Annotated in this window: 181 protein-coding genes and 1 tRNA gene (1 of these 182 cut by a window edge); 72 read left to right on the forward strand and 110 right to left on the reverse strand. The window is 64.2% G+C overall.

Features of this window, described 5'->3' with window-relative positions; all coding sequences use genetic code 11:
• The 3 genes from H6718_22945 to egtD form a co-directional block, all read right to left on the reverse strand.
• The coding region (locus H6718_22945; protein ID MCB9588283.1) for a hypothetical protein at window positions 1-468 on the reverse strand (468 nt) is incomplete at its 3' end.
• A gap of 123 nt (window positions 469-591) precedes the next feature.
• Window positions 592-1560 (reverse strand): alpha/beta hydrolase, encoded by a 969-nt coding sequence (locus H6718_22950; GenBank protein ID MCB9588284.1) that lies wholly within the window; start codon window positions 1558-1560, stop codon window positions 592-594.
• 60 nt (window positions 1561-1620) lie between these two features.
• Window positions 1621-2619 (reverse strand): L-histidine N(alpha)-methyltransferase, encoded by a 999-nt coding sequence (gene egtD / locus H6718_22955; GenBank protein MCB9588285.1) that lies wholly within the window; start codon window positions 2617-2619, stop codon window positions 1621-1623.
• Between the two features lie 431 nt (window positions 2620-3050).
• Between egtD and H6718_22960 the strand changes: the two genes are divergently transcribed.
• From H6718_22960 to H6718_22975, 4 genes are all read left to right on the forward strand, one after another.
• On the forward strand, window positions 3051-3926 hold the full coding sequence (locus H6718_22960) for a flap endonuclease (protein MCB9588286.1): 876 nt from the start codon (window positions 3051-3053) through the stop codon (window positions 3924-3926).
• Between the two features lie 42 nt (window positions 3927-3968).
• A complete protein-coding gene (locus H6718_22965) occupies window positions 3969-4742 on the forward strand; it encodes a glutathione S-transferase N-terminal domain-containing protein (GenBank protein MCB9588287.1) in 774 nt (257 codons plus the stop codon).
• 219 nt (window positions 4743-4961) lie between these two features.
• Window positions 4962-5822 (forward strand): hypothetical protein, encoded by an 861-nt coding sequence (locus H6718_22970; protein MCB9588288.1) that lies wholly within the window; start codon window positions 4962-4964, stop codon window positions 5820-5822.
• Window positions 5823-5846: 24 nt separating this feature from the next.
• On the forward strand, window positions 5847-6992 hold the full coding sequence (locus H6718_22975) for a PrsW family intramembrane metalloprotease (protein ID MCB9588289.1): 1146 nt from the start codon (window positions 5847-5849) through the stop codon (window positions 6990-6992).
• Between the two features lies 1 nt (window position 6993).
• Here the strand turns inward: H6718_22975 and H6718_22980 are convergent, their stop codons facing one another.
• Window positions 6994-7674 carry a 5-formyltetrahydrofolate cyclo-ligase gene (locus tag H6718_22980; protein MCB9588290.1) on the reverse strand — a complete coding sequence of 227 codons (681 nt, stop codon included), beginning with the start codon at window positions 7672-7674 and terminating at the stop codon, window positions 6994-6996.
• A 175-nt stretch (window positions 7675-7849) separates the two neighbouring features.
• Here H6718_22980 and H6718_22985 point away from each other — a divergent pair, with 175 nt between their 5' ends.
• The 4 genes from H6718_22985 (at window position 7850) to H6718_23000 (ending at window position 12644) form a co-directional block, all read left to right on the forward strand.
• Window positions 7850-8572, forward strand: a complete 723-nt coding sequence (locus tag H6718_22985) for a glycosyltransferase family 2 protein (protein ID MCB9588291.1) — start codon at window positions 7850-7852, stop codon at window positions 8570-8572.
• Window positions 8573-8581: 9 nt separating this feature from the next.
• A complete protein-coding gene (locus H6718_22990) occupies window positions 8582-10042 on the forward strand; it encodes a hypothetical protein (GenBank protein ID MCB9588292.1) in 1461 nt (486 codons plus the stop codon).
• A gap of 90 nt (window positions 10043-10132) precedes the next feature.
• Window positions 10133-11020, forward strand: coding sequence for an SDR family NAD(P)-dependent oxidoreductase (locus H6718_22995; GenBank protein MCB9588293.1), 888 nt, complete (start codon window positions 10133-10135; stop codon window positions 11018-11020).
• Between the two features lie 343 nt (window positions 11021-11363).
• Window positions 11364-12644 (forward strand): serine/threonine protein kinase, encoded by a 1281-nt coding sequence (locus tag H6718_23000; protein MCB9588294.1) that lies wholly within the window; start codon window positions 11364-11366, stop codon window positions 12642-12644.
• Between the two features lie 12 nt (window positions 12645-12656).
• Here H6718_23000 and H6718_23005 read toward each other — a convergent pair whose 3' ends face one another.
• Window positions 12657-13145 (reverse strand): GNAT family N-acetyltransferase, encoded by a 489-nt coding sequence (locus H6718_23005; protein ID MCB9588295.1) that lies wholly within the window; start codon window positions 13143-13145, stop codon window positions 12657-12659.
• 116 nt (window positions 13146-13261) lie between these two features.
• Here H6718_23005 and H6718_23010 point away from each other — a divergent pair, with 116 nt between their 5' ends.
• Genes H6718_23010 through H6718_23020 form a run of 3 tightly spaced genes read left to right on the forward strand, consistent with a single transcriptional unit; the run spans window position 13262 to window position 17659 of the window.
• Entirely contained in the window at window positions 13262-14464 is a 1203-nt protein-coding gene (locus tag H6718_23010) for an acetylornithine/succinylornithine family transaminase (GenBank protein MCB9588296.1), read from the forward strand.
• Window positions 14461-15372: an ornithine carbamoyltransferase gene (gene argF / locus H6718_23015; GenBank protein MCB9588297.1), complete on the forward strand. Its 912-nt coding sequence runs from the start codon at window positions 14461-14463 to the stop codon at window positions 15370-15372. Before H6718_23010 ends, argF begins: the two co-directional genes overlap by 4 nt.
• Before the next feature lie 10 nt (window positions 15373-15382).
• The gene (locus H6718_23020; protein ID MCB9588298.1) at window positions 15383-17659 is read left to right on the forward strand and encodes an HAD family hydrolase; all 2277 of its coding nucleotides are present in this window, start codon (window positions 15383-15385) and stop codon (window positions 17657-17659) included.
• Window positions 17660-17664: 5 nt separating this feature from the next.
• On the opposite strand, the gene H6718_23025 is transcribed toward H6718_23020, so the two are convergent.
• From H6718_23025 to H6718_23040, 4 genes are all read right to left on the reverse strand, one after another.
• Window positions 17665-18423 carry a cysteine hydrolase gene (locus H6718_23025; protein MCB9588299.1) on the reverse strand — a complete coding sequence of 253 codons (759 nt, stop codon included), beginning with the start codon at window positions 18421-18423 and terminating at the stop codon, window positions 17665-17667.
• 37 nt (window positions 18424-18460) lie between these two features.
• Window positions 18461-19696 carry a Zn-dependent hydrolase gene (locus H6718_23030; protein MCB9588300.1) on the reverse strand — a complete coding sequence of 412 codons (1236 nt, stop codon included), beginning with the start codon at window positions 19694-19696 and terminating at the stop codon, window positions 18461-18463.
• 132 nt (window positions 19697-19828) lie between these two features.
• Window positions 19829-20608: an HAD-IIB family hydrolase gene (locus H6718_23035; protein ID MCB9588301.1), complete on the reverse strand. Its 780-nt coding sequence runs from the start codon at window positions 20606-20608 to the stop codon at window positions 19829-19831.
• Window positions 20608-21795 carry a class I SAM-dependent rRNA methyltransferase gene (locus H6718_23040; protein MCB9588302.1) on the reverse strand — a complete coding sequence of 396 codons (1188 nt, stop codon included), beginning with the start codon at window positions 21793-21795 and terminating at the stop codon, window positions 20608-20610. Before H6718_23040 ends, H6718_23035 begins: the two co-directional genes overlap by 1 nt.
• Window positions 21796-22015: 220 nt before the next feature.
• On the opposite strand from H6718_23040, the gene H6718_23045 reads away from it, so the two are divergent.
• Window positions 22016-22906, forward strand: coding sequence for a porin family protein (locus tag H6718_23045; GenBank protein ID MCB9588303.1), 891 nt, complete (start codon window positions 22016-22018; stop codon window positions 22904-22906).
• A 42-nt stretch (window positions 22907-22948) separates the two neighbouring features.
• Window positions 22949-24589 (forward strand): apolipoprotein N-acyltransferase, encoded by a 1641-nt coding sequence (gene lnt, locus H6718_23050; GenBank protein MCB9588304.1) that lies wholly within the window; start codon window positions 22949-22951, stop codon window positions 24587-24589.
• An 81-nt stretch (window positions 24590-24670) separates the two neighbouring features.
• On the opposite strand, the gene H6718_23055 is transcribed toward lnt, so the two are convergent.
• The 4 genes from H6718_23055 to H6718_23070 all read right to left on the reverse strand — a co-directional run bounded on the left by H6718_23055 (window position 24671) and on the right by H6718_23070 (window position 27413).
• On the reverse strand, window positions 24671-24982 hold the full coding sequence (locus H6718_23055) for an HU family DNA-binding protein (GenBank protein MCB9588305.1): 312 nt from the start codon (window positions 24980-24982) through the stop codon (window positions 24671-24673).
• 489 nt (window positions 24983-25471) lie between these two features.
• A complete protein-coding gene (gene ybeY, locus H6718_23060) occupies window positions 25472-25999 on the reverse strand; it encodes an rRNA maturation RNase YbeY (protein MCB9588306.1) in 528 nt (175 codons plus the stop codon).
• A 2-nt stretch (window positions 26000-26001) separates the two neighbouring features.
• A complete protein-coding gene (gene fsa, locus H6718_23065) occupies window positions 26002-26649 on the reverse strand; it encodes a fructose-6-phosphate aldolase (protein MCB9588307.1) in 648 nt (215 codons plus the stop codon).
• Window positions 26650-26777: 128 nt separating this feature from the next.
• Complete coding sequence (locus H6718_23070; protein ID MCB9588308.1) at window positions 26778-27413, reverse strand: DUF4156 domain-containing protein; 636 nt, start codon at window positions 27411-27413, stop codon at window positions 26778-26780.
• A 709-nt stretch (window positions 27414-28122) separates the two neighbouring features.
• On the opposite strand from H6718_23070, the gene H6718_23075 reads away from it, so the two are divergent.
• The 5 genes from H6718_23075 to H6718_23095 all read left to right on the forward strand — a co-directional run bounded on the left by H6718_23075 (window position 28123) and on the right by H6718_23095 (window position 36983).
• Window positions 28123-33738 carry an ATP-grasp domain-containing protein gene (locus tag H6718_23075; GenBank protein MCB9588309.1) on the forward strand — a complete coding sequence of 1872 codons (5616 nt, stop codon included), beginning with the start codon at window positions 28123-28125 and terminating at the stop codon, window positions 33736-33738.
• Between the two features lie 148 nt (window positions 33739-33886).
• Window positions 33887-34576: a hypothetical protein gene (locus H6718_23080; GenBank protein ID MCB9588310.1), complete on the forward strand. Its 690-nt coding sequence runs from the start codon at window positions 33887-33889 to the stop codon at window positions 34574-34576.
• Window positions 34577-34622: 46 nt separating this feature from the next.
• Window positions 34623-35648 (forward strand): hypothetical protein, encoded by a 1026-nt coding sequence (locus tag H6718_23085; protein MCB9588311.1) that lies wholly within the window; start codon window positions 34623-34625, stop codon window positions 35646-35648.
• Window positions 35645-36190, forward strand: coding sequence for a sigma-70 family RNA polymerase sigma factor (locus tag H6718_23090; GenBank protein ID MCB9588312.1), 546 nt, complete (start codon window positions 35645-35647; stop codon window positions 36188-36190). The genes H6718_23085 and H6718_23090 overlap by 4 nt, the downstream gene beginning before the upstream one ends.
• Window positions 36183-36983, forward strand: coding sequence for a hypothetical protein (locus H6718_23095; protein MCB9588313.1), 801 nt, complete (start codon window positions 36183-36185; stop codon window positions 36981-36983). The genes H6718_23090 and H6718_23095 overlap by 8 nt, the downstream gene beginning before the upstream one ends.
• Window positions 36984-36988: 5 nt before the next feature.
• On the opposite strand, the gene pdxH is transcribed toward H6718_23095, so the two are convergent.
• The 7 genes from pdxH to H6718_23130 all read right to left on the reverse strand — a co-directional run bounded on the left by pdxH (window position 36989) and on the right by H6718_23130 (window position 44330).
• Window positions 36989-37627, reverse strand: coding sequence for a pyridoxamine 5'-phosphate oxidase (gene pdxH, locus H6718_23100; protein ID MCB9588314.1), 639 nt, complete (start codon window positions 37625-37627; stop codon window positions 36989-36991).
• Window positions 37624-39057 (reverse strand): PLP-dependent aminotransferase family protein, encoded by a 1434-nt coding sequence (locus H6718_23105; protein MCB9588315.1) that lies wholly within the window; start codon window positions 39055-39057, stop codon window positions 37624-37626. The genes pdxH and H6718_23105 overlap by 4 nt, the downstream gene beginning before the upstream one ends.
• A 68-nt stretch (window positions 39058-39125) precedes the next feature.
• Window positions 39126-40124: a hypothetical protein gene (locus H6718_23110; protein MCB9588316.1), complete on the reverse strand. Its 999-nt coding sequence runs from the start codon at window positions 40122-40124 to the stop codon at window positions 39126-39128.
• 123 nt (window positions 40125-40247) lie between these two features.
• Complete coding sequence (locus H6718_23115; GenBank protein MCB9588317.1) at window positions 40248-42038, reverse strand: protein kinase; 1791 nt, start codon at window positions 42036-42038, stop codon at window positions 40248-40250.
• A 254-nt stretch (window positions 42039-42292) separates the two neighbouring features.
• Window positions 42293-43066, reverse strand: coding sequence for a hypothetical protein (locus tag H6718_23120; GenBank protein ID MCB9588318.1), 774 nt, complete (start codon window positions 43064-43066; stop codon window positions 42293-42295).
• Window positions 43067-43159: 93 nt separating this feature from the next.
• The gene (locus H6718_23125; protein MCB9588319.1) at window positions 43160-43507 is read right to left on the reverse strand and encodes a hypothetical protein; all 348 of its coding nucleotides are present in this window, start codon (window positions 43505-43507) and stop codon (window positions 43160-43162) included.
• Between the two features lie 67 nt (window positions 43508-43574).
• The gene (locus tag H6718_23130; protein MCB9588320.1) at window positions 43575-44330 is read right to left on the reverse strand and encodes a hypothetical protein; all 756 of its coding nucleotides are present in this window, start codon (window positions 44328-44330) and stop codon (window positions 43575-43577) included.
• Between the two features lie 234 nt (window positions 44331-44564).
• On the opposite strand from H6718_23130, the gene H6718_23135 reads away from it, so the two are divergent.
• Window positions 44565-45152 carry a Uma2 family endonuclease gene (locus H6718_23135; GenBank protein MCB9588321.1) on the forward strand — a complete coding sequence of 196 codons (588 nt, stop codon included), beginning with the start codon at window positions 44565-44567 and terminating at the stop codon, window positions 45150-45152.
• Window positions 45153-45169: 17 nt separating this feature from the next.
• Here the strand turns inward: H6718_23135 and H6718_23140 are convergent, their stop codons facing one another.
• The 7 genes from H6718_23140 to H6718_23170 form a co-directional block, all read right to left on the reverse strand.
• On the reverse strand, window positions 45170-45685 hold the full coding sequence (locus H6718_23140) for a hypothetical protein (GenBank protein MCB9588322.1): 516 nt from the start codon (window positions 45683-45685) through the stop codon (window positions 45170-45172).
• Window positions 45682-47826 (reverse strand): hypothetical protein, encoded by a 2145-nt coding sequence (locus H6718_23145; GenBank protein ID MCB9588323.1) that lies wholly within the window; start codon window positions 47824-47826, stop codon window positions 45682-45684. The genes H6718_23140 and H6718_23145 overlap by 4 nt, the downstream gene beginning before the upstream one ends.
• 45 nt (window positions 47827-47871) lie before the next feature.
• The gene (locus H6718_23150) at window positions 47872-48741 is read right to left on the reverse strand and encodes a TIGR03619 family F420-dependent LLM class oxidoreductase (GenBank protein MCB9588324.1); all 870 of its coding nucleotides are present in this window, start codon (window positions 48739-48741) and stop codon (window positions 47872-47874) included.
• Complete coding sequence (locus tag H6718_23155; protein MCB9588325.1) at window positions 48738-49487, reverse strand: SDR family oxidoreductase; 750 nt, start codon at window positions 49485-49487, stop codon at window positions 48738-48740. The genes H6718_23150 and H6718_23155 overlap by 4 nt, the downstream gene beginning before the upstream one ends.
• Window positions 49484-50284, reverse strand: a complete 801-nt coding sequence (locus H6718_23160) for a glucose 1-dehydrogenase (GenBank protein ID MCB9588326.1) — start codon at window positions 50282-50284, stop codon at window positions 49484-49486. The genes H6718_23155 and H6718_23160 overlap by 4 nt, the downstream gene beginning before the upstream one ends.
• Window positions 50281-51066, reverse strand: coding sequence for an EthD family reductase (locus H6718_23165; GenBank protein ID MCB9588327.1), 786 nt, complete (start codon window positions 51064-51066; stop codon window positions 50281-50283). Before H6718_23165 ends, H6718_23160 begins: the two co-directional genes overlap by 4 nt.
• Window positions 51067-51234: 168 nt before the next feature.
• The gene (locus tag H6718_23170; GenBank protein MCB9588328.1) at window positions 51235-52116 is read right to left on the reverse strand and encodes a mechanosensitive ion channel; all 882 of its coding nucleotides are present in this window, start codon (window positions 52114-52116) and stop codon (window positions 51235-51237) included.
• Between the two features lie 337 nt (window positions 52117-52453).
• Between H6718_23170 and H6718_23175 the strand changes: the two genes are divergently transcribed.
• The 3 genes from H6718_23175 to H6718_23185 all read left to right on the forward strand — a co-directional run bounded on the left by H6718_23175 (window position 52454) and on the right by H6718_23185 (window position 54142).
• On the forward strand, window positions 52454-52744 hold the full coding sequence (locus H6718_23175) for a hypothetical protein (protein MCB9588329.1): 291 nt from the start codon (window positions 52454-52456) through the stop codon (window positions 52742-52744).
• On the forward strand, window positions 52741-53025 hold the full coding sequence (locus tag H6718_23180) for a hypothetical protein (protein ID MCB9588330.1): 285 nt from the start codon (window positions 52741-52743) through the stop codon (window positions 53023-53025). Before H6718_23175 ends, H6718_23180 begins: the two co-directional genes overlap by 4 nt.
• Before the next feature lie 88 nt (window positions 53026-53113).
• Window positions 53114-54142: a hypothetical protein gene (locus H6718_23185; GenBank protein MCB9588331.1), complete on the forward strand. Its 1029-nt coding sequence runs from the start codon at window positions 53114-53116 to the stop codon at window positions 54140-54142.
• A gap of 71 nt (window positions 54143-54213) precedes the next feature.
• Here the strand turns inward: H6718_23185 and H6718_23190 are convergent, their stop codons facing one another.
• From H6718_23190 to H6718_23215, 6 genes are all read right to left on the reverse strand, one after another.
• Window positions 54214-54762 (reverse strand): hypothetical protein, encoded by a 549-nt coding sequence (locus H6718_23190; protein ID MCB9588332.1) that lies wholly within the window; start codon window positions 54760-54762, stop codon window positions 54214-54216.
• Between the two features lie 452 nt (window positions 54763-55214).
• The gene (locus H6718_23195) at window positions 55215-56867 is read right to left on the reverse strand and encodes an FAD-dependent oxidoreductase (protein ID MCB9588333.1); all 1653 of its coding nucleotides are present in this window, start codon (window positions 56865-56867) and stop codon (window positions 55215-55217) included.
• 64 nt (window positions 56868-56931) lie between these two features.
• A complete protein-coding gene (locus H6718_23200; protein ID MCB9588334.1) occupies window positions 56932-57849 on the reverse strand; it encodes an MBL fold metallo-hydrolase in 918 nt (305 codons plus the stop codon).
• A 37-nt stretch (window positions 57850-57886) separates the two neighbouring features.
• A complete protein-coding gene (locus H6718_23205) occupies window positions 57887-58753 on the reverse strand; it encodes an iron-containing redox enzyme family protein (GenBank protein MCB9588335.1) in 867 nt (288 codons plus the stop codon).
• Between the two features lie 8 nt (window positions 58754-58761).
• Window positions 58762-60396 carry a cobalamin B12-binding domain-containing protein gene (locus H6718_23210; protein MCB9588336.1) on the reverse strand — a complete coding sequence of 545 codons (1635 nt, stop codon included), beginning with the start codon at window positions 60394-60396 and terminating at the stop codon, window positions 58762-58764.
• 189 nt (window positions 60397-60585) lie between these two features.
• On the reverse strand, window positions 60586-61518 hold the full coding sequence (locus H6718_23215) for a hypothetical protein (protein MCB9588337.1): 933 nt from the start codon (window positions 61516-61518) through the stop codon (window positions 60586-60588).
• 162 nt (window positions 61519-61680) lie between these two features.
• On the opposite strand from H6718_23215, the gene H6718_23220 reads away from it, so the two are divergent.
• The 3 genes from H6718_23220 to H6718_23230 all read left to right on the forward strand — a co-directional run bounded on the left by H6718_23220 (window position 61681) and on the right by H6718_23230 (window position 64015).
• Window positions 61681-62166 carry a hypothetical protein gene (locus H6718_23220; GenBank protein ID MCB9588338.1) on the forward strand — a complete coding sequence of 162 codons (486 nt, stop codon included), beginning with the start codon at window positions 61681-61683 and terminating at the stop codon, window positions 62164-62166.
• A 360-nt stretch (window positions 62167-62526) separates the two neighbouring features.
• Window positions 62527-63498, forward strand: a complete 972-nt coding sequence (locus tag H6718_23225; GenBank protein MCB9588339.1) for a hypothetical protein — start codon at window positions 62527-62529, stop codon at window positions 63496-63498.
• A 124-nt stretch (window positions 63499-63622) separates the two neighbouring features.
• Window positions 63623-64015 carry a hypothetical protein gene (locus H6718_23230; GenBank protein MCB9588340.1) on the forward strand — a complete coding sequence of 131 codons (393 nt, stop codon included), beginning with the start codon at window positions 63623-63625 and terminating at the stop codon, window positions 64013-64015.
• Here H6718_23230 and H6718_23235 read toward each other — a convergent pair.
• Both H6718_23235 and H6718_23240 read right to left on the reverse strand, forming a co-directional pair.
• Window positions 64005-64610: a TetR/AcrR family transcriptional regulator gene (locus tag H6718_23235; GenBank protein MCB9588341.1), complete on the reverse strand. Its 606-nt coding sequence runs from the start codon at window positions 64608-64610 to the stop codon at window positions 64005-64007. The two genes, H6718_23230 and H6718_23235, sit on opposite strands and share 11 nt — an antisense overlap.
• A gap of 28 nt (window positions 64611-64638) precedes the next feature.
• A complete protein-coding gene (locus tag H6718_23240) occupies window positions 64639-66366 on the reverse strand; it encodes an MBL fold metallo-hydrolase (protein ID MCB9588342.1) in 1728 nt (575 codons plus the stop codon).
• A 110-nt stretch (window positions 66367-66476) separates the two neighbouring features.
• Between H6718_23240 and H6718_23245 the strand changes: the two genes are divergently transcribed.
• Window positions 66477-67931, forward strand: a complete 1455-nt coding sequence (locus H6718_23245) for a DnaJ domain-containing protein (GenBank protein ID MCB9588343.1) — start codon at window positions 66477-66479, stop codon at window positions 67929-67931.
• 39 nt (window positions 67932-67970) lie between these two features.
• Here H6718_23245 and H6718_23250 read toward each other — a convergent pair whose 3' ends face one another.
• Complete coding sequence (locus tag H6718_23250; GenBank protein MCB9588344.1) at window positions 67971-68816, reverse strand: phosphoadenylyl-sulfate reductase; 846 nt, start codon at window positions 68814-68816, stop codon at window positions 67971-67973.
• 501 nt (window positions 68817-69317) lie between these two features.
• Between H6718_23250 and H6718_23255 the strand changes: the two genes are divergently transcribed.
• The 4 genes from H6718_23255 (at window position 69318) to H6718_23270 (ending at window position 73816) form a co-directional block, all read left to right on the forward strand.
• The gene (locus H6718_23255) at window positions 69318-69974 is read left to right on the forward strand and encodes a hypothetical protein (GenBank protein ID MCB9588345.1); all 657 of its coding nucleotides are present in this window, start codon (window positions 69318-69320) and stop codon (window positions 69972-69974) included.
• 44 nt (window positions 69975-70018) lie between these two features.
• Window positions 70019-70588, forward strand: coding sequence for a TetR/AcrR family transcriptional regulator (locus H6718_23260; GenBank protein MCB9588346.1), 570 nt, complete (start codon window positions 70019-70021; stop codon window positions 70586-70588).
• A 246-nt stretch (window positions 70589-70834) separates the two neighbouring features.
• Window positions 70835-73219, forward strand: a complete 2385-nt coding sequence (gene lon, locus H6718_23265; protein MCB9588347.1) for an endopeptidase La — start codon at window positions 70835-70837, stop codon at window positions 73217-73219.
• Window positions 73220-73378: 159 nt separating this feature from the next.
• Window positions 73379-73816: a hypothetical protein gene (locus tag H6718_23270; GenBank protein ID MCB9588348.1), complete on the forward strand. Its 438-nt coding sequence runs from the start codon at window positions 73379-73381 to the stop codon at window positions 73814-73816.
• Window positions 73817-73833: 17 nt separating this feature from the next.
• On the opposite strand, the gene H6718_23275 is transcribed toward H6718_23270, so the two are convergent.
• The 3 genes from H6718_23275 to H6718_23285 all read right to left on the reverse strand — a co-directional run bounded on the left by H6718_23275 (window position 73834) and on the right by H6718_23285 (window position 79941).
• Window positions 73834-76284, reverse strand: a complete 2451-nt coding sequence (locus H6718_23275) for a thrombospondin type 3 repeat-containing protein (protein ID MCB9588349.1) — start codon at window positions 76282-76284, stop codon at window positions 73834-73836.
• A gap of 1576 nt (window positions 76285-77860) precedes the next feature.
• Window positions 77861-79246: a sulfatase gene (locus H6718_23280; protein ID MCB9588350.1), complete on the reverse strand. Its 1386-nt coding sequence runs from the start codon at window positions 79244-79246 to the stop codon at window positions 77861-77863.
• A gap of 2 nt (window positions 79247-79248) precedes the next feature.
• A complete protein-coding gene (locus H6718_23285; GenBank protein MCB9588351.1) occupies window positions 79249-79941 on the reverse strand; it encodes a response regulator transcription factor in 693 nt (230 codons plus the stop codon).
• A gap of 219 nt (window positions 79942-80160) precedes the next feature.
• On the opposite strand from H6718_23285, the gene H6718_23290 reads away from it, so the two are divergent.
• Entirely contained in the window at window positions 80161-80979 is an 819-nt protein-coding gene (locus H6718_23290) for a hypothetical protein (protein MCB9588352.1), read from the forward strand.
• 12 nt (window positions 80980-80991) lie between these two features.
• On the opposite strand, the gene H6718_23295 is transcribed toward H6718_23290, so the two are convergent.
• Together H6718_23295 and H6718_23300 are read right to left on the reverse strand one after the other, a co-directional pair.
• Window positions 80992-81648, reverse strand: coding sequence for a response regulator transcription factor (locus H6718_23295; GenBank protein MCB9588353.1), 657 nt, complete (start codon window positions 81646-81648; stop codon window positions 80992-80994).
• A gap of 55 nt (window positions 81649-81703) precedes the next feature.
• Entirely contained in the window at window positions 81704-82102 is a 399-nt protein-coding gene (locus tag H6718_23300) for a hypothetical protein (GenBank protein MCB9588354.1), read from the reverse strand.
• A 334-nt stretch (window positions 82103-82436) separates the two neighbouring features.
• Here H6718_23300 and H6718_23305 point away from each other — a divergent pair, with 334 nt between their 5' ends.
• Complete coding sequence (locus H6718_23305; protein ID MCB9588355.1) at window positions 82437-83162, forward strand: fatty acid desaturase; 726 nt, start codon at window positions 82437-82439, stop codon at window positions 83160-83162.
• Between the two features lie 65 nt (window positions 83163-83227).
• Here H6718_23305 and H6718_23310 read toward each other — a convergent pair whose 3' ends face one another.
• Window positions 83228-84148 carry a hypothetical protein gene (locus H6718_23310; protein MCB9588356.1) on the reverse strand — a complete coding sequence of 307 codons (921 nt, stop codon included), beginning with the start codon at window positions 84146-84148 and terminating at the stop codon, window positions 83228-83230.
• Between the two features lie 539 nt (window positions 84149-84687).
• Between H6718_23310 and H6718_23315 the strand changes: the two genes are divergently transcribed.
• Window positions 84688-86367, forward strand: a complete 1680-nt coding sequence (locus tag H6718_23315; GenBank protein ID MCB9588357.1) for a glycerol-3-phosphate dehydrogenase/oxidase — start codon at window positions 84688-84690, stop codon at window positions 86365-86367.
• Here H6718_23315 and H6718_23320 read toward each other — a convergent pair.
• A complete protein-coding gene (locus tag H6718_23320) occupies window positions 86302-90408 on the reverse strand; it encodes a DNRLRE domain-containing protein (GenBank protein MCB9588358.1) in 4107 nt (1368 codons plus the stop codon). The genes H6718_23315 and H6718_23320 overlap by 66 nt on opposite strands.
• A 139-nt stretch (window positions 90409-90547) precedes the next feature.
• Here H6718_23320 and H6718_23325 point away from each other — a divergent pair, with 139 nt between their 5' ends.
• From H6718_23325 to H6718_23345, 5 genes are all read left to right on the forward strand, one after another.
• Entirely contained in the window at window positions 90548-91810 is a 1263-nt protein-coding gene (locus H6718_23325) for a hypothetical protein (protein MCB9588359.1), read from the forward strand.
• Window positions 91811-91823: 13 nt separating this feature from the next.
• Window positions 91824-93101 (forward strand): hypothetical protein, encoded by a 1278-nt coding sequence (locus H6718_23330; GenBank protein ID MCB9588360.1) that lies wholly within the window; start codon window positions 91824-91826, stop codon window positions 93099-93101.
• Window positions 93102-93242: 141 nt separating this feature from the next.
• Window positions 93243-93749 (forward strand): hypothetical protein, encoded by a 507-nt coding sequence (locus H6718_23335; GenBank protein ID MCB9588361.1) that lies wholly within the window; start codon window positions 93243-93245, stop codon window positions 93747-93749.
• A gap of 58 nt (window positions 93750-93807) precedes the next feature.
• Window positions 93808-95022, forward strand: coding sequence for a hypothetical protein (locus tag H6718_23340; GenBank protein MCB9588362.1), 1215 nt, complete (start codon window positions 93808-93810; stop codon window positions 95020-95022).
• Between the two features lie 238 nt (window positions 95023-95260).
• On the forward strand, window positions 95261-96370 hold the full coding sequence (locus tag H6718_23345) for a hypothetical protein (GenBank protein ID MCB9588363.1): 1110 nt from the start codon (window positions 95261-95263) through the stop codon (window positions 96368-96370).
• Between the two features lie 69 nt (window positions 96371-96439).
• Here H6718_23345 and H6718_23350 read toward each other — a convergent pair whose 3' ends face one another.
• A complete protein-coding gene (locus H6718_23350) occupies window positions 96440-97369 on the reverse strand; it encodes a LysR family transcriptional regulator (protein ID MCB9588364.1) in 930 nt (309 codons plus the stop codon).
• Between the two features lie 217 nt (window positions 97370-97586).
• Between H6718_23350 and H6718_23355 the strand changes: the two genes are divergently transcribed.
• Entirely contained in the window at window positions 97587-98519 is a 933-nt protein-coding gene (locus tag H6718_23355; protein ID MCB9588365.1) for an alpha/beta fold hydrolase, read from the forward strand.
• 1 nt (window position 98520) lies between these two features.
• Here the strand turns inward: H6718_23355 and H6718_23360 are convergent, their stop codons facing one another.
• Window positions 98521-98748, reverse strand: a complete 228-nt coding sequence (locus H6718_23360) for a hypothetical protein (protein ID MCB9588366.1) — start codon at window positions 98746-98748, stop codon at window positions 98521-98523.
• A 202-nt stretch (window positions 98749-98950) separates the two neighbouring features.
• On the opposite strand from H6718_23360, the gene H6718_23365 reads away from it, so the two are divergent.
• Window positions 98951-101650 carry a penicillin acylase family protein gene (locus H6718_23365; protein MCB9588367.1) on the forward strand — a complete coding sequence of 900 codons (2700 nt, stop codon included), beginning with the start codon at window positions 98951-98953 and terminating at the stop codon, window positions 101648-101650.
• 75 nt (window positions 101651-101725) lie between these two features.
• On the opposite strand, the gene H6718_23370 is transcribed toward H6718_23365, so the two are convergent.
• On the reverse strand, window positions 101726-103573 hold the full coding sequence (locus tag H6718_23370) for a serine/threonine protein kinase (protein MCB9588368.1): 1848 nt from the start codon (window positions 103571-103573) through the stop codon (window positions 101726-101728).
• 429 nt (window positions 103574-104002) lie between these two features.
• Here H6718_23370 and H6718_23375 point away from each other — a divergent pair, with 429 nt between their 5' ends.
• Window positions 104003-104872, forward strand: coding sequence for a phytanoyl-CoA dioxygenase family protein (locus H6718_23375; GenBank protein MCB9588369.1), 870 nt, complete (start codon window positions 104003-104005; stop codon window positions 104870-104872).
• A 19-nt stretch (window positions 104873-104891) separates the two neighbouring features.
• On the opposite strand, the gene H6718_23380 is transcribed toward H6718_23375, so the two are convergent.
• From H6718_23380 to H6718_23410, 7 genes are all read right to left on the reverse strand, one after another.
• On the reverse strand, window positions 104892-105881 hold the full coding sequence (locus H6718_23380) for an AAA family ATPase (GenBank protein ID MCB9588370.1): 990 nt from the start codon (window positions 105879-105881) through the stop codon (window positions 104892-104894).
• Window positions 105874-108777, reverse strand: a complete 2904-nt coding sequence (locus H6718_23385; GenBank protein ID MCB9588371.1) for a thioester reductase domain-containing protein — start codon at window positions 108775-108777, stop codon at window positions 105874-105876. Before H6718_23385 ends, H6718_23380 begins: the two co-directional genes overlap by 8 nt.
• Window positions 108774-109538: a class I SAM-dependent methyltransferase gene (locus H6718_23390; protein MCB9588372.1), complete on the reverse strand. Its 765-nt coding sequence runs from the start codon at window positions 109536-109538 to the stop codon at window positions 108774-108776. The genes H6718_23385 and H6718_23390 overlap by 4 nt, the downstream gene beginning before the upstream one ends.
• The gene (gene asnB, locus H6718_23395) at window positions 109535-111451 is read right to left on the reverse strand and encodes an asparagine synthase (glutamine-hydrolyzing) (protein MCB9588373.1); all 1917 of its coding nucleotides are present in this window, start codon (window positions 111449-111451) and stop codon (window positions 109535-109537) included. The genes H6718_23390 and asnB overlap by 4 nt, the downstream gene beginning before the upstream one ends.
• Window positions 111452-111455: 4 nt before the next feature.
• On the reverse strand, window positions 111456-112364 hold the full coding sequence (locus tag H6718_23400) for an alcohol dehydrogenase catalytic domain-containing protein (GenBank protein MCB9588374.1): 909 nt from the start codon (window positions 112362-112364) through the stop codon (window positions 111456-111458).
• Window positions 112365-112426: 62 nt separating this feature from the next.
• Window positions 112427-113305: an SDR family oxidoreductase gene (locus tag H6718_23405; GenBank protein ID MCB9588375.1), complete on the reverse strand. Its 879-nt coding sequence runs from the start codon at window positions 113303-113305 to the stop codon at window positions 112427-112429.
• 77 nt (window positions 113306-113382) lie between these two features.
• Entirely contained in the window at window positions 113383-114531 is a 1149-nt protein-coding gene (locus H6718_23410) for a hypothetical protein (protein MCB9588376.1), read from the reverse strand.
• A gap of 121 nt (window positions 114532-114652) precedes the next feature.
• On the opposite strand from H6718_23410, the gene H6718_23415 reads away from it, so the two are divergent.
• Both H6718_23415 and H6718_23420 read left to right on the forward strand, forming a co-directional pair.
• Window positions 114653-117265, forward strand: coding sequence for a TonB family protein (locus tag H6718_23415; protein ID MCB9588377.1), 2613 nt, complete (start codon window positions 114653-114655; stop codon window positions 117263-117265).
• Window positions 117266-117268: 3 nt separating this feature from the next.
• Window positions 117269-118054 carry a hypothetical protein gene (locus tag H6718_23420; protein MCB9588378.1) on the forward strand — a complete coding sequence of 262 codons (786 nt, stop codon included), beginning with the start codon at window positions 117269-117271 and terminating at the stop codon, window positions 118052-118054.
• Between the two features lie 3 nt (window positions 118055-118057).
• Here the strand turns inward: H6718_23420 and H6718_23425 are convergent, their stop codons facing one another.
• Together H6718_23425 and H6718_23430 are read right to left on the reverse strand one after the other, a co-directional pair.
• Window positions 118058-119020: an alpha/beta hydrolase gene (locus H6718_23425; GenBank protein MCB9588379.1), complete on the reverse strand. Its 963-nt coding sequence runs from the start codon at window positions 119018-119020 to the stop codon at window positions 118058-118060.
• 35 nt (window positions 119021-119055) lie between these two features.
• The gene (locus H6718_23430) at window positions 119056-119751 is read right to left on the reverse strand and encodes a hypothetical protein (GenBank protein ID MCB9588380.1); all 696 of its coding nucleotides are present in this window, start codon (window positions 119749-119751) and stop codon (window positions 119056-119058) included.
• A gap of 218 nt (window positions 119752-119969) precedes the next feature.
• Here H6718_23430 and H6718_23435 point away from each other — a divergent pair, with 218 nt between their 5' ends.
• Genes H6718_23435 through H6718_23445 form a run of 3 tightly spaced genes read left to right on the forward strand, consistent with a single transcriptional unit; the run spans window position 119970 to window position 124290 of the window.
• Window positions 119970-120710, forward strand: a complete 741-nt coding sequence (locus H6718_23435) for an ABC transporter ATP-binding protein (protein MCB9588381.1) — start codon at window positions 119970-119972, stop codon at window positions 120708-120710.
• Window positions 120707-123073 carry an ABC transporter permease gene (locus H6718_23440; GenBank protein MCB9588382.1) on the forward strand — a complete coding sequence of 789 codons (2367 nt, stop codon included), beginning with the start codon at window positions 120707-120709 and terminating at the stop codon, window positions 123071-123073. Before H6718_23435 ends, H6718_23440 begins: the two co-directional genes overlap by 4 nt.
• Before the next feature lie 11 nt (window positions 123074-123084).
• The gene (locus H6718_23445) at window positions 123085-124290 is read left to right on the forward strand and encodes an HlyD family efflux transporter periplasmic adaptor subunit (protein ID MCB9588383.1); all 1206 of its coding nucleotides are present in this window, start codon (window positions 123085-123087) and stop codon (window positions 124288-124290) included.
• 79 nt (window positions 124291-124369) lie between these two features.
• Here H6718_23445 and mscL read toward each other — a convergent pair whose 3' ends face one another.
• From mscL to H6718_23475, 6 genes are all read right to left on the reverse strand, one after another.
• Entirely contained in the window at window positions 124370-124768 is a 399-nt protein-coding gene (gene mscL / locus H6718_23450; protein ID MCB9588384.1) for a large-conductance mechanosensitive channel protein MscL, read from the reverse strand.
• 155 nt (window positions 124769-124923) lie between these two features.
• On the reverse strand, window positions 124924-126153 hold the full coding sequence (locus H6718_23455) for a hypothetical protein (GenBank protein MCB9588385.1): 1230 nt from the start codon (window positions 126151-126153) through the stop codon (window positions 124924-124926).
• Window positions 126154-126496: 343 nt separating this feature from the next.
• Window positions 126497-127015: a hypothetical protein gene (locus H6718_23460; protein MCB9588386.1), complete on the reverse strand. Its 519-nt coding sequence runs from the start codon at window positions 127013-127015 to the stop codon at window positions 126497-126499.
• A 100-nt stretch (window positions 127016-127115) separates the two neighbouring features.
• A complete protein-coding gene (locus H6718_23465; protein MCB9588387.1) occupies window positions 127116-127508 on the reverse strand; it encodes a hypothetical protein in 393 nt (130 codons plus the stop codon).
• Complete coding sequence (locus tag H6718_23470; protein ID MCB9588388.1) at window positions 127505-127765, reverse strand: hypothetical protein; 261 nt, start codon at window positions 127763-127765, stop codon at window positions 127505-127507. The genes H6718_23465 and H6718_23470 overlap by 4 nt, the downstream gene beginning before the upstream one ends.
• Complete coding sequence (locus H6718_23475; GenBank protein MCB9588389.1) at window positions 127762-128298, reverse strand: sigma-70 family RNA polymerase sigma factor; 537 nt, start codon at window positions 128296-128298, stop codon at window positions 127762-127764. Before H6718_23475 ends, H6718_23470 begins: the two co-directional genes overlap by 4 nt.
• 394 nt (window positions 128299-128692) lie before the next feature.
• Here H6718_23475 and H6718_23480 point away from each other — a divergent pair, with 394 nt between their 5' ends.
• The 4 genes from H6718_23480 (at window position 128693) to H6718_23495 (ending at window position 133729) form a co-directional block, all read left to right on the forward strand.
• Entirely contained in the window at window positions 128693-129955 is a 1263-nt protein-coding gene (locus H6718_23480) for an efflux RND transporter periplasmic adaptor subunit (GenBank protein ID MCB9588390.1), read from the forward strand.
• 35 nt (window positions 129956-129990) lie between these two features.
• Entirely contained in the window at window positions 129991-130692 is a 702-nt protein-coding gene (locus H6718_23485) for an ABC transporter ATP-binding protein (protein ID MCB9588391.1), read from the forward strand.
• On the forward strand, window positions 130689-131894 hold the full coding sequence (locus tag H6718_23490) for an ABC transporter permease (protein MCB9588392.1): 1206 nt from the start codon (window positions 130689-130691) through the stop codon (window positions 131892-131894). Before H6718_23485 ends, H6718_23490 begins: the two co-directional genes overlap by 4 nt.
• Window positions 131895-132136: 242 nt before the next feature.
• The gene (locus H6718_23495; protein MCB9588393.1) at window positions 132137-133729 is read left to right on the forward strand and encodes a TolC family protein; all 1593 of its coding nucleotides are present in this window, start codon (window positions 132137-132139) and stop codon (window positions 133727-133729) included.
• A gap of 3 nt (window positions 133730-133732) precedes the next feature.
• Here the strand turns inward: H6718_23495 and H6718_23500 are convergent, their stop codons facing one another.
• On the reverse strand, window positions 133733-135373 hold the full coding sequence (locus tag H6718_23500) for a long-chain-fatty-acid--CoA ligase (protein MCB9588394.1): 1641 nt from the start codon (window positions 135371-135373) through the stop codon (window positions 133733-133735).
• Window positions 135374-135528: 155 nt separating this feature from the next.
• Here H6718_23500 and fghA point away from each other — a divergent pair, with 155 nt between their 5' ends.
• Together fghA and H6718_23510 are read left to right on the forward strand one after the other, a co-directional pair.
• Window positions 135529-136371: an S-formylglutathione hydrolase gene (gene fghA / locus H6718_23505; protein ID MCB9588395.1), complete on the forward strand. Its 843-nt coding sequence runs from the start codon at window positions 135529-135531 to the stop codon at window positions 136369-136371.
• A gap of 10 nt (window positions 136372-136381) precedes the next feature.
• Window positions 136382-138019 (forward strand): GldG family protein, encoded by a 1638-nt coding sequence (locus tag H6718_23510; protein ID MCB9588396.1) that lies wholly within the window; start codon window positions 136382-136384, stop codon window positions 138017-138019.
• Between the two features lie 20 nt (window positions 138020-138039).
• Here H6718_23510 and H6718_23515 read toward each other — a convergent pair whose 3' ends face one another.
• The 4 genes from H6718_23515 to H6718_23530 all read right to left on the reverse strand — a co-directional run bounded on the left by H6718_23515 (window position 138040) and on the right by H6718_23530 (window position 142655).
• A complete protein-coding gene (locus H6718_23515) occupies window positions 138040-139020 on the reverse strand; it encodes a GlxA family transcriptional regulator (protein ID MCB9588397.1) in 981 nt (326 codons plus the stop codon).
• Window positions 139021-139114: 94 nt separating this feature from the next.
• A complete protein-coding gene (locus H6718_23520) occupies window positions 139115-140338 on the reverse strand; it encodes a sulfotransferase (protein ID MCB9588398.1) in 1224 nt (407 codons plus the stop codon).
• Window positions 140338-141462: a DUF1214 domain-containing protein gene (locus tag H6718_23525; GenBank protein ID MCB9588399.1), complete on the reverse strand. Its 1125-nt coding sequence runs from the start codon at window positions 141460-141462 to the stop codon at window positions 140338-140340. Before H6718_23525 ends, H6718_23520 begins: the two co-directional genes overlap by 1 nt.
• An 8-nt stretch (window positions 141463-141470) precedes the next feature.
• Entirely contained in the window at window positions 141471-142655 is a 1185-nt protein-coding gene (locus H6718_23530; GenBank protein MCB9588400.1) for an SDR family NAD(P)-dependent oxidoreductase, read from the reverse strand.
• Window positions 142656-142687: 32 nt separating this feature from the next.
• Here H6718_23530 and H6718_23535 point away from each other — a divergent pair, with 32 nt between their 5' ends.
• Together H6718_23535 and H6718_23540 are read left to right on the forward strand one after the other, a co-directional pair.
• On the forward strand, window positions 142688-143290 hold the full coding sequence (locus H6718_23535; protein MCB9588401.1) for a TetR/AcrR family transcriptional regulator: 603 nt from the start codon (window positions 142688-142690) through the stop codon (window positions 143288-143290).
• A gap of 263 nt (window positions 143291-143553) precedes the next feature.
• Entirely contained in the window at window positions 143554-144537 is a 984-nt protein-coding gene (locus tag H6718_23540; GenBank protein ID MCB9588402.1) for a protocatechuate 3,4-dioxygenase, read from the forward strand.
• Between the two features lie 90 nt (window positions 144538-144627).
• Here H6718_23540 and H6718_23545 read toward each other — a convergent pair whose 3' ends face one another.
• The 8 genes from H6718_23545 to H6718_23580 all read right to left on the reverse strand — a co-directional run bounded on the left by H6718_23545 (window position 144628) and on the right by H6718_23580 (window position 155481).
• Complete coding sequence (locus H6718_23545) at window positions 144628-145311, reverse strand: TetR/AcrR family transcriptional regulator (protein MCB9588403.1); 684 nt, start codon at window positions 145309-145311, stop codon at window positions 144628-144630.
• Window positions 145302-147932, reverse strand: coding sequence for a hypothetical protein (locus tag H6718_23550; protein ID MCB9588404.1), 2631 nt, complete (start codon window positions 147930-147932; stop codon window positions 145302-145304). Before H6718_23550 ends, H6718_23545 begins: the two co-directional genes overlap by 10 nt.
• A complete protein-coding gene (locus tag H6718_23555) occupies window positions 147932-148849 on the reverse strand; it encodes a PEGA domain-containing protein (protein ID MCB9588405.1) in 918 nt (305 codons plus the stop codon). The genes H6718_23550 and H6718_23555 overlap by 1 nt, the downstream gene beginning before the upstream one ends.
• 7 nt (window positions 148850-148856) lie before the next feature.
• On the reverse strand, window positions 148857-150224 hold the full coding sequence (locus H6718_23560) for a protein kinase (GenBank protein ID MCB9588406.1): 1368 nt from the start codon (window positions 150222-150224) through the stop codon (window positions 148857-148859).
• Window positions 150225-150429: 205 nt separating this feature from the next.
• Window positions 150430-153384 (reverse strand): choice-of-anchor L domain-containing protein, encoded by a 2955-nt coding sequence (locus tag H6718_23565; GenBank protein MCB9588407.1) that lies wholly within the window; start codon window positions 153382-153384, stop codon window positions 150430-150432.
• Window positions 153385-153424: 40 nt separating this feature from the next.
• Complete coding sequence (locus H6718_23570) at window positions 153425-154276, reverse strand: hypothetical protein (protein ID MCB9588408.1); 852 nt, start codon at window positions 154274-154276, stop codon at window positions 153425-153427.
• An 8-nt stretch (window positions 154277-154284) separates the two neighbouring features.
• Complete coding sequence (locus H6718_23575) at window positions 154285-154920, reverse strand: hypothetical protein (GenBank protein MCB9588409.1); 636 nt, start codon at window positions 154918-154920, stop codon at window positions 154285-154287.
• 300 nt (window positions 154921-155220) lie between these two features.
• Window positions 155221-155481, reverse strand: a complete 261-nt coding sequence (locus H6718_23580) for a hypothetical protein (GenBank protein MCB9588410.1) — start codon at window positions 155479-155481, stop codon at window positions 155221-155223.
• Window positions 155482-155715: 234 nt separating this feature from the next.
• Here H6718_23580 and H6718_23585 point away from each other — a divergent pair, with 234 nt between their 5' ends.
• From H6718_23585 to H6718_23600, 4 genes are all read left to right on the forward strand, one after another.
• Window positions 155716-157968 (forward strand): PAS domain S-box protein, encoded by a 2253-nt coding sequence (locus H6718_23585; GenBank protein MCB9588411.1) that lies wholly within the window; start codon window positions 155716-155718, stop codon window positions 157966-157968.
• The gene (locus tag H6718_23590) at window positions 157965-158384 is read left to right on the forward strand and encodes a response regulator (protein MCB9588412.1); all 420 of its coding nucleotides are present in this window, start codon (window positions 157965-157967) and stop codon (window positions 158382-158384) included. Before H6718_23585 ends, H6718_23590 begins: the two co-directional genes overlap by 4 nt.
• A gap of 160 nt (window positions 158385-158544) precedes the next feature.
• The gene (locus H6718_23595) at window positions 158545-158898 is read left to right on the forward strand and encodes a carboxypeptidase regulatory-like domain-containing protein (protein MCB9588413.1); all 354 of its coding nucleotides are present in this window, start codon (window positions 158545-158547) and stop codon (window positions 158896-158898) included.
• Window positions 158899-159160: 262 nt separating this feature from the next.
• Entirely contained in the window at window positions 159161-160165 is a 1005-nt protein-coding gene (locus tag H6718_23600) for a hypothetical protein (protein MCB9588414.1), read from the forward strand.
• A gap of 257 nt (window positions 160166-160422) precedes the next feature.
• Here H6718_23600 and H6718_23605 read toward each other — a convergent pair whose 3' ends face one another.
• Window positions 160423-162546 (reverse strand): hypothetical protein, encoded by a 2124-nt coding sequence (locus tag H6718_23605; GenBank protein ID MCB9588415.1) that lies wholly within the window; start codon window positions 162544-162546, stop codon window positions 160423-160425.
• 661 nt (window positions 162547-163207) lie between these two features.
• Window positions 163208-163281 (reverse strand) — tRNA-Arg (locus H6718_23610).
• 163 nt (window positions 163282-163444) lie between these two features.
• Here H6718_23610 and H6718_23615 point away from each other — a divergent pair.
• Together H6718_23615 and H6718_23620 are read left to right on the forward strand one after the other, a co-directional pair.
• The gene (locus H6718_23615; GenBank protein MCB9588416.1) at window positions 163445-164500 is read left to right on the forward strand and encodes a hypothetical protein; all 1056 of its coding nucleotides are present in this window, start codon (window positions 163445-163447) and stop codon (window positions 164498-164500) included.
• A gap of 52 nt (window positions 164501-164552) precedes the next feature.
• Complete coding sequence (locus H6718_23620; GenBank protein MCB9588417.1) at window positions 164553-165650, forward strand: esterase; 1098 nt, start codon at window positions 164553-164555, stop codon at window positions 165648-165650.
• Between the two features lie 45 nt (window positions 165651-165695).
• Here the strand turns inward: H6718_23620 and H6718_23625 are convergent, their stop codons facing one another.
• A complete protein-coding gene (locus tag H6718_23625) occupies window positions 165696-166040 on the reverse strand; it encodes a PilZ domain-containing protein (GenBank protein ID MCB9588418.1) in 345 nt (114 codons plus the stop codon).
• A gap of 458 nt (window positions 166041-166498) precedes the next feature.
• Here H6718_23625 and H6718_23630 point away from each other — a divergent pair, with 458 nt between their 5' ends.
• A complete protein-coding gene (locus H6718_23630; GenBank protein ID MCB9588419.1) occupies window positions 166499-167944 on the forward strand; it encodes a TIGR02266 family protein in 1446 nt (481 codons plus the stop codon).
• An 82-nt stretch (window positions 167945-168026) separates the two neighbouring features.
• On the opposite strand, the gene H6718_23635 is transcribed toward H6718_23630, so the two are convergent.
• Window positions 168027-168665 (reverse strand): MBL fold metallo-hydrolase, encoded by a 639-nt coding sequence (locus tag H6718_23635; GenBank protein MCB9588420.1) that lies wholly within the window; start codon window positions 168663-168665, stop codon window positions 168027-168029.
• Between the two features lie 134 nt (window positions 168666-168799).
• Between H6718_23635 and H6718_23640 the strand changes: the two genes are divergently transcribed.
• Window positions 168800-170833 carry a serine/threonine protein kinase gene (locus H6718_23640; protein ID MCB9588421.1) on the forward strand — a complete coding sequence of 678 codons (2034 nt, stop codon included), beginning with the start codon at window positions 168800-168802 and terminating at the stop codon, window positions 170831-170833.
• Between the two features lie 4 nt (window positions 170834-170837).
• On the opposite strand, the gene H6718_23645 is transcribed toward H6718_23640, so the two are convergent.
• The 3 genes from H6718_23645 to H6718_23655 all read right to left on the reverse strand — a co-directional run bounded on the left by H6718_23645 (window position 170838) and on the right by H6718_23655 (window position 175978).
• Complete coding sequence (locus H6718_23645; GenBank protein ID MCB9588422.1) at window positions 170838-172868, reverse strand: thioredoxin domain-containing protein; 2031 nt, start codon at window positions 172866-172868, stop codon at window positions 170838-170840.
• A gap of 324 nt (window positions 172869-173192) precedes the next feature.
• A complete protein-coding gene (locus H6718_23650; GenBank protein ID MCB9588423.1) occupies window positions 173193-175154 on the reverse strand; it encodes a thioredoxin domain-containing protein in 1962 nt (653 codons plus the stop codon).
• A 344-nt stretch (window positions 175155-175498) separates the two neighbouring features.
• Complete coding sequence (locus tag H6718_23655; GenBank protein MCB9588424.1) at window positions 175499-175978, reverse strand: hypothetical protein; 480 nt, start codon at window positions 175976-175978, stop codon at window positions 175499-175501.
• A gap of 410 nt (window positions 175979-176388) precedes the next feature.
• Here H6718_23655 and H6718_23660 point away from each other — a divergent pair, with 410 nt between their 5' ends.
• Entirely contained in the window at window positions 176389-179475 is a 3087-nt protein-coding gene (locus H6718_23660) for a protein kinase (protein ID MCB9588425.1), read from the forward strand.
• 520 nt (window positions 179476-179995) lie between these two features.
• Window positions 179996-181315, forward strand: a complete 1320-nt coding sequence (locus H6718_23665; protein ID MCB9588426.1) for an MATE family efflux transporter — start codon at window positions 179996-179998, stop codon at window positions 181313-181315.
• A gap of 1338 nt (window positions 181316-182653) precedes the next feature.
• Here H6718_23665 and H6718_23670 read toward each other — a convergent pair.
• The 6 genes from H6718_23670 to H6718_23695 all read right to left on the reverse strand — a co-directional run bounded on the left by H6718_23670 (window position 182654) and on the right by H6718_23695 (window position 190452).
• Window positions 182654-182869 (reverse strand): hypothetical protein, encoded by a 216-nt coding sequence (locus tag H6718_23670; GenBank protein ID MCB9588427.1) that lies wholly within the window; start codon window positions 182867-182869, stop codon window positions 182654-182656.
• Between the two features lie 476 nt (window positions 182870-183345).
• Window positions 183346-185055: a TRAP transporter large permease gene (locus tag H6718_23675; GenBank protein ID MCB9588428.1), complete on the reverse strand. Its 1710-nt coding sequence runs from the start codon at window positions 185053-185055 to the stop codon at window positions 183346-183348.
• A complete protein-coding gene (locus H6718_23680; protein ID MCB9588429.1) occupies window positions 185055-186695 on the reverse strand; it encodes a TRAP transporter small permease subunit in 1641 nt (546 codons plus the stop codon). The genes H6718_23675 and H6718_23680 overlap by 1 nt, the downstream gene beginning before the upstream one ends.
• A 149-nt stretch (window positions 186696-186844) precedes the next feature.
• Entirely contained in the window at window positions 186845-187828 is a 984-nt protein-coding gene (gene dctP, locus H6718_23685; protein ID MCB9588430.1) for a TRAP transporter substrate-binding protein DctP, read from the reverse strand.
• A 192-nt stretch (window positions 187829-188020) separates the two neighbouring features.
• The gene (locus H6718_23690) at window positions 188021-188953 is read right to left on the reverse strand and encodes a hypothetical protein (protein ID MCB9588431.1); all 933 of its coding nucleotides are present in this window, start codon (window positions 188951-188953) and stop codon (window positions 188021-188023) included.
• A gap of 164 nt (window positions 188954-189117) precedes the next feature.
• A complete protein-coding gene (locus H6718_23695) occupies window positions 189118-190452 on the reverse strand; it encodes a hypothetical protein (GenBank protein ID MCB9588432.1) in 1335 nt (444 codons plus the stop codon).
• An 82-nt stretch (window positions 190453-190534) separates the two neighbouring features.
• On the opposite strand from H6718_23695, the gene H6718_23700 reads away from it, so the two are divergent.
• A complete protein-coding gene (locus H6718_23700) occupies window positions 190535-191491 on the forward strand; it encodes a hypothetical protein (protein MCB9588433.1) in 957 nt (318 codons plus the stop codon).
• Between the two features lie 20 nt (window positions 191492-191511).
• On the opposite strand, the gene H6718_23705 is transcribed toward H6718_23700, so the two are convergent.
• The 4 genes from H6718_23705 to H6718_23720 all read right to left on the reverse strand — a co-directional run bounded on the left by H6718_23705 (window position 191512) and on the right by H6718_23720 (window position 196189).
• Window positions 191512-191892 carry a hypothetical protein gene (locus H6718_23705; GenBank protein MCB9588434.1) on the reverse strand — a complete coding sequence of 127 codons (381 nt, stop codon included), beginning with the start codon at window positions 191890-191892 and terminating at the stop codon, window positions 191512-191514.
• A gap of 379 nt (window positions 191893-192271) precedes the next feature.
• Window positions 192272-193936 carry a CTP synthase gene (locus H6718_23710; GenBank protein MCB9588435.1) on the reverse strand — a complete coding sequence of 555 codons (1665 nt, stop codon included), beginning with the start codon at window positions 193934-193936 and terminating at the stop codon, window positions 192272-192274.
• A gap of 153 nt (window positions 193937-194089) precedes the next feature.
• Entirely contained in the window at window positions 194090-194656 is a 567-nt protein-coding gene (locus H6718_23715; protein MCB9588436.1) for a hypothetical protein, read from the reverse strand.
• A gap of 57 nt (window positions 194657-194713) precedes the next feature.
• On the reverse strand, window positions 194714-196189 hold the full coding sequence (locus H6718_23720; GenBank protein MCB9588437.1) for an ABC transporter substrate-binding protein: 1476 nt from the start codon (window positions 196187-196189) through the stop codon (window positions 194714-194716).
• Window positions 196190-196360: 171 nt separating this feature from the next.
• Between H6718_23720 and dacB the strand changes: the two genes are divergently transcribed.
• Entirely contained in the window at window positions 196361-197902 is a 1542-nt protein-coding gene (gene dacB / locus H6718_23725; GenBank protein ID MCB9588438.1) for a D-alanyl-D-alanine carboxypeptidase/D-alanyl-D-alanine-endopeptidase, read from the forward strand.
• A 91-nt stretch (window positions 197903-197993) separates the two neighbouring features.
• Window positions 197994-199445 (forward strand): MATE family efflux transporter, encoded by a 1452-nt coding sequence (locus H6718_23730; protein ID MCB9588439.1) that lies wholly within the window; start codon window positions 197994-197996, stop codon window positions 199443-199445.
• A gap of 110 nt (window positions 199446-199555) precedes the next feature.
• On the opposite strand, the gene H6718_23735 is transcribed toward H6718_23730, so the two are convergent.
• The 13 genes from H6718_23735 to H6718_23795 all read right to left on the reverse strand — a co-directional run bounded on the left by H6718_23735 (window position 199556) and on the right by H6718_23795 (window position 215881).
• Window positions 199556-199942, reverse strand: coding sequence for a hypothetical protein (locus tag H6718_23735; protein MCB9588440.1), 387 nt, complete (start codon window positions 199940-199942; stop codon window positions 199556-199558).
• A gap of 206 nt (window positions 199943-200148) precedes the next feature.
• Window positions 200149-200595 carry a cytochrome C oxidase subunit IV family protein gene (locus H6718_23740; protein MCB9588441.1) on the reverse strand — a complete coding sequence of 149 codons (447 nt, stop codon included), beginning with the start codon at window positions 200593-200595 and terminating at the stop codon, window positions 200149-200151.
• A gap of 218 nt (window positions 200596-200813) precedes the next feature.
• Entirely contained in the window at window positions 200814-201659 is an 846-nt protein-coding gene (locus H6718_23745) for a cytochrome c oxidase subunit 3 family protein (protein ID MCB9588442.1), read from the reverse strand.
• Window positions 201660-201763: 104 nt separating this feature from the next.
• A complete protein-coding gene (ctaD, locus tag H6718_23750; GenBank protein ID MCB9588443.1) occupies window positions 201764-203443 on the reverse strand; it encodes a cytochrome c oxidase subunit I in 1680 nt (559 codons plus the stop codon).
• A 9-nt stretch (window positions 203444-203452) separates the two neighbouring features.
• Window positions 203453-204448 (reverse strand): cytochrome c oxidase subunit II, encoded by a 996-nt coding sequence (gene coxB, locus H6718_23755; protein ID MCB9588444.1) that lies wholly within the window; start codon window positions 204446-204448, stop codon window positions 203453-203455.
• A 14-nt stretch (window positions 204449-204462) separates the two neighbouring features.
• Window positions 204463-205395, reverse strand: a complete 933-nt coding sequence (locus H6718_23760; protein MCB9588445.1) for an SCO family protein — start codon at window positions 205393-205395, stop codon at window positions 204463-204465.
• Complete coding sequence (locus tag H6718_23765; GenBank protein ID MCB9588446.1) at window positions 205395-205934, reverse strand: hypothetical protein; 540 nt, start codon at window positions 205932-205934, stop codon at window positions 205395-205397. The genes H6718_23760 and H6718_23765 overlap by 1 nt, the downstream gene beginning before the upstream one ends.
• A gap of 10 nt (window positions 205935-205944) precedes the next feature.
• Entirely contained in the window at window positions 205945-207480 is a 1536-nt protein-coding gene (locus H6718_23770) for a quinol:cytochrome C oxidoreductase (GenBank protein MCB9588447.1), read from the reverse strand.
• Window positions 207481-207494: 14 nt separating this feature from the next.
• A complete protein-coding gene (locus H6718_23775; GenBank protein MCB9588448.1) occupies window positions 207495-208727 on the reverse strand; it encodes a DUF3341 domain-containing protein in 1233 nt (410 codons plus the stop codon).
• Between the two features lie 24 nt (window positions 208728-208751).
• Window positions 208752-210122, reverse strand: coding sequence for a polysulfide reductase NrfD (gene nrfD / locus H6718_23780; protein ID MCB9588449.1), 1371 nt, complete (start codon window positions 210120-210122; stop codon window positions 208752-208754).
• Window positions 210123-210147: 25 nt separating this feature from the next.
• Window positions 210148-213171, reverse strand: a complete 3024-nt coding sequence (locus tag H6718_23785; GenBank protein ID MCB9588450.1) for a TAT-variant-translocated molybdopterin oxidoreductase — start codon at window positions 213169-213171, stop codon at window positions 210148-210150.
• On the reverse strand, window positions 213159-213812 hold the full coding sequence (locus H6718_23790; GenBank protein MCB9588451.1) for a cytochrome c3 family protein: 654 nt from the start codon (window positions 213810-213812) through the stop codon (window positions 213159-213161). The genes H6718_23785 and H6718_23790 overlap by 13 nt, the downstream gene beginning before the upstream one ends.
• A gap of 722 nt (window positions 213813-214534) precedes the next feature.
• Window positions 214535-215881 (reverse strand): sigma-70 family RNA polymerase sigma factor, encoded by a 1347-nt coding sequence (locus H6718_23795; protein ID MCB9588452.1) that lies wholly within the window; start codon window positions 215879-215881, stop codon window positions 214535-214537.
• A 718-nt stretch (window positions 215882-216599) separates the two neighbouring features.
• Between H6718_23795 and H6718_23800 the strand changes: the two genes are divergently transcribed.
• Window positions 216600-218174 carry an ABC transporter ATP-binding protein gene (locus H6718_23800; protein MCB9588453.1) on the forward strand — a complete coding sequence of 525 codons (1575 nt, stop codon included), beginning with the start codon at window positions 216600-216602 and terminating at the stop codon, window positions 218172-218174.
• Here the strand turns inward: H6718_23800 and pheS are convergent.
• From pheS to H6718_23825, 5 genes are all read right to left on the reverse strand, one after another.
• Entirely contained in the window at window positions 218171-219238 is a 1068-nt protein-coding gene (gene pheS / locus H6718_23805) for a phenylalanine--tRNA ligase subunit alpha (GenBank protein ID MCB9588454.1), read from the reverse strand. The genes H6718_23800 and pheS overlap by 4 nt on opposite strands.
• A 20-nt stretch (window positions 219239-219258) precedes the next feature.
• Window positions 219259-219612 (reverse strand): 50S ribosomal protein L20, encoded by a 354-nt coding sequence (gene rplT / locus H6718_23810; protein ID MCB9588455.1) that lies wholly within the window; start codon window positions 219610-219612, stop codon window positions 219259-219261.
• An 18-nt stretch (window positions 219613-219630) separates the two neighbouring features.
• Window positions 219631-219828, reverse strand: coding sequence for a 50S ribosomal protein L35 (gene rpmI, locus H6718_23815; protein MCB9588456.1), 198 nt, complete (start codon window positions 219826-219828; stop codon window positions 219631-219633).
• A 245-nt stretch (window positions 219829-220073) separates the two neighbouring features.
• On the reverse strand, window positions 220074-221510 hold the full coding sequence (locus H6718_23820; protein ID MCB9588457.1) for a hypothetical protein: 1437 nt from the start codon (window positions 221508-221510) through the stop codon (window positions 220074-220076).
• Window positions 221510-222364 (reverse strand): tetratricopeptide repeat protein, encoded by an 855-nt coding sequence (locus H6718_23825; GenBank protein ID MCB9588458.1) that lies wholly within the window; start codon window positions 222362-222364, stop codon window positions 221510-221512. Before H6718_23825 ends, H6718_23820 begins: the two co-directional genes overlap by 1 nt.
• Window positions 222365-222744: 380 nt before the next feature.
• On the opposite strand from H6718_23825, the gene carB reads away from it, so the two are divergent.
• The 4 genes from carB to H6718_23845 all read left to right on the forward strand — a co-directional run bounded on the left by carB (window position 222745) and on the right by H6718_23845 (window position 230363).
• Complete coding sequence (gene carB / locus H6718_23830; GenBank protein MCB9588459.1) at window positions 222745-226101, forward strand: carbamoyl-phosphate synthase large subunit; 3357 nt, start codon at window positions 222745-222747, stop codon at window positions 226099-226101.
• A 642-nt stretch (window positions 226102-226743) separates the two neighbouring features.
• The gene (locus H6718_23835; GenBank protein ID MCB9588460.1) at window positions 226744-227583 is read left to right on the forward strand and encodes an FHA domain-containing protein; all 840 of its coding nucleotides are present in this window, start codon (window positions 226744-226746) and stop codon (window positions 227581-227583) included.
• Window positions 227584-227592: 9 nt separating this feature from the next.
• On the forward strand, window positions 227593-229230 hold the full coding sequence (locus H6718_23840; GenBank protein MCB9588461.1) for a protein kinase: 1638 nt from the start codon (window positions 227593-227595) through the stop codon (window positions 229228-229230).
• Between the two features lie 119 nt (window positions 229231-229349).
• A complete protein-coding gene (locus H6718_23845; GenBank protein ID MCB9588462.1) occupies window positions 229350-230363 on the forward strand; it encodes a hypothetical protein in 1014 nt (337 codons plus the stop codon).
• An 18-nt stretch (window positions 230364-230381) separates the two neighbouring features.
• Here the strand turns inward: H6718_23845 and H6718_23850 are convergent, their stop codons facing one another.
• Window positions 230382-230686: the final stretch of a hypothetical protein gene (locus H6718_23850; GenBank protein ID MCB9588463.1), read on the reverse strand. Its footprint extends 439 nt past the window's final position; only the last 305 of its 744 coding nucleotides appear in the window; its start codon lies beyond the right edge, outside the window — the gene reads right to left on this strand; it ends in the stop codon at window positions 230382-230384.

A 230686-nucleotide genomic window follows, 5' to 3' on the forward strand; every position in this document is an offset into this window, starting at 1 on the left:
CGTGCCCGCCATTCCACCCGTGCCTGCGGTTCCACCCGTGCCTGCGGTTCCACCCGTGCCTGCGGTTCCGCCCGTGCCTGCGGTTCCGCCCGTGCCTGCGGTTCCGCCCGTGCCTGCGGTGCCAGCCGTGCCTGCGGTGCCAGCCGTACCTGCGGTGCCAGCCGTACCTGCGGTGCCCGCTGTACCTGCGGTGCCCGCTGTACCTGCAGTGCCCGCGGTGCCGCCCGTGCCGCCGGTTGCGCCCGTGCCGCCGGTTGCACCCGTGCCGCCGCTTGCGCCGGAGCCCGCGGTTCCGCCACTGCCTGCTGATGACCCGCCAGCGCCTTCCGGGATCTCGCTGCGATCCACATCGGTGAGCAACGTACAGTTGGTCACGAAGAGGCCTGCCGCGAGCAGGGCCAGGAAGCTCGGGGCGCGTGAGAAGCTGCCACCACGTCGAACGGAATTGTTTAAGGAGTGCTTGGACATAGATGAACCTCGCAGGGCTGCGGCATCATCCCCAGCCCACTCGGAGATCGCAAGGGTTTGTGCCTCATCTGAGCGCGCGCCAGCTTTCGACCCAGTCAAAGTGCGGCCCGCGGTAGGTGGTCGTCACGGCCCAGCGACCGCTGTGTGACGCTCCAGAAAGCTGAAAGCCGCTCGCCACTTGGCCCTCGCCTCCGGGCGCCAAAGCATGGCGTTGAAGCCGTGAATTTCGCCTGGATGAATTGACAGCTCGCAGCGTCCTCCTCGCGCTCTCAGTGCGTAACACAGCGCCTTGCTGTCCCCGAGGAGTGGATCTCGGGTGCCGCAAGCCAGAAAGAAGGGCGGCAAGGGCCGGGTGCCAGGTCCTGGCTTCGCCTGGAAGCAGCGCAGGGGTGAGGCAAGAGGCGCCGCCGCAGCGCGCTCCTCCAGAGGGCGGCCCACATACGACGTTCCCGCTTGGCGGAGTGCGACACGTAGCCACCAAGGCATACCGGCTCGGTCGAAGCGGTCCATGTCCTGCATATCGAACAGGCCGTAGATCGGTAGTACCGCGCGGATGCGTAGGTCGTGGTCGAATAACCTACGGGCGTAGCTCTCCGGACGGGGGTGAGTTGCGCAATACGCCAACGCCGCCACCAGGTTTGCCCCCGCGCTCTCGCCAGCCAAGCATAGCCGCGTCGGGTCCGCCCCGAACTCCGATGCGTGACTCGCCACCCAGTCGAGGGCAGCAGACGCGTCCTGTAGTGGAGCTGGAAACCGGTGGGTGGGGCCCAGCCGATAGTTGATGTTGAAGACCGCAAAGCCAGCCGACGCAAACGCCAGCGCCATGATGCGATGGGTGTCCTTGCTCAGCACGGCGAAGCCTCCCCCGTGCACGTACAGCAGCGCCGGTGGGCTAGGCCTCCCGATTGGACGATAGACGTCGAGCAGATGAGCGCGCCTCGTCGAAGGCGCGTAGCGAACGTCTCGGGTCACTTCGACTCCGTAGCGGGCCGGGCTGGCAAGCGGGAGCCGGTAGCCAATGGCCGCGGCCGTGTGTACGGCGCGGTCCCAGGTACGGATCAACGCGCGCTCCAGCACGCATCGAGTATGCAACGTCCGACGGGACTCTGGCCACCTCGGTGTGCCGAACGCTAAAGTCCCCGTCGTCCGACGTCAGTTGCGGCTCGGGAGTCTTGCGAGGCTCAGAGCGAACGCCTGATCGCTGGGGGTGAACCAGTTGGCGAGTTCCAGCCCAGCTGCGCCAAGCAGCTCCGCAACGGCCGCTTCGGAGAACTTGCGGCTGATCTCCGTGCGCATGCGCTCGCCGAGCTTGAACTCCACCTCGAGATCCAAACCCCCAAGCCGTACCCGCTGCTCCGCGAGGCTCTCGAGGTGCATCTCGATTCTCCGCGTGTCCTCGTCGTAGAACGCAATGTGCTTGAACCGCGCCTCGTCGAAGTTCGCCCCCAGCTCACGGTTCATCACGCGGAGCACGTTGAGATTGAACGCCGCGGTGACCCCCTCTGCGTCGTTGTAGGCTCGGTCGAGAGTGGCCTTGGCTTTCACCAAATCCGTCCCCAGCAGCAATGCGTCACCGGGCCCCATTGTCTTGGCGACACGCTGAAGAAAACGAATCGCGTCTTGCTGTTCGAAGTTGCCGATGGTCCCACCCAGGAAGGCGATCAGTCTTCGGTCTCCGCGTGGAATTAAGTGGAGGTGGTGGTCGTAATCGCCGACCACCCCGTGGACCGAGAGCCACCCGTAGCTGGACAGCAGTGTCTCCGCGCTGTGTCGGAGCGCGCTCTCGCTGACGTCGAATGGAACGTAGCGAGGCTGCAGACCTTGGCCGGCGGCCGAGGTAAGCAAGACGTGGGTCTTTCGCGCCATGCCGCTACCTAGCTCCACCAGGTGGGTCGGTCGCACGCTGCGCATCACGCGCTCGGCGACTTGCTCCAGCAGCCGTTGCTCCGTCCGCGTCGGGTAGTACTCCGGTGTGCGGCAGATCGCATCAAACAGCTCCGAGCCCCGAGTGTCGTAGAAGTGCTTCGGGGGAAGCTGCTTTGGCGTGCGCGTCAGACCTGCGAGAGCGTCCTCGCGTAGTGTGTTGGACTGGCCAGGGCGGACATGGACGTCGACCAAGAGGCGTGAGCCACGGGTTTCGGTGGTGAGCATGGTACCTCGTGTGCGTCGGAGCGGTGAGCAGTGTCAGAGTTCGTTGGCCGTTGGAAAGCTCACGCCGCGAGGACACGGCATGGGTTCTGGGGCGAAGCGTCGCGCCGCTGAAAGCGAGTGCTCGCCAGAGCACCTCAACCGGTGGCTCACGACGCGGAGACCCCTCTTCCGGCGAGCATCCTGCACGGGATAGGGGCATACGTCCACCACCGGCAGTGGTTTCTCACACAGCTGTTGCCAACGCTTTGTCAGGAGTCCAGAGAAGCTTCGAAGAGCGGCGCTGCCAGGATGTTTTCGAGTCCTGCTAACGCCTGCGTTGTGGTGTACGAATTCGTAGCGAGGATTGACGATGGCCACGAGGCGTCTGATGCATGGTGCTTCTCGAGGTCTCTGAGGCTCGCGCTCACCCCATCCACGAGCACTGAGGATCGATGCAAATCCATCTGATTGATGGCACCTATGAGCTGTTTCGCGCGTTCTATGGGGCGCCCTCGTCGACCGCTGGCGGGCGAGAGGTTGGAGCGACACGGGCGCTGTTGAGCAACTTCGCGAACTTCGTCAGTAGCCCTGACGTAACCCACGTAGCCGTCGCCTTCGATCACGAGATCGAGAGCTTCCGTAACGCGTTGTTTGATGGCTACAAGACGGGCGACGGCATCGATCCGGATCTGTTCGCGCAGTTCCCACTCGCGGAAGAAGCCACGCGTGCCCTCGGGGTCGTCGTTTGGCCAATGGTGGAGTTCGAGGCTGACGACGCGCTCGCGGCTGGGGCGGCTCGCTACTCCGAGTCGCCCGAGGTCGACCGGGTCGTGCTCTGTTCTCCCGACAAGGACCTCGCGCAGTGTGTCTGCGATCGAGTCGTGTGTTGGGATCGACTCCGAGACAAATGGTTGGACGTGGATGGGGTGAGGGAAAAGTTCGGCGTCGCTCCAGAGTCCATCCCTGACTACCTCGCGCTAGTCGGTGACGCCGCGGACGGGATCCCCGGCATACCGAAGTGGGGTGCAAAATCGGCCGGCGTCGTGCTCTCCGAGTACCTGCATCTGGAGCACATCCCGGCGCGCTTCGAGGACTGGAGCGCGAAGCCCCGAGGCGCGGCGCGGCTCAGTTCCGAGTTGGAAGCCGCGCGCGAGGCGGCGCTCTTGTATCGCCGCCTCGCGACGTTGCGCCGAGACGTGCCCCTAGAGGAGACGCTGGATGACCTGCGTTGGAAGGGCCCGGATCTGAAGCGCCTTGGGGCGCTGAGCGAACTGATTGGCTCGGACACGGTGCTCCGCAAAATGAGCGCGATCGTCTCCGCTGGCTGAGCTACCCCGCCCCGCTGCTTGCCCGTGTGGTATGGGCGTTGCGTGCTGACGCTGCTCTACCTTCACTATTCTCCGTGGTCCGAAAAAGCCGCGTGGGCGCTGGACCATCATCGCGTCCTGCACGCACGTAAGGACTATCTGCCCTTGCTTGGAGAGCCCCTCCTCAGGTTACGTGTCAAGAAGTGGCGCGGACCAGTGACTGTGCCCGTGTTGTTCGGGGGACATGATGTGTGGGAGGATTCCCTCTCCATCGCTCGCTACGCCGAGTCGGTTGGCAGCGGGACCAGTCTGTTTCCGGGAGGAACCGTATCGCTGGATGGCCGACTGCTCGAGTACGACCGCGTGGCGGATGAGCTAATGAACTCTGGACGCGCGCGTGCCGCGGAGCGCGCAGCGCCTCGCGAGGATGTGTTGGTTGAAAGCCTCCCCCCCGCGTTCCGCATCAGCGGCCCTGTCGCCCCCCATGTGGGTAGGCTGGGAGTTGAGTTTCTGCGTAGAAAATATCTCACGCGAGACCTGAGCAGTGAGCAGCACCTGCAACGCATGCGACGTGCTCTGGATGGCTTGCGAGCGGCGCTCGCCCCAGATTCGGAGCAAGAGGGCGCCGCGCTGGCTTCCCCGGATGCCTATGTGCTGGGGAAGTTTTCCTACGTGGACATCGCATTTTGCGCGGCATTGCAGTTCGTGCGGCCCGTGGCGGATAGCTACATCCGGCTCGGTCCCGCAAGCCGAGACGCGTGGACGGATCCAGCGCTTGGGGACTACGCGGATCTGCTGGCCTGGCGGGACCGCGTTTACGACGCACACCGTCGTTGACGCACGCATGGAGGTCCGGCGCGTGGGGAGGAGCTCGCCCGCGTCGCCAGGAATGAAGCGCCAATGAAGCGCCTGGAATGAAGCGCCAGGAAGAAAGCGGCAGGGCCGCTGCGCGGGCATCTTTGAGCTGTCTCGCGAAGCTGCTTTCCAGTGGGCGGGCGGAATGCTCCACGGTTTTTGGCTGGCGGTTCGTGACCCGGGCCCATACGCTTTGTCCTCATGCAGTCTTTCTTGAGGTTCGTAGTCGCAGGTAGTGTGCTGACCTTGAGTGCGCCGGCGCTCGCCCAGTGGCAACAGCCGAGCAACGGGCAGCCGGCCCAACCGGGCTATGGACAGCCCGGCTATGGGCAACCTGGATACGGCCAGCCCGCGAATGGTCAGCCTGGGCAACCGGGGCTCAGCTCTGGTGGGTTGCAACCGCCCAGCGGCCAATCGGACAGTGCGGCCCAGGCCACTGAGGCGGATCTCGAGAAGTCGGAGAAGGAAGACTCCGGGCGCGGCTTGGAGTTCATCTACCTCAACGTCGAAGCAGGCTATGCCCATATCGGTCTGCAGACGTTCAAGGCCAACGACATCGTCGACGCTGGCACCCAGAAGACCACGGATAGTGGCTATGTGTTGGGAGCCGGACTCGGGCTGCGCCTGGTGTTCATCACCATCGGGCCGCGCTTTCGTCTGAACAAGTTCAGCGAGTACGACATGTGGACGCTAAACGCCGAGCTGGGCATCCATATTCCGCTCGGAAATTTTGAGCCCTACTTCACCTTCGGCGGGGGCTACGCCAGTATCGGTGGTTTCAGTTCCGACAACATCGGTTCGCAAATCAACTCGAGCGACGTTCAGATCACCGGCTACGACGTGCGCGCCGGCGCTGGCTTCGACCTGTACCTGAGCCCATCGTTTTCGATCGGGGCGAACCTCACGGGGGAACTGCTCGGGCTAACGCGCCCGGGTGCCACACTCAACACGTCGGCCTCCGCAGGGAGTTCGCAGGAGGCTCAGGCGAAGGTTCTGGAGGCCGACGGCTCCAGCGTGGGCACCTCCGTGGCCCTGACTGGTGTGCTTGGCTTGCACTTTTAGTCAACCCCAGGCAGAGCCGACTGCGTGAACATCGGCGTCGCCCTCCTGCTAGCGCTCCCAGCGCCGCTGATCGGTGGTCTGGTCTGGCTTCGGGTTGGCCGGCTCAGGCCGGTACCGCCGCGTGTGGTCTTGGCGGTAGCGGGGGCGAGCTTGGTGTTCGGGGCGGGGGCGCTCTATGTCGAACACCTGCTGCTGAAGTTCACCGACCTCAGCCTGCGAGTGGAAGGGGGAAACGCCGGCACCGCCGCGCTCGCGATGTTCCTCTTGGCTGCGCCACTGGAGGAGGCAGCCAAGGTTGGCTGCGTCTGGCCGCTCTATGCTACCGGACGCTTGCTCAGCCCTCGCGTGGGTTTGCTCTACGGCGTAGCGGCGGGCGTTGGCCTGGCTGTCGTTGAACTCATCACGGCGAGCCGTGCGGTGGAGCTGAGCGGCTTGACGGGAGCCCAGCTACTGCTCGGGATCCCGCTTCAGTTGTTCGCGTCGGGGTTGTGGGGATACTGGCTCGGCAGAGGCGATAGACCGCGCGGAAAGTGGTTCCGCGTGGCTTGGCTGGTCGCGGTGGCCATTCATGGACTCTACGCGCTGCTGATCAGCTCCGGCTCACCCAAGCTGGTCGCGTCTGCGCTGCCGCTGGCGCTCAGCATGGGGGCCACTGGTTGGTTGGCCTTGCGGGACATGACTCCAATTGAGGGCAGCGTCGGTCACGAGCGCCGCGGCATCTTGAGGTCGCTGCCCGAGCCGCCGTCCCTCAGGGCGATGCGTCGTGCTTTGCGGCGTTCCGATCGACCGATCATGTTGCACTGGATCCTGATCGGTGGGCTCGTGACCCTCGGCGTGATGTTGGTCAGTGTGGGGGTTGCCGTGTGGTTAGGCCATGAGCTCGCGATTGACTTCAGTCACGCAGAGAGCAGCGGACCCGAGGCCGGCGCGCCGCTGCTTCTGTTGGGCAGTGCGGTGTTGCTCTCGTTCCCGGTGGCTGGCTTTCTGGTGGCTCGCGCCAGCGACGCGAGCAGTGTGCTCGAGCCTGCCCTCGGCGCTTGCATCGCGATCGTGCTCTTGGCGCTCACGCTGGCCGTCAGCACCTCTTCCGGCGTCTTGATGTCGCTCGGCTTGGCTCCGGTCGCGTTCTTGCTGGCGTGTGTGGGAGCCTGGTTTGGCACCACCGGTTAGGCTATTCGTTGCCATCCAAGCGCCGCCAGCGCGCCGCAGCTGCTGAGGTCTCGACTTGCGCGTCCTTTGATTCTGTGTGGAAAGCTCGCTCGTCGCTGACGATCCAGTCTACTCGCACATCGTGGGGCTGACTCGGAACCTCAGGCACGAGCTGAAACTCGAAGCCGACACCGACAGCGACACCTGGTGGACAATAGTCCGGTAGCGTGGCGTCGTAGAAGCCTCGCCCGTAGCCGAGGCGATGGCCGTCGCTTGCGAGGAGCAGCGCGGGCACGGCGATCCATTCAATTTCGCCGTTGGCAGCGGCGGGCACCGCATCTGCGGGTTGACGAAAGCCCCAGTCCGATTCGACCAGTTGTGATGGGTCGTCGACCAAGCCAAACCCGGTGGTCTGGCCGCGGAGGAAGGGGTAGTACACCCGCTTGCCCGCTTCACGCGCCATGCGGTCCAACTCGCGCAAGTCCACCTCTCGCTTGCCAGCCAGCGGCCAGAAGAGCCCGACACCTGTGGCCGCGACGTAGCTTGGGAGCGCCACCAGTCGCTCAATGATCCGTGCGGATCTGGCTTGAGCCGCTGCCTCGGGCAACGCGGCCCGGTTCTTGCGAATTCTGTCTCGCAAGTGCTTGCGGATACGCGTCGCAAGCAGGCGTTCCTGCTCCTCCGGCAACTCTGGGCGGCTCACGCCCCAGCTATAGTCTGTGGCGTGGCACGTCGCCACCCAGGCTTGGTCCGCTGGGAGATCCCAATGCCTGACACCGCCCAGCTCTCTCGCCGCGTGACATAGCTGCGCGCTAGGCGGCAGCATTCGGTTGTTTGTTCGCGCGCTGGCGCCCACGTTTGGCGTATACAAACCAGCGATGTCCCGAGCGAAGTACGCCTTCGTGGTCCCCGCATTCGACGCGGAAGATCGTGTCGCCGAGGTCGTGCGAGAGCTCTTCTTGTTGGAGAGCGGAGCCCCGATCATCGTCGTGGACGACGGCTCAGGGGACGCCACTGCCGCCAGAGCTCGCGCCGCGGGCGCACGCGTCGTGCGCCACCCTGTGAATCGTGGAAAGGGTGCGGCGCTGATGACCGGCTTCGAGGTCGCCCACAGGCTAGGAGCCAACATGGCGGTCACGGTGGACGCCGATGGGCAGCACCTGGCTCATGAGGCGTTGAGACTGGCGGAGAATCCGGCGCCCTCGGAGAGCCTGGTGCTGGGCATTCGTGACCTTGCGCGGGATCAGGCGCCTGGCAACTCTCAGGTCTCGAACGCCATCTCGAATCTGTTTCTCTCCGCGTTCACCGGACATCGCCTCGCGGATACACAGTGTGGGCTCCGTCGCTACCCACTCCCTCGCACTCTAGATCTCGGTACGCGCGATCGCGGCTACGCGTTCGAAGCGGAGGTGTTGCTCCGGGCATCGCGCGCTGCGATCCCGATCATCCAGGTGCCGGTCGAAGTGTACTATCCGCCGCCTGATCTCAGACAGACACATTTTCATGTGGTAAAAGATCCCTCGAGGATCGTGCGCCGCGTGCTGAAGACGCTGGTCTACACCCGGCTCAGCCCCCCCAGGCTGCGTGATGGTACCAAGTAGGGGTAGGCCATGAGCTCCTCCCCCCCAAATCCGAGCGCTGCGCCGCATTCCGTGCTTGCTAGAGTCGGTGGCTGGGTGCGGAGACACCCTAGGAAGCTCGGGGCGCTCCTGGTGTTGCTGGCCATTCCGCTGGCGTTTCATGGCTACGTGCTCATGAGGAGCCGCATGCGGCCGCCCCCCATCGCGCTGCAGCAGCTGACTCTTGGTGAATCCTCGGGGATTCGATACGCGACCTGGGGAGCACAAGCCAAGCTCGACCCGTCGAGCGACTATGCTCGCTCCGTCGGGAAGCTCGAAGAGGTGCGATTGATCGGGACTCCGAGCCAAATCGGACAAGTCCACGCCGTATTGCTCAAGGCGGAGATGGATCGCACCGAGGAAGTCGTTTGGGGCCTGTTTCGTCAGCACGTCTCCAGCCGCCTGGCGCGCGCGTTGCTGCTCGACTTGGCGCGGCTCCGCTACGCCGATCTAGACAGCGAGCTGAGCGCTGATCGTCGACACGAGATCGCGACCCAGGCCTTAGCGTATCAGCCGGACCCTTTCGACTCCGAACTACCGACCTACCAGCGCTTCGTGTTCTTGAACGCGCTCTACGACATCAGCCTGAGCTTCGAGCAGTCCCCACTGATCGGCTGCACGACATTCACTGGCAAAACAGCGAGCGGCGGCGGCATGCTGGCCCGCGCCTTCGATTTCGAGGTGCACCCGATCTTCGACAAGGAGAAGATCGTTTTCCTGGTGCGGGAGGACGGCAAGTTGCCGTTCGCATCGGTTGCCTGGGCGGGCCTCGTGGGCGTCGTGAGCGGCATGAACTCGGAGGGCGTTTCCGTGGTGGTGCACGGGGCGCGCGCTGGAGAGCCCGGCGTCGTTGGAGAGCCCGTCGTTCACGCCCTGCGTCGAGTGCTCTCCGAGGCGCACACCACGACCGAGGCGGCCAAGCTGCTAGCCGAGCGTGAACCGTTGGTTAGCCATCTGGTGATCTTGAACGACGCGCAGGGGCACGCGAGGGTCGTGGAGCGGGTGCCGGGGCAAGCGAATGTCGTGCGTGCACTGGAGGGCGCAGCGTGTGTGACGAATCACCTGGAAGGTCCCAGCTCCAAGGACCGCAAGAATCGCCGCGTGCGCGAGCTCACCTCCACGTTGCCGCGACGCAAGCGTGGAGATGAACTGACCACCGACCAAGGACCAACGCCACTGACCGCGCAAGTTGCAGCGGACTGGCTCAGAGATCGCAAGCTAGCAGGTGGGAAGAGCCTGGACCGCGGTGACCGACGGGCGATCGACGCTGGCATCGCGACGCACGCGATCATCGCCGACTCGGGTGCTCATCGGCTGTGGGTTAGTGAAGGCCCGAACCTCGACGGCGACTTCGTTGCCTTCGATCTCGACCAGTTGCTCGCCGAAGACTACATCCCCGCTGCGAGTGAGACCGCCCGCGAGCGCATTGCAGGCCGCGCCAAAGCTCCATGAATCCGCGAGACTGGAAGGCGCCATGGGGCTTGCCCCGAGCCTGTCCTCCTGTACGGTAGCGCCCCGCTTCATCCAAGTTTGGAGGCTCGTATGGCAATTGATTTCAAGGGCAAGGTCGCGATCGTAACGGGTGCAGGCAACGGCTTGGGCAAGAGCCACGCGTTGTCTCTGGCCAAGCTAGGCGCCAAGGTCGTGGTGAACGACCTCGGAGGTAGCGTGGATGGCTCTGGCGGGTCGAGCGACGCTGCGAATGCCGTCGTCGAGCAGATCCGTGCGGAAGGCGGCGAGGCGGTCGCCAACGGTGCTTCCGTCTCCGACCGGGTCGGCGCCGAGAGTATCGTGAAGACCGCTGTCGACGCCTACGGCACCGTCGACATCGTGATCAACAATGCGGGTATTCTGCGCGATCGCACCTTCGCGAAGGTGACGCTGGACGACTTCGAGTTGGTCGTGAACGTGCACCTGTTGGGTGGGATGTACGTGACGAAAGCAGCCTGGCCAATCCTGCTGGAGAAGCAGTACGGGCGCGTCGTGCTCACCACTTCGTCGAGCGGCTTGTACGGGAACTTTGGCCAGTCGAACTACGGCGCCGCAAAGCTCGGGCTCGTCGGCTTGATGAACACGTTGAAGCTCGAGGGCGAGCGCAAGAACGTGAAGGTCAACTGCATCGCGCCCATCGCCGCGACGCGTATGACAGAGAACCTTGGGATCCCTGAGGAAATCTTCAATCGCTTGAAGCCAGAACTCGTCACGCCTGCGGTGCTCTTCTTGTGTAGCGAGGGCGCGCCCAACGGCGTGACCATCGAGGCGGGCGCCGGACACTACGCAAAGGTCGAAGTCATCGAGAGCGCCGGGGTCAACCTGGGTGACTCCGTGAGCGTGGATGACGTCGCTGGCGCGTGGGACAAGATCAGCGACATGAGCGGCGCCAAGGCCTACAAGATGGGCGGCGAAGTCACCGCGAAGCTGGTCGGCTGAAGGCAGCACTCGAGTGCTGCTCTGGCTCAACCAGATCGCGTCATAGCGGGTCAGAGCAGCAGCGGTAGCCCATATCGATATCGCGATCGTAGGCGTCTCTGGTGTGAGCAGTTTGTCGTTCGCGTCGTGGGGCTCCGACTCGCTGTAGGGAGCGGGCGACGGGTTGTGGGTTCCAGACGACAGCGAAGTGGGTTCTGCCTCGTTGCTGCGCTTTCCAGCCGGGCATGAGGCTTCGCCACTAGGAAAACCGAGGGATTTAGCGGGCTTCGTTGGCGTGGCATGCCAGCGCGCAGGGGCGGCAGTGCCGGAGTCGCCACGGCACACCGGTTGCACTGTGCGGCGTGTGAACTCGCCGGTCCCGAATCTTCAGACGCCTCACCCACGGTCGGTCGACCTGTCTTTCCAGGGGGAGCCTCACGCAGCGCTCGAACCGGGCAGCGTGGTCCAAGGCTACCAGCTGCTGCACTCCGTCGGCGCCGGCGGAACGGCACAAGTGTTTCAGGCGGTGGAGCTAGCGACTGGCCGCATGGTTGCGTTCAAGACGGCGTTGCCGCGCCTGCGCCAGAACGGACACCTCGCGCAACGTTGCCGCAGAGAAATGCGGATCGCCTCACGGCTCGCGCACGAGAACATCGTGAGCGTCTACGACGCGGGCGAACACGCTGGCGTGCCCTTCCTGGTGATGGAGTGGCTCTCGGGTGAAAACTTGCGGGCTCACCTGACCCAGCGTGGATTCCTCGAGGCGAAGGAGGCGGTGCGCTTGATGCAACCGATCTTCTCGGCGGTCGCCCACGGGCACGGGATGGGGGTCATCCATCGCGACATCAAGCTGGACAACATCGTGCTGCATCGTGAGTACTTGCCCGATGGTCATATCCGTGTGGTACCAAAACTGGTTGACTTTGGGGTGTCGCGGCTGATCGGCGCCACGGCGCTCACCCTGGACTCCCGCGCGAGCTTGCTTGGCACGCCCCAGTACATGGCGCCCGAGCAAGCTCGCGGCGAAGCTGAAATCGGACCGGAGGCGGATCAGCACGGGTTGGCGGTGGCGCTCTATGTCTTGCTGTGTGGCCACTTTCCCCGAGCCGCTGCGAACTTGGGTCAGCTCGTGAGTCAGGTGGCGCTCAGCGGCTTCACGCCGCTGTCTGCTAGGGCGCCGAGCTTGGACCCGGAGCTCGTGCGCATCGTCGAGCGCGGGATGGCTTGTGAACCTCGAGATCGCTACCCTAGCGTCGCGGCCTTTGCTGCGGCGCTCGCCGAGTGGCTGCGGCAGAGCGAGGCGGACACCTTGGTGGAACCTGTGTCAACGCTTCCCACTGCCTCGACTGTCTTGCTGCGGGGGGAAGGGGGGGAGAGCGAGCGGCACCTGGAGTTCCCTCACCCCCAAACCCTCGAGCTCACTCAAGGCACGTGGATGCTGCGTTCGGCGGTCCAAGAGCGAACGCTGATGTCGCAACCTGCGCCCCGTGAAGGCACGGTCGAGAGTGCACCGCCGAGCAGCCTGAGCGCGCCGGAGTCGCCGCTACAGGTAGCCGCAGCTAAGCGCAGCGACTGGGCTTGGCTCGGGGTCGCTGCACTGGTCGCGGCGTTGGTCGTCGCATCACTGGCGCTCTCCTTAGTATAAATCCGCGCGGAACTATATGTAGTTCTTGCGGCGCCCCATGAAGCGCCCCGGCGGCGCCTCCACAAAGCCGAACTTACGGTACAGCTCGTGGGCGTCGTGGGTGCCGAGCAAGCACAGCCTGAGCGGCTGGAGCTCCGGTTGTGCCAGCACCGTCTCGACCAGCCAGCTGCCAAGGCCACGCCCGCGATGTTCTTCACCCACGATCACGTCGCACAGGTAAGCGAAGGTCGCGGCGTCGGTGACCAGGCGGGCGAAGCCCACCTGACGCTCAGGCGCGCCGGTTTGTTCCGGCTGCTCGTAGAGGCCGAAGCACCAGGAGCCGCGCACGGCGCCTTCGACGACTTCGGGCGGGATCCCCTGGGCCCAGTAGCTGTGCTGAAGCTGCCAGGTGAGCCAGTCGAGCTGGAGCCGCGCGCGCTCGGTGCTGATCACGTGAGCACCTTCAGCGCTTTGGCGTGACCACCGCCGCGGCTCGCCAGTTAGTGAAGCGACGTGTTGCATGCGGCTGATTTGGGGCAGCCTGCGAGCCGGCTCCAGGGACAGCGGCTGAATTGCCTCGTGGACAGACGCGCGCCATGTGGCCCCCACCCGCGGGCTGGGGTATGCGTTCGGCCGCCATGAGCAACACTTCCGAGCTAGTGCAGGTTGCCAAAGCGAGCCTGTATCCGAACTACCGCCAGCCCGATCTGGTCTTTGGTCACGGTCGTGGAGCCGAGCTCTTCGATCTCGACGGCAAGCGCTACATCGACCTGTTCGCCGGCATTGCCGTGAGCACGCTGGGGCACGCTCATCCGAAGCTCGTCGCGGCGATCAGCGAGCAAGCCGGCAAGCTCTTGCACCTGTCGAACTACTACTACAACGAGCAGAACGTGCTCTTGGCAGAGCGCCTGTGTCGCCTGACCAACATGGAACGCGCGTTCTTCTGTAGCTCGGGCACGGAGGCCATCGAGGCGATGCTCAAGCTCGCGCGGCGTCACTTCTGGGCGAACGACCAGAAAGACCGCGTGCGCGTGATTGCGTTCAACAAGGCGTTCCACGGCCGCACGCTGGGGGCGCTCGCAGCGACCGGTCAGCCGAGCTACCAGGAAGGCTTCGGTCCGCTCTCACCCACCACGCACGTCAACTACGGCGATCTTGACGCCGTGAAGGCAGCGATGGGCGACGACGTGTGCGGCATCATCGTGGAGGCCGTCCAAGGTGAAGGCGGCGTGACGCCGGCTCCTGAAGGCTTCTTGCAGGGGCTGCGTGAGCTGTGCACGAACGCTGGTGTGCTCTTGCTCGGAGACGAAGTGCAGACCGGCGTCGGGCGCTGCGGTACTTTTCTAGGCTTCCAGAGCTTCGGCGTGGAGCCTGATGCGATCGCACTAGCCAAGGGCCTCGGCGGCGGCGTGCCGATTGGCGCCATGGCGTGCAAGCCGTTCTTGATTGATGCGTTGCCTCCCGGAAGTCACGGCAGCACCTTTGGTGGTAGCCCGCTGGCGTCCGCTGCGGCGAACGCCGTGCTCGACGTGATGGCGGAGACCCAGCTGATGGACCACGTGTCCAAGCTGGGCGCTTACCTCGGACAGCAGCTGTCAAACCTCGCGGAAAAGCACTCGAAGATCGCCGCCGGCGCTCGCGGTCGCGGCCTCTTGCAGGCGTTGGTGCTGAAAGAAGGCGTGGACGCGCGCGGCGTGGTGGAAGCGCTGCGCGACAAGGGCGTGTTGGTCACCGTCGCTGGCGGGGTCGCGCTGCGCTTCACGCCGCCCCTCAACATCGAGCAGCCCCTGCTCGACGAGGCGCTGAAGATCGTCGACGAGGTTCTCGGAGGTGTGGCGTGACTCGGCACTTCATCGAACTCGCGGATTTGGGTGAGGGGGGCATCGTTCGCGCGCTGGACAGCGCCGATCACTTCCTCGAGACCCGCGGCACCTCAGAGCATCCGCGTCCGCTGACTGGCAAGAGCATCGGCTTGGTGTTCCAGAAGGCCAGCACGCGCACGCGCCTTTCGCTGGAAGTTGCGGTCAGTGAGCTCGGTGGTCACCCCGTGGTGCTCACCTCGAGTGGCTCCCAGCTGGGGCGCGGCGAGCCGATCAAAGACACCGCGCGGGTGCTCGGGCGCATGGTGCACGGCATCACCTTCCGCACCTTCAGCCACGGCGAGCTGATGGAGATGGTGGACTTCGCCGGTGTGCCGGTGCTCAACGCGCTGACCGACGCGGGTCACCCCATGCAAATCCTCGCGGATTTGCAGACAGTGCGTCGCAAGCTGGGCAAGCTCGCGGGGCTGAAATACTGCTGGCTCGGCGACGGCAACAACATGGCCAACAGCTGGATTGAAGCGGCAGGCCTGTTGCAGCTGGAGCTCGCGCTGGCGTGCCCCGAAGGTTACGACCCGGATGCTGCAGTCGTCAGCAAAGCCAAAGAGCGGGGCGCCAAGCTGAGCATCGCGCGCCGCCCTGAAGAGGCGATTGAAGGCGCCGACGTGGTGAGCACGGATGTGTTCACCAGTATGGGCCAGGAAGCGGAGAGCGCCGCGCGGCTCAAGGCATTTGCCGGCTACGAGCTGAACGAGACGCTCCTGGAAAAGGCTGCAACCAAGTCCATCGTGCTCCACTGCTTGCCGGCCCATCGCGGAGAAGAAATCTCCGAGGCGGTGCTCGAAGGCTCGCACAGCGTCGTGTGGGACGAGGCAGAGGCGCGGCTGCACACGTCGAAGGCGCTCTTCGCCTGGGCGTTTGGCGGCTGAGAATTCGCATATGGATACGGAGCTGACGCCGTCGCCGACAGCGGGCGCAAGGGACTCTGCTGGGCTCCTGCGGGTCACCGAGCGTCCCTGCGATCGCTGTGGAAAGCCCGTCGATCCGTTGCGCGCGCCCCGTGTCGCGATCTTTCACGAGCGCTTCCACTACTTCTGCTCCGCGGAGTGTCGCGAAGGCTTCGATCCCGAGAACGCCGGGGCAGAGCTGCCAGCGCCGCGGCGCATGGGCGCGCTGCGCCAGGAAGACGTGATCGCGACCCTGGCTCAAACGCCGGATGATCTCGGCTTGCGCCAAAAGACCGCCGAGGCGCTCAGCGAGATCGTTGAAGCCGGACTCGAGGGCGGTCTATCGGATCCCGACGATCTCGGTCCGGTTGCTGATCCTCGAGGAACCGGTGTCGAGGTCGTCGAGCCGACTGATCTGCCGACCCTGATGGTGTTGATGGCAGGTCTGGCAGGGCTGCTGTCGCTGCTCCTGTCACTCGCGGGCGACTTTCGCGCCCTGGTCTTCATCCGCGCGATCGTGCTGGTGGTTGGCAACGCCGCCTTGGTCGCTCGCTACTTTGCTGGCGCGCGAGACGCGACGGAACCCCACCCCGTTGCGCTGATGGGCGCGCCACTTGTTGCGGCACTCGTGACCCTGGTCACGTCGCTCAGCTCGGGTCCGAATGAGATCGTCAACGTCGCTGGCGCAGCCCTCGTCGCGAGCGCCGCCGGGATCTGGCTGGTGCAGCGCGCGCGGCGCCCGATTGAAGCGGAGCGTGAGCACATCCAGACCTCCCTCGCCGCGGCTACTCGGCGCGTCGTTGGACAGGAGCTCTCGCCGGCTACCGCCAACGAGCTGCATCCCGGCGAAGAAATCCTGATCGAGGCGGGCGAGACGGTGCCCGCGGACGTCAGCATCATCGCCGGGGAGGCGCAGGTCGAGCCGTGGCTAGGCGCGGGTCATCGCGAAGCCCGCGGTGAAGGTGAATCCTTGGTTGCTGGGGCGAAGGTCGTGCAGGGGCGTGTACGCGCCATTGTTGCCTGGTCCGGCCTCGACCGCGCGTGGGTGCGCCTGACGAACGACCCGCGTCGCCGCGCGGAATTGATCGCGCCGAGCGCGCGGGCGGGGCGTTTGCTCGCGGAGCGTGGTGGTCCCGCGCTCGCTTTGGTGGCGGGCCTTGCGGCGCTGGCCGCGGGTGCGTCTTGGGTCGGCGTGCTCGCCTATGTGGTGGCCGCTCAAGCCGCTGTCGCCACGGCGGGGGTCGCGCAGATTGGCGGCTTGCACGTGGGTCTTGGCGTGCTCTCTGCGCTTCGGCGCGGGGTCGCGTATCGCAGCGCCGCGGCTTTCGAGAAGGCTGGCCACGCCACGGTTGGCGCGTTCTGTGCGCGGGGTACGTTGCTCCTCGGTGAGCCCGAAGTGGCGAGTATCGAGGTGTTCGGAAGTGATCCTGCGGAGCGCATCCTTGGTTGGGTCGCGGGGGCTGAGGCGGGGTCCACGCATCCTGTTGCGGTTGCGGTGACCCGCGCAGCGCGGGATCGTGGAGTGCGGCCCGACGGGGTTCGCAGCTTGACGACGCTGCCCGGTCTTGGCGTGGTGGGTGTCACCTCAGGTGGTGAAGCGCTCGCGGTCGGGAGCCGCGCCCTGATGTTGCGGGAACGCATCGGCGTTGCCAGTGCGGAGGCGCGCATCAACGAGCTCGAGGGCATGGGCCGCACCGCGTTGCTGGTTGCGGTGGGCGAACGCCTCGTTGGGCTGGTCGGACTGCAGGATGGTTTGCGCCCCGGTGCGCGTGCGGCGGTCCAGTACCTGCTGGACGCGAGCATCGAACCGGTGCTGATCAGTGGAGACGCTCGGGAGACTTGCGAGGCCCTGGGTCGTTCTCTGGATATCGATCATATCCGTCCGGAAATTTTGCCGGCGGATCGCGGCGCGGAGATCAAGCGCCTGGCGGATGCAGGCGCGCAGGTGGTCGTTTTCGGGCGGAGCCCGGCTGATGACGTCGCCCTTGGAGCGGCCGATGTGTCCGTGGCGCTGGCCTCTGCGGGATCGATCAGCGCCGAGTGGAACGTGCAGCTAGCGACCGATGCGATCCGGGACGCCGCCTTTGCTGTTGCGGTAGCCGGACGCGCACGGCGTGAGGCGCGCCTCGGCGTGCTGCTCGCGGTGCTCCCGGGCGTCGTTGGCGTAGCAACCATGGCAGTGGGCGCGCTGAGCCCGGCGGTGACGCCGGTGCTGGCGTTGCTCGGCACTGCCATCGCCGTTCTCCGGAGCAACAGCCAGTCGGGTTGAGTGGCCTAGCGCGGGCGCAGTTTTGCGCTGGCTTGCAGCTTTGCGTTGGCCTCGAGCTCCGCGATGGCTTCTTCAGTCGTCAGGATCTTCGCGTAGCGATCGCGCAAAGTGTTGAGCGATGAGTTGTGGAGCTCAGGTGTCACGGTCGCGCAGGCGTCTTCGATCACACTCGTAAAGAAGCCGAGGTCGCTCGCGTCCCGCGCCGTCGTCTCGACGCACTCGTTGGTGTAGACGCCGCACATGAAGAGCGCGTGGATGTCCATATTGCGCAGCACGAACTCGAGGTTGGTCGAGACGAAGACTCCACTCGCGGTCTTGCTGAAGACGATCTCATCGCCTTGAGGCGCGACTTGCTCGATGAACTCCGCGTCCTTGGAGCCTGGAGCAGCATGCAGCCCGAGACGCTTGTGTCCTGGGCTACGATCGCGACCGTTTTGTGTGAGCGACATGATGCGCGTGTGGATGACCTCGAGTCGGTGCCCGCGAAATGCGTCCTGCAAGCGCCGAATGTTTGGCAGCGCGAGGTTCTCCAAGCGGTTGAAGTAGTACTCCTGCGCGTCTGCCGGGACACCCGACTTCTCGGCGTCGGCGAACACGCCGTGGCCCCGCGCCGCGTCCAGGTACTGCACGTCGATCACCAAGAGCGCGACGTTGCGATGTGCAATTGCCTCCTGGGCCTCGGGCGCTTCGCTTACCGCCTCGCGATAAACGTCTTTTAGCGGGTCGAGGTTGCTAGCTCCACTCAAGCTCACTTCGATGTCCATCAGTGTCTCTGTTCGTGTCTTTTTTGGGGGGGAGGGGTCAGCTGGCGAGGCGTTGCAAGGTGCCAAGGAGCACATTCGCGCCGGCCTCGATTGCCTCCCAGGAGGTCCATTCCGCGGGGGAATGACTGCGGCCATCCTTGCTCGGCACGAAGATCATACCGACCCGGGTGACGTTCGCCAACTGCTGCGCGTCGTGCGCCGCACCGCTCGGCAGACGCAGCGTCTCTTCATCAAGCGCTTCTGCGCTGCTCGCGATCGCGTCCATCACGCTGGTGTCGCACTTCACCGGCGAGAGCTCACTCAAGACCTCGAACTCGAACATCAGGCCGCGGCGCCGCGCGATCGCGCTCATTGCGCGACGAAACGCGTCGGCCAGCTCTTCGAGCACGCTGGAGTCGATGTCTCGTACCTCGAGACTGAACTCAGCGACACCGGGGACCACATTGGGCGCGCCGGGTTGCAGCTGGATGCGCCCGATCGTCGCGACGCTACGTCCTCCGCCGTTTTCCTCGAGGATGCGCGGAATGGCCATCGACAGCTCCGCGACGCCCTGGAATGCGTCCTGGCGCATGTCCATGGGAGTCGTTCCAGCATGATTCGGCGTCCCCAGGAACTTCACGTTCCACTTGAACAGCCCCACGATGCCCTCCACGACGCCCACCTTCAGGCCGCGCCGGTCGAGCACCGGCCCTTGCTCCACATGAAGCTCCACGTAGGCGTGGATCGACTCGGGGCTACGCTGGGCACGCAAGAGGTGACTCGCGTCGAGACCGTGGCGCTCCATCGCATCGATCAGGCGGAGCCCCTGTAAGTCTTTTGCCGTGCGGATACTATCCGGGGTCAGCTTTCCGGCCAGCGCCATGGACCCCGGCATGCCACCGAAGCGACCTTCTTCGTCGGTGAAGCTGATCACCTCCAGAGGCCGCCCGAGCTTGGCTCCGGACTCCTTGAGCCGCCGCAGCGCCTCCAGGCCTGCCAGCACACCCAGTGCGCCATCGAGATGTCCTGCTCCGGGTACCGAGTCGATGTGGGAGCCGGTGATCACGCTAGGGCGCTGGCCATCCCAGCCCAGGCGCCCATGCAGGTTGGCGGCGCCGTCACTGAAGAACTCCAAGCCGGCGTCTTCGATGCGCTGCTTGAGCCACGCTCGCGCCTGCATGTCTGCGTCGCTAAACGCCATGCGGTGGATGCCGAAGTCTGGGGCGCGCCCAATGCGCGCGAGGCTCTCGATGTCTTCCTGCAGACGCGGGAAGTTGACTCTGAGTTCGCTCACTCGGAGCTCCTTTCTGGTTCGCAAATCGCCGTGCGTTCGCCCGCCCCTGCGGACGCCGTCTGCCGATACCTCCCGGCGCGCGCGAGCGGCGCGCCCGTTTCGAGCGCAGACCCTATCACACGCCTGGGTGGGTTACGAACGCAGGCGGAGCAAGTGCGCTGCCAGCTCGGCGAAGCCCGCGCCGCGCGTCGCGCCACAGCGATAGCGGGGCGTCACCGTTGGCGCTCCGCTCAGGTTTGCCACGCCTATTGTCGTGCGGAAAGCCGCGAAGCAGGCGGCGTCGTTCTCGCTGTCACCGACGTAGGCAAAGCGTTCGAGCGCGCGCGTGGTGTCGATGCCGCCGTGTTGTGACAAGAACGCGACGCTGCCGCTCGCCTTGTCGTGGGTATCGAAGGTGATGTGAAAGTGCACACTGGACACCGTCGTGCTGGCGCCGCGTGCCTCTGCGGAGCGCCGCGCAGCGGCAACTACGTCAGGGTCGACCTTTCGGAACTCACCGATGTCGAAGGTGAAGTCGCTGACGCGGCCGTGGACGTCGTCGGCAGGGACTAAGTCCGAGAACTCCGCCATCAGTTGCTCGGTCAGCTCGAGGAGTCGCTCGCGGCGCTCCGTGCGTGTGGCGCTCGGGATGGCGTCTAGACGCTGCACCCTCCCCCCCAAACGAGCGTGCGCCAGATGACCGTTTTCACTCAGCGCAGCACGGATAGGCCACATTCCAGCGACCAGCTCGCCCCAGCTCGCTGGGCGACCCGTGACGGCGACCAGCCAGAGATCCGTTTCCGCGAGGTTGCAGAGCGCTTGATAGGCGTCGAGGGTCAGCTGTCCGTGGTCGAGCAGCGTGTCATCGAGGTCGAAGAGCAGGCCCTGGAGGCCGCGGGCCTCTGCTTTGGACAGCTCGGTCAGAGGCCGCATCAGTAGCCACTCACCTGAACCACGAGGTTCGTGAGGTACTGGCCCTCGGGGAAGGCGGCTGGCACCGGGTGATCGCCGCCTTGGAATACGCGCTCGAGGACCACCGCACGGCGACCCGCGTCACGCGCGCCGAGCGCCATTGCGCGCCGCAGCTCGAAGAGACCGATGGCCGCCGAGCAAGAGCAGAGGATGACGATGCCGCCTTCGGTGCACGCTCGCGTAGCGCCTTGAGCTAATTTCCGCATGGCATCTAACGCTTTGTTCTTCGCGCTGCGGTTCGGGGCCAGCTTGGGTGGGTCGCAGATCACGAGGTCGAAGCTCTCGGGCTCCGCCTGCTCGAGGTAGCGCCGCATGTCCTCCTTCTGGAAGCGGATCCCCGAGAGGCCATTCTGCTCCGCCAGGCGCTCACCGACTTCGAGCGCGGGGGCGCTCGAGTCGACGGCGTGGACTTGCTTTGCTCCGCCGCGCGTTGCCGCCAGCGCGGCACTGCCAACGAAGCAGTAGCCGTCAAGGACCCGGCCGCCGCCACCGGACTGGACGTTGCTCGCCGCGAGTCGCTCGATCACGTCCCGCAGCGGGCGCTGATCCAGGTAGTAGCCCGTCTTCTGCGTCAGCTCCGTGGGCAGTTCGAAGTCCAGGCCGCGCTCGCGAAAGCGCAGGCTGTCCGTCTGCCCTGCGATGAATGCCGGCCCCACCTCGAAGCCTTCGGCTTTGGCGGTGCGCACGCTGGTGCGGTCGATGATCACCGAGCAGCCGGTCACTTCCTGCAGTGAGGCGCTGATGCTGTCCCGCAATCGCTGCATGCCCCGGGTGCCAAACTGCACGACCAGCGCGTCTCCAAAGCGGTCGACGATCAGCCCCGGAAGCTGGTCGCCCTCGGCATGGATCAGGCGAAAGGCGGTCGTGTCGGCGTTGGGGAAGCCGAGCTGGCGCCGGAGTTGCGCCGCCGCCGAGACCCGCTTGGTCAGCAAGCTCGCGTTTAGGGACTCCTGCTGACGCGTGAACAAGCGGACCGCGATGGCTGAACCCGGTGAGTACAGGCCGCGGCCGAGGTGTTGTCCGCGGGGGTCGAACACGTCGACTTCGTCGCCAGCGGCGGGCGCGCCCTCGATGCGATCGACCGCTTGGGCGTAGATCCAGGGGTGTCCGGCCCAGACGGGCTGAACGTGACCAGGCTTGAGGCGCAGCTGTGCAACCACGCCGCTCCCTACCGGCAGTTCACTCTGGTGTAAACGGCTCTCCACGCTGGCGTGATTGGCCAGATCGGCAAACCACCCAGTTTTCTCGCGGATCGAACGCGAAACCGGCCGACCTAGCGCCTGGCACTCGGATTGCTAACCTCTGTGAGTGCCGCGGGGCTCTCGCGGCGCTTGGGGGTGCGACCCCAGAATCCGAAAGGAGCCTTCCATGAAGACGCGGCTCACCGCACTCAGCGTTGTCTTTGCCACTTGTGCTGTTCCGGTATTGGTCAGCAGCACTGCCTATGCCCAAGAGGAATGTCCTCCCGGATCCTGGTTCTGCGAGGACGCAGGTGGTGACGTCGACGTCGATGACGAAGCGGACCCCGCGGACGAGCCGCCGCCTCCGGAGCGCGTCGACGTGCCGAAGCGGCGCACCAAGCGTCCCCCGCCCATCGTGGTCTACCAACCCGAAGGTGAGCCACCGCCCACCGTGGTCGTGGTCAAGGAGCGTCAGGCTCCCGAGCCACCGCCCCAGCCGAAGAAGCCGCGCTGGAAGCGCGAGTGGGGCCTGAACTTGCGCCTGCAGGGCGTGATGATGAGCAAGAAGGACGACAACTACACCAACGGCGACGGTGTCGATGACCGTGGCATGGGTGGTCTTGGTGTCGGCCTGCGCTACCGACCAAAGCCTCACTTCGCGTTCGAGGTCGGCTTGGACTTCTTCGGTGGCCGCGACTACCAGGCTGACGAGCGCGAAGAGACAGCGCTCACCTTCAACGGGTTGGTCTTCTTCAACCCGAAAGACAAGTTCCAGCTCTACGCCCTGGGTGGCTTCGGGTTCACCGGCGCTCACGTGAAGCTCGACCGCAGTCAAGCGCTGGTCAACGGAAGCGCTGAGGAGCGAGACTACAGCTACTTCGGGCTCCAAGCTGGCCTTGGCCTCGAGTGGCGCTTGGCTCGCAAGACCGCGCTGAACTTCGACATCATCGGCTTCGTGCGCGGACGCACCGACGACGCAGCTCAGTACGAGTACGAGTACACGGATCCGGAGACGGGACGCCAAACCAACTCTTCGGGTGGTGGCTTGGCGCGCTTGGGTCTCACCTTCTACTGGTGACCTGAGCCATGACTGAGTAAGGGCCTGCAATGGGGAAGGCGATTGAATTCCCCGTTCGTAGGCCCTAAGCCTGCCCGCATCGAGCTACGTCACCGACCGACGACTGCAGCCGTGCTCGGCGGGCTGTGCTTTGCGCTGACGGCGCCTCCCATCAACTTTCACGTGGGGGTGCCGCTCGGGTTGGCTGCGCTGTTTCTTGCGTCTGAGCTGCCCGCTGGGACGCCCAAGGGCAAGCGACGGGCTTTCTTCCGTGGCTGGCTGTGGGCGACCTCGGCGGGGCTCCTGGGGCTGCGCTTCGTACCAGCGGTGGTCGACCGCTTCACGCCCCTCGGAGTGGCAGGTGGACTCCTGGCGCTGCTGTTGCTGGCTGCCTTTCAGGCGTTGGGCTGGGGCCTCGGGACGTTGCTCGCGTGGTTGCTCGAGGCGCGCCTGAGGGTAGACCGGCGCCTCGCGTTTCCTTGCGGTGTGCTGTTTGCGTGCATGTGGCCAGGTGTATTCGCTTGGACTCCGGGCGCCCTGCTCTCCGAGTGGGTGCCGGTGATCCAACTCGCCGAGGTCGTCGGCGAGCGCGGACTGAGCTTCCTGATGGCGCTCGGTGTCGCCTGCATCGCTTGGCCTCTGCGCGATCGTTTCCGCGAGGCGACGCCGGTTCCTCCTGGGTCTCGCTTCCACCACCCTGTGGTCAGCGTTGCCTTGGGAGTAGGTGTTTGGGCTGCGCTGTTTGGCTATGGTTTGCTGCGCCTCAACGCGCTGGCGGCGCCCGAGGCTCGCGTGAAGGTGGCGCTCATCCAACCCGCGACTGACGCGCGGCTGCGCTGGGAGCCAAGCCAGCGCATGGAGATCCTCAGCCGACTACGTCGCGTAACGGTTGAGGCCGAGGCGGCAGGTGCGGAGCTCAGCATCTGGCCAGAGGCAGCGTACCCATTCCTCTTGAGCCCCGTGGCGGGACACGAGCCACGAGGCGGACGTGCGATTCACATCAACGGCGTGAAGGGCCCAGTGTTGCTGGGCACCCTCACGCCTGCGCGGGCGCCTGCGGGCGAGCGACCTGAAGGGCAATACAACGCGGCGACGCTGATTGACGCCCAAGGCCACCAGCAACGCGTTCAAGCCAAGCTCCAGTTGCTTTGGTTCGGCGAGAGCCTGCCGTTTGGGGCCCAGTCGATCCCTTGGCTACGTAAGGTGTTCTTCCGCGCCGGCGGTTTGGTCCCCGGTGACGAGGTAGTGCTGCTCACCCATCCCACCCAGCACGGCGAGCTGCGCATGGCGGTGTTGAACTGCTACGAGGACATCCTGCCTGCAGTTGGACGCCGGATGGCCGCTGAAGGGCCGAACCTGCTGGTCAACGTGACCAACGACGCGTGGTTCGAGGGCAGCATCGAGTCCGCGCTGCACTTGCGGCTGAGTGTGCTGCGGGCAGTGGAGACACGGCGTGATCTCGTGCGCGCTGTGAACCTCGGGTTGCCCGCCTGGATCGATCGCAGCGGCCGAGTGCGAGAGCTTGGGTCGCCCAGGCCGGCGGGCTACACCCTGGTCACGCCTGGCATGACCAACTCGTCGCCGACGTTCTACGTGAGGTTCGGCGACTACCCGTTGCTCACCCTGCTCGCCTTGCTCATCTCTCTACGTGGTTTCCGTGTGGCAAGAGAGCGACGCGCACAAGCTGATGCTCCGCAGAGCTGAGCACAAAAAGCAAAAAGCCCATGGCGAATGCCATGGGCCTGTTGCGTGAGTCCGGCGCGGTTTAGGCGCGGACTCTAACAATCACTGAACCAGGTCCTTGAGAGCCTTGAGTGCGGTTGCGCGCACCTTCTTGCTCGCCGGCTTGGCCTCGATCGTCATGGGCTCCTTGGTGAAGGGGTTGATGCCCTGACGCTCCTTGGTGGCCGGCTTCTTGACCACGCGAAGCTTCACCAAACCGGGAACGACGAACTCGCCCGGTCCACGACCCGTGAGCTGCTTACGGATCAGATCCGTGAGCGCCTCGAAAACCTTGTTGATGCTCTTCTTGTCGAGGTCCGTTGCCGTTGCGAGCTCCGCGACCACCTGCGCCTTCGTCAGCCTCTTACCAGCCATTGCGCTTCCTCCTAGTGAAACCCTTACGAACTAGTGCTTTGCTGTTGGTTCGTGCCCCCCGGGCACGTGACCTAAGCGACCCCGTCCTAACGCCTTCGATGGCTTTCCACTCCACGAAAGTGGAAGTAGTCCGACAACCTCGGCGGTTGGCCCAAACGGGTTCACAGCGGTTTTGCTGCTGAATCCGTGAGGCGGCATGACGACTATCAAGGAGCCCTGGGCCATACAAGCGAAAAAAATAGGGGTTTCGCGATCGGGTCTCGAGCGGTGCTGCCCCACGTGTGCGGATCCGGCTGAAAACCGGCTGCATCGGCCATGGGGCGTTTCCGCCGATCAGCACCACGACGCGGCGCATCCATGCGACAGCATGGAAGCAGCCTAAATCGTTGCGCAACGAAGGCTTAGCGATCATCTCGCAAGCCGTACACGAAGCTCTAGCTGGGGCTTTTCAGCGGCTTGGCGAGGCCTAGCTCACCCGCCCGACCGGGCTCAGCGGCGGGCGTTTCCGTGCTTCCGCGACGCCGGTCCGGCCTCGCGTTTTTTTTTCGTAGCAGGGGGTGTTTTGGAGCGGTTCGGCCCCCCGGCGGCTTCCACCAAGCGCTTGGTCTCAGCGTCCATTTCGGCTTCCTCGGCGTCTGTCTGGTGGTCGTAGCCAATCAGATGGAGCAAGCCATGGGCGAGCAGGAAGCGCACTTCGTCCACTAGCTGGTGACGCCGCTGCTTGGCTTGGCGCTCCGCCGTGTCGAGGGAAATCACGACGTCGCCCAGCACGCGGAAGGGCAGCTCCTCAGTGCCCGTGTCCGCTTCTTCCAAGGCAAACGCGAGCACATCCGTCGGCTTGTCTTTTCCGCGGTGAACTCGATTGAGCTCGTGGATCTCGCTGTCGCTGGTCAACAGCACTGAGAGCTCCGCGCTCTCGAGGTCGAGCGCCCGCAGCATCTGATCGGCGAGAGACTTCACGCGCCGTGCAGGGAGCGCTGCAGAGCCCGGTGCACGGCGCGAGACGTAGCTAGGCATGTTCAGGCCTTCGGGATCTTCTTTGCATCCTCGAGGAACTTAGCGAGGCCGATGTCCGTCAGGGGATGCTGCGCGAGTTGCTGAATCACCTTGAGCGGCAGCGTCGAGATGTCAGCGCCCATCAGCGCGGCCTCGACGAAGTGGATCGGGTGGCGCACGCTGGCAACCAGCACCTCGGTTTCCAGCCCGTAGTTCTGATAGATGTTGATGATCTGCTCCACCAACTCCATGCCCGGCATCGAGATGTCGTCGAGGCGTCCCACGAAGGGTGAGATCATCGTGGCGCCCGCCTTCGCCGCGAGGAGTGCTTGGCTCGGGGAGAAGCACAGCGTGACGTTGGTCTTGATGCCTTCGCTGGTGAACTGACGCACCGCCTTCAAGCCGTCGATGATCAGCGGCACCTTCACCACCACGTTCGGGTGGAGCTTGGCGAGCTTGCGGCCTTCTTCCAAGATCCCCGCGGTATCGGTTGCGATGACTTCCGCGCTCACGGGGCCGTCCACGACCTCGCAGATCTCCGGAATGGAATCTTGCAGGGTGCGCCCGGTCTTCGCCAACAGGGACGGGTTGGTGGTCACACCGTCGATGGCGCCCATGGCTGCGGCCTCTTTGATTTCGCCGATGTCAGCGCTGTCGATGAAGATCTTCATGGCTTTGCTCCTAAGGGTAGAGCGCCGTCGGGCGCTCGTCGGATTGGCTCGCAGAGAGCTAGCGCCGGACCCCAGGGGCCCAATCGCCCGGTTCGCCTACCCGCTCACGCTGCCAGGAGCAAGGCCGGTTACTGCATCAGGCCCACGTTGCAGTCGCAGGGAGCGAACGCCTTCCCGTCGTCCTGACAAACCTGCGCTCCGTTGCAGTCCCCTTCGCCAACGCACGCCCGCGCCGACTTCGGTTTGCAGCCCTCGGAGTTGGCGTTCGCGGGCGCCTTGTCCGGCTCCGTGCGCTTCGTTGGCTTCCGCGCGCGCTTTTCGGATTTCTTGGGGGGAGGTGAGTCGTCCGTCGACGCGGACAGTGCGATGTCGCTGGCCGTCTCCGGGCTGCCCCGATCGTCACACCGGTAGGCGACTCCGCTGACGGTGGCCGTCGTGGTGTTCGAGCCGTGGTTGCCTTCGAGCACACCGAGGGTTGGCGTATCGTATTGGATGAAGTTCGCGCCAAGCTCAGCAGCCTGGTTGCGCAAGTCGTTCATCGCAGACTCAATCAAGGTGTCGTTCGTGATCCACTCCCCGCCGAGGCCTCCGGAGTGGCCTACGACGAAGCCCAGCTGAACGCAGTTGGACGGATCGAATCCAGACATGGCAGGGGGACCGCCCGACATCTCGACGCCGCGTCCCTGTTCGAGGGGCGTCACACATCCGCCTCCGCACAGCGTAACCAACGCAATGGATGAGCCCAGCGCAGTAAGTTTCTTCACGCTGCGTCTCATATCAAACGCTGGGACCATGGCCACTCGCAAACGCACGTTGCCGTGCGGCAGCGGGGCCGCCAGGTGGCTGGCGACCCGAGATGTCGGTCGGTGTCGTGCTCCCTTCACCACCTGCCTTGACGAGACCGATCAACTGGCGTTGGCGGGTGCGGCCGTGGGTCGAACCCGCGCTGCTCGAGCTCGTAGCTACATCCAGACAGCCCGTGCGCGCCGGTCCAGTCGGTTGGCACGTGGAGTGACACCGAGTGCGACGCCGTTGGTCTCGGACCCCGGGTCGGCCGTGACGCTGTGCGCCAGCGCTTGGCGGCCAGTTTGCCAGTTGTGGTGCTCGACTCCACAGCGGCGGAACCGACCGTTTTTGCGAACTGAGCTTCGCAGGAGCCCGCTTCTGCTGCGCAGCGGGCATTCGGGAGTGAGAAGCTCGCTTCGCGGCGAAGTGGGAGTCGGCGGAATGTGTAGCAACGGGTCACGACGCCCCGCGAAGGCGCACGGCGTCATGCGCTGAGTGTTTCGACAACGTGTTGGATGCTTCACGATTCTCGAGCCGATTCCGCGTAATGGTCGCTTGAAACCTGCTGCCACTAGAGTACTCAGCGAGCCGTAACGCGCGTCCTCGTCGACCCAAGAACGGGTGCACTAGACGCGGAGCTCGCGGTGAAGCAGCCCGCGAAGCTGAAGAGAGAAGAGCTACGGAAGTATGACCGAGTTTCAACCTATCCGACGTTTGGCAATCGTGAACCGCGGTGAGGCCGCGATGCGTTGCATTCGCGCCGTCAAGACGCTGCGCGCCCTGGAGAACTCCGAGATCGAAGTGCTCGCGCTGTACACCGCGGTCGATCGCAACGCGCCCTTCGTGCGTCACGCCGACATCGCGGTGTTGCTGCCAACTCCAGGTACGGCGGTGCAGTCGTACCTGAATCACGACCTGTTGCTGCGCACGCTGGAGCGCCACGGCGTGGACGCCGTGTGGCCCGGTTGGGGTTTTGTCGCTGAGGACCCGGTGTTCGTCGATCGTCTGGACGCCGCGAAGATCCGTTTTCTGGGGCCGACGAGCGCGACGATGCGCGCGTTGGGTGACAAGATCGCCTCCAAGGAGCTAGCCGAGAAGAGCGAAGTTCCGGTCACCAAGTGGAGCAACGGTGTGGTGGCTAGCGTTGAAGAGGCGCGTCGCCATGCGGAAAATATCGGCTATCCGCTGGTGATCAAGGCCTCGGCGGGTGGCGGTGGTCGCGGCATCCGTGTGGTGCGCGAGCCGGGGCAACTCGAAGCCGCGTTCCGTTCTGCCGCCTCCGAGGCGACGGCGGCGTTTGGCGACGGGCGACTCTTCATGGAGGCGATGGTCCAGGGCGGGCGCCACATCGAGGTGCAGATCGTTGCTGACAAGCACGGCAACGTGATTGCTCTGGGCTGCCGCGACTGCTCCGTGCAGCGCCGCCACCAGAAGGTGATTGAAGAGGCTCCGCCGGCGCACCTACCGCCGCTCCTGATCAAAGCCGTGAAGGACTCGGCGGTCGAGCTGGCGCAGAGCGTTGGCTACTCGGGTGTCGGCACCGTCGAGTTCCTGGTGCGCGACGCTGAGTACTTCTTCCTCGAGATGAATCCGCGCCTGCAAGTCGAGCACGGGATCACCGAGGAGCTGACAGGCACGGAGCTCGTGCAGACTCAGATCCGAATTGCTCGGGGTGAGCGACTGCCAGAGCTCGACTATCGAGAGCGCGGCTTCGCTATCGAGGCGCGTGTCTGCGCGGAGGATCCCGATGCAGGCTTCCTGCCTGCGCCTGGGCGCGTCGTCCGTTTCGACCCGGCGCTCGGGCCACGCCTGCGTATCGACACCGGTGTGGCCTCAGGCAGTGAAGTACCCGCTGACTTTGACTCCCTGATCGCGAAGGTCATTGCCTATGGCGACACCCGTGAGGAGGCCCGCGCCCGTTTGGCATGTGCGCTGCGGGACTTCGACTTGGTGATCGAAGGCGGGGCAACCAACAAAGGCTACCTGCTCGAACTGCTCGAGGCCGAAGACTACAAGGCCGGCGGAGTCGATACGTTATGGCTCGATCGCTGGAACGCGGAACGCAAGCACACCGATGATCTAGCGGCAGAAGGTCTGATCCTCGCGGCACTGCTTTCCTACCAAGTGCAGCGCGAGGTGAAGCGGCTCAACTTCTACGCGGATGCCGCGAACATCACCCCGGAGAAGATCCCGCCCTCCCTGGGACAGGAGATCGACCTCACGTACCTGGGCAAGCCCTACCGCGTGCGGGTGTTCGCCTCTGGCTCCTGGCAGTACCGGGTACACCTCGAAGACCGCATCGTGGCGGCTCGCATCAACGCTTCCAGCGAAAACGCCGCGCGCCTCGTGATCGGCGACCGAGATCTGCGCGTGTTGTACGACATCACCGACACGAACATCCGCGTAGAGATCGAGGGGCGCGTCCACAGCTTCGGTCGTCAGACTGCTGGCCAAGTGTGCGCCAGCGCGCCCTCGATGGTGGTCGCGCTCCACGTCGGCCTCGGTCAGCGCGTCGAGGCCGGACAGCAGCTCGGCCTGGTCGAAGCAATGAAGATGGAAATCGGCTTCGACTCACCGGTGGCGGGCACCGTAAAGGAGATCCGCGCCCGCAAGGGCCAGCAGGTGGCTGCGGGTGATGTCATCTTGGTCATCGATCCAGCCAGCGAAGATGGGGATGCGGCTGCGAGCACGCGGCTTGCGCTACCAGTCGTCGAAGACTCTCTGGCGCTGCTCTTCAGCAAGGACGAGCAAGGCAAACTGGCGGAGCCCAATCTGGCGCGCGCTGCAGCTGCGCCGGCTACCGTGTGGCGCCGCGCGATGGATGCCGTCGACGAGGAGGTGCTGCGCATCATGCTCGGGTACGACGCATACGACGAGCGCGTCGAGCGCCTAATTGGTTTCCTCGAGGCACCAATTCCGGACACCATGGCTCCGGCGTACCTGAAGCAGCTCGCAGAGGTGAAGCGCCAGCTCGGCGTCTTTGCGGACATCGAGCGCATCTTCACGCGCCGCCGCGCGGCTGATGATGCCGGCTCCGTCGGGGCATCCAACAACGCGCGCATGCGCCTCTACGTGCGCCGACTGCGTGCAGGCGGCGCTGAGCTACCCACGGAGTTCCTCGATAATCTGAAGCGGGCGCTGGGGCACTACGGCGTCGACTCTCTCGACTACAGCGTGCCCCTGGAACGGGCGGTGCTCCGCTTGTTCGCTTCCCAGGGCAACCCCGAGCTGCGTTTCCGTCTGGTACGCGCGTTGCTGAAGCGCGTGATGCAGCTCGTGGACGCTGGCTTCGAGCTGGACCGCGACGCGGATCTGCGTCTCGCCCTGTCGAGCATGGCGCAGATGCGCGGCCAGATCCCCGACGACGTGGCGGACGCGGCGATTGACGCCGCGTACACCATCTTCGAGCGCCCAGAGCTTAGCCGTCAGGCGGAGCGCACCTCTCGGGGCGTCGAGCAGTGGCTCGAGCGCAGCAACGAAGCCATCGACGACTCCGTGCTCGCGGACTTGGCGTTGGCGCCTTCCGGCGTGTTTAGGCAGGTCAAGCAGTGGCTGCGCGACGCGCCGATGCGCCAGCGGGCGATCGCGTTGTCCGCCTGCATTCGGCGAAACTACGCACCGAAGCAGCCGGTCTCCCAGAAGAGCAAGCGCGTGAGCCTGAGCGGCGGCGAGGTCCCCGTCACACGTCTCGAGTTTGCTGGGTCACGTGATTGGCGACGCTTGGCAGAGGCCGAGCGCCGCGTGGTGATAGCGGGTTTGAGCGAGCCTAAAGGTGCCATCGCAGCTTTCGAGGCGCTGATCCGCGAGGCAGCGGAGCACGTCTTCGCGCTCGAGCTGGTCGTGACCATCGAAGACGAAGGGGAGATCATCCCACTCATCGAGCGCATCACGGCGCGCGCCAGGGACGGAGTCCCTGCAGAGCGCTTCACCATCTCCGTGTTGAACTCCGAGCTGCGAACCTGCCACTACTCCTTCTCGGCCAGTGATACGCAGGCGCTCGATCTGCACCTCTTACATCCCGAAGCTGCGGAGCGCGTCGACTTCGAGCGCTACAAGAGCTTCGAGCTGGAGCGCTTGGTGTCTCCCGAAGGCATTTACTGCTTCCACGGCAAGAGCCGTGAGGTACCCGAGGACGAGCGCATCTTCGTGTTGGTGGACGTGCGAGGACGCCCTCCAGAGGACGGTCCCGCCGCGATCCACTACGTGCCGATCGTCGAGCGGGCCTTCCATGAAGCCGCGCGAACGTTGCGTCACATCTTGCTCGAGCGGGACTCTCGCCGGCGCCTGCAGTGGAACCGCATCACGCTGTTCCTGGCCCACGAGGTCGTGCTGGATGCGAACACGGCTGGCTGGCTATCTCGCAAGTTGCACCCGGCGACCCGTCACTTGGGGCTCGAGCGCGTTGCCGTGCGGCTCAAGATCCTCGACCCCACCGCGCCATCGGACTCGGCGCGTCGTCGGGAAATGTTGATCAGCGACATCACCGGTAGCTCGATGGAGATCCTGTGGCGTGAGCCACACACCGAGCCCCTGGTGCCGGTTCAGGCCTACGAGCGCGCCGTGGTGGCGGCCAAGCGCCGCGGTCTGGTGTATCCGTACGAAATCATCCGCATGCTCGCACCGGACGGGGGCCCGCGCTCCGTACGGGCCACGGAACGCGCGCTGCCGTCGGGCACCTTCGAGGAGTACGACCTCGATCCCCAGAGCAAGGCACCCAAGGCCGTCAGCGTCGACGGTCGCCCTTACGGCCAGAACAAGGCCGGCGTCGTCTTTGGTGTGATCTCCACACCGACGAAGAAGGTCCCGGAGGGCATGAAGCGCGTGCTGGTGCTCTCGGATCCGACGCGTGAGATGGGCGCGCTCTCCGGCCCCGAGTGCGACCGCGTGATCGCCGCGATCGATCTGGCGCAGCAGCTCAACGTGCCCCTCGAGTGGATTCCGGTCTCCAGCGGCGCAAAGATCGCCATGGACTCCGGGACGGAGAACCTCGACGCGACTGCGCGTGTGGTGCGCCGGATCGTGACCTTCACTCAAGCGGGCGGTGTGATTCACATCATCGTCGCTGGCGTGAACGTCGGCGCGCAGAGCTACTGGGACGCGCTCTCGACGATGCTGCTCCACACGCGGGGCGTGTTGATCATGACACCGCGTTCGTCGATGGTGCTGACGGGGCGCGCTGCCCTCGCGGCATCCGGTTCCGTGTCTGCCGAGGACGAGGTCGCCATCGGTGGCCACGAGCGCATCATGGGACCGAACGGCCAGGGCCAGTACTTCGCGTCGGATCTGAAGGAAGCCTTCCGCATCCTCTACGAGCACTACTCGTACACCTACGTGGTGCCGGGCGAGCAGCGGCCCCGTGAGCTGGACACGACGGATCCCGCTGATCGTCGTGTCACGGAGGCGCCGTACCAGAAGAGCTCCGATGCTGAGACCTTCGAACGCGTCGGAGAGATCTTCGACGACGCGACCAACCCGGGCCGCAAGAAGCCGTTCTCCATGCGTGCATTGATGAGCGCCGTCATCGACCAAGACGGCGGCTTCCTCGAGCGTTGGAAGAATCAGGTCGGCGCCGAGACGGCGATCGTTTGGGACGCTCACCTCGGCGGGCAGCCGGTGTGCTTGATCGGCATCGAGAGCCAGAACGTGCCGCGTTATGGTTACCGCCCCCTCGACGGCCCCGCGGAGTGGAACGGCGGCACGCTGTTTCCTCAGTCCTCGCGCAAGGTGTCTCGTGCGCTGAACAGCGCGAGTGGCAACCGCCCGGTGGTGATTCTGGCAAACCTCAGCGGTTTCGACGGTTCACCTGAGTCCATGCGGAAATTCCAGCTGGAGTACGGTGCCGAGATCGCCCGCGCGGTGGTCAACTTCAAGGGACCGATCCTGTTCCTGGTTGTGTCGCGCTATCATGGCGGCGCCTACGTAGTCTTCAGCCGTGAGCTGAACCCGAGCTTGCGCGCGCTAGCCCTCGAAGGCAGCTACGCCTCAGTGATCGGTGGTGGCCCTGCTGCGAAGGTGGTGTTCGGTCGTGAGGTGCGCGGCCGCGTGCAGGCAGACCCGCGGGTGAAGCAGGCCCTCGAGCAGCTGCGTGAGGAGCGTAGTCCTGTTGCGCGAGAGCGCCTCGGTCGGGTGAGCCAAGACGTCTTGCTCGAGAAGCAGGCTGAGGTCGCACAGGAGTTCGACTCGGTGCACAGCGTAGAGCGCGCGCTGAAAGTTGGATCACTCGAGCGCATCCTGCCGGCGGTGGACATGCGTCAGTTCCTGATCAACTCGCTTTGCGAGGCGCTCGGCCGCGCTGCGGAGTAACAGCACGGATCTAGGCGTTGGGCGCGCGGTCTTGGGACTGGCGCGCCTCACCCCCCGAACCCTCGAACAGAAAAAACGTCGCCGAGACAAAACCTTCGGGCGATCCTCGGACATCTATCGAGCGAACCCTTGATGAGGAGTGCTTTCGATGATGACTCTTGGCTTTGGATCGACGTGGCGGCTGCTGGGTGCGGTCGGGTGTTCCGCAGTGTTGATACTGGGTGGTGCGGCCTGCTCCGACGACGGTCACGACCTCGGCGGTAGCGGCGGCGCAGCGGGAAACGGCGGCGCAGCCGGTAGCGGCGGTACAGCTGGCAACGGTGGCACGTCGGCTAACGGTGGCACTGGCGCCAATGGTGGCAGTGGCGGCGTGGCCACCGCGTGTGAGCAAGCCGGTGGGACGGTTGTTGAGTCGGATTGCTGCACGGGAGCCGGCGACTTCCCGAACCTGTGCTCGGTTGGGGCCTGCGGTTGCGCGCCGCAGAACAGCGCGCCCACGCAGATTTGCAACTGTCCCGGCAACACCTGCTGGGATGGCGTGAAGTGCGCGGACGGAGGCTTCGGTGGTGCTGGCGGGGGCGGAGGATCGGGCGGCGCTGGCGGCGCTGCTGGTTCGGGCGGTGTCGCTGGTGCTGGTGGTTTTGGGGGCGGGGCAGCCGATTGCGTGAACTCGGGCGGTGTGGTCAAAGACAGCCTGTGCTGCGCCGGAACGGGCGACTTCCCGAACACGTGCGGGGTGGGCGCGTGCGGTTGCTCACCGGGCAATAGTGAAATGGTGCAAGTGTGCGAGTGCCCGCTCGATGTGTGCTTCGACGGCACCTCGTGCGTCTCACCCTAGAGCTGGCAGCGTGGTGGGAAGGAACCGATTCATTATCCGCGGGGCAATGGCAGCCCTTGGCTGGCTCTGCGGTTTCGCGGGAGTTCAGGGGGTGGGGGAGGTGAGCGCCGAGCCCATCCAGCAGTTCAGCGTCCAGTACACGAGCGCTCCGGGGTGTCCGACCCAGGAGCGCTTCGTCGCTGGTGTGGAGGGACGCACGGCCCTTGCTCGCTACGTTCCCGACGCTAGTGGCGTGCGAGTGTTGCTACAGATTGAAGACTCAGTGAGCGGGACTGAGCCATTTGTTGCGCACCTGAGCCTCAGCGGTGATGTCGAGGCGACGCCACGAAGTATTTCCGCGGGGAGCTGCGAAGAGCTGGTGAATGCGGCCGCGCTGATCGTCGCGCTGGCGCTGGATCCGGGAGCCAGTGCGGAGCCGCGGCAAGGCCCTTCTGCGCTTGCTCCAGCTCCCGTGGTGGCAGCTCCAACAGCCCCGGCGGCAACTGCGATAGCCCCAGCGGCAACTCCGATAGCCCTAGCGCCAACAGACGTCTCGACCGTTGGGCTGTTCACCGGCGCTGGTCTCACGAATGGTGTGGGTAGCGGTGTCGCAGCCCTGTGGTCCCTTGGAGTGGCTCTACGCGCAAAGCTGAGTCGGAATTGGGACGTTGGGTTTTCGCTGAGTGGGATGTATGCGCGCGGAGATGCGAGTGCCGGCGCAGGCAGTGCCCAGCTGGCGCTGCTCGGAGCTCGCGTTGGGGTGAGTCCCTACGTCTTTGCGACAGCTGGCTGGTTGGTCGAGCCAAGACTCAGCTTTGACTTTGGGCGTCTCGAGGCGGAGGGACGAGGTGTCCCCAACGCGAACAGCGACAGCGCGCCGTGGCTCGGCCCCGGCGTCGAGCTTCTGGTGCAGCGGCGACTCGCGCAGGTACTGGGCGCGTCACTCGCCATTGGCGCGCGCGGCGGCGCGACATGGAGCCTCGCGCGGGACTACTTCTACTTCCGGGAGGATTCAAATGGCAGGTCAACGCGCATTTTCGAGCAGCCAGCGCTGATCGGCCAGGGCGGCTTGAGCCTGGAGCTCGCTTGGTGAGCGAAGCCAGCGCAGCGCAGGCGCCGCTCGACAACGCGCGGTTGCAGCAGCTCTTCACTCGGCACTACGCCTGGGTGTGGCGAACCGTGCGGCGCTTGGGAGTCGCGGAGAGCGCGGTGGATGACGTCGTTCAGCAAGTTTACATCACCGTGAATCGTCAGCTCGATCGCATTCGCCCCGAGGCTGAGCGAGCGTACCTGTTCGGTGTCGCCCAGCGTCTGGCGGCCAACGCTCGGCGTGGTGCCCGGCGCAATCGCGGCACGGCGAGCGATGAGCTCGATCTCGAGCCCGCATCGGGGCGTAATCCGGAGCAGCTGGTGGACTTCAAGGAGCGGCGCCAGCAGCTCGATCGCTGGCTCGATCAGCTGGATGACGACCTGCGCGCTCCGTTCGTACTCTTCGAGCTCGAAGGGCTCAGCCTGGCAGAGATCGCGGATACTTTGGACTTGCCCTTGGGTACCGTGAAGACGCGGCTACGGCGCGCTCGAGAACGTTTCCTTGAGGTAGCGCAGATGAAGCAGCAGGAGGCGACTCATGGATGATGAGCTACGGCCGCTCTTGACGGGCGATTTGGAGCTGGAGCTGCGAGCCGCGCTCGAGGCTGGGCTCGACGATGGTCCCAGTCCGGAGAGCGTACAGGCTGCGGCGCTCGCGCTTGGTCTCTCTGTGGGTGCCGCCAAGGGCGTGGCCGCGGGCGTGGCGGGCCAGGGCATCGTAAAGGGTGCGTCCTCCTCCTGGCTGCTGAAGTGGTTTGGCATTGGGCTCCTGGTCGGCGGCGTCTCGAGCTCCGGAGTGGCCTTGATGAAGGGTCAGGTTGAACCGAGTTCACACCATTCGGCGTCGCCTGCTGAAGCTGATCCAGCGCATCGTGCGCCGACGTCGCTCCAACCGGCGCAGCCTGAATCCACACGGAAGGAGTCAGGCGATCCAAAAATGGCAGAGCTGACCCCGCCTGCTGTCGCTGCCCCAGCGGTCCCGCCGGAAGCTCGCGCGGAACCCAAGGACGCTGATGTGGCTTCGGCTCCCCCTGCCAGCGCCGCGAGCTTCCCGAGCGCCACGCGCCAAGCGGATTTGCGCGCCGAGGTGCTGCTGATCGACGCCGCCCGCCGTTCACTCGCTGCCGGCAACGCTCAGGGCGCGCTGGTCGAGCTCGGGCGCTACGATGCGCTCGTCGGTCCAAAGCGCCTCGCGCCGGAGGCGTTGGTGCTGCGGGTGCGCGCCCTGAGTCAGCTCGGGCGCACTCAGGAGGCGCGGGCGTTGGCTCAGCCGGTGATTGCGAGCCAACCTGACAGCGCTCAGTCAAAGCAACTGCAGAAAGCGCTTGGCCTCGAGTAGCTAGGCTACGGAGCGAGCAAGCTGAAGCGCCAGCCCGCAGCGCTCCTTTGGTACTCGTAGCGGCGATGCAGACGGTTCTCTCCCTCGCACCAGAACTCGATCAGATCTGGCGTGAGACCGTAGCCGCCCCAATGCTCAGGGCGCGCGATGGGTTGATTCCCCAGGGCAGCAAGCTGGGCCTCGCGCTGGGCCTCTAGCTCCGCAAAACTCTGAATGCGCTCGCTCTGAGGTGAGAGCAGCGCACCCAGCTGGCTACCTCGCGGACGAGCGGCGAAGTAGTCGTCGCTCGCCTCAGCTGAGAGGCGTTCCACGCCTCCTTGGATGCGCACCTGTGCCTCGATGCTTGGCCAGTGGAACACCAGCGCCGCGCGACCCGTGGCTTCGAGCTCCCGCGCCTTGCGGCTCTGGTAGTTCGTGAAGATGCGGAACTGACCGTGCACGCAGCTCTTCACCAGTACCATGCGCACCGCGGGGCCGTTCTCGCCGTAGGTTGCGAGAGCCGCCGCGTCAGCGCGGTCACCCCCAGCGCGCGCCAAGGTGTACCATGCGGAAAAAAGCTGGAGCGGGTCCGCACCCGCAGTTGGTTCCGCTCGCCGTTCGAGCAGTTCGGGGTTTCCGGCGCGTGTTTGGGGGTGAGGGGTCATGCGCGGCTCAATTCCTTGCTGAGGCACTCGAGAGCAGAGCGCAACCGGTCCGGCGGATAGAAGGCATAACCAATGGGGAAGCCGTGCAGGTGCGGTCGGCCGACGAAGGCCTGAGGCATCAGTTCGATGCGGATGTTTTGCTCGGCCATGCGCGCTGCGAGCGCCTGCAGGTTCACGCTGTCAGGGACGGAGAGCCACAGGATTGGTCCCCCGCCGGGCGTCGTCCAGCGCACACCTTCGGGCATCAGCTCTTCCAGGGCGTCCAAGCAGGCGTGATAGCGCTCGTCGAGCGCCTTCTGGATGCGGTTCAGGTGCGTGTCGTAGTAGCCGCGATCCAAAAACTCCGCGAGGGCTGCCTCCATCAGCGTTGCGTTGCCGAGGGTCGCTAGGCGCTTTGCCGCGAGTAGCGCTGGCATTGCCGCACGGGAACAAAGGACGTAGCCGAGGCGTAGGCTCGGAAGCAGCTTCTTGGTGAATGAGTTGACGTAAAGTACGTTCTCACCCCCCAGGGCGCGGAGGCTTGGCCGATAGTCGTTTTCGCTCAACATATCGGAGCCCCAGTCGTCTTCCAGTAGGGCGAAGTCGAGGCGTTGAGCGAGGTCGAGCAAGCGTTCTAGCTCGTGGCTCGAGTAGGAGTGCCCCGTGGGGTTCTGAAACGACGTGATCGCATACATCAGCCCCGGGCGGTTGCTCGCGAGGTCGCGCTCCCAGCTGGCGAAGTCGATGTTTTCGAATGGGTCCAGGTCGAGAGGCACGAGGCGCAGATTGTGAGCTTCGAAGAGCAAGCGCGCGTAGCGATAGATCGGGTTCTCGAAGGCGATGCAGCGGGGTGCCAGGGCCCGACTGACCACGTCCAGCGCCTGCTGTGAGCCCGTCGTCACGAGCACCTCATCGGCGGATGTACGGATCCCGCGCGCGCAGAGTCGCGCGGCGATGAGTTCGCGCAAGGGAGGATAGCCCATGGCGTCGTAGAAGGTCGGGAGGCCCGGGAGGCTCAGTACCGAGCGGATACAGTCCGAGAGCTGCTTGTGCGGCAGGAGCTCTGGGTCGACGAACACGGCGCTCAGGTAGGTGTCACCGCTCGCGAGTCGCGCCTGGTGGTCCACCGCGAGGCTGTTCAGGTGAGGAGCCGGTGCGCTCAGATCGCGCTCGGGCGGTGGCGAGTAATCGTCAGGTGGCTTGACGAACACCCCCGCGCGCGAGCGCGACTCCAGGACGCCCCGCAGACACAGCTCGTCGTAGGCTGCCTGCACGGTGTTCTTGGAGATCCCGAGCTGGTGCTCCAGCGCGCGCACCGGAGGCATGCGCGCACCCGGTGGGAGCCGACCCGCGGCTTGCTCCGCCAACACCGCCTGCACCAAGTCCAGCGCGCCTGCGCGACGACCGCTCGCGGACTGAATCGACAGCCTCAGGTGGGGAGCTCGTGCCATAGGCCGCATAGGGTGCGGCATGCGTCGTGGTGTGGCCAGGGACAGCGGCTGGATTGGCGGTGAGACAGCTACTCCCCGAGGATCGGGATCACCCGCAGCGCGCCGCCGAATTGCTGGACGTACAGCGTGCGCCCATCAGGGCTGGCCGCGATGCCGTTTGGCTGATTGAACGTCGCGGAGCCTGCCGGCCCATCGTCGGTGCCGCGTACGCCCGTGCCCGCGAACACCGTCGCCTGGCCGCCGTTGATGCGCCAGATGTGCTGGCCGTTGAAGCTGGTCGCGTAGATCCCGCCGTACGCCGGGGTCAGATCGGCCACGCGGATCGAGCCTGTCTCTTGCACCTGACCGAGCAAGGTCGTTTCCCCGAGGTCACCAAGGTGCCAGACCTCGCCGGTGTTTGCGCTGGCGACGATCACCTGGCCGTCGCTGTCGTACTCCATCGCTACGGGTCCGTTCAGCGACGCGATTTGGACTGGCGCTTGTCCTTCTCGAGCCTCTAGCACCTGGTTCGTGCTCCAAGCGGAGATCCAGAGCGCTCCATCGGGACGCACCACCAGGTTGCTGCAGCTCACGTCGGGGATCTCGGTGACGACGCCTGAGGGCGCGACCTTGAAGATGCTGCCGTTCGGGTCAGCCCACTCGCAAGCGTAGATCGTGCCATCGGCCGCGAGCGCGTTGCCCAGGGGTTTGCGCAGCTGGTCGCTCAGCACACTCACGCTGCCATCGAGGTTGATGCGCAGGAGCGACTTGCCGTTCGCTGTGAGCCCGCTTCCGTTGGGATCCGATGCGATCAAGTAGCCATCGGGGTGCCATGTGAGGTCGTCGCCGGCGCCGGAGTCTTTCAGCAGCGTGGTGACTTGCCCAGCATGGACCCCGCTCGGCTCCGCGTCGACTTGAGCATCGCTCGCTGCATCCGCCGCGGCATCGACTCCGGCGTCGTTCGCGGCATCCGGCTTGGTATTGCTTGCATCGACTGCAGCGTCGTTCCCCGCGTCTTGGCTCGAGGTGTTCGAGGTGGCGGACTCACTACAACCTAGGAGCAACAAGCAGGCGAAGACCGTACGCATTGGAAGGTGCACGAAGCGTATTCCTCACCCCCAAACCAACAAGGGAAAACGTCCGCTCGACGTGAGTGTGCGATTCCTTACGGTAAGGTGGTCGTGTGCAAGCGGTGTGCGTTTTCTAACGCCTCAAGCGCTGGCGCTCAGCACGCGACCGCCGCGGGTCGGTGACTCACCGGGAGCGCCACCTTCCGCGCTCTCGGATTCGGTACTCTCGGGCGCGGCAGCGGATACCACTTCACTCGTGTTTTCGTGCGGCAATGCATCGTCGGATACGCTCTGCTTGCTGGCCGTTTCCGGGGGGGAGCGCTCGGCGTCTTCGGGCACCTGATCGAGCCAAGTATTGAACTCAGGATCTTCCAGGGCGCGGGAAGTCACCGCCGCGACGGCGGTCCGCGCGGCCTGCTCGCAGGCTTCGATGGCGTGGGAGCGGCTGGTTCGTACGCGGTCCGCCCAGAGCTGGATGTCGTGACCGACATCGAGCAAGCGGGTTCGCAGTACGCATTCTCCGCTGATCGCGCTGGCACCGGCTTCGACGACGAAGTCCACCTCGAGGGCGCGTCCCAGGCGTTCCGCGTCCCAGTTCGGATTCTCCCGTTGGAGTGAGATCACGCTCCCGAGGGGGCGTACTCTTAGGCCGGGCGCCGTCGAGAGTTGGTCGACGACCTCTTCACAGAGTTCGTCGAGCACCGGACAAGCCTGAGAAGGCTCACTGGGTACATGGGGCACGACTGCGATGCTCGGCACTCGACTTTTTGCCGCTTGGGCTCGAGAGCTGGCAGGCGCCGGAGCGGGCTTGCTGCTCACGGGCTGGCTCGGTGCGAGTGCCGCGGAGTGAGGCTCGAGTGCCGCATTCACCTCGCTCAGCCCGTGAGAGGTCAGGGTCGGGCGTTCGTCCCCAACGCTCGGAGGGAGCCAAATCAATGGACGACTCGGGTGAGAATCGGTAGCGCGTAGCCAAGCCTTCAACTCCAACGCAACGTTGGCCGCCGAGGCGGGGCGTTGCTCCGGGGCCCGCGTGAGGCAGTGCAGGGTGATCTCAGCCAGCGTGTCCGGAAGATCCCTGCGGAAGTTTCTCGGATCCGGGGCGTCCAAGCGTAGCCGCGCCAAAGCCGTGGTGCTTGGGGTCTCTCCCCGCCACGGCAGCACGCCCGTGAAGAGCTCAAACAGCACGATACCTAGGGAACACAGGTCCGCGCGTTGATCTACCGCTTTTCCACTGAGCTGCTCTGGGGCCATGTATGCAGGGGTGCCCACGACCTGCCCGAGCTCCGCCGCGCGCTCGTGCGCGTCCTCCAGGTCGCGCTCCAGCTTGCTCGACTGAGCGATCCCGAAGTCCATGATCACGACCCGCTGGGCGTCGGCTCCCATGGGCTCCAGCATCACGTTTTGTGGCTTGAGGTCTCGATGGATCACTCCAGCCCGATGAGCGGCGTTTAGACCCGCGCAGATTTGCAGCCCGATTTGCGCAATGGTGCGGTCGTCCAACTGCGGCCCTTTGGCTACGCGCGCTAGGGTGTTCCCTGCGATGGGCTCCATGGTGATGAACAGGTCGTCGCCGTCGGACGCAATGTCGTAGGTACGAGAGACGTTCGGGTGCGTGACGCGTCGGGCGAGTTTCACTTCCCGGCGGAAACGTTCGAGGGCGCCGGGTACGTCAACTACGTCTCGCCGCAGGAGCTTGAGAGCGACCTTGTCATCGAGCTCGAGATCTTGGGCGAGGTAGACTGTGCCCATCCCACCGACGCCCAACAGTTCGTTGACCCGGTAGCGCCCGTCCAGGACCTTTCCGATCCGTGACGAAGCGGGAGGTTCCAGCGGGGAGTCGGAACGTGCAGCGGCATACTTGCTTTCGAGCTGCTCACGTAGCCGAGCGCGTAGATCCTTTTGGGCCACTGTTGGGGATTGAGCAGCTTTCATGCCAGCCTCGCTCTATCGCTGGCTCTGGATTGCGGTCGAGCTAGCTCGTCGCGTCATTTACGTGCGCAAATCGCTGACTCCAGCGTTTTGATTTCGCGCCCGGGAGGCGCGAACAAGTAACAATTCACGTTACGTGACGCTTCGCTGACCTGGATGGAGCACGACTCCAGATGGATCAACGCGCACATCTCGCTCCCGTTGCGGCAGAGCCTGCAGTGTTCGCGCAACCGCTCGCGGAGTCCGAATGTTCCCGCTCAACACGCCGGGCAGCTGCAAGCCAAGCCCTTGATGCCTGAAAAGTCTTGGCAGGCGTTGAAACCCTGGACGCACACTGTCGGGCCGAGACATTCGCAGGTTGCAAACCCGTTGCAGCCGTCGGGAATTTCCACGCAGTGATACTCCGGACCGAGCTGGGTGTCGTACGTTGCGCAAGCAACGTTCTCGCCGACGCAGTCAGCGCACGAGGTAACACCCACACATTCGATCGCTGGGACGCAGTCCCCGCTCCAACATCCGCCTTCGATCTCGGCCACCTCACCCGGGCCGCAAACTGGCGACGGGGTCGCACAGAGTGCTTTTCGACCATCGCACTCGTATCCGGCCACGCAGCGCCCCGCGATGCACTGCGGCTCCTTGATGCCTTGTCGGCTGCACTCGTCGACGTCGCAGACGAGATCGCACCCCCCTGGATTCTCACCGTTGGGCACCCCAAGGCAGCTGCAGCAGTCCGAGAACAACTTGCAATCCCCTGCGGAAACGCACTCAGCTGCAGTGGAGCCTCCGCCACTACCGCCCGTGGTACCGCCGCTGCCGCTCGAAGCACCACTGCCTGTGTTCCCCGTCCCGCCGCTGGCGGACGTACCGCCGTTCCCCCCGTTCCCGGAAGTACCGCCACTCCCTGCGCTGCCCGAGCTGCCGCCGCTCCCGGAAGTGCCCCCAGCGGATACCGACCCGTTCCCATCGCCGGAAGTCTCGCCGCAACCGATCGCTACCGCCGTCAGCACCAAAGCCAAGAAATGGATTCGCATACGACCCTCCGGGAAGCAGTTTAGTCCGTTCGTGGTGAGGTGCCAGCTTTAATCCATAGGGAAACCAGGCTTGGCGAACGCAGCTGCCGACAATCAGTGCTCGAGGACACGCGCGCGGCGCTGAGGGAAGTCCCACTCACAGACCAGGGGGATACTTGCTCCGCTCGATAGCCACTGGATCTCGTATGCCTGCGAGACCATCTCTACGGGCGCCTTGCCGAGGCTCCCTTTGGCATCTCTGATGGTGACGAAGCCGGGCTTATCACCAGCCTGCCCTGGCATCGCTGGTAGGAGCGAGTGGATGAGACGCGAGGTGACCACGACTTCGTAGCGTCCGCTTGGGTCCTTGAAGCGTGCGTACTGCGTTTCGTAGCTGCAGACGCTCACAATGAGGGCGATCCCGAGGCCGAGCTTGAATACGAGCAAATGCCAGAGCCGCATGATCCGGACTTTGTGCGAATCATGCGGCGGTAGTGAGGCGTAGTTGAGGAGGCTTCGCGGAAGTGCACTACTTCGTGGTGCTGAGCTTCACCTGGATCTTCTTGAACTTGATCCCGTTGATGCGCGTGTCGTCTTTTCCGTTGGTGTCGGTGCTGATGTCTGGTCCGCCGGTGTCACCCACGATCGCGAACGCCTGCACAGGGCCCGAACTTGGCGCAACGATGTGCACGTGGTTGCCCTCACTGGGGAGATACGCGAGACCCTTCATCACCAGGTCGTTGAGACGCTTCATTTCCTTGCGCGCTGCCGTGTCCGCCTTGGCCGCCGGGTTTGCGAAGAAGAACATGGCTTGAGAGATTTCGTTGAAGCGCCCGAGGAACTTCACGAAGTCCTCTGTCGGCCCAAACAGCTGGAAGCCAGCGGGCTTACTCACGAAGTCGACCTTCGAGTACGAGCCACTCGTGATGCTCTCGATCTTCTTCCCCCTGGGGGCGTAGTAGACCGTCTTGGTCCAGCTGCCCTTGGTCTCGCTCCAGTCGGATTTGGTCTCGCGAGCGTTGAAATCCACCGTCGCCAGGATGCGTTGCTTGTCACCCGTTACGCTCAGCGTGACACTGGCTTTGATGCGTGGCCCATTGCCTCCGAATTCGCGGTCACCGTGCACCAGCTCGAAGGGCACCAGCTGCTGATCAATATTCCGCAAGGTAATGGTGGCGGTGCTGGTTGGTGCAGCCTCCGCTGGCGTGCTCTGCCCAATCAACAGGCAAGCGGCGGCGATGGCGAGAGTGGAAGCGGTAAGGCTACGAACGACTGCGTTCGACATGGCAAACTCCTGGTTGAATCAGCGCGCCCTGACTGGTGCGAGCTGATTGGAGCCTACGGGTCGCCCACAGCACGTGCTTGAGCCCCACCTCAGCGTTGTCTGAATCAAGCTTGAACTCGACCAGAACCGCGCATTCCCACGGCATTTCCGCGCAACTTTCAGTACCAGGAGCCTGGTTTGGGGGTGAGGAACCCTCGCCTGGCCCGGGTACCGCCGTTCCACTAAACTCGCAGCATGGCGGACGCCGCGAAACGCAACGCGACCTACGCGGACGTGCTGAACGCGCCGGAGAACAGGGTCGCGGAGATCCTAGATGGTGAACTCACGCTCAGCCCGCGTCCCGCGCTTGGTCACGCTTCTGCCGCATCGGCTCTAGGAGAAGAGCTCGGCCCCCCTTTCAAGCGCGGAAAGGGTGGGCCCGGTGGCTGGATCCTTCTTGGCGACCCGGAGCTCCGCCTCGGAGACAACGTCCTGGTGCCCGATCTCGCCGGCTGGCGAAAGGAGCGCTTGCCTCATGTTGGCGCGACCCAGCCTTCGGTTTCGATCGCCCCGGATTGGCTCTGCGAGGTGCTGTCACCCGGGACGGCGCGGGCCGATCGCGGCGTCAAGCTTCCCATCTATGCACGGGAAGGCGTGCAACACGTGTGGCTCGTGGATCCACTTGCGCGCCTTTTGGAGGTACTGCGACTCGAGAACGGCAGGTGGAGCATCGTGGCGGTGTACCAGCAGAATGAGAGAATCCGCGCGGAACCATTTGACGCGATCGAGCTTGACCTGAGTGTGCTCTGGGCCGACGTACTGCTTGAGGATGAGGAACGCTAGCGCGGAATTACCTTGGGCTAGACCAAGCTCTCGCGATCCATCAAGTCGGCGATGGCCGCGTTGAGGGGCACAGCCTGCTCTTCCAAGATCTCGATGCACAGCTCGACGGCGCGTCCCATGCTCGGCACCAGATGCTGAGGAATGTGCGGCTTCGTGATCCAGTTCACCGCCGTCAGCGAGGCGCGGACCGTGGTGCTCGGGACCACGAGTACCGTACACAGCAAGACGCCCTCGACGTTTTCATCATGCCCTTGCCATTCCGCGAGGATCCGTCGTTGGGTGGCGGAAGGCGCTTGGCTCATTCCCCGCGCGTCGACCAACAGCACGTGTTTGCGCGGAAATGTCGTGGCAATGCGATAGGCATCGATGACCTGCACCCAGTCATCGTCGGAAGCGCCGTCTCCCACTGTGAGGATCAAGAGGGGCCAAGTGCTGGTCTGCAGGTCAAGGGGGCCGAAGGTCGCCGCGGGCGGCGGTGGCACGCTCGACTGATGGCGAATGCCACCAGGCTTGGGCCCCTCGTCCTGGCTCACGGGCAGCTGCCACCTTCGTCTGGTACCGTCGGGACCTTCCCCGCTGCAAGGGTCGACAAGAAGCACCGGTACTGTGCCTTGGGCGCCTCGGTCTGGAAGATCACTTCGTGGCCGTCCTCCACACCGTCTTCGGGGTGCTGGAGTACGACGGCGGTGGTGCTGCCGTCGACGTTGCCGGCTGCCGGGAGCGCAACGGATTGCCGTCCGGAAAATACGAGGCGGTCGCCCAGCGGCGCGAACTGCGTGAGCTCGGGGCTCGTGGTGTCGAGCTCTGGCCCCGCTAGGTCCAAGCCGAAAGACAGGCTGGTGGAGTTTGCGATGGGAGGAAGAATGTAGGTGTCTACGATGCCTTGCTGCATCAAGACGTGGCGAGGCGCGTAGCCTGACGGCGGCTCGTGGACGATGCGGCGTCCGTAAATGGGAGGATCGGCAGGCTCACCCGCCCACTGAAATAGGCTGAGCGCGGGATCCGCCGGATGCAGGGACCACTGGTTGCTGATGTTGAGCAGGATCTCCGCGAAGACTTTCACGGCGACCGGGCTCTTCTTGTACATCACGTTCTCGATCCAGCTGCCACCCGCACCGCTCAAGATGATGCCCTTGAAGCTCGGTTCCGTGGCCAGGGTGAGGGGCGTGATGGTGGCGCCCATGGAGTGGCCCATCAGCATCTTCAGGTTCGGATCGAAGTGCGCTGGCGCTCCTTGGGTTTCTGCTCCTCCACAGCTGCTGACATCGACGTCCAGCGTATCCATCAGCTTGGCCGTGAGCGCCAACTCGAGGGCTGACTGCCTCGCGTTGTCCCGCAGCGCGAGCATGTTGCCGACGTTGAACATCAAGAACTGTTCGTCGCCGTTCGTGATGTTGCGGATCCCGCCGTGGGGACCGTCGAGGGTCACTCCGGCGTAGCCGACGCGAGCGAACTCAAGCGCCGGTCCCGTGCCTGGCTCCAGGGGCACACCATCTGCACCGCGGACTCCGCGATCCACGAGTGGACGGTCCCCGCCGCCGCCAGTGCGGCTCATCAGTACCACGGGGAAACCACTCGCCGGCATCGCGCGGCGCGGGATGGTCACGACGATGCGCGCTTCCTCTTCATGATCGAGAACGGGGTCACCGCCCTCGTTGAAGGTCCAACCGCCGCCGACTTCGTCGTAAGGCGGAGTACCGGTTTGGTACACCGGCAACTTGAGCCGCGCCTGGTAGACGCAGAAATCGTCGAACACCTCCTGGGCCTGGAAAGGCTCGCTCAACGCGGGCGTGCCCTGGTCCTGGGTGTAGCGCACCGCGTGTTCGAGGGGCGCCACCGGGTCATCCGTCGCGAACACGCTGAGCCCCGCGATGTCTTCCTTGGCGACACCCGCTTCGCTGAGCGCGGTTAGGGCTGTCTGGTACTCGGCGAACGCTGCATCGCTCAGCCCCGGCGGCTTGATTCCCTGGAGTAACGCGACCAGCTGCTTGCTCTGACCTAGAGGCGCGGTGAAAGCGCTCCTCAGGAGCACCGCGGCGTGCAGTGTGCCCGGCCGCAGTGGTCGACCCTGAAGCGGCAGTAGTGAGACCAGGTTAGGCGCGCCGAAGGGGCCGCCGTCCTTGCGAAGCTCCACCTCAACCGGTTGGCGTTCGAGGTAGCCTGGGCTGTCCTTCCCGACGTTCAGCACGAAAGCGGGCGAAGAGCCGTCGACGGACTTTGCGTAGTCAGCCAGGGTGAGCGCCTCACCCGCATCGAGCTCCGCCGCTTCGGCGGGGGTCTGGTCCAGCGTAAAGAAGATGGCAGAGCTGACACCAAAGCCGCGCGCATCCTGGCGCAGCATGCTGAGCAGGGAGTCGACGATTCGTGTTTCCGTGGGGTTAGGAAAGCCGTCGAGGTTGATGTGCCCGTCTGGCTGGCGCTGGTTCTCGCTGGGGAACGGCGCGCGGTAGATCTCAGCCACCTCGGCGTTCAGTCCGAGCTGCGCCTCGAAGTCGTGCTGCACCGCGATGCCGGGCTCCGGCTCGAGGCAGCTGTATTCGCGGCACCCGCTGGACGCAGCATCGTCAGAGCCACACGCCGCCGCGACCAGCGCTCCTAACCCCCAAATCCAAACGCTGGAACGCCGGCTGAGTCGCCGGGAACCGGTGTAAACAAAGCTGCCCCTGTCGGTCACCCTTTCTAGTATGCGCTGGTTCCGCGCGCACCGGTAGAGGCGCGGCTAGTCCGCGTGAATGACCTGCTCGGCGAAGCGCTTCATGCCGTCTTGCTTCTCTTGCAAGCTGCCGTTCATTGCCACGCCGTAGAACAGCCAGGGTTGCACGATGGCGTCAGTCACGCCGACCTCTTCGAGGCGCTTGAAGCCGTCCTTGTTGTAGGCGTCCATGCAGGTGACTTGGTACTCGAAGGGGTCGTTCTCGCGCCCCGCCTCCTTGAGGGCCGCCTTGATCTCACTGACCAGCTCCGCAATCTGAGGAGTTGTCAGCATCGCGCTGGTCCAGCCGTCGGCATACTTCACCGTGCGGCGGATGGCAGGCTTCGTGTGACCACCGACGTAGATAGGGACCCGCTGCTTCGGGGCAGGTGAGATCTGCAAGCGGTCAAAGTTGTAGTGCTCTCCGTGGTACTCCACCATGCCGCCGCCGAGCAGCAGCCGGATGATCTCGATGGCTTCGTTCGCGCGTGGGCCGCGTGTCTTGTAGTCCGCGCCGCACCATTCGAATTCCTCGGGGATCCAACCGAGGCCGACACCGAGGATGACGCGCCCCTCAGCCAGCACCGCACACGACTGCACGGTGCGCGCGACGAGCAACGGGTTGCGTATGGCGAGCTTCATCACGCTGGTGCAGAAGCCGAGCTTTTCGGTGACCGCCGCCATGGCAGGGATGGCGACCCACGGCTCGAGCCAGGGCGTGTCTGCCGTCCAGAAGCGCTTGCCGTCAGCGGTGTACGGATAGTCTTCGTCGACCTTTTCCGGGTAGAAAACAGCGTCCGGCAGCGCTGCGTGGGTGAAGCCGCACTCCTCGGCGGTGCGCGCGAGGGGCAGGTAGTGATCGATCGGGGAGAGCGCAGGAGAAAACGTATACTTCATGCCAGCATTCCTCCATCCACGCGGATGTGTTCGCCATTGATGTGAGCCGCGTCCTTGGACGCCAGAAAGCAGATCAAGCTCGCGGCAGCTTCCGGCGGGCGGTACTTGTCCTGTCCGGTGATGCGCGCGAGGAGTCCCGGGTCCGCGCCTTCGGGCAACACGAACGCGTTGTGCATGGGTGTCTTCACCGCGCCAGGGCAGACGGCGTTGGCACGGAGCCCTTGGTTCTTGTACTCGACGCTGAGCCCATGGGTCAGGGACAAGATGCCGCCCTTTGACGCGGTATAGGCCAAGGTCCAGGGGTGACCACCGAGCGCAGCGGTGCTCGAGGTGTTCACGATCGCACCCTTGACCTTCAACAAATGGGGAATTGCCTCGCGGCAAAACAAGAAGGTGCCTGTCAGGTTCACGTCAAGGATGCGTTGCCAGTCGCTGAGCTTGATCTGGTGGCTGTGCTCGAAACGCAGAATCCCCGCCACGTTGCACAACACGTTCAGCTGCCCGAAGTGTTGCACCGTGCTTGCCACGCACTTCGTGACGCTCGCTTCGTCGCTGACGTCGAGGGCGAAGCTGAGGGCATCGCCTGCGGAGGCCTTGCAGCTGCTCACCACCTCTTCCAAGGCATCAGCCTGCAGGTCGACGCACGCGACCTTCGCGCCCTCTTCGGCGAGGCGTAGCGCCGTGGCGCGACCGATGCCGCTAGCAGCGCCGGTGACGAGCGCGACTTTGCCTGCGAAACGCGTCACAGATCTCTCGTTTCCATGGGGAAGTTCGACGCGACTGCACCGCCGTCAACTTCGAGCATCTTTCCGGTGATCCATGAAGCTGCCGGTGAGCAGAGGAAGATCGCGGCGCTTGCCACGTCTCGAGGCTGACCGATGCGCCGCATCGGCAACGCTTGCTCCATCTTCTCCCGCATGCCCTCCATGCCGAGGAACGGCGCCAGGGCTGGCGTCTCCACGGAGCCAACGGACAAGCCATTGACGCGGATCTTCGGTGCGAGCTCATGGCCCAAGACGTGAGTCATGTGGGCCAGGCCAGCCTTCGCCGTGGCGTAAGCGACGAAGCCGCGCTCCACTTGGTGGTCCAGCGCCGAGGAGATGTTGAGCACACAGCCGACGGGAGCCGGACCGTCCCCTTCGAGCATCAAGCGCGCGGCGAGGCGCGTCAGCAGGAAGGCAGACGTCAAGCTGAAGCGCAACGTATGCTCGAAGGTGCGTTCGCTCGTCTCGAGCGCCGGCTTGTACGGGCCGCCGCCGGCGTTGTTGACCAACACGCTCAGGCGCCCAAAATGTTTCCGCGTGGCTTCGACCAAGCTCTCTAGCGCCTTGCGGTCGGTCACATCCGTCGGCACGACCAGGGCTTCTGCGCCCAGCGCCCGCACCCGCGACGCCACCGACTCGAGGTCGGCTGCAGTGCGAGCTGCGAGCACGACGTCGGCTCCCGCCTCTGCGAAGGCTTCAGCAATGGCGGCGCCGATGCCTTTCCCGGCGCCGGTGATCAGCGCCACTTGGCGATCGAGGCGGAAATCGTCGAGGATCATACTTGCTCCGCAGCTGAGGGCGCTGGCGCGTGGAGCACGCGCTCGCTGGTGTTGACGATGTGGATCTTCGAGAGGTCGATGAAGCTCGCGACGTCGCGACCGATGCGCTTCATGTTCGCGATATCGCCCCCGTAGAAACGCGTGAGATCGGTGACGTCCTCTTCCTCGCGGAACTGTAGCTCGACGATGGCGTCGTAAGGCGGGGCGCCTTCGCTCAGCGCTTCGACCACCACGCCGCGCAGGTAGCGCCAGAGGGGGTGGACTTCCAGCGCCAGCGGCGTGTGAGTCAGATGCCAGTGGCGTAGGAACGCGTCTTCAGTCAGCTCTGGCTTGCGATAGATCAGGCTGATCTGTTTGATGCCTGGGGAGCGCTCTCCGACGGGCCACGCGCGCTCGTAGTCGCGTGCGACAGCGACAGCGAGTAAGTAGCCGTCCAAGTGATGGGCGTGCGGCGCGAGGTGCCGCTCGAGAACTTCCCAAGCGTTCCTGGCCTGTTCCGCTCGAGAATTGCCTGGTGGTAATTGGAGTGTGACGAGCGCCGCGACCTGGCCGCCGTCCTCTTGAGAGCGTTCGAGCGGCGATGGCGGCCCATCTGCCAGGTTCAAGGTCAGCGCGCCCGTAGCGGCACCGCTTAACTCAGCGCTCCCGTCGAGCTCCGTCACCAGCTCAGCGAGCGCGGGTTCGAGGCTGGCTGCGAAGCCTTCAAGCGAAGTCTCCGCACCTCGCCACAGGACGCAGCAGAGGCTGTGATGAATCGGGTAGTCGTCGAGCGGCGGATGCATGGCCCTCTCCTCGCATGGCGCGCAGCGGTGGGGCGCTGCGGCCACGGGACGATAACTCAGGGGGCGTTGGGACCGCAGACAAACCCATGGAATCCGCTTATTCCAAGGCGCGGGGCCGACGATTAGTTACGCCGCTGAGGGGCTTCTCAAAGCTGGGTCAGCGTCCTATCAGGCCGCCTTTTTTCCCAAGCGCGCCAAGCCTTCGGCGACTGGCGGATCGAAATGCACATCGACTTGAGGGAAGGAGATCACGATCCCCTGGGCGGCGAACGCCTCCCAAATGGCCTCGCGCACCTCGGACTGTTTCATGCGGAAACGCCAGGGGTTGCCGGTCCACACTGCGACCTCCCAGTCCACGCTGGAGCTACCGAAGTCGGTCATGAAGACTTGCCCTTTGCGTTCTTCGCTCAGCGCCTCGACGACCTCTTCGAGCACCTTGCGCACGAGCTTCATGTCGCTGGAGTAGGAGACTCCAACTCCGATGCGCACACGAAAATGCGAGTCGCGCAGCGTGTAGTTCTTCACCGTTGCCTGCACCAACGTGGAGTTCGGGACGATCAGGCTCTCGCCATCCAGGGTCTCGACCAGCGTGGAGCGGATCCCCATGTAGATGATGCGGGCGGGTTCATCGTTTAGCTCGACGATGTCTTCCGCGTGGATCGAGCGTTCGATCAGCAGGATCACGCCGCTCACGAAGTTCTGCGCGATGTTCTGCATCGCAAAACCGAAGCCAACCGCGAATACAGCGCCCGCTGCGAACAGGGCGCCAATCTTGATCCCCGCGGTTTGTAGCGCGACGCCAACGCCGATCACCATGATCGCGTAGTGAGTGAGGCGGTTCGCCGTGGCCAGACCGCCACCGGTCTCGATGCCACGCTTGTGCAGGGCCCGCTTGATCCCGGCCTGGATGAGCTTCGATACGACGTGGGTCAGCACCAGGATACCGACCACGATGATCACGGTACCCAGGGTGATCTTGGCGTCACTGAGCTTCACCAGCTCGATGTCCAGCACCCCCTTGACCTTCTTCAGCAGCTCCGCCCAGCTCACCTTGGAGGAAGTCGCACGACGCTAGCGTTAGGGCCCAGTTCTTCGCTGCATTCTGACTAGCCAGGCGCGAAGAGCTGCGTCACGCTATTGTGATGGTTGCCAAGGCGTTTCCGTTTCCCGCTACTGCCCGTGTGGACGACTTGGACCTGGAACGGGAATCCGATGAAGCCAAGTGGGACAGGCGGGTTCGGGAGCTTGGCAAAGCTCGTCTTGACGGGGCCCGAGCTCGTCTCGAGCGGATGGGTATTGTCACTCCAGGCGGGGACCTCCGCTCCGAAGATTTGCCGGCGAACATGACTCCCGACGCCCAGACCACTGTTGAAACCGGCTGAGAAGCGTGACCCGACCCATCATGGTGGTGGTTGCCGGACCCGCGGGTAGCGGCAAGACCACTTTGTTCCCGGTCACTGCGTTCGGGATCGACGCCTTCAGTATCGACGCCCGCTGCGCCCAGTTGCAGGGGAGCTATACGGCGATCTCCAAGGCCACTCGGAGCGCAGTAGCCCAAGAGTGCGAGGCCTTCGTGCTGAGACATATCGCTGAAGGGCGCTCTTTTGCCGTCGAGACAACGCTCCGTACGCTAGTCTCCGTGGGGCAAGCTAGTTCTGCGCGGAAACAGGGTTCTTGACCGTATTGCGCTACGTCGCAACATCCGACGTGGAGGAGAACGTGGCTCGCGTCACGATGCGTGCGCAGGGAGGCGGTCACGGTGCGGCAGCAAGCGACATCCGCGACATCTATCAGGCAAGCCTTGGAAACCTGCTGGCTGCTCTTGAGGCGTTCGAGCTCGCGCAGGTGTTCGATGCAAGCGAGCGCTGGGCTAGCCCTCGACTCGTGTGCGCGAAGCGCGACGGGGTGTTGACCTACCTCGAGCCGGTGCCCGCCTGGTGTCCTCGCGCGCTGACGTAGTGGATTTTGGGGGGGAGGGAGCGCCGAAGCCGCCGCGTTTCGCCCTACGGCTGATTGACGAGGGGGAAGCTAAGGGTCACATACGGCCATGGCTTCACTTCCCCGCGGTGCCCTGAGCGTGCTGATTCTGCTTTGCGCGGGCTGCAGCGCGTTGATTGGACTCGATGAGTTCAAGCCGGGTGCGGTCGAGGCGGGGGGCGCCGGAGGTGGTGGCGCTGAAGGCGGCAGCGGTGCCGATGGTGGCAGTGGCGCCGGTGGAGCGGGTGCGCAAGGCGGCAGCGGGGCGCAGGGTGGCAATGGCGGCAGCGGTGGCGTGGTGACCGCGTGCAGCGGCCAACCCGACGGGCAGGGTTGCGCGCTGGACACGGACGCGGGAGCGAATGACGCTGGAGCCGACGCAAGTGATGCAGGGGGTGAACGTTACATCTGCCTGAACCAGCAGTGTGTGGTGAGCCGCTGCGGTGACGGCTACGCCGACGATGGACGGGGCGAAGCCTGCGACGACAAGAAGAACGGCAACCAGACGGACGGTTGCCGCGACGACTGTCAGTACACCTGCACCACCAGCGATGACTGCGTCGCCGGGCTCAAGTGTGTGCTCTCCCAGTGCAACCAGACGACCCACACGTGTGGTCCGCAGACGGCAGACACCTGCGACGACGGTGATGCCTGCACGGCGGACAGCTGCAACAGCAGCAGCGGCGCCTGCGTCAACACGTTCATCGACGAAGATGGGGACGGCTTCTCCGGTAAAACGTGTAGCGCCAGTGGCCAGTACGCTGACCTGGGCGGCGACTGTGTGGACAGCAGCAGTGTCACTGGAGCGGCAAGTGTTTACCCTGGGGAAACGACGTACTACACCACGCCACACAACATCCCGGGGCAGAAGCCGTTCGACTACAACTGCGATGGGGTGGAGGAGCAGCAGTACACCACCGCCGTGGCGCTCTCCCAAACCGAATGCCACGATGGCTGGGACATCCTGGGACTGGAGACCTTGCCAGCGTGTGGGGAGACTGCGGACTGGAAGTGCTATCGCGTGAGTTCGAACGGGAACTGCAACGAGTGGACGGAGTTCTTGGGGTGCACTCCGACCAAGGTTCAGGCGTGTCGGTAGCGTCGGTGCACAAACGGCAGAAGGGAGCCCTTTCGGGCTCCCTTCCTTGACCTTGGCTGTGACTCAGTGAATCACTGACAGACGTTGCCGCAAGCGCCAACGGCGCTTTGGCCGTCGCCCACCACGCAGACCACCAGCGCTTGGTAGATGCCGAAACCGGTCTGGTGATCGGTCGCGCACTGCTGAAGGCACGCCTGGTCCGCGTTGCCCTGTCCGTCGAAGCAGGGGGTGATGCAGTCGTCGAAATCAACGCAGTCTTGCTCTGCGCCACAGGCAGCAGCCTCGGACTCACAGCAGCCGCCAGCGCTCTGAGCCGTTGTCTGGCAGGTCTGGCAGTCGCCCGTGCCGCCGTCGGTGCAGCTGTCGCCGCCACCGGTGCCACCCGTCGAGCTGGTTCCGCCGGTGGTGCTGGTTCCGCCGGTTCCGCCGGAGGTGCTGGTTCCGCCGGTTCCGCCGGTGGTGCTGGTTCCGCCGCTACCCCCGTTGCCGGTGCCGCCGCTGCCCGCGTTGCCGGTGCCCGCCGTGCCGCCCGTGCCGCCGTCGCTGTCAGATGTGGTGCAGTTGATGAGAGCGGTCGAGAACGCAAACAGACCGATGATGGAAAGGGTGGTGTACTTCATGTTGATTAAGACTCCTCAATGCGGGTCCCTTTGCGGCTGCCGCGTATTCGGCTTTCCCGCTGACCCAAACCCGAGCGATGGCTTAGCTGGCTTCAACTAGGTTGACCAGATCCGAGCAGCAAGAATCTGAGCACTCGCGTTGTGTAAAATTCGGACGCTTCGCAAATACTTGAAATCCAAACCTTTTGCGTCGGGCTTTCGAGCGTTGAATAAGTCTCGTGAGCGCTGCGTCGGCGCTTGTCGCCAAAACCCGAGCGCTCGCGTCTGCGCGCGGGCCACAAACGGGGTGGAATGTAGGTCAATCAGCGTGGAATTTTGCTACCAGCACGGAGCTTCAAAGCAGGGAAAAATTACCGGATTCGCGGAAAACTGGGACCCGGTCAGTGGGTCGGTGTGGGTACGCCGCACCTCTCCCCCCAAGAAGCCACACAAATAACCGTACGGAAAATGCATCAGCTTGGGGAGCTGCCCGCGTGGGTCCCTGCGAGGTAGCCCCAGGCGAGGGCGACTCCGATCGTGGCTCCCGCCCCTGGATAGCCCGGCCCCATGATGCTCGCCATGGCGTTCCCCGCCGCGTAGAGGCCCGGTATCGGCTCTCCGTCGGGCTGCAAGACGCGCGCGTGTTCGTCCACCTTGGGGCCGCCCTTGGTGCCGATGGTGCTCGGGTGTAACCGCACGGCAAAGAACGGTGGCTTGCGAAGCTCACCCAGGTTTGGGTTGGGGGAGTTCGAAGGGTCACCGTAGAAGCGGTCGAAGGCAGAGATCCCGCGTCCGAAGTCCTCGTCGTTTCCGGAGCTGGCGAAGGTGTTGAAGCGGTCCACGCTGCGCTGGAGGCCGACCGGGTCGATCCCACAGCGTTTGGCGAGCTCGCCGAGGGTGGGCGCGCTTTGCACCCAGTCCGGCAGCGGCTTGGGATCCACACCGGGGATCAGCGGGGGCACGCTCAGCAGGGCGTACTTCTCCCGGTATTGCTGGTCCACGATTAGGAACGCTGGCAGGTTCTTCTGACGGTAGCCCACAGGGGCGTGGTCGAAGAAAGGCTTCGTGACGTCGTTGTAGTTGGTTGCTTCCGCGGTGAAACGCTGTCCCGCGGCGTTGACAATCAGTGAGTGGGGCAGGCACCGCGCGGCGAACTCGGGGCGATAGAGCGCTGCGCCGTCGTACGTCTCACCGGGGACTTCAACCGCGGGGCACCACCAAGCGTGGCTCATGTTGCCGAGCGCTGCGCCGGCCTGCATCGCCATCTGCAGGCCGTCTCCGCGCGAAGTGGGGACGCTCGCTGGATGCGTGGGCACTCCAAGCAAGAAGTCTTTGCAGAGCGCTTCATTCCAGGCGAAGCCACCGCTCGCAAGCACCACTCCGCGTCGCCCGTGGAAATCCAATGCTTCACCGCCGCTCTCCGCGCGCAGCCCGTTGACGCTGCCGCTTTCGTCGCGGAGTAGTTCTCGCCCCCGCGTTTCGAGGCGAAACTCCACGCCACGTTCTAGGCAAGCCTCGAGCATACGCCCGATCAGCGCCGCGCCGCCGTGGACGAACCCGCGCTTGTAGCGCTCGTAAACCTCACGGAAAGGAAAGGCCAGCGGCTTGGAGAAGACCTGCCACTTCATCGCCTCGCCGATCGTCATGGGCGCCTTGCCGGTGAGCGGGTTCTTGCGCAGCCTGGGCTGCCAGTCCTTCAAGCGATTGGTGTCGTAGAGCGGGTTGTCCAAGGAGCGGCCGCCCGCCATGCCGCCCGGCAACTCCGGCTGATAGTCGGGGTAAGTACCGAGGCACTCGAAGCTCTGGCCGATGGACTCTTCGACGAACTCTAGCATCAGCGGCGCTACCTCGAGGTAACGCTCGAGCAATGCGCGAGGCGTGAGTCCCTCGCTGATGCGCTCGAGATAGGTCAGAGCTTGGCTGGGGGAGTCTTCGACACCGAGGGCCGCTTGATGCTTGTTGCAGGGCACCCAGATCACTCCGCCGCTGACCGCTGTGGTGCCGCCGATCGTGTCTGCGGCTTCGACGACCAACACGGAGAGACCCTTCGCACGCGCAGCAAGCGCGGCGCTCAGCCCCGCGGCGCCTGAGCCCATCACCACCAAGTCCCCACTCCACCCGCTCATGCATTGGACTGTAACCCGCTGGTTCGGAGACCGGGGGTATGACTCATCCTTGGGATTGTCACCGCTAGGCACTCTGCATGAACGGTATCAACTCTCCGGGCTCGGGTTGCTCGGCCTTTACACCGCTGAGCTCTCTGCCGACGCGCGCCGCGAAATCGGCGCCGGCCCCCACAACCGTTGTGGAGAGCAGGTGCTCAGCAAGCGGATCCGAGTATCCCGCTTGATGGTGACTTGGGAAGACCTGCTTGCTCTTCAAGCGCCGAGTGGCTTCCACGGCAAGCGCGGGGTCCATCACCAACAGCGGTTCCCAGCGGATACGTGTTCCGTCCACAGGGAGGATCGATACCGTCGGCGCGAACTGCTCTCCGATGCGGTGGTGTGCGTCGATCAGCGTCGTATCGCCACCAAAGTAGACACTGGTTCGCTTGCCTTTGAGCACGAAACCAACCTCGGGCGCGTCGTGCAGCGCAGGAGTCGCAGTGAGCTTCAGACCTCCGAGCGCGCCCTCTTCCCACTCGCCGATGCGCAGCACGTTGGCGAAGCCCAGCTGCTTGAGCTTTGACTCCAGCGCTGCCAAGCCGACGATCACGGTCGCGCTCTTGTCCAGGCGATCGAGCGCCTGAGGGTCGGCGTGATCAGGATGGTCGTGACTCACCAAGATGGCGTCCAGCTTACCGACTTGATCCGCCGCCACTGGGGGCGCCACGGCGTGATCCAGGGAGCCGAACGCTGGATCGAAGAACCACGGATCCGTAAGGATACGCTTGCCGTCCAGAACGATGAGGTGAGTCGAATGCGAGAGATGCAGCAAGGCGTTTTCGACCTTGCCTGCCTCAAGCTCCCGCACGCTCGCTTGGTAGCGCTGCGTGCCCGCGACGGCGACCGCAGAGCGATTGTCGAAGTCACCGCGTAGTGACAGGTACTCGAGTAGGCCGGCGCCTCCGAGCGCCAAGCCTCCCGCGAGCCACGTGCGGCGCTTCATGACTCGGCTCTAGCCCTGTCGCTTCGCGGTGACGAGATCAGAGTTGCCGTGTGAGCTGCTTGAGGCCGCTCAGCGTTGGACGGCGCTCTGCCCACCAGCCTCGCACGCGGTCTTCCAGCTCCTTGCCCGTAGCGAAGCCATCCCACGCGGTGATCAGCACCTCACCCAAGAGCGGACGCTGGCGAGGGCCATCGGGGCGAGGCGCGCGAGGTTGGCGATAGCGGATCACGTCACGTTGCACGCCGTCCCAGAAGCGGCCGCGGGCCTCGAGGCTCGCGATGGCTCCGCGGCGGATTTCGCGCTGCGCCGACTCTTCACCAGCGTAGCGCTCGAGGGCCTCCTCGAGCCAGCTGCCGTGGTCGTCGTCTTGCTCCACGTGCAACGTGAAGTACTGGATCTCGGTTTCGGTGAAGCCAGCGCGACGCAGCCCTGGGATCACCGCCTCGAACATCTTCGGGATCGCCCACTCGTGGCCGGGGCCCACTGCACCCAAACCTTCGAGAAAAGGCCGCTCACGCACCAGGCGCCGATGCGTGGAGATGAAACCGTGAGCTGGGCCGCGCAGTCGCTCTTCCATCACGCGCTCGGGGTCGCCGCCCGTTGCCTCGAGGAAGCTTGCGTAGAGATTGCTGTGGTCGCGCCCCTCGGAGCCTTCACCGTACTCGTCGACTAGCACCTTGGCGAGCCACAGCTTGGCTTCGCTGTCCGGGGCTCGCACCAGCAGGGACTCGAGGTAGCTCGTGAAGACGCAAACCAGAGCGTAGTGGTTCTCCGCGAAGACGCGGTAGTCCTGCTTGGCGAATGGGCTCGTTGCGAGTCGATTCAAGAACAGGTGGTTCACCGCGGGGTGAGACTCGATCTCGCGGCGTAGATCCTTGAGGAATGCTTTGGCTGATTGGGTCATCGGGTTCCTCACTCGGCAGCGATGGGGGAGTCTGGGTTGTTGCGCTTTGGCGGAGCGACGCCAGCCTTCGGCAGCTCGTCCACCCAGGTGTCGCGGGGGATGCGTAGCTTCACGAGCGTCGGCTCCGCCTGTGCTTGCTTGCCGTGCTCGTCGCCGCGCGGATACTCGACGTCGCGCCAGGTGAGCTGAGCTTTGGAGCCGGGACCATTCAAGAGGCCTTCCTCGTCTCGCAAGAAGGAGCGGTAGTCCCGATGCACCCGCTGGTAGCGCCAGGTGCGCGCGTAGAACCACAGCATGTTCTTGGCGTACTTCTTCATGAAGTCTGGCCGACGCTTTGCCACGTTCTTCATCGCGCGATGTGCTGAGTCTTCCGTCGCGTCCAGAGCGCGCGCGAACTCCTTGTAGAACTCTTCACGGGGTAGCTTAGTGGGCAGCACCGCATGGAGCAGGTCGAACAACCGGTAGTCGTTCGTGAGGAGCTTGTCCTGGTAGGCGCGGTACAGCTGGGTCCCCGGCAGCGGCGTGAGGATGGTGACCAGCGGGATGCCAATCTCCAGGGTGTTGATGTAGTCGTACAACCCCTGGAACTGCTCCTTCGTCCAATCGGCGCGTACCATGAAGATGCCGGTAGAGAAGATGCCATTTTCCCGGAGGATTTGATTGGCGCGCTTGTTCTTCTCCCAGGTGTTCTTCTTGCGCAGGGACGCCAGGCTGTCGTCGTCGTTGGACTCGAAGCCGCTGAGCAGGCCGATCAAGCCGTTCTTCGCCAGGCGCGCGATCAGGTCCGGGTTGTCGGCGACGAAGTCGGTGCGACCTTGGGTCATCCAGAACTTCTTGAGCTTGCGGCGTTCGAGCTCGTCGCACAGCTCGACGAGGCGGCGCTTACTCGTGAGGAAGTTGTCATCCAGTACGAAGATGAAGTCTTCCTTGCAGGCTTCCATCTGATCCGCGATTTTCTCCGCGGATAAGAAGCGGGTGCGGCGCTCGTAGAACTCCCAGATCGCGCAGAAGTTGCAGTCGAAGGAGCAGCCTCGACTGGTGAAGATGCTCGCCATCGGCCGCGCGACGGTGAAGAAGTAGCGCCCGTAGTACTTCGCAACCAGGCTCCGGTCGGGGGGCGGGAGCTCGTCGAGGGCTTGAGTCTGCTCGCGCTTGGCGTTGACCACGTAGCCCGCTTCGTCGCGGTAGCGCACTCCGGGGATCCCGGGGAAGCGTCGATTGGTCGCCTCGAGCTGCGTGCCCTGAGTGACCACCTCATGCCAGCGCGCGACGAGCTGCCGGAACGTGTGTTCACCTTCGCCTTGCACCACGACGTCGATGTAGTCCGCCTCGAACTCTTGCGGCTGCAGAGTCGGGGCGTGCCCGCCCACTACCGTCAGCGCTTCCGGGCGGATTTGACGTGTCATGCGCAGCACGGCCTTCGCCTGGTAGACGTCGGTCGTCATGCTCGTGGTCCCAACCAGGTCGGGTTCGAACTCCACGAGGGCCTTGGCCAGGGCGTCCTCTGGTTCGAGGCGCATGTCGAGCAAGCGGATTTCGTGTTCTTCGGGCACCGCCGCCGCGATGCTGGTGAGCGCCACGGGCTCCGAGAGCCACACGACATTCTCGAGGCCGAGGCGACCCGTCTCGAACGGGGTTGGCATAACGAGCAAAATCCTCATATCGCCGTCGTGAGACCGCTGCGCCGGCACGTCAACGCCCTTCGGACCGAGCGCTCCTCACCCCCAGACCCGCCACGGGATCTTGGGGATCTAGATCGGGGGGAGAGGCGCTCTGGAGTGTGGTTCGGGCAAGCGCAGCGACCGCGCAAAGTCCGGGCCCCAGAGGCTGCTTCAGGCGGGAGGCGTCAGAGGCGCGCAGGTCGACACGCCTGCGCCGACGATGCGGTAGCCGGTGTTGCCCACCGCCTGCGTCAGGTTCTGCGTGTTGGGGTCGAAGAACCAGATATTGGTGCTGGTCTCCAGCGCGCGCTGCAAGAAGACGTAGAAGCCGCCGCCCCAAAACGCGAACGCCCAGGCGCTTGGACTGCCGGTGAGCTGGCTCACGTTGAAGTTCTCGGCCACGCCGCCGCTCGTCTTGTCCAACCGCTGGATGGTGGGCGGGCTGGTATTGGGGCTGAAGGCCCAGAGCTGTCCGCTGCCGGTGCCCGTCAGCTCTGGCCAGCCGTTGATTTGGCCGATGGTGGTGAGCTGGAGGCTTAGGGTGTCGATGGAGGCGAGGGTAGCATTCCCCACGGTAACGGAAGTCCCTCCCGCCACGAACAAAGTTTCGCCCTGGTCGGCGTCGTTGGAGACGAAGCCCATGCCGAAGTTGGTCAGGCCAGACTGGCCCGCTTGAAAGCCGGTCGCCGTGCAGGCCGCGTTGGAGGTATCGACATGGAAGATGTTTCCGCTCTGGTAAAGCACCCAGGCGGTCGCGTCGCGGTCGACGGCCATGGAAAACGGCGTATCCCCAGCGCTCGACGGACAGTTCAAGTTGCCGATTGGGGTCAGCGTGAGCGAATCCGGGCGGAACTGAAGCAGGATGTTGTTGCTGTCGACCAGGTAGATCCACTCGGCGCCGCTTGCACAGCGGCTGTTGCCCCCGTCGGTGCCCGAGTCCACTCCCAGGCTCCCACCGAAGCCGTCGCCGCCAAAGCCGCTGCCTCCTTGAGCGCTTCCGCCTTGACCGTTGCCGCCCTGAGAGCTTCCGCCTTGGCCGACTCCCGCGCTGCTACTCCCTGCGTCACCGCAGCCAGTCGTGGCAACAAACAGCAGGGGAAACACGGCTTTCCAAGCGCGTGAAGATCGGAAGTTGTGCGGAAACATTTAAGGAAACTCCTGGCTCGAAACGCGAGTTGCGGCTTTCGTCGAGCTTATCAAGGGGGACACTGAAATGCGCCCTTAGGAGAACTTGACGGTGCCTCGGATTCGGTAAAAGTCCGCCTCATGACTACACCGTCGTACAACCGGAGTGGCGCGCCGAGGGCGCTGCTACGCGGGTGGGGACTCACGCTGCTCTGCTTGTGCGTCGGGTTCGCGCAGCTCGCCTGCGACGACGCAGACAGTCAGAAGCGCGCCGGCAGAGGTCAGGATGCGGGTGCTGACGGCGCCGCTCCCGAGGGCGGTAGCGCCGGCATGGCCGGTAGCGCGGGTGCTGCGGGGACGGGTGGCATGCCCACGGGCGGCACGGGCGGCGTACCCAGCACCGGCGGTGTGGGCGGTACGGGTGGCACCACGGGGGGCACTGGCGGCATGCCGCCGGATCCTCCGGACCCCGGGGCTCCGGGGACGCGGGCGGTTTCGGGAGGGGCGTACATGAAGTCCCCTCGTTTCAAGTTGATGATTTCCGCGGGGCAATCGCCGGGCAGCAGCAAGCCTGCTTCAGGCGGTAAGTACTCGATGCACGGTGGGTTGGTGGGCAGCGTCCACTGACGCGGCTGGAAGGGTAAGCAAATGACGCGCAAGATTTCTCGCATCAAGATGACGATCGCAGCAGCAGCGGCTGCGGTGTGCTTTCAGTCGGTCGCAGTCGCTCAAGAGGTGCCGCCGTACCTCGGCCATCAGGGTCGCCTCTTCGACGACATGGGCCAGCCAGTGAACGGCACGCTGAGCTTCGTGTTCACCCTGTATGACGCTTCCGTGGACGGCACCGTGCTGTGGACGGAGACCGTCGACGTCACCATCGAAGACGGCTACTTCGCGCTCGTGCTGGGCCAGACGACTCCGCTCAGCCCCGCGCTCTTCGACGGCACGACGCGTTACCTCGGGGTAGCGGTTGACGGCGACACCGAGATGAGCCCGCGAGAACCCCTCGTTAGCGCGCCTTATGCGCTGGTGTGTGAGAACGCGATCGGCAATATCTCGCCGCGCGCCGTGAGCGTGGGCGGCGGATTGGTGATCGATGAGTCCGGTAACTGGGTCGGACCAAGCAGCGGCTTAGTTGGACCGACCGGTCCCCAAGGACCGACAGGACCCCAAGGACCCGCTGGCACCACGGGTGCTCAGGGCGCTCCAGGTCCTACGGGCGCTCAAGGCGCTCAGGGTCCTACGGGCGCTCAAGGCGCTCAGGGTCCTACGGGCGCTCAAGGCCCGACGGGTGCGGCGGGTCCAACCGGTGCGCGCGGTCCAACTGGACCCGCTGGTACGAACGGTACGAACGGCGCTCAAGGTCCGACGGGTCCGACGGGGCCGGCGGGCACGAACGGCACGAACGGAAGTCAGGGTCCCACGGGTCCCACCGGCCCAGCGGGCACGAACGGTACGAACGGAAGTCAGGGCCCCACGGGTCCCACCGGCCCCGCTGGGACGAACGGAACCAACGGCTCGACGGGTCCAACCGGACCCCGCGGTTTGCAGGGGATCCCGGGCATCCAAGGACCTAGCGGTGTTGTCTATGTCGACACCTTCATGTTCGACAAATCAGGGCGTGCAAACCTGGGTCAGACGGACATTCCGATCTTTCAAACCGCGGTGTTCGACGTGAAGCCCGGGCAAGTGGTGATCGTGAATGGCACCTCGGGCATCACCGGGGCGCAGTCACCGGTTGAAGTGGCCGCCTGCCTGATCAACGAGGCGGGCACGATCTCCGCCCCGTTCCACATGCCAATCTCCACGGCCAGCATGCCCACCGTGACGCCGTTCATGTACCACTTCGTGAACGTGCCTGAAGGGCGCTACACCGCGGGGGTCTGCTACCGCACCGGCGATGCGACCAGCCTGAGCTACAACCCGCAGTACATCTCGGTGATGGTTGCGCAGCTGTAGGCGGTTGCACGGTGACAATGCATGGGGCCGCACAGCGAAAGCAGTGCGGTCCGTTGTCTCACGAGTAAGAAAGCCGGCAACGAGGGTTCGACGCCACGAGTCAGCTGCTTTAGATCCCTCGTGCATGGAGGACCGAGCCCGGGACCTGGTCAAGCGACTATCCGCTGAGGGGTTTCAGAGCCCCTACCTCGAGCGACTGCGCGCGAAGACCGCCGAGGCGCGACGAAGTGCAGAACTCGGTAAAATCCAGCGGGAAATTGTCGAGGAGATGGCCGCGTCCCTCGGGCGAGCTGAGGATCGGATCAATCGCGCTCTGCTCGAGCTCGATGTGCTGGCTGCCCGCATGCGGAAGGCTGACGAGGAGGGCAAGGCTCTCTTGATCGATGACTTCAACCGGATGCGTGAGTACGCCAAGCTCCGCGTTCGCGATCTGCGCATTCAACGCGAAGCGCTGGGGTTTCGGAACAACGCGCTACTTGTCGAGCTGTACCCCATTCCTCCTGCCATCAAGCGCTAGTCAGCAGCAGCGCGAGGCTGCGCTTCGTTACTCTGCGGTAACGAACTCGGCTGAGTCCGTGATGGGTTCGGAGTAGCTCGTAGGTGCTGAATGAAAGCGCCACGATGCACGCCTCCAGGCGATCTTCCCGTTCTTCTTCGCTGCATAAGTCTAGCTCTGGTGCGAAGCTAGTAGTCACCTGCTGGCGAAGCTCCTTGCGTACCGCGCGCACCGCGCGCGCGACTTCATCTGAAGAGGCTTCGAGCCTCAGCGCGAGCTTGGCGGAGTCGTGAATCTCGTCGTAGTAGCGGTCGCGTTGCTCCACCACCGCGGCAATGCGCGTGTGCAGTTCCCCTTCGCTGGTCGAGTCGCTGTTCGCTCGGCTTCGCTCGAGCTCAGAGGGTTCGAGGGACTGCTTGGCCAACTCCGCGAACAGGTCGTCGAGATCGGAGAAGTGTTGATAAATGGACCGCAGGGAAACGTTCGCTTGTTTCGCGATCTGTTCGGCGGTGGGTTTTGCGCTGCCGCTGGCGATCAACGAGCGCAGCGCCTCAATGATGCGCTTGCGCGTCTGCATGCGGCGCTTCACACGGCCATCGATTGGGGCGGCGGTCATTCTGCGTACCACGCTCTGTTGGGTGCGCTCATAGCCCCTTCTCGAAGCGCTCTGTGAAGCGCCTCACCCTGAGCAGCTCGCCGTCGATGGTCAGGCGCTTGTCGAGGCTCGCAGCGAGTGGGTTGTCTTTGCCGAGAGCCATGCGTTTCCAGGTCAAGCTGTCCGTGCGCAGCGTTGCGAAAGGCTCTGGGGTCCCAGGTAGCGGATCGCCCATGGCGATTTCAGCGACGCCGTTTCTTACGGTAACGAACACGCTTTCGTCCAGGTCCTTGAACTGGATCTTCAGCGTTTCCTGAACGTCTTTTGCTTCGTCGGTCTTGAGTCGTGTCGCCATGGTGTCGAAGAATGTCGAGACGGGTAGCTCCGAGAGTAGCGTATCGCTGACTTCTGGCTTGAGCGTGCTGTCTTTGCCTTCGGCTTCGAGCGCCGTTTGCAGAAGGTACCCGCGCCCGTTGGTGTTGTAGACATCCTGCCCAACGCCGCGGAGAGCGCGCGCGAAGAGCGGCTTTAGCTCTTTTCGCGCGGAATCATCTGCGGCATCTTCGAGCTTCGCGAGTAGGTGCATGGCCCAGCGCGCATCGCCTCCGTCCAGGGCCTGCTTGGCCATCTCCAAGACCTTCGCGGTGCCGCCCATGGCTTCGAGCTCCCGCTTGCTCAGCTCTCGTTTGGGTAACGGGTAGAGTGACTCAGCGCTGCCATCGAACCACCCAAGTTCGTTGTCGTAGATGGCTCGCACCGACCAGTCCACCTGCCCGTAGAGTTCCGCCAGTTCCGGTGCGTTCGCCAGGTGGGGGGGGAGGTGAATCGTGTCGGCCAGTTCATCTACGCTGCGTCCGGCGTTTGCGCCTTGCACCACTGCATTCCGCACGTAGGCGATGCCGTCACGGTAAGTGACCAGCGCCTTCCTCACGGCCTCCTTCCCCGACACCGGGACGGTGTGGGACGGCACCAGGTGCTCGGGCTCGAGGCGCCGCATGGCATCAAGGCTGCCAATCCACTCTGACACGGGGCGCGCGCGGGTTCCGCGGATCGTGTAGAGATTCGGGAAAGCGCGATAGAAGTTGTCCCCCGGGAGTAGCGCTTTCTGACTTGGGATCCACACGAAGAGCTCATCGTCGGTTTCGCCGTGCGCCTCGACGAGTTGAATCTCCACGCCACCGACCTGAAAGCTTGTCTTCTCGCTGAACGTCTTGGTTGGCATGCGAATGCCGCCGCCTACGTGCAGGTCAAAGTCGGGGTTCTTGCCGAGCGCCGAGCACTCGAGCGATTGCTTGTCTACATTGCGTCCGAACTGTCTTACCCCGCGGATACGTTCCGCACGCTGGAACACCCCGTACTGCTTGATGAAGTGATCCCGGAATCGCGAGGTCGCCCAGATCTCCGTGCCCTCGTCCAGCCACACATTGGCTCCCCCAACGTGATCGATGTGGCTGTGGGTGAAGATCAGCGCCTTCGTGGGGCCAGGCGCAACCTTGGAGAGCTCCGCCTTCGCTTGGGCTGCGCGCTCTGGGCTCATCATCGCGTCGACTACGACGTTTCCGTCCGGTGTGCGGAGCACGATCGTGTTTGCGAGATCGTAGCCAACTGCCACGAACAGCTGGGGCGTGACGGTCACTACTCGGGGAGCACCGATTGCGCTTTGGCAGTGGTCAGTCAGCGTCCTTGGAGTGGGGACGAGCGGAGCCGGCGTGGGCTCAGACTTGGAGCAAGCGAGGCAGAGCAGCGCAACCAGCAGCGACGAGCGTGCGGCGTTCATGCATGGACGCTGATGTATTTGCACGGCACGTGCAAATACAAATTTGCATGTGACGTGCAAATTCGAGGCATCTCCCGTGAGTAATAGGAGTGTGCGATGATCCCCACTCCATGGCACCGAAGGGTGACGGTGTGGCTGCCGAGACGAGAGACGATGGGCTGGGGGCGTTGGTTCCCAAGCGGCTGTTTGGCGATCCTTCCGGGATCAGCCCCGATGCCAGCATGCTGCTGGGACTGATCGACGATCGGTCTTCGGTGGTCGAGCTCGCCCAATTGCTTGGGACCAGCGTCGAGCAGATCGCGCCGTTGGTGTCAGAGCTGGAGGTGCGCGGCCTCGTGGACATGGGGCGCCCGCGGCCCGGAGGTTTGGAGCGGGCGACAGAAGCTGAGCTGCTCGAGCATGCTACCGCCCGTCGGTCCCTAGAGCGGCCGTCTGGGATCTCGGGCACTCCAGCGCAAGCCGCGGCGGAGCCGGAGGTACTTGAAGAGGTCATCGAGCTACCGCCGGAACTCCAACGGGAGATCTCAGAGGTTGCCGAGCGCATCGCGTCGTCGGATCCGTACGTGGTCCTCGGTTGCGATGTCAGTTCCTCGCGGGAAGAGATACGAGCGACGTATCACGCTGGCATTCGCCGCTACCACCCCGACCGCTACTTTGGAAAACAGCTCGGCCCCTACAAGGCGCAACTCGAGCGCATCTTCAAGCGCCTGACCGCCGCCTATGAAGCCTTGGAGAACGCGCTTGGGGCGCAGGAGCGAGCTTCGCGGACGACACAGACCAGTTCGGCGCCACCCGTCGACATCCCAAAGCCGCCTCGCGCGCCTCAGATGAGTCAACCTCCTGGAGTTTCTTCGCGACCTCCAGCCGCAGGCTCATCCCGTCCCCCCGCCGCGGGGAGCCGTGACTCAGAGGCTCGCCGTCGCGCGCTGGCGCGCAAGTTTAGCAGTCCGAGCATGCGGCGCGTCTCCGTACCGCCCCAGAAGTCCAGCGAGGAGGTCAAGAACGCCGCAAGGGATTCCATGCGGCGCCTCCAAGCCGAGCGCTCCAGCGATCCGCGAGTGCGGATCGCGCGCTACCTGCAGACCGCCAAGGAAGCCGAGCGTGAACACGATTTGATTTCCGCAAGGAATGCCGTCAAGATCGCGGTCAGCCTCGATCCGGAGAACGCCGAGCTGCTCGAGCGCCTCGAGAAGCTCGAACAGGCAGTCTCCGTAAAGCATGCTGATGAGTACATCCAGCGTGGTCAGGTCGCTGAGCGTCAGGGTCAGTGGAGGGAGGCGGCGCAGTTCTACGAGAAGGCGCATGTCGGCAGGCCTCACAACGGTCAGCTGCTAGAGCGCGCTGCGCTATGCTTGCTGAACACCGACGTGAACCAAGCGATCCGCCTCGCCAAGAACGCCGTGATGATCGCGCCTCAACGCGCGTCGCACCGCGTGGTGCTTGGCAAGGCCTACCTCGCGGCGGATATGAAGAAGAGCGCGCTTGGTGAGTACGAGCGAGCGAAGGAGCTCGAGCCGACGGATCGCGGAGTACGCGAGCTGGGCAAGGCGCTGGGGAAGCGCTAGGCAGCGCAACGCACGCCGGTCGCGTCAGGCGACCAAAGCCTAGTGCTTTACGTGGAGCCCGCACTCGCGCTGGGTGGACTCTTCCCACCACCAGCGCCCAGCGCGCTCGTGCTCCCCGGGACGCGTCGCGCGGGTACACGGCTCGCATCCGATGGAGATGAACCCCTTGTCGTGAAGGTCGTTGTACGGAATATCTTCCGTGCGGATGTATTCCCAGACCTGCTGTTGGGACCACCCAGCCAACGGATTGAATTTGTAGAGCACCGGGCCCACTCCGCTGAATGTGGCGTCCGCCTCTAGGATCTCCACTGCGCTGCGCGTCGGGCTCTGATCTCTGCGCTGGCCGGTCATCCATGCCGAGTAGTTCGCGAGTGCTCTGCGCAGCGGAGCGACCTTCCTCACACCGCAGCATTCCTGATGGCCGTCATCGTAGAAGCTGAACAGACCCTTCTTGCGCACGAGGCTCTCCACGCCGACAGCGTCAGGGAACAGCATCTCTACCTCGACGCCGTAGTGCTGACGCACCCTCTCGATGAAGCGATATGTTTCCGCGTGGAGCCGGCCGGTGTCCAGGCAGAACACCCGAAAGGCCACACCGCTTCTTGCGGCCATGTGAACGAGCGCGACGTCTTCTGCACCGCTGAACGCGATGCCCAGGTTCGAGCCGAAGCGCGACAGCGCCCAGCGCACCACCTCGGGCGGGGTCAGGGCGGCTAGCTCTTCTCGTGCGCTACCCAGGTCGAGCTCTGCCGGTGCGGAGGAAGACGGTGCGTCGCTCAGCTCCTTGGCAGCTCGCAATGCACTGGTGACCACGCGCGCCTCGCCCTCTGCATCGAAGATGAAGAAGGGCGCAAGAGTCACCCCATGCTGCGCAGCTAGGCGCATACCAGCGCTGTTCTCATCCCCCTCTTGCGCCCAGACGACTTCGTCGATTCGCTCCCAAAGCCCGCGCTCGCGCAACATTTCCTCGGCTTGAATACACTTGGGACAGGGCTCGCCGTTCGTGAGACGTTTCTTGACCATTATGATGTGCATTGGGGGCCTCGGCTGGGTGAAGCGGAGCACAGTCTGTCTGCATTGCCCAGGGTCGGTGCGACATTTGCCGGCGATTCCCCGGCAATAGCTGGATAGCAATGCTCGCGATCGGCTCTTCGGAGGTGGGGGCGCACTCAAAGATTCTTGACCTCCACATGCGGTCGTCGCCGCGGTTCGGCAAGCCGCCTGTTGCTCGCTGCAGGCGCTGCAGTAGACTCAAGCCTGTTTCCACGCCGCTCGTAGGGGGTAAGACCGACGGAATTTCCGCCGGGCTGCGCCTCCGCCGGTACGCCGAGAGCGTCTCGCTTAGCACTCATGCCCATCGTTCCTCGTTCTCCGACCCCTGGCCGCATGCCACGCGCGGCGAAGCCATCCGACGATGAGCCGGAGGTGCTGACGGTTGTGCGCACCGAGGTCCACGACAGCACAATCGGCGTGACGAGCGAACCCTCGCGGGGCGTGACACCGTTCTCCGCCGATACACTCGAGCTCGAGCCGCCATTGTTCTGTGAGCTCTCGGAGTTGCTCACTCACTGGGAGAGCCTGCGGAAGCGCTGGTCTCTTTGCATGACCGGCGGGGGGATGGTTACGCGTTTTCCACCGGGAAGCACGCTGCCAGAGCGCAGGCTCATCTCGGATCCGGCTTCGGCTGATTGGGTCTTGCGAGCGCGCGCTCTAGAGTTGGTGTGTTGCTACGACGAACTGTTTGTAGATTGGGAAGTCGCTGCGGTCCTGGTGTCAGGTCTTGACGAAGCAATCGGTGTTTGGGTTTTGGGACCCGGGGAGCTGCACTGCTTGCTCACCCGCCGCGCGGTGTTTGTCAGTCCGGAGCTCGACGAGCCGACCTGCTTGTTGGCGGCTCGCTGCCTCAGCGGAGGCTTTAGCGAGCTGGATCGCCCTCGGCTCTCCCGGCTCCGCGGGCTCTTGATTGGTCCGAGCGCCGTCGCCGATCTCCAGAGCGTGGCCGAGGAGTTCAGCTCGCTGCGTGCGGTGAATTTTCAGCTGTGACCAGCGCTCTGGAACGACTTACGCCAGGCTGACACAATCGCTCCGTGAAATCGCATCGGCGTGAGGAGATCCTACGGGCCGCTGAGCGGTTATTTCGCGAGCACGGCGCGGGCAAGACAACCGTAGGAGATATCGCCCGCGAGTCGGGGATCGGCGTGGGCACTGTCTACTTGGAGTTTCAGTCCAAGGACTCCATCGTCACCGCGCTCTCGGATTCTCGCCACCATCGCGTCGTGGAAGCCATGCAGACGGTAGCCTGCGAGGAGCCGTCGCTTTGCCTGGAGCGTATCCTCGAGGAGAGAGTGCGGGTCTTCTTTGCGTTGGCGGCGGAGGGGGCCCACGCGTGCGACTTCGTCCTTTGCCGCTCGGCCCAGTCGGGCGTGGGGCACTTCTCACAGGCCGAGTCGGAGCTGCTCGAAGGAGTGCTGAGGGCAGGGAAGGCCGCGGGGGTATTCGCCTTCACGGATCTGGAGCAGACGAGTCAGCTCGTGCAACGCGCCTGTGCTGCTTACTCGCCGCCCTGGCTGTTTACGCTCGACGAAGCCACCGCGAAGCGTGAGGTGGTTGGCCTTGCACGCCTCATTTCGCGGGGCTTGCTGGCTCGGGGCGATTGACATCGTTGCTTCGAGACGCAGGCTTCAGCCCTCACGATCTCCGCGCATGCAAAGCCGGAGCCAGTTTTTGCGGCGAGTGTTGACAGCTCCGTGAACGAATTTAGGTTCCGTTCACTCAGCTGTTCATAACCCCCATCCGTGTCGGGCTTCATTTCGGAAGCCTGGGCGGCCAACGCTCGCGCGAAGCATCCGCGCGGAATAGCGGGACGAGCAACACGTTGCGACGTCCAGACGAGGTACGCGTTCATGATGAAACTACGCGGCGGCGCACCTGCGCCTAGTTCACCGTTTGCTTTGCTTCCACTGCGCTCTGGCGTGGTGTTCCCCGGCACGACGCTCAGCCTGAGCGTTGGTCGTCCGCGCTCGCTCGCACTCCTGGGCACGCTACATGAGGGTGACATCATCGCCGTGGCGACTCAGCGCGATCCCCGCGTTGACGCCCCTAAGCTCGAGGACTTGTACCCCGTCGGCAGCTTCGCGAAGGTCGTAGGCATCAGTCGACGCAACGAAAAGGTCTATCAGCTCGTGCTGGAGGGCCTGGACCGATTTTCGCTGGACGCGGTCGACGACCGCGCACCGTTTTGGCGAGCTGACGGAGTGTTGCTCGCTGAGATCGGAAATACCGGTGATGCCGCATCAATCCTCGCGGAAGAGCTGCATACTCACCTAGAAGAGCTGAGCCAAAAGGGCGGTGCTCTTGGGGAAATCCCCTCTCCTGAAGGTGATCCGTCCAGTTTCGCTGACCGAATTTCGGCGAGCCTTGGGCTCGACACGGAGGACGCGATTGCTGTGCTCAGCGAGCTCGATGTGGCCGAGCGACTGAAGGTCGTGATCGAGCTCCTGACCAGGGCGCGTACCCGTGCGGAACTCCGGACAAAGATCGAGCAAGATGTGCGTAAGTCGCTGGGCAAGACCCAGAAGGAAGCCATCCTGCGCGAGCAGCTCAAGGCCATCAAGCGTGAGCTGGGTGACGACGAGGACGAGGACGAGACGGATAACCTACGAGCGCGCCTCGACGCCGCGGGGCTCAGTCCCGAGGCTCGCAAGATCGCCGACCGTGAGCTCAAGCGCCTCGACCAGACAGGAGGCCAAGGGCCGGAAGCCAACGTGATTCGCAGCTACCTCGACTGGCTAGCCGCGCTGCCTTGGAGTAAACGCGCTGACTCCAGCATCGAAATCGACGCGATCTCCGACAAGCTCGAAGCGGATCACTACGGCATGGAGGACGTGAAGAAGCGAATCCTCGAGCACATGGCCGTCCAGCAACTCTCAGGAAATCCGCGCGGTACCATTCTCTGCTTGGTCGGACCTCCCGGCGTGGGCAAGACCAGCTTGGGCCGTAGTATCGCTGAGGCCACCAAGCGACCCTTCGTGCGCATTGCCCTCGGCGGCGTGCGAGACGAAGCGGAGATCCGCGGTCACCGCCGCACGTATGTCGGTGCGATCCCTGGGCGCGTCGTGTTTGGGTTGAAGCAGGCGGAGGTGAAGAACCCCGTCGTGCTACTCGACGAAATCGACAAGCTTGGGCATGGCTACGGCGGTTCACCTGAGGCGGCGTTGCTCGAGGTGCTCGATCCTGAGCAGAACAAGCACTTCACGGATCACTACCTGGAGACTCCGTTCGACTTGAGTGAGGTGATGTTCGTTTGCACCGCCAACAGCTTGGATACCATCTCCGCTCCGCTGCGGGACCGCCTCGAGATCGTCGAACTCAGCGGCTACACTCAGGCTGAGAAGTCGCACATTGCCCGTCGGCACTTGATCCCCAAGCGCATGAAGGAGGTCGGCATCCCCGAGGGTTCCTTCTCGCTGACGGACGCCGCTCTCGAGGGCATCGTCGAGGACTACACTCGGGAGGCGGGGGTGCGCCAGCTCGACCGCGAGCTCACGCGCCTCGGTCGCTCGCTCGCGCTGGAAGTCGCCCGCAACAAGGATGTCGAACATCGGTTCGTCGTGGACCGAGATGACGTCGCGGGTTACCTCGGAAAGCCCCGTTTCCGTAGTGATGTGGCCGAGCGAGTCGCCTATCCTGGCGTGGCGACGGGAATGGCGTGGACTCCGTTTGGCGGTGACATCTTGTTCATCGAGACGTCGCGCATGCCAGGCAAAGGGCGCCTCGAGATCACTGGCCAGTTGGGTGACGTGATGAAGGAGTCAGCCCGTGCGGCTCTTACGTACGTCAGAAGTCACGCTCCTGAGCTCGGGCTAGAGAGCAGCGTGCTCGATACACAGGACCTGCACATCCACGTCCCCGCGGGAGCCGTCCCCAAAGACGGTCCCTCCGCCGGAGTGACCATCTTCACGGCGCTCGCGTCGCTCCTGAGTGGCCGCAAGGTTCGCCCAGACACCGCGATGACCGGTGAGTGTTCGCTACGTGGGCGCGTACTGCCGGTCGGAGGCATCAAAGCGAAGGTGCTCGCAGCACACCGAGCGGGAATCCGCAGGGTAATACTACCCAAGCAGAACGAGCGCGATCTGGCAGATGTCCCCGAGGTCACTCGGGAAGCGCTGGAGATCCACCTGGTGGAAGACATGAGCGAGGTGCTCAGTCTCGCCCTCGAAACGGAGCACACGGATCCGGTCGTCGGTGGGAGCGGCGCTGAGAGCAACGGCGACTCACTGCTCGCTTAGTCGCATATCAGTGCAAGTCGGGGCTCTGCGCGAGATCGCGCGGAGCCCCGGCCTCGTTTGAGGTGCTGCATAAGCAAAGGGATCTCGCGCATCTAGCCCGACCACGCCGGCGCAAACTTGGCCCCGCTTCGAGGCGCATGGCAGCCATCGAGTGCGACCATGTCCGTCAACGACGCCCGTGAGGCAATGCCCACACTTCCTGAAGCGTGCGAACCCGTGAGCCAGGTTCGGCGCCGCGCGGAGCTTTCCGTGGTGGTCGCTCAGCGACCGCCGGGACAGAAGTCTCGCAAAGCGAAGTCCCGTGGACGTATGCCGACGCTGATCGGCGTTGGCAGTGAGCTTTGGATCGAGCCTGAACAAGGCGCTCAGGATGTCCATGACGCGCAAGCTGGCGCGCCTCACCCCCAAAAGAAGCCGCGGACGCTGCGCGAAGACCAGCCGGAGCTGAACGAGGCCTATCGGCGGGAAGCTGCCCGAATTTTCGCACGGGAAAAAGCGAGCTGGGCTGCCCTCGAAGCCGCCTGGCGCGGTGCGAGGGAAACGCTGACCACAAAACACGCGACGGCGAGCTCCGAAGTGGAACTCGCCGCCGAGTGACTCTTTAGCTAGTTGGCTCAGCCGCCGTCGTAGAACAGCTCCACGTACTCGTACTTGAAGTTGCCCGAGCCAGAGACGTCGCTGATCTCGCTGATGTAGATCCCCGACAAGGTGCCCGGGATGGTTTGCCCGCTGCCTGGCGAACACACGGCAATGCTGTCGGCTTGGTCCGTCCAGGAGCTTGCCATGTTCGCGGGGCCCACGGGTTGTACACGCGAGTAGTTCCGCCCGGCACTGGCCGGCTGCGCGATGCTCGGCCCGTCGATCACGGTGCTCGAGGCATTTTGCAGAGCGTAGGTCTCGTCGCCGTTGATGGTGATGCCAGCGTCACCCGCATTGAGGTAGATGACGTTCGCTCCCAGGGTGAGTCCGAAGTACGTCTCGAACTCCGCCTTGGTCGCCGTGCGCGAGATGATCACGTATCCCCCGGCGGGCACCATGGTACCGGAGGGGATGTCGTAGGTCTTCGCGCTCGTCGTCTGAACCAGCGTGTAACCACCGATATCCAGATCCGCCGGCTGATCGATGACGCTTACGTCAGCGGTCGTGGTGCCGTTGATTTGGATCTGGCCGGTGCCTGCCGTGTTCCCTGCGGTGAAGTTGAACATGACCTGGGTGACGTCCGCCGGGACAGCGATCGGGTTCGGAACGCTGCCAATGCTACCGGTGACTGCAGCGGTGAGGTTCATGCCGCCCACGGGAGCAGGATGCTCGAGGGTGACGGTGAACTGCTGCGTGTCGCCGACGACGACGGTCGCCGAGGTGGGCGCGATGGAGACGACGTTCGGGATCGCGTTGTCCGTGAGCACCTGGATTTGAGTCGTCACCTCCGTCGTCTGTCCCTGGATGTTCGCGCGCAGGGTCGTGGTGCCAGCGGCGACACCGTTGACGGGAATGGTCACGCTGTTTTCCCCAGCGTTGACCGTAAACGGGCTGCCGGGAATCGTGGCGGTACCCGTGTCATCTGACGTCACCTCGACCAGCGTTGCCGCAGCCACCGAGCGAGTCAGCGTCACGACGAGCGGCGCCGGGAGGGTGTTACCCAGGGTGCCAACGCGCTGGTAGACCTGTGCCGAGCTGAACGCTGCGACGTCTGCCGCCGCGAACACGAGGTCAGTCGGGGCGCGGGGCAGCAACTTCAGGTAGTCGTTGCGGAACGACACGGGGCCGGTGATGGACACGAACTGCTCGCCCACGGTGGGGAACGGATCGATGAAGGTCTGACCCGTTGGCCAGATGGCATCGTCGACGCGCAGGCCGCCGGTGAGTTCGAACTCGTTGACGTTGTTGGTGTCGCCCGAGCCGCCAACCGGATCAGCGTCGCTCACGGACACATTTTCCACCTGGATTAGCTGGCCTTCGAGGGGTGACGCAGCGCCATCGGTCACCAACTGGGTGAGCTCAGCAGCGGTGAGCACCCGAGGCGGCATCTGGAAGGTGCTGCCGGTGGCGGTCCAGCTCACCGTATTCAGCTGGATTTGGCTGAAGTAGGTGGTCAGAGTCGCGCCCGTGACGTCAATGATGTCGTCGAGGTTCGGTTTCGCGTCAGAGCCGTTGAAGATGTAGACACCCGCGTTGTCCTTGAAGGTCGTGGTGTTCTCCTGGATGAAGAAGCCCTGGGGACCGACGCCGGTCACCACCGCACCCTGAACAGCGACGCGCTCGCCTTGCAGCGTGGCATCCGTCTTGAGCGTGGGGATGTCGTAGGGACACCCGGCGTCACCGACGTTGGTCACGCTGGGGCAGAGATCACAGAGATCGCCCTTCCCGTCGTTGTCCATGTCGGCCTGATCGGCGTTCTCCGTTGCCGGGCAGTTGTCGCTCAGGTTCGGCACGCCGTCGCCGTCGGTGTCGTTCGGATCGAACGTCTTGCAGGTCGTCGAGGCGGCCTCGAGCGGGCACGGGTCACATACGTCACCGACGTCGTCGCTGTCGTAGTCGGCCTGCTTGCCGCCATCCAAGGGACGCACCGGGTTGAAGATGCTGGGGCAGTTGTCTTCCGAATCCGGAACACCATCGCCGTCCTGGTCGTTGGCCACGCTCATGCCCGCGTAGTTGCCAGAGCCGTTGACCGAGTCATCGGTCAGCGTGCGCGCAGGCACACAGCTCGGCTCGCCATCCGGGACGCCGCAGAAGAACAGCGGGTACGCAGGCGAACCAACCGCAGACTGCAACGCGCTCCAGCTCTTGCCGATGTCACGGGTCAGACACGCGCTCTTGTTGGAGCCGCACACGTCGCCGAGATCGTCGCAGCCGGTTGCCAGTGCGTTGACGACCGCGCTGTTGCCGGTGACGGGGAGACCGCCACGCAACACCAGCGCCACATCACCGGCGCCAGCGTCGATGACTGCGCGGTGATGCTGACGGCCAGAGTTCGCGAAGATCGCGATGTCCGCCTTGTGACCCGTCGCCAGCACGCCAATCGCGTTGTCCATGCCGAGCGCGCGGGCGGAGCCGAGCGTCGCCATGACCCAGAGCGCCTGGTCGCTGAAGTACTTGCCGTAGTTGGCGGTGTTGAGCTCGTCAGCGCACTTCAGCTCACGCAGCATGTTCATCGAGCCAGACGGCATCCAGTCGCTGCCGAGACCGATGCTCACACCCGCGCGGGCCATCTCGGTGACGTTTGCGGTGTCGCCGTAGAGCGAGACGTTCGAGCGAGGTGACCAGATGAGATCGATGCCGGTCGACGCCATCAGCGCGACATCCACCGGGTTCAAGCCGATGCCGTGGATAATCGCCGCGCGATTGTCGAGGGTCTGCTGGCTTCCTTGGCCTTGACCAGTGAGGCACAAGAACTCGTTGCGAGCCTCGGCGTCGATACCCTCCGATACGTGGGGTGCATAGGCCGGAACGCTCGCGCCGGGAGGACCACTGACGTCGGGGTAGCCACAGCCAGTCGCGAGCTGGGTGCCGTCACTGTCTCCGAGCGGAAACGTGTCGTAGCCGGCGCCGGGCTGGCCGAGACCGTTGTCACCACTACCCGTGCGATCGAGGTCACGGAGAATCCCGGCGATGTCTCCGGAACCAAACACCGCGGTGGCACCACCGAGCGCGAAACGCAGCTCGCCGTAGGCCTTCTCGTCAGTGCTCGCGCCGCCGCCGTCCTCGTTGATTGACGGGTTGCCCCGCTTGCCACGGCGCCAGTCGTGGCGGTGCTCCCAGCGCAGCGCCGGGTCCACGTTGTGATCGCCGGCGACCCAGGGGCTGCCGTTCATCCAGCCAACGTGGTCGTGGGCGTTGACTAACCCCGGGGAAACGGTCGCGTCCGGGCAGATGATCTTGGTGGCGTCCGCCGCTTGATCGACGCAGTCGCAACCGACGCAGCTGATGGCGCCCGTGTCGTCGTAGAGCACGCCGCCGCCCTCGAACACCTCGCCGGGGACGAGCACGTCGCCGACGACCAGTGTGTTCGTGCCGCTGCCGCTCTCCACGGCGCAGACGTTGGCGCCCGGGTCGGTGGCAGGAGACGGTGTGTTGGTGCAGGTGGTGATCTTCAGCGTGTCCGGGTTGCCGCCAGTGCCCCCCGTTCCGCCGCCACTCACGCCCGCGGTACCGCCGGTCGCGCCAGCGCCTGCAGCGCCCGCCGAACCTGCGGAGCCCGCTGCGCCACCGCTCGCACCGTTGCCTCCAGAGCCGCCTCCGTCATCGGAGCCACAGCCGGCGGTGGTCAACGCGAGCAAGCCCGCGGCGACTGACGCCTTGATCAAGAAAGACCGCATATCGATTCCTCGTTGTTGGTGCGTCCGCGGTGTCCCAACCTCGCTAGTCGAGGTTCGTATTGGCTCTGGCAACGAGTGAACCGTCGGGCGGAAGGAGCCCGACTGGTTCTACTCAAGCGCCGCGCCCAGAGGCACGGCGGGGGACACGCTGCTCAGAGACACTGAGCAGCGTTCCCGTAGAACAATCCAGCAAACGCAGAGAGGCCGGGAGCATGATGGATGCACGGGCGTCGTTCAAGGAATCGCGAGTCAAGCGCCCGTAATGTTTGACCTCCGTCACCCCAGCTAAACCCAGACTGGAGAAACCGAAGGGTTCCCGCGGCTTTTAGTAGCGCCGACCGGCCGGTGCGCCCTTGAGCGTCACCCCGCCGCTCACCGGTTGCGTGGGGATTTCCTCGTTCAGGCGCGAGAGCAGCGCGCGCATGCGCTCGAGCTGTTCCGGGTTCGTTTTCGCGAGGTCCTGGCTCTCCGTGGGATCTTCCTTCAAGTGGTAAAGCTGGAAGCGCTTGTCGTCACCGAAGCTGATGAGCTTCCAGCCCCCATCGATCACCGCACGACGGCGGTCTTGAAGGTCATCCCGCGGTAGGTCCACGACCACAGGACGCGGCAGCTGTGGCGAGCCGAACAGCTCACTCACCAGGCTCACGCCGCGAAACTTGGGCTCCGCCTTGACCCCCATCAGGTCGGCGATCGTCGGTGCGAGATCGATATGTCCGCGGGCTTCGCTCAACTTCGCTGGCGTTGCCCCGGGGATATAGAATAGTAGCGGGACGCGCACCAAGGACTCCCATAGCTCGTAGGCGTGTCGGAAGTGGTTGTGCTCTCCGAAGCCCTCGCCATGATCTGCCGTCACGATCACCGCGGTGTTCTCGGACCATGGAGCGCTCTCGATGAAGTCGAGCAGTTGCCCTACCCAACGGTCCGTCCACAAGACCTCGCTGTCGTACATGTCGCGCGGCTTGTTGCCGAAGCCATGCACCCCTGCGTGACGCTCGTAGGTGTGGTGAGGGTCCAAGAAGTGAAACACCGCGAAGAAGCGTTTGCCGTCCGGCAATGACACGTTCTTCGGATCCGTCAGCATCTGTTTGGCGAGCTTGAACAAGCGCTCGTCCGTTACCGATTTCACCGCCTGTAGGTCGATGTGACCCTCGATCATGCGATAGTCGTCCACCCCCTCCGCGGGGCCCATCGCTAGCTTTGGCTGAAAATACCCATGCACGTGTCCTGCGAGGGTACGGTGCCCTGCTCCTTGGACGCGTTCCGCAAGGAAAAGGTTTTCGGGCGACCACTTGGTGAAGAAGTAGCCATCCCGCTTCAACTCACTCGGATATCCACCGATCAAGCTTGGTGGGATCGATTTAGCGGTGTAGCTGGACAGCGAGTACGCGTTCTCGTACCACACGGCGCGCTGGGCGAACTTCGTCAGGTTCGGAGCGATCTTCCGAGGGTAGCCGCTCCAAGGCATGTCAGCGCGTAGGCTATCGACGTAGATGAGGACTACGTTGTAGGGCCGTTTTGCCTCTGGTTTTGGGGGGGAGAGGGGCGCCGGAGCCACGCTGGGCGAGCTTGCTGGCGCTGCGCTCGCTTGGCTGGGCTCTTCAAGGCTATTATCTGGCGCTGGAGCGGTGGAGCGGTCACAGCTCAGCGAAGTGAGGGCGAGGCTCATCATCGCTGCGCTGAGCGCGCGCTGTCGGTTCTGTGCGGAAAGCATGGTCAGGGAATGAACAGCCGGCGCTGGATGGCTACCTTCGTGGCTTCGGCTTTCGAGCTGACATCCAACTTGCGATAGATGTTCTTCACGTGGGTGTGCACCGTGCCGCGCCCAATGTGCAGCATGTCCGCGACCTCTGAGTAGCTCGTGCCGTGGCAGAGCAACTCCAGGATCTCGCGTTCCCGCGGCGTGAGCCCCGTGCGTTCCGCGACGTTGTCCGGACGAAAACTCTCGACGACCGTTCGCGCGACCTCCGGGCTCATGGGAGCGCCGCCAGTTTCGGCGTGGAAAATTGCTTCGACCAGCTCCTCGGGGCTGCTTTCCTTGAGGATATAGCCACGGGCGCCGGCACGCAGAGCGGAGAAGATGGATGCTTCGTCCGCCAGCACGGTGAATACCAGGCAGACGCACTGCGGACGCAGCTCCGTGACCTTGGCGACCACGTCAGTGCCGTGGCCGTCTGGCAAAGACAGATCGATGATCGCGACATCCAGCGGTTGGCTGGTGTCCTCGATGTAGTCGAGTGCTTGGCGGACGGTCTCGCACGCCGCGACCAGGTCGAGCTCCGAACGTGCAGCGACGGCCTCGCAGACGCCGAGGCGAATGGGGGCGGTGTCTTCGAGCACCAAGACGGAGGTGACGGCGTTCACGGCGGTACCAGGAGAGAAGCTACCCAAACTGAACCCGGCAGTCACAGATTGTTGGGTCGCAAGTCAGACGGCCAGTTTTGCTTGGCAATTCGCGTCGAAACGCTGATGAGCAGACAAAGACTACGGCACTTTCGGGAACGAAGCAGGTCGCCGCGACTACCTTCACCTACGCTGGGGAAGGCGTGCGACTTGAGCAAGGTTACTCACGCAGATTGAGCACCTGCGCGGATAGGAGCGCGGCCCCTTCCTTGAGAAGTTTTAGAGATGATCCGCGAGGGGTGGAAGTGTTGGTCGCGTCGGTTGGGGGTGCTTGGCTTCGTTAGCTTGGTGTGGGTGGTCGGTCGCTGGCTACCGTCCCAGGCGAGTCTGCTCGGGCTAGCGCTCGCTGGCATTGCAGCGTTGGGGCTCCTAGAGCGCTTGAGGAGCCAAGACCTCGCACACGCTCGGCAGGCGGAGCGTCGGCGCCTAGCGGCAGATCTCCACGATGGTGTGGCGACTAGCCTCGCGAGCCTCAGCTGGGGCCTCAGCGGGCTGCGGCGCTTGGCGCGACAGGGTCAGCCTTTGGAGGAACGCGCGACCCGTCTCGAACACGAAGTGAAGGACCTGGCCAAGGAGCTTCGCGGCGTCGTGCTGGAGTTGCGTGAGCCGCCCCGAGGACTCCAGGAGTGGAGCGCCGAGCTGGGAGGCCGGTTGCAGGCTCTCGCGCAGGCGCAGGCGGACGCGCGTGGCGTGCCCTCTCAGCCATGCCGCGTTCACTTCTCTCCTACCGGCGACCTTGGGCGCAACCTCGCGGGTGGGATCTGTAGCGAGCTCGAACGGATCGTGGTGGAAGGGGTCTACAACGCGCTCCGTCACGCGCACTGTCAGAACATCTACGTCGTGATCCGCGCGGAAGAGACGATCGAGATCGAAGTCAGGGACGATGGCTTCGGTATCCTGGGTGTGACGCGAGATGCGGCGACCGGATCAGGCGGTGGGCTCACGAACCTGCGTAGTCGTGTGGAGGCGCTCCGCGGGCAGCTCTCGGTGCTGACAGGGAATCGCGGAACGAGTGTGCGCTTGCGCGTCCCCCTCGCGGCGTGAGCATTCTTTTGGCTATTCAGGGTAGAGCCGTTCGCGGTTCTCGATCGCGAACTCGAGGAGCCGATTGCTGCCTTTGAGGTCGAGCTTGGCACAGATGTGGGCGCGGTGATTCTGCACTGTGCGATGACTCACCCCCAGCGTCGCGGCGATTTCCCTGCTGGTTTTGTTGAGGGACAGCTCTCTCAGCACCTCGAGCTCCGCGGGTGTGAGCTTCTCGATGTCGAGGGCGTCGACCGGGGGCGGTTCCGTGCGGAGAATTCGTTCCATCAAGCTCGAACTCAAGTAGCGATGGCCCTCCAGCGCGGCGTCTATCGCCAGCAGGAGCTCGGTCGTCGCTGCCTCCTTGAGCAGGAACACCTTTACGCCCAAGCTCTCCGCTTTGCGCACGTAGGTGAGGTCATCGAACATGGTGAGCAGGATGAACCGCGTGCTCAGCGACAACCCGTTGGCCTCGCGGATCACGCTGAGCCCATCGAGACCAGGCATCGAGATGTCGAGCACCGCGAGGTCGACGTCGCGCTGGCGCAGTCGCTCGAGCGCGGCGTCTCCCCGTCGCTCCTTCGCGACGATGTCCAGATCCTCCCGCTGACTCAGCAGGCGCTCCAGACCTTCCAGGATCAGCTCATGGTCATCCGCCAAGAGCACCCGGGTGTGCTTCGTTTCCCCCACGCGGCGGCTAGTCTCGGCTGCTCCGCCGCGTCTCGCAAGGCGCTGCTGACCCAGGTCAGGAGTTCGGCTTCTTCAAGAACAGCATCGCCTGCTGTTCATTGTCGAACACAACTGCCTCGATCGCGTCCTGACGATTCAGCCTCGAGATCTGCAGCTTCCCGACCACGGTGCGCACCAGGATCGCGAGCGGATTGAAGCGAGCCGTGAGTTCCTTGCGGAATGCCACCGTCTTCTTCTCGAACGCCTCGTCGTTCCACCCCGGAGACTCGCGCAAATCTACCAAAGCTTTAGGCGCCATACTCCTCGGTAGGCGACGGATGCATAACTGAAGTCGATCGAGGGACGCTTCGGCCTCGATGAGCGTGGTGTAGCCCTTCGCCAACCTCGTGATGCGCGCGATCCCATCGGGGTCCACCGTCACGGCGTAGTAGTCGTCCCGGAATAGCTCGCGCAAGGCTCCCTTGCCTAACGCGGCGGCCGGTTCCAGCCAAGCTGTTTCCCGCATCGAAACCCCGCGCGGCGCCGATGGGGTCGATGGCTGCACCGAGGTGCGGGCTTTCCGCCGAGGGCCTCAATCTGGGAGCTGTCCTGGAGCCGCGAAAGTGTAAAGTGTAATGTGTCGCTTGACACTTTGCGGTTCGGAGGACAGAGTCCTTCCCATGGCTACGGTTGCAGTCGTTTCGCCCGCTCCCACTCGGCGCGCCACCCACTCGGCACTCAGCGCTGTCCGTTGGGCCTGGCCTACACTCTTGCTAGCAGGGGTCGCTTGGAGTTGCTTCCTCGCGGCAATGATGGTGGCGCAAGGTCCTAGCTGGCTCGTCGCCGTGCCGCTGTTCTTCCTTGCGGGCTTCGTCGCGTTTACGCCAATGCACGACGCCGCTCACAAGTCCGTCGCCAAGGCGCGTTGGGCGAGCGAGCTGGTTGGGCGGTTCGCTGGGTTTGTGTTGCTAGCGCCGTTTCCGGCCTTTCGCTGGATCCATCTCGAGCACCACAAGCACACCAACGAAGCGGACAGCGACCCCGACTTCTACAGTGGAGCGGGGCCGCGTTGGCAGCTGCCATTGCGCTGGGCGACGCAAGACCTCCACTACTACTGGCTGTATGTCCGCGCTCAGCGGCCGCGTCGCGAACGCCTTGAAGCGATCGGTACGCTGGTCGCTTCCTATGCGCTGCTGGTGCTCGTCGCGCTGAGCGGGCACTGGCAGCTGGTGCTGGCCTGGTTAGTCGGTGCGCGCCTGGCGATCACGGCGCTGGCCTTCGCCTTCGACTACCTGCCCCACGCACCTCATGACGTGATTCAGAAGCAAGATCGCTTCCGCGCGACAACGCTCATCGACCACCCCTGGCTGACACCGGTGCTGCTCTACCAGAACTACCATCTGATTCATCACCTGTACCCCGGGGTGCCGTTCTATCGCTACGCCGAGGTGTTCCGCGAGCGGCGCGTCGACCTGGTGAAGAAGGGCGCACGCAAGCGCAAGCTGTTTGGTGCTCCAACGCCGCTTGATGAGTAGGGACACAAAACGCAATCGGGAGCGCTTCAGCGCTCCCGATGTTGCTGTTTGCCTTTGCGGCGAACTCAGAAGCTCGCGCCGCTGAGGCAGGCGTCGAGTTCTGGCGTCTGCGTCCATCCGCAGCTGCCGTCCTTCTGACGCTCGCAGCTGGCCGTGTCATAGCAGGCGTACTCTTCGCGCCACTCGCAGGTGGTGAAGATCTGCTCGTCGGCGCATAGCTGGCCGGAGCAGCCCGTGACCACGCACTTGGCCTCCGCGCGGGGGGTTACCTTGCGGTAAAACTGTTCCGCGTCCAGGCCAGGCATGCTGCCCGCGGGGCCTGTCTCAGTGTAGTGGGTGCCGGCGATCAGGATGCCGTCTGCGCTGGTGGTCGCGTCGTAGGCGTCGTTGATGGCTTCGTCGCTCGCGCCCACGTGGGTCAGGTCGATGCCCGACAGCGCCTGCTCCGCGCGGCGATTCAGCTTCGCCTCGTGGAAGGTGGGGCAGGGGTAGGTGAAGCAACGGATCCCGCTGTTGGTTACGCGGTAGAACTTACCGCTCGGCTCTGCGCTCGTCGCGGGCTCCCAGGCTTCGCTTACCTCGAAGTAGCCGAGCTTGCCGAAGCCCTGGTACTTCTTCTTCGTGAGCTTGCCGCGCAGGATCAGCCGCCCAGCGCGCAGCTCGCTCTGCACGTCGGCTTCCTGGGTCTCCGGCAGGCCGAGGCTGCTCAGGTCCGCGTCGGCCACGTAGCACTCGCTCGCGAAGCTGCCGTCGGAGCACCGGGTGTTGGGGCGGTTCACTCGGCTGACCCACACGCCGCCGCACAGCGGTGACACGCAGCGACGGTAGTCGGGGCGAACGCTGTAGTACGTGGACTGATCGGCGATCAGCTCTTGGTTCTGGCTGTCAGAGACTTGCTCGCCTTCGCCGGGAGCTTGGGTCTCAGCCGAGCAGCCGAACGCGGAAACGGTCAGGGAACCAATGAGCACGAAATGACGGATACGCATGATGGAAAAAACGTCTCCTGCAGGCGTCCGCTCGCGTGGTGTACGCGCGCAGCAACCCGCTGGTTAGGGGATAGTGGGGAAGCCACCTACACCATCTGGAACCGGATGCGAGAGGTTTCCGACGCGTGTCGTGATTTTGTTTCCGGGCGGTAGCCTTTGGAGGTTGGGTCGGGCGACCGAAGCTGCAGCGTGATGCAGGTTGGAGCGCAGACTGGCCGCTTGCTGTCACCCGCTGTCGCCGAGCGTAGGTTTGGGGGAGAGGGATATCCGTGAGGAATCATTGGCGGTGCTGGCTGGCAACGCGCGGCTGAGCGCTGACGTGCTTTGGGCGTCGATGTTTGGAGCTGCGCCTCCCCCCCGAAAACTCTCGGGAGGCCCGCTGCCGTGGGCGCGGTGAGCAGGCTCATGCGCTGGTAAGCCGCGTCGGGGACACCCGCGTTCAGTACGGAACACGCGGTTTTCACAGGGAGTTCACGCCCCGGAGCGCCGGCCGGCTTGCGCGGCGCCACGCGGTTGGGTAACTCACGACGCGGCGCGGCATGCAACTTCGGGAAAACAACATCGAGAAGCTCGACGACCGGGTCTTCGACGTGCTCATCGTTGGCGGCGGTATCAACGGCTCCGTTACGGCCTCGGCGTTGACCAGCCAAGGCGCCCAGGTTGCGTTGATCGATCGCGGTGACTTTGCTGGGCAGACCAGTCAGGAATCTTCGAATCTGATCTGGGGCGGCATCAAGTACCTCGAAGGCTTCGAGTTCAGCCTGGTGCGTAAGCTGTGTCGTTCGCGCAATCACCTGCTGCGGAGCTACCCGTCCACCGTCAAAGAGATCCGCTTCTTCGTCAGCCTCGAAACGGGCTTTCGCAAGCCGCGCTGGATGATCTGGTTCGGCACGCTGCTCTACTGGTTGATTGGCAACTTCTTCACCCGGCGTCCGCGGCTCTTGAGCCGAGGGGACATCGGGAGTGATGAAGGCGTTGTTTCCCTGGAGAACTGCGTAGGCGGTGTCGAGTACTCCGACGCCTACTTGGTGGACAACGACGCGCGCTTCGTCTTCAAGTTCGTGCGCGAGGCGCTAGACCACGGCGGCATCCTCGCGAACTACGTCAGCGCCCTGGGCAGCGAGCGCAAGGGTGGCGTGTGGCACACCAAGGCGCGCGACGAGGTCAGCGGGCGCGAGTTCGTGATCAAGAGCAAGACCCTGGTCAACGCGTGCGGCCCGTACGCTGACGCCCTCAACGGCCAAAGTGGCGTGACGACGGAGCACCGCCACCTGTTCTCCAAGGGCATTCACCTGATCACTCGGCGCATCACCGAGTCGAAGCGGGTGCTGACGTTCTTCGCCGACGACGGCCGCATGTTCTTCGTGATCCCGATGGGCAACAAGAGCTGCATCGGCACCACGGACACCCGCGTTGAGCATGTCCCCGCGGAAATAACTGACGAAGACCGGCAGTTCGTGCTGGAGAACATCAACAAGCGCCTGCAGCTTCCGGAGCCGCTGAGTGCCGCGGACATCATCGCGGAGCGCTGCGGTGTGCGCCCGTTGGTGGTCAAGGCGGGGAGCCAAGGCGGGAAGGGTGACTGGACGTCGCTCTCGCGCAAACACGAGATCGACATCGACGCCGCTCAGGCGCAGGTCACGATCTACGGCGGTAAGCTCACCGACTGCCTCAACGTGGGCAACGAGGTGACGCGGGCGCTGCAAGGGCTAGGCCTCGAGCTGCCATACGGCGGCTTCAAGTGGTACGGCGAGCCAGCTGACGAGTTCCGCGACGAGTACTTCCATCAGGCCCGGTTGATGCGCCTCGACGAGATGACCTCGCCCGAGTCTTCGGAGATGCTCTCGACCCGCCTCTGGCGGCGCTACGCAGGCCGCGCGCTGGGGCTACTCGAAGACATCCGGCGTGATCCCAGCATGGCCGAGGTGCTGATCAAGGGCACCGAGTACATCCGCTGCGAGCTTTACCACGCGGCAAAGCACGAGATGGTCACCCACCTCGAAGACTTCCTGCGGCGGCGCTCGAAGATCGCCCTGGTGGAGCGCACCGATTTCATCCGTAGCGCGCCGGGGCTGCGTGAGGCCGCGCGCATTCTGTTTGGGGAGCGCGCCGAAGCAGAGCTTTCAGCCTACTTCGGCGCGGTACCTCCGGCGTCACCCGCGTCGATTGCGGCGCCGGCGCTGCAGCGCGAAGCCGAGGACCAGCAAGCCGCCTACTAGGGGCAGGCCGTTACGGTTCGAGCTGCCGCCCGGGGTGCGGCAGCCGCAGCCGCCATCATCGCCACCGCTGCTCTTCGCGGTGCCCGCGTCGGGTCCGGCGTCCGCGTCGCTGCCGCCCACGTTGCCGGTGCCGCCGCTGCTGTTCGTGCCGCCGCCGCCGCCGTTGCCGTTGCCAGCAGTACCGGCGCTGCCGCCGCTACCTCCGCTGCCGCCCGCGCCGCCAGTGCCCGGGAGGACGCACGCGTTGCCCTGACACTCGAAGCCGGTCTTGCAGTCCGCGCTGGTCGTGCATTCCGTGAGGCAACGCTCACCGAAGCTGTCGCACACGTACGGCTCACACACGCCCTCGGTCGGAGGTAGACATGTGCCGCCACCGTTGCAAGTCGCGGGGTTCGTGGAGACACCGTTCGAGCAGGTGCCGACGCCACACTCGGTGCTGCTGTCGGGGAACTGACAGGCGTCGGCTTGGTCACCGATGCAGGTCGAGGCGCAAGGGCCAAAGCCGCTGCAGGCCTTGCGACCGCCACGGGGAGCTCCGACGATCACCTGGCAGGCGCCTGCCGCGGCGGGCTCGTTGCAGCTCTGGCACTGGCCGTCGCAGCGCTCCGCGCAGCACACGCCGTCGGTGCAGAAGCCACCGAGGCACTCGCTGTCCGCAGTGCATGCATCACCCAGGTTTGACTTGCCGCGACACACGCCGCCTGCGCAGAACTCGCTGCCGCCGCACTGGGCGTCCGTGGTGCAGTTGCCGTTGCACTGGGTGCCGCTGCAAGCGAACGGTGAGCACGCTTGCTGCTGTAGACCCGAGCACGAGCCGGTGCCGATGCATTTGCCCGGCAGCGTCGCGATCCCCGAGGAACAGCTCGGGGAGCGGCACTCGACCTCGTTGCCGGCGTAGAAGCAGCTTGCGCCGTCCGTGCCGTTGCACACGCCCGCGCAGGCGCTGCCGTCGGAGTTACAGGTGGGGCGAGTGCCGTGGGGCGCACCGCTGACCGGTGTACAGGCGCCTTCCTGGCCGCCCACGTCGCAGGCCTCACACTGGCCGTTGCAAGCGCTGTTGCAGCAGAAGCCATCGACGCACTGCCCGGAGATGCACTCCTTTCCGCTGGCGCAAGCCACACCGTTGAGCGCCGGGTCGCGGCACACGCCGGCGACGCACACCTGACCCAGGTTGCAGTCCCCGTCGATGCTGCAGTCACCCGCGCACTGAGTCGCTCCGCACTGGAACGGCGCGCAGTTCTGGCGCACCTCCGGAGGACACGTGCCAGCGCCGGTGCAGAAGGCGGCAACCGTCGCGACGTCCGCGTCGCACGAAGCGTCGCGGCAGCGGACACCCGCGCCGGGGTACTCGCAGGTGAAGCGCGTGGCTCCGTTGCAGGTACCGCCGCACTGGCTGCCGTCGGTGTTGCAAGCCGGGCGCGCGCCGTGGGGATCGCCGGTCACCGCGCTGCAGGTGCCTTCCTTCCCGGTGACGTCGCAGGCCTCGCACTGACCGTTGCAGGTGCCGTCGCAGCACACCCCGTCGATGCAGTGCCCGCTGCTACATTGGTTCCCCGCGGCACAGGTGGTGCCGTTGCTCAGCTTGTCGACGCACACGCCCGCAGAGCAGTACTTGCCGTCGAGGCACTCGATGTCGCTGGTGCAGGGGCCGAAGCAGCCCGTCGGTCCACACAGGAACGGATCGCACTGCTGGGTCTGCTCCGCGGGGCAGGCGCCGGCGCCGTTGCAGAACGCTTGCAGCGTGGCTTCGTTGCTCGTGCTGCAGGCCCAGCCGCGGCACTCCGTGGTGCCGCCGGGATATGCGCAGGCGGTGGTCAGGGTGCCGTTGCAGCTTCCGCCGCATAGCGTGCCGTCGCTAGCGCACGCCGCGCGGGTGCCGTGGGGCGCGCCGGTGACGGCAGAGCAGGTGCCAGCGTTGGGGCTATCACAGGCCTGGCACTGCCCGGTGCAGGCGCTGTTGCAGCACACGCCGTCGACACAGTGGCCGCTGGTGCACTGGTTGGCCGCGCTACACGAGGCGCCGTTCGAGCGCTTGGGTTGGCAAGCGCTGCCGTTACAGAAGTTGCCGGTGACGCAGTTGGCGTCGCTGCTGCACGTCGTTCCGCACGCGGTGCCGCTGCACAAGTAGGGTGTGCACTGGTTCGTGGTCACGCCGGGGCAGGCTGGAGAGCTCCCGGTGCAGTTGGCGGCTTGAGTTGCCGTGCCGTTGCTGCAGCTAGCGTTGCGGCAGGAAGAGCTGGCCGATTTGAAGCCGTCCGCCGGGCAGCTCGTGGCCGAGCCGTTGCACACCTCGGCGACGTCGCAGACTCCGTTTGCCGCGCGGCAGGTGGTGTTGGAGGGCAGGGGCCGACAGGTGCCTTGAGAGCCGCTCTGATTGCACGACTGGCAGTCCGTGGCGCTGCCGTTGCCACACGCGGTGTTGCAGCAGAAGCCGTCGATGCAGTTGCCGCTGGTGCAGCTGTTGCTGGTGGTGCACTGCTTGCCGGTGTCGAGCTTCGGCGTACACGTGCCTGCATCGCAGTAGTTGCCGGGTTGGCACTGGCTATCGATGGTGCAGCCGCCCGAGCAGAAGTTGCCGGAGCACAAGTTGCTGGGGCAGTTGAGTGTTTGCAAGGACGGGCAAGCGGCGGAGCTACCCGTGCAGTTCGCGGGCAGCGTGGCTACCGCCGGCGGTCCGTTCGCGCAGCTGGGCGAGCGGCACTCGAAGGTGTTTGGACGGAATACGTTGGCTGGGCATTGAGTGGAGCTGCCCGTACAGGTCTCGGCAACGTCGCACACGCCGGCGGAGGGATTGCAGATCGTGCCCGCGTTGCCCGCCGCGTGAATGCACGCGTTGCTCGAGCCGTTGCAGCGATCCGTCGTGCACGGCAAGCCGTCGTCGGTGCAGGCGGTGCCGTTGGGGGACTTCGAATCCCCGGGGCAACTCGTCGAGCCGTTGGCGCAGAACTCTGCAGGGTCGCACTCGCCGCCCGACGGGCGACACTGCGCTCCTGTGTTGGCTGGCTGCGAGGTGCAGCTACCGCTTTGGCATTTGCCTACGTCGCAGGGGTTGCTCGGGTTCGGGTCGGTGCAGGTGGTGCCGTTCGCTTTGGCGGGGTTCGAGCACACGCCGGTGCCGGCCTGGCAAGTGCCCGCGTTGTGGCATTGGTCTTGGGCCGTGCAGGCGGCGACGTTACAGCAGACGTTGTTGGTGCAGTGGCCCGTGGAGCATTGGGTATCGGAGGTACAAGCCCTGCCCAATCCGTGAGAGTAGATAACCCGAAGTTGTGGTCGCTTGTCAGAGGAGGCGGAATTGGCGGAGTAGAAGAACTTCATTCGAGCAGGCGACGTGTTCGCTGCGTTGCTGGTGATCAGCCACCCGTTGTTCTCGGCTGGATTGGTTCCTTCCACCCACGCTTTGACATCCGACGTCACCGAGACCGCATAGGCTTTGGCCGTGCTCACGCTGAAGGACGTACTGGCCGCAGGCAGGCTAAACATCGAGTTTGTGGTGGTCGCGCCAGCACAGAACCCAGAGTTCGTCGATGTCTCGACCCAGTCGGGGGAACTCCCGATCCGCCGAAGGGAGACCGTATCGGTGGTCACCGCCGTCTTATCAGCGCAGTTGGACGACGTGCTGACGACGTCGCAATACTCGGTGTTAAGGGTGAGCGTTGCCGATGAGACGATCGCGCCTGCGGGGATCTGCGATAGGTCGAACCGAAGCATCCCATACCGCTTTTGGCCCGCGTTTGGCCCACCTGAGTTGTTGGCTCCCACGCAGAAGTAGGGCGCTCCGCCGTTCTTGCCGAAGTCTACGTTCGAGGCTTGGTCATCATCTATTCTCGCGACCGCGGTGATGTCGAGCTGCACCAGGCCCTCGGACGTCGTCGCGACTGGCTCTTCCACGCCATCCCCATCCGGTGGCGCCGAAGAACACGCGATCATACCGCTGGTCGAAGCCGCCAAGCCGACCAAGAGCAGCGCCTTGCTGGCGCGTGCGGACAGCTGACCGAAGACGGATCCCAAGCGGACCCCGCCAAGCCGGAAGGAGTGAGCCATGCGCACAGGCTAACAGAAGGCCGTTCCGCACGGTCTCCTCACGGAGTTAAGGCGAGTAAATTCGCAGGAAACAGGCCGACCGTTTCCACGGATCCGAATCCGTTTGCACAAGACAAAGCCCCAGCTATCCATCGCGATCATGCGTGGCGTTCTGGTTGGCCTTGGAGTGCTCCTCACCTGTGGTTTCGCGAGCTTGGGTTGCTCGAGTTTGCTTGGGCTCGACGAGTTTGGGGAGCCCGAGAACGACGGCAGCTCGGGAGCTGGTGGGACTGGTGGCGCAGGGGGAGCCGGAGCTGCTGGGGGCACGTCTGGAACGGGCGCCATCGGTGCGGGCGGGAACGGGGGAACGGGTGGAGTGGACCCCTACGCCGGGTGCCCCGAGTTCTTCGTCGACACAGCGACTTTCGAACCGAACATCTTCATGTTCATGACGGGTTACGTCTGGCAAACCGAGACCTCACTCGGCAATCCCGAGAAGCTCGATCGCCTCGTCCTGCTCACAAAGCTTGAGACCGTTGGGACCTTCGATCTCGCGGAGGAGCAAAACCATCGCTTCTCCACGTGCGCGACGTGCCTGGAGCTTCGAGTAGACGACGGGTTTGGTCCGAACTTCTACGCCATCCGCGGCACGGTCACCATCGATACCATATCAGAAGAGGCCGAGGCCCCGCACAAAGGGAGTCTTCGCAACGCTGTATTCATCGAGGTTGATAAACAGAACGACGACGAGCCGGTTCCGGATGGTGCGTGCTTCCGGCTCAGCAACCTGTCTTGGGACTTCGAGCGCTTCTCGTACCCAGACAGCACCATCCAAGCCATCACGATGGGGGAAGTCGCGGACCTCTCCAGAGTGACCATTCGTGATGCCGTAGTGACGGGTACGATCGATGGCAACGCAGCCTTTGTTCAGCAGGGTGGTGGTAGGTACAGCGGAATACGAGTCGGCGGGTCCGATTTCCCTGCGGAAGTTGGAGATCAGGTAACTTTTCAGGGACGCGTGATTATCGGCAACGAGACCGATACTCCTACCGTGATCAGCACTCAAACTTCTTGGCTGATCTCCCAATCACCCCACGCGAAGATACCGATCGTGAGCGTGCCTGATTCCTCACTTGCAGAAAAGGGCTGGATGGGGGTTCTCGTTCGGCTGCCGACACCGTTCACAATTTCTCAGGTCGCCGTAGACCCAGGCTACTTCGTCGCGACCCCCGACCAGGGGGATCCTTTCTATATTGCTCGCGACTACTATGACGTGGTGTCCGACCCCGCGTTTCCAGGTATTGCTGACGGCGCTCGCTTTCAGTCGGTTACCGGTTTGGTCTCCATTGGTAACTCTCTGCAGCGAGCCGTGTTTGCGCGCGGAACCGAAGACCTGCAGGGTTACGAGGCTCCTCAGCAGTAGGCAGTGGCTTGATATGACACGGACAATCATTGCCGCCGGCGTATTGATAGCCTTGAGCACTGCCTGCTCGACGCTGATCGGCCTCGATGACTTCCATCCAGCTGGCGCGTCGGAGGGCGGCACGGGGGGAGAAAACGATGGAGGCTCCGGCACCGGAGGAATGGGCGGAACGAGTGGTGGCGGCTCCGCGGGGGACGGTGGCTATGTCGTGCCGAACCCGAACGATTGCATCCGCGCAACACTGTCTGACTCTTTCGTCGTGACTAGCGGTGGGGGTGTCGCGACGTGGCGCATCCCGCTGGCCCTGTCCCTCGGCGATGCGGCCTATGCCGATGAGGTGGAGTTCCGGATTCGCTCTGCGGCCGCGAACAAGCAGTATCAATTCACGCCCGAGTTGCTCAAGTCAGGGGACAAGAATTGCTTCACCTGTGGGCAGATCAATGTGGATGTCGGGAACCCCAACCCGGGGCTCTACTCGGCAGTCGCTGGCACCTTCGACGTTGGGATCCTGGAAGAGAACATCTATCGGTCCCAGCACGCCTTCTCACTGAAAGGCTTCATCTTCGCACAGTCGGAGATCGTGAACGGTCAGCAAACGCCTATCGTTGGTGGGAGCTGCCTGTACGTTCCGACGACCTACCTCGGTCACGACGAAACGAAGACGGCGACCGTGGACGTATCCGAATTGCGCTACAACGCTCCGGAGGAGCAGCCCGTCATCGTCCCCAACGCAACCGTGACTGCGGTCGGAGCCGATAGCGTGTGGGTGCAGACCGGTGCTGGCGAGTATCAAGGGATCCGCGTCACTTGCCTCGGGGAACCACAGCGAACGGCCGGGGTTGCCGCCGGTGATGTAGTGGACGTCGAAGGTATCAAGCAGTGGCTTCCTCCGATCGATCAAACCATCGTTTCGATCTGCAACTCGGGCGGTATCACCGTGACAGGCGTTGGTGCGGGCACTCCGACTGCTATCGACATCATCCAGAGCATCGGCGGCGAGCAGTACGAAGGCGTGCTGGTGCGCATCTCCGGCTCCCTCAGCATCACCGGTGTCACCACCGACGACCCGGTGTTCGGCTCGTTCTACTCCATCGCCGGTACGGAGGAAGGCACCATCGCGGGTCGTCCGTGGTTGTACGACCCGACGCAGGATGCTCAAGCGCTACCGAACTTCGCTAGCGGCGCGACGATGACGGCAGTGGTTGGCATCGTGGACTCGATGACGGACAGCCGTCAGGACCTGATGCCACGCAGCGCCGCGGACTTCGAGAACTACACCCCAGCGCCTTGAGGGGACTACCCTCACCCCCAAAAAAGAAAGGCTGAGAAGCTCGAGGGTGCCCGGGCTGTGCGTAGCGTTTCCGTGGGGCATTGCTATCTGCCGTGGTCGTTGACCTGGCGCGCACCTGCCAGACTAAGCTAGAGTTCGGCCATGTATCGTCGGTCGACCTCTCAGGCCTCGTTCGGCTCGCTCCCACCTGCGTTGCGTGAGGCGTTCGAACGGCATGCGGCGGAGCGGCAGTTGATCCTGAAGGGGGATGAGCGGTGCTGGATCACGCACAGCGAGAACCCACCGGCGAGCGGCTTCTTTGGGAAGCTGCTCAGCAGGCGTGCGAATCATCTCGACCCAGACGTTGAACATGACTCCGCGCTCGTGCTGCACCCAACCTGTCTGTTGGTGGGGACGTCCGGTGCCAAGCGGGGCACTTTCGTGCTCTCGGTGCCGTTGCTGCAAGCTTCAGTCACGCGAGGCTCGGGGCTCGCTGCGCGGTTGGGAACGAGCGTGCCCGGAGTTGCGGATGGCATGAGCATCACAGGTTTTCCGAGCCACGAGGGGCGACTTGGAACCTACTTTTTCGGCCTTGGCAGTGAGCCCGCTGCCGAGGCGTGCTTGAACAGCGTTGAATCAGCCATCTTGGCGGCCAAGAACCCGCGCTGAACGACACGCGCCACTGACCTGGCTCGCTGCCACCTCAGCGGGTTAGGCTCCGCCGCGGATGACTGCCGACAGACCCTCGACGCTGCGCGCCCTTGGGCTCGTGATGCTCCCCATAGCGCTCTTTCTCGAGCGCGGGGTGTACTATCAGTTCCGCGCGGCATTTCATTTCCGCGCGATGGATGCGGGTGCTGACTTCAAGGAGATTGGCGCGGTCATGGCGCTCGGCGTTTGGGTGAGCATCGCTGGCTACGTGATTGGCGGCTTGCTCAGCTTGGTGCGCGGGCAGCTGGCGATCTCGGTTGGCCTGGCTTGCGCGCTGCTTGGGTACTTGCTCATGGCCGTGGCGCCGGGAGGTTGGGCGGCAGCGGAGTTTTTGACCCGTTTCGCCAGTGGTTGCACGATGCTTGGTTTCTACGCCGCCATCGCGGGGGTTGGAGCGAACTTTGGGCAGCGCATGGCTGGGGTGGCGCTGCTGCAGATCGCGGCCAACGTCGGTGGCTTCGTGGGGCCGCTCGGGGCGACCGCATCGCGTATCTCGCCGTGGCTCGCTTACGTTGGGCTTTTCCCTGTGGTATTGGCCATGCTGCTCGCAGCGGCGGACTGGTGGATGGCCAATGGCTGGGAGCGCACTCATCGCCCCACGGAGCCCCCCATGGACTGGCCTCACGGGTTGAGCGTCGCAGGCATCGCCATCCTGGCCGGAGTGCTGTCCGCGCCCGTCGACTACTTCGCCTCGGGCGCGCTCTTCGACGCATTGGGCAAGAGCGGTGTTTCCTCGGGGTTATTCGTCGTGGCGACCCTAGTCTCCGTCGCTGGTGCCCTGATCGCGGGGCTGGCTCTGACGCTCGCAGGCTTGATTGCACCGCGTTCCATGCAGCCGGCGCCGATGGTGGGTGCTGCCCTGTTGTGTACGGGCCTCGGGGGTGGGATTGGGGTTGCTGGTAGCGCGCTCGGAGTCGTGTTGGCGCTTTGGGTCGCGACGTTCTTTGGGGGCCTTGGGAGCACCGTGCTGAGCATCATGCTGCTTGCTCTGGTGGGGAGCGCCTTCAGTCGGCGCTGGGTCGGGCTCGGCCTCCTCGCCTACTTTTCGGCGACTCGTGGCGTTGCGGCGATCTTCTACGCGGTCGGTAGCCTCGGATCGGACTTTGGGATCGTCGTCGGCGGCTTGAGCGCTGGGCTTGCTTTGTTGCTGGGCGTGGTTGCGCTGATCCTGTCGAAGCCCATCGGTGGCTGGCTCGTGAAGGAGCCAGGCGTCGAACCTGCGGCCGCTTGAGCCGCAGCCTGCCTACAGCCGCAGTGACAATTCGGCGCTCCGACTTCTTCTCGGGGCTCCGCCGTTCGACGGAGCCGCTCGCGCTGCACGGGTATTTCCGCGGGGCGTTGAGCGCGGGGTCGGTCGCTTGGCGTAGGCCGCCTGCTGTCAAAATCGAGCTAAATTTGGCTCGATTCGCCTTGTTGGCAAACGTCTTCGGTGGCGGCACAACGCTGCACTGTCGAACGTAGCTTGGAGCGTGACAACACTACGTCGTTCGTTGCCGCCCGTCGCTTGGTTGCTGCTGTCCGTGCTCTGCCTGCAGAGCCTCGGAGCTGCATCATTCCAGATGGAAATAGCTACTCGGGCAAGCGCGGCCGGGCTCTCCCGGTTGGACGCTTGGATGGTGAGTGACCTGGCGCGTTTGTGGGCGTTGCCAGGCTTCGGGTTGGGGGCGCTCGTCAGCTGGTTCCGTCCTCGCATTGCTCTCTGCCTGGGGCTCGCGCTCAGCCTCAGGGCGGCGCTCTACGCCATGCGTGGTGACTGCGACTGGCGGGTGGTGAGCGCCGTCGTTGCGATCGGTGGCGCGTGTAGCTTGATCGCGGTGTATGCGTCGCTGGCGGAGCAGCTAGAGCTGAACAGCGTCGCACAGCGTATGGCACCCGTTGCGTTGTTCGTTTCCGTGGAGCACCTTGCGGCGCTCCTCACCCCCAAAATCGGCGGCTTCGGCGGATGGACTGGCGCCGTGTGCTGGGCCCTCGGCTTGGCTCTGTCATTGGGTGCGGTCAGCGTAAAATCAATGGCCCGTGAGCATGAGCCAACAACGCGCCAAGGTTCCGCTTGGCTCAGCGCAGGCGCGTTGGTGATCTTCGGCGCAATGGGTCTGCCGAACTCCTTCATGACGCCTGGTGAGTTCGAGCCGAGCCGAACCCTGGTGTTCGAGTGGACGCTCTGCCTTGGGTTACTCGCGCTTGGTTTGTTCCGAGGTGTTTGGCTCTCAGCGTGGCGCGCTCTGCTTTTCGGCCTGGCGGTGAGCGCAGGTTGCACTCTGAGCGCGGTCGTTTGCTACGAGCTCCACGTCCCGCTGGTGACTTGGGTGTGGGTCGTGACAGCGGGCCTTGGGGGAGCCGCCCTATATGCCTTCGCTTTTGCGGTGTTGCTCGGAGGCGGACGCCGCGTTTCCGTGGTGATGTTGTTCTGGTTCTTCGGCATCACTCGCGGGGCGTCGTCCTTCTACTACTGGATTCAAGGGCAAGAGATGCCGGGCGGATCCCTTGGGCTGATCGTCGCGCTCTTCAGCGTTCCCCTGCTCGTGGCATTGGCGACCTGGGAGCGACGGTTCACTCGCTGGTTGATGCTGGATGCTTGATTGGGGGGGGGGAGGGGAGCCTCAAGCTGCGCCGCTCAAGAAGCTGCGCCGTTCAAGAAGCAGTGCCGTTCAAGAAGCAGTGCCGTTCGGTACCCGAGCTGCCACCACCCCCGCCAAGAACTCAGTCACCGCGCGCACCCGCGCGTTGTTACGCATGTCCGCGTGAATCGTCTGCCACACCTCGCGGGGCGTAGGGGATGTCTCCGTGCGGATTCGAACCAGCGTGGAATCTCGCTCGGCCACACTGCGAGGCAAGAGAGCGATGCCGAGGCCACAGCTCGCAGCGGCGTAAATCGAGGAGACACTGTCCGAGCGAAAGGCGATGGTGGCGCCGTCCAGGCGCTCCTCCAGCCACTGGTTCTCGACGTTGAAGGCGCGGGAGTCCGCGAACATCAAGACCCGGTGGCCCTTGAGGGACTTCTCTGCATCCTCGGGGATACCGCAGTCGAGGGAGTAAACGCCTGCAGCGTACAGCGACAAGTCGATCTGCGCGATGCGCTTGGTGATCACATTGTCTTCCTTTGGGCGACTCAAGCGCAGCGCGACATCTGCCTCGCGGCGTGTGAGATTCACGCTGCGCTGGGTGCAGGACAGCTCCAAGGTGATGCCCGGGTGTTTCGTGTGGAAAGTCCTGAGATGGGAGGCGATGAAGCGCGTCGCGAGCATTTCCGTGACGCTCACCCGCACGCTGCCCTTGAGCCGCGTGTCTGCGCCGGTGAGGCGCCGCTCCGCTCCAAACGCCTCGGCCTCCATGCGCTCTGCGTGCTGCACCAGCTCGACCCCAGCGCTGGTGGGGATGTAGCCATCCGGCGTGCGGTCGAAGAGTCGCGCCCCGACTTGCTCCTCCAGGGCGCTCAGGCGTCGACCTACGGTGGTGGCGTTCACCTTGAGCTCCGAAGCCGCACGCGCGAGGTTGCTGTTGCGGTGAAGAGCCAGAAAAAAGCGCAAATCATCCCAGTTCAGCATCGCTTGCCACGCCTCCGCAGGTCTGAGCTGCATACTTGCAGCAACCGATCCGGGTTCGGGACCCCCATGTTCGACACATCACAGCGCACCTGGCGTAGCGCCGGGGCGCAAGTGCCTGGAGGCGGTCATGGGTGTTTTCCACAGCGGCAGCATAACGCAAAGATCGACGAACACTGCAGCAGACTTGGGGCCCCAAGGGGCTCCGTCTGGCTCTGAAGAGCAGCGCGCGGTTGGGCATCGCTTGAAGATCGTGGAACGCGAAATCGAGCTCGAGGCGGCGGATGACTACCTGATTGGCGCCACCAGCTTCGAGCCGCTCGGGGAGGTGCGCGCGACGTTGCTCATCCACGGTGCGACCGCCGTGCCCCAGACGTACTACGCCAAGTTCGCGCGCTTCGCCGCAGCGGAGGGTTTCCGTGTGGTGACATACGACTACCGTGGCATCGGTCGTTCGCGACCGGGCACCTTGGTCGGCTTTGACGCCTCGATGCACGACTGGGCCGAGCTTGACGCGCGCGCGGCGATCCAGTGGGCCAAGGCCCAGGGGGGCGCGCTCTTTGGCATCGGTCACAGCTTTGGCGGGCAACTGCTGGGACTGATCGACGAGAGCCACGAAGTGGACGCGATGCTGCTGGTCGGCGCGCAGCTCGGGTACTTCGGACACTGGGAGCTGCTCGGCCGTGCAAAGCTTGGGCTGGTCTGGCACTTGCTGGTGCCCACCACGACCAACGTCTTTGGCTTCTGGCCGGCACAGCTCGGCTTGGGGGTCGACCTACCGAAGGGGGTAGCTGAGGAGTGGGCCCGCTGGTGTCGCACCCCAGGATATTTCCTTGGAGAAAATCAAGGCGCCCGTGAGCGCTTTGCTCGCTTCCGCGCGCCTACCCGCCTGTACACCTTTTCCGATGACGATTTCGCTCCGCGGAGAGCCGTGGGAGCGCTGTCGCGGGTGATTGGGAGCCGCCCCGACTGGGTGCATTTGCGCCCGCGCGACTTGGGCGTGGAGGAAGTCGGACACTTCGGCTTCTTCAAGCCTCGCTTCAGCGAGACCCTTTGGCGCGATGCGTTGGACTACTTCTCGTCGCAGCTGAGTGGGGCCGCGACGACCCTGCTCCAAGGGCGGCGCAAAGGCATGGAACTCGACTGGGCTGGAGTCCTAGCCGACCTCAACTTCGGCCGGAGCTAGCTCACGTCGGCGGGCGCTCGGAGCGCTGAGGTAGCCAGTCACCGTCTGGTAGCAGGCGACCATCAGGCATTTTTCCCTGGGAGGCGAGCTTGTACCGCTCGCAGCGCTCGAAGCGTGAGTTGCAGTACTGGTGCTGAAAGACGCGCAACGCCGCCCGATTCTGGAACTCCGCGAACATCGGACAACGCTTCGCGTTAGGGCAGCTCTCACGCTCGGGGCGGTCGTTCATCGGGGTCCTTGCTGGAGCGCATGCTCCGATCGTTCAAACGGGTGGTGGCAGCCATGCTTGAGGCTCTTTGAGGCTCCGCGTGTGGTACAGATCCGCGATGGCTGCTCGGGCATATCTTCGTGGTAATAACCTCCCTCGCTTATCGGACCGAAACTGCAATTCGTCCAGTTCACGCCGATCTCACCTCAGGCTGAGACGTAGCTTGGGCTTCGGCACGCTGCTGGCTGCCGTGGCGTTGCTCGGAGGTGGGTGCGGAGAGGACGAAGCGGTCAACGGGGGCGGGAGCAGCGGTCCGCCTGCCGGCTCGCCCTTTGCGGCGAATCGTGAGCCCGACGAGGTGACCAAGCGGCCAGGCATCTCGAAGCCTGTGGAGATCGTCACCGACGAGTTCGGTGTGCCGCATATCTTCGCGGAAAACGAGAAGGACGCGATCTACGCCAACGGCTACATCCACGCTCGGGATCGCCTGTTTCTGATGGATGCGTTCCGCATGCTCGGGCAGGGCAGGGTTGCGGAGCGCATCGGCGACGCCGGCCTACCCTTCGACCTGACCTTCCGCGCCACGTTCATGACCGCGGACGGAGAGCAAGTGGCCGACGCGGTGGTAGCTCAGCTCCCTGCGGAGACCATCGCCCTCCTGGAGGCCTACTCCGCTGGCGTGAATGCCTATTTGGCTGAGCTCCGCGAGGGCAAGTATCAGCTGCCCCCGAGCTACGGCACGGCGCTACTCAAAGACGTGACTCCCGCGGACATCGACGAGTGGCTGCCGCGGGATACGATTGCGGTGGCGCGCGTCATGGAGTGGCAGCTCACCGACGGCGGAGGTGATTTCGATCAGTATGTCGCCGAGCGGATCCAGAAGCTGCCGCCGGACCTATTTGCTGATCTGGTTCGCTTCCAGCCGAGCGACCCCACGGTGATCTTGCCGAACTGGTTCGGCTCGGCGCAGAAGGTGACTCCCAAGGAGCCCAGCCTGCTCGGGCTCAACCCCAAGGATCCCAAGCACCTCGCGGCTTACGCCAAAGCGCAGAAGAGCCTGGCCGGGATCGACTTCAGCAAGATCACTCACCACGACTCTCCGCTCTTGGGTGGCGGGATCGAGCGCGACTCTATCGGCTCCAATAACTGGGTGATCGGGGGAGAGCACACGGAGAGCGGATACCCGATCATCGCGAACGATCCTCACCTGGCGTTCGTTCAGCCCGCTCAGTTTCATCACGCGCAGATCGACACCGCGCTCTACGGTGGCGATACCGGCACCAGCGCGATTGGTATCAGCGTCGCCGGTGTCTCTGGCATCGTGATCGGGCACACCCAGAACGTGGCCTGGGGTGGCACCGTCGTTGGCTGGGATGTGACGGATATCTACGTGGAAACTTTGAATGACGCGGGTGACGCCGTGTTGTTCAACGGGGAGTACGTCCCGATCAAGCGCTACGAGCAGACGTTCAAGGTCGGCGTCGGTGCCGCAGCCCACGAGGAAACGGACGTCATCGAGTACGTGCCTCATCACGGCCCGATCCTCGGAGGCTCCAAGGGAAACGGCAAGGCGCTGTCCATCAAGTGGACCGGTCGCATGCTGGACAACGAGGTCAAAGGCGTGATCGGCCTGCTCTACTCCAAGAGCGTCGATGACTGGGCTGCCGCTCTCGACAACATGAGTGTGCTTGCGCAGAACTGGAATGGCGCAGACACCGCCGGCAACACCGCCTACCACCCCCATGCGTTGGTCCCCGTGCGCAAGAGCGTGAGCGGCGACTGCGCCCCCTACAAGCCGATGGACGGCACTGGCCCGTGCGAGTGGGAAGGCTTCATCCCAGATGATCGCATCCCCCAGAACAAGAACCGCGAAAACGGCTGGCTGGTCACGGCGAACAACGACGTGGCAGGCACGTTGCAAGACAACGACCCCACCAACGACCCGCAGTACTTGGTGGCGGAGCGCGCGATTGGTTTCCGCGCGGGACGCATCACGCAGTTGATCGAGGAGCAGATCGCCTCGGGCAAGAAGTTCACGCTGGACGATATGCAGAGGATCCAGGCGGACAACTTGAGCCTCGAGGCAGAGCGCATGCGCGACTTCCTGCTCGCCGCAGCGGACGCGCTGCCTGCGCGGGTGACGGAGCTGAACCTGACGGATGCCATCGAGCGCCTGCGCAACTGGAAGCTGACCACGCCGAGCGGTGTCGATGCTGATTACCGCACGGATTCCGGTCCGAGCGCTGAGGAAATCGACGAGAGCGTCGCCTCGAGCATCTTCTTCGCGTGGCTACCTCGCTTCCGCAACGCGGTGTTCGACGACGAGCTGGGGGAGTACGACACCTCCCTGGGCTCCACCGATAAGGCACGCGCGATGTTCAACCTGCTGGAGCATCCGGATCTCACCGCCACCGGCACCTCGCTCTTCGACGACGTAACGACGACGGACGTGGTGGAGACCAAGGACGAGCTGATGCTCCAGGCGATGGCCGACGCGCTGACGTTCCTGGCCGGGAAGAACGCCTTCAACTCCAGCGACATGACCACCTGGCGCTGGGGTCAGCTCCACGGCATGCAGATTAAGGACCTGTTCGGTCTGTTCTCAGGAACCGCGTTCATCACCCGCGGTCCGTATCCGCGGGGAGGCAGCAACTACACCGTGGACGTCGCCGGGCAAGGCGGCAGCACGACCAACTTCATCTATGGCAGCGGCCCGCAGATGCGCTTCGTGGCGGAGCTCCGTCCCGATGGCATCGTGAGCCGGAACGCGCTCCCCGGCGGTCAATCTGACGACCCAGAGTCCAAGCACTACGAAGACTTGCTCAAGATGTGGCTGCGAAACGAGAGCTTCCCCTACTACTTCAAGCCGGAAGACGTCGCGCAGCACATGGAGACGTACGAGCTGTTCTCCCCCGCAAAGTAGCCCACGGTTACTCAACGTTTGGGGGTGAGGAACGACGTCGCGCTCTCACCCCCAAACGATCAGCGGCTGAAGGCTTCAGCTACGGGGCGGGTCGCTTCCAGCCTTCTTGCTGACCTGCAGGCGCCCGCTGTGACGCTCGGCGGCTTTCATCTTCGCGCTGGTGCGCTCACCGCTCGAGGAGACGGGCGCAGCCGCGCGCATCTTTCCCGACGATGATCGGCTGTCGGGGACCAACGCCCGCAAGCGCCACAGCCTGACCAGCAGCTGCCGCTCCACCTCTGCGATGCTGTCGAGCGCCGGGCCAACCAGCGCCACCGGCAAGACCACGCAGAGCAGGCTCCCGAGCGCGATGAACCCGAGCACAACGGGCTTCGTCATCCGCAAAGTTTCCGAACGGATAATCAGTGCGTCGCCGGTAAACTCGTGGGTCACCGGCAGGTAGCCGAGTTGCCCCACGGCGATGGTACCCGCCAGAGCGAGACAGCCAATGCCTGCCAAGAGCACGCGCACGCTGGAACCCGAGCGGGCATTCACCGTGGAGACGAAGGCCAGCGCGACCAACAGCGTGGGCACGAAGAGCAACGGCCCGACGAACAGCGCGAAGCTCGCTGCGAGCGCCGCGACCAGGAAGGTGCTGAAGGCGTAGTTCCAGCGCGAGTTCCAGCCACGTTCCCCCGCCCGCCAGACGTAGAGCGAGGTCAGGCTGATCAACACCGCAGGCGGAGCGAGCACCCAGTATTCTCGCACCCCGCTCGCAAGCCACAGGAGCAGCGCGGACGAGGCCAGCATGAAGAGCGGCGCCGAGCGCCGAGCGCTGATGCGACGCTGGCGAACTTGCGCCTTGTTCACCTGCTCGGTGACTTCCGGCGGCGCCTCTCGGGCGGGCGCCATGAGCAGCGCGAGCATGGTCTCGGTGGCCTCGGGTTGATCTGGGTCGAGCACCAGAGCGGTGTTCAGGCGCCTCAGCGCGACCGCCCGGGCTTCCTCCACGCCTCCTGGATGCGTGCCAACCATCGCAATCCGCGCGGCAATGCGCTCCTTCTGCGCGGCCTCGCGCCGACGCTCACGTTCGGCGTCGTCGTGGATGATCTTCTCCAGCTCTTTGACCAGCTCGCCGGCGTGCTTGAAGCGCATGCGGGACTCGAGCTGCGTCGCACGAACACACAGCTCGTCCAGTGGCTCGGAGATGCGCGCGTTGGGCGCTCGCTCGCTGGGCCTGCGATCGGTCATGCGCAGCGTCGAGTCGAGCAGCTCCTCCGTGGTGTCTCCCAGGTTCATGCGGTCGAGGGTCAACACTTCGAAGAGGATCGTGCCCAGGGCGTACACGTCCGCGGCGGGAGTGACCTCCGCGCTGCGCCCGAGGGCTTGCTCCGGTGGCATGTAGCCGGGCGAGCCGAGCTGAACACCGACGCCCGTGTCGTCGGGGCGTGGCGGCTCGCTCTCCATGCCGACGCCGCTCCAGCGGATCTCGTCTTCAGGGTCGAGGATCTTCGCGACGCCCCAGTCGATGACGTACACCTCGCCGAAGTCGCCGACGATGATGTTCGAGGGCTTGAGGTCGCGATGTACGACGCCCCGGCTGTGCGCGAACGCAACGGCCTGACACGCTGCAGCGAAGACCGCGAGTAGTTTGCTACGCGGAAAGTCGCGCTCGGTGCCGAGGTCGCTCTGGCGAAGCTTGGTGATGACGTCGGCCAAGGTCTTGCCGTGCACGCGCTTCATCACGAAGTACGGCACGCCCGCCTTGGTCTGGGAGATCTCGTGTACCGGAACAATCGAGGGGTGCTCGAGTTGTGCCTGGATCAAACACTCCCGCTCGAAGCGTCGACGGAGCTCCGGCTTCTTCGCAGTGCGGAGCGTCATCGTCTTCACTGCGACGGTGCGACCAGCGACGCAGTCGTGGCAGAGCCGCACCTCGCCCATGGCTCCCTTGCCTAACAGCCGGCCAACCTTGTACCGGCCGTCGAGCCAACTGTTAGTCTCGGGTTCGACGAGGGGCGTTGGGGTGTGCGTGGACGCGTGCGAGTCCGGCAGGTCCGTCGGCGTGATGGGTCGCACCACTTGCCGGTTTCGGAACTGAACTCGGAGGTCAGAAGACGAGTCGTGCCGCACCAGTCGTCGATCTTAGCTCCAAGCCCTGAGTCAGCGCGGGCACTTTTCCGTTTCGCCTTGGATCGGCCTTAACGGGTGGGCGCAGGTGGGTGGATCGGGGGGCAGCAGGCACGCATTTGACTCACTGGGTCAAACCCGCGCGGATAGCGATTATCGGGATGGAAACACGCGTTGCGAGAACGCGACTCGCTGGTCTGGCTTTGCCGGGAACCGTCGTCACTTTCGTTGGTAGCATGCGGCATGGGCGGGTTTCAGCTACGACACCATTTCCGTGCCAAGCAACAGGCGGCGGTGGAAGCGGACCAATTGGTCGGGGCCGAGCTCGAGCGCCGCGTGCATGGCGGCGACCTCGTCGTGTTCCAGCGGAACGAACTCACCGCCGAGCTCGTGGCGCGCGTACGCGCTGAGATACGCAGCTGCTTCCCAGAACTGGAAACGAACTGGGATGACTTGAGCCTGTGGCCGTGTCGTCTGCTCGAGTTCGACAAGCTGGCTCAGGTGCGTGAGGGCTTGTACTCCGATCCGAAGCTCCACCAACTTGCCGCGCGGATTATTGCATCGGCCGGTTTCGATCCAGTCACGTGTGTGGATGCGCCTCGGCTACGCGTGATCAATCACGAAGCCGAGCAGCTCCCTGAGGCGGCGCCGCTCTTCGTGGTGCATCGGGATACTTGGTACGCCTGCCCGGAGTCGCAGATCAACTGGTGGATCCCCATCTTCAAGACTCCCGTTGAGCAGGCGTTTGCGTTCTACCCGGAGCACTTCGATCGAGAGGTCGCAAACACCTCCAAGAGCTTCGACTACGAAGACTGGATGAAGCGCGTCGGTTGGCACGGGCGGACGGCCCTGGACGACTACCCAGCGCCTACCCGCTATGAGCCTGAGACCAAGCCGTTGCGCTTCGACTTCGAGGCGGGGGACCTCTTGCTCTTCTCGGCGGCTCACCTTCACCGCACCCTGCCGAACCCCGTGGCGGGGTCGAGCCGTGTGAGTTTAGACTTCCGCACGGTAACGCCCGGCGTGCGTGGCGCACGGAACGTCGACAATGGCTCCGGGGGCGCCCTCGAGCGGGTGCGGCGGGAGTTCGTGCCGCTGCGTTATTTGGTTTGAGCGCTACTTGGTATGAGCACTAGACAGTAGAGTTGGATGTCCAGGGTAGGGCACGCTGGATGGCCTCGACTGCGGTTTGAAAGCGTGCTTCCCAGTCGCCGTGGAGTGTGACCACTTGCGTTTCGTCCAACAGCGCGCGGCGCAGTAGATCCTGGTAGGGCGCTCGAGTCGTTTCCGCGACCCGATGGCTATCGCTCACGAAAGGCACGTCGGCAGCGCACACCAGCGTCAGGGCGTAACGTCGGCTACTAGCGAGCTCCTGGATTTGGGGGTGAGGTGCCTTGAAGAGCAACTCGTGCCAGAGCGCGGTGGTGGTGGCGCACGTATCGCAGATGAGGAGGCGGTTCGCGTGGCGAGCTAGGCTGTCTTCGCTGGCGAGCTGGCCCTTGGCGAAGTCTTGCAGCAGCTCGGGGGTGAGCTCGCGCGCGGGCTCGGCGCGAAGCATGCTCTCCGCGAACTCGGGGACTGCGCGCGTTTTGAAGTGTTCGGCGAGGCGCCTCGCCAGCTGACTCTTCCCGGTAGACTCAGCGCCCATCAGCCGAACACGCGCCGCGAAGTGCGCGCGAACGGGGGCAGGGAGGTACTCCCAGTGCTGCCACGGCGCCTTGCGGATGGCGGTGCCTGAAATTGGGAGCGCGCTCCGCCAACCATCGAGAGGAATGAAGCGCGCGCCGAGCTCCGCCGCCAGGCGGCCGCCGTAGGGCTCCGAGGCGACGACGTAGTCTGGAGGGCGCCCGAGGCAACGCAGCAGGCTCTGCCGCCAGATCTGCCAAAAGTCTGGGCGTTGGGGGGTTGGCTCCTGCGGGTTCAGGTCGCGCAGGGTGAGGACCTCGCTGCTCGGGCACAATTCGCGCAGCCACGCTGCGCGCAGCGCGACGGGGATCGATTCCTCGGGGATTTCTTCGACGACGACCCGCGCCTTTCCAGCGAAGCGCTGCGCGAACTCGATCAGGTGCAGGTGACCCGCGTGAGGGGGCAGGAACTTCCCAAGTACCAGTGCCTCAGCCATGGGCGCCCTCCAGGATGTGTGCTGCGTAGCGATTGAGGAGGGTTTGAGGGGTACCTGGCGGCCTCACCCCAAAATCCGCGAGCTGCTGCTCAGCGCGTGAACAATCGAAGCGCACGCCGGTGGCTTGAAATAGATCGAGGCCGCGCCGGGTGTCGAGGCGGGTTGCCTGGGTGGTGCGGGTGGTCGCGAGGGCTAAATCCGCCTGCTCGACTGGGTTCGTGTGAGCGCGTAGGCGTGCCTCAAAAGTTTCCGTGTGGACAAGTTTGATGTCGGCCCCTGCGTGATTCAAGGCGCCCACCCAGCGCTCCAGGCTGACGCTGCCGTTGCTCAGGTGGTAGCGACTGAAGGCTCTGGAGTGCCCATGAGTGATCAGCGTGGCCCAGGCGTGGGCGGCGTAGTCCACCGGCGTCAGGTCGAAGGCTAGATCTGCCTGCGGCGCGCAGCCCAGGGACGCGAAGGAGCGGCTCACTCGAGTGAGCCAGTCGTCACTCGGAGCATACGCGGTATGGCTGTCCCCGGTGATCAAGCCGAAGCGATAGCAGCTGATGCCCTGCTGGTCCGCGCCGAGCTCGAGCAAGCGCTCGGCCGCCCATTTGCTCTGGGCGTAGCCACCGCTGACCTGCGCGGAGAGATCGAGGTCGTGGTCCTCAAAGCATTCCGTGGGGCAACGATTGGTGGCGGAGAACACCGACAACGTGGAGGCATAGTGCAGGCGCGCCACACCGGCGAGGCGACAGAAGCGCAGCACCTCGGCCGTGCCGACCACGTTGGCTGGTCGCATGACCGAGTAGGGCAACACCAGGTTGACGCGAGCTGCACCGTGAATGACTTCGCGGGTCTGAGTGCGCAGCTGTTCGTACTCCGCCTGAGCCAAGCCGAGCTCTGGGCGTGACACATCGCCTACCAAGCAGCGCAGCCTCTCACCCGCGAGGCGAGCAAACGCGCCCGGCAGATGGGCGTCGCAGGCGGCCTGGACGCGCTCTCGTGCGTGCTCAGCGTTCCGCGCGCGCACCAGCACCACGAAGCGCCGATTCGGGTTCTGCTCCAGTAGGGAGAGCAAGCAGCGCGCCCCAAGGAAACCCGTGGCGCCGGTGACCAGGGTCCATGGGCGAGTTCCAGAATTGCCCCGTGGAATAACTTGAGCGATGCGCTCCAGGCAGGAACGCGCGTCTTCGTTCAGAACGGTGGCCGCAGCGTCTGTCTGCAGCGCCGTGCTCGTCTGCAGCGCAGCGTTCGTCTGCAGCGCAGCGTTCGTCTGCAGCGCAGTGTTCGTCTGCAGCGTAGCGAGCGGAAGATCCGAGGCGAGTTGCTCCGGCTGGAGGTTGAGACCCAGGCTCTCCGCCTGGCTCAGCACCTCGAGCACACCGAGGGAGTCCCCGCCTTGTGCGAAGTAGCTCTTGTCAGGGTCTAAGTGACCGAGCTGGGCGCGTACTATCTCGAGCAGATCTCGAGGCGCCTGCTGCTGGTCTGCCGCCAGCTGCCCAAACAAGCTCCCCAGATCGAGCTTGCCGCTGGTCGTTTCCGGGAGGTCATGCTGGAAGCGGTAGTCCGTCGGGTGCATCCAGCGTGGCAAGCGCTCGTTCAAATGGGCGCGTAGCGCGGCCTCAGCGCTCACATCAGCTGAAACGACGGCGACAAGTCGGTCTTCATACACGCCAACGTAGGCGCGGGAGCAGGCGCCGCTCTTGACCAGCTCAGCTTCGACCTCTTCCGGGGCGATCAGCTGGCCCCGCCACTTGAGCTGGCGGTCGACGCGGCCCGTGAAGTAGAGCCGCGTGCCCTCGCGCTCGACACGGTCGCCGCTGCGGTACCAGCGCTTGCCGGCGTGCTCGATGAAGCGTTGAGCGTCGAGCTCCGGCGCCTGCCAGTAGCCGCGCGCCAGCTGATCGCCTGCGATCCACAGCTCACCCGCTGCGGCGTCCTCTTCCCCGATACGGTACTCCACAGCCGACAACGGCTCACCGATGTACGGGCGCTCGTAGTCGCGGTGCCACCTGAGGAGGCTCGTGCAGATGGAACACTCCGTTGGGCCATACACATTGATGAGGCTGAGCTTGCGTGCCCAAGCCGCGGCTGAGGTCAGGTCTGGCGCCTCACCGCCGATGATCACGCAGCGCAAGCACTCCGGGAGCTGATCCGCGGGGATGCGCGGCAGGAGACTCGGCGGCAAGTCGACGTGGGTGATGGCGCGTTCACGCAGCGAGGCGAGCAGCTTCGCCGGGGTGAACGCGGCATCCAGCTCGGGCGCCAGGTGCAGCTCACCACCGGCCAAGAGACAAGTGAAGACATCGGACAGGCTGGCGTCGAACGCCGGCCGCAAGAGCCACAGGCAGCGTGCCGCGTTGTGGAGATCGAAGGCGCGGACCTGATCGCCGATCACATGCGGCAGCCCGCGATGCTCGAGCATCGCTCCTTTGGGTGCCCCGCTCGAACCCGATGTCCAACACACATAGGCGAGCTCCGATGGCTCCCGCTGGGCATGGCGCCGCGCATCCTGCCAGCTCGGAGGCCCGGGCTTGTTTCGGGGGAACCAAAGCTCCGTGAGGCCGCTCTCGTCGCAGCTCGCGCCACCGCTTCCGCGCAGCAAGAGCACTGGCCGCAGGCGCTTCAAAATCTCGCTGCTTCGCGCCTCGGGCAGACTCGGATCCAGGGTCGAAAAGGCCGCGCCAGCGAACCAACAGGCGAGCCAGGCCGTGACCAGCTCCTTTGACTTCGGCAAGGCCAAGGCCACGAGCTGGCCACGCGCCGGCTCGAGCTCGTTAGCAAGCTCCAGCGCTGCCCCGAAGAGCTCGGCATAGCTCGTCGTTTCCGTGGGGCTAACGATCGCTGGCGCGTCACCACGCGTTGCTGCGGCGTCGACGAGCAGCGCTGGCAGGCTCCGCCAGCCTGTTGTCATGCGCGCCTCGCCAGCACCAAGCAGCGCGGACTCGCGAGGCTCAGCGCCTCTCCCTCTGCACTGCCAAACAGCCTCAGAGGCGCGAATCCCGCGTCTTCAAGCATCCGACACAGCTCGCGGGGCAGGTAGAGGCGCGTGGTGGTGCGGGGCAGTTCCGTGGGCGCGCCATCGGTCTCTTGGAGGCGCCAGATCTGGTGCAACGCCCCGCGTCGCAGGTCGAGCTCGGAGGTGCGGGTGATCTGCACCTGACGCCCGTCGCGCTGTCGGGTGTAGCTGAACTCCGGCTTGAAGCCGGCCAGTACCCCAGCGACGTTGTAGTAGTCGAGCAGGAACAGCGCACCGGACCTCAAGCTGGAAGCCGCGGCGTTGAGCATCGCCTGATTCTGAGAATCCTCGAGGAAACAACCGAAGCCCGTGCCCCAGTTGAAGCCGGCGTCGCACGCTTCCTGCGTGCTCCAGGCAGAGGCGTCCGCGGCGCTGAACGCGACGGAGAGTGCCTGCTCCCTTGCTGCCGCTGCTGCTGCGCTGATGAAAGGCTGACTGATGTCGACCCCGTAGCCACGGGTACCTCGTCGAGCGAGCTCGAGGCTCAGGCTACCGTCGCCGCAGCACTGGTCGAAGACCAGGGCGCCCGGCGTGAGCTCGAGCCACTTCCAGAGGCGATCTGCGATGCGCGTTGTTGCTTCGCCCTGGGTGAGCACGGCTTGCGTCAGCGGGTGTTGATAGAAGTCCCTCACCCAGAGGTCGCGTTCGCTGGTCATGCTTGCTCCAACCTGAAGGCTCGACCCAGGGCGTGCGCCGTGGCAACCAAAAACAGCGGCGGCCCCCAAGCGCGATGGACCTCTGCCGGGGCGTTCTCCAAGGTGTCCAGCCGCTTTGCTACCAGCTGCGGGTCAAAGAAAGTCCGCGCGGAAAAGCCGGCGGGGTTCAGTAGCGTGCGCAGTGCAGCGCGCACCTCGGCGTGTTCGGTCAAGTTCGGCGCCAAGAAGGGGTGCTTGCGCCGGGTGCGAATCGCCTCGGGCACAAAGCCCCGCACGGCCTCCCGCAGCAGCCACTTTTCCTCGCCATTGCGGATGCGCCGCGCGACGGGCAACTGCCTCATGCAGCGATACAGCTCGGCATCCAAGAAAGGCAGCCGAGACTCCAAGCCGTGAGAGCCGAGCAGTCGGTCTGACAGCGTCGGCAAGATGTAGCCGCCGAGGGCGAGGCGGGTCCACAGCGTGGCTCCAATGTCGACTGGGGCACGCCCGCGGAGCCGCGACAGCTCCGGTCCCTGACTGAACGTTTCGAGCGCCTGTTGCGCGAGCTGGTCTCGCCCCGCCCGGGCCATGCTGCAGACGCGCCCACCAAGCTCGAGCTTCGCCTGCAGAAAGGTCGGCAGGCAGCCCAGCCGGGCCTTCAGGGGGTGAGGGTCGAGCTGGGGCACGCCGTCTGCCACGTTCAGCTCCGGGCCCTCCGCCAGCATCAAACCCCGCACCGCCTGTTCCAAAGCGTTGCCGCCCGGATTCAATGGATTCAGCCCGAGATCGGCGCGCAGATGGGGGTAGCCGTAAAGCACCTCGTCCGCGCCTTCACCGGAGAGCACCGACTTGAAGCCTGCGGCGCGAATGGCGCGATCGAGGGCGTGGTGTGCCACCAAGTGCCCGTTCACTGCCAAGCCTTCGCCTGCCCGCGCTGCAGCCTCGAGACCGTGCACCAAGTCGAGCGCCGTCAGGCTGACGACTTCGCTCCTTGCTCCGACTTCCGCGGCGCTGGTCCGCGCGAGCTCCAGCTCGTCCAACGGGCTGCCCGGGAAGCTCGCGGTGAACGTGACGAGGTCCGTCGGCGCTGTGCGGCCGCGCCGCTGAAGCTCTCGCGCGGCGCCCAGTACAGCGGCGGAGTCGACGCCGCCCGAGAGGTGGAAGCAAACGCGGGCGTCGCTCACCAGGCGCCGCTCGACGCTGTCCAAAAATACCTCGCGGAATCGCTCGACGTCTTCAGCCTCCGTGTTTGGGCTGGCATCAGCCGAGTCGAAGTCGGGTGCGCCCCAGTCCTCGAGTTCGAGGCTCTCCCCACGGAGCGTCAGCAGGTGACCTGGCGGGAGCATGCGCACACCGGCAAACGGCGTGCGATCCGGCGGTAAGTACTGCATCGCGAGGGCGAGGCCCATGGCCTCTTCGTCCCAGGCCTTGGGAACACCCAGCGCAAACAGCGCCGCTGCGGTGCTCGCCAAGTAGAACGCGCCGCCGTGAAAGGCGTAGACCAACGTGCGCGCGCCGAAGCGATCCCGATACGCCCAGAGTTCGTGGGTGTCCTCGTTGTAGGCGACGGCGCCTAGCTCGGCGTTCAAGCGAGGGAACATCGCCTTGCCCCAGTGAGCAACGCCGTGCAGCAGGACCTCGCTATCTGAATTCGTGCGGAAACGGGCCCCTGCGGAAGCCAGTTCACTCCTGAGCTCGGTGCCGTAGATCTCCCCGTTGGCCGCCACGGCCCAGGGGTGCGCGACGAGGGGCTGCGCGCCGCCCGCGGGGTCCATGACCGCGAGGCGGGTGTGGGCCAGCGCGCAGCGCCCATCTCTCGAGACGTAGCTCCCGCTGCCGTCGGGACCGCGGCTCGCCAGGCTGTCGAGGGCTGGACGCAATGCGTCCCGTTGGACGCCACCGCTCGGGTGGAGGATCAGCGCGATGCCACACATGAGCTCAGCTCGGCGCGAGGCTGAAGAAGAGCTTCTTCTGTTCGCTCGCTTGCGCGAGCGCGAAGACGTCCGCGAAAGCTTCGAGGGGCTTCTCTGGGGCGAACAGATCACGCACCTGCAGGCGTCCCTCCGCGATCCAGCGCAGGCCCCGATCCATATCGCCGTAGTCCGCGCTCAGCAGGCGAAGGCGCTTCTTCACGCACAGGCCGATGTCGAGCTCGACGGGTCGGCGTGAACGACTCTTCAAGACCAAGGTGCCGCCTGGCGCCAGCGCGACGAGGGCGTTCTGGATCAACTGGGAGTCGGCGCACGTCTCCACGCAGAACGCCTGAGACGCTTCGGGTTGTTTTGTGCTGGGCTCCGCCAGGCTCACGCGCTCGAAGCCCGCAGCCTGGAGCACCCGATGAGTCAGCTCTGCGATGCGTCCGCTTCCGAGGACTAGACCTGGCAGAGCCTTGGGGAGATCCAACTCGAGCACCGCCATGGAGGCTGCGACTGGCTCCGCGAAGGCCCCCGCCATGAAGTCGATTCCGTGGGGTAAAGGATGCAGGCAGGCTTGTGGCACGCTGACGAACTCGGCGAAGGCGCCGTCGAGGTCGACCCCCAGTTGCAGCCTGGTGGTACAGTCCTTTCCGCCAATGCATGCGGGGCAGCAGCCACACGCGACGAACGGCATGCAGGCGACTCGGGTCCCCGCCGGGATGCCACCACCATGGGCCTGCTCCACCACACCGGCAAACTCGTGTCCAAGCACCAGCGGGTCACGGGTGCTGAGGCGGCCTGCGGCGACTTCGCAATCCGTGCGGCAAAGACCAGCGCTGACCACGCGCACCAGCGCCTCACCTCGAGCCAGCTGAGGCTCTGCAACCTGCTGCAAGCCGACTCTTCCCCTGGCGCGGACCAAAGCCCTCATGGTGTATAATTTACACTATTGAGATTGGCCTACCAGGAGGTTTTGCGACAACGCCGTGCCAGCTAGTTCAAGGCACTGATTTTACTTGGGGTTTCGCCCTTGGTCTGGGCGCTTGGCTGCTCCAGCGCTGCCTTCTGCATGACTCGCATGCGCTTGGCTGCGGGGCCGTAGAGCAGGCGCAGGATGAAGCGGGGCGTCAGCCCGGACATCGTGGAGGTGAGCTTCATCAGAGCGCCAGGGATGATGATTGCTTTGTTTCGCTTGAAGCCAGCCACGGCCGCCTTCGCGCACTGCTCTGCGCTGATACTCACGAAGTCGGGCAGCTTGGGCGTCTCGAAGTCTGCCGCCACTTCTTCGAACTCCGTGCGCACCGGGCCAGGGCACAGCTGACTCACGACGACGCCTTGGGAGGCAACCTCGAGCCGCAAGCACTCGGTGAAGCCCGTCACGTAGTGCTTCGTGCCGACGTAGGTGGCGAACCCGGGCATGAAGTTGAGCCCAAAGCCTGAGCTCACCTGGAGCACGCCGCCGCGTCCACGCTCGACCATTCCGGGCACCAGCCGATGGGAGAGATACGTCAACGCGGTCACGTTGAGGTCCAGCATGCGCTGGTTCTTTTCCCACGAGGAAAGATCGAACATCGAAATGTCGCCGAGGCCCGCGTTGTTGATCAACACATCGATGGGCCCCACCTCGCGCTCGATGCGCTCGAGGGCCGCATCAGTCGCCGAACGGTCGAGCAGATCACAGCTCTGCACGAAGACGTTCAGCTTTGGCCGCTCCGAGCGCAGCTCCTTGGCGAGCTGTTCAAGACGCTCCGTGCGCCGCGCGAGCAACACCAGCGCCTTCGCTCGCGACGCCAGCTGACGCGCCAGTTCGCTTCCGATCCCCGACGACGCACCAGTGATCAGAATCACCCCATCCAAAGGCGGCTGAGCCATGGGGGGCAGTATGGGAAGCGGCTCTTGCGACCGCAACCCCGCTGTTGAACGAAGTTCAGTTGGCGTCGGCCCGCGAACTAGTGACTGTGTTCGAAGCCGGGCGCGTAGCAGAGGCCGTCCTGATTCAGGTGGCCCATAGTCGAGGCGTTGAAGACCAAGAAGTCGTGAAGGTCGGCGATGGAGTCATTGCCTTCGGTTTCGAAGGTCACCTCCGAAGGCAAGCTCGGCAACGTGTACTCACTCGCATCGACGCAGCTCCTCCACGGCAGCGCCGCTCCGCTGCTGTCGGTCACAGGAGCCAGCGGAACTCCGACCAGGTCGTCCGTCGTGACCACGAACTCGCCACCCACGTCCTTCGCTTGCGCTGCAAACTGGTTGAAGAGCGGTATGGCTCCATGGTCAACCGTGTCCCAGAACAAATGATCCGTATGGATCGTCGCTTGAACGGTGGTCTCACCTCCCGCCTTGACCTGGATGCCGCGCTGGAACTCCTCGCCGTCGAACGCGCTGCCGGTGTTCTCCGGGTTCTGACAATTCTCCATGGAAACGTCGGCTTCAAAGCCGAAGCGGAACTTCACCTTGGTCGGTAGCGTATTGAAGTCGTAGCTGTCTTTGCTGGCTGAGCAGTCCGTGCCCTTGAAGGTCGCCGTGCCCACGAGCAGGTGCGTCCAGTGGTTCTGCTTCATCTCCGCCCAGTCGGCATCATCCGCGGTGAAGCCCTGGAGGTTCGTCACCTCATCCGATGCGTCTATCAGGCTGTATCCGAAGGCGTAGCGTTGGCTCGCGTCGAACGCGCCGCCACCGTTCAGGTTCTGATTCTCCAGACGACCGAGTGTCCAGGCGCGCTCGGCGCCTCCGCCTTTGCCAACGAGATCTCCAGGCGCAGCGAGGTTGACCGCAAAGGGACCGGGAAGGCTCGCGACGCGCTTGCCAACCTTGGACTGATCCGTGGGCGACGTGTCTGGAGACTCCGAGACGTGCACGTCACTGACCACGACCAGTACCTTGCTGAACTTCACTTCCCAGCCGTCGCCAAAGAACGCTTCGACGCCGGGTTGTGGGGGGAAGGGATAACCCTCGAGAGCGAGCTCCTCGCCTGACGCCGAGACCACGATGGCGCCTCCGTTGCTGGCGGTCGTCTCGTCCTCTGCACTGCTGCACGCGAGAGTCCCGAACCCTCCGAGCGCCAACAGAGCTCCAACTTGAAGCGTTGCTTTGCGAATCATGCGGACACATCTAGCGGGCCCCAGTCGCTAATGCAACTGTGTTGCAAATAAAAATTTGTTACATTGGCTTGCCGATAGCAAAAGCATCGGTTAGGCAGCTGGCCACTGGATTGAAGGCACCGTGTCCCTAAAACAAGCTCGTTTCCTCCGCGCGGCGCGTCGTGTTGTCCTGCGGCGCTGGCTCTCGGCGCTGCCCGTGTGCGGCGTGCTGGCCTTGGCTAGCGTCGCCAGTGCTCAACCCGCTGATGTACGGCCTCCTGAAGTGGTCGAGCGCGTCGACGCCGACTATCCTCAGACGGAGCTCGACGCGAAGCACGAAGGGCAGGTGGTGCTGTTTGTCACCGTCGGCACCGATGGCTTGGTGATGGACGCCGTCATCGAGAAGTCTGCCGGTGAAGACTTAGACAAAGCAGCGCTGAATGCCATCAAGCGCTGGCGTTTCACGCCAGCGACGAAAGGTGGACAGCCCATTGCCGCGAAGATCCGCGTGCCCTTCGACTTCAAGTTGCCGAAGCCTGCGGGGTCACCACCCGCGGGGACGCCTGCGCGACCTGCGGCTGACGCAACGCCCTCAAAAGGCGCCTCACCCCCCAAAAAAAAGGCGGAGCCGCCGCACACGCCGGATGACGGCCACGATCACGCGACGTTCCAGGATGACGGGGAGATCATCGTCGTCGGTCGCGCGCGGGCACCTCAGCGTGGCGCTTCCGATATCAACATTCGACTGGGTGCGCTAGGGAAGGCTCCGCGAGGAAACGCGGCGGAGCTGTTGAAGCTAGCGCCCGGCATTCTGCTCAGCAACGAGGGCGGTGACGGTCACGCGCAGCAAGTCTTTCTGCGTGGCTTCGACGCGCGAGAAGGCCAAGACATCGAGTTCTCCGTGGACGGTGTACCGATCAATCAAGTCGGCAACATCCACGGCAACGGCTATGCGGACACCAACTTCATCATCCCCGAGTTGGTGGAAGAACTCCGAGTGCTCGAGGGACCCTTCGAGCCGCAGCAAGGCAACTTCGCGGTCGCAGGCTCTGCGGACTACCGCCTGGGACTCGATCAGCGAGGCCTGACCATGAAGTACATGGCGGGCTCCTTCAACACCCAGCGGCTGCTGCTCTTGTGGGGACCAGCGCACGAGAGCCACCACACCTTTGGCGGCGCTGAGCTCTACGACACCGACGGCTTTGGTCAGGGGCGCGCCTCGCGTCGTGGCTCGGCGATCGGTCAATACGAGTGGCGCATTGGCCGCACTGGCCTGTGGCGGGTGACCGGGCAAGCCTACAGCGTGGACTACAAGAGCGCCGGCGTGCTGCGAGCCGACGACTACTATGCCGGGCGGAAACGTTTCTACGACACCTACGACGACTGGCAGGGCGGGCAGGCGACGCGCTTCAGCATCTCCAGTGCCGTCGAGCAGAAGGCCGGCGACACGCTGTTCAAGCAGCAAGTGTTCGTGGTCGATGGCTCGATGCGCCTGCAAGAGAACTTCACCGGCTTCTTGCTGGATACCCAGCAACCTCTGCAAGATCCCCACACTCAGCGCGGCGACCGCATCGACAAGAACATCGATACCACCACCATCGGCGCTCGCGGGTCAGCGCGCTGGAGCGGCAAGGCCCTGGGGCAAAAGCAGGAGTTCGAGCTCGGCTACTTGGCGCGCGGAGACCGCGCGGAGGGCTTGCAAGAGCGCGTCCAGGCTAGCAACGGTGTGCCCTACGCCAAGGACCTCGACTTGGAGTCGAAGACGGCGAACGTGGGCGTGTACGCCGACGCGGCGGTCAAGCCCATCGGTTGGTTCACGTTGAAGGGCGGCGTGCGCGGGGAGCTCTTTACTTACGACGTGCTCAATCGCTGCGCTGTGAACGACGTGCGTTTCCCTGCGGGAGCGGGCTTCGATGGAGACACAGGTTGCTTCTCTCAGCAACCGGCGGGGGAGTATCGCCTGCCGACCCAGCGCACCACCACTTCGGGCTCGACGGTGCTGCCGCGGGCGGTGGCGCTGTTCGGGCCTTTCGAGGGCTTCGCGATGAGCGTCGGCTGGGGTCGCGGCGTGCGCGCCATCGATCCTCAATTCGTCAATCAAGACGGGCAGGCACCGTTCTCGGGGATCACTGCGTATGAAGGCGGCGTGATGTACGCTCACCAGCTGGGAGATGTGGCGCTCGTTGCGCGGTCGATCTTCTTCCAGACCGAGGTCGAGCAAGACTACCTCTTCAGTCAGACCGCGGGGCGTAACACCCTCGCCAACGGCACGACTCGCACCGGTTGGGTCGGCGCTGTGCGTGCGACGGGGGACTTCTTCGACGTGAACACCAACCTCACCCTGGTGCGCTCGACCTTCGATGACACGGCCCTAGCCATTCCTTATGTGCCGAGCGCCGTGGCCCGCGCCGACGCGGCGTTCTTTGGTGACCTACCGATTGAGTTCGGTGGCAGTGCGCTGAAGGCGACATCGAGCCTCGGGGCGACCTACGTCGCGCCCCGCCCGCTGCCCTACGATGAGCTGTCGGACTCGATCTTCACGCTGGATGCGGCAGCCAGCGTTGGCTGGAAGAGCCTCGAGTTTGGGGTGCACGTGTCGAACTTGCTCGACCGCCAGTATCGCCTCGGCGAATACAACTACCCAAGCGATTTCCATACGGAACCGACCCCAACGCTGGTCCCTGAGCGTCACTTTACCGCTGGTCCCCCACGCGCCGTCTACGCGACCTTCGCCGTTCACCTGGGAGAGGACTGAGCCATGCGAAGCTGGATTTTGAGCGTGGCCCTACCGCTGCTCGCTGCTTGCGCGCCAAGTACGGGAGGCGGCAGCTTGCAGTTCGATGCCTATGCAGCGGGTCCGGAGTCGCTCCCCGGCGACGGCACGTACGCCTTCGACACCCCGGCGGGCTACCACGTGGAGCTCACCCGAGCGGACCTCAGGGTGGGCGCCGTGTACCTCAACGAGCAGGTGCCGCTGCCGGGAGCCGCGGACCGCGATTGCTACTTGCCTGGAGTCTATGTCGCCGAGGTCAATCAAGGCGTCACCGTCAACACGCTGAACCCCGCGCCTCAAGCCTTTCCAGAGCAGGGGATCGCCCTGGAAGAGCGCGCGTACACCGGCGAGGTTTGGTTATTGGGGGAGGGGACAGACATCGACGCGGCGGAAGATCCTCACGTCATCTTTGCTGCTGCCGGTACCGCGACGCGGGGCGATGAGAGCTGGCCCTTCGACGCGAGCCTCAGCATCGGCAGCAACCGACGCATCACGCCGACGGATCCGAAGCAGCCGGGGGACAACCCGATGTGCGGCGAGCGCATCGTCTCGCCCATCCCAACGAACATCTTCCCCAAGTCGGGAGGCGCGCTGACGCTGCGCATCGATCCAGCAACGTTCTTCCGCGACGTGCAGTTCGACCAACTCGAACAGGTGAGCGACGACCCACCCCTGTATCGTTTCCGCGATGTAACGGATGGGCAGCCGAACATCAACGTCTACCGCGGCCTCCACAGCACCAAGAGCGCGTACTCCTTCAGCTGGGAATAGCTGCTACTGGTACTGGCTGAGGTACCCTCGAACCGCATCGAGCACCTCGTCCATCTGCTCGACGAACATCCGGTGCCCTGCGTTTTCGATGGTCACCACCTCGGCGTCGCCGAACAACGGTTGATGGTAGCGCTGCTGGTAGTCCGGACCGAGCGCCGAGCAGCTCCCGGCGAGCAACAGCACCTTGCGCGGAAACGCGTCGAGGCCCTTGGCAAAGTCGAACTCGAACGAGCCTCCTGACAGCCCTGCCCCCATCAGCTTGCCGCGGCGGTACTCGACGAACGCGCCAGGTCGCCACACAGGCCAACGCGGGGGATGGTCCGCGTCGCAGAAGTAGTTCGTTTGGTGGCCGTTCTCGAGTAGCAGCAGCGCCTTGTAGTCCATGGCTTCGTGACTCGAAGGCGAGAGTACTTCGGTCTGCCAGTAGGTTTCGCTGAGCTCGGGGTTGAAGAGGTCGATGTTGATCACCTGATCAAAGGTGTCGCCGAAGAGTTGACCATTCAGCCCTCCCGGCTCGACCAGCACTGCTTGATCGACGCGTTCCGGATAGCGACTCATGTACAGCGCGGAATACATCGCACCAAAGGAGTGGCCGATGAGTGAAACGGGTCGGTTACCAGCGTACCGCGCACGGATCTCTTCGATCTCCTCGACGACCGAGTCGAAGGTGTATTCGTCCCCTGTCACGCGCTCTGACAAGCCGTTTCCGCGCTGATCCCACATGATGACGTAGTAGCGGTCACTCAGGGCCTCAAACGGCAGCAGCGCGCGATAGTCGGAGAGGGAGCCATGGAGTAGGAGCAGCGGTGGGTTTTCGGCATCGCCGAAGGTTTGCAAGTGCACTTGGCGGGAATGACCAGCGATGCGCAGGGTGACCTGCGGGAGCTTGGAGTCTTGATCCGCGGTCGGAGGCACCAGGTTGCCCGGGTCTGTCGGCGAAAGACACTGCGACAGGGACAGTGCCATGAGGCACAAAAGGGGGACCAGCGAACGGCGCAGGGCTACCATCTGTAGGCTCCTTCCGTACGGATGTAAAACGGGACCCCTCCGATGGATGGGTTGTCGATCGCGCCTTCGACTTGCGGGCTGTAGTCGAAGCCAAGCACCCCGGAGAACTCGAGTCTCTCGGACGCAAGCCATCCTCCGGCGACCCCCACGTGGTAGCGCGCGGCGGGGAGCCAGTACCAGCCGTCCTGGGGGCCCTCCGCTCCCCCGCTTCCGTCGGGATATCGGTTGCGGTACAAGTCCCGCACCCGGTCCGAGTGAGCAATGTAGGTGCTGAGCGCGAGGCGCCCGGCGAGCTCCAGAGCGAGACTCCAGCGCTGATGGTAGTAGCCTGGCCGCAGGCTCAGTTCGCCGCCAAGCCCAAGCTTCTTTCCTGTGGCGTCGTTCGCGAGCACCAGGGTGAAGTGGCTACCCGTTGCCATACCGAAACCTGGCGTGTTCCAGAAGCGCTGACCTCCGAGCCAGATCTTGAATGCGTTGGCTCTTGGGATCTGCGTCAGTGGCAGTGCGAGTCCTGCATCGAGCTGGGTCCCGCTGACGCCCAGTGGGGTGTCCAGGCCACGAGAGTAGCCGAGCGAAACCAACCACGTTGGATCCCACCCAAAGCCGAATCCCGCGCGATTTGCGTCTACGAGCGGGGCGGTGCCAATCGGTTGCGCGTTCGCCGCGCGGGGCGCCAGCTGAAGAGTCAAACAAACCAGCAGCAGGTGCAGAGGAGATCTGGCAAAGGAAGTCCGCCCGTACTGCACGGAAAACCTGCGAAGCAAGCGCCGTACCTAGCAGAAGATCCACACGGAAAACGGAGGGCGAGCCCACTCTGCTCAGGTTCTTTGGTACTGCCTGTGTCGCAGAGCCGTTTGGCCATTTCGCGCATTATCTTCGGGTTGCCGTCGCGCGTGCGGGCCCTACGATGGGCCTCGCGAGGCGGCCGGTGCAGCGAACGACAGGTGAGCGTGTCCTCTGGATGCAGCAGGTGACCAAGATCTACCTCATGGGGGAGGTCGAGGTGCGCGCGCTGCGAGGGGTCGACTTCGCGCTCCACGCCGGGGAGCTGGTGGTGCTGCTCGGTCAGAGCGGAAGTGGCAAGTCGACGCTGCTCAATATCCTGGGCGGACTCGACGAGCCAAGTGAAGGCCAGGTGTTCTATCAGGGGCGTGACCTCAGCCGTGCCTCGGGGCGCGACCTGACAAATTACCGTAGGGAAAGTGTTGGCTTCGTCTTCCAGTTCTACAACTTGATCCCGAGCCTGACCGCCCTCGAGAACGTCGCGCTAGTCACGGACATCGCGAAGGACCCTCTCGACCCGTTGGAGGCGTTGGACCTCGTGGGCCTGAAGGAGCGTGCCGGCCACTTCCCAGCGCAGCTGTCAGGCGGCGAACAACAGCGTGTTGCGATCGCGCGCGCCGTAGCCAAGCGGCCCCAGGTCCTGTTGTGCGACGAGCCCACGGGTGCACTGGATTTCGAGACGGGGATCCGTGTGCTGGCGGTGATCGACCGCATCAACCGGGAGCTGGGCACCACCACCGCCGTGATCACCCACAACGCGCCCGTGGCAGCTCTCGCGGACCGTGTCGTCACATTGGTCGACGGCCGTGTGGACAGCGATCTGACGAACACGGAGCGCATGCCTCCAGAAGCGATTCGCTGGTGAGGGCCCTCGACCAGAAGTTGCTCCGCGACTTGGTCGGGCTCAAGGCGCAGGTGTTCACGATTGCGTTGGTTGTCGCCTGCGGGATCGCCAGCTACGTGACCCTACACAGCGCCTATGACTCACTGATCTACAGCCGCGACGCCTACTACGAGCACAACCGCTTTCCTGACGCCTTCGCTCACCTCGAGCGTGCGCCCAAACCTTTGGCCAAGCGCCTCGCGCTCCTGCCTGGGGTGGCGAGCGTCGAGACGCGCATCCAGGAGGTCGCGCTGGTGCCGGTGAAGGACCTGGACCGGGCGGCCACAGGGATTCTCGTTTCCATTCCCGACGAAGGCACGAGCCAGCTCTCCAAGTTGCACCTCACGCGGGGCCGGCTACCCGACGAGAAGCGCAGCGACGAAATCGTCGTCCTGGACGCGTTCGCGGAGGCGCACCAGTTCGCCCTCGGGGATTCCCTCGACGTCATTGTGAATAGCAGCCTACGCAAGTTTCGTATCGTGGGTGTCGCGATGTCACCGGAGTTCGTGATGACGATGCCTCCAGGAGGCATGTCCTACGACCCTAAGCGAGCGGCCGTGTTGTGGCTCCGAGAGCGGGTGCTGGCGTCGGCGTTTCAGCTGGAAGGCGCCTTCAACGATGCACAGTTCAACCTCGAGCCCGGCATCGATCCAAAGGTTGCGTTGCAGGGCATCGATCGCGTGCTCAAGCCGTATGGCGGTCTCGGCGCCGTGGCGCGTGAAAAGCAAGCTTCGAACTACATGTTGAGTGGGGAGCTGACCCAGCTCGAGAGCATGGCCACCGTGGTGCCAGCGATCTTCCTGTTCGTCGCTGCGTTCCTCTTGAACGTGGTGCTGTCGCGCTTGATCACCCTGCAGCGCTCGCAGATCGCCACGCTGAAGGCGGTAGGCTACGACGATCGAGCGATTGGCCTTCACTACCTGGAGCTGGTGAGCGTGGTCGTCGTGCTCGGCGCCCTCGGGGGTGTTGCTCTCGGCGCGTGGCTCGGTGACGCGATGACGCAGATGTACACCGGGCAGTACTTCCGCTTTCCCGATCCGGAGTATCGCTTGGAAGCGCGGGTGGTGGTGTTCTCACTCGCCGTGAGTCTTGTTTCCGCGTTGATCGGTGCGGGGTCCAGCGTGTGGGCGGTTGCGCGACTCCCACCGGCGGAGGCGATGCGACCGCCAGCGCCAGCTCGCTATCAGTTTGGGTTCTTGAATCGCATCGTGGGCTCTCGCTTGGTGAGCGTCGGCGGTCGCATGGTCGCGCGCGAGTTACTCCGGCGCCCGTTCAGGGCGCTGCTGTCCGCGGTCGGCGTCGCTTTTTCGATCGGTATCGTGGTGGTCGCCGGTTTCTGGTTCGACGCCATCGACAACCTGCTGAACGTCCAGTTTCACGAGTCGATGCGCGAGGACCTGAACGTTACGTTGAGGCAACCGGCGCCGGAGCGGGCCATTCGAGAGCTCGGCCACCTGCCGGGTGTGCGCTACGCAGAGGGCTACCGCAATGTCTCGATCCGTTTTTCCGCGGGGCATCACGCTCGGGATGGTGTGCTGATCGGGATGCCGCGTGATTCCGAGTTGCGGCGGGTGGTCGACCGCGCCGGCGAGAAGAAGCGGGTGCCTGAGCGCGGGGTGCTGCTTTCAAAGGAACTCGCCAAGCGCCTGGATGTGCGGGTAGGGGACGAAGTCCGGGTAGAACTTCGGGAGGGGGATCGGAGCACGCGGCACGTTGCGGTGACGGGCCTGGTGGATGACGCATTCGGTCTCCAGGGCTACATGAATCAGGCGGCGCTGGCGGCGCTGCTTGGGGAAACCCCGAGCGTGAATTTGGCAGTTCTGCGTATCGATTCTCTGCACCGAAGCGAGGTGTTGAAGCGGCTGAACGACTACCCAGGGGTCCTCGCAGTCGCCGCTCCGTCCGACCTTCGTGAGCAGTTCGAGGCGCAGAGCGGCGAGATCATGTACGTCTACACCTTCATCATGGCGCTGTTTGCCAGCGTGATTGCGATCGGCGTCGTGTACAACGGTGCGCGGGTATCGCTGTCTCAGCGAAGTCGAGACTTGGCGAGCTTGCGCGTGCTGGGCTTCACACGCAGCGAGATCGCGAGCGTGCTGTTCGGCGAACTCGCCGTGCATATGATTCTAGCAATTCCGCTTGGAATTTGGTTTGGCGGCGTGCTTTCCAAGGGCTTGATGGCGGGGGTGGATCCAGAGATCTACCGCCTGCCCATCGTGCTATCGCCGCGCACCTATGCCTTCGCGGTGAGCGTGGCGATCGGCTCCGGCCTGATCAGCGCGCTCCTGGTACGGCGCAAACTCGACAAGCTGGACCTGATCGGGGTCTTGAAGACCCGTGAGTAGCGAGCACTGAAATGAAGAACCACAAGAACCTCGCACGCTGGGTCCGACGCATCGCTGTGTTGACCCTCGCGATCCTCGCGCTCGCGGCCATCGTGATGGCCTGGCTGCCGAAGCCAGTGCCTGTCGATTCGGCCAAGGTCGAGCTGGGTGAGCTGACGATCACCGTGGACGAGGACGGCCGCACACGCGTCAAAGATCGGTACACTGTTTCCGCGCCGATTGCGGGCAATGTGGCCCGCATCGAGCTCAAGCCGGGAGTCGAGGTGGAGAGCAAGCAGGTGCTGGCGCGCATCGTGCCGGTGAGCTCGCCATTGCTCGACCCGCGCAGCAAGCAGCAGGCTGAGGCGCAGGTGCTCGTCGCCTCAGCTGCTCAGCGCCAGGCGCGGGCGCAGATCGACCGCGCCGAGGCTGCCCTTGAGTACGCAAAAAAGCAGGTTACCACGCGCAAGGCGTTGGTATCCCAGGGCGCCTCCCCCCAAGCCGAGCTGGACCGCCAAGAGCTGGAGTTGCGTTCGCGCAAGGCCGAGCTGACCTCGGCCAAGTTTGGAGCGAAGGTGGCCGATCACGAGCTTGGGATGGCACGCGCCGCCCTAGGCCAAGTATCCGGGGGGAAAAAAGATTCGCAACAGCTGGACGTTACGAGCCCCATCGCTGGCCGCGTGCTCAAGTTGATTCAGGAGAGCGAAGGGGTGGTTCAAGCTGGCTCTCCGCTGGTCGAACTTGGAGATCCACAAGCCCTCGAGATCGTGATCGACGTCTTGACCAGCGATGCCGTGCAGATCAAGCCTGGTGCGCCGGTGCGTGTCGTTGCCTGGGGAGGACCTGACCTGAAGGGCCACGTACGGCAGATCGAACCGTCGGCCTTCACCAAGCTGTCCGCTTTGGGAGTCGAGGAGCAACGGGTGAACGCCGTGATCGACCTCGATGAACCCTACGAGAAGTGGAAGGCCCTGATGGATGGCTACCGAGTGGAGGCCAAGATCATCGTGTTCCAGGCCCAGAGTGTGCTCAAGGTGCCGGCGAGCGCATTGTTTCGCAAAGGGGACAGCTGGGCGGTCTTCAGCATCAGCGATGGCAAGGCGCAGCTCCGCGAGGTCTCCGTCGGTCGCAGCAACGGTCTCGAAACGGAGATCACCGGCGGCTTGGAGGCGGGAGCGACGGTGATCCCTCACCCCAGCGATCGAGTGACCGACGGTGCCAGTGTGCTGGCGCGCTAGCTGAATAATTCCGTACGGAACTAGCTGCTGGGTTGGCTTGCCTCTGCCTAACTTGACTCAGGCTAGCTTGACTCAGGGCTCAGCTCTTGGCCTTGAGCAAGTCGCGGATCTCAGTGAGGAGCTTTTCCTCGGCGGAGGGCTCGGCCGGAGGTGCGGGCGCCGCCTCTTCCTTGCGCCGCACGCGATTGATCACGCGCACCATGAAGAACACCGCGATCGCGATCAGTAGAAAGTCGAAGACGTTCTGCAGAAACATCCCGTACTTCAGTGCGACCGCCGGCTTCTCCCCCTCAGCGGCCTTCAGAATGTACTCCAGCTTGGTGAAATTCACGCCACCGGTGAGCACACCGATTGGTGGCATGACCACGTCGGCGACGAAGGAACTGACGATTTTGCCGAAAGCCCCGCCGATGATCACACCGACCGCTAGGTCGACGACGTTGCCTTTGACGGCGAACTCTTTGAACTCACTAACGATGCCCATGTTGGTCAGGCTGTATGACGCTAGCTAAGCGGCGCCGTCAATCCAATTGAGGTCTCGAACTGGATGTGTTCAGCGCCGCCCGAATCCTGCCGCTTGGGGTGTCCCGTTTTGGTACGGAAACTCCTCGAGTTGCTTCGTGAACGGATAGCTCAGCCTGCGTTCGCTGAACCGCTGGCCGAAGCGCTGGCCTTCACTGAGACATTGATGCTCACCGCCGCATCGGCTTGGGCCTTCAGCGACGCAGCCACGCACGCACCGGCCTTGATAGCGGCCTGACCCCCGCCGCTGATGGCGGCCTTCGCTCCTTCGAGTGTCGTCTGCACATTCGCCACCGCGCGCTCGAGCTTGCCCTTCAGGCCGAGGGTGACCTTGAGCAGCGCCGGTAGGTGTGCCTTCAACGCGGCCTTGAGCTTCATCGCCGCCTGCGCGTCTGCCGCGCCTTGGATGTTCACGCGCACTTGGGCGGGGACGCACTCCACCTTGCCGCTGACCTGAGCGTCACAGCTTGCTTCACATTCTGCGCTCATCTTCGGGGGCTTCACCTCACCGCTGCACTTCGGCTCTTTGATTTCCACGCTGCAACCACCGGAGCACGAGCCCTCACACTTGGCTTGGCCTTTCATCTCGCACCGCGCGCTGCAGCTGCCTTTGCAGGTACCCGCGCAGCTGCCTTCTGCTTCGCCCTTGCAAGTGCCGTCGCAGGTGCCGTCGCACTTGCCGCCACTCATGGCCGCGCCGTCACACTTGCCGTCGCAGGTGCCCTTGCACTCTCCGCTGAACTTCCCGCTGCACTCCCCTTCGCAGCTCGCGGTGCAGGTACCGCTGCACTGCGCGCCGGCCTCGACGGTGCACGAACCCTTGCACTCGCCTTCGCACTTTCCGCTGATCTCGCCCCCTTCACACTGCACTTTCGCAGAGCCCGGCTCGACCTTGGCGTCGCATTGCGCGGCGCAGTCCGCCATCGCGCTCATCGAGGCCTCGCACTTGGGTGGGACGACTTTGACTTGCAGCGTGCCTTTGGCCTTCGCCTTCAGGTCACCGATGGCCTTTGCGGCCGCATTGCAGGCGGCTTCCGCCTTCTTGCCTGGGCCGTCTTCCTTCGGCTCGATGTCAGTCGCGCCGAGGTCTTTCGCCAAGTCGCCGCACGCCGTCGCTACATCGGCTTCAATTTCCACAGCCATATTTTGCAATGCGGCGCCAGCCGCGAGCGCCGCCTTCACCTTGCCTTCGGCTTCTGCCGCGAGGCCGAAGTTGGCTTTCATGGCTGCCTCGGCGCTATCCGGGCAGCCACCGCCACCAGGGAAGCCGGGCACGCACTGCACGAACGCCGGAGCGACCAGAACCGAAGCGATGACGGGCCAGTATTTGAAGGACTTCATGCGGGCGATTGTCACCCGAGCCTTCGAGATTGGCCATGCAGAAACGCGAGGCGCCCGTAGGGTGCGTTTCCGCTCTGTGTTGTCTTGAGACTTTCGCTAGCGACAGTAGCGGTCTTCGCAAGCGGTACGACAGGGACCCCGAGTGTCTGCCTGTGGCGGGGTTGCGCTGCTCCGATCCGATTCGGGGGAGTTCTCTCCGCAACGTTGCATGCAGGCGTTGACCTCTGGCGTGCAGCTACGCCGTGCTGGGCCACAGCCGCCAAAGCTCAGCAATACGACGCACGTGAGAACAGCGAGGACTAGGTAGCGGGTCACACGGAGAGCCTAGCAGACGTTGAAACAATCAGGGAACGCACACACCAAAGCTACCGAGCACGAACTGGCAGTGGTAGCCCTCGCTCACCCGACACTCCTCGTCACGCATGCAGGGGGGAGTGCACATACTGAGGGTTACGCTGCTCATCCCGCCGGAAACGGAGGTGGTCGTACAGCCTGCGTTCTCCCCGCATTCGTTGCCGCCTTCGTTTGAACAGGCCTTGCCGCAATATCCGCCGGGAAACGTAATCTCCGGAACTGGCCCACCGCCGATGGTGGTCCAGCACTCACTGCCTTCGACCAATGTGCAGTCCGCGTTGGTGGTGCACGGGTCGCCGATGTCGCCTCCGCCGGTCGTTGTGCCGGCGCTTCCGCCACTGGCGCCGTTGCCGCTGCCCCCGTTTCCGCCGTTACTGCTCCCGCCGTTGCTGCCTGCGGAGCCTCCTTGTCCGGAACCGCCCGCGCCGGGGCTACCGTCGCTCGCGCTGCAGCCTGCCATCACCGCGAAGCCAGCCAGAACCACACTGGCACACACCCGAAGCCACACCATGTCTCTCTGTACCGCGTTTCCGCGGGTGGTTCTAGGTCGCGCGACCGGTGTGCCTCTCCCCCAAACCCGATCCCAACTGCTGAAGCGGCGGCGTTGGCTAGGACTTGCCTTTTCCTCGGCGCCGCGCCTCAAGTTCCTCTTGCAGCTGCTTGTGCTTGTCTCGCTGCTCAGGGGTCAAGAGGGCATCAATTTCTTCGGTCACCTTGGCTTTGAGAGCCTCGTGTTCCGGGCGGCACTTCTCGAAGGCTTGCTTGCGCTCGCCTTCGTGGGCCTCGAAGACTTTGCGCACGCCGTCGGTTTGTTCGGGGGTGAGGTCCAATCGGCGGCGCATGACCTCGACCATGAAGTTTCGTCGGGCTTCCGGTGTGGGCCGATCCATCAAGCGCCCCACGCGATCCAGCTGAGTCGCGCGCATGCCGAACGCACCGGCGACCCCGCCAAGCCCGAAAGCCAGCACCAGCGCTAGGGTGTTCTTTCCGCGAGGAGTCATTGTGAGAGTTCCAGGCTGTCGATCAGCGTCAGCGCGGTCGTGTCCACTTGACGTTGTTCGATTTGAGCCACCCAGATCGCGATTGCGGCCGCCGCAGCGAAGCAGCCAAGCAGGACACCACGGGACTTCCAGCTCTCCCGTTCGACGCGTTCACGGATGCGGGCCATGACGCGAGCTTCGAAGCCCGCACTCGGCGCGAGGCTGTCCGTGGCTCGGGCAAGAGCCGCTAGCTGCTGGAGATCCTCGTCGCTGTTCATGTCTCGCCTCGTCGCTTACTCAAGTTGGCGCGCGCCCTGATCAAGCGTTGCTCTACTGCGCCTTCGGAGCAACCCAGGATGTCAGCGGTCTCCGCTGTGGAGAACCCTTCCACCGCTCTCAAGATCAACACCGTGCGTTGTTCGACGGACAGCTCGGAGAGCCATTCATCGAGCTCGCGAAGCGCGAGGCGACCGTCAGGGTCGACGCTGGTATCAGCTTCCGGCTCGATTTCGTCAGCTTCACTGACTGGGCGCGACTTGCGTCGGCGCGTAGCGTCAATCGCGGCATTGCTCACGATGCGGTAGAGCCAGGTCTGCACGCTGGAGCGGCCATCGAAGCGGCCGTCGGTGAGCGCATTGAAGGCCTTCACGTAGGCCTCCTGCAGGACGTCCTCGCCATCGCTGGTGCTACCCGAGAGCCGAGCGGCCAGGCGAAAGAGGCGCCCTTGGGTTTGTCGGACGATGCCGGTGAACGCCTCGACGTCACCCTTCGCCACGCGTCGGGCCAGCAGGCTGAGGTCGGGCTCAGCCATTGGCGGGGGTGGGTGAGGAGTCGGGCAGGCATAGCAATCCAGCGCGCCTCGTCCCGCGCCGGACGCGTTGCTGCCGGCAAAGGGCTCGAGGTGTGCTGTTTGGACGCGCCGTCACGAACTTTCCCTACGATGGAATGACAGTTGGAAAACCGAGGCGTTAGGCCACCGAAGCGAAAAAGGACACCCCAAGCAAGCGAGCGCCGTAGATCGCCGCCAGTGGCCAGGGCGTTAACCCGCATCCCAAGCTGGGAAACTGCCTCGGGTTTTTCTCAGTAGCCTAGGGTGTTTGCGTAGGGAGAACGCTCGTGGTTGCGTCCATGGCTCGATGACGAGCGCACCCCCAAGCTCCCGCTCCGCCCCGAACGTCGGCGCCGAACTCAAACAGAAGGTCCAGATGAACAAATCTCGGACCCGAAAGTGGCTCTGGCGGGTGGGTATCCTGCTTGTGCTCGTCGGCATCGGGTTTGGCGTCTGGAAGTGGCGGCAGGCGGCTCAGCGCGCCAACGCGCCGACCTTTGAGACCGAGCCGGTCGTGAAGGGGGAGCTGAAGGCGACGGTTACCGCGACAGGCACCCTCGACGGTCGGGACTCGGTCGAAGTCGGCGCGGAAGTGACCGGCAACATCAGCAAGATCTACGTCGACTTCAACGACCGAGTGAAAGCCGGCGACATCCTGCTCGAGATCAATCCCGAGACACTGATCGCGAACAAGAACTCGGCGTCTGCCCGCCTGAGCGCGGCGCGCGCTTCGTATAGCTCAGCCAAGGCCAGCGCCAAGGAGGCGAAGACAACGCTGAAGCGCACGCGGGAACTATCCAAGAAGGGACTGGTGTCCACGGCGGAGCTCGAGTCGGCGGAGGCCGCGGCAGCGCGAGCGGATGCACAGGTCCGTTCGACCTCTGCGGACATCCTGGTCGCCAAGGCTTCAGTCGATTCATCAGATACCGCGCTCAAGAAGGCGACGATTCGCTCGCCGATCGACGGCGTGGTGCTCTCGCGTAGCGTCGAGCTGGGGCAAACGGTGACCGCCTCTTTGCAGACGCCGGTGTTGTTCTTGATCGCGCGCGATCTGACCAAGATGGAGCTCTCGGTGCAAATCGACGAGGCGGACATCGGTCGTGTGAAGGAAGGTCAAGACGCCACGTTCACGGTGGACGCGTATCCGAAGCGTGAGTTCAAGGCGACGCTGCGCTCACTGCGCAACGTGCCCACCACGACGGACAACGTCGTCACCTACGAAGCGGTGCTCGATGTGACCAACGACGACCTCTCGTTGCGTCCCGGCATGACCGCCACCGCAATCATCACCACCGAACACGTGAAAGACGCAGTGCTAGTGCCCAACGCGGCGTTGCGCTTCACGCCACCAGCGGCGAAGAAGTCCTCTGGTTCCGCGCGCAACCCGTTGATGATGGGCGGACCCCGAGGAGGACGAGGAATGGGCAAGCGCTCGAGAGGTGCCGGCTCCGCCGCGCCCGCGGGGAGCGCCGAACCTCCCGAGGAGGACAGTGAAACCGTTTGGATCTTGGAAGGGCGCCGACCGCGTCCCGTCAAGGTGAAGACCGGCGTCAGCGATGGCACCAGCACGGAAATCAAGTCGGGGCTCGAGGCTGGCGGGGAGGTAGTCGTCGACTACGTCACCAGCGAGGAGAAGTAGTGCAGCTCTCCGAGGTCCAGCGGCGCAACGCGACCATCCCCTGGTTTCAGCTCGAACAGATCACCAAGGTCTACGGGCGAGGGGAGTCCGAGGTGCGCGCCCTCGACGGCATCGATCTCTCGATCTTTGCCGGAGAGTTCGTTTCCGTGATGGGGACCAGCGGCTCAGGCAAGAGCACCTGCATGAACATCGTCGGCTGCTTGGACCGACCAACGAGCGGGCGCTACCTGTTCCACGGCGTCGACGTCGGACAACTCGACGCCGATCAACAAGCACTCCTACGCCGGCACTACATCGGCTTCGTGTTTCAAGGCTTCAACTTGCTGGCGCGCACCACGGCGCTCGAAAACGTTGAGCTACCGCTGGTTTACCGTCGGGTTCCGAAAGCCGAGCGCAGGGAGCGGGCGATCCTGGCTTTGAGAGACGTTGGCCTGGAAGGGCGCGAAGATCACACGCCCGCCGAGCTGTCCGGTGGACAGCAGCAGCGCGTCGCCATCGCACGCGCCCTGGTATCTGAGCCTTCGCTACTGTTAGCAGACGAGCCAACCGGCAACCTTGATTCCGCGCGGAGCGAAGAGATCATGCGCCTGCTCGTGCGGCTCAACGAGGAGCGTGAGCTGACCATCGCGATGGTGACTCACGAGCCCGACATGGCGGAGTTCGGCACCCGCATCGTCACCTTCAAGGACGGCCAGATCATCGACGATCAACCGACCCAAAGGATGCGGCGCGCATGATTTGGGCCACCTTCCTCATGGCTTTGCGGGAGATCCGCCGCAACGCGATGCGCTCGATCCTCACCATGCTGGGCATCGTGATCGGAGTCGCGGCGGTCATCACGATGACGATCATCGGTGAGGGCGCGACCCAGAGCGTGAAGAACGACATCTCCGCGCTCGGCGACAACATGCTGATCGTGTCTCCGGGGTTTTCGCGACGAGGACCGCCTTCGGGCGGATCCAAGAGCTTCGATGAAGCCGACGTGAAGGCGATCCAGAAGCAAATCTCCGGGATCGCCGCGATGGCGCCGGCTGCGAACCGTTCGGCCACGGTAGTCTACGGAAACACCAACTACACCACCCAGGTGACGGGGACCACGGAGGGCTTCTTCCAGACTCGCGGCTACAAAGTTGCAGAAGGTCGTCTGTTGAACGACGTGGACGTGCGCCTGGGCCTCGCCGTATGTGTGATCGGCGAGACGGTGCGCAAGAACCTGCTGGAGGGGGTCGACCCGATCGGTGTGGCGCTGCGCGTGGGCAAGATGACCTGCACCGTGGTCGGTGTGCTGGAGTCCAAGGGCTCCTCCGCGATGGGGTCAGATCAAGATGACCTGTTGGTGCTCCCCCTGCGGCAGTTTCAGCGACGCATGGCGGGCAACCGCGACATCCCCACCATCTACATTTCAGTCGCGAGCAACCGCTCCACTACTTCGGTCAAGGAGCGCATCGAGAGCCTACTGCGAGAGCGCCGCAACATCCGTCCGCCAGCAGAGGACGACTTCAACGTGCGTGACATGGCTGAGATCGCGCAAACTGTGTCTTCCGCGACGGGGGCGCTAACAGCGCTGCTCGGTGCCATCGCTGCCGTCAGCCTGGTCGTCGGTGGCATCGGTATCATGAACATCATGCTCGTCTCGGTTACGGAGCGTACCCGAGAGATCGGCATTCGCGTGGCAATCGGCGCGCTGGGGAGTGAGGTGATGCTTCAATTCCTCACGGAAGCGGTGGTGCTGTCTACCCTCGGCGGCATCATCGGGATCCTGTTCGGTGCGGGCATGGGCTTCGGAATCACGAGCTTGATGAAGCTGCCGTTCGTCCCGGCGCCCGGCATCATGATCATCTCGTTCGTCTTCTCGGCGTTCGTTGGCGTGGCTTTTGGATATCTGCCGGCTAGGAAAGCCGCTCAGCTGAAGCCCATCGACGCGCTTCGCCACGAATAGCAGCCTTTTAGAGCCAGAAACCGACTCGTGTCTCACCCCCAAACCCAGGATAGATGGCCGAGAAGTGTCCCAAGTCCGGGACGAGCCGTCCCAGTACTGACACCGCAACCTCGGCCGGAACTGGGTTCCTGAGTCCCGGATTTTTTCTCAACCGTCACTCTGGCGAGTGACATCCCGCCGCAACGGCCCCAGGTACCCCCCGAGTTTTGCCTCCCTGCTGACCGCCTAGGAAGACCCCTCAGATGATTAGACGACGAACTCTGCGCCTTGCTCGCTTTGCGATCCCCAGCCTAGGCGTGCTTCTGATTAGCCAGCTCGCCACCGCCGCACCGCGCAAGCTGTCCGAGCGCCAGACGGTGGAGCTTGCCATCAAGGACAACCCGTCGCTCCAGGCATCACTGCTCGACGTAGAGCAATCCGAGGCTGAAGTCGACTCCGCAGAGGGCACCTTCACGCCTACGTTCTCCGCGGACGCTGGTTACACCCACACCACGAGTCCGCGAGCGGGCAGCGACGGCAGCTACACCTTCAGCAAGAGTGACGTGTGGACCGTGGGCTCCGGCTTGGACCACCGGTTTCCGTGGGGTACTGCTGTTGGTTTTCGACTGGAAGGCGCTCGCTCAACGTCGAGCTTCTCCGGCGCCACGACCACTGCTGGCGGCCTTGGTGGTCTCGGGAGCACCGAGAGCGGCCCGACCTATAGCCTGACTGGGCGCGCGAGCATCGTGCACCCTCTGCTCAGGGGCTCCGGTCGCGAGGTCAATGAGGCGCCAATCCGCACGGCAAAGCTCTCCAAGACAGCGGCCGAACGCAGCCGTGACCAGGCGGCGAGCAGTCTGCTGCAAGACGTGTTGAACGGTTACTGGGAGCTTTGGTACCAGGATCGCGCTGAAGACATCGAGCGCCAAGCCCGGGACACCGCCAAGCGTCAGCGTGACGAGGCGGACGAGCGCATCAAAGCCGGCGCGCTGGCTCCCGTCGAGCTGCTCAGCTACGAGACGCGCCTCGCGCAGCTAGACCAGTCCCTGGCCAGCACCGAAGCAGCGACCAAGCAGCGCTCCGTAGAGCTCTCGCGCTTGATCGGTGACGACGACAGCAACGAGGATTTGAAGACGTCCGCGGACTCAGTGCCCAAGAACCTCACGTTGCCGCTCTCCAAGAACGAAGCTTTCCGCGCGGCAGAGGAAGAGTCGCCGGATGTCAAGCTGCAAGAGGCGCAGCTCCAGCTGGCGCGGGAGCGCGTGGTCACCGCTGGTGAGTCCGAGCGCTCGCGGCTCGATCTCGAAGGTTACGTGCAGGGAGACAGCGCGGCCTACCGCGAGGTACCGCCAGTGCCGGATCGCTTCGTCACCGAACCCGCGGTGAGCGTGCACGTCGGCATCACGTTCGAGATGCCGCTGTCGGGCCAAACCCGCAGCGCCGACCGTCGTGCGGCGTCTCTCGCCGTCGAGTCGGCGCGCTCTCGCCTGCGGGCGACGCGCCAGGCTGTACGGTCCCAGGTGGCGGCTGCATACGTCACTGCGGATACGGCCCGCCGCCGCGTGGAGCTCGCCGAGAAGACGGTGGTCGTCGCGACCAAACAAGTCGAGGCTCAGAAGGCTCGCTACGAACAAGGCAGCGCGATCTTGCTCGAGGTACAGCAGGCAGAGGACTCGCTGCGCTCCGCACAGCTCACCGTGCAGCGCGCTCGCGTGGATGAGGTCAAGGCGCTGATTAGCCTGGAGCACCTCACGGGCGGCCTCCTTCAGCGTTACGGCAACCTGGTGCCGAAGAAGGTTCGTGAAGCTGCCGCGCGGAAAAAGATCCGCGCGGTGGCTCAAATCGGGCCGCTGTGAGCCTCACTCGTCGTTCGCTGTGGGCAGCTTGTAGTCCTTGAACTGCTCGCGAAGAGCCGTCTTGAGGATCTTGCCGGTCGCGGTGTGTGGGATCGTGTCGACGAACTGCACGTCGTCGGGCATCCACCACTTTGCGACCTTGCCTTCCAGGTAGCCGAGCACGCTCTCCTTGGTGAGCTCCGCACCTTCTCGCTTGACCACAATCAAGAGCGGCCGCTCCGCCCACTTCGGGTGCGCGATACCAATCACCGCGGCCTCTGCGATGTCGGGGTGCCCAACGGCGGTGTTCTCCAGGTCAATGGAGGAGATCCATTCGCCGCCCGACTTCACGACGTCTTTCGAGCGATCGGTGATCTGCATGTATCCGTCGGGATCCAAGGTCGCGATGTCACCGGTGTCGAACCAGCCACCCTCGTTCAAGATGTTCCCGCCCTCGCCCTTGAAGTAGCCCTTGGTCACCCAGGGACCGCGCACCAACAAGTGGCCGAAGGCCTTGCCGTCGCGGGGCATCGACTTTCCGTCGTCATCCACGATGTCGAGCTCGACGCCCCACACCGCGCGGCCCTGCTTCACTTGCACATCGAGCTGATCCGCCGCGCTCATCGCCGCGTGCTTCGGCAGCAGGTTGCCCACGGTGCCGAGGGGGCTCGTCTCTGTCATGCCCCAGGCATGCACCACATGGGCACCGTGCTTCTCCTGAAACGCCTCAATCATCGAGCGCGGAGCCGCGGAGCCGCCGATCACCACGCGCTTCAGCTCGGGCAACGTCAGGTTGTGCTCCTGCATATGGTTTAGCAGCATCAGCCACACCGTGGGCACGCCGGCGGTTAGCGTGACTTTCTCTGTGGAAAGTAACTCGAAGACACTCGCGCCGTCCAGCTTGGCGCCGGGGTTCACTACCTTTGCGCCGCACATCGGCGCGGCGTACGGGAGCCCCCACGCGTTCGCGTGGAACATCGGAACCACCGGCAACACCGCGTCCTGGCTCGAGAGCGCGAGGCCTTCACCGGTCAACACGATGAGCGAGTGGAGCACCGTGGAGCGGTGCTCGTACATCACGCCCTTGGGGTTGCCCGTGGTGCCCGACGTGTAGCAAAGGGAGGAGGCGGTGCGCTCGTCCAAGTCGGGCCAGGAGTAGCTCGAGTCCCCGTCCTCGATCAGCTCCTCGTAGCAGATCGCGTTCTTCAGCGAGGTGTCGGGCATGTGCGCCCGATCCGTCATCACCACGTAGCCCTTCACGCACCCGAGCTTGTCCGCGAGCTTCTCGAGCAGGGGGACGAACGTCAGATCGATGAACACATACGCGTCCTCTGCGTGGTTCACGATGTAGACGATTTGCTCGGGGAAGAGGCGCGGGTTGATGGTGTGGCAAACGGCGCCCATGCCTGAGACGCCGTAGTAGATCTCCATATGGCGGTAGCCGTTCCAGGCCACGGTCGCTATGCGATCGCCCAGCTTCACGCCGAGCTTGCCAGACAGCGCGCTCGCCAGCTTGCGGCTACGCTCCTCGCACTCTCGGTAACCGTAGCGGTGGATGGGGCCCTCCACCGTGCGCGACACGATCTCCGTGTTTCCGTGATAGCGCGCCGCGTACTCGACGAGTGAGGAGATGAGTAGCGGACGGTCCTGCATCAATCCCTGCATGTGAGTCTCCCTCGGAGAGCGACCTCGGCGTCGCTCGAGCTACGCGCCAGCGCGCGTGATCATTCGCCTCGGGGGTGGTCCCGAAGCGTGAATCAGGTGAAGTCCCTCCGGCTGCTTTTCGGTCAGCCGGTCCGCGGCCATGGTAGACGGATCCCATGCAGCTCGACACCCAGAAGGCTCATCGCGCGTTCGGGGGGACGCAGGGTTACTACCGTCATCAAAGCGCCGTCACCGGCACGCCCATGGACTTCGCCGTATACACGCCGGATCCCGAACGCCATCCCGGGCCTTGGCCGGTGGTGTGGTTCCTCTCGGGGCTGACTTGCACCCCAGACAATTTCGTCGTCAAGGCGGGGTCTCAACGCGTTGCGGCGGAGCTCGGCCTATGCATCGTTGCGCCGGACACGAGCCCGCGGGGGATCGAGCTCGAGGGCGACGCCGAGCACTACTGGTTCGGGAAATCAGCTTCGTACTACCTCGACGCGAGCGCGGAACCGTGGAGCAAGCACTACCGCATGTTCAGCTACCTGAGCCAGGAGCTGCCTCAGGTCGTCGAGGCGAATTTCTCTGTGGATTTAGATCGTCAGGCGATCAGCGGTCACTCGATGGGTGGACACGGCGCGCTCCTGATGGCACTCAAAGAGCCCGGGCGCTTCAAGCGAGTCTCGGCGCTAGCGCCGATTTCTTCCTTCACCCGTTGCCCTTGGGGGGAGACCGCCGTGGAGCGTTTCTTTGGTGGCGATCTGAAGGCCGCTGAAGCCTTCGATCCCGTTCGCCTGTTGGAGGCCGGCGGCAGCTTGCCGCGCACCTTGGTCGACCAAGGTGGGGCTGATCAGTTCTTGACGGAGCAGCTGCGCACGCCGCTCTTGTCTGCGGCCCTCGAGGCGCGCGGCGTCAAGCACACGCTACGCATGCAACCCGGCTACGATCACAGCTACTTCTTCGTCGCGTCCTTCTGTGAGGAGCACCTACGTTTTCTCGCGGAAGCGCTGATCTGAGCGAAGCAACATGGCGGACTCTCCCGAAGCCGAGCCTGGGCAGAAGGCACCCCAGTCCTTGCTGGAGCAACCGTCGAAGCTCGAGCAAAAGCCGGCGCCACGGCCTGCGCGCAAGAACCGTTTGCCCTACGTCATCGGGGTCTCGAGCATCGTGTTGTTGCTCGGCGGGTTCGCCAGCCTGTGGTTCTTTCGGAGCCCGCTGGACGTCACGGAGCAAGCTTGTGAGGACGGCACCCTCGAGCTCTTGAAGACCAGCGAGCACCCGGTCGAGGTCGCGTTGTTTGCGAGTCCAGAGCCTGCGCTGCTCGCTGAAAGCGCCGATCGGGTGGGACATGAGCTTGAGCGGCTCGCGGAGGGCTCTGGTGGCAAGCTCAAGTACACACGGGTCAACGTGAAGGATGACGTCACACGAGCTCAAGCCAGTTCCGAAGGGATACAGCAGGCGCTGCTTGGTCAGGCCTCGAGCGCGGGCACATCGCTCAACGCCGCGTACTTTGGTGTGGCGCTAAAGAGCGGCGATCAGCGCGCGACCATCCCTGCAATCGACCCCGAGCGGCCTCAGGATTTTCCCTATTGGTTTGCCAACCGCCTGCGCGAAGTCATCGCTCGCGCAGAGCAGCAGAGCTTCGGGATTGGCCTCGTCAGCAGCCCCGGAGGCGTGTCCCTGGAGGAGCCGTCGCTCTCCGCGAAGAGCGAGGGCAGCATGCTCAACCTGCTCGCGAGCGCGTTTCCTTACTATCGTTTTTCGCTCTTCACGCCCGATGAGCTCGACGCCACCAAGCTGGAGTCCGTCGATACACTCGTGGTCACTCAGCCCGGGCGCGATTTCACCAAGGCTGAGCTCGAGCGCATCGATGAGTTTCTCATGCGCGGTGACAAGAGCTTGGTCGTTCTGACAAGCGCCGTGAACATCCCCCCTGGCGACGGCACGATGAGCGTGACCTTGAGCCGCCACGGCCTGGAGCCACTGCTCGAGGGGTACGGCGTCGAGCTGAGTTCCGATCTCGTGGTCGATACCGCCCACGGCATGAAGCTCAAAGGGAGTCTGGTTGGGGGGGGAGAGATCCCGCCTGACCCGACGTTGATCGTCCTCGACAACATCCGCACGGAAGAAAAGAACCCGAGCCTCGTTAGCAGCTCCCCGCTCTTCCAGGGCGTCTCTCAGGTCACGCTGCCGTTTGCGTCCACGTTGGTGCTGCATCCAGACCAGCAGAAGAACACGACGTTCACGCCGCTCCTGTTCTCCAGTGAGCAGGCGCGCTCGGCGACCAAGGGCGGTATCTCGACTTACCCCGGAAAGCCGCTACCGGAGGAACTCAGCCCGCCAGAGCGGCGCACCCTTGCCGTCGCGATCGACGGCGACCTGAAGAGCGCCTTCAGTGAGAAGAGCGCCCGCGCCCGCGTGCTGGTCATTGCATCGTCTCAGCTGGTGACGAATCCGCTCGCCCGTGCCGGCAAGCCGGCAACGCCCGACGCGGCCAAGCAAGGCGGCGGCAGTGGTGATCCCACCCTCGCCGGCATCAGCCAGTACTACGACGGTTCCGCAGCCGCGAGCAGCCTGCTCCTGCGCAACATCCTGGACTGGTCCACCGAACCCAAATCAACGCGTAAGTGCGCGCTGTTGCTGCGCCGCAAGGCCAGCGACTGAGCGTCGAGCACTGCGATATGTCAAGCACTGCAGCGCAGATGAAAGCGCGCTCGGTATTCACGCGGTGTGGTGCCCAGGCGCTTCGAGAACGCACGACGTAGCGACTCGCTGCAGCCAAACCCCGCTGCGCTCGCCAGCTCTTCGATCGACTGTTCTGTGTCCTCGAGCAGCCTGCGCGCGACATCCAGACGTACGCTCTCGACGTAGGCAGCGGGTGTAACCCCCAGTTCACGCTGGAACACCCGCGCGAAGTGACGTGGGCTCATCGCTGCGCGGTGCGCGAGCGCAGGCACTGAGTGGTCCGCTGCCGGCTCCGCGAGGATCTGCTGCTGAAGTTCTCTCAGGCGCGGCCGCTCGCTGAACTGCGCCGCGAGCTGCGGACTGAACTGAGACTGACCACCGCTCCGCTGAACGTACATCACGAGTTGCCGTGCGGTATCGAGGGCCAGGTCGCGCCCCATATCCGCCTCCACCAGTGCCAGCGCCAGATCCATCCCGGCGGTGACTCCGGCCGACGTCCAAAAGCGCCCGTCATGGACGTAGATCTGATCGGGTTCCACCTGGACTTCGGGGTAGAGCTCGGAGAGCTTCGCACACCACTGCCAGTGGGTAGTCGCGCGGCGGCCATTCAGGAGTCCGAGCCTGGCCAAGACGAAGGTGCCCGTGCAGACGGATCCGACGCGCTTGGCCCGCCGCGTGAGTTCGAGCAGGGCTGGAAGCCAGCCTGTTTCTGTGCGGATTTTTCTCGAGCCAGCGCCGCCGCCGATCAGCAGGGTATGGAAGCTCTGTGAGTCCATGACGCTGCTGTCAGCCACCAGCTTGAGCCCGCTGCTACAGCGGATCGGCTTGCCATCTGGGCTCAGCAGGGACACATCGTAGCCCCCGCGACGACCCGCGAGCTCCGCCAGGCGAGTGGCGCTGGCGAACACCTCCAGTGGGCCAACCAGGTCCAGGCTCTGTGCGTCGTCGTACCCGACTAGCGCCACCCTCCGCCGCTGCATGTCTTCAGGGTAGCTGGGTCCCTCCTTGGCGCAATGTCAGTGTTCCCACACTTTCTGCCAACGCTGCTGCGCCCCTGGAGCGAGGCGTATTGCGCTAACCCTCGCTGGGAATTGTGTAGCGAGCGACGTAGTCCGCAAAGCGCTCCCGAGTGCCCGCCGTGGTGAGCCCGAAGTCTTCGAGTCGGTACTTGTGCACGCCGTGCTTGTTTTGCTGGTTGTGTCCCCGCGCCTGCTTAAGCTTCGCGCGGTCACTCTCGGTCCACTCGAGGCTTGCGAATGCGGAGATCCGCTCGAGCTCTGCCGCCGGATCGCGCATCAGCCCCTGGTAGTAGACGTCCAGGAAGTGCGGGGCTCCGTTCTGGTGTGCGTCGCGCACCTGGCTGCCACGAGTCACCATGCGCAGCGTCTTGCGCTCCCAGTCGCGACCGATTTCCGCCGCGTCGACCTGGTCGCTGAACACGGCGCGGCCATGCCAAATCATGCTGCAGAACGACGCCAGCGTGCGTGTCGGATCGCGGTGCGTCTGGATAATTTTTGCGTCCGGAAAAACCTCCAGCAGGGTGTCGAGCCACTCCAGGTGGTGAGGTGTCTTCAGCACCCAGCGCTCCTTCGGGTGTTGCCACTGCAGAGCCTTCAGCAGCCGTTCCAGGTAGCGGTACGCAGGCAGCTGATCGGCATTCTCCAGCCAACGTGAAAAGCTCGGTACACGCAGCGTCGCTTCGGCAACCGTGCTCCGGAACGAATAGTCCAGCAGCAGAACCTCTTCTTCGGGTGCCTCGGCCTCCACGGGGTGGATTGCGAAGAACGCGGGAGAGAGATAGCGCAGCGCGCGCTCGGCGAACTGCGCCTTCTGCAGGCGCCGATCGGTGCCGGGACTTGGAACGGGACTCAGCGCTTCCCAAGACGCGAGCCAGCGCAACTTGGGATGGGCTGCGAGCAAGCGGTGAAGCAACGTGGTGCCCGTCCGTTGCAAGCCTGCGATGATGATGGGCTCGCGGATCACCTGACGCTCGATCTCCGGGTGCTCGGCGTACAGCGCCTCCAAGCGCAGCCTGTTCTCAAGCACACCTGAGAGCCGCGCGCGAGTGATCAGCGCGCCGGTTGGGGTTAGGCAAGATTCCGTACGGATGCAATGGAGGAGTCGCTCCAACGGCTCGAGGAAGCTCTCGTCGCCAAAGTCTCGCAAGCCAGTGCGGCTCCGCGCGGCGTCGAGCAAGCGCCCGGCGTCAAAGCCGTGTTCGAGCCAGCGCGCGCCTGGACTTGCGATTCGGTTCAGCGCGGTGACGGCGCGCGGCCGCTCTGGCTTGGACGGCAGCATCAACGGCCTAGCTCCTGCGCCAGCTCTGAAAGGTCGACCACGCGAGTCTGGGGTTGTGGTGTCGACGCCGACCTGACCCAGCGGAAACACATCGTGCCGCGATCGTGGCCACAGGTGTTGATCCAGTTGGGACAGCCCGGGTCCGTGTGGGCAACCACGATGCGCACGCTGCCGTCGGCCTCGTACCGCGCTGTGTGCTTGTTCACGTGGATGGTGAAGTAGCGATAGTCGAGGGACTCCATCCAGTGATTGTTCAGCTGAAAGTTCCAGGCATCGCACTCCGGAACGGGCGTCTCGATCACCAGCGCCTGATGGGGCAGGAGCCTCCAGTAGGAGTGGTAGTAGGTGATGTTCGGATCACCTCCGAAGGCGCGGGACGTCTCGGCGCTGAACTCCGGCAGCTGGTTCGTGTGGGCTTGAAAGCCTTCGGCCCAGCTCGCGAACAACGCTGCCGCCCCGAGGACCAGCGCACTCGACTGACCGAGACCCTGATCGATGCGCTGGGGCGTGAGCAGGCCCGGTTGCGCGGGTTGATTCAAGAGACCGAGGTTCAGCTCGGCTGGCAGCTCGCGAACGTGATCGAGGAATGTCTGGCGAATGATCAGCGTGCCGGTCTCGGCGGTCATCGGCAGCCAGTTTCCAGCATGCTCTCGTTGGCTGATGATCAGCTCGAAGCTACCGTCCGGATCGAAGCGCATGTCCTTGGCCTCGATGAAACCCGTTGGCGGCATCCCGCCGCTCCGGCCGTAGTGCCCGACCTGGGTAGCGAAGGCGAGGTAGTGCACCGAACCACGATTGCCGCGAATGACGTAGTCCTGGTCGCTGCGCAGCGGCGCGTTGAAGTAGCGATTGTCTGGGTTGTCGGCGCCCATCTTCGCGGTTTCATGAACGACGCGTCCCAGGCTCGGCGCCATGGGATCCGAGTTCTCCACGAACGTCTCGAGCGCTGCGCGAAGCATGCGGCTGAGGTAGCGGTAGCCCTCTGCTCGGTCCAGAGAGCTGGACGGCGAGCTTTCCCGGGTGATGATGCTGCCCGCCAGCTTGAGCTGGTCGCAGAACTCATCCCACAGCGTGCCGTCCAGGACTCGCTGCTCGCTCTCTTCTTCGCTGCGTTCAATGAACATCGGAAACCTCAGCTGCGTAGGTAAAGGGGATCGATCGGGGGCACGGGGTGACCCAGCTTGGCGAGGAGTTCTTCCGTGGCCTGCCAGAGGGCACGTCCTGTGGCTGGATCCTCCGCCAGCTCGGACATGGGCTTGCATTCTTCCACGTGGAAATATCTTCCGGTTTCCCCCGCGAACTCGGGAGCGGTGCCCAGGGCGACCACCGGGCGAGCGGCGTCGCTCGGAGAGCGAAAGCCAAGGCGCATCACCAGATCCAGCGCGGGCCGCACCAGGCGTGGGGCTTCCCGCGCGATGCGTGAGTTCACCGGCCCAGGGCACAGTGCCCAAACGCTCACGGCTTCTGGATTCAGCAGCCTTGCGAGTTCCGCGGCGAATGTGCAGAGCAGCAGCTTGCTGTGTGCGTACTGGCGCATGCCTGTGAACGCTCCGAAATCGACCCACGCTCCGAGACGTTCGATCTCCAGAGCGGCCGCGCTGCGGTGCGCCTCGGATGAAACCACCACGACGCGCGTCTGAGCGCTCGGCAGCAGGCGTCGCGCCCCCAGCAGCTGCCGCATGAAGGCAAAAGTCGCTAGATAGTTCACCCCGAACATCGACTCGAGCCCTTGGTCGGTTGGGCGAGCGACCCGCGTCATCAGCCCGGCGTTCAACACGACTAGGCCAAGGGATTCGGGCTCGAGCTGCTTCACCACGGGCGCCAGCGTGGGCAAGTTCGCAAAATCTACCGGGAAAACCTCCAAGCGCTCACGCGAGTGGCCCACTGAGTCGCCCACTGAGTCGACAGCGCGCCGCGAGCGAAAGGACTTCGCCAAGTCTTCTGGGATGCGTGCGCCCCGCGTGGGGAGGTCGAGCGAAGCTCCCGCCTCAGCGAGCTGAACTGCGACCGCCTGGCCGAGGCCACTGGTTGCCCCAGTCACCAGACATCGCCCAGAAAAACCCGGTAGATCCGCCATTTCCGGCGTGTCGCTTGTGACCCCGCCTTGGGCGCGAAGCGCGCAACGCATGCGTGTGGTTAGCTCGGCAAACTCTGGTTCAGCTGGCGTGGCTCCTAACGCAGACTCTTCGGCTAGGCCGAGCCGCCGAAGCGCGCGTACCCCGGGGATGCGGTTACCTGCACTGCGCTTACCTGCAATGCGCTGATAAAGCCCGGCAAGCGTCGCGGAAATGGGGTTTGTGTGACTCGGCTTTAGCACTGGGCGCGCTCCGTGATACTCATGAAGACAGCGTGTCTCCTACCAGTGATCGAGTCCCTACGCGCATCCGCATCTTGGATGTTGCGGAGCAGGAGTTTGCCATTCGCGGCTATCGCGCCGCATCGCTCAGCGACATCGCCGATGGCGTTGGGATCCGCACTCCATCGCTCTACAAACACTTCGCGTCCAAGCAGGCGCTGTACGAAGCGGTGCTCGATCGCTTGATGCTGCCCTTTGCGGAAACTCTGAAAGAACTGATCAATCCGCCGAGGAGTGAAGAGGACGCGCAGACCAATGTCGTGACCATGTTTCGGATGTACGTGAAGCATCCGAACTACCCGCGCATTCTCGAGCACGCGACGTTGGCCGGTGGTGAAGAACTCGAGAGTGTGATCGCGCGCATGGCGCCGCTGCTGAACTTCTCTGTCGAGAACAGCCCTCGTCATGATTCCCTCGCAGCGAATATGGTGATGGCGTTCCACTACATGCTCGGTGGCTACGTGATTGCTGCGCCGCTGCTCAAGGGATGGACTGGGCGCGATCCGTTTTCTGAAGAGGCGATGGCGACCCAAGAGGAACTCTTGAAGTTGTTGTCGCGCGTCGCCTGGCAAACTGTCGGCGTCCCCACAGAGTAGGCGAGTTCGCTCAGCGGTTTCCGCGGGGTAACGCTGTCGACGGCAGAGCTGCGACGAGACGGCGTGCGACAGTACCCCCACTCTGTAGGCTAGTATCAGTTAGCTATGGGCTGGGCAACGGCGTCAGTGCCGTAGTCGCCGGGTATCCGTTTTCAGCGGATCACTTTTCGTGTGTGGGCCTTAACGCTGACGTGGGTTTGGCTGTCTAGGTGCCTAGCGACGCCTCCCCAGGCGCTCCTCCCCCCAAACCCCCTTTGAGGCTTATGCAGAAAAAGACGAATCAACCGGGCAAGTTGGCGAGTATCAGTCGGCGCAACACTCTGTGGGTGCTCGGTGCTGGAATCGCGGTCGCTGCGTGTAGCTCGGATTCCAACTCCAGCGATGGCACCGGCGGTACTAGTGGCGCCGGAGGCAGCGGAGGCGCGGGCGGCTCTGGAGGAAGTGGCGGGAGCGCTGGTGGCGAAGCCGGTACGGCCGGCACCGGAGGTGAGGGGGGCAGTGGCGGGACTACCTCGACCACGGGCTGGGGCAGCGGCGGCACTGCCGGCATGACGGACAAGGCGAACTACCCGAATCCGTTCGCTGACGCGCCGAGCTCTTGCAACTTGATCTGCTCCACCACCGAGGGCCCTTGCACCACGGAAACGACCATCGAACGCGTCGATGTGAGTGAAGGCTACCCGGGGATCCCGATGCGCATCGCGATGCGCTTCGTGGACGCGAGCTGCAACCCGATCAGCGGCGCCTGGGTGCAGATCTGGCATACGAAGATCACGGGCGTCTACTCCGGTGTCACTCCGAGCGGTTCGTTCTGCTATGGCGACGAACCCGAGGCTGAACAGGAGATGTATTTCCGCGGTTCCCAGACGACAGACAGTGATGGCGTCGTCTATTTCGATAGCTGCTTCCCCGGTTGGTACTCGAGCCGTGCGGTGCACGTGCACTTCGAGGTGCGGGTGAACAACAGTAGCTACGTTGTCTCGCAGCTCTTGTGGGAGGACGAGCTGGTCGACGACATCTTCACCAACCACGCGGACTACAAAGAGTTCGGCATCCCCAACGTGCACCTCGACGATGACAACGTGGTTGGGGGGGAGAGCGACAAGTCGCCCTATCTGTACGACGTCCAGAAGATGTCGGACGGCGCGATGCTCGTCTCCAAGACCATCACCATCCAGAGCGGTGGTCCCGGTTGCTCCGCTTCAGGAGGCGGTGGTGGCGGAATGGGAGGACCTCCCGGAGGCTGAGCCACGCCATGGCGCAAACAGCGCGCGCCAACTGAAGATAGCAGGCCCGCTGAAGACAGCGGGCCCTTGCAATTTCCCGGAGGTAATGTGCTAGCTGGCTTCAGAGCCAGCCGGCGCTTCCGGATCCGGTGGCGCGTCCTCTGCCTGGGAGCGGATCACTCCCAGGCAGAACTCCTGCCACTTGCGGCGCATGGTCGTGCTGTTCTTGAGTTCTGGGACCATCGCGCCCGCGATGGAAATCCCCGAGATGAACGCAGCGGCGCTCTTGGAGTCTTCGGGGAGGTTTGCTCCTGAACGCGAAGCGAGCTTCTTCAGGCGGCCAATCACTTCGAGAGCATCAGCGCGCAGCTCCTCGAGGTGTGGACTCAAGAAGAGCTTGCGCGCGTTCTCGGACTCCGGAAACAGCAACGCGAAGGCGGATGGACGGTGTTGGGACAGGCGGACCGGAACATCGAGCGCCTCGCTCAAGCCCGGCGCCGCCGCGACGCGCTCGGTGAGCTCGTCGATCGCCTCCGCCGCCAGACTCAGCACGAGCATCTCGAGGGACTCGAAGTAGCCGTAGATCGTCGCGCGCCCAAGCTCAGCCTTCGCCGCGACCTTCTCCACCGAGAAGCGCGCCCAGCCTTGCTCTTCTGCGACCTCCCAGCCGGCTTTGAGGATCGCGGCACGCCGCGCCTCGCGCTCCCGCTCCCGACGTTCGTCGATGCCCATGCCTCGATTGGACTGCTTTGCGGCCCAACTCGTCAAGCGATGGCGCCAAGCACTCACGGGCATGGGACCCCCTGAGGCAGGCAGAGCAGGTTCGAGCCAAGGACGCAGCAGGTGGGGCTGCTGCCGCCACACTCCCAACAGCCGCTGGCATACTGGAATGGTTGGCAGGTTCCGGCGCTGCACACCTCGCCGCTGTCGCAGCGATTCCCACAAGCGCCACAGTGTTGGTTGCTATGCATCGTGTCCACGCAGTCCCCTCCACAATCCGTTTTGCCGCTCGAGCAAGAGAACTTGCAGCTCCCGGCCTGGCAGCGGTTTCCCAGGCCGAGCAATCCGCAGCCGCTATTGCAGCTGCCACAGTTGTCTGCGTCCGTGTTCTTGTCGACGCACACTCCGCCGCACTTGACGAGTCCCGGAGCGCACTCGTCGGCTTGGCAGCTACCGCTCTGACAGCGTTCGCCGTCGCCACAGCGGGTGCTGCATGAGCCGCACGCGCCCGGGTCTGTTTGCTTGTCAACGCAGCCCTTGCCCGCACCGAAGCTGCACAGATCCGGCGTTGCAGCGCTACAGCTCAGGCTGCAGCTGCTTGTCGTGCACACTGGTTGTCCGGTGCCACTTCCTGAAATCGGTTCCGCGCAATCGTTTCCGCACATGCCGCAGTTGTCAGGATTCGTGCTGGTGTTGACGCACTGTCCGCTGCAGTCCGTCTGACCACTGGGGCAGTCCATCACGCAAGCACCGGAGACGCACACCATGCCGTTGCCGCACTGCTTGCCACAGGTGCCGCAGTTGTTCGGGTCGCTGTTCAAGCTCACACAGCTGTTGCCGCACTGGCTGTAACCGGAGTCGCAGGCGACGCCGCAGGCTCCTGCTTGACAGGTGCGCGAACCGTGGCTCACGCTGGGGCACACGTTGCCGCACGCGCCACAGTTGTCGGGGTCGCCCTGGGCTGGCACACACTGGTCGCTGCAGCGCACGTAGCCTGCGCCGCAGCTGAAGTCACAGCTGCCGGTGTTGCAGCTCGGCGTTCCGTTGCTGGGCGCGGTGCACTCGATGTTGCAGCCACCGCAGTTGTTCGGATCGCTGCTCGTGTTGACGCAAGAGCCGTCGCAGTCCGTCGTCGGAGAGGTGCAGTCCGTCTCACAAGAGCCTGAGAGGCAGACTTCGTCAGTTCCGCAGGCCTTGGTACACGAGCCGCAGAAGAGCTTGTTCGTGTTGAGGTTCACGCACTGTCCGTTGCACTCGGTGAGGCCGGGGCCGCACTGGAAGTCGCAAATGCCCGCGTTGCAGACCGCGGTTGCTCCCGACGGCGCTGTGCAGCGATTGCCGCACGCTCCACAGTTGTCCACGTCGCTGTCCAAGGCTCGGCACTGACCGCCGCAGGGGCTGTAGCCCGTCGCGCAGTCGAAGGCGCACATGCCATCGGAGCACACCGCGCTGCCGTGTGCGGGCTCCGGGCAGGCGACGTCGCAGCCCGCGCAGTTTGCCGGATCGGTCTTGGTATCGGTGCACTGGCCTCCACAGTTGGTACTAGTCCCGGGACACGTGTCCGTGCATTTCCCCGCGGAGCAAACCTGATTCGAGGCGCAGGCGATGCCGCAGCCGCCGCAGTGCAGGGGGTCGCTGTCGATTGCAATGCAAGCGCTTCCGCAGCGGACGTAGCCTGGGTCACATGAGAAGCCGCAGCTCCCGGCGCTGCAGGAGGCGCTCCCGTGCGCCGGTTTCACGCAGCTGTTGCCGCAGGCGCCGCAGTTCGCGGCGTCGTCGTCGGTGTCTACACATTGACCGTTGCACTCGGTGTAACCCGTGCGGCAGGTGAAGTCGCAGCTCTGCGCCGTGCACGTTGCGTCGGCGTGGTTTGGTGCGTTGCAAGCTTGATTGCAGCTCCCGCAGTGTCCTGGGTTCGAATCCACGTCGACGCAGGACTGGCCGCACTGGGTGTAGCCGCCCGGGCAGCTGTCCGTGCAGCCAGTGGGGCCGCAGACTTGTGATTCGGAGCATGCGGTGCCGCAGCCCCCACAGTTCTGCGGGTCCGAGCTGGTGTCGACGCACAGGCCGCTACAGTCCGTACGGCCCGTTCCACACTGGCTGCCACAGACACCTGCGTTGCACGCCGCTTCGCCACCCGTTACCGCGGGGCAAAGCTTTCCACAGGCGTTGCAGTTGCCGGGGTCTGCCTTGAGGTCGACGCATTCGTCTCCGCAGCGCGTCAGCCCGCTGTCGCAGCTGAAGTCGCAGCGGCCCTGAGCACACGTCGGCACCGCGCCAGGCGGTGCTGTGCAGGGCGTGTTGCAAGCGCCGCAGTGCTCCGGGTTCAGCATCGGGTTGACGCACTCGCCGTTGCAGCTTTGCTGATTCGTCGGGCAACCCCCGGTTCCCGCGCTGCCTGAGCTTCCCGCGGCGCCGCCGTCACCCGCGTTGCCTGCTACGCCGCCGACGCCCGCGCTGCCTCCGGCCTGTGTGCCTCCGCTCCCGCCGTTCCCCGAGGAACCGCCCGCGGAGGTGCCTTCTCGCACGCAGCGGTTGTCCGCGTCGCAGGTGTACCCCGGCGCGCACGCTTGGTTCGAGTCACAGGGGAAGCCCGCGCCATCTGGGTCGAGGTTTGAGGAGCAAGCGCTCAGTACGAGCGCGCTACACCACAAGAGGAGTTGCCAGGCTTTCCGCGCTGCAGGGGCTTGAGTCATCAGAAGTGCCCTCCAGCGAACGCGGCACACTGCCCAGGGAGGCAGGCGAAGCCGACCTTCGTGTCGCTCTTCTTGCTCAGGTCAAGGTACAGCAACACGCCGCTCGTCACCGCCGCCACCGCGCCGAGTCCAAGGAAGACTCGAGAGGTCGTCTGACGACTCTCCATGCTGGAGTAAGCGTCTTGATAGGCCAGCTGGGTGTCAGCGTTCTCGGCGTCGCTCTCGGCTCCTTGGCGTGAGAGTTCGAAAACCAGCGACGTGGCGAGGGCCGCTGTCGTGACTCCGAGGGCTGTCCAGGTCCACACGGAGATCGTCGGGGCTGCTCCCGCGTCAGCTGTCTGGGGTGAGGGCGGGGCCGGAGTTGCCTCGTTTTCTGCCTGCAGCGTCACGTCCATGTCCTGAGCGCGGTCCGGACCTAGCAGGAGCTCACGCTCGTAGCTCGCGTAGCCTTTCTGTTCCACGCGGATACGGTGCCTGCCTGGGGGTAGCTCTCCGGTCCAGGGTGAGTTGCCCACGGCCGTTCCGTCGACGAACACTGCTGCTCCAACCGGCTGAGCGAAGACGCTCAGCTGCTGTAGGCCTCGGGCCTGGAGGCGCTTCTCCAAATTGCGGATCCGCGTCTCGATCACGGCGCGGTCGTCGTCGCTTGGCCCTTCGCGCAAGAAGTCTCGATAAGCACGCAGCGCATTCGATGTGTCACCCAAGCGCTCGTACGCCTGGGCGATGTTGTAGAGCAGGATCGGCTTCGGATCTTCCGCGTACGCCTTGCTGAAGCCATCGATAGCCTCCTCATAGCGCGCCTCCTTGTAAGCCTCAGCGCCGCGTTCGAAGTGAGCTTTGGCCTCTTCGGGTCCGGCAAGAACTGAACTCGAACTGAGCATGACGATGGTGAGCAAGGCTGTTTTCAGGTGGCGCATTGCCATCTCACTTGACGCCTCTGAGCTCGGGAAGCTCATAGTTGGGGTCCGGCGTCGGTTGAGGGTTGTGGGTAGCTGGCGTTTTCGAGGTCGGTGACGGCTGAGTGTTACCGTAAGGAATAGAATGGTTCGGGTGGGTTGGTGCTGCAGTCGGGGCTACACTGACTGACGCGGCTGGCGTTGGTTCGGGTGCTTCGCTGGTATCCACAGCAGGAGTGATTTCAGGACCTGCGTGTTGGTGGATTGGGGGAGGAGCGCTGGTTGCCGGCCGTGCTACCTCTGCTGGCGCAGTGGGCTTGGATAGCCACAGCACCAAGGCGACTGAGGCGCAGGCGACGAGCAACGCAACCGCGACTAGCTTCGGCCACCCGGGAGCCGCCGCGGGAGCGGCCGGGCGCTGAGTCTCCGTTTTCGCCAGCGCCGTACGGGGCAGCACGCCGGCCGCCACGTCGAGCGCGGTGAGGACCGCTGCTGCGTCTTTGAAGCGCTCAGCTGGCTTTTTTCGCAGGAGCTTGAGCACCAGCGCATCAAGTTCCTCGGGGATATGCGCGTCTGGGGTCCTCTCCCGTAGTGATTGTGGCGGAACCGCGATGTGGTCCCATAACGCCTTCATCACTTCCTTGGTTTCGAAGGGGGCCGTGCCGGTGAGCATCTCGTACATCACGCAGCCCAGGGCGTAGAGGTCACTGCGAGCGCCCAGCGTTAGGCCCATCGCTTGCTCTGGGCTCATGTAGGCAGGGGTCCCAAAGATGATTCCGCGCATGGTCTGGACGGTGTGCTTCTCGCCGATGCCGCGTAGGGTCTGCTTCAGTCGCGCGCTGTCTTGGGCGCTCAGGCTGATGCGACGCGCGACACCGAAGTCGATCACCTTGATGTGCTCGAGGCCGTCGTCACCCGGGACCAAGAAGATGTTTGCCGGCTTCAAGTCGCGGTGGATGTAACCATGCTCGTGGACTGCCTTGAGCACACTGACCAGCTCGCGGGAGAGTCGCAGCGCCTCCGCGATGGGCATCGCACCCGCGCGCAGTTTGTCGTCGAGTGTTGCCCCACGGAGATACTCGATGGCGATGAACGCAGTGCGCCCCACGACGCCGCAGTCGTAGACCTGCGCCAGGCCTGGGTGATGCACGCCCGCGACCAAGCGCGCCTCCCTCAGCATGCGTCCGCGCTGATCGTCCTCGTCCTTCTCCGGGAGCTGAATCAGCTTGAGCGCGACTTCGCGCTGCACCCCGAGCTGGGTCGCGCGGCGGACCTGGCTGGTCGCGCCGCGGCCGATGACCTCGTGGATCGAGAAGCGATCGGCAAGCCGCTCCAGATCGGCTGAGTTGTCATCGAACGGGACCCCCGCGGGTGCTGGATCGGACGAGTGGCTCACCCGCTCAACATGGGCGTCGGCGGGAATACGGCGTGAGCGTTTGTTTCCGACGCCCTCGTCGGACTACTTGTTTTTGGCTGGATTCGCGATTTCGTCAGGCAACGGGGGTGTTTGCCTCCCCCCAAAAAAGGAGGTGGGGCGGGCCGCCCGTGCTGCGCCGAACTCCAGCTTTCACAGCGTGGGGGAAGGCGGGTTTCGGGTCAAGTCATTCACCAGGTTCGCAGGCGAACTCCAGGTTCCAGCTATGAAGCTGAGGAGCGTCCAGAGCGTCGGTCGTCGGGACCAGGCGACTGCGGATGCGTACGAAGGGATTCTGGCGTGAGACGCCAAGGGCCGACAGCACTGCGTCGACGACGAGGGATCCGTTTTGCGTATCGCGGCCAGAGTAGTTGGCTCTCGCAGCGGCTGCTGAGCCGGCGAGCGCCGAAGGACCAGGGGGATTGGTAAACTTCAATGGATACTCGGTGGCGCTCGCGAGTCCGGCGGCGGTCGTTGCTGACTTGACGTAGAACTCGATCTTCGAGTCGCCTGGTGTCGTGGATGTCCACGACCAGTGCCCCCAGCGCACCTTGAAGCCCGGTTGGCAGACCGTGGAGGTGTCGTAGTCGCGAGTGAAGTTGCCTTCAGTGAAGGTCGTGATCGGCGTCGGGGGAGGCACGGGTTGCGTCTGAACCGAGGCTGCCTGTGTTGACCAACGGAAGTTGTCGAGCAACACCGTGGAGTCCCAGTCGTCGTCCCCGGTATCCCAGATCATGTAGCGCAGGGTGATCGTCTCACCCGCGACGACCGGCGCGGTAGTCGTGAGGTACGCCGTAGCGCCACCACAGACTCGCGATAGCCCCGACCAGGTGCACGAGCCGTCGAAACCCGTACCACTCAGCACCGAGTGTGTTGTCGTGGTCGGGCTGCCTGGAACATCGAAGAAGCCGATGTTCACGGAAACGGGGTTGTTGCTCGTGTCGAAGGAGATGTTCTTGTTCGCCGGGATGCCCGGCGCGGTTCCATCGTAGAGCGCGATGTACGTGTCGTTGAACTGCGTGCACACCCACTCGGGGTATTCGCTGCTGAAGAAGCGGAAGTCATAGGCAAACGACTTCGCGTTCGTTGGAGCGCGGATGGTGAGCTGGAGGCCACACGAGTCGTACGCAGCTTGTCCGGCAGCGCAACCAGGACCGTTGTTGGGAAAGCCTGCAGGAGGATTCACGCGGCCGCCGGGCGAGTTGTAGCTTGAGACCTGTCCGTTGGGGTTCACGTATCCGGGATCGTTCGTGTCGCGGGCAGTACCCGAGGAGAAGACCGCCATGTTCGCACCGCGACTCGGCACGTTGTTCAGGCCGAAGCGATTGGTGATCGCCCGCTGGAGATCGTCGGTACACGCAGAGCCATCCGCCTTAATCAGCGTCGCGTCGATCACACCCCAGGTCTTCGCGCTGCCCGTGGCGCTGGTAGTCGTCGAGCGACACAGGTCGATCGCCTTGGCGTAGTTCAACGCGTTCGAGCCGCTGAAAGGCAGGCCCACGTCACATCCCGATGGCTCGTCATCTGCGACACCGCTGCAGTCTTCGTCCTGCCCGTTGCCCGGGACATCGAACGCGCCAGGGTTCACTTGGGGATCGCAGTCGCGGCAATCACCCTGGGAGTACGAGTAGCCGTCGCCGTCGTGGTCGATGTTGTCTTGCCAGCACAGTGTGCATTGACCCGCGCCGTTGGTGGCGCACTCGTTTCCGCATGTGGTCTCGATCATGCTGACGCAGGTGGCGTCCCATGCGCTGGTGCAGCACGAGGGGCGGGCTGCGCAGATGGCCTGCACACAGCCCCGCGGCGGCGTCGTGCAGACTCCGGCGACACACGACGGTGATCCGCAGCAGCTCCCGGAGCCACCACAGGAACCCCCTTCGTTGGAGCAAGCCGTCGGCGCACCGTCGGTGATGATGGTGACGTCGTCGATGCTCCAGCCACCGCGGTTCTGAGAGGCATCAGTCGTGAGGCGCCAGCGCATGCGGAACTGCGTGCTCCGATAGCTCGAGAGATCGTAAGTCTGAGTCTCCCATGCGCGGTTTGTACCGGTGGAAGAGAAGAGCTGGGTCCAGTTGGTTCCGCCGTCGGTCGAGACGTAGAACCGCGCATAGTCGTAGCCGCTCTCGAAGTCGCGCCAGCTGCGGAATGTGAGCGTGATAGGGCCGGTACCCTGAGTGGTGTTCAGGATGGGACTCAGCATCGAGTCATCGCGGTTGCTCTGGTACTGACCGTTGACGATGGTCCCCGCGACTCTTCGGTCGCTGCCGCTCGAGGTGTCGTTCGTGGGGTCGTTCGCGCTGTTGCTGTTGGCAGCGCCCAGCTGCCAGTTGCCAGACAGCGACCAACCCGTCGCGGTCGTGAACCCCTCGCTCATCAGCGTGAGCTGGGGTGCTGCGGGCTCAATGCATTTCCCTGCGGTACATGACAGCCCATAGCAACAGGGGTTGTTGATGTCGCAGGCGGTATTCTTCGCTGAGCACGCCGGCGGGATCCCCGATTCATCGCAGGCGGATGCCAGTTTATTGCCCGCTTGGCATGGGTGGTGCGCGCAGCTGCCGAGGCTACCTCCGCTGCATACTGGGTTGCCACCCGTGGTGCCGCTCGCGCCGGGAAGTGTGATGCCTGTGTCTGTCGCCGTGGTTCCGGCGCCCGGATCGCCCAGACCGGAGGGCGTATCTGGGAAGTTCTGACAATAGGGATTGCAGGGGTCGGTGCACGGCGTGGCGGGGCCAAGACCGAGCGTTCGCTTGGGGTCTCCGCCGGGCAAGAGCCGCACGGAATTGTTGATGATGCACTCGCCCCACTCGCCGTCCGGGTTACACGCGCGATCGCCATCGCCACACACGCGTTGGCCTGCGACCTCGCTCAGGGTTTCTCCGCAGGCCACACGCTGTCCTGGTTCACCGCAAGGGCAGCCCGCGTGAGGGGTGGCGCACTGGTCCATGGAACACGCGCCGACGTCGGGATCTCCGTCGTCGCAGTCAGGTCCAGCGGCACAGCCCAGGCCAAAGCCGTCGCCGTCGGCGTCCGTGCATAGCCGACCGTCGGAGCCTCCGCCGCCCGCATAGGGTAAGCCCTCGTCTCCGCAGGCGCTGATAACCAGTAGGCAGAGCGCGGTGATACCTGACAGACGTGACCACATGCCTGATGTAGGGGCGTTGTGCATGTTTGAAACCGTTGCCTCAGGGCAGCGCCTCGAAGTCGAAGTCGGTGGTGGCAGCCTGGAACACGGCGCGGACGTTCCAGGTCGTGGTCGTGCCGCCTGCCAGCGTCCCGACCGTGGTCTTTCCGCTCGGCAGGTCGAGCTCGACCGCGCCTTCGGAGTCAGGGATGACCGCGGAAAGGGTCGCATCCAGCACACTGCAGGCGTTGCTGGTCTTCGCCACGAGCTCGACGTTTTCGAGCCGAATGCGTGTGTTCTCTCCCAGCGCTAGCCAAGCTTCCTTGGCCGGCTCCGTCGTGTTGAACCCGCCAAACTGGAGTGCCAGGTCGACGGGCTCAGGCACGAATCCTTGAGGAAACGTTTGGTTGAAGCCGTCGAGTTCCGTCGCACCAATCCACGCGTCGCCAATTGCCTCACTTGGCTTGAACCGGGCAACGACACTGATCGGCTTGGACGCTGGGTCGTACAGCAGACGGGAGAGCGCAAGTCCGAGTTCGGGTGGCGTAGGGGAAACGAACGCCATGCCTCCCGCAAGGAATGCTCGCTGTTCTTCACACGCGGTGTCGGTTGGAACGAGCTCGCCACCCGAGCCGCCTACCGCGGCCCCTCCGCTCGCATCTCCAGCGGTCCCCGTGTGGATCCCGCCACTTCCTGAGTTGCCGCTTCCGCCACTGCTACTCCCCGCGTTGGCGCTACCACCTCGCGATGCGGAACCGCCTTGCGTACTGCCACCTTGAACACTGCCGCCTTCCGCGCCAGCTCCTCCGTTGCCGCCAAATGCGGTCGCCTGGGGCTTGTCTTTTGACGAGCAGCCGACCAACAGCGCCAAAGCGCCCAAACAGGTGAATAGCGGTGGACGCGCGGACTTCATGACGTTCCTTATTCGAGTGGCACCGCGGAGAAGCTCAAGCTCACCTGGCGGTCCTCTGGTTTGCCGATCAGATCACCGAAGCGGACCTCGTCGCCTGCGACGGTGAACCATCTCACTTCGTCGTTCTCTTCTCTGATCGAGCCGCGCACGTCGACTTGACTAAGCTCCTCGCAGTCGCCCGTGTGATCCGCGCGGGTCGTCACCTCGCTGACCGCGAGAGTCACCGTCCGGGAGCTCGCGTCGACGATCTCGACCACCAGCTGCTTCTGGGCGTTCATGCTCCAGAAACTGGTCGATCCATGGTGCATGGGAACCCACTGGCTGCTCGACGCGTCCCCGCCGCCGCTAACCTGGAGTTTCCAATTGCAGCCTTTGTCGATCCGGTCTCGCAGGTCGAACGTCACAGAATCGAACAGCGGCTGAAGGGCAACAGCCACCCGAGGCGAGGCGACCACCCCGATGGGGTCAGACCGCCACGCACGTTCGCGCTCACAGGTCTTTTCCTTGTGGCTTATTTGGGGGGGAGGAGCGTCGGTCTGCGCACCCGCGTCCTCTTCCGAAGACATGTCTGCGTACCCACCCACGTGACCGCCATCACTGCCGCAGGCAGTGCAACCCACCAGCAGCAAGACGGCGAAACGCATCGTTTACCGCTTTGCACGGGACGTGCCCGAGTTCCGGCGCGATCTTCGCAAAGCGCCTGAGCATGCCGGTTCATAATTTCGTCGAAAACCGCCCACAGCCCGATTGAAACTATCCCCCGGATAGCGCCGCACGCCTCACATTAGCGGGCGCTGTAAGGGCGATGAATTTGCACAGGCACCGCGCTAGTTCTGCGCGGCGTCTGCGCGCGATTCCGGGGGGAACTAGCTACCAACACGGTGCGATGTGCGCTGCTGTCGGGAGCGCGCTCAGCTTCGCCGACACGGAACCCGAGAAGGGAGCTACGGCGCGTGGAGCGTGACGCCGCAGCGGTAGAAGGTGCTCGAGACGTCGGTGGCTTGTGAAGCGGCGCTGACTGTCAGCCGCACCTGCTTGGTTCCAGCCGGGATCGCCAGGTTGTCGATACGGCTCTCGGTGCTCGAGCTTTCGCTCTGGCTGGTGCCTCCGGGAATGGCTTGCCCGTCTTGATCCGTCAAGGTGAAGCTGAGCCCGCGGAGGCCGGAGCCAGAGCGCTCTGCTCCGCAGACAATGTCCGCCTGCACTCCGTCGACGACGATGTCGAACTGGAAGGCGTCGACGTCAGTTGCCGCTCAGGGGAGCCCCGTACTGCGCTACATCTGAGGCGCTCCCTGCCGCTATTATTTCCTGAAGGAAAATAAAGAATATTTCTTCGGGGAATTTGTGGGGGCTTTGGGTCGGGACTCTGACGGGTTTGGAGTTTCTGTAGTTTGTCGCCATCTGGCATTCAGCGAGCGGAGCCGCTAGGCTCGCGGCTCGTGTTGGCTCCCGGTCCTCGTCAAGCGCAACGCTCCCGGTTTGGCTTTGCCAATCGGCTGTTCGTCGCGCTCGCGGCGCTGATGCTAGGCGTCGCCGGGCTACTTGCTTGGACCATCGACCGAGAGCTGGCCGGAGACTTGGTCTCCGTTGACCTCGAGCGCCAGCTGAGCAGCGCTGAGCGGCTAGCTGAGCTACTGGACCGACCGGCCGTCAGGGCGCGGGGAGATACACTGGCTGCGGCGCAGGGCGTCCCGGTTCGCGAGTTCTTGGAGGCAGAGGACGAGGGGTCCGAGGGGCTGCGTGCCGCGATTGAGCGGGCTTTCTTGGAGCGGCTCAAGACGGAGCCAAACTACCTGCAGCTGCGAGTGTTGGACGCCGCCGGCCGCGAACGCATTCGCGTGGAACGTACGGTCGAGCACGGTACCGTGCGGATATTGAAGGATGGCGAGCTCCAGGACAAATCGAGCCGGGACTACTTCACACGGGGCATGCAAGTTTCCGATGGCGAGGTCTACACTTCCCCGCTTGAACTGAACCGCGAGCATGGGAAGGTAGAGGTCCCGCACAAGCCGGTGGTCCGCACCGCCACGCCCATCTACTCGGCGGGGCGCGCCCTGGGCGTGGTGATTCTCAACGTGGACTTGCGTCCGACGTTGCGCGAGCTGAGGAGCGCGGTGCCCGCCGGGGACAAGGCCTACGTCGTGAGCGCAGCCGGGTACTTCATCCTGCACCCGGACGCCGAGCACGAGTTTGCCAAGGACCTCGGCGGTACTGCGACATTGAAGCAGGAGTTTCCTCAGCTGGGCGCGCTCACCCCCGAGAAGCCGCATGTGGGACTCGAGCACCCCGAGCTTGGCGCGGTTGCCGTCGTGCCCCTGCACTTCGCCGCCACCGAGCGGCTGACGGTGATTACCATTCGTCCGTCCGTTGGCTCCAGCGTTGCCACCGCAGTCAGGGCCGGGGTGTGGCCCGCCGTGGCGCTGGGATTGGTCGCGGCGCTGATCATCGCCTTCCTTCTGGCGCGGGCGATCGCGCGGCCGCTCGAACAAGTCACTCAAGCGGTCGCGGCGTTTCCGCAGGAAGCTGGCAGTAGCCTGCCGACAGCCCGAACTGACGAACTCGGGACGCTCGCTCGAACCTTCGAGGGGATGCGCGAGGAAGTGTTGGGACGGGAGGCTGCCCTCGAGCTGGAGCAAGCGCGCTTTCGGCGCCTCTTCGATGAGGCTCCTGGTGCCCTGCTCCTGATTGGAGCGGAAGATCGCGTCCAGCTCGCCAATAGACTCGCGGCGCGACTGGTCGGGGAGCCTGTCGAAGCCTTGGTCGGCGCCGACGTGACTGCGTTGTTTCCGGAGCGTCAGCGACGGAGCGTGCGAGATTGCTTGGCGCGATTTCGCGAGCACAAGCGGGGCGAGCCTCTGGATCTCGCGGTGACCCACGCCGGGAATGAAATCGACGTGGAGATGAACCTGGGGAGCGTCGCTGCGGAAGATGACGATGCCGTGTTGATGATCCTGATTGATGTATCCCGGAGGAATCAAATCGAGGCTGACCTGAAGCGCAGCAACCAGGAACTCGAACAGTTCGCCTACGTTGCCTCGCATGATCTCCAGGAGCCGCTGCGCATGGTCGCTAGCTATACCGAGCTCCTTGCGCGTCGCTACCAGGGCAAGCTCGACGAGAAGGCGGATCAGTACATCCACTTCGCGTCCGATGGTGCCAGACGCATGCAGGCGCTGATCGTGGACTTGCTGGAGTTTTCTAGAGTCGAGACTGAGGGCAAGCCGCTCCAACCGGTCCGGACTCAGGACGTGGTCGAGGAGGTGCTTGAGTCGCTGGCGGTGAGTATCCGTGAGACCCGCGCTGAGGTCAGCGTTGGCGAGCTGCCCGAGGTGCAGGGCGACGCGGGGCAGCTACGCCAGGTGTTCCAGAACCTGATCGTGAACGCGCTGAAGTTTGCCAAAGACGGGGAGCCGCCGCGGATTCGCATCGCAGCCAAGCGCAAACCTCGGTTCTGGGAATTCGAAGTCACGGACCAGGGGATCGGGATCCCGCCTCAGCACGCGGAGCGCATCTTTAAGATGTTCCAGCGCTTGCACTCCCGGGACGCGTATCCCGGTAGCGGAATCGGGCTGGCAATCACCAGGCGGATCATCGAGCGACACCAAGGCCGCATCTGGCTCGAGCCTCGGGAAGAGGGCTGCACCTTTCGCTTTACGCTCCGGCCCACTGAGCGAGACAATGAGCCGGAGTGAACATCTTACTGGTGGAAGACAACGCTGCGGATGTCGAGCTCTCCCGAGAGGTGCTTGATAGCAGTCCCCGTACCGTCGAGCTGTCGGTCGCTCCAGACGGTGCAGCGGCGCTCGAGTATCTAGAGGAGCGGTTAGAGGGTGGACGCCTGCCGGATTTGATCCTGCTCGACCTCAACATGCCGCGCCTGGACGGTAGGGGTCTCCTCGAGCGACTCAAGGCGGAGCCCACATTGAAACGCATCCCGGTCGTGGTGTTCACCTCTTCGACCGCCGCCCAAGACGTACTCGCGAGCTATGAACTTGGAGCGAGCTGCTACGTCGTGAAGCCGCTGGGCTTTGAAGAGTTTCAGCAAGCGATGCGCAGCGTAGAAGACTTCTGGATGAATGTGGTGAAGCTGCCGCCGGTCCACGCGTAACTGCAGGACGAAGCTGGACGACGGCTCGGGCGGGCACGTGGCAGAAACGCTGCGCCTCCCCCCCCAAAAAAAAAGAAAGCATCCCTTTGCTCGTTGCCGTTTCCGCGGGGTCGCTGTGGGTTTCGCGAGTGGATCTCGAGCGCGCTGCTAAGCTTACGGTATGCGTTCGGCCAACGCTTCGGGGCTGCTGCTGTTAGGTCTATTGGCGTTTGCGCTAGGTTGCGATCCGCTGTGCATTCCCCGAACCGGCGTGCGCATTCAGGATGAGAGCGGCGAGCCGATTGCCGGAGCGCACATGGAGGTCATTGGCATCTGTTGCGAGGACCAGATCGAGCCGCATTGTCAGGCCACCTCGAACGCCCAGGGCGTTGCGGCGACACCCCTGCCAGGCGGACACACCTGTACGTTGATCATCAGTGCTGAGGGCTATCAAACTCAGGAACACAGCATCGCGACGACGTGTCAAGGGGACGAATTCATCGACGATGTCACCCTCTCCGCGAACCCGCCCTGAATGTGTTGCAGCGGGAACCGTTTGCGGATCGCCTGCGGCGAAGTGATCCACGCGGATTCAAACGCCGCACCTCACCCCAAACCCAACCTTCCTCCGATTCTGCTCGCTTTCCTCACTTGGTTCCTCTTACCACCGAGTGATTCTTGTTTTGGGCGGGAGGCGCTGCGTCGAGCTAGCGATCTCGCTAGCTTGCCTCGTCTCTGGGTGGCTTTGTTCCCCTCGTATTGGGGACGCAAGGGGACCGGTGCTAAGGTTGTGAACCATGTACTCCTCGAGATTCCTCGCGGTAGTGGCGATCAGCTGCGGGTGCGGGGTCGTCGCTTGTGGAAGCGTCAGCGACGCCTCGCTGAACGATAGCCGTGCGGGGTCGGGCGGCGTCGGTGGAACAGACGCGGATCCGGCTGGCGGCAGCGGTGGTATCGGCGGCACATCAGGCGTCGCCGGAACGGCGGGAACCAACCAGGAGCCCTGGGAGGCCTTCCTCGATTCCGTGATGGACGACTACTGCAGCGCGATGACGCCGTGTTGCGCCGCTGCCGGTGTTGCGACCAATCCGATGTGCGGCACCCAGCGAGGGGCGGCGAAGGAACGCTTCGCCAACTTGATCGCGAGAGGTAGCGTTCAGTTTGATCCGAGCGGAACCGAGGCTTGCCTGGCGGCGCTCCAGATGAGCTACACGGACTGCGCCCCGAACACGTTCAGCACCATTGACGAGCGCTTCTGTCCTGAGGTCTTTGTGCCCCAAGTGCCCGTCGGCGCCCCATGCGACGATAGTTTCGAGTGCCAGACGCTCCCAGGAGACGACCTGGCGAAGTGTTTGGGGTCGCAGTGCTTCAGCGGTAAAGCTTCCGCAGCGCTCGGCGACCCCTGCAATTACACCTGCCTTCCCGTAGCGCCCGGTATGACGCAGTGTATCGGTACGATCCACCGCACCGGTGCAGGGCAGTGCGCCTACGCCGACGGCCTCGCGTGTGGCGTCGACGGTGTGTGCGTAGGGCTGCTTGGAGAAGGGGAGCGCGAGTGTGGCAACTTCGGCTGCGAAGAGAACCTGCAATGCGTCGGCGGGACCTGCATACCAAAGCTCCCCACCGGCTCGACCTGCTCCTTCGATCGAGAATGCATCGAAGGTGACTGGTGTAGTTCCGGGACCTGTGCCGAACGGAAGCAAGTCGGGGAAGCGTGCACAGACGGTACCAGCATGTGCTATTGCTCCTTGGGGACCTGTCGTGAGCCGGAGTATGCGGCCTGGGGCTTGTTGTGCAACTAGCGCTCTGCATGCCTCGCGCGTTTACGCGAGGAAACGCGCCGCTGTGAGCATCACTTGGTTGCGTAGACCTTCAAGCGTCCCCGAATTTTGGGTCCAGATCGCAGTACACGCACTCACCGTCCTCCGAGAGGTCGTAGTGGATTTGCCAGCCACGCGGTAGCGCGGCCTCCAACCCCGGCTAGGTGGCGGCGTTCGGTGGGAGCGCGGCGATAGCAAAGCAGGAGGCCGCGGCGCGTGAGAGGCGCAGCTCGAGCGACTCACGCGGATCCGGGAAACCATGCGATCAGGTCTGCTGCGCCGGTGCTGAGCACCACCTCGATGTTGCGAAGTTCCTCGACGCCCAAGCTCCCAGCGATCGTGCCCATGCGTACCGCGGCACTGCGCGTTGCTGGCTTGTCGACCAGCGCGCCCACGAGATCAATCGCGCGGTCCCAGTTCGTGCCCCCGAAGCGCAAGCTGAGCTGTCGTGAGAGGCCATTGGGAGTGCACTCGGTCGTCACGCTCACCCCGGTGCCAGCGCCTGCCTCGGCGTAGACGCCTCGCCAGGCTTGGTCGAGCCCAAGTCGTTGGGCTAGGTTCTCGAGCGCCGCTGAGAACGTCGCTTCGCTCTCCACGTCGGTCCTTGTGCCAAATGAGCAGGTTACGGCGCCCCGCGCTTCGCTGACGTAGCGAATGCGGTTCTCGATGCTGAATGGTGGTAAGCCGTCGAGAACGGCGTGCCAAGCATCAGCGTTTCCCTGAGGTGATACCTCCACGATGGCAGCGCGCAGGGTTGTTGGCCCACCAATCACGAGCGCGACGCATGGGGGCGCACTGCCGCGGTACTTGATGAGCAACGTCGACGGTTCTGGGATGCTGGTTTTGGGGGTGAGGGAGCTCCGTAGGTCGCCGTGCGTCGGCACGAGTAGCTGAAGCTCCTGAGTCAACGTACCCGCGCCGAAGAGGACGTTGCTTGACCCCACGGTGTTGACGACGTGCAGCACCGGTTCAACGGCGATCCCCCATTGCTCGAGGACCTTTCTAAGGCCTGACTCGGAACCGCTGGGCTTCGCGGGAGCTGGAGGCGGAGCTGGAACTGGCTTCGTCGCGCGCGACGACGGGGCGTGGGTGAGCAGCACGCCTCGAATTTGAAGCGCTGGAACCCGATTGAAGGGAGTGAGCACAGGTTCCGCTCCCAAGGCGGTGTTCGCCGCTTGTCTCACTTGAGCCTGGCTATCCCGGAGCAGGACCTCGAGCAGCGCTCGTGGTGTATCTTTCCGCGAGGCAATAGCTGCGCGCACGCCAGCGTTCGCATCCCGCGCGAGGAGCTCGAGGGTCTCTGCCGGCAGGTCTGCCCGATGCGCGAGTGCGAGGCACACCGAAGGCTCTGGGTCGGTGGCCAAGAGCTCCAACGAACTGAAGCGAGGATTCCTCGCTAGCTCCAAGCGCACCGACGACTGTTCATCGTCGAGCAGCGAATCCAGGAGGGCTTCAGAGGAATCCGGATTCGCCGCTACCGCCGCGCGCACTTGCCAGTCCGCGTCTCGGGCGAACGTCTCTAGCCACTCGCTGGGTAGTCCAGAGCGCGCCGCCAGCAGTGCGCGGACGTCCCCGGAGCTGGTCGGCCAAGGCGAGCGAATGCGTCGCGCGAACCAACCGGGACCGCGGTCTTCCTGGAGTGGTTCCTTCTGAGCCAGAGCAGCCAGAGTGGCGGTTGGTAGCGAAGCGTTCGTTGCCAGCGTCTGGAGCGTTCGCCCGTCGCACGCCTGGGCCAGCAAAACTTCCGTGACCGCGGTCGTAATATCCCTGCGGCAAGCCAGATGGCGTCGGACGTCGTGGTCGGGGTCCGCGGCGAGCAGCAGCATCAGATCTTCAGGCAGGCTTGGCGCGGCGGTGACGCTGCAGCGAGTGGCCTGGTCGCCAGTCAAGACCTTGGCCCGCAGCTCTTCATGGGTTGGAGGCGTGTAGGCAACGGCGGGCGCCCCTTTCAGTCGCGCCACGACCTCGGGGCTCAGCGTCGCGAGCACTGCCGCCGCATCCGGTCGCGAGGTGATCGCGTTGCGGACCATCCAGTGTTCGTCGTCGGCTAGCTTGGTCAGCACGGCGAGGGGCGTAGTCGGATGGCGAGCGACAAGCTCTCTGGCGAAGGTTCCGAGCTCGAGCAACGGAGCGAGCTCCGTGTAGGGTAGCGTGGGGTCTGGAAGAATTGCCGCGCGGATTTCACGTCCAGGTCCGCGTCCAACGATTGCGCCGTTCCAGTCAGCGTAGTCGATCTCCTCGTGCGCCGCTTGATAGTACGCTCCCGCGCGGCGCAAGAACCTCGCCAGCGGCAGCAAAGAGCTGACGAGGGACTCCCGGTAGTCGTCGTCCGTCAGCGCCCGCTCGAGCTCCGGTTCAGCCATCTGCGCTGAGTATCTCTCAGCGTGAATGCGCCGTACACTCGAGCCCCAGCAAACGCGGGCCAGCGCTAGGCACGTCGGCGTCCCCTTGAACCCCCTGGCAACCATCCGATAGTAGGGGCAGCCCGGTGCCACTGGAGTCCGGGGCCGATCACGAAACCAGCCTCGTTGCGGCGCGGCACACACGCTTCGCTCGCCCTTCGGGCGCTGCGCTCGCAGGGGCTCGCGCACCGTGGCCGCTCGTGAACTTGTCCAGACGTCGGCGAGACGTGGGACTCGCCGACCAAGAGAAGGGCGACGAAGGGTCATGGCTGGTGCCTTTGCGAAGTCATCGCTCGCCCTCAACTTCGGGGCGAGCGATGACGAAGCGCACCATCGGATCCAAGTCGCGAACTGGACTCGTGCACTCGCGGTCGAACCTTGGACTTTAGTTCGTTAGTGGGGGCAAGAGGGCAGCCCTCGCTGCGCTCGCCCTGACCTCTTGCGCGCCACACACGATTCACTGCGCCCTTCGGGCGCTGCGCTCGCAGGGGCTCGCGCACCGTGGCCGCTCGTGAACTCGTCCAGCTCGCTGGACTCGTGCACTCGCGGTCGAACGTGCGGCGGTGCACACCTCTGGTGGGCAGAGCGACTCCGCCCCGCTAGCGCGGGGCTGCGCGCTCTGCGCGCCACAGAGGATTCGAACCTCTGACCTTCGGCTCCGGAGGCCGACGCTCTATCCAGCTGAGCTAGTGGCGCAGAGGGTGGCGGGTGTAGCGCAACCGGCGGGGTTTTCAAAGCGAATGGGGGGCGGGGTGGCGGTGAGTTGGTGGGAGCGGTGGAACTGAGGCGTTTTTGGCTGGATTTGCCTTTGGGGTGGCGACGCGGGAACCTGGGGGCGGGCTGGATGTCTGGGCTCCCCATGGCGAAACGGGTCGTAGACTGGAGCGCGCTGCTCCTGTTGGTGGGGCTCGCTGCGGGCTGCGCTAGCGCGCCGCGCCAGGCGCCTGCGACCGTTGCCGTGCCTGCGGCCGTGGAGACTGAGACTGCGGACCTTGCGCCTGCGGACCGTCCGTATCGCGGCGCGCCCACGTGTCGCGTCATCGACTCGGAGCTGGAGCACTCCGTCGAACTCAAGCTCTCGCGCGGTGGGGCAAGCATCGCCACGATTCAAGACGGTGCGAGCAAACTCGAGCTCGGCAAGGAGCCGCTGATGCTCGAAATCGAGGGTGGGGGAGTGCTGCTCCGCACACCGTATGACCCTACGGAAACGCCGCTGCGGCTTCGCGAGCCGATCGCGCTCAAAGGCGTGCTGACACCAAAGCCCGAGGCGGCAGTGGAGTGGGTCGGTGGGCTCCCAAATCAGGCCCAGCGCATTCGGTTCCGCAGTGAATTGGGGAGCGGCCTCGATGTCACTGATCAGGTTGCCTGCTCGGCGCTCACGCTCAGGCTCGCTGACTACACGGTTCCGCTGCCCGAAGGGGAACCCGGCATCTGGCTCAAGGGGCGCATCAGCGTCCGCGAGACACCTGATGCTGAACCGGGGCTGGTGTTCGACGCTCCTTCTGGCGTTGCGGCGTCGGAGCTCGAGCGCAAAGCGGGCTTTGTGCGTATCCTCGTGGATTCAGAGCTGGATGTGCTCCAGGGCTGGGTGCCTCAGGATGTGGTGAAGCCGTCACCCGGGTTGATCGGCAGCATTGGGCGCGGCTTCGGCATCGGTGGGCTGGGCATGCGCGGCGCTTCGCACATCTACTACACCCACTGCGACAAGGAGCTCAGGCTGTTCGCGAGGGTGGGGGACGAGCAGGGCGAGGTCGGCGTCATTTACCCGCAGACGCGCTTCGAGGTCGAAGGATCGGAGCCTGGCGCGCATCCTGGATTCACCGAGATCGATCTGTGGCAGGGACGCATCATGCCTGCCGAGGGCGCGAAGTTCTTGGTCTACTCTGACGAACTCGAGAGCGGCTGCGGCCACTAGCGGCTGCGACAAACGCATGGTCACGCTTGCCACACGGTGTTAGTCCGTCGGCATGGCGAGCTTCGAAACGGACTCCGTCTGTTCGTCTTCCCTTGGGCGCATGACGAAGCCGCAGCGCTTTGGGCTACAGTGCCTCGGGTTGCTTGCCGTGTTGGCTGTCGGGTGTCGAGAGGATCAAGCTCCGGTTACCAAGCACCCGACGCCCAGCGCTCACTCTGCTCAAGCGTCAGCGCCCCGCGCGGTAGCGAGCCATCCGGCGCCGAGCGCGTCAGAGGCCAAGGGACCCACGGTCGCGTCGGTTGCCCCCAGTGGTGACCTCACCCCCAAAAAATCCGTCGCGGCGGAGGAAAAGACCTGGGTCTGGAACGACACGCCCATCGGCGAGATGCAGGTCGTTGTTTCCGTACCGAAACACATGGAGGGCGAGAAGCTGCCGGTGTTGGTCACGATGCACGGCCTGGGGGAGGCGCGTAAGGGCCCGGCGAAGGGCGCCCGAGGCTGGCTCGACGACTATGACCTCGCCAAGGCCGAGGCTCGCTTGGCAGCGCCGCCCCTCACCACGCAAGATCTCCAAGGCTTTGCCGGGGAGCGCCTCGACGTGTTCAATGCCACGCTGAAAGAGGAGCCGTATCGCGGGCTCATCGTGGTGATGCCTTACACGCCGGACATCCTCAAAGGCGACCGCCCGTTCAGCCTGGCGGAGCCCCTTGCTACTTTCCTTGTGGATAAACTGCTGCCTCGCGTCTACAAGGAGACTCCAGCGATCGGTAGCGTTGCGAGCACGGGCATCGATGGCGTGAGCCTGGGAGGGCGTGCGGCGCTGCTCGTGGGCTTGTCGCGCCCTGAAGCGTTCGGCGCGGTGGGCGGGCTCCAGCCAGCGTTCGATCAAAAGGACGCGCCGGAGCTAACCCGTCGCGCCCTGGAAGCGCGCAAGAAGAACCCAACGTTCCAGCTTCGGCTGCTGACGAGCGTGGGCGACTACTTCCTCGGCTCCACGAAGGCCATCAGCCAGGCCTTCGAGGAAGCGGATGTGTTCCACTCGCTGGTCATCGTGCCTGGCGACCACAGCTACAAGTTCAATCGCGGCCCCGGCGCCTACGAGCTCTTGATGTATCACGACCGCGTGCTGCGCGGCCGTCCACCGGTCTAGCGCCCTCAGGTGTCGCAAGCGGGTTTGGGGGAGAGGTCAATCGGCCTAGGCATAGGGGTCCGTCGCCAACAGCTCCACGAGGGGCATCAGGCCACGTCCCACGCCATGCACGAACTCCACACCTGCACGCGTCGTTCCCCGGGGATCCAAGAGCTCGGACCAAGCGACCCGCGCATCGAGCTGCAGTGGATCCCAGAGGTTTGGTGCGTCGACCAAGATCACGAGTTGAGTGCCTCGGGTTACCGGATCGGGCAACTCGACGCAGGCACCTCCAACCCCCAGATCGACGATCCAACCCTCACGACGCCAGTTGGAGTCGTCCGCGCGAACTTGAGCACGGAGCTTGACCTTGCGGCGACCGAAGGCGCGGAAGTGATCGCGGGGGGGCAACGGGGGCCCAGCTTATCACGAAGGGTTCGGCCGCTGGCTTGGCCCATGTGTTCAGTAGTCCGCTCAGCGCACGAGTTACCCGCGTGGGCACTTCACTAAGCGCGCGTCCGAGGCGGTGATGAACGTGCGTACGCGCATGTCCCAGGCGGTTCCAAGGCCCTGTTCAAGGAGGGCTCGGCGGCGGCCACTTGTAGAAGTGCCGGGCGGGGGATGCCAGACGCTGTGCAGAGAGTGGGAAACGCTGGACGGCTCCGGTAGGATACCGCTGCGATCGTGCCCGAAAGCCCGAATCCCTCACTGGTTTTCACCGCACCTTTCGGGGCGAGCGTAGTAAAGCTAGCAAGCGGGTCTGCGTACCCGCGACGGTTTGCTCGAAGAGCAGACCGAGATGGAACCAGCGCTCCTTCGAGCGCACGGAGCAATCAGTTCAGGCGCGAGTCGTTGCGCCGGAGGCTTTGATGGCACAGGACACCCGCAAGGATCCACGCGCGAAAGTGCTCACCATGACGGTCCGCTACAAGAGCGCGACCATCGATGAGTTCATCGAGCACCACTCCCACGACGTCAGTCGCGGTGGCATCTTCATCAAGACACCGTCGCCTTTTCCCTCCGGGACGCTGCTCAAGTTCGAGCTGAAGATCGCCGAGGAACAGAAGGTGATGCAGGGCGTCGGCCGCGTGGTTTGGAAGCGCGAAGCTGGCGAGTCCGGCTCGGACTCTCCCGCAGGCATGGGCGTCAAGTTCATCAAGATCGACAACGAGTCCAAGGGCGTCATCGATCGCTTGGTGGACGCACAGACCGGCGATAACCAATACGACGCGGGTGCAGGCGGAACGCCCGCACCTGCTGCCGCAAGCGTGAAGCCCGCCGCTGCAACTCCGGCACCTGCAGCAGATCCGGCGCCCGCGCCCGCTGGTGGTTTCGCCCGCAAGGCGACGATGATCGGCCTGGGCGCTGTGGGCGCCAAGAAGAAGGAAGAGCCCGCGCCTCCCGCCGAGGAAGAGTCGAGCTTCTTCCCCAAGTCCGAGGGCGATCCGGAGCAGCCGCCACCTGAAGACCGCACGGTAATGAAGCAAGCTGCGGAGCTACTTCAGGACGCGCTGCGCGAGGCCGGCGGCTCGATGGATGAGGTCGGAACGGTCGAGCCGAAGGCGGAGCCCGCGGCCTCCGAGGAGGACGAGGACGACAAGGAGACCGCGAAGGCTCCTTCCGTCGCGCCCAAGGAAGAGCCCAAGCCAGAGCCTGTGGTCGAAAAGGCCCCGGAACCCAAGCCAGAGCCGAAGCCGGAGCCCAAGAGCGAGCCCAAGGTCGCTGCGGCCGCTTCGGTCAAGGCAGCACCCAAGGCCGAGAAGCCCGCTGCCAAGCCGGCTGCGGCAAAGGCCGCGGACGCGGCGCCCCCGTCCAGCGTGTTCCCTGTGCAGGAGAGCTCCGGAGGCGGAAAGGCGATCATCCTGCTGCTCGGCGTCGCCGCAGCTGCCACGTTGATCTACTACTTCACTCGCACCACGGCGCCCGAGACGCCGGCTCCTGTCCCCACGGAACCGGCCGCGGTGACCGCCACGACGCCGTCGGCGGAGCCGAGCGCAGAAGAGCCCAAGGCGGACGCCGCACCCGAAGCGACCGACGCTGCGGCGCCGAGCGCGGACGCCGACACCGCCGCCGCGCCGAGCGCCAGTGCCGAGGAGCCCAAGGAGGAGCCCAAGCCCGAGCCTAAGGAAGAGCCGAAGCCCCAGCCGAAGCCCCAACCCAAGCCTCAGCCGAAGCCTCAACCCAAGCCGACGGCAGAACCCACGGCTGCTCCAACGGCGGCACCCACCCCGGCGCCGACGCCAACTCCGGCTCCCACGCCGAAGCCCCAGCCGAAGCCCCAGCCCACGGGCGGTGGCAGCGACAACCCTTACTGAGTTTCCTTGGGGAAATAGTCAAAGGGCGTGCTTCTCAGCGCGCCCTTTGCGCTTTTGTCCATCCGTCGCGGCGACGCGGCGCCTACAGATCCTGCAGGAACGGATTGATGCGCTGCTCGAGACCGATCTGCGTGTCCGGGCCGTGTCCCGGTACCACGCGGGTCGTCACATCCAGGGTCATCAGCTTGTCTTTCAACGAGCGCTGGATGGTTTCCGAGTCGCCACCCCACAGGTCGGTGCGTCCGATGCTGCCTTGGAACAGCGTGTCGCCGCTGAACAGCACTTGCTCGCCGTCGTGCTTGAGCAAGAACGACACGCTGCCGGGTGTATGCCCAGGAGTGTGCAAAACGCCCAATTCATACTTGCCGGCCCGTAGGTTGAAGTCGTCCACCAACGTCCCAACCAAGTCCGCCTTCTCGGGCACCTTCATGCCAAGCATCGAGGCCTGCACGGGCAACATGTCGTACAAGAAGCGGTCCGCTTCATGGATATGAGCCTCCGCGCCCGAGCTTTTCTGCAACGGGCAGGTCGCGCCCACATGGTCGATGTGGGTGTGGGTGTGGACAATCGCCGTGACCTTCAGCTGGTGCTCGTTCAGTAGCGCTTCAATCGCCGGGAAATCTCCCCCTGGATCGATACAGATGGCTTGCCGCGCGTCGAGATCGGCCACAATCGAGCAGTTGCAACCCAAGGGGCCCACAGGAAAGCTGAAGATCGCCACGCGGGGCGTATACCATGCGGCGCGATGCGCAGCGCGATCGAGACTGCGCTCTGCGGTCGAGACCGCGCACTGCGAAACAGCCTTTCATCTACCCACGAACTCCCTGACCCGGATCGCTTAGACTTCGCCGCTTTATGCCCCCGCCGGACGACTCTCTACCGCACGACGACCCTCGCATCGGGACCGTGCTATCAGACCGCTATCGCCTGGACACGCTGCTTGGGGAAGGCGCGATGGGGCGAGTGTACTCCGCCGAGCACGTGATGATGCGCAAGCGCGTCGCGGTGAAGGTGCTCCATTCCGAGCTCACTCGCGTGCCGGAGGTGGTGGGGCGCTTCGAACGCGAGGCGATGGCGGCAGCCAATATCGATCACCCGAACGTCGCCGCGGCGACGGACTTCGGAAAGCTGGAAGACGGTTCGATCTATCTGGTGTTGGAGTTCGTCGAGGGGCGCAACCTTCGAGACGAACTCAAGCGTGGACCGGTCAGCGTCGGTCGAGCGCTCCACATCACTCGCCAGATGGCTGGAGCGCTCGCAGCGGCCCACGCGCTCAACATCGTCCATCGCGATCTCAAGCCAGAGAACGTGATGCTGGTGAAGAAGGCGCACGACCCCGATTTCGTGAAGGTGCTCGACTTCGGCATCGCAAAGGTGCCGCTGGATGCCGCCGCCACGCCGGGGAGCCAGGCCGGGAGCGCGATCACCCGCGTTGGGATGGTGTTTGGTACTCCGGAGTACATGGCGCCGGAGCAAGCGCTCGGCAAAGAGGTAGATAACCGCGCGGATATTTACGCGCTCGGCGTGATCCTGTTCGAGTTGATCTCTGGGCTGCGTCCCTTCGATGAGAAGGATGAACTCGGGGTGCTCGGGCAACAGCTCTCGAAGCCGGTGCCCCGCCTCGCCGAGCGAGTACCAGGAACCCTTGCGCCTGAGGCCGTGGAGTCACTGATCCATCGCTTGTTGCGCAAAGAGGTCTCGGAGCGCCCGAATCAAGCCCTGGAAGTCGCTCGTGCCCTGGATGGCTTGCTCGCGCAAATCGCGCCGGAGCTGATGACCGTCGTGCCGGGCTCGATTCCCGGCACAGCTTCCTATCCCGGGACAGGGTCCTATCCAGGAATCGGGCGCTTTCCGTCGAGCGCGAGCTTGAAGGCCGTCGCCACGGTCGCCCAATTCAACGCAGATACCCCCGCGCCGGCAGAGATCGAGCCTCCATCAGACGCGCCGGCCACGCTCGCGTCAGATAGCCCGCGCCCGCCCCTAACCAGCGACGCGGACTTCGATCCAGGTTTCCCTGCGGCAGCACCAGGGAAGGCGGGGGGCGCTTCGGACGATTGGTTCGACGGCATTCGGTCCAATTTGCCGCCCAAGCTCCAGGAGCTGCCGAAGGCAGTGTTGCTTGGAGTGCCTGCTGCGGTGCTAGGCGTTGGCGTGTTGATCTTGGTGCTGCTGGTCGGCGCCGTCGCCACGCACACGCCGGAGCCTGCTGCCAGTGGGAGCGCCGCTGCCTCGGGGGAGCCCAAGGTCGAGCCGAGCAACCAGGCGAGCAACGATGAAATTGTTGCCGCGAGGAAAGACGGCGTGGAGGCCCTCGAGAAGCTGAGCAAGACCTACCCAGATGACACCAGCGTGATGCTCGAGCTTGCGCGCGCCTACGCGCTCAAAGAGCGCCGCGTGGACGCGGTCGAGATCATCGAAAAGGCAGTAGAAAAGAACCCGGACTCCCGTAAGGACCCAGGAGTCGCGAGCACCCTATGGGTGGCGGCCCAGGACGAGCAGAGCCAAGACCAGGCGTTTGCGTTGCTCCAGGGCGCCATGGGACAGAAGGGCGCTGACATCATCTATGACCTCGTGACCACCGATGGGGTGAAGCACAAGGTGGTGTCCCGTGCAGAGAAGTGGCTGGCGAGTGACCAGTTTCAAAAGAACTCGTCGCCTGCATTGAACATCGCGGTCGCGCTGAGGACTGCGAAGAGCTGCGGCCAGAAGCACGGCCTCTTGCTGCGCGCGAAGAACGTCGGCGACAAGCGCTCGCTCCCCTACCTGCATCGCTTCGCCACGCCCACTGGGTGCGGGCGTGGGGGCCGCGGCGACTGCAATCCTTGCATGCGCAAGGACGACCGCCTCAAGCAGGCGATCGAGGCGATCGAGAAGCGCTCCGGAAGCTAGGTGTTCAGTTGGCGGCTTGGGGCTTGCGGCCTGCCTGCTTGTCCTTTTGCGCGCGCTTGATCGCCCTCTTGAACTTGCTGTAGGGCTGCGCGCCGGAGATGAAGTAGCCACCGACGACGAAACCAGGTGTTCCGTTGATGCCGAGCTGATCGGCCGCGGCCTTCTCCGCACGGATTGAGGTGAGGTGCGTGTGCTGGTCCAGGGCGTCGGTGAACTGCTGCATGTTCACGCCTTCCCTAGCCGCGAGCTGCTCCAACACATCCCGGCCGATGCCCGTCGCTTGAGCGTCGAAGACCGCATCGATGAAGTGCCAAAACGCCTTGGCACCCTTCTGTTTGAAGACTTCCATCGCAGCCTCTGCTGCTGGCTCCGCGTCCTTGTGAAAAGGCAGCGGCAGGTTGTGCCAGATGAACTGGACCTGGTTCTTGAAGTCCTTCTCCACCTGGGCGAGCGTGGGGTTTACCCGGCGACAGAAGGGGCACTGCAGGTCGCTGAAGATATGAATGCGAATGCCGGTCTTGGGCCCCTTCGTCGGGTTGGCGCTGGTGGGCGCTGCGACCTGTTTCACGATGAAGGGGTCGCCGTGCTTCGCGTCCTTCATCAGGTGGTCGTAGTACTTGCCTCGCGGAAGCGTGGGCCCAATCGCCGCCTTGGCTGTGGCGATCCGTTCATCGATCACCTTCTCGAAGCTCTCGAAGGGCTGCGCCCCAGAGACCCGTCGCCCATTCACGAAGAAGTGCGGAGTGCCTCGGGCGTGCACGTCATCCGCGAGGTCTTGGTCTGCTTCGATGCTCTTCTTGTGGAGGGACTTGGTGATCGCCTGCTTGGCTCGCACGGGATTTAGCCCAGCCTGCTTGGCGATGCCGAGGAGGTCGTCGTCAGCGAGCTGGGGCTGAGACTCGAACAGCAGATCATGCACCAGCCAGAACCCCTTGTTGCCCTTTTGCTTGTAGGCCTCGACCGCGAGGTTCGCAGCGGGCTCTGCCCGGGCGTGGAACGGCAGTGGGTGGTGCTTGAAGACCATTCGAACGTCGTCGCCGTACTGCTTTCGGATGCGATCCAGCGTTGGCTCTACGCGCTTGCAGAAGGGGCACTGAAAGTCGCTGAAGACGACGATGGTCACCAGGGCGTCCTTTGGACCAAGTGTCGGGGAGGTGCCAACGGGCACCTTCCAGACCGTCTTGTCCTCCGGTTCGGCGCGCTGAGGTCGTGGCTTGGGCGCTTCGTAGTTTGCGGTGACGCGCTTGGCGTAGACCTGGGTGTCGGCGACGCCCAGACCACGGGTCGCGATCAGTTCTGCATCAATAACCTCGCGGAAACGTTCGATAGATTGCGCGCCGCTAAGCGTGACACCGTTGATGCGGAACGCCGGAGTACCGCTGACACCAATCTTGTCGGCGAGAGCCATGTCGGCGTCCACCTGACGCTGAGGCTCCTCGCTCTCTAGCAGGCGCTTCAAGATGCGCGGGTCGAGCCCGGCTTCAGCCGCACGCATCACCAGGCTGTCGCTATCGAGCTGACGCTGTTCACGATACAGACGCGCCGCGAACTCGAAGAAGGCTGCATCGCCAAGCTGAGTCAGCACCGCCTGAGACACCAAGGCCGCAGGAAGCGCGTCTTTGTGGAAGGGCAGAGGCTTGTGCTTGTACACGACGCGCAGCTTCTTTGGGCCGTACTCATCCATGAGCTGGTGCAGCGTCGGTTGGACACGCGCGCAGAACGGGCACTGGAAGTCGCTGAACTCCACGATCGTCACCGGCGCGGTAGCGGAGCCCCAGACAGCGTCGTCCGTATCCACGGGGATTTCATCCGAGGTGGGCTGCGCGGGGCGCATCGCCGGGGCTGCGGCCACGGCCGTCGGTTCCCTCTCATAGGCGTCGCCCTCGGTGCTTGCGACGTCGATCTGCGTCGCCGCTTTCGGCTTTTCTTGACTGGCGGTCGGGCTGCAGCCGACCAGCAAGGCCGCAAGCAGCAGGGTGAGCTGCGTGATGCCATGCAGTGCACCACGGAGCTGTCCATCGGATCGATTCGTCATGTCTTCCAAGTTCCAATGCTGCTCGGCCCCGGGTTGGTCCCGCCGGGGCTCGCATGCCCTCACTCGTGGTTCAGCCTCGCACAAAAACGCGCGAGTGCACCCATCGGGTCTTGGAAAAAGCGGCGATCTTCGCGCGTGGTTGTCTGCGGGCACTGCTGAGCGCGTTGCGTGTTCGCGCCACACATGGGCACCCAGGGCGACTTGGAGTCGTTGCTCCGCGCGGATACGTTCGGCGGCACAAAAGAGAGAAGCCGCGAGGCTCGAGGCCCCGCGGCTCTTCTCCAGCGCGCATCGGGAGGACGCGCGCCCTGCTCGTATCGAGCTCTACTTGGCTTCCTTGAGGGCCAGTTCGATGGCCTTCTTGAACGCCGGGAACGGCTGCGCGCCGCTGATGAAGTAGCCATTGACGGTGAACCCGGGGGTGCCATTGATGCCCGCCGCGTTGGCTTCCTTCTTGTCGGCTTCGACCGCCGCGGCATGGGTGTGCTGATCGAGAGCAGCCTTGAACTTGGTCATGTCGAGACCTTGCTCTTGAGCGATGGACTCCAGGGTCTCGCGACCCAGACCCTTCTGCTGACTCTCGAAGAGCGCCTTGTGGTACTTCCAGAAGCCGGCGTCGCCCTTTTGAGCCTTCGCCTCACGAGCGGCTTCGGCAGCCAGCTGCGCATCCTTGTGGAAAGGCAGGGGCAGGTCGCGCCACACGATCTTGACCTTGCTTCCGAACTCCTTCTCGACCTGGTCGATGGTGGGCTCGACGCGGCTGCAGAAGGGGCACTGGTAGTCGCTGAACTGCTGGATCACGACCTTGGCGGTCTTGCTTCCCTTGAATGGCGCGCCTGGGGGAGGGGCTCCGATGTCCTTCTTCTCCGGCGGCGGCGGCTCCTTGCCGTTCTTCATGATCTCGTCGTAGACCTTCGCCTTCGGCGTGCCGCCAGCGACCAGCGCCTTGGCCTTGCCCAGCTCCTCGTCGATCACGCCCTTGAACTTCTCGAAGGGTTGCGCGCCGCTGAGGCGACGACCGTTGATGAAGAAGTGGGGGGTCCCGCGGGCGTTGGTGTCTTGAGCAAGGTCCATGTCAGCCTGAATGGCCTTCTCGTACTTACCCGACTCGATCGCCTTCTGAACTTCGCCCCACGGCACGCCGATCTTCTGAGCGATGGCTTCGAGATCTGCGTCCTCCAGCTTCGGCTGACTCTCGAACAGCGCCGCGTGCGCCTCCCAGTATCCCTTGTCGCCCTTCTTGTCGCGGGCCACGCGTGCGAGCACCGCGGCGGGCTTGGCGCGAGGGTGGAACGGAAGCGCGTTGTCCTTCCAGACAATGCGCACGTCGTTGGCGTAGGTCTTCTCGACCTGATTCATCGTCTCCTCGACGCGCTTGCAGAAGGGGCACTGGTAGTCGCTGAAGATCACGATCGTGACGAGGGCGTCCTTCGGTCCCTTGATCGGGTCATCGCTCTCGAGCGGCACCTTCCAGACAGTCTTGTCGTCTTCTTCAGGACGCTCTGCCTTCTTCGCCGCTTCGGGAGCGGTCGGGGCAGCCTTGGCGTTCTGCGCGACCATCTTCGGGTAGACGTCGGAGCGCTTCACACCGCTGGCCACGGCCTTCTTCGCCTCAGCAAGCTGGGCGTCGATGACTTCCTTGAACTTCTCGTAAGGCTGAGCGCCGGAGAGGGTCACGCCGTTGATGCGGAACGCGGGAGTGCCGTTGGCACCGGCGTTCTTCGCGTCTTCCATCTGCTTGTCGATTTCGGCCTTGTACTTCTTGGCGGCGTAGTCGGCCTTGAACTTGGCAACGTCGACGCCAGCTTCGCCGGCCCACGCTTCGTAGTTCGCGTCGTTGAGCGCCTGCTGGTTCGCGAAGGCCTTCTCGTGGAACTTCCAGAATGCGTCATTGCCACCCAGCTTGAACACGACCTGAGCTGCCTCCGCAGCCGGGCGGGCGTTCTGGTGGAAGGGCAGCGGCTGGTTCTTCCAGACGATGCGCACGTTCTCTTTGCCGTAGTCTTGCTTGATCTTGGTGATCGTCGGCTCGACACGGGTGCAGAATGGGCACTGGAAGTCGCTGAACTGCACGATGGTCACGAGCGCGTCGGGGTTACCCCACGACGGGTCGTCGGCAGTGACTGGAATGGTTGCGTTTGCGTGGGAGGGGATTGAGCCTCCCGTCGCTGCGAGGGCTCCTTCGCCCGCGATCTCTACGCCCTTACTCCTATCGTAGGAGTACATCAGCCCCATCCCTGCAAGGAAGCAGAGGAAGAAGCCGACGATGGCAGTTCCCTTGTTCATTTTGTTTCTCCTGATGTTCCTCTCGTATCCGTGAGGACACGAATCTCGTAGATCTCAGCGCCGTACCGAGCGCTTGCTCAGCGGGCAGGACAGAGATCCCTAAGTCGATTGGCTGACCGCGTTCGCCTCATTGCGAGCGGTCTTTTTGGGGGAGAGGTGCGCCTGCTAGTCGCTCTCTTGGCGTTCGGCGCACCCCTTCAAGGCGGCAATACCTTGCTTGCGGCTCGCTCGTTCGACACATAGTTCCGTGAGGAACTAGCTCCTGGCCCTGTGCAGCCTTCCCGCCGAGCGGAGGGAACAGTTGCCAAGCCACAAGATCGAACGAGGAGCCGCCGGGGGCGGTCTCAGCTTCGCGGCGGACGGTAGATCTGCGTGGGCTGCTCGACGGGACCAAGCTCTGGGGCTGGCGTCGGCGTGAGCAACACGGGCTGCGGTGCGACCTGAGCGGCACCGAGCAGGATCACGGCGTGGTCGACCTGCGCTTGGGCGCGCCAGAGGGCGTCCTTGCTGGGTTGGTCGCTTTTCGCGCCGACGAGGCGCATGAGATCTTCCGAGCAAGGCGCGCTCAGCTCGTCACCGCTCGCGCTGCGCAGTGGCGGCGGCGCCTCGACGGTGGTCCCGTCCGCCCCGCACATGGGCGCTGGCGGTGGCAGCTGGCTCATGTTCTCGGCGGCCAGCGCTGGCGCAGCGCCAAACAACACCCAGCTGGCGACGAACGCCGCCAACGCACGCGCGCAGCGAACCAACCACTGGCGGGTGGCCCAGCTGGAGCGGCCCAATGTTGGCCGGTCCGTGCGGTCTGGGTGTTGGTTCAGCCCCTTCAAGCAGTCGCCTCTGTTGCCGGGGAGCATACAGACACCCGGCGGGCGAGCAACCAGGAAGCCCGCCTGCCCATTCCCCACGGCGACCTTTTTCCGTCCATGCGCCTAGGTCCTGTGAAGGGTGCAGTGCTCACCGCGCGTCCGCTGGGTTGCTTTTCGTCCGCGCCTACCGCGCGTCCGCTGGGTTGCTTTTCGTCCGCGCCTACCGCGCGACCGCTGGGTTGCTTTTCGTCCGCGCCTACCGCGCGTCCGCTGGGTTGCTTTTCGTCCGCGCCTACCGCGCGTCCGCTGGGTTGCTTTTCGTCCGCGCCTACCGCGCGTCCGCTGGGTTGCTTTTCGTCCGCGCCTACCGCGCGTCCGAAATGCGCTCTGCTTTTTTGACCACTTTATCCTACATCGTGCAGGTTGGGCGCATGGCAGCCTCGAACCCGGCACCTAATGCTTCGAAATCACAAGCAAACTCCTCGCGTCGCGGCGGAACCCTTGGAGGAAGCAAGGCGGCAGACAGCAGCTTCGCGCAGGCGCTGGCTGCTCAAGGGCTGCCCCGTCGTTACGCTCACCTCACGCTTCTGCGTCAGATCGCTCGAGGCGGGATGGGTGAGGTGTTCCTCGCCACCGCGGGCGGCATCGAAGGTGCCGAGCGGCCTTGTGTGCTGAAGATCATTCGCCGGGACCACGCCGGGGATCGCTCCTTCCTCGCGCGCTTTCTCGATGAGGCGCGGATTCAGGCGCAGCTCCACCACCCCGGGGTGGCGCAGATCCTGGAAGCCGCGAAAGACGACGAGGGCAACCCCTACGTCGTCGTCGAACACGTCGAAGGCCGCAACTTGGGTGAAGTCCGCACTCGGGCGATCCAGCTGAAGCTCGACATTGGCTGGGCTGACGCGGTCGCCGTGGCGGTCACCCTCTCAGACGCTCTGGCTCACGTTCACGAGCGCACCGACGCCGACGGCAAGCCCCTCGGGATCGTACACCGCGACCTGAGCCCGCAGAACGTGATGGTTGGCTATGGCGGCGACGTCAAACTCATCGACTTCGGTACCGCTCGCGGCGAGAACCGACGTTGCCAGACCGTTGCAGGCATTGTCTTCGCCAAACCGGGCTACGTCGCGCCGGAGGTTGCGAATGAAACTCCCGGGGGGATCCCTGCGGATATCTACGCCGTTGGCGTCATCCTCTGGGAGCTCGTCGCTGGCCGGCGTTTCCTGCAAGGGGACGCGAGTGAGCACCTGGCGCAGGTTGCTCAGGGCAAGCGCAACCCGCCGCCTCTGGCTGCCGAGTTCGGCGCGCCGGCGGAGCTGGATGGAATCATCGCGCGCATGACTGCGCCCGACCTCGGGCATCGTTACGCCTCGGCGAAGGATGCCGTTACGGATCTGGTGCGCCTGTTGAAAAAGGCGCCGAGTATGGCGAACGGCGAGACCAGCGTGCGCGCCCGCATCGCGCACTTGATGGGACGCCTTTACCCTGCGGAACCAGCAAAGAGCCGCGCGGAGTTCGCCCGCCTGGTAGCAGTGATGCGCAAGGCGCAGAGCCTGCCTCGTGCACTGCCAGCGTCGCCGACTCCCGCACTGGCCAGCGCCGAGCAGGCGCCGAAGAGCGCCCCCGAGAGCGCCTCTCCCCCAAAAAAGACCGCTCAGGCAGCCCCGCCGAAACCCCAGAGCAAGCCCGTCGTTGCCCCGGAGCCAGTGCAAGATACCTCCCCCCAAGCTCACGCGGCCGCTCCGGAGCCTGCTGCGGCAGCCCCTGAAGAAGACAGCTCGCTCTTGCCTGGCACTCGCTACCGCCTGGTGCGCCGCATGGCGCAGAGTGAAATGGGAGAGGTGTTCGAGGCGGAGCACGTTGATCTCAAGCGCAGCGTGGCGCTCAAGGTGTTGCCCGCCTCCAAGGGCTCCGAGGCTCAGCTCAAGCGTTTCTCCGTGGAAGCGCGCAGCGTCGCCAACCTGCGCCACGAGAACCTCGTGACCCTGTACGACTACGGCACCACCACTGACGGGCGACCCTTCTACGCAATGGAGCTGCTCGACGGTGAGAACCTGAGCCAGCTGCTCGAGCGAGAGGGAACCATCGGTTGGCGTCAGGCCGTGCGCATTGGCATTCAAGCTTGCAACGCGCTGTCTTGCGCGCACTCCGCTGGGGTAGTTCACCGGGATATCAAGCCCGGGAATCTCTTCCTGTTGCGTGACGGCACAGTCAAGCTGCTCGACTTTGGCGTCGCCAAGTTGGGCGCCGAGCTGGTCGCCGACGGCGGTGCTCTGCACCTAGTCGGAACTCCTGAATACATGGCACCAGAGCAGGTGCGCGGCGACGTCGATGAACGCAGTGACGTCTACGCGCTCGGGGCCGTGCTGTATCAACTCGCGAGCGGTCGCCTGCCGCACGTCGCTTCAACCACTGTCGCTTTGCTCGACAAGAAGCTCCGGGGTCAACCGGAGAGCCTGCGTCGACGAGCTCCAACCCGAGGTTTCCCCGCCATGTTCGACAAGACCGTTCAGAAGTCACTCGCTACCGAACCCGAGCAACGCTACCAGTCCGCCGACCAGCTTCGCGAAGCGCTAGAAGACGCGCTGCAAGAGCCGGTAAAGCGTCAGCGTCGTCGCCGGACCATTGCCACGGGGATCTTGGCCGCGCTTGGCATAGCCGTCGCGGGAGGAGCCATCGCGGGAGCTCAAAACCCCGAGATGCGTGCCCGCGCCATGGCGATGATCGGCAAGAAGGCGCCCGCTGAGGAGACACCTACCGCGACCTTGGAGGAGGCACCGCTCGCCGAGGCTAACGCCGCCGAGGGAGCAGGAGACGACCAGGGTGAGGAAGTCGCCGCCGCCGACGAGGAAGGCAGCGAAATGGGCGACCAGGAAGACGGCGACCCCACCGCGGATGACAGCGCTGAAACCGAGACGGCGTCGGCGGACGGCAAGGCCTCTGACGAGGAAGCCGACACGAAGGACGCCAAGGACGAGGGCGGCGAAGCGGTCGCTAAGGCAGACGAGGATGCGGTCGAAGCGGATTCCCCTGCGGAAAAGTCTGACGACGCCACTGCTCAGCTCAAGGGAGATGCGGACCCCGTCGCGACGCCCACCGCCGTCGCTGCCGCTCCCGCGGCGATGAAGGCCAGCGAGCTCTCGAAGGACGCCGCCGTCAACGAGCAGATCTCCCAGGCTCAGGCGATGATGAACGCCGGGCAGCGCATCAAGGGTTTCAACATGCTGCGCAAGCTCGGCAAGAACAATCGCAAGAACACCGACGTGCTCAAGGCCTGGAGCGAAGCGGCGGCGAACATGAAGGCGTGGGGCGAGGCGCACCGCGTGGCAAGGCAGTGGGCTGAGGTCGATGACAGCGCCGAGGCTCGCATCCACCTCGCGCGTATGCAGCGTGCCGTTGGCAAGCGCGATGCGGCGATCAAGACCCTCGCCGAGCTCCTCAAGGACAAGCCCGATTCCACGGAGGCGAAGCAGCTGCTTCAGATGTACGGTGGTAAGCAAGCGATCGCGCTGCGCTGAGCCTCAACCGGGTGAGCCGGAGCCCGCGAGCGAGCGGACTCGAGCAGCCGATTCAATGGCTGCGGGTGCTCGCTGAAGTTTCCGCAGGCTTCTGTGGAAGTGACTGAAAACACAACACAACGAGCGGCCTTCCAAGACTGGGAGGCCGCTTTTTTCGCGCCGGACTTGCCGCCTGGGCAGGGTCCGCTCTAAAGCTCCAGCGACACGCACCATCAGCTCTGTGCGTCGCGCTTTTCGCAGCGCGTGTTTCACCCCACCCCTCATGTCTTCCAGCACGCCTGCTGCGCGCTCATCAGCGCCAACCGATTCCGGGCGCATCCCGACGGATGCGCCTGACGACAGCGCAGTCGGGGAGGCATCACAGCTCCCGGCCGTCGAGACGGCTCCGCGCGAGTTGGGAGCAGACGACTCGGTGTCGATTCCTCCCCCGAGCGCTCAGATCGCCTCGGAGCTGAAGATCGACACCAGCAAGAACGCGTACGCCCTCGTGCTGCGGATCGCGTTGCCAACGGTCCTAGCGATGCTCAGCCAGAGCGTCGTCAACGAGATCGACAACTTCTTCTTTGGCTACCTGGCAGAGCCGGAGCGCTCGAACGCTCAAGCCGCGCTGTTTCCGTCTCTCGTCTTGCTCTGGATGTTTGGTGGATCGCTGAGCGCGATCTCCGTTGGCACTCAAGCCATCGCGGCTCGGCGCTTCGCTGAGGGGCGCTACCGCAAGTCGGGTGAGGTCCTCGTCAACAGCTGGATGTTCTCGTTGGTCGCCAGCGTGATCACCACGGTGATCGCCTACGCGCTGACCCCCACCATCCTGAAGTTTGCGCTGCCCTCGGTTGAAGTCCGGGAGGCTGCGCAGAGCTTCTTGAACTGGCGCTTGCTCGGCATCGCGTCGATGGTCATCACGTTCAGCTTCAAGGCTTTCTTCGACGGCCTCGGCAAGACCCACGTGCACATGGTCAGCGCGCTGGTGATGAACGCGCTCAACATCTTCCTGTGCTGGGTGCTCATCTTCGGGAAGCTCGGTGTCCCCCACATGGGCATCGAAGGCGCCGGTCTCGCCGACGCCCTCTGCACCTGGGTGGGCCTGGCGATCATGGTCGCGTGGACTCTGAAGGCGAAGTACCGCGTACCCTTCAAGCCGTTCGCGATGAGCGCCCGCAGCAAGGCGCTGACCTGGGACATCCTCAAGCTCAGTATTCCGAGCGGAATTGCCACCATCGCGGTGATGCTCGGCTTTGGTCTCTTCAGTGTGATCGTCGGCCGCTTGGATGCCGCGAGTGCGGCTCAGGGGGGGAGTGCGAACCACAACCTGGCTGCCACGTCGGTCATCGTCTCCATCCTCAAGCTCACCTTCACCGCGTGTCTGGCCTTCGGCACCGCGACCGCCACACTGGTCAGCCAGTCCATGGGCGAAAAGAAGCCCGATCAAGCAGAGCGCTACGGTTGGGTTTCAGTTCGTCTCGGCTTGATGGTGTTCGGCGTCGTTGGCTTCCTGGAAGGCGTGGTCTTCCCTCATCAGGCCATCGCGTTCTTCAACGACAGCCCTGAGGTGATGAGCGCGGCCCTCGTTCCGATGCGCATGATGGGCATCATCACGCCGCTGATTGCTTGCGGCATGATCCTGACCCAGGCGCTGTTCGGAGCGGGTGAATCGGTGTTCGTGATGATCGTGGAGCTGGTGCTCCACTTCTTCTGCCTCGTGCCTCTCGCATGGGTGCTCGGTATCACGATGGGCTTCGGCCTAGTTGGCATCTGGTCCGCAGCCGTCGTCTACGTGCTGATGCTCACCATCATCATGGCCCTGCGTTTCCGCTCGGGTCGATGGAAGCTGCGAAAGATCTGAGCCCGGATTGATACGTCTCTCGCCGATCGGGAGGGGGCCCCAGCGAAGCTGGGGGAGGGGCTTCGGAAAAGCCCCTCGAGCAATACAGGGTTTCGGGACAGAGGGTTGGCAAGTGCTGACGAGCGAGCGCCCTCACCCGCTGGGGCGCGCGCTCGTCATTGCTAGTGTTGGTGCCGTGACTGTTCTGAGGGGGCTTGCCGAAGCCCCCTCCTCTGTTTTGCTCGCAGGCTCGCAAACAGAGTCTCCTCCCCGACGGTGTGCGTTGGGCGTTGCCGTAAGGATGCGGGGCGGCTCAGTCTTTGAGCGTCTGCGGTCTCGGTCGCTTTTCGGTGTTTGCCGATCGGGGTGGGGGCCCCGCTTGCGGGGGAGGGGGCGTCGGAAACGCCCCCTCGATCAACAGGGGAAACGGCACATACCTGGAGCCTCGAAGACGAGCGTGCGCCCTCACCTGCTGGGGCGCCCGCTCGGCAGGCTCCTGTCTGGTGACGGAGAGCGACGGACAGAGGGTTGGCAAGTGCTGACGAGCGAGCGCCCTCACCCGCTGGGGCGCGCGCTCGTCATTGCCAGTGTTGGTGCCGTGACTGTTCTGAGGGGGCTTGCCGAAGCCCCCTCCTCTGTTTTGCTCGCAGGCTCGCAAACAGAGTCTCCTCCCCGACGGTGTGCGTTGGGCGTTGCCGTAAGGATGCGGGGCGGCTCAGTCTTTGAGCGTCTGCGGTCTCGGTCGCTTTTCGGTGTTTGCCGATCGGGGTGGGGGCCCCGCTTGCGGGGGAGGGGGCGTCGGAAACGCCCCCTCGATCAACAGGGGAAACGGCACATACCTGGAGCCTCGAAGACGAGCGTGCGCCCTCACCTGCTGGGGCGCCCGCTCGGCAGGCTCCTGTCTGGTGACGGAGAGCGACGGACAGAGGGTTGGCAAGTGCTGACGAGCGAGCGCCCTCACCCGCTGGGGCGCGCGCTCGTCATTGCCAGTGTTGGTGCCGTGACTGTTCTGAGGGGGCTTGCCGAAGCCCCCTCCTCTGTTTCGCGCGCTTACGCGCGGAAACAGAGTCTCCTTCCCAACGGTGTGCGTTGGGCGTTGCCGTAAGGATGCGGGGCGGCTCAGTCTTTGAGCGTCTGCGGTCTCGGTCGCTTTTCGGTGTTGCCGATCGGGGTGGGGGCCCCGCTTGCGGGGGAGGGGGCGTGGGAAACGCCCCCTCGATCAACAGGGGAAACGGCACACACGTGGAGCCTCGAAGACGGGCGTGCGCCCTCACCTGCTGGGGCGCACGCTCGGCGGGCTCCATCTGGTGACGGAGAGCGAGGCACGGAGCGTTGGCAATTGCTGACGAGCGAGCGCCCTCACCCCGCTGGGGCGCACGCTCGTCTTGCCAGAGTTGGTGCCGTGACCGTGGCTTCGGCCATCTTCGCGATGCCTGCGTAGCCGCGTCCTTCGATCGGTGGATCAGCCAAGTCGCCCTCCGGGGACCACGCCTGAGCGAGTAGCTCTTTTCTCCGTGCGGAATCAGATTCGGCGTAGGCTTCTAGGTGCAAGTCGATCAGTTCGTTGAGTTCCATCGTTCACTCCTTGGGTCAGGGATGTGCAGAGCATGCGGAACTCAGCGCCGTCGCGCGATTACCTGAGAGGTAGGCGAGCGACGATGGCGTCATGTGATTGAGCGCCGTCAGGTTGCTGAGGATCCGTTCGACGACTCCGAATGCCCAAGCGAACCGTCACGGGCTTGAGCTGTGTGCCGCCACGCCGGGCAAGCTGGATTCGATCCCTGGGTCTTGGCGTTGGGGTCTGGTCTGGCAGATCAGACCGCCGCCGACTCGTTGGATGAGTTGGGGTTCATCTCAACTGAACTGTACGACGTGGACATTCCTGAACTTCACCGCGAGCGCTTCGTGAATGACGCTGGCCGCGTTGGGTTCTGGTTGGTTTTCGTGCAGAGCGGCGCACTGAAAGACTGCGGCGCACCGAGAGACTGCGGCGCACCGAGAGACTGCGGCGCACCGGGAGTTGGTGCGCGCCGCTGGTCTGAGTTCAGATGCTAGAGGTCGTCATCGTCGTCGTCGTCGTCATCGTCATCGTCGTCGTCGTCATCGTCGTCATCGTCGTCCGCGGGCTTGGCAGCGGCGTCTCCAGCGTTGGCTGCGCCAGCGTCTGACTCCGTCGGCGTTCCCTTGGAATCGTCGTCGTCGTCGTCATCATCATCGTCCGCGTCGTCGCCGTCGTCATCCCAGTCGTCGTCGCCGCTCTTGGCGCCGTCGCCTGAGTCGTCGTCGCCCCAGTCGTCGTCGTCGTCCCAGTCATCAGCTGGATTCCCGTCGCCCGTATCCGCCGGCTTGGGCGCGGCCCACTTCGCCTTGTCCTCTTCAGTGCATGGCTTCGGGTTGTTGCGATCCTCTTGGACGCACTCCATCAGCCAGGCTTCGCGTGGAGGTTCGTTGTACTTGGCGGACTCTGCCTTCGCCTTGTCGATGTCACCTTGAACGGCCACCGTCGACAGCTTGGGCGTGGTCATCAGGATCACCAGCCCAACCACCAAGATCAGAATGAACGGAACCGCGATGCGATAGAGCTGCACCATCGGCTTGTTGAAGCGGAAGCTCGCGACGAACAGGTTCTGCCCGAGCGGGGGGCTCAGGTACGCGATCTCCAGGTTCAGCAAGAACATCATTGCCAGGTGGAAAGGCGAGATGCCGAACTTGGCCGCGAACGGAATCAAGAGCGGCACCGCCACCAGGATGCTGCTGAAGCCGTCCATGAACATGCCTTGGATGTACAAGAACACGTTCAATGTGATGAGGAAGTGCCACGGCTTGGTGACACCCATCGAGGTAACCCAGGCAAAGAGCTTCGCCGGGATTTGCTCGCTGATGATGTAGTTCGTCAGCGCCATGGCCATCGCCATGATCAGCAGAATGGCTCCAGCGAGCGCCATCGAGTTCTTGGCGATGCGCGGGAAGTCCTTCAGCTTGAGGTCCTTGTAGACGTAGACCTCGATGACGAACACATAGAGCGCTGCGATGGCCGCGACCTCATCGATCGCAGTGACGCCCGTGAACAAGCCACCCAGGATGATCACGGGGATCAAGAGCTCCCACTTGATCTCCCAGAGGGACGCGCCCATCTCCTTCACATCTGGCTTGGAGCGCGGGATCTTCGCCTTGATACCCACGTACATCGCGTGGGCGCTCAACAGGGCAATGACCAAGAACCCGGGGATCAGCGTGGCCTTGAACGCCTTGGTGAAGTCGATGCCAGCGACCAGGGAGTAGACGAGGATCGGTAGGGAGGGGGGGAGGAGCAACCCAAGGCTTCCGCCCGTCATCACCAAACCGAGCGAGTACTTCTCCGGGTAACCTCGCTCGCGCAAGGCTGGGTACAGCAAGGCGCCGATCGCGACGATGGTAACGGCGGAGCCACCCGTGAGCGTCGTGAAGAAGGCGCTGGCGAAGATACACACGATGGCCAGCCCACCGGGTAGCCAACCAAAGAACGCGGTCGACGCACGCACCAGGCGATGCGGCGTCTTGCTCTCGGCCATCAAGTAGCCGACGAAGGTGAAGAGCGGCACCGTCACCAGAATCGGCGACCCTGCGAAGCGGTCGTCTAGAACGTCTGGTGCGAGGAAGCGCACGAAGCGCAGGTTCTCATTCGGGTGCAGCAGCCACGCGAGTTCGGTGGTGCCCGCCATAACGGCGAACACTGGTGCGCCGAGCAGCGCGAAGACCAAGACGAAGAGTAGAATAGGCATCAGGCGGCCTCCTGCTTGGAGGCGGATGCCTTCGCGTCGGACGTCTTTGCGTCGTCATCCTCGTCCGCGTTGTCATCCTCGGAGCCTTCGGAGTCGGCAGCTTCGCTAGCTTCCTCTTCGCTAGTCTCGTTGCTCTCCGAGTCGTCAGGGTCTGCCGCTGAAGGCTTCTCTTCGTCGTCCTCCGGCGCCTCATCTTTGGTTCCGGGGGGATCTGGATCTGGTGGAGGGTCACCCCCGCTGGGCTGGTCGGAGGCGAAGGTCGCGTCTTCTTCCGGCTCCGTTGTGCGATGCCCGCTCAGCACGAGCAGAGTGAGCAGGATGAACCTCAAGGAGATGATGAAGAGGCCGATCGGGAACACGAGGTTCGCCGTACTGATGAGCTCGCCACGAGGTTCCCCCTTGCCTGGGATGACGACGATCGGCGCGCGGGTTGCGTCATCAGGTACGCGAATGCCCGCGATCGCCTCCTCACCATAGTGCTCGGCCATGCCTGAGTCTTGAAGCCACTCGTTCCACTCCTTACCGGAGAGGTACCTCGAGTAGTTCTCGCCCTTGAGCACGTGGGGCAGCGTCTTGAAGTCGAGCCCAAGCTGCTTGCGGGCGATGAAGAAGTTCTCGCCGAGCGCCTCGAAGCTGGTGGAGATCTTCTTGCCGGCGGGGTCGTCGTTCTTCGCGCCGAATGACTCGATGGCGACGTGATCGAAGAAACCCCATGACGCCACGAAACAGATTGCCGCGGTGGCGACCCAGCCGACCAGCACCATCCATTTGCGTACGACGGGTTTGACCATGCGGGTAACCACGTCGATGGTGATGTGCTTGCCCGCTCCCGTCGCGAGGGAGCCGCCGAGCAGCGCCAGCAGTAGCGTCAAGCGTGTGCCAATGCCGCGTAGACCGCCAAGCAGCGTGAGGCTAGATGCCTGCTGGTACCAGTTCAGGAGGTTGGAGCTGTACTCGACTCCCCAGTTGGCCCACGCCTTCGCTCCAAACAGACCGATGGCGACGCCAGCGATGGCCACCAAGCGCCTGACCATCATCGGCTGCTTCTTCAGGGCCCAGTAGCCGAGGGACCCAAGGAACACCGCTCCGATTACCGCGCGGAAAACAATGCCGGCGTTCGAGCCTGAGTCGGCGCGGGCGCTCATGCCCTTCAAGACGACCCACAGCGACAGCGAGAAGACCTCCAGCGCGAGCACTAGGGCGCACAACCGCATCTCGAAGCGGGTCCAGAACTGGTCTAGGCGCATCAGCGGGCGCCCCCAAGCGGCAGGCTTGGGCTCCTCACCCCCACCATCTCCGGAACCGCCAGCGGACTTTGCGGGAGGCTGCGACTCGCTCGGTTCGTCCTCCGAGTCATCCTCGGATGTCGAGTCGTCCTCGGATCCCGAGTCGGACTGCGACTTCGAGGTGGTCTGCGACTTCGAGTCGGTCTCGGACTTCGAGTCTAGGGCGGCGTCAGGCGACTCGTCGTCGCTCTCGTCGGAGTCACCTTCCTCGTTCGCTTCGCCCGAAACTTCGTCACTCGTTTCCTCGGGGTCTGATTCCTTGCCGGATGTCACCTTCCCAGTCGCCTCCTTGGGGCCCTGGGCCTTGGTTTCATCACGACGACCGGAGGCTTTCTTTCGGGATTTTTTGGCCATGAGCGCAGCGACATCACGCTACGCGAAATCCGGCCGTCTCGTCACCCCCGCCGCGCCTTCGAGTGCACAAAACGAAACTGGGCCGGCACGAGGCCGACCCAGTTATGCATGTGACCGAGCGTTTGCTCAGGCCAAGTCCACGGATGGACTCAGCAGGCGCCGATCTGGCTGAGCACGTCGCCGGGGAGCGAGGTCTTCAGCTTCTGGCAGGCCTTCTTGAAGACGCCCTTCCACTGCTCCTTCTCGGCAGCCGTGGGATCGTGGGTCGTCATCTTCTTCTTGAGGCGGTTGAACGCCGCGTCGTCAGCCGCGCGGATGTTCTTCGTGAGACGCTTCGCGGCCTTCTTGCCGTAGCGCTTCATCACCTTCGCTTGGTCAGCGGGCATGTCCTTGAGGGTCTTCTCAGTGACCACGAGCGCGCCGATTGCATAAGCGGTCTCGGCGGAGTTCATGTGGTCGAGACGAGAGGCCCACTGGAGCTGCTCAGCAGCCAGCGCCGGGGTGTTCATCACGTTGATGGTCTTGTTCTGCAGCATGGGCAGGAAGTCCGTCACCGCGCCGGGCTTCGGCGTCACGCCGCCGATCACCTCGTAGATTGCGGGAGCAATGACGTCGTCCTTGATGGCCGCGGGGCTCTTGCCCTTGAGGTCTTCCGGAACCTTGACGGCAAAGCCAACGCTCATCACGCGCGCCTTACCCACGTCGCCCCAGCCAAGCACGTAGAAGTCTTCCTTCTTCATGTTCTTCTTGAACTTCTTGGCGAGCTTGCCGCGGGCCTTGTCCAGGTCACCCCAGCTCTTGAAAGTGCCGGGCACCTGAAGGGCCAACACCGACTTGTCGATCGAGGAAAGGCCGACGGCGGTAACCGCTGCACAGCCGATCTGACCCGACTTCATCTTGCCAACGACGGCATGCTCGGGGCCGGCAGTGCCGTTCCAGAGCCACTCCATCTCGACGCCACCGTCGGTCTTGCTCTTCACGATGTCAGACCACTTGAGGAAGACCTTTCCCCATGGGCTGGCTTTGGGCGCCAACGTGGCGCACTTGACGGTGGTCGCGGCTTGCGCGCTGCCTGCTGTGACAGCGATCAAACAAGCCACACCGAGCGCCAGTGCGACTAGCTTTCGGATCATCTGCGGGTACCTCCTGGTTGGCCGGTTCTAAGGGCCTCGATGAGACGGAGAGCATGCCAGATTCCGTCAAAAATTCGCGTCTGAGGCGCGAGAATTGGAAACATTTCCCGCTTGAGCGGGCTCGCGAGCGATTTCGCGGCCCTGCTCCGCACGCTGGCGGGGTCGGATGGGGTGTGACCCCTGAAAGAGTGTTTAGAGGGAGAAGCCGCAGGGCTCTTCCCAAATCTTGTTGCCCAGGTAGCGACGAGCACGCCGCTTGGCGATCACGTTTGGCAAGCGCGCTTCGGGGAGCGGGTCACCGGCAGCCAGCACCTCGTTCAGCAGCTTCGTGTAGTTCGCCTTGTCCCGCTTGAAGCAGTAGTAGCGCGTTGCGTAGTTGAGCTGCGTCGAGAGGAACTTGCCTTGATTGAGTTCCATCGCGCGATCGAAGTGCTTCTTCGATTCGTCCAGCTCCGCGAGGGCCGTCCGGGCGTGATAGGCACCCATGATGACGTGGCCCATTCCGTACTGGATGGTCTCGTCGAGCTCGATGGAGCGCCGAAGCATTTCTACGCCAACGTAGAGTTCGCCGACGATCGCCGGGATCTCCTTGGAGGCTGAGACGCGACCGATCCAGGCGTAGCCCACCCACAGTAGGTCTTCAGCCTGCTCCGGCTCGGTGAAGTTCTCAACCAGCCAGTTCCGCATGGTAACGGCGTTGCGCTTGGCGGAATCGAAGCCCTCCGCGGTGTGACCCAGGAGCTCGACGCCGTAGAAGACGGCGCGCTCGAACCCAGCCCGTGCTCGCGCTTGATGGTAGCGAGCCATCACGTCGTCGCCCTTTTCGTAGGCGACCTCGTAGTCGTCTTCAGTGAAGCCGAAGGACATACCTGCCCAGCTGCGCGTCAGGAGGAACAGCGCGTCCTCGTTCTCAGGAGCCAAGCGATGCATGCCTTCCATCTGGCCAACGCCCGCCTGAGCGATGGAACGAGCGACGTCCCAATCGTGGAGCGTGTTCACGGCCGCGGAACCATCGCGGGTGCCCTTGATCTGTCCGTTGAGCAGCGCCTTCTTGATGCAACCAGTGGCGCCGAGAGACAACGACGCCGCGAGTACCACCGATCCCAACCCTCGCAGAAAACTCATAACCCGCGGATCTACCGACGCTCAGCCTGAAACACAACGCCAAGCGCCTGCGTAGGCGAGTTTCCTGGCAGTCCACGCCACGCGTTGGCGCGCCGAGTCACCGCCGAATTGACCGCTGAGTCAGTGGTTGCCGAGTCGCCGACCGTGTTGGCCAGCGCCGCAAGTCACTCGCTCTGCAGTAAGATGGAGCAGGCTACTTGGGTGCGTACGCTGGGATTTTCGTCTGCCAGCGCGGTCGCCGCGGTCGAGTAGTCGGACAGGCTAGCCAGCGCGATGGCTGCCTGCTGGCGCACACTCGACGACTTTGCTTTCAGATCCTGCTTGAGCAGCGGTCCAGCCTCTGAAATCCCGGCTCGCGCCAACGCTAGGCGCGCTGGGAAGGCGGCATCCGTCTTTCCCTTGGCGAGCTTGAGAAGCTGCTTCTTGGCGTCGGCTCGCTGCTTCGTCTCGAGCAACCTCGCGAGCGCCGCCGCCTTGATTTGTGGATCCGGGTCCTTCGAGGCCTTTTCCACGGCCTTAAGTGCGTCGGCGTCGCTGAGGGGCAGCCAGTTCAACGCGAGGCCCCGTTCATCCGCTGCGCCTCCCGAAGCGACCCGTGTCAGCAGCGCTTCGCCGCTATCCGCCGTCTCGCGCTTGGCTCGGACGAGTGCTCCAGCGGCTGATACCGCAGGCATCGATTCGCCCGTCTCCACCACCCAAAGCAACTGCCGCTCGCCCCCGGACCTGAAGGCAGCGGGCATCGCCCAGGCTTCCACGATGGTCACACGGGTCGTCTCATCCGCGCGCTCCCAGAGATCTTTGAGCCCTAGCACCACCTGCTCACCGCCGATGTTCCCGACGGCACGCGCGGCCATCCCGCGGCTCAGCGGATCCGGATCCACACGAGTCGACTCGAGCAAGGGGCCGATATCACGCTTGTCGCGCGCATCCAGGCTCGCGGAAAGAGCGGCCCTGCGGACGCGTTCATCGCCATCCGAAAGCATCGACTGCCTCAGCCCGGCTTGCCCCAGCTGAGTGGTCATCCGCGCGGCAACGGCGCGCCAAGCGCCGCTTTCTGCGTGGCTATACTCACTCACGAGTCCAGGGTCGCGATCAATGCCAGCGTCCAACAGCGCGAGCTTCGCTTCCCCGCCGGCGTCATCCGCCTGGTCCGCGCGATCGCGCAGCACCGCTTTCAGGGAGCCTGCACAAGAGCGCACCTGATGAATCCGATCGACGGCGCGGTCTCTGGAAGTAGAGCGCACCTCGCGCCCGGCCACGGCTCGAGCCAGGGAGCGCACCTCACCTTTGTCGAGGGTGCCTGCCTTCTGAGCGTCGGCGATCTGTTGGCGAAGGGTGGCTAGGTCACCGTTCATCGCCGTGTTGACGACGCTGCTTTTCGCGCAGCCCGTCAGGCTGGAGATGCCAGCACAGAATCCCACCGCGACACACATGGCGCGCACAAGCGTGCCGCGACGCCGCGCCTGCTCGCCGTCCGAATGCTGCTCGCTACGACTCATTCTTCCCATCTGTCCCCTCATCCTGAGGTAACCCTGCTCACCCCCAAGTCGCCTTGGGCAGGCTCGGGACACTAGCACAGAGATGCAGGCGCTCATTCTCAATCCCAATGCGGCCCGGCTCCGCAAGGACCCCGCGCTGCAGCAGCGCCTGACGGAACTCGCCCATGGCCGGGCGCGGGTGTTCGTCACCGAGACCCTGGCTGAGCTTTCGAGGGTGGTTCAGACACTGAGCCGAGAGAACGTGGAGCGGCTCGTGCTTTGCGGCGGCGACGGCACGTTCATGGAGGGGGTGAGTGCGCTGGCACGCGCGGGCCGTCTGGCAGCTCCACGGGCGCGCCGACGGCTCGCGCTGGCGTTCCTCCCGGCAGGTACCGTGGCGACCGTCGCTCAGGCTTTCGATCAGCCGAGGGACCCAGTGCATGGGCTCGAGTTGGCCCTACGGACAGAGGCGCAGTTTGTCGCCCGCCCAAGTTTGTCGGTGACGAGCAGCAACCGGGGTGAGCTCGAAGAACGCGTGGGTTTCATCTTTGGGACCGGACTCGTCGCGCGGTTCTTCAAACGCTACTACCTGGAGGGCGGTCAAGGGCTCGCCGCTGCTGCGCGTATCGTTGCGCGTACCTTGGCGGGTTCTTTCCGGGAGGATACGTACGCCCGTAGTGTGCTCGATCCGCTACCCTGCCGCATCGCGGTGGACTCTGGCCCCCTCGAGGCGGATGCGTTCAGTTTGGTCCTGTGCTCGGTGATTCGTGACGTCGGACTCGGAATGCAGGTTTGCTACCGAGCTGGTGAGGATTGGGAGCGACCTCATGTGGTTGCGTCTTCTCTCGGACCGCGCAAGCTCGGGCCGCAGGTGCACCGAGTGTTGCGCGGGCGGCCGCTGAAAGGCCGAGGGGGCTTTGACGGGCTGACCAGTCAGCTCCTGCTGCAGTTCGCCGACGGTCCGGGGCCGTGGGTGCTCGACGGCGACCTCCTGGAGGCTGAGCGCGTCCAGGTGCAGGCAGGACCAAGCCTGTGGTTGCTGGCGCCGCCCAAGGCGTGACCGCGCTGCCAACCCCCGCCTCATCGATTCAAGCTCGACCAGCGCGCTGACTGACCGACGGACTTCGAGCCGACGCGGCCAGCGCGACTGAGCGCGGCGTTGGCCGCCGTCTGGCGGGTGCTGAACTCTTCCTGGCTCCTGCGTTGTGCATCCTCGATCAGCGAAGTGCGCACGGAAGGGGTTTCGAGAGGCGTTTCCGCGGGGCGTTGTCCGAGGATCACGTCGGTGGGCTCCATGGTCAGGGCACGGGGTGCGCTCGATGCGGGTGCGCGGGCGACCGTGTTGCCCCCTACCTGTGCCGTGCAGGCGGAGAGTGTTGCACCAAGAAAGCAGACGCTGAGGAGTGCGCTTAGCTTGGAGCTGAGGAACGAGCTGCGGGACGAAATGTTGCTAGTGGTCATGGTCTTCTCCGAGGTTTCTGGATGGAGGTCCGCGTCGTCGCGAAGCGATGGCTGCGCTAGTTTGCTGGACGTAGGTGCGGCGACGCCGCGCTCAGCTCAACCCTGGGCAGGCCGAGGGCAGGGACGTGAGCTTTCGTCGCTTTGTTTCTTTGCGGAAACTGCTGAGGTGCAGCGTCGTAAGGACGCCGAACCGCAGTCTCAGTGGTCAAACACTCGAAGGCGCCGGGCGTGACACAGAAAGTGAGATTTGCGCGCCGGGCCTCAAGGTCACGCATACCACTTGGCCCAAGGGCGCTGTTTATTTCGCCGCCGCGAACAAAAGCCAAACGGCCCGACGTCAGATGACATCGGGCCGTCAATCAGGCTGCTTTTAGGCCGTTCAGTTCAGACCAGCTTCGGGAGCATCCTTCGCGTCACTCTGTGCCGCTTTCTTGATTTCCTCACGCCGAGCAACCGCTGCGGCCACGAACTTCGAGAACAACGGATGGGGCGACATGGGGCGGCTCTTGAACTCAGGATGGAACTGACACCCAACGAAGTAGGGGTGATTCGGCAGCTCCACGAGCTCGACTAGGCGACCATCCGGCGACAATCCGCTCAGTACGAGTCCCTTGCCTTCGAGCGCCTCACGGTACTCGTTGTTGAACTCGTAGCGGTGACGGTGACGCTCGCTGATCTTCAGCTCGCCGTAGGCTTCCGCTGCCTTCGTCCCTGCCTTGATCTCACACGGATACGCGCCAAGGCGCATCGTGCCGCCCTTGTCGGTGACTCCGCGCTGATCCGGCATCAGGTCGATCACGGCATGCTTCGCGTCCTTCTCGAACTCGGAGCTGGTCGCGTTTTCGATACTCGCGACGTTGCGCGCAAACTCGATCACTGCGAGCTGCATGCCCAGGCAAATCCCGAAATAGGGCACGCCGTTCTCGCGGGCGAAGCGGATCGCCGAGATCTTACCCTCCACACCGCGGTCGCCGAAGCCACCTGGCACGAGGATCGCGTCGAGGCCGACCAGGATCGAGGCGGCGTTTGCCCCCTCAAGCTGCTCCGAGTCGATGTACTCGAACTGCACGCTCACGTCGTTCTCGAGGCCACCATGGACGATGGACTCGTGAAGCGACTTGTAGCTGTCCTTGAGGTGGACGTACTTGCCGACGATGCCGATCTTCACGCTGCCATTGCCAGGCTTCTTGAAGCGCTCCGCGACGCGTTTCCATGCGGCAAGGTCCGGAGACCGTGACCAGATGTTGAGGCGCTCAGCGATTTGATCGTCGAGTCCCTCCGCGTGCAGCACCAGCGGCAACTCGTAGATGCAGCCGACATCCACCGCGGAGATGACGCTGTCCACCTTCACGTTGGAGAAGAGCGCGATCTTCTCCTTCAACCCGCGCGCGATCGGACGATCGCAGCGACAGATCAGGATATCCGGCTGAATGCCGATCTCCCGCATCTCCCGCACGGAGTGTTGGGTGGGCTTCGTCTTCAGTTCGCCTGCCGTCGCGATATGGGGGACGAGCGTCACGTGAACGCTGACAGCGTTCTCGTTGCCTTCCTCCACCTTCAGCTGGCGAATGGCTTCCAGGAAAGGCAGCGACTCGATGTCGCCCACGGTACCGCCGATCTCGATGATGCAGATGTCCGCGTCCTTACTGGCGCGCTTGATACCTGCTTTGATTTCGTCGGTTATGTGGGGAATCACCTGGACGGTAGCGCCCAGGTACTCGCCGCGACGCTCCTTCGAGATCACCGCCTCGTAGATGCGTCCTGTGGTTAGGTTTGAGGCGCGCGAAAGGCGCGCCGACGTGTAGCGCTCGTAGTGACCTAGATCGAGATCGGTCTCTGCGCCGTCATCAGTTACGAAGACTTCTCCGTGCTGGTACGGCGACATCGTCCCGGGATCGACATTGATATAGGGGTCGAGCTTCATGTGGGTGACGCGCAAACCGCGCGCTTCCATCAAGGCTCCAATCGAAGCTGCTGCTAACCCTTTGCCGATCGACGAGACAACACCGCCGGTGACCAGGACGAACTTAGTTCGCCGACTCACCGTGTGTTCTCCATCACGGGCGTTCCAAGTAACACGGCTACCTCTCCTGTGCACACGTTAATCTGTCGCAGCGTGCAACGCTGCGAACGGTTGGGTGTTTTTCTCCCGCGTCGACCAGCACGCGGCGCGGTCTCGCGGACTTCGAGAAGGACGCTAGAAACTGCCGAACACGCCAAGGCCCATGGCGTCACCTGAGACCCACGGTGCTGCGCTGACCCCCGCCGCCTTCGGCTTGGGGCGGCGCTTGGGTGCGCCCGAGTCGGTGTGCAGGAACGCAGCTTCCGCCATGATGAGCAGGCCGCCGGCCTGACCCACGGCGTCGATCGTGGTGAGGATCGCCCGCAATACCACCGTGAATGTGCTGCACCCCGGATCGGTGTCCGCGCAGCCGGTGTCAGCCAGCGCCATCCAAGGTCCCGCAACGGGAATGCGCAGGTCGTTCGCGCCCGGTGCATCCGGCCACAGATAGGAGAAGCTGACCGCGGCTCCGTACCAGATCCCTGTGGTCAACGCGCCTGCGATGAACATGTTGGGCCGCGCGCCATCCGGCGGATAGACGTCCGGGTCGTGACGTTCGTCACGCACCGGCTCATCAGCGGACGCCGGAGCAGCGACGGCAAGACAGGCGAGCCCAGCGGCTAGCGCGGCGCCACGTGCGAGCGAACGACCGACACACGGCGTCCGAACGAGCGGAGCGGATGCTGACTTCCCGTCACTCATGACTCGCGGCCTTTTGACTGGATCTGCCTCGAAAAGCAAGCGCCCAGCAAGAATCTGTCAGTTGCCCGCAGGGGATGCGGGATCGGAGGCTCCGGCGAGCGCGCCCCAGCGGCCAACGGCGTCTAGTTCGAAGCCTTGCGCGCGCGTTGAAACCACCGCCACCTGGTCCTCATGCCAGAGTGGAAGCACCGGTAAATCGTCGGCCATTTGCCGAGCGATTTGCCGGTACAGCGCGCGCCGCTCGGCTCGCGCGTTGGATTTGCTCGCCGTGTCGAGCCAGGTGCCAACCGCGGGGTTGCGGTAGCGCGCGCGATTCTTGCCCTCGCCTCCTTCACCAGGGATTCCGCGCGGATTAAAGAACCAGTTGAGGATGTTGGGCTCCGTGAGCTCTGGCATCTGCAGCACTGCGAGCTGAAAATCACCGGCGTCCAGGCGTTTGAGCAGCACTCCGAGATCGAGAGCCACCACCCGCACCGTCGCGCCCGCATCGGTGAGCATTTGTGCGATGGCGCGCGCGATGGTCAAGCGCGCGCGATCCGTACTCGTCGTGAGAGTGAACGCCGGGGCCTGAGTCAACACGGAGCGTGCCCGCCCGACGTCGAAGCCGAGGGGCTTGGCTTCCGGGTCAGCCGCCCAGTGTCCTTGCGGAAACAGCCCGCTCGCAACTTGGGCCTTGCCTGCGAGCAAAGTCTCGACCAGCAGCTTGCGGTCGATCGCGTGACCGACTGCCTGCCTGAACCCCAGCTCGCGCGTCGGGGCACGATCGTTCTGGAACACCATATAGGTGACGTTCGCGCCAGGGCGTGACTTCACCTGGAGCTCCGGGCGCCGTTCCAGGGCTGGCAAGATCGTCGCGGAGACGGCGTTGGGCGCGATGTCCGCGCTGCCCGCCATCAGCCGCAGCGCCCGCGCGTTCTCATCCCTTACCGTGCGGATCATGACGTGCGCCGCTGGATCGGTACCTGCATTCGCTCCATCCGGGTTTGGGGGTGAGGAGCCCTGAACGTGGAGCCCGAGCTTCGCTGCTTGCCCCGGAACGACCTCCAGCTGCACCTCGGCCCAGTCGAAATGGCTGATCCGGTAGGGACCGAGCCCGTCCAGGTCTCCCGTCGCGCTCTGGGCGCTGGCCGCCTGATCGGCGCGTAGGATGGGCACCTCAAGGTCCGAGAGCAACGTGGCGCGAGGCTTGGCCAAAGTGAGCTCCAGGCGTCCCTCACCCAAATCCCGACAGGTACCGACCGACTCTGCGACGACGCGGTGAGGGCTGCCGAGGCGCTTGTCGGCCAAGGCCGTGAGTGTGGCGCACACGTCAGCGACCTCGAGTGATTTGCCACTGTGGAATTTTAGACCGGGGCGCAAGCTGACTTCGAGGTGACTGGCGTCGCGCCAGCGCCAACTCTTCGCCACCAAGGGCACTGGCTCCAGGCTGTTGCGGTCCAGGCCAGCGAGCCCCGCATGCACGAGCCGCGTGACCTTGATGTCCAGCGCGCGAGTGGTGAAACGCGGATCCAGCGAGCTGAATTCCGTCGGCACGACGATCTCCAAACCTGGCTGCGAACCTGCGTTTGGAGCGCTGGACGGCGCGCAAGCCGCAACCGCTACACAAGTGAGCGCGAGCGTCGACGAGACGAGACGACGGGTGATGTCTTTCTGCAGCGCTCCCCGCGTCACCCGAATGCCGTATCAGATGCTAGAACGCGGTGCATGCGGAAACTCAATGCCTGGGTCGCGGGCACCTCGCTGTGTGTGCTCTCAGCAGCTGGGGGACTTTGGCTGTCGCAAGAGCCGCCGAGCGTTACCCCGGAACCGTCCAAGCCGCTGGAGGCGGCGTCGGTCGACTCACGCATCGAAGAGCTGAACCGCTGGGTGAAGGAAGGCAAGGGACAGCTCAGTGTGCGCGTCCTGGACGTCGAGACCGGGCGACGCGTCGCCGGCGTTGATGATGAGCGCGCGTTGAACCCTGCCTCCAACATGAAGGTGGTCACGGCTGCCGCCGCGCTCGAACTCTTGGGTCCTGACTTCAACTTTCGCACGGGGGTCTACGGTGCGCTGAATGATACGCACTCCACTTCGCTCGTGCTCCGCGGCGATGGCGATCCTTCGTTTGGGATGGGGGAGATCTGGCGGCTGGCGTCTGCGCTGGTGCAGAGTGGCCTGCGCCAAGTGGATGGAGACATCTTGGTCGATCAGGGGCGTTTCGATGGTCAATACGTGCCTCCCGCTTTCGATCAGCAGCCGAATGAGTGGGCGTACTTTCGTGCGCCGGTGAGCGCCATTGCCCTCGAGGAGAACACCGTCACCCTGAACGTCGTGCCGACGACTGACGGCAGTCCCGCGCGCATCTGGTTCGACCCGCCTGGCTTCGTCAACGTCAGTGGCCAGGTGAAGACGGTGGAGAAGGGCAAGGGGCAAAATGTGCAGCTCCGTTTGGTACCCGACGGAAACAAGCTTCGGGCCGAGCTCGACGGCCGTGTCGCGGACTCCTTGCCGAGGCAGCGCTTCACCAAGCGGGTGGATGACCCGACGCTACTCGCCGGCTTCGCCTTGGCCCACGCTCTGACGAGCCTTGGCGTTGATATCAAGGGGAGCGTGAAGCCCGGCGGCTCCGGAGAGAAGCGGGAGCTAGTGCACGTGCCCTCACCGCCGCTCAACGTCCTGGTGCAGCGCTTGGGTAAGGACAGTGACAATTTCTACGCAGAAATGCTGTTCAAGGCAATCGCGGCCCACGCGAACCCCGGTGAACCTTCGACCTTCAAGCAAGCCGCGGTGCAGGTCTCTCAGTGGCTTGCGCAGGTGACGCCGGGGACATTCCCGGCTCCCACGCCAGCGGGAAGCAGCACATCAGGAGCCGGTGCGGCCCCGTCCGCTCCCCAGTCTGCGGATGTGATCCTCAACGGTTCGGGTTTGTTCGACGCAAACCGTCTCAGCGCGGCGACTCTGACGCGGGTCCTGAGCCACGCTTACCGGGACCCGCGGCTGTCTGCCGAGTTCGTGGCTCAACTCTCCGTTGGTGGAGTGGACGGCACCCTGCGGTCGCGTCTGCGCAAGCACCGCACTAGCCGCGCCGTGCGAGCCAAGACGGGGACCCTCGCGCGGGTCGTTGCGCTCAGCGGGTTCGTGCTGCGCGAGGGGAAGTCGCCTCTTGCGTTCAGCATTCTGGTCAATGGAATCACGGACCACGCGGGGGTCCGGCAACGCATGGATCGTGTGGTGGACGCTTTGGTCGAACTGACCGAGCAGCAGTAGCGCTCGGCTTTCCTGGGGATTTGCTCGGCTGGACTGAAACGCGCGCGATCTCGCATTGCGAGCCGGGCGTCATGACACTACGAACGCTGGGTTGTCCGCTTCATCCCCCACGCCGGAATCGGCCTCTGGCTCCGAGCCGACCGCGGCGCTTCAAGAGGTGACCGAACCCCCGAAGGCGGCCAAGCGCGATCTCACCCAGGGGCCGGTAGGACCAACGCTTACGCGGCTCGCCATTCCCATGGCGTTCGGCATCGGTGCGGTGATCCTCTTCGGTGTCGTCGACACCATCTACGTCGGGCAACTCGGACCCGAGCCGCTCGCGGCGATGAGCTTCACCTTTCCCATCGTGTTCACTGTGATGAGCTTATCCATGGGCATGGGGATCGGCGTGATGAGCGTCATCTCTCGCGCGATAGGCGAGGGGGACGATCAAAAGGTCACCCGGCTCGCGACCCATGGCTTGATGCTGGCGTTCTTGCTGGTGGTGATGCTTGCCGCGATCGGTCTCTTGACGCTGGATCCGTTGTTCGCGGCGCTCGGTGCGGGACCCGAGCTGATGCCAATGATCAAGGCGTATATGGTGCCTTGGTATCTTGGCGTCGGGCTGTTGGTGGTGCCGATGGTGGGCAACGCGTGTATCCGGGCGACCGGTGACACCAAGACGCCGGGGCTGATCATGATGCTCGCCGGCGGCGTGAACGTGGTCCTCGACCCGTTGATGATTTTCGGGATTGGTCCGTTTCCGCGCTGGGAGCTGATGGGGGCGGCGGTAGCGACGGTCATCTCCTGGATGATCACGTTCGTGGCGGCGTTCTGGATCCTCACGCGTCGTGAGAAGATGTTGTCGCTCAGCTACTTGCGACCGAGCGGCGTGCTCGAGTCTTGGAAGCACATTTTGACTGTCGGGTTGCCCGCAGCGGCCACGAATATGCTGGTTCCGATCGCTGCGGCCGTGCTGACTCGCATCGCCTCGCGTTTTGGCCACAGCGCGGTCGCCGCCTATGGCGTGGGTACGCGTGTGGAGTCGCTGTCGATGATCGGCATCATCGCGCTCAGCGCTTCTGCTACGCCGTTCGCCGGACAAAACTTCGGAGCGCGCAAGAGCGCTCGTATCCGCGAGGCACTGAAGTTCGGAGCCAAGGCCTGCGTGGTTTGGGGGTTAGGGGTGGCGCTGGTGCTCGGTGTAGCTGCCCCGCTGATTGCTGGGTGGTTCAGCTCCGAGGGGGATGTGATAACCCCCGCTGCCTGGTACATGCGCTTGGTCCCGATCAGCTACGGTGCCTACGGCGTGTCCGTCTTCGCGGTGAGCGTCTTCAACGGGATCAACCGACCGCTGAACGCCGGCATGGTGATTGTGATCCGCTTGTTCGTCCTGGCGGTGCCCCTCGCGCTGCTGGGCGCGATGATCGAGGGTCTGTACGGGATGTTCCTGGGCGTGACGATCGCCAACGTGATCATTGGGGGACTCGCCCTGGTGTTGGTGCGCGCCCAGGTGAAGAAGCTGGACGACCAGTTTGGCCTCTCCCCCCAAACCCCTGGCTAAGCTCTAGCAGGTGTTGAAAAACACCCTGCCAATCAACAACGACCGTGCCCGCGCACAACTCGACCAGACGGGGGCGGGCGAGTTTTGCAGCGAACTACGGAGACAGGACACTAGGGGCGCTTCGCCAGGAGACCAGCGAAGAAGAGCACTCCCGCGCCTAACAGCGTCAGCCACAAACCGAGAAATGTGGTGCGCCACAGGAGCAGCAGCACCTCCGCCAGCGACCACAGCAGGAATACGCCGCCGACCAACAGCGCCACCTTCGCGGCGCCGCGCTTGTTCGTGAGGGCGAGAGCGCCGGCGAATAGCGCGCCAAGGGGCAACAGGTAGATTGCGTAGTACTGCGCTCCGCGCTGGGAGGCGACCTTCGCTATTTGCCACCCGGAAATGGATACGGAAGCCGGCCCAAACGAAAAGCCGAACCAGGCCATGAAGAAGCCGACCAGGACCAATCCGGCCCCCAACAACACCCCACTCTTGGCCGCTGCGCTCTTCATCGTCACTCCAAATACGCTCGCTTGTCGGATGATGTGCCCTGGCTCGGTTATCCGTTCGGCAACCCTTCGGCATCGTTGATCAAATGCCGTCGCTCAACGCCTCGAGGGTAGCGAGCCGACGCGTGTGACTCGGGGTGCGTTGGAGGACCACAAAACACGAAGAGCCCGACAAGGTCGAGCTCTTCGTAGTGGGGCGCTTGGGCGGCTTACTGCGCCTTGGCGTCGTCGTACGCGTTGATGTCCCGTTGGTACTCGCCGCGGTCATTCACGGTTAGGCCCACGAACAGCGCCACGAAGAGGAACGAGCTGAGGAAGATCAGCACGTTGAAGCGCTTGTCCCACCACAGGTGCATGAAGAAGAGCATGACGAGGGCGGCCTTGACCGTCGCGATCACCATCGCGATCACGAGGTTCAGCGTGTAGCCCATGTCGAAGCGGGTGACGCTCACGGTCAGGACCGTCAGCACCATCAGCGCTGCCCAGACCCCGATCAGACCCTTGATGGGCATCGTGTGAGCGAGCCCGTGATCGTCGTGATCGTCGTGGGCGCCATGGCCATGATCGTCCTTGGCGCTCTTGGCCGGAGGATGATCCGAACCACGCTTCTTGGCGTCGGGGCCTTCGGCCTTCGTCACCTCATCGTCGTTCGACATGTCCTCGTCTTCTTCGTCCTCGTCGTCCGAATCCTCATCATCTGAGTCTTCGTCGTCCGAGTCCTCATCATCTGAGTCTTCGTCGTCCGAGTCCGCGTTCGAGGTCGCTTCGGGCGAGCTCTCCTCGTCTTCGTCTTCGTCAGCGGCGGCCTTGGCCTCTTCGGCTTCAGCGTTTGCCTTGTCGGCTTTCTCTTTTGCCATCGGTCAGGGTCCTGTTCTCAGTGAATCAGGTAAAGCAGCGGGAAGAGGTAGATCCAGATCAAGTCGACCAAGTGCCAGTACAAGGCGGCGTAGTCGATTGGACCAAAGTACTTCGGCCCGAACTGGCCCTTCAGGGCGCGGATCAGTAGCCAAACCCACACGATGATACCCGCGATGACGTGGATACCGTGGAGGCCGGTCATGAAGAAGTAGATGCCGAAGAAGATGTTGGAGTGGTTCGGACGCACGATGCCGTAGTCCTTGCCTCCGCCGGCCTTACGGGCGATCTCGGCGATCTGCGCGCGGCTCTTGCCTTCCTTTGCAGCCTCTTCCGCGGCCTGCGCGACCTCAGGGTGATGCGCTCGGAACTCGTGGAGCTCCCACACCTCTTCCTTCGGGTTGTGGCGCATCCAGGGAATTTCGGCGTCCGCGGGACCCCACACGAGACCGTCGTGGATCTTGTGCGAGTACTCCTTGTACTTGATGCCCAAGAATCCGAAAGCGCAGGCGATGGTGATCACGATGTTGATCACCAAACCTTGCTTGTTCGCGTTCTGAGCGCAGCGCACCGCCCACGCAGCCGTGAGACTGGAGACGATCAGCACGCCGGTGTTGATCGCGCCGAGCTGGGTGTCCAGGTAGTAGTGCGCCCAGATGAAGACCTCCGGGTGCATCGCGCGGTACGTGATGTAGGCCACGAACAACGCGCTGAAGAACAGGATCTCCTGCGCCAGGAACAGCCAGATACCGAGCTTTCCGGTGTCGAACTGCTGTTGGTAGCTGTCGAAGTGGTGCGCTAGGTGAGGTCCGTCACCGTGTCCGTGCTCGTGGCCGGCATGCGCATCCGCAGTGGTGTCAGTCATCGTTTTCGAGCTCGATTTTGGGGATTGGAGCAGAAGCGAAGAGAAGCAAACGGGGGAGTCGATAGTTCAGGTGGCTAGCGAATGGCTAGCCACCTGGCGTCCATTCAGGCCTTCAACTCCGCCTTGTGCACGTAGCCGCCTACCTTCTTGTCGTAGACGAGGTCGTCGTAGTCGTACGGGCCAAAGTCGACGACCGGGGGCGTGTGATAGTTGTAGTAGGGCGGCGGGGAGGTGGTCTCCCACTCCAGGGTGCGGGCGCCCCACGGGTTCTTGGGAGCGTCGGGCTTCTTCCGCAGGGAACGGATGAAGTTGATCGCCGTGAGCAAGAAGCCGAGGCCCATCAGGTACGCGCCAACCGTGGACAGCTGGTGGTAGATGGTGAACTCCTCGAGGTAGTTGTAGTAGCGGCGGGGCATGCCGTTCGAGCCCATGATGAACTGGGGGAAGAACGTCAGGTTCAGGCCCAAGAACACGATGACCGTGGAGATGCGGCCCATCTTCTCGTCGTACATCCGGCCGCTGAGCTTCGGCCACCAGTAGTGGAGACCGGCGAAGAACGCGGTGATGGCGCCGCCCATCATGACGTAGTGGAAGTGCGCCACGACGAAGTAGGTGTCGTGGAGGTGCACGTCCGTGCTCATCACGGAGAGGTACATGCCCGTGACGCCACCGATGGTGAACACCCAGAGGAACGCCAAGGCGTACAGCATCGGGGTGTCGAGGAAGATTCGACCTTTGTACATGGTCGCGAGCCAGTTGAAGATCTTGATCGCGGTCGGGATTGCGATCAGGAACGTGATGGCGCTGAAGATCGTGCCAGCTAGCGAAGACTGGCCGCTGACGAACATGTGGTGGCCCCACACGAGGAAGCCGAGGATCGCGATCGCGACCGAAGACAGCGCGATGAACTTGTAGCCGAAGATCGATTTGCGGCTGAACGCGGCGATAACCTCACTGATCACGCCGAAGGCCGGCACGATCATGATGTAGACCGCAGGATGTGAGTAGAACCAGAAGAAGTGCTCGTAGAGCACGGGGTCACCACCCAGCGCTGGGTCAAAGATGCCGACGTGGAACGCACGCTCGACGATCAGCATGAGCAGCGTGATGCCGAGCACTGGCGTCGCGAGCACCTGCATGATCGCCGTGGCGTAGATGGCCCAGCAAAACAGCGGCATACGGAACCAGGTCATGCCCGGCGGACGCAGCTTGTGGATCGTCACGATCATGTTCAGCCCGGTGAAGATCGAGCTGAAGCCGAGGATGAAAGCGCCGAACGTCGCGGGAATCACCGCGGTGGTCGTGGTGGTGCTGTACGGGGTGTAGAAGGTCCAGCCCGTGTCCGCCGCGCTGATGTACATGCTGAGCACCAGGAACAGCGCCCCGATGGTCCAGAGATGGAAGCTGAACAGGTTCAGTCTCGGGAACGCGACGTCCTTGGCGCCGAGCTGAATCGGCAGCACGAAGTTGCCGAGTGCCGCGGGGATACCCGGGATGATGACCAGGAAGACCATCACTGCCCCGTGCAGCGTGAACATCTGGTTGTAGGTGTCCGCATCCATGATGGTGCGGCCTGGAGTGAAGAGCTCCGTTCGCACCATCAAGGCGAAGAAGCCGCCGAGCGCGAACGAGAGAAGTACACCGATCAGGTACATCACGCCGATCCGCTTGTGGTCCAGCGTGAGGATCCACGAACGAAGACCTTTCTCGTTCGTGAGGTAACTCTCATCCGCGGACGGATGAGCGTTGCCGAATGCGTCGGGGGTTGTTGTCGTGCTGGCCATTTCAGTGACTCACTTCTGGCTCTTGATGAACTCGGTGATCGCGCGGATCTGGTTGTTCGACAGCTTGCCCTTGAAGGTGGGCATGCTCGCGGGGAAGCCCTTGACGATCTTCGCCTGGGGATCCTCGATCGACTCACGAACGTAGTTTTCGTCGACGGCGGCGCTGGTGCCGTCCGTGAAGCTCTCGGTCTTGCCGTAGAGCCCCTTGAAGGTGGGGCCGACCTTGATGGAGCCATCCGTCGAGTGGCAGGTTGCACAGCCGTTGCGGTTGTAGAGCGTCTCGCCGTAGGCAACTGGGTTCTTGAGGGCTTGCTCCTCTTCGTCCTTTGCTGCCTTCTCAAGCCAGGCGTCAAAGTCCGCCTGCTCCTGGACCACGACCTTGGTGATCATGTCCGAGTGGGAGGTGCCGCAGTACTCCGCGCAGAAGAGTGGAAACTCGCCAGTTTCAATCGCCTGGAACCAGGCGTAGGTGTAGCGCCCGGGAACCGCATCCATCTTTTGGCGGAATGCCGGCACGTAGAAGGAGTGGATCACGTCCTGACTCTCGAGGATGACCTTGACGGGGCGATCCTTCGGCACGTGGAGGGTGTCGCTGACGTATCCGCTCGGATACTGGAACAGCCACTTCCACTTCTGGGCCGTGGCGTGAATGTCGTACGTGTCCTTGGGCGGGGTGCGCAGGTCGATCCAGCCTTTGAAGCCGAAGACGAAGAACGCGATCACGAAGAACAGCGGAATCACCGACCAGGTGATCTCCAGGGTGTTGTCGTGGTCGACCGTACTGGTCGGCCGCTCGTTTTTGGAACGATCCGTCGCGCGGTACTTCACGCAGAAGTACACCATCGCGGCGACCACACCGAGGGTCACCACCGTGCTGGTCCAGGTGATGAACTGGAACAGCCAGTCCGTGTCCTTCGCGAAGGTGGACGACTCCGTGGGGGTCCAGAAGTTCGGGCTAACAGGGATTTTTGGCTTGTCGCCCGGCTGCAGTGCAGCAAGCAGCATGCTCGTTACGTTGGTCATGACTCTTGGTCCGAGTTGGTGGACTCGTCGTCCGCGGATTGCGGATCGTTCTTGTTCTTGTCTCGCTTGCGTCGCTTCCGGAACTCATTGGCCCAGAGCGAGGACAGCACACCGCCTAGGAGGAGGGCGGTAGCCCCACCCGCGACCTGCATGATGTTCATGGCCACGGGTGCGTATTTGCCTTCACCGGAATCGTAGTGAAAGCAGTACAGAATCAGCTTATCGACAGTGGAGCCGATCTTGCCTTCGGAGGACTCGACCAGACCCAAGCGTAGGGTCTTCGGGTGATACTCGATGCCGTAGAGGTAACGCGCGATCTTGCCATTTGGCGTGGCTAGGGTCAGCGCCGCAGGGTGCACGTACTCTTTGCGGACCTCGTTGTAGCCATAGCGAAAGCCGATCGCGTTGGCCAAAGCCTTGATGTTGTCTTCGCTCCCTGTGAGGAAGTGCCAGCCCGCTTGAGCATCGGGGCGTCCGTACTCCGTGACGTAGCGCTTCTTGGTCTCTGCGGAGCGCTCGGGCTTTTCCTTGGGGTTGAGGCTGACGGTTACCACGCGGAAATCTTTCCCGGCGGTCCAGTCCATCTGCTTCATGCCCTTCACCAGTCCGGTGAGCTGCAGGCTGCAGAGCATGGGGCAGTCTGAGTAGTTCAGCGTGATGATGACTGGGCGTTCGCCATCGAAGAAGTCACCAAGCTTGACCGGCTTGCCGTCGCTGTCGGTGAAGGCGAGATCCAGCGGGAGGTCCGTGTCGAGATGCTCGTCGACATCGATACCATTCAGGCGCTTGGGCTTTGATGGTGTGGCGTCGCCCAGCTCGGTTGCGAAAGCAGTTGTCGGGGCGGCGGTCAGGGCGAGCACGAGCAACAGCGCACAGAGAACTGCTCGCTCAGCTCGCTTCAGCCAACTGGAGACCACCGCCGCGGACATCACTCTGCGCCCTCGTCGGGGGGAGGTTGGGTGCCCGAAGGACCTTGGGTCTTCTGCGGCGCGGGCTTCTTCTTCTCTTTGGGCTTCTCGTCTTTGCCGTCGAGCTTCTGACCTTCGGTCGGAGCCGCAGCGTCGCCCTCGGCGGGTGCGCCCCCGTCAGTTGCCTCAGCACCTGCGTCACCCGCACCTGCATCGGCGTCCGCTGCGGGAGGGGGCTCGCTGCCGGGCGCCGTCGCGGCCTGTGGGTTGTCCTGGATGTCCTTCACCACAGCGGCCATTGCGCGATCCAGCGGGAGCGTGATGCGCTCCTTCTTCTCGTCGGCGTAGCTGGGAGCGGCCTTGAGCGTTTTCTCCTGCTCAGCGCGTAGCTCCGTCAGCGGCTTCAGATTGGCATCGGCGTTCTTCCGCTCGTCCTCGGAGTCCTGCTCGCTGCGAACGAGCGCCGTGAGGACCGCACAGATGGCGACCATCGCGATTGCACCCGCGATGGTCACGGTGCCGATCAGGCCGGAGTTTGGCTTGTCGTCTTCAGTTGCCATGGGAAGCGTCTCAGAAGTTCTCGAACGCCAGCGACTTGGCCAGTCGTGGGTCCTTGGTTGGGCGCAGGTTCATGCCAGAGGCAACCCGAGCGGCGTTTGCGATGAGGACACCTGCCACACCGATCACAGCGAGCAAGTCCATCGGGCTGAGCGGTGCTTTCTGCCCGTCGTAGGAGGGCATGATCAGCCAGTACAGGTCGATGTAGTGAACCACGAGGATGTAGATGGCCCAGAAAGCCAGCGCCTTGCGATTACGCTTCACGTGACGTGACACGAGACCGAAGAACGGAATCACGAAGTGGCCCACGAGCTGAACGATGCTCACCCACTGCCAACCCTCGACGAAGCGGGGCTTGAACCACACCGTTTCCTCGGGGATGTCCGCGTACCAGATCAGCATGAACTGGCTGAACGCGATGTACGCCCAGAACACGATGAAGGCGAACATCATCTTACCGATGTCGTGGAAGTGGTGAACGCTCACGCTCTTCGTCAGGCGACCGGTGCCTTGCAGCCAGAGCAGGCTGAGTGCGAGCACGCAGTGGAAGCTCAGCTGACAACCGGCGAAGACGTAGACGCCAAACATGGTGCTGAACCACTCCGGCTCGAGGCTCATGATCATGTCGATCGCGCCGAACGTCGTCGTGAGCGCGAACAGGAGCATTCCTGGGGCGCTCAGGGCGAAGCTCTTGCGGGTGAGCGCGGGGTCACCCGATGCGTCCTGGGCCACGCTGTTCTTCGCCAGCGTAGTCCCTAGACCGATCCACACCGCGAAGTAGAACACCCAGCGGATCAGGAAGAACGTCTTGTTCAGGTAGCCTTCCTTGTGCTGGAGCAAGTGGCTGCCCGCGACATGGTGAGGATCGTTCCAAGAGTAGAGCGCTGTGTTGCCGAGCATCACCGGGACGATCACCACCAGCGACAGCACGGCGAGTGCGGGCATGTTGCTGACGAAGATCTCCGCGACGCGGCGCACGACCGGGCTCCAGCGCGCCTTGGTCAGGTGCTGTACCAGGATGAAGAACAGCGACCCGAGGGTGATGGTTAGGCCCCACCAGAATGCGACCAGGTAGGAATGGAAGAAGTGGGCGAAGCCATCACCAGCGCTCGCACCGAGCGCCGCGGCGCCTCCCAAACCAACCACCGCCATGCCGCCGCCGACCTTGAGCAGCGTGCCGCTCAGGTCGCCCAAGCGAATGTTCTCGCCGGCCGGACCGTGGTCACCGCCATCCTTGCCACCGCCACCACCGCCGTGCCCGCCGTCGGACTTCTCGACCGACTTCGTCGCCGGCTTGGTGGCTGCAACCTTGGCCTCCTCCTTCTTGGGAGCAGGTTTCTCGGCTGCCTTCGGTGCCTCTTTCTTGGGCGCGACAGGCGGCTCAGACGCCGAGTCTTCCGTCTCGTCGTCGTCCTCGTCGTCGTCATCCTCGTCGTCGTCCTCTTCCGTGGCTACGGGTTCGGACTTCGGCGCTTCAGACTTCGAGCTCGTTTCTTCGGGCTCGGTCTTGCTGACGGTCTTGCGGGGCTTCGCCTTCTTGCTGGCCATGTCGATATCCGTAACTACTTGAGCGAGGCGATCTCGCTAGGAGACAGGTCTTTGGTGGTGGCGTTGCGGGTACGCTGAAGCGCACGCACGTAGAGGATGATCGCCCAGCGATCTTCGACGTCGATCTGAGGACCGTACGCCGGCATGTTGCGCACGCCGTGGGTGATGCTGTTGAAGAGCTGCCCCACGGGCTGCTTCATCAGGTTCGGGTCGGTGACGTCTGACGGTGGCACCCAGCCGTCCACACCAGCACCGATCAGCTCAGCGCGCTTGTTCACCATGCCGTCGCCGCGCCCTTGGAGGCCGTGGCAAGGAGCACAGAAGATGTCGAAGCGCTGTTCGCCACGCTTCATCGTGGCTTCGCTGACCTGCAGCTGATTCGGGAAGGTCGTGGCCCAAGTGTTACCCGACTTGCCGCGATAGAAGTGGTCATCCTCTTGGAGGTTGCCCTGGGCGACGGTGCCTTCGACGAACGGGCGATCCGCGCGGCGATCATCGAAGAACGTGTTGACCCGCTGGGCCTTGTACTTCGTCTGGAAATCCATGTCCGGGACGATGTGGATGCGCGGGCTGCGGTTGTGAGACTCACGGGCGTGAGCCGCCAACGCGAAGGGCACGATTGCGGCAGCGGTCAGGATCACCAGGCCATAGATGATTCCTCGCGGAAGCTCTGCTGGCGTCTGGTCGTCGTCCATCAACGGCTCGACGACGTCGGCGTGCTCAGCCAGCAGCGCAGTCACCTCGTCCGCGTCGTACTTGGGGTCGCTGGCCTCGATCAGCAGGAAGAACTTGTCGTCCGTGACCCGCTCGAAACGCTCCTTGAGATCCAAGGGGTGCGAGGGGTGAGGCAACTTGTTCAGCGCCAGCATGCCGCCCAAGGTCGTCAGCGCGCTCAGGAGCACGGTGAGCTCGAACATGATCGGCACGTTCGCGGGAATCGACCAGAACGGCTTACCGCTGACGATCCATGCGTAGTCGTGGGCGTTCGTCCACCACTGCAGCAGAATCGCAGTCGTCAGGCCGGTCAGACCCGCGCAGAGCACCAACCACGGCAGGATGGTGGGCTTGATGCCCATTGCCGGATCGATGCCGTGCACGGGGAACGGCGTGTAGGTGTCCCACTTCTTGAAACCAGCGTCGCGAACCTTCTTGCAGGCTTCGATCAAGACCGCTGGATCCGAGTACTCAGCCAAGATGCCGTAGACCGGCGTCTTCTTGGTGGTGCTCTTGTCCTTCTTCTCGCTCATGACTGTAGTCCTCGAAGGCCCGACTCAGTGGTGATGATGCATGTGGTGGTTGTAGTGAATCGCCTTCACCTCAGCCATCGCGACCATGGGCAGGTAGCGGCAGAACAGCAGGAAGAGGGTGAAGAACAGGCCGAAGCTTCCGATCAAGGTGATGAAGTCGACCTTGGTCGGGATGAAGTAACCCCAGTTGGAGGGGATGAAGTCGCGGCTGAGCGAAGTACACACGATGACGAAGCGCTCGAACCACATACCGACGTTCACGAAGACAGCGATGATGAACATCACCGGGATGCTGCGTCGGAAGCGTCGGAACCAGAACAGCTGGGGCGCAAGAACGTTGCAGCTGATCATCGTCCAGTAGGCCCATGCGTAGGGGCCAAAGGCGCGGTTGATGAACGTGAAGCTCTCCTCGGGGACGCCGCCGTACCAGGCGATGAAGAACTCCATGGCGTAGGCGTAACCAACGACGGTGCCCGTCACGAGCATGATGATGCACATGTTTTCCAGGTGCCTCATCGTGATGATGCGCTTGAGCCCGAAGAATTGCCGTGCGGGAACGGCGAGCACGACCACCATCGCGAAGCCACCGAAGATGGCGCCGGCGACGAAGTAAGGCGGGAAGATGGTGGTGTGCCAGCCAGGCAGCTGCGCCGTCGCGAAGTCGAAAGAAACGACCGAGTGCACCGAGAGCACCAGGGGCGTCGCGAGTGCCGCGAGGATTTGGTACGCCTTCTCGTAGCGGTGCCACTGGCGGCTGGAACCACGCCAGCCCATTGAGAAGATGCCGTACGCAAAGCGACGGACCGTGCTCTTCGAGCGGTCACGCAGCGTGGCCAGGTCGGGGATCATGCCCATGTACCAGAACAGGATCGACACGGTCGCGTAGGTGCTGACGGCGAACACGTCCCACTCGAGCGGGCTGCGGAACTGCGGCCACATGCTCATCTGGTTCGGGATGGGGAACATCCAGTAGGGCAGCCAAGGGCGGCCAATGTGGATGCCCGGGAAGATCGCCGCGCAGATAACCGCGAAGATCGTCATCGCTTCAGCGAAGCGGTTGATGCCGGTGCGCCAGTCCTGCCTGAAGAGGTACAGAACGGCGCTGATCAACGTGCCTGCGTGGCCGATACCGACCCAGAAGACGAAGTTGACGATGGGGAAGCCCCAGAACACCGGGCTCATATTTCCCCAGGCGCCGATACCTTCCCAGAACACGAACCCGATGCTGCTGAAGAACGCGAGCATCACGGTCGAGGAAATGGCGAAGGAGATGTACCAGGCCTTGGGCGGCTTCGGTGCCTCGGCCACGCGACACACGTTCTCCGTGATCTGCGCGAACGGGTTCTCCGCCTCGAGCTGGGTATTGTACTGTTTGACGTCAGCTGCAGTGGTCATCTGATCTCCACTCGAAGTTCAGGCCTCAGCCGTGGTGGCCGCCGTGTCCTTCGCCTTCCTGCTTCTGCTCGAGATCGGGGTGAGGGTTCGTGACCTTGGCCAAGTACAGAAGGCGGGGACGAACGTTTAGTTGCCCAAGCAGCGCATAGGCGCGCGCGCCGTTTTGGAGTTCTCGCACCTTGCTCCCAGGGTCGTTCAGATCGCCGAAGACGATCGCCTCGCTCGGACAAGCCTGCTGGCAAGCCGTCTTGATTTCGCCGTCCTCGATCTTGCGACGATGGTTCTTCGCGTCGATCTTGGTGTTCTGGATGCGCTGCACACAGAACGTGCACTTCTCCATAACCCCACGGAAACGCACAGTGACTTCGGGGTTGTAGACCATCCCCTTCACCTGGTTGGCGTCGTCCTTCATATCCATGTGGTAGTTGAAGTAGTTGAACCGCCGCACCTTGTAGGGGCAGTTGTTCGCGCAATAGCGGGTGCCGATGCAGCGGTTGTAGGTCATGTCGTTCAGACCTTCCGCCGAGTGCATGGTCGCGCCGACTGGGCAAACCTGCTCGCACGGCGCGTTCTCGCACTGGTGGCAGGTAAGGGGTTGCTGAGCCATGCCCGGGTTCTCCGGGTCGCCCTTGTAGTAGCGGTCGACGCGGATCCAGTGAAGCTCGCGGCCGAAGAGCACGCGCTCCTTGCCGACGGTGGGGATGTTGTTCTCGGCCTGACAGGCAACGGTGCAGGTTCCGCATCCGACGCACTTATTCAGGTCGATGGTCATGCCCCAGCGATGGCCCTCATAGGAGACCGGGGGCTTCCAGAGCGAGAGCAGCGGCGGGTGATGCACCTTGTGCTTCGCGAAGTCGGGCTCCTTCTTGTACTCCGCGAGCGTTGCCTCGCGGATCATGGTCGGGATGCGGACCTGGATTTCCCCCGCACCGAGGTCGTCGATCGAGTGCTTGTCCTGAGTGGTGGCTAGCTTCGTCCACTTGCCAGTCTTCTTGATGCTGGCGCCCGACCCGAAATCCCACAGCTTGGTGCTGCGGAGGGCGTAGGTGTTCACACCGACTGGAGCGACGCCGTGCGCCTTGGAGCCACCAATCTGACCCGCTGCGGTGCGGCCGTAGCCCAGCGCAACCTTGAGCGAACCCTTCGCTTGCCCCGGGGCTTGCAGCACCGGGATTTCAACAGATGCGCCACCTGCGGTTAGGGTCACCACGTCACCGTCCGTGACGCCCAAGGCCTTGGCGGTGGACGGTGCAATCAACACCGCGTTGTCCCAGGTCAGCTTGCCGATCAGATCGGGGACCTCTTGCAGCCAGCCGAGGTTGGCGTAGCGGCCGTCATACAGCCTGCTGTCCGCGGCGATGCTGAGTTCGAGGTCTTGCTCCGCCTCCACGCCACCGAGCTCGGGGCCCTGGAGGCTGACGGTGACGTCCTTCAGGGTGGGCGTGAGAGCCTTGCTCTCTGAACCCTGGATGTAGCCGTCGTGAATCGTACGGCGCCAGAGGGCGTCTCCCGAAATCCGCTCCTCGTGGGTGCGCTTGAGCATGCCCAGGGCGTCGAGCTTTTCTCCTAGCAACGCGCCGCAGAGCTCGATGGCAGAGCGTCCGCCGTAGAGGGGAGCGATCAGCGGCTGTGCGATGGACACCGTGCCGTCCCAGCCTACGGAATCACCCCAGGCCTCGAGCCAGTGGGCTAGCGGCACGTGCCACGAGCAAGCCTGGCTGGTCTCGTCTTCGTAGACCGCGGCGTGAATCGTCGTGCCGACCTTGGCCAGCGCTGCAGCGAACGCGACGTCCGCCGGTGCGTCGTAAGCGGGATTTCCGCCCACAATCAGCAGCGACTTGACCTGACCACCGTTCATCGCGGCTACCAGCTTGGTCAGCTGGGCGACGTAGCTCTCTCGCTCCGGGTCGGTCTCGGCGCTGTACAGCACCGTCTTGCCGACGTTTCCGAGGATTGAGTTCAGTCGATGCACCAGCGCGTGCACTTCGGCGGGCTGGTTTGCGCCCGCGACGACGACGCTGCGACCCTGATGCTCGACCAGGTCCTTGACGACGGTCTCGAGGAACTTCTTCGCGTGTTCATCGCTGAGGAACTTCGCTGCGGGAGCCGCCTGAGCGGCACCTGTGGCGGAGACCTGAGGGCTGATCGCGGAGTCGAGATAGGCCGCGACGGCCTTCAGCAAGCCGGAGCGCAGGGGGAGCCGATGGTCGGCGGCACCGCCGGTGGCGCTGAAGCTGCTCTCGATGCTGTAGAGCCGCGTCATGCTGCCGGCTTCGGGCGTGCGCCGCGAAGCGAACGCCTTCGAGTGCGCCAGGCCGTTCGGGTGTGAGCCGAACAGGTCAGCGTCCAACGTGACGATCACGTCGGTCTGGTCCAGCTTCAGCTGGGTGCGAACCACCTCGCCGAACGCCGCCTTGGCGCCATCGCGCTCATTGTCGCGATTGATGGGAGAGTAGTCGAACCACTGCACGCCCTTGGCGGTGAGACGACGCTTGAGGTCAGCGAGGGTTGGCGAGCTCGAGCCGTCACCAAGGATGGCGAGACCTGCGTCCGCGCCCTTCTTGAGGAAAGCCTCTTCGAATTCGCCCCAGGTCCCGCTCTCACGCTTCCCTGCGGAATAGCGTGCGACGCCCTTGCTGCGGTCGGGGTCGTACATCTCGAGCACCGCGGCTTGTTGCATCGAGGTGCTGCCACCTGCGCTACCAGCGTGCTCAGGGTTGCCCTCCAGCTTGATCGGGCGACCGTCGTAGCTGCGGGCGAGCAGGCCAACACCGACGCCACCGAGCTCCATGGTGGTGGCGAAGTAAACGGGCTTGCCGGGGATCAGCCCCTCAGGACGATTCGTCCGTGGGAGCAAGCGGTCTTCCTGCCAGCAACCGCTGAGGGCCAGAGACGCCCCCATGAGCTGGAGGAAACGCCGACGGCCAGGCACCGTGGGGCCTTCGTCAGCCTTCGCGAAGAACTCACGCTCCTTAACCGCGCGGAATTCTTCCGTGTTCTCACGCTCGGCGAGGCTTCGCCAGAACTTGGGCTTCTTCACCTGTGACATGTGGAGCAATCGGTTGGGGGATTGATGTTGTTCTCTTTGCGCAAGCGCATGCCGACAGCGAGCTGATCACCACCTTCGGGCTTGTAGCCCATGTTGGTGACCTCGGACGGCGGGCGCAGGTGCTGCTCGGGGGCGCGGTGGCAGTCCAGGCACCAGCCCATCGAGAGCGGCTCTTGCTGGAAGACTTCGGGCATCTTGTCGACGCGGCCGTGACAGGAAACGCAGCCGACGCCGCGAGTCACGTGGGCGCTGTGGTTGAAGTACACGTAGTCCGGAAGGTCGTGCACCTTGATCCACTCGACCGCATCACCCGTCTCTGCGCTCTGCCGAATCGGTTCGAGCTTGGCGCTGGTCTTGCGCACGCGAGCGTGACAATTCATGCACGTCGCGGTTGGGGGGATGGCTGCGTGAGCCGCCTGTTCCACCGTGTTGTGGCAATACCGACAGTCGATCCCTAGCTCACCCGCGTGTAGCGCGTGGCTGTAGGGCACCGGCTGCTTGGGCATGTACCCAGCGTCGATGGTCTTGGGGGAGAAGCCGTACCAGATGGCGCCGATCAGGTAGAGCGGTGCTCCGCCTAGAACGATGCCCGCGAGATCGCGGGTCTTGTTGGCCCATCGAGGAAAAACGAAGCGTGACATGGGTTGCTGCGCTCGGTTGTTGACGTGGGGGTACTTAGATGCCGCCGAATGACGGACCAGGTGGGACTGCGCAGCTGAGAGATACAGCGAAGCTGCGGGACTCACAGCGCAGGAGACTGATGTTTTGCTCGCGCGACTCGCGCGAGTTCCAACCGCGGCGCCTCGCTACCATGACGGGGCACTCCCTGGCGACCCTCGCGTGAGGGGGCAGGCGCACTTCGGTCGCAGGTCCTCCTAGAGAGGCGCCGGGCGGCTCGCAGGCTGCGGGAATAGGAGTCATGGAAGCTTCGTTCGCCGAGTGACAGGCGTTGGGGTCGGAGCGGGTTTGGCGAACCGATTGCGCCGAGCCGCGAATGCGGAGGGGGCGCGCACAGGACGCTGGAATCGCTTCTCCCGGGTTCGAAACTGGGGAGTGTGGAGAATCTTCTGCGCGCTTTCCGGAGGCCGGAGGGCGCTTGGGGGGCGTTATGTTCGGCCGCGTACAGAAAGTAAATGCGACCAATCGACACCCCCTGACCGCAGTCCTAGGCGCACGGGAAGTTCGAGGGTTACGCCATTGCGGTAAATCGTCGCAGCTCGAGGTTGGGGGGAGGAGCGCTGTCCGGCGGCGAGGATTTGCCCGGTGGGTTTCTGGGAGCGGACAAAACGAAACGAGGGCGACCCTGGTGGGTCACCCTCGCCTCTGTGTTGACCGGAACGTCCAGCGCTCCGATTTTGGCGACTTAGAAGTCGCGCATCTGCTTGCGGATCTTGCCGATCGCTTGCTCCTGCAGCTGGCGGATTCGCTCACGGCTCAGATTGTACTTGTCGCCAATCTCCTTGAGCGTGAGCTCCTCTTCGTTATCCAACCCGAAGCGCCAGCGGATGATGCGGCTCTCGATAGGAGTCAAGGTGCCGAGCAGTCGCCTTACCTCTTCCGCCCACTTGGCCGCAGCCAAGTCGTCGTAAGGGGAGTTGGCGTTCTCTTCCACGAGGAAATCGATGAACTTCCGGCCGTCCTCGTCACCCACAGGGCGATCGAGGGAGAACGGAGTCTCCGCGTAGAGGTCCTTGACCTTGTCGAGCTTCTCGCGCGGTACGCCGGTTTCCTTCTCGAGTTCCTCAATCGACGGCTCGCGCCCAGTGCGCGCGATGATCGTTTGCGTTGCACGAGACACCCGGTTGTACGTATCGAGCATGTGCACCGGGATACGGACCGCACGACCCTTGTCGGCGAGCGCGCGGCTGATCGCGTGGCGGATCCACCAGGAGGCGTAGGTCGAGAAGCGGTACCCACGAGTGTGGTCGAAGCGCTCGACCGCCTTCATCAGTCCGATGTTGCCTTCCTGGATCAGGTCGATCAGGGGCAGGCGACCACGGTTGTAGCGGCGGGCGATGCTGACCACGAGTCGGAGGTTCGCCTTGACGAAGCGGTTCTTCGCAGCGCGCTGACGACGGTCCGTCGACTTCACGCGGCTCATGAACTTCTTGTACGCAGCCGTCTCCGCGACCACGGGGATCACATCGGGATCGGCGTCGCTCTCGATCACCTCGCGCACACGCTTGTTGGCGTTGGCCAACCAAATGCGGTCGGAGTCGGGAAGGCGGATCTCACGCGCGACGGCCTCCGTGTGCTGCTGCCACTCGCGAGTCTGACCGGCGTGCAGCTTCGAGCGCTGCTTGCGGTAGGTCTCGAGTAGTTCACGCAGCTTCGGCATGTCAGCCAGGGAGGGCCGATCTGCCTCTTGGAGCGTGTCCGCGATGTCCTTCTCCAGTCCGTTGAGCACGTGCTCGGCGACTGGCAGGTACGAGAGGAGCTCGCACCAGTGTTCGATCTCCGCGTTCTCCACGTCTTGAGCTGCGTTGAGCTCCTCGTCGGGACCCATCACCTGGTGGGTCGCCATGTCGCGGAAGTAGCGCGAGAGCATCGAGTCGCCCGAAGCATCGGGGTCCTTCGCAGGACGCGTCGCGCCTTCCTTGATGGGAGCAGGGGACTCCGAGGCGCGGGCGGCGGCGGTCAACCGCACGCTGGTGCGCTCGTCAGAGTTATCGTCGTCGTAGAGCTGGCTTGCTGCCTGATTCTCGGTCATGGTTCTCTCGGTGCGGTGCGGGCCGGGGCCAGAAAGTTCGTGGGGAGAAGAAACGGAGCCTTCGGGGGGCAACGATTTTTGGGTTGCCCGCATTCCCTCGTAGTGATCCACGGGCAACTCGGCTCCCTTGTTCGCCGCGGGCGGGCGTTTCTCGGCTGAGCTTTGGGGTTGAGCAGCCGCTGGGGTGGAGCTCGAGGTGGTCTTGCCCTCGGGGGAGGTCTTAGCAAGCTTCGTGCCTCGGACTCCTTGGCCGGCGGCGCCTCTAACTCGAGGTGCACGCGCGGGGCGAGTTTTCGCCGCAGGAGATGAGCGCTTGCTGGTCATAGACGTTGGTTTGGGGGATGGAATTCGAGTGGTTTTGAGTCTCGGATTGAGCTAGGGGCGGTTCTTCGACGGGGCCGGACCCTGATCTTTCGATCGGACTCCTCCCCGAGTTCTGTAGGGTCGAGCCGACGGTTCAGCCAGTCACGGACCCCTGAGGGCAGTTGCAAGTTCGCGATTTGCAATTTCAGATTCGATGACGATCGGGGATTTGAGGCGCGCAAGTGCGCGAGATCTCGCTGAGCTCACCGCAGCAGATGTCCGAATCGAGGCAGCTGACCGATCTGGCCAGTCGGCGCCGATTTCGGTCACCTCTGCGAGGTTTTCCGTCCCTTCCAGCTTGTACGGCTGCGCCCTCGATGAGTTGCGAAGGCCTGGTCTTTTTGGCTTCAGAACCGTGGCTTCAGCGCTCGGTGTGGGGATTGGCCACGCAGGGTTGGCGCTTTCAGCGGGGTGGGTGGCGCGGTCGCTGGTGAATCCCGTGACACCCTATGAGTTGGGGCTCTCCACTGTGTGTCTCATCGGACTACTGGCAAGTCTGCTAAAGGCGATCGCTCAGGCGGGGCTGGCTGGGGCGCAGGTTCAGCTGAGCGCTGCAGTGGGAAATCGCGTGAGGCTGGAAGTCGCCCGGGGTCTCTTGGCACAGGGCGGCTCAGCCACCGCGCAGGAGCTACTCGCCCGCATCGCCGTGCGGATTCGCGAAGTGGAGCACGGGACCGAGGGCTGGCTGGTGCTGCATCGCGCCGTTGCGCAGCTGCTCCCGTTGGTCGCCGCTCTGATCCTGCTGTCACCCTCCATGGCAATTGCTGCTGTGGGTGTTCTCGCACCCTTCGGCGTATGGGTGGCTCGCGCCCGTAAGCGATGGAAACGCAGCGCCCACGAGGCGCAGATCCACAGCGAGCGCCTCCACGCCAACGTGGACGAACTGGTTGGCAACTTGGACCTGTTTCGCACTTTCGGTGCAGGGGATCAGGTGCTCCAGGCCATGGAGCGAGCAGGGGTTCGCGCTGGCGCGGAAGCTGCTCGCGTCGAGGCCGTTCGAGCGGGGTTGTCTGGGGCGAACGAGGTGCTGGGCGCTCTTGCGGTGCTGGGCGCCGTGATGCTCGCACAGCGATTCGGCTTAGGTCTTGGGGACGGCGCGCTGCTGGCGTTTGCGGCGGTGTTCTTCATGGCCTACCGGCCCCTTCGCGACCTTGGCGATGGGCGTGGTGCGCTGCTCAAGGGACAGGCGGCGCTCGAGTCGCTGGGCGGGCTGGTTGGACCAGGCGTGCTTTCCGGAGCTGCGTTTTCGTGGGGAAACGAGGAGCTGGTGTGCCGGGGATTCGGCCACGCGGAGCGTGGGCCGCGGATCGGACTCCGCTTGGGCTATGGGGAGCTCTGCTGGCTACGTGGAGAGAACGGCAGCGGAAAGACCACCTTGCTCCGCTGCTTGTTGGGGCTCGAGCCTGCGGCTGGGGAGATCGCGTATGGCGGTCGTCCGTTGGCGGAGGCTCTAGTCGGGCCCGGGAGCCGACCTTTCGCTTGGGTGCCCCAGGACGCTCCGATGGTTACGGGATCGCTGCTCGACAATGTGCGGTTGATGGGGGCCGGCGTTGCGCAGGCGAACGGCGCGCTCGAGCTCCTCGGAGCGGAGTGGTTGGTGCAGCGCTTGGGGGACGCCAAGCTGGGGCCCGGGGGACGCAACGTTTCCGGGGGGGAACGCCGTCTGATCGCTCTGGCGCGTGCGGTAGCGACGGATCAGCCGGTGCTGCTCTTGGACGAGCCGCTGGTTGGTGTGGATGCTGAGGGGCGGGAACGAATAACGTCTGCGCTGGCGCGCGTACGGGGCGCGCGGAGCCTGATCGTGGTCAGCCACGAGGCGCTGCCAGCGGACCTCGTTGACCACGAGATGCACCTCTCCCCCCAATCCCCAAAGAGCGGCGGCGACCAAGACGAGACCTACGGCGGGCGCGACTCACGCGCCGAGAGCTAAAACTGCGCGAGGAAGCGCGGGTCGTTCTCGAACAACACGCGGATGTCAGGGATGCCGTAGCGCAGCATCGCGACGCGCTCCACGCCGAGACCAAAGGCAAAACCGGTGAAGCGCTCGGAGTCGATGTTGCAGTGCTCGAGCACGGCAGGGTGCACCATCCCGCAGCCCAGCACCTCGAGCCAACGCGTGCCTTTGCACACACGGCAGTCGCCCTTGGTCGTTTCCGTGCAGAAAACGCACTCGACATCCAGCTCAGCGCCGGGCTCGACGAAGGGGAAGTAACTCGGGCGGAAACGCACCAGCACGTGTTCGCCGTACATGCGCTGAGCAAAGGCCGTGAGCACGCCCTTGAGGTGCGCGAAGCTCACGTTCTCGTCCACCAGGAAGCCTTCGATTTGGTGGAACATCGGCGAGTGGGTGACGTCGTCGTCGCGCCGGAACACCGCGCCGCCGCTCACCACCGCCATCGGCGGCTCGTGGCGGCTCATCTCGCGCACCTGCACGTTCGAGGTGTGAGTGCGCAGCAGCACCCGCGCGTCGGCGGGAGCGCCGTCGACCTTCACCCAGAAGCTGTCCTGCATGTCCGTCGCCGGGTGATCCGGCGGGAAGGCGAGCTTCGTGAAGTTGTTGCTCTCGAGCTCGACTTGCGGCCCCCAAGCGACGCTGAACCCCAGGTCGCGGAAGGTGTCGAGGATCTCGTCGCGAACCTGCGTCAGCGGGTGCAAGTGGCCGCGAGGCGCCGGCGAGCGGCCGGGCATGCTGAGGTCGAAGGGCGTCGCTTCTAGATCTGCCTTGCGGGCGGCAGCGGCGAGCTCGGTCAGCCGTGCTTCGAAGCTCTGCTCGACCTCTTGCTTGGTCGCGTTGACGGCCTCGCCGATCTCGCGACGCTTGTCTGCCGGCACTTTCCCCATCAGCTTCAAGAGCTGGGTGAGCCGGCCATTTTTGCCCAGTAGCTGCGCACGCGCGGCGCGCAGATCTTGTTCTGACTGGGCGGCAGCAAATTGCGCGCGGAAATCTTCACCGAACGCGCTGAGGCCGCTCTCGATCTCAGCTGTCGGATCCATTCGCCGCGCGCTTCGGAGCTTCAGTTGGCCTGAGCAGCGAGCTCGGTCAGAGCCTTGAATGCGGTGGGATCGTTGACCGCCATGTCGGCGAGCACCTTACGATCCAGCTCCACACCGGCCTTCTTCAGCGCGCCCATCAGACGGGAGTAGCTGGTGCCGTGCTCATGGCACGCGGCGTTGATGCGGACGATCCAAAGCCGACGGAAATCGCGCTTACGCAGCTTGCGGCCGACGTAGGCGTACTGCCAGCTCTTCCACAGCACGCGGAGCGCCTGACGGAAGCGATTCTTGCGACCTCCCCAAAAGCCCTTGGTTTGCTTCAGCACGCGCTTGTGCCGACGACGGGGGCTGGGGCCTCTCTTTACGCGGGGCATTCTCTGACTCCTCTACGATCAGCCGTAGGGCAAAAGCAGTTTGACGCGCTTCTCCATGGCCGGCGCGACCATGTCGTTGTCACGCAGGCGGCGCTTCCGCTTGCGGGACTTGCCAATCATGTTGTGCTGCAGGCCCATCTTCGGGCGGCGGACGCGGCCGGAGCCGGTGAGCTTGAAGCGCTTGGCTGCAGCGCGGTTGGTCTTCATCTTGGGCATGGTCGACTCCAGCGGGGCGCGCTCTAGCGCGCTTACCGCGCACCCACCAGGAAAGATTGCTTTCTGGAGGGCTGCGAAACTCAGGCTCACGCGAAGGGCGTGAGACACAACACAAGGCGAGGCCTCGTGGGGCCGGGCGTTATGACGGATGCTGCGAGGCTAGTCAAGCTGCGTGATGCAGGGCCAGCGGGGTGGCTGTTACTTCCATCGCAGCGGCGTTGAACCTCCCCCCCAAAACCACTGAACTACTGAGCATCGGGGTAACACATCAAGTAGCGCTCGACGCGCAGGGCGGCCCCGCCCGAGCGGCGTTGAATCCAGGCGACGGCGACTTTGTCTTCACCGCTGACGGCGATCTTGGCGCTGTCCGGCGGACCCTCTTCGTCAACGATGGGGATGTTGGTCGACGCGAGCACCTCTGGGTTTGGCTTGCCCGCATCGATGCGCAAGCGGCTGAGAGTGAGGTCGAGCTCCGCTGGGGAGGTGCTGAGGTTAGGAATCGCGCCCAAGATGTTGAGCACGCTCGGCTCGATCTCCCGCTGAATCACCGCGAAGTCCGGGTTGCGAACGCCAGGGCTGCCGGAGCGACCGTCACTGCCGCAGGTCGAGGCTAGGCAGCCACCAGCCCCGCAGGCGAGGGTCGTGATGTCCGAGACGGCGTTGTTGCCCTGCGCTCGGCTCCACCACGTGTACCAGTAGTTACCGAGTACCCGCACGGAACCGGCGCCAGTCACTGGGAGCGACTTGTCGGTGATGCACGACGGAACGATGACGGGCGTGCCGTCTTCAATTTGGGTGCGGACTTCGTTGTCGGTGACGACGAGCATGCCCGGGTGGCCGTTGCCGTCGTCGAGGGGAGCCAGACGCTGACCCGTCGCCGCTGCCATCGAGTAGGAGCGCATGCTGTCGTCGAGCGGGAAAAACAGCGCGGTCAACCGCGTGAGCCAGCCGACGTTCACCGTGTTCCCCGTCTGCCACAAGATCGGGTTGCGAGTTAGATCCGGGACGGCGAACTTGCTGAGCGTGGTGCTCAGCTGCCCGGCGCCGTCGGTGATCAGCTCAAGGTTCTCGTCGAGAGCCAAGATCCACACGTCGGCGTCTTGGTTGGCCTGCTGGCGGGCGGCGAGGGTGATGTAGATGTTGGTGGTCAGGTTCTCCACCAGCGCGAGCAACCCGGCGCCGCTGGCAGGTTCGAAGCCTGCTAGCGGTGTGCCCTGTCGCAGCGTGCTGAAACGTGCGCCTTCCTGGAATGTCGTCGCGTCGCCACTGCGGCCAAAGGTCCATAGCGTGAGGTCGTCTTTTCCACCCTCCCGTGCGAAGCGAGACAGGTAGAACTTACCACCCGCGCTCACCAGGTTGATGTTGTGCACCTCGTCGAGCGGCTGGGTAACGCTCATTCCGTCCGGAACCATCTCCTGGGGTTCAAAGACGCAAGTGGGCGCTTCACCGCTGGTGTCGCAGCTGTCTTTGGTGCACGGGTTCTTGTCGTCACATACGCCGCAGGCGGTACCGCCGCCTACGCCCGCAGTGCCGCCACTTCCGCCGCTCGAAGTGCCACCACTCCCACCGGCAGCTTGCTCGTTGCCGTCTTGCAGCCCGTCGAAGTCCAGGACGAAGGAGCAGGCGCCGAGCGCGAGCGCTGAGACCAGCAAGGCAAGCTGTGAAGTACGTCGGCCGAGCATCAAAACCTCCAGCGCGCGTCGAAGGCGCCGCCCGCGGTGCTCGCGCCGACGAATACCTGCGGAAACGCCGAAGGCTTTGCCGGGACACGCGACGCGGATTGCGGGCTTGAGGAAGAGGTGAACAGCAGCGTGAGGCCGACGCCGATCCCCACCACGGCGACGCCGGTCAGGATGGTACTGGTCAGCGCCATGTTGCGACCTGTGGAGAGCTGGTCGTCGGTGCAGGTTGGGCTGCAGTCGGACTTCGCCGTGTCGTACTCGCTCTGTGCGAGCAGCCCAGTTACCACCGCGCCACCAGCTGAGAGTCCTCCTAGGCCAATCAGGATCCATGCGGGCACGTTCGGCCCCGCGTCTGTGGTTCCGTCGTCTTGGACCGGAACCTTGGAAGTCTTGGGTTCAGGCTTTGGCGCTGGCGGTGGGGGCTTCGCGGCAGCTTTCGGCTCACGCTCTGGCTGCGGCTTGGGTGCTGGCTCCACGCCTTCGCCCGCATCCACGCGTTTTTGCAGGTTCGCTTTGCGCAGCTCGACGGTCTCTCGCAGCTCTCCCTCGGGTGCGAGCTCGAGGTAGCGATCCAACGCACCAATCGCTTGCTTCAAGCGCCCCATGCGTTCGTAGACCGTCGCGATATTGATCTGAATCTCCGGACGTTTCGACAGCTCGTACGCTTTGTCGAACGCCTCCAGCGCGTTCTCGTAGTCGCTCTCTTCCAAGTAAGCCGCGCCGCTCTCGAAGTGTCGTCGTGCTAGCTCGTCGGGAGACGCTTGGCCGAAGGCGGGCACGCTGACCGCGAGGAGGGCGCTACACACCAATGTCGTGAGCCAGCGTTCGCGCCGCCCCCGGGACACACCTCTCATCCCACGATCTATATCACGCCTATTCGCGTTCTTCGTTGCGCCATCCAGAGCGCGCCAAAGCCCCAGCAGAGCGCTGTTTTCGCGGCTCGGTTCCGAGCGGGTTGGGGCCGGGGAGGGTGTTGAAGAGCTGAGGTTCTGGCTACGCGTCCGCTGGTCCACTGCCCGGCTGTGACGCAAGGGTCGTGCCGTAACCAAGTCCTGGAAGCGCTATTGGCGAAGCGGGTGGGGCGAGTGTGCGACGGCGTGTGCCTTTCGGGTCCTGAACACGGCCATTTCGGCGCTGCCTGGTTTGGGGGGGAGGTCCGCCAGCGCAGACGCCCAAACAATCTTGGGACGACGCGTTACCGAAGGGCTCGTCTGTGGTAGTCGACCCACCCGACATGCCTCGCCGCGAAGACATTCGGAAGATCCTCCTGATCGGGTCCGGCCCGATCGTCATCGGCCAAGCCTGCGAGTTCGACTACTCGGGGACCCAAGGCGCCAAGGCGCTGAAGGAGATTGGCTACGACGTCGTGTTGGTGAACTCCAACCCAGCGACGATCATGACCGACCCGGAGCTGGTGCGTCGAACGTACATCGAGCCGCTCACGGTGGATGCGCTGACGGCCATCATCAAGCGCGAGCGACCGGATGCGTTGCTCCCGACGCTGGGTGGACAAACCGCGCTGAATCTCGCGTTGGACCTGAACGAGGCGGGGGTCTTATCGAAGTACGGCGTCAAACTCATCGGCGCCAACGTGGACGCCATTCGCAAGGCCGAGGACCGCATGCTCTTCAAGGAGTGCATGGCGGCGGCCGGGCTAGAGTGTGCCCGCAGCGGCTACGCGCGTTCCCTCGCGGAAGCAAAAGAGATCTCCAAAGAGATCGGCTTCCCGATCATCCTTCGCCCGAGCTTCACCATGGGCGGAGCAGGCGGTGCGGTGGTCGAGGACCCTGCGGAGTTCGACCAGAAGGTCAGCTGGGCTCTTGAGCAGTCGCCCACCCACGAGGTGCTGGTCGAAGAGAGCATCCTCGGTTGGAAGGAGTACGAGCTGGAGGTCATTCGTGACCGCGCAGACAACTTCATCGTCGTGTGCTCCATCGAGAATATCGACCCCATGGGCGTGCACACCGGTGACTCCGTCACCGTAGCGCCAGCGATGACGTTGACGGATCGCGAGTACCAGCGCCTACGCGACCAAGCGCGCGCGGTGATGCACGAGATCGGGGTCGAAACCGGAGGCTCCAACGTTCAGTTCGCGATCAACCCCGCCGATGGGCGCGTGATCGTGATCGAGATGAACCCCCGTGTCTCGCGCTCGAGCGCGCTGGCCTCCAAGGCCACTGGCTACCCAATCGCGAAGATCGCCGCCAAACTCGCGGTGGGATTCACCCTGGACGAGCTGGAGAACGACATCACCGGCACCAGCGCCGCCTTCGAGCCCACCATCGACTACGTGGTGGTCAAGTGGCCGCGCTTCGACTTCAAGAAGTTCCCCGGTACCGACACGCGTCTAGGCACGCAAATGAAGAGCGTCGGCGAGGCGATGAGCATCGGGCGTACCTTCGCCGAGGCGGTGCAGAAGGCCGCGCGTTCGCTGGAGACGGGGCGCTCCGGTCTGGTCAGCTTGACCGACGCGGTGGATTACCGCCTGGAAAAGCCTGCACCGCATAAGGGCCGCGACTTGAAGCACGAGGCGCCGCCAGAGGTGAAGCCGCGTCCGACGTTGCCACCTCCGTCTCAAGACGAGCTGCGGCGTTCTGTGAGTGAGCTGATTCGCGTGCCCACCGCCGACCGTCTGTTCCACGTGGTCGATGCGATGCGCCTCGGGATGACCGCCGAAGAGGTCAACGAAGCCTGCGCCATCGACCCTTGGTTTTTGCGCCAGTTCGAGCGCATCGTGGAGCAGGAGCGTCGCATCAAGGAGGCGCCCGAGCTCACGCGCGAGCTGCTTTTTGACAGCAAGCGCCTCGGCTTCAGTGACGCTCAGATCGCCGAGCAACGCGAAATGAGTGAGAGCGACGTGCGGGCTGCGCGCGAGCGCTTCGACGTGTTCGCTACCTACGGGCGTGTAGACACCTGCGCTGCTGAGTTCGTCGCTCGCACGCCGTACCTCTACTCGACCTATGAGACCGAGTCGGAGGCTGAGGTCACGACCCGACAGAAGGTGATCATTCTTGGAGGCGGTCCGAACCGCATCGGACAAGGCATCGAGTTCGACTACTGCTGTTGCCACGCGGTCTTTGCGCTGCGTGAGCTCGGCTACGAGACGGTGATGGTCAACTGTAACCCAGAGACCGTCAGCACCGACTACGACACGTCAGATCGCCTGTACTTCGAGCCCCTGACTCTGGAAGACGTGTTGGCCATTTGCCGCGAGGAAGCGTCCTCCGGTGAGCTGCTCGGAGTCATCGTGCAGTTCGGCGGACAGACCCCGCTGAAGCTCTCGGTGCCCCTCGAGGCGAACGGTATCCGCCTGCTGGGCACCAGCGCGGATGCGATCGATCGCGCTGAAGACCGTGAGCGCTTCGACGAGCTCTTGAACAAGCTTGGGCTGAAGCGCCCAGAGGCAGGTATCGCCAAGAGCGTCGATGAGGCGGTCGAGGTGGCGAAGCGTATCGGGTTCCCGGTGTTGGTGCGCCCGAGCTACGTGCTTGGCGGCCGGGCGATGATGATCTGTTGGTCTGAAGAGGACCTGCTGCCCTACGCGGAGCTCGCGATGGAGGCCGCGCGCGAAGCCGGCACTCAGACGTTGCTGATTGACAAGTTCTTGAAGAACGCCATCGAGGTGGACGTCGACACCGTTGCCGACGGGAAACGCGCGGTGGTCGGTGGTGTCATGCAGCACATCGAAGAAGCCGGCGTGCATAGCGGCGACTCTTCATGCGTGCTCCCGCCGCACACTCTCCCCCCCAAAATCGTAGAGCGCATCGAACAGCAAGCCAAGGCGCTGGCCCTGGAGCTCGGCGTGGTGGGGCTGATGAACACGCAGTTCGCGGTCAAAGACGGTGACATCTACGTGATCGAGGTCAACCCACGCGCGTCTCGTACGATTCCCTTCGTGTCCAAGGCGACAGGGCGCCCCCTCGCGAAGATCGCTGCAAAGCTGATGGTGGGACGCACGCTGGATGAACTTGGGATCGACGACGCATTCCTACCCACGCATATGTCGGTGAAGGAGTCGGTGTTCCCCTTCCACAAGTTCCCCGGTGTCGACACGGTGCTCGGGCCTGAGATGCGGTCCACTGGCGAAGTGATGGGGATTGCCACCAACACGGCCTTGGCGTTCGGTAAGTCGCTGGTCGCCTCCGGCTTCAAGATGCCCTCCACCGGGCGCGCGTTCATCAGCGTTCAGGACGAAGACAAGGACGACGCGGTGGGCGTAGCGCGGCGGCTGAGGAACCTCGGGTTCCGCTTGGTTGCCACGCGCGGCACCGCGGAGGCGCTGCTCGCAGCGCATATCCCCTGCGAGGTCGTGAACAAGGTGCAGATGGGGTCGCCTCATGTGGTGGACGCCATCGCTGAGGGCACCATTCAGCTCGTGGTCAACACCACTCAAGGCCTGAAGTCGATCCGCGACAGCTACGCGATTCGCCGCAACGCGCTGCTCGCCAACATCCCGTACTTCACGACGATGGCGGCAGCGGTGGGAGCCACCGCGGCGCTCGAGGCACACGAGCTGAACAAGGGCCAAACGGTTCAGGTTCGCAGCCTCCAAGAGTGGCACCGTCGAAGCCTGGACTCGGTACAGCTTTAAGTCGCACGTTCGCGACCCTTCAGGCCGACTGGCCAATTGATGTTGAACTCTGGCTCCCAGCGAACCGCCGGTTGCTGTGTGTGCCGCTCACACATCGTCATTCCGTAAGGATATTATTCGGTTTCGCTTGGCGAGGGCGAGCGACGTGGCCCTGTGTGCCGCGCGAGGCGTGAAATGACCACAGCATCGCCGGGTTTCAGCCGTGCCTACGCGCCGAGGCCGGTGCATATGCTTCAGGCTTAAAGCTTTCTCGGGTGGTGATTTCGAGAAGTCCTAACGAAGCGCACACCCGCGGGGATCTGAACCAATTCGCGCCCGGGAGGCGCGAACAAGTAACAGTTGGATCGCTGCCACCAAACAGTAGTTAGGCAGACGAATGGCCCAATAAAGCCCTTGCGAAAGCGAAGTTCTAGCCGTTGAAGGAAAGCAAGTACGGCCCTTATCCCGAGCGGGGATCTCGACCGTAGGCCACTCCAGCCTTGTTGGGTTCCGAAGCAGCAGCGGCCGTGATGAGCATCGATCAACTTGTGGATATCAGGCTCGATACCGAGCTGGCCGCTCTCGCCGCTAGCAGGATAATCGACATCTAGGCAGACCAGTTTCATCGACGGTGACGAGGGTGTCGCGTAGGCTATGAGTAGGGTGTCCCACAAGCTGGCGAGCATCGAGCTGGAACGGGCCGAGGGGAGTTCGCGCTACGCGTACTACCTGCGGTCCAAGAACCAGGAGTTCCGACTTCAACTCGGGGAGTGCTTCATTGGGCGCAACCCGGCTTGTCAGATCGTGCTCGTGGATCCTCGCGCGTCTCGTAACCACGCGGTGCTGCGAATCACCGAGCGCGCGGTGGTGCTCCAGGATCTCGATAGCGCGAACGGTGTCTACCTGAACGAAGAACGCGTTGAGAGACCGGAGAAGCTGCGTCACGGCGACCGCATCGTGATCGGAACTCAAGAGTTCATCTTCGCGGTCGAGGACACATCACCGGACTCCGCGTCTATTTCCGTGGAGGAAATCAGCGGCATCGTTACACCGCCCGAAGCGCCGGCGATGTCGTCGACGGTGGATGGCGATCCACTCGACTACCTCGGCCGGCTAGCGGACAAGATGCTCGCGCTGGGGCGCGTCGAAGCTGCCGAACGAGTGCTTGGCGCCCACCTGCGAGAAATCGAGAGCCTGGCTCGCAGCGGGGCGCCGGTGGTCAACACGGACTTGTTGCTCGCAGCGAAGTACGCGCTCCGCCTGTCTGGGGCAGCGTGTGCGCCCGAGTGGGCGAACTACACCATCCGGCTCTACGCCCTCGCACGTCGTCCCATGCCGGCACAAGTCAGTGGGGAGCTAGCGGCGCTTCTGCGTCGTGTTCCCAACATCGATCGGCAATTGATGGTGCGTTATCAGGAGTTTCTGGCGGCTCACATCCACCAGATGGCTCCAGCGGACCGGGAATTGTGCCATCAGGTGTTGGCATTGCCCCAGCCGCTGTAAGCTTGAAGCGTGAGCGCACTGCCGCGCAGTAGTTCGACTTTGGACCGGCTCTCGCCTGGTACTCGGCTCGGTCGCTACCTCCTGGGGGAGCGGCTCGGCGTGGGGGGAGCCGCGACCGTCTATCTTGCGCGCCTACAGGGGCCGCTCTCGTGGCAGCGCATGCTCGCGCTCAAGGTCATTCATCCCCATCTCCTCGGGGATCCACGGTTCGTGGACATGTTCGTCGACGAAGCGAACCTCGCGGTGCGCTTGAACCATCCGAACATCGTGCACACCTACGAGCTGGAGCGGGTGGACTCTCAGCTCTTGATGGCGATGGAGTACTTGCACGGGCAACCCTTGTCGGAGGTGCTGTATCGAGCGAGTCAGCGCGGGTGCAAGCTCGACTGGGACATGGTGGCATGGGTGGGAGCGAAGGTCGCTGATGCCCTGGGCTACGCCCATGACTTGCGTGACGACGACGGCAAGGCGCTCTCCATCGTTCACCGCGACGTCAGTCCCCACAACATCTTCGTCACCTACGATGGGCACATCAAGCTGATCGACTTTGGCGTCGCTCGTGCGATTGGGCGCCTCGCGGAAACGGGCCACGGTCGCTTGAAGGGTAAGTTCCGCTACATGGCCCCGGAGCAGGTCACCTCCAGGGACTTCGATCATCGGGTGGACTTGTTCGCGCTCGGCGCCAGCCTGTATGAGAGCCTGGCCGGGGAAGCGATGCTGCGGGGCGACGACGAAGTCGAGGTGCTGAACCAGCTGATCTTTGGAGAAGCGCCGGACCTCGCCAGTGTGTTCCCTGAGCTGCCGGATCGCGCCCGCGAGGTATTCGGCAAGATGCTTTCGCGAGAAGCGGAGACACGCTACCAGACGGGGCACGAGCTCTCGAAGGCGTTACGCGAGCTGCTGCCAGCGGAGACCGAGGTGTACACCGCGCGTTGGACCGAGCTGCTGGCCCACTTATTCCCTGGGGAAATTGTTGCGCGGAGCGAAGCGCTGCGTGATCTGAAGGAAGACATCTGGCCGGCAAGCCTGGTTCCGCCAGCTTTGGTTCCCGGGCTCGACGTGACTGCTCACGAGGTTGACGCCCCTCGCGGGAGCCCGCTGCCGTCCGTTGCCGAGACGAGCGGCTTCGGTGCCAGCTCGGCGAGCGGACGCTGGGGGCTGATTGCTGGGATCGTTGCGGGTGTCGCTCTGCTCGTGGCGGGCGTGTGGTGGAGCCGCAGTCAGGCCGAGCCAGTGCCCGCCGGTGCGAGCGTCCCCAGCGAGATCACTCTCGACCTCTCCGTCCAGCCTCCGGTCAAAGCCGAGATCCGGGTGGACGGCAGGCTCATCGAGAACCGACCGCCGCGGGTCCAGCTCCCGCGCAGTGAAGCAAAGGTGAAGGTCCGGGTGAAGGCGCCGGGTTTCCGCGACGCGGAGCTCGAAGTGATCCCCGACCGCGACGTGTTCTTGGTGGTGCCATTGGTGGCAGCACCCTCAGCGGACGCACCACCGGAACCAGGGCCCGACTTGAGCGGTTCAAGCGCGGCGAGCGCAGAGGTACCGTCGTCGAAGCCGCAAAACGCCCGGCCGAAGGACACCCACAAGCCCAATCCAAAGCCGACCGCCGCTCCCGCCCACGACCCCCTGGTGACGGACAATCCGTTCTAGCCGCGAGTAGAACTCGCGGAGGGCTCCCTCAGCTTGCTCGGATTCCGGCGCAAGGCACCGGGCGAAAACTCCACGCAGTCGGCAGCGGACCGGTGCTTGTGGCATTGTAGGCTGGTGCGATGCTCGACACGCGCGGAGGAAAGATGACTGGGCTGCCCCGGCTTGCCCGACGGAGCCTGCTGCTCGGCAGCTTGCTGCTCCCTTGCGTTGCCTCGAGTGCCCTGGCGCAGACCGAGGCTTGTTCCACCGCGGCGTGTGGCAAGGAGCGCTTCAAGGCGGGAGTCGAAGCGTACCAGGCTCAGGACTACGCGAGTGCGATCAATCATTTCCGTGCGGCACTTGCGGTGAAGCGTCACCCTTCGATTCTGCTGAACCTTGGGCTGGCAGAGATCCGTGACGGACAGTTGCTGACGGGGATCTCACACCTCAAGGAAGTAGAGGCCGATGGCGAGGCCAGCAGCGAGATGCGGCGAAGCGCGCGGGACGAGCGGCTGAAAGCGGAGACCCGCACGGCTTGGCTCCAGCTTGACGCAGGGGATGGAGTCAGCCTGGAGATTGACGGCCAGCCCGCGCAGTCGGGGGAGCGGGGCACGCAGCTCGACCCAGGGAAGCATCAGCTCAAGCTCACGCGCGGCGGCGTGGTGCTCGAGCGCCAGGTCGACCTCTCCCCAGGTGAGACACTACGCGTGAGCTTGGATCGGGCTCGGGAGCTCGTCTTGGTGATGCCTGGTGAGCGGGACAAGCCGCCCGATCCCCAAGCGGAGGAACCCGAGGCGCCGCCCGCGAAGCCGCTCTCCCCGATTTGGTTCTATGCGGGGCTCGGCGCCACCCTGGTGGTGGGTGGCTTCGCGACCTGGAGTGCGCTGGACACTCAGAGCTCTCACGATGCGTACGAGAAAGACTTGCCTACGCTTACCCAAGGGCAGATCAATCAACGCGTCGAGGATGGTCATGGACTCGAACGGCGCACCAACTGGTTGCTGGCTGGCACTGCGGTGCTCGGCGTGGCGACGGGTGTGCTCGCCGGGTTCTTCGTGGACTGGCAGCAAGGGGATCGCACATCACCCCACGCAAGCATTTCCGGGGGGATCACAGAAGATGGTGCGCTTCTGGGGGTGAGGGGCGCGTTTTAATGCTTTGCCGCTGACGCTTTAGCACGGTGTGCAGTTGCAGGAGTCGCCGCAGGTGACCGTCGGCTGTGAACTCGAGCTGCACTTGGCCTGGCAGGCTCTGGAGCCACACTCGAGCTGCGCGCCATCGCACACCTTGGTGCCGCTGTTGCAGTCGAGCTCGCAGCGACCACCAGCACAGCCCAGCGTGATGCCGCTGCACGCTTGGTTGCCGCTGCAGATGACCTGACAATCGTAATCCTCGTTGCAGCGGAGCGTCGAGTTCTCGCAGATCTTGTTGCCGTTGCAGTTGACCAGGCAGGCAAACCCAGCCGGACACTCCAGAC

It is taken from the genome of Polyangiaceae bacterium, assembly GCA_020633205.1.
Classification (GTDB): domain Bacteria; phylum Myxococcota_A; class Polyangia; order Polyangiales; family Polyangiaceae; genus JAHBVY01.

Coding starts and splice junctions, on each gene's coding strand:
- H6718_23270 (MCB9588348.1), top strand. CDS start 73,379: ATGTCCGTCAACGACGCCCGTGAGGCAATGCCCACACTTCCTGAAGCG.
- H6718_23025 (MCB9588299.1), bottom strand. CDS start 18,423: ATGGACATCGAAGTGAGCTTGAGTGGAGCTAGCAACCTCGACCCGCTA.
- H6718_23340 (MCB9588362.1), top strand. CDS start 93,808: ATGACTGCCGACAGACCCTCGACGCTGCGCGCCCTTGGGCTCGTGATG.
- H6718_23220 (MCB9588338.1), top strand. CDS start 61,681: ATGACTACACCGTCGTACAACCGGAGTGGCGCGCCGAGGGCGCTGCTA.
- H6718_23500 (MCB9588394.1), bottom strand. CDS start 135,373: ATGCAGGGATTGATGCAGGACCGTCCGCTACTCATCTCCTCACTCGTC.
- H6718_23315 (MCB9588357.1), top strand. CDS start 84,688: ATGCAACTTCGGGAAAACAACATCGAGAAGCTCGACGACCGGGTCTTC.
- dacB (MCB9588438.1), top strand. CDS start 196,361: ATGCGGAAACTCAATGCCTGGGTCGCGGGCACCTCGCTGTGTGTGCTC.
- fsa (MCB9588307.1), bottom strand. CDS start 26,649: ATGAAGATCTTCATCGACAGCGCTGACATCGGCGAAATCAAAGAGGCC.
- H6718_23515 (MCB9588397.1), bottom strand. CDS start 139,020: ATGCAGCGGCGGAGGGTGGCGCTAGTCGGGTACGACGACGCACAGAGC.
- H6718_23470 (MCB9588388.1), bottom strand. CDS start 127,765: ATGAACAGCGACGAGGATCTCCAGCAGCTAGCGGCTCTTGCCCGAGCC.
- H6718_23640 (MCB9588421.1), top strand. CDS start 168,800: ATGCCCCCGCCGGACGACTCTCTACCGCACGACGACCCTCGCATCGGG.
- H6718_23075 (MCB9588309.1), top strand. CDS start 28,123: ATGACCGAGTTTCAACCTATCCGACGTTTGGCAATCGTGAACCGCGGT.
- H6718_23240 (MCB9588342.1), bottom strand. CDS start 66,366: ATGAACGCCGCACGCTCGTCGCTGCTGGTTGCGCTGCTCTGCCTCGCT.
- pheS (MCB9588454.1), bottom strand. CDS start 219,238: ATGGATCCGACAGCTGAGATCGAGAGCGGCCTCAGCGCGTTCGGTGAA.
- H6718_22995 (MCB9588293.1), top strand. CDS start 10,133: ATGGCAATTGATTTCAAGGGCAAGGTCGCGATCGTAACGGGTGCAGGC.
- H6718_23745 (MCB9588442.1), bottom strand. CDS start 201,659: ATGACTGACACCACTGCGGATGCGCATGCCGGCCACGAGCACGGACAC.
- H6718_23325 (MCB9588359.1), top strand. CDS start 90,548: ATGCGTGGCGTTCTGGTTGGCCTTGGAGTGCTCCTCACCTGTGGTTTC.
- H6718_23310 (MCB9588356.1), bottom strand. CDS start 84,148: ATGCGTATCCGTCATTTCGTGCTCATTGGTTCCCTGACCGTTTCCGCG.
- rplT (MCB9588455.1), bottom strand. CDS start 219,612: ATGCCCCGCGTAAAGAGAGGCCCCAGCCCCCGTCGTCGGCACAAGCGC.
- H6718_22970 (MCB9588288.1), top strand. CDS start 4,962: ATGCAGTCTTTCTTGAGGTTCGTAGTCGCAGGTAGTGTGCTGACCTTG.
- H6718_23445 (MCB9588383.1), top strand. CDS start 123,085: ATGAAGAACCACAAGAACCTCGCACGCTGGGTCCGACGCATCGCTGTG.
- H6718_23320 (MCB9588358.1), bottom strand. CDS start 90,408: ATGGCTCACTCCTTCCGGCTTGGCGGGGTCCGCTTGGGATCCGTCTTC.
- H6718_23085 (MCB9588311.1), top strand. CDS start 34,623: ATGGCAGCCCTTGGCTGGCTCTGCGGTTTCGCGGGAGTTCAGGGGGTG.
- H6718_23520 (MCB9588398.1), bottom strand. CDS start 140,338: ATGCTGCCGTCCAAGCCAGAGCGGCCGCGCGCCGTCACCGCGCTGAAC.
- H6718_23705 (MCB9588434.1), bottom strand. CDS start 191,892: ATGACCACTAGCAACATTTCGTCCCGCAGCTCGTTCCTCAGCTCCAAG.
- egtD (MCB9588285.1), bottom strand. CDS start 2,619: ATGCTCACCACCGAAACCCGTGGCTCACGCCTCTTGGTCGACGTCCAT.
- H6718_23825 (MCB9588458.1), bottom strand. CDS start 222,364: ATGAGAGGTGTGTCCCGGGGGCGGCGCGAACGCTGGCTCACGACATTG.
- H6718_23795 (MCB9588452.1), bottom strand. CDS start 215,881: ATGACCGAGAATCAGGCAGCAAGCCAGCTCTACGACGACGATAACTCT.
- nrfD (MCB9588449.1), bottom strand. CDS start 210,122: ATGACCACTGCAGCTGACGTCAAACAGTACAATACCCAGCTCGAGGCG.
- H6718_23185 (MCB9588331.1), top strand. CDS start 53,114: ATGGCTTCACTTCCCCGCGGTGCCCTGAGCGTGCTGATTCTGCTTTGC.
- H6718_22990 (MCB9588292.1), top strand. CDS start 8,582: ATGAGCTCCTCCCCCCCAAATCCGAGCGCTGCGCCGCATTCCGTGCTT.
- H6718_23330 (MCB9588360.1), top strand. CDS start 91,824: ATGACACGGACAATCATTGCCGCCGGCGTATTGATAGCCTTGAGCACT.
- H6718_23405 (MCB9588375.1), bottom strand. CDS start 113,305: ATGGCTCAGCCGCCTTTGGATGGGGTGATTCTGATCACTGGTGCGTCG.
- H6718_23020 (MCB9588298.1), top strand. CDS start 15,383: ATGGATACGGAGCTGACGCCGTCGCCGACAGCGGGCGCAAGGGACTCT.
- H6718_23475 (MCB9588389.1), bottom strand. CDS start 128,298: ATGGCTGAGCCCGACCTCAGCCTGCTGGCCCGACGCGTGGCGAAGGGT.
- H6718_23205 (MCB9588335.1), bottom strand. CDS start 58,753: ATGACCCAATCAGCCAAAGCATTCCTCAAGGATCTACGCCGCGAGATC.
- H6718_23130 (MCB9588320.1), bottom strand. CDS start 44,330: ATGTCGAACGCAGTCGTTCGTAGCCTTACCGCTTCCACTCTCGCCATC.
- H6718_23305 (MCB9588355.1), top strand. CDS start 82,437: ATGATGGTGGCGCAAGGTCCTAGCTGGCTCGTCGCCGTGCCGCTGTTC.
- H6718_23455 (MCB9588385.1), bottom strand. CDS start 126,153: ATGAAGTCCTTCAAATACTGGCCCGTCATCGCTTCGGTTCTGGTCGCT.
- H6718_23245 (MCB9588343.1), top strand. CDS start 66,477: ATGGCACCGAAGGGTGACGGTGTGGCTGCCGAGACGAGAGACGATGGG.
- H6718_23700 (MCB9588433.1), top strand. CDS start 190,535: ATGCAGGCGCTCATTCTCAATCCCAATGCGGCCCGGCTCCGCAAGGAC.
- H6718_23605 (MCB9588415.1), bottom strand. CDS start 162,546: ATGGCTGAACCGGAGCTCGAGCGGGCGCTGACGGACGACGACTACCGG.
- H6718_23255 (MCB9588345.1), top strand. CDS start 69,318: ATGCCACGCGCGGCGAAGCCATCCGACGATGAGCCGGAGGTGCTGACG.
- ybeY (MCB9588306.1), bottom strand. CDS start 25,999: ATGCCTAGCTACGTCTCGCGCCGTGCACCGGGCTCTGCAGCGCTCCCT.
- H6718_23790 (MCB9588451.1), bottom strand. CDS start 213,812: ATGTCACGCTTCGTTTTTCCTCGATGGGCCAACAAGACCCGCGATCTC.
- H6718_23055 (MCB9588305.1), bottom strand. CDS start 24,982: ATGGCTGGTAAGAGGCTGACGAAGGCGCAGGTGGTCGCGGAGCTCGCA.
- H6718_23125 (MCB9588319.1), bottom strand. CDS start 43,507: ATGCGGCTCTGGCATTTGCTCGTATTCAAGCTCGGCCTCGGGATCGCC.
- H6718_23525 (MCB9588399.1), bottom strand. CDS start 141,462: ATGTTCATTGAACGCAGCGAAGAAGAGAGCGAGCAGCGAGTCCTGGAC.
- H6718_23555 (MCB9588405.1), bottom strand. CDS start 148,849: ATGCGCCACCTGAAAACAGCCTTGCTCACCATCGTCATGCTCAGTTCG.
- H6718_23375 (MCB9588369.1), top strand. CDS start 104,003: ATGGGCGGGTTTCAGCTACGACACCATTTCCGTGCCAAGCAACAGGCG.
- H6718_23135 (MCB9588321.1), top strand. CDS start 44,565: ATGGCGGACGCCGCGAAACGCAACGCGACCTACGCGGACGTGCTGAAC.
- H6718_23775 (MCB9588448.1), bottom strand. CDS start 208,727: ATGAGCGAGAAGAAGGACAAGAGCACCACCAAGAAGACGCCGGTCTAC.
- H6718_23190 (MCB9588332.1), bottom strand. CDS start 54,762: ATGAAGTACACCACCCTTTCCATCATCGGTCTGTTTGCGTTCTCGACC.
- H6718_23005 (MCB9588295.1), bottom strand. CDS start 13,145: ATGCAACACGTCGCTTCACTAACTGGCGAGCCGCGGCGGTGGTCACGC.
- H6718_23380 (MCB9588370.1), bottom strand. CDS start 105,881: ATGGCTGAGGCACTGGTACTTGGGAAGTTCCTGCCCCCTCACGCGGGT.
- H6718_22985 (MCB9588291.1), top strand. CDS start 7,850: ATGTCCCGAGCGAAGTACGCCTTCGTGGTCCCCGCATTCGACGCGGAA.
- H6718_23105 (MCB9588315.1), bottom strand. CDS start 39,057: ATGGCACGAGCTCCCCACCTGAGGCTGTCGATTCAGTCCGCGAGCGGT.
- H6718_23690 (MCB9588431.1), bottom strand. CDS start 188,953: ATGAGTTTTCTGCGAGGGTTGGGATCGGTGGTACTCGCGGCGTCGTTG.
- H6718_23095 (MCB9588313.1), top strand. CDS start 36,183: ATGGATGATGAGCTACGGCCGCTCTTGACGGGCGATTTGGAGCTGGAG.
- H6718_23845 (MCB9588462.1), top strand. CDS start 229,350: ATGCTCGACACGCGCGGAGGAAAGATGACTGGGCTGCCCCGGCTTGCC.
- H6718_23390 (MCB9588372.1), bottom strand. CDS start 109,538: ATGACCAGCGAACGCGACCTCTGGGTGAGGGACTTCTATCAACACCCG.
- carB (MCB9588459.1), top strand. CDS start 222,745: ATGCCTCGCCGCGAAGACATTCGGAAGATCCTCCTGATCGGGTCCGGC.
- H6718_23595 (MCB9588413.1), top strand. CDS start 158,545: ATGCGTTCGGCCAACGCTTCGGGGCTGCTGCTGTTAGGTCTATTGGCG.
- H6718_23660 (MCB9588425.1), top strand. CDS start 176,389: ATGGCAGCCTCGAACCCGGCACCTAATGCTTCGAAATCACAAGCAAAC.
- H6718_23600 (MCB9588414.1), top strand. CDS start 159,161: ATGTACTCCTCGAGATTCCTCGCGGTAGTGGCGATCAGCTGCGGGTGC.
- H6718_23615 (MCB9588416.1), top strand. CDS start 163,445: ATGGCGAAACGGGTCGTAGACTGGAGCGCGCTGCTCCTGTTGGTGGGG.
- H6718_23115 (MCB9588317.1), bottom strand. CDS start 42,038: ATGAAAGCTGCTCAATCCCCAACAGTGGCCCAAAAGGATCTACGCGCT.
- H6718_23565 (MCB9588407.1), bottom strand. CDS start 153,384: ATGTGGTCACGTCTGTCAGGTATCACCGCGCTCTGCCTACTGGTTATC.
- H6718_23575 (MCB9588409.1), bottom strand. CDS start 154,920: ATGCGTTTCGCCGTCTTGCTGCTGGTGGGTTGCACTGCCTGCGGCAGT.
- H6718_23545 (MCB9588403.1), bottom strand. CDS start 145,311: ATGCCCGTGAGTGCTTGGCGCCATCGCTTGACGAGTTGGGCCGCAAAG.
- H6718_23740 (MCB9588441.1), bottom strand. CDS start 200,595: ATGTCGAACGACGATGAGGTGACGAAGGCCGAAGGCCCCGACGCCAAG.
- H6718_22960 (MCB9588286.1), top strand. CDS start 3,051: ATGCAAATCCATCTGATTGATGGCACCTATGAGCTGTTTCGCGCGTTC.
- H6718_23235 (MCB9588341.1), bottom strand. CDS start 64,610: ATGACCGCCGCCCCAATCGATGGCCGTGTGAAGCGCCGCATGCAGACG.
- H6718_23550 (MCB9588404.1), bottom strand. CDS start 147,932: ATGACTCAAGCCCCTGCAGCGCGGAAAGCCTGGCAACTCCTCTTGTGG.
- H6718_23035 (MCB9588301.1), bottom strand. CDS start 20,608: ATGCGGCCTCTGACCGAGCTGTCCAAAGCAGAGGCCCGCGGCCTCCAG.
- H6718_23385 (MCB9588371.1), bottom strand. CDS start 108,777: ATGACAACAGGCTGGCGGAGCCTGCCAGCGCTGCTCGTCGACGCCGCA.
- H6718_23275 (MCB9588349.1), bottom strand. CDS start 76,284: ATGGCGACGCTCGGCTCCGCCCGCGCGCTCGGCATGGACAACGCGATT.
- H6718_23200 (MCB9588334.1), bottom strand. CDS start 57,849: ATGAAGCGCCGCACGTGGCTCGCGGGAGGCTTGGCGCTCGGAGGCGCC.
- H6718_23770 (MCB9588447.1), bottom strand. CDS start 207,480: ATGGCCAGCAAGAAGGCGAAGCCCCGCAAGACCGTCAGCAAGACCGAG.
- H6718_23760 (MCB9588445.1), bottom strand. CDS start 205,395: ATGTCCGCGGCGGTGGTCTCCAGTTGGCTGAAGCGAGCTGAGCGAGCA.
- H6718_23045 (MCB9588303.1), top strand. CDS start 22,016: ATGAAGACGCGGCTCACCGCACTCAGCGTTGTCTTTGCCACTTGTGCT.
- H6718_23735 (MCB9588440.1), bottom strand. CDS start 199,942: ATGAAGAGCGCAGCGGCCAAGAGTGGGGTGTTGTTGGGGGCCGGATTG.
- H6718_23210 (MCB9588336.1), bottom strand. CDS start 60,396: ATGCCAACCCCGTTCGAGACGGGTCGCCTCGGCCTCGAGAATGTCGTG.
- fghA (MCB9588395.1), top strand. CDS start 135,529: ATGCAGCTCGACACCCAGAAGGCTCATCGCGCGTTCGGGGGGACGCAG.
- H6718_23350 (MCB9588364.1), bottom strand. CDS start 97,369: ATGCAGCTCAGACCTGCGGAGGCGTGGCAAGCGATGCTGAACTGGGAT.
- coxB (MCB9588444.1), bottom strand. CDS start 204,448: ATGCTGCTTGCTGCACTGCAGCCGGGCGACAAGCCAAAAATCCCTGTT.
- H6718_23540 (MCB9588402.1), top strand. CDS start 143,554: ATGCAGAAAAAGACGAATCAACCGGGCAAGTTGGCGAGTATCAGTCGG.
- H6718_23490 (MCB9588392.1), top strand. CDS start 130,689: ATGATTTGGGCCACCTTCCTCATGGCTTTGCGGGAGATCCGCCGCAAC.
- asnB (MCB9588373.1), bottom strand. CDS start 111,451: ATGTGTGGCATCGCGCTGATCCTCCACCCGAGCGGTGGCGTCCAACGG.
- H6718_23435 (MCB9588381.1), top strand. CDS start 119,970: ATGGGCCTCGCGAGGCGGCCGGTGCAGCGAACGACAGGTGAGCGTGTC.
- H6718_23400 (MCB9588374.1), bottom strand. CDS start 112,364: ATGAGGGCTTTGGTCCGCGCCAGGGGAAGAGTCGGCTTGCAGCAGGTT.
- H6718_23465 (MCB9588387.1), bottom strand. CDS start 127,508: ATGACTCCTCGCGGAAAGAACACCCTAGCGCTGGTGCTGGCTTTCGGG.
- H6718_23110 (MCB9588316.1), bottom strand. CDS start 40,124: ATGCGTACGGTCTTCGCCTGCTTGTTGCTCCTAGGTTGTAGTGAGTCC.
- H6718_23250 (MCB9588344.1), bottom strand. CDS start 68,816: ATGCGCCTAGCTGCGCAGCATGGGGTGACTCTTGCGCCCTTCTTCATC.
- H6718_23225 (MCB9588339.1), top strand. CDS start 62,527: ATGAGCCCGCGAGAACCCCTCGTTAGCGCGCCTTATGCGCTGGTGTGT.
- H6718_23370 (MCB9588368.1), bottom strand. CDS start 103,573: ATGGGCGAGGTGCGGCTCTGCCACGACTGCGTCGCTGGTCGCACCGTC.
- H6718_23510 (MCB9588396.1), top strand. CDS start 136,382: ATGGCGGACTCTCCCGAAGCCGAGCCTGGGCAGAAGGCACCCCAGTCC.
- H6718_23360 (MCB9588366.1), bottom strand. CDS start 98,748: ATGAACGACCGCCCCGAGCGTGAGAGCTGCCCTAACGCGAAGCGTTGT.
- H6718_23695 (MCB9588432.1), bottom strand. CDS start 190,452: ATGAGTCGTAGCGAGCAGCATTCGGACGGCGAGCAGGCGCGGCGTCGC.
- H6718_23480 (MCB9588390.1), top strand. CDS start 128,693: ATGAACAAATCTCGGACCCGAAAGTGGCTCTGGCGGGTGGGTATCCTG.
- H6718_23420 (MCB9588378.1), top strand. CDS start 117,269: ATGCGAAGCTGGATTTTGAGCGTGGCCCTACCGCTGCTCGCTGCTTGC.
- H6718_23160 (MCB9588326.1), bottom strand. CDS start 50,284: ATGATCCTCGACGATTTCCGCCTCGATCGCCAAGTGGCGCTGATCACC.
- H6718_23785 (MCB9588450.1), bottom strand. CDS start 213,171: ATGTCACAGGTGAAGAAGCCCAAGTTCTGGCGAAGCCTCGCCGAGCGT.
- H6718_23570 (MCB9588408.1), bottom strand. CDS start 154,276: ATGAAGTCCGCGCGTCCACCGCTATTCACCTGTTTGGGCGCTTTGGCG.
- ctaD (MCB9588443.1), bottom strand. CDS start 203,443: ATGGCCAGCACGACAACAACCCCCGACGCATTCGGCAACGCTCATCCG.
- H6718_23630 (MCB9588419.1), top strand. CDS start 166,499: ATGGCACAGGACACCCGCAAGGATCCACGCGCGAAAGTGCTCACCATG.
- dctP (MCB9588430.1), bottom strand. CDS start 187,828: ATGATCCGAAAGCTAGTCGCACTGGCGCTCGGTGTGGCTTGTTTGATC.
- H6718_23645 (MCB9588422.1), bottom strand. CDS start 172,868: ATGACGAATCGATCCGATGGACAGCTCCGTGGTGCACTGCATGGCATC.
- H6718_23150 (MCB9588324.1), bottom strand. CDS start 48,741: ATGAAGTATACGTTTTCTCCTGCGCTCTCCCCGATCGATCACTACCTG.
- rpmI (MCB9588456.1), bottom strand. CDS start 219,828: ATGCCCAAGATGAAGACCAACCGCGCTGCAGCCAAGCGCTTCAAGCTC.
- pdxH (MCB9588314.1), bottom strand. CDS start 37,627: ATGACCCCTCACCCCCAAACACGCGCCGGAAACCCCGAACTGCTCGAA.
- lon (MCB9588347.1), top strand. CDS start 70,835: ATGATGAAACTACGCGGCGGCGCACCTGCGCCTAGTTCACCGTTTGCT.
- H6718_23620 (MCB9588417.1), top strand. CDS start 164,553: ATGGCGAGCTTCGAAACGGACTCCGTCTGTTCGTCTTCCCTTGGGCGC.
- H6718_23290 (MCB9588352.1), top strand. CDS start 80,161: ATGATCCGCGAGGGGTGGAAGTGTTGGTCGCGTCGGTTGGGGGTGCTT.
- H6718_23195 (MCB9588333.1), bottom strand. CDS start 56,867: ATGAGCGGGTGGAGTGGGGACTTGGTGGTGATGGGCTCAGGCGCCGCG.
- H6718_23230 (MCB9588340.1), top strand. CDS start 63,623: ATGGAGGACCGAGCCCGGGACCTGGTCAAGCGACTATCCGCTGAGGGG.
- H6718_23675 (MCB9588428.1), bottom strand. CDS start 185,055: ATGCCTATTCTACTCTTCGTCTTGGTCTTCGCGCTGCTCGGCGCACCA.
- H6718_23120 (MCB9588318.1), bottom strand. CDS start 43,066: ATGCGAATCCATTTCTTGGCTTTGGTGCTGACGGCGGTAGCGATCGGT.
- H6718_23410 (MCB9588376.1), bottom strand. CDS start 114,531: ATGATTCGCAAAGCAACGCTTCAAGTTGGAGCTCTGTTGGCGCTCGGA.
- H6718_23820 (MCB9588457.1), bottom strand. CDS start 221,510: ATGCTCGGCCGACGTACTTCACAGCTTGCCTTGCTGGTCTCAGCGCTC.
- H6718_23425 (MCB9588379.1), bottom strand. CDS start 119,020: ATGGCACTGTCCCTGTCGCAGTGTCTTTCGCCGACAGACCCGGGCAAC.
- H6718_23665 (MCB9588426.1), top strand. CDS start 179,996: ATGCTCAGCCAGAGCGTCGTCAACGAGATCGACAACTTCTTCTTTGGC.
- H6718_23280 (MCB9588350.1), bottom strand. CDS start 79,246: ATGCTTTCCGCACAGAACCGACAGCGCGCGCTCAGCGCAGCGATGATG.
- H6718_23080 (MCB9588310.1), top strand. CDS start 33,887: ATGATGACTCTTGGCTTTGGATCGACGTGGCGGCTGCTGGGTGCGGTC.
- H6718_23010 (MCB9588296.1), top strand. CDS start 13,262: ATGAGCAACACTTCCGAGCTAGTGCAGGTTGCCAAAGCGAGCCTGTAT.
- H6718_23165 (MCB9588327.1), bottom strand. CDS start 51,066: ATGCATCCGCCGCTCGACGACTACCCGATTCATCACAGCCTCTGCTGC.
- H6718_23335 (MCB9588361.1), top strand. CDS start 93,243: ATGTATCGTCGGTCGACCTCTCAGGCCTCGTTCGGCTCGCTCCCACCT.
- H6718_23680 (MCB9588429.1), bottom strand. CDS start 186,695: ATGGCCAAAAAATCCCGAAAGAAAGCCTCCGGTCGTCGTGATGAAACC.
- H6718_23765 (MCB9588446.1), bottom strand. CDS start 205,934: ATGGCAACTGAAGACGACAAGCCAAACTCCGGCCTGATCGGCACCGTG.
- H6718_23495 (MCB9588393.1), top strand. CDS start 132,137: ATGATTAGACGACGAACTCTGCGCCTTGCTCGCTTTGCGATCCCCAGC.
- H6718_23670 (MCB9588427.1), bottom strand. CDS start 182,869: ATGGAACTCAACGAACTGATCGACTTGCACCTAGAAGCCTACGCCGAA.
- H6718_23650 (MCB9588423.1), bottom strand. CDS start 175,154: ATGAACAAGGGAACTGCCATCGTCGGCTTCTTCCTCTGCTTCCTTGCA.
- H6718_23715 (MCB9588436.1), bottom strand. CDS start 194,656: ATGAGTGACGGGAAGTCAGCATCCGCTCCGCTCGTTCGGACGCCGTGT.